The sequence below is a fragment of the Guopingia tenuis genome (assembly GCF_014384805.1).
In the GTDB taxonomy this organism is placed as follows: Bacteria; Bacillota; Clostridia; order Christensenellales; family Christensenellaceae; genus Guopingia; species Guopingia tenuis.
This window is the reverse complement of the sequence record NZ_JACRSS010000001.1, coordinates 115,344-344,809: the sequence shown is the minus strand read 5'-3', so window position 1 is coordinate 344,809 and position 229,466 is coordinate 115,344. Positions and strand designations below refer to the sequence as shown.

Genomic DNA, 229,466 nt, shown 5'->3' with positions numbered 1-229,466 from the left:
TTAAATCCCTGCAATAGAGATGCTCGATATCGTATTTTGCCAGCTCGCGGAAGATACGTTCACTGACTCTGTCTTTTTTCTGAATCAGCTTTCTGACAGCGCTATAAATTGCCTCCAGCTGTTCTTCCGGGGTCATGCCGGTTTTCGTGTCCTTTTTTGGCTCCTGCTCGCTGGCATCAAGCGCCATATCGTGCAGGCTTCCCACGCGGACCATAAAGAATTCATCCAAATTGCTCAGGAAGATGGAGGCGAATTTGATGCGTTCAAACAAAGGGTTGTTCTTGTCATCCGCCTCATTGAGCACGCGCTCATTGAACCGCAGCCAGCTTAATTCACGGTTGAAATAGGGAAGTGACTTTGCCATAGGTAACCCATCCTTACTTTTTTATAGTATGATTTATTCTGCATCCAGCCCAGAGAGAAACTTCTCCAGGGAATGAATATGTGCAAGCACGCTTTCCCGCGCGGGGCCGCCGGGCAGCGTCCGTTTGCTGACGCAGGCTTCCAGAGAGACGTTTTCATAGACGTCCTCTTCAAATACATCGCTGAATTCCTTGAGCTCTTCCAGCGTGAGATCGGAAATGCCCTGCCCTTTCCCCTCGCAGTAGACGACAATCCGGCCCAAAACCGCATGGGCGTCCCGGAAAGGCATTCCCTTTTTCACCAGATAATCGGCGGCGTCTGTCGCGTTGGTGAAACCCTTTCCGGCCGTTGCATATAAATTTTCCTTTTTGAAAACCGCCGTGCGGATCATGCCCGTAAACACCTTTAAACAGCTGAGCAAAGTGTCGGCGGCGTCAAAGGTGCATTCCTTATCCTCCTGCATATCTTTATTATAGGCAAGGGGAAGCCCTTTCATGACTGTGAGCAGCGTCATAAGAGAGCCGTAAACCCGCCCTGTCTTTCCGCGGATCAGCTCTGCCATATCCGGATTTTTCTTCTGGGGCATGATGCTGGAGCCTGTCGAGAAAGCGTCATCCATGGAAACAAAGGCAAACTCGCCGCTGGACCAGAGGATCATCTCTTCACAGAAACGGGAAAGGTGCATCATGCAGATCGAAGCAGCCGAGAGAAATTCCAGGGCAAAATCCCGGTCGGAAACAGCGTCCAGGCTGTTGGGTGTGATTTCATGGAAGCCGAGCTGCTGGGCGACATATTCCCGGTCCAGGGGATAGGTCGTCGTGCAAAGCGCCCCGGAACCCAGCGGCATGGAATCCGCATGACCGTATGCTGCCTGGAACCGCTCAATATCCCGGGAAAACATCTGGGCGTAGGCCATCATATAGTGGGCAAGAGTAGAGGGCTGGGCCTTTTGCAGATGCGTGTAAGCGGGAATGATGGTGTCCAGATTTTCCCTTGCAATCTGCAAAAGCACCTGTATTAAATTGGCGATTTCCCGAATGACCGCTGTATTTTCTTTCTTCATGTACATCCGGAAGTCCAGCGCCACCTGGTCGTTCCGGCTGCGCCCGGTGTGCAGGCGCTTTCCTGCGTCGCCGATGCGGTCGATAAGCAGGCGTTCGATATTCATATGAATATCCTCGTCATGGGGAGAGAAGTGAACCTTTCCAGCTTCGATATCCGCCAAAATGCCCTCGAGCCCCTGAACAATCTTTTCTGCCTCGTGGGCCTCAATAATTCCCTGCTTTCCCAGCATTTTTGCGTGAGCTATGCTGCCGGTGATATCCTCCTTATAAAGACGGGAGTCAAAGGAGATGGAGGAATGGAATCCCTCCGCAAATGCGTCTGTATTTTTACTGAAGCGGCCGCCCCATAATTTTGCCATATAACGTTTCCTTTCTGTTTGCTGAATTCAGCATGCGATTATGCCCCGATTATACCATAACCGGGGCATTTTGCGGTAGATTTTTCCTGAATTTAACCTATATTTAACATTATTTGGCGTCCGGATGCGCCTGTTTCATGAGGGCATGAACTTTCAGGGGAAGACCCAGCAGGTTGATGAAGCCGGCCGAATCCTTCTGATCGTAAACAGCATCCTCGCCAAAGGTCGCATATTCCTCGTTATAGAGGGAATAAGGAGATTTGATGCCGGCGGCTACGCAGTTGCCCTTATAGAGCTTCATGCGGACGGTGCCCGTCACGTTTGCCTGGGTCACATCCACAAAGGCGCTCAGAGCTTCCCGCAGGGGAGAATACCAGAAGCCGTCATAGACCAGCTCGGCAAATTTGGAGGCAACGCCTTCTTTATAGTGCATGGTCTGGCGATCCAGCGTAATAGATTCCAAAGCCGCATGGGCCGCATAGAGGATGGTTCCGCCGGGCGTTTCATATACGCCGCGGGATTTCATGCCTACCAAACGGTTTTCCACCATATCCGCCACGCCGATGCCATTGGCCGCGCCATAAGCGTTCAGTTTTTCCACCAGCTCCACAGCCCCCAGCTTTTCACCGTTGATGGCAGCGGGTGTTCCCTGCTCAAAATCAATTTCAATATAGGTGGGCACATCCGGAGCCGCTTCCGGAGTTTTGCAGATGAGAAGCAGATCGTCCTTGGGCTCGTTCCAGGGATCCTCCAGATCGCCGCCCTCATGGGAGAGATGCCAGATATTTGCATCCATGCTATAAGGACGTTCTTTGGTTACGGGAACCGGGATGCCATGAGCGTTGGCATAGTCGATTTCTTCGTCCCGGGATTTGATATCCCATATCCGCCAGGGCGCGATGATATCCAGATCCGGCGCCAGGGCCTTGATGGTCAGCTCAAAGCGAACCTGGTCGTTGCCCTTGCCGGTAGCCCCATGGCAGATGGCGTCCGCTCCTTCTTTTTTGGCGATTTCCACCAGCCGCTTGGCGATTACTGGGCGCGCGAAAGAAGTTCCCAGCAGATATTTGCCTTCGTAAACCGCGCCGGCCTTGACGGTGGGGAAAATCAGATCTTCCACAAATTCCTGGGTCAGATCTTCAATATAGCATTTGCTGGCGCCGGTTTTAATGGCCTTTTCCTCCAGCCCGTCCAGCTCCTTGCCTTGTCCCACATTTCCCGCGACAGCGATGACTTCACAGCCATAGTTCTCTTTCAGCCAGGGGATGATGATGGACGTATCCAAGCCGCCGGAGTATGCAAGCACAACCTTATTCAACTTTTTCATTATGATTAAACCTCCCAAAATATTTCGTATTTTCTTGTTGCTCATAATTATACAATATTATGAATATTTATGCAATACCTTTTTTCGCTTTTTCTTCATACTATGATAAACTATTTGCAAAGAAAAATAAACAGGGAAAATCACAGAAATTTATGATATGATAAAGGAAAGAAAAGGAGAAGGAAAAATGATTGTTTTGGGAATCGATCCCGGGCTGGCGACTGTGGGCTACGGGGTAATCCAATCCGAAGAGATGCGCATGCGTCTTATCGATTATGGAACCATCCTCACGCCCGCCGGCTTGAAATTGCCCGAGCGCCTGGATATAATATATGACAGCATGTTAAAGCTGATCGACCGCTTCTCGCCGGACGCCATTGCCTTTGAAGAACTGTTTTTCGCCAAAAATGTAAAGACGGGGATCGCCGTGGCCCATGCCCGCGGCGTACTTGTGGCGGCGGCCTATAAACGGACGCGGGAATTATATGAATATACCCCCCTGCAGGTGAAGCAGGCGGTAGTGGGATATGGCCGGGCGGAGAAGCAGCAGGTGCAGGCCATGGTGAAAACCATCCTTTCACTGAAGGAAATTCCCAAACCCGACGACGCGGCGGACGCCGTGGCTATTGCCATCTGTCATGCCCAAAGCGCTATCTGCAACAACGCTATGCGCCGGCGCTAGCCGGAGCGGCAGGATGGAGGCGAAAGGCGAAAAGGGTTTATTCCTTGTAAGGAGAATATGAGAAACTATGTATGCATTTATTCGGGGAAAAATCGCCTTGATAGGCGAACAGCATCTGGCTCTGGATGTTTCCGGGGTTGGATATAAAATTTCTGTAACCCAGCGTTTTTTGCAGCAGGCAAAGCTGGGGGAAGAGGTCGTCTTATATACGCATCTGATCGTGCGGGAGGATGATCTTTCCCTCTATGGCTTTGCCACGGAGCAGGAGAAGAATATGTTTGAGCGGCTGATTGGCATTTCCGGCGTGGGGCCGAAGGCCGGGATGGCCATATTGTCTTCCATGACGCTCAATGACATTGCAACGGCGATCCTTTCGGCAGATGCCCGGGCTTTTTCCAAAGTGAACGGCATTGGCCCCAAAACCGCGGGGCGGATCGTTTTGGAGCTGAAGGATAAAATCGACGTCAGCGAGGCGGTGGGCGGGGACGTTCTCGCTCCGGCGGAATCGACGCCGGTGGCCGAGGCGATGGAGGCGCTCATCAGTCTGGGTTATGAAAAAAGCGAGGCAGTGTCGGCGGTTTCCGCCGTCAAGGACCTTGCCGACAGCGCCGAGGATCTGACGCGGATGGCGCTCAAGCGATTGAGCCTGCAATAGAGGAAAAGAGGAAGATATATGCACGAGGATATCGAAGAAAGCCGGATCGTATCCGGGTTTTCCAAGGAAAATGAGAATCTGCTGGAAACAAATCTCCGGCCCAAGGTGCTGGAAGAATATATCGGCCAGAGCAAGGTCAAGGAAAAAATGCGCATTTTCATCGAGGCGGCAAAGGCCCGGGGAGAGGCGCTGGACCATGTTTTGCTCTATGGCCCGCCGGGCCTGGGAAAGACGACGCTTTCCTATATTATCGCCAACGAAATGAATGTGAATATACGGATTACATCCGGGCCCGCGATTGAACGGCCGGGGGACCTGGCAGCGCTTTTGACGAATATGAGCGAGGGGGATGTTCTCTTTATCGACGAAATCCACCGCTTAAATGCCAGCGTGGAAGAGGTGCTATATCCCGCTATGGAGGATTACGCCCTGGATATCATCATCGGGAAAGGGCCGAGCGCCCGCTCACTGCGGATCGATCTTCCCAAGTTTACTCTGGTGGGGGCGACGACCCGGGCGGGAATGCTGACTTCGCCCCTGCGGGACCGTTTTGGCGTCATCAACCGGCTGGAACTTTACACGGACGAAGAACTGAAAATCATTGTCACCCGTTCCGCTGGGATTTTGGGGATTTCCATTGACGACGGCGGCGCCCTGGAGATCGCCCGCCGTTCACGGGGAACCCCGCGGATTGCCAACCGGCTGCTGCGCCGCATCCGCGATTATGCGGAAGTCCGGGCGGAAGGGAAGATCACGCAAGAGGTCGCAGACGCCGGACTGAAGATGCTGGAAGTCGACAAAATGGGGCTGGATAACGTAGACCGGAATATGCTGCGGGTCATGATCGAGATGTTTGGCGGCGGGCCGGTGGGGCTGGACACCATTGCTGCGGCGACGGGGGAGGAATCCAACACCATCGAGGACGTTTATGAGCCGTATCTCATGCAGCTGGGCTATATTATGCGCACGCCCCGGGGACGGATGGTGACGCAGGCCGCCTATGACCATCTGGGCATCAAAAAGACGGATAAAAAGGAAAGCAATACACGGCAGATGAAGCTGTTCTAGAGTTGGGTGAAGCTATATGAATACAAAGGATTTTTACTATGATTTGCCGGAGGAGCTGATTGCCCAGCATCCCGCCGAACCCCGGGATTCCTCGCGGCTCATGGTGTATCATCGGGATACAAAGAATGTGGAGCACCGGATTTTCCGGGATATTACCGAATACCTGCGCCCGGGGGATGCGCTGGTCATCAACGAAACCAAGGTAATCCCGGCCCGCCTGTTTGGAAAAAAGGTGGGGACGGACCGGGAAGTGGAATTTCTTCTGCTCAACAAGCTGACCCAGGATACCTGGCAGATTCTCATGCGGCCCGGCAAAAAGCTCAAGATCGGCGACCGGGTGTATTTTGGGGAAAAGCTGACGGGCGAAGTCCTGGAAAAGCAGGCAGATGGGGTAACCATCGCGAAATTTTATTTTGATGGCATTTTTGAGACGATTCTTGATGAATACGGCAATATGCCCCTGCCCCCCTATATCTATGAAAAGCTGGAGGATAAGACCCGCTATCAGACGGTTTATGCAAAGGAACAGGGTTCTGCCGCGGCGCCCACGGCCGGGCTGCATTTCACGCCGGAGCTGTTGGAAAAGATCCGGGCGATGGGCGTAAAAATCGTTCCGATTTTGCTGCATGTGGGCTTGGGAACCTTCCGGCCGGTGAAGGTGGAGGATGTAGAAAAGCACACAATGCACAGCGAATACTACAGCGTTTCTCCTGAAGCGGCAAAAGCCATCAACGAAACCCGGACAAACGGCGGACGGGTGATCGCCGTGGGAACGACCAGCGTCCGCACGCTGGAGAGCGCCAGCCGGGATGATGGGATGCTGGAGGCAAAGAGCGGGGATACGAGCATTTTTATCTATCCGGGATACAGGTTTAAATGCGTGGATTGTCTGATAACCAATTTCCATCTTCCGGAGAGTACGCTGATTATGCTGGTTTCTGCGCTGATCGGCCGGGAAGAAACTCTCGGCTTATACAAGAAAGCAGTGGAAGAAAAATACCGTGTCTTTTCCTTTGGGGATGCCATGCTCGTGGTGTGAGTAAAAATTTAGAGCAAAAGGAACCCGCAAAAGCCCAGGATTAACTCGCTTTTGCGGGTTTTTAGTGTCTATTTTTAAAAATCTCATTTTGATTCTCTTGTTTTATTAAGAGTAAAATGGAATATTATGGTAGAAATGCGCGAAAGAATGCGATATAATATTATAATATTAAATTTTGTTCAATGGCAACGCTGCGCAAGTTTAAAATAGTGAATGATCTCGCAAATATGGAAAATAGTAAGGAAATAGTAGAAATGGATCAACAGATTTTTGCCTCTATGATTATAAAATACTGGTATTTAATAGAATTTCTGGGTCAATCCGACTTTCCTGTACAAAGCCGGGAAGGCCGGGAACTTTGTTCAAAAGCGGCAAAAGGGGAATCTCGTGCCAAGCAGATTACCGTGTATCATGCTCTATCCACACAAGCGGATAAACTTGCTAAAGAACAAAAAACGATTTCTATGGAGCCGTATGCAGCGCTGCAAAAGGATAAGCATATATATTCTTCCTATGGCGTACTATCGGATGAAATCCATGTTTGTGTGGGGAAGATGGAACGATATCTTTTTGCCGAATGTTTACAACGAGCCTTTCATCAGGATTTTGAGTTGCCGGAGAAAAATCACAAACCTATATGCCTTATCGGTCTGAAGTGTGATGAGCAAGCAACGTATATTCCGGGAAGTATTCGGGTATCTCCTTTGGCTTGGGGGATTTATCAGTTGCTGACGCCGGACAATTGACAAAAGAGAACATGGCGGATTTTTTATCCACGAGTGCCTATGAGACCGATATGCAGTCATTCGATATGCAGCTGGTAGAGACAACGGAGGAAGGACGTGTTGGGCGGCCCCTTAGTCTGGCTCTGCTAAATTCCATTCGGGATTGGGCAGAAGGAAAATTTTTAGCAAATATTATCCAGCCGAACCAGAGAATTAACTGGGATGGAGTCATGATTTATCGCCGGTATCAGACCGAGGAGATTAAGGCGCGGGATACAGAAGTTTTTCATGAAGGTGACTTGGCTAACAGCTTTTTTATAGATGACTTATGCATGGTGGAAAAAGCAATTAGCAGTGGAAAGTTCGGCAATGATAAGTTGGAACATGCGATAGTGGATTATATAACAGGGGCATATGCGGAAGAAATCCCCGAATTACACTGGCTGGATTTTCCAAATCGTATCGATGTGCACAGTACATGGAAAAATGGGAAGAAAGAAGAGCGCGCTGAATTTTATCACCGCTATTTAGACATTGCAGCAGCACCTCTTGGCAAGTGGCCCTCCAGATTTATGCCTTGTTTAATGCAGCAGCTGGCGATAAATTTGAGTTGGCGCCCTTTGCCGGATACCCTGCCTATTTTTTCTGTAAATGGTCCTCCCGGAACAGGGAAAACCACTCTGTTAAAGGAAATCATTGCCGGCAATGTAGTGGAGAGAGCGAACTTGCTTGCTCAATATCAGGATCCGGATGACGCCTTTGTTCGGCGGCAATTTCAAGATGGCGATAAAACGCACAGAGGATATTCGCAATATTGCTTTGGATATTATGATTTTGTCGATGAACGACTGAAAGATTACGGGATGCTGGTGGCTTCCTGCAATAACGCCGCTGTGGAGAATATCACGAAGGAGCTCCCGGATGGAACGGCATTGGTAAAAGGAATGGAACCCGGCAAAACAGAAGATGAATCTGTTCGTCAAGGCCTCGCCGAAGTCCAAAATCTATTTAACATAGATGAGGCCGAACCAGAGGCTTATTTCGTATGGAACCAACAAGAAGGAAGACGCGAATCTCGGACATATCCCGATATTTATTTTACAAAGCTGGCCAACGATCTGGCGAAAAAAAAGGATGGGGAATGGGATCGCTGGGGATTGATTTCTGCACCGTTTGGGAAGATGAGCAATCTGAAAGAGTATATGTATGCGGTCTTAAAGACTTATATCGGGAGCTTTGGATCCAACGAAAGCATTCAGCGGCATAAAGAGAATTATAAAAATGCCGTTTTGCGTTTTAAGAGCCAGCGTGAAAAAGTCACACAAATGGAACAAGAGCTCCAAAAGATCAGTGGCGCGAGAAAACATTTTGCAGAACAAAAAGCATCGCTGGAGAATGAAATTCAAGAGACTAGAACCCTTAAGGCGCAGATGGAGCAGAATGAACAGGAAATGCTGGAGGAACTGCAGAAGCTGGCCCAGCAGTCCAAGTTGGAAGAACAGATTTTGAAAGATTATCAGCAGAAATTGGCCGGTTTACGACATGAGCAATTTCTACAAGATAAGAATCAAATTGATATTAAAAACCAGATTCAAAATCTCCGTCAGCAAATTATGGATCTGGAAAACAAACGTCGATTCCGAGATATCATCCTTGAAATTATCCATCGGCCCTCCATGCTTTCTGATACTATCCAGAAACATTATAAAGCATTAGCCATGGCGGAACGGTGCCTTCAGGATGGGATAGTGAAAGTGGAGCAACTGCAACGGAAGCTGGAACAGCAAACTCGGGAATGTGATGCACAGGAAGATGTGATAAGCAGCCTTGAAGATCAACGAAACATGCTTTTGGAAAAACGAAAAATATGTCTTGACCAGGCAGATCAGCTGCATCGGCAAATAGAAGAGTTTTCAAAGAAAATTATAGAGGATCATGACTCCTATGTATTGCTACTGAAAGAGGTTTCTGAGCAATGCGGCGATCAGGCGATGACAGTATTGGATGAAAAGTTCTTCCGTCTGTATGATAGTGATGAGGAAAAAGAATCTACCGCAGCACAGGTTGCGAATCCCTGGCATACAGCAGCCTATAATCGGGAACGGGAAAAATTGTTCTATGAGGCGTTAAAGCTGCATAAGGCGTTTTTACTTGGGTCTAAGGCCTGTCTATGGAATTTTAAGAATCTGCTGCTGTTCTGGAAAGAGCCCAGAGATGACGATAAAAAAGTAGTAACGGTTTCACAGCGCGACCGGGAAGCGGCTTTCGGTTCTTTGCTGAACACGGTATTTCTGTTAACACCTGTACTTTCCACTACATTCGCGTCGGCAGGTAACATGCTGTCTTCCATTCGCCGGCCTGGGGAAATCGGCTGTCTGATCATCGACGAAGCCGGACAAGCTGCACCGCAGATGGCTTTGGGTTCCCTTTATCGATGCCGCCGCGCTATCGTGGTTGGCGATCCTAAACAGGTAGAGCCGGTTGTGACAGATGAACTGGATTTGATTAAACGGGTGATTCAAAACGATTATACCGTATATTATCAATCCAAAACTCACTCTGTCCAAGGATTCGCAGATCGGCTGAATACTGTGGGGACAACCTATGTCGATGGTGAACAGAAAACCTGGGTAGGATGCCCTTTGGTCGTGCATCGGCGCTGTATCAGCCCTATGTTTGAGTTATCCAATGCGTTATCTTATAACCAAATGATGAAACAGCAGACTGCTCCGCCGGGGCCGGAAAAAGAAGCCAAGTTCTGCCGGAGCAGTTCTGGGTGGATCAATGTCAGCGGAAGCGAAAACAGCAAAGCGGACAAAGATCATTTTGTGGAAGCTCAGGGAAGAAAGGCATGGGAACTTATCCGGAAAGCTTTTCAGCTAACCGAAGATGTGCCAAGTCTTTTTGTTATAACTCCGTTTACTTCCGTACGGGATGGTATGAAAAAAATGATTCGGTCTCAGCCGGAATATAGGGAGGACGCTCGGTTTGCGGAGTGGACAGAAAAGAGCATCGGAACCGTGCATACCTTTCAGGGCAAAGAGGCTGATCAGGTTATTTTTCTGCTTGGATGTGATAAGAACGCTTTGTCGGCGGTTCGGTGGGTAAACACGAATATCGTCAATGTGGCGGTTACCAGAGCAAAATACCGCCTATATGTGATCGGCGATTATACCGTTTGGCAGCATTCTGAGCTGTTTCGAAAGGTAAAGGGAATTCTGGATAGCTATGCGGTTCGTGCCCTGCAAAAAGCGGCAGACAGCTCCGATGCGCAAAAAAATGAAAAGCAGATAGAACGCTTGCTAAAAGAAGTGCCTGGCGCAGAGTCTTTGACCATGGATGGGAAATTGGAAGACACCTTGGCGGCACCTCTTTTTCAAGAGCTGGACGGTTTGTGGAAAAACAGCCCGCTCACACCGGAACAGTTGGCGGCATTTGGCCTTTCCTCATCTGATATGAAGTGCTTGCCGATGGAAATTCAGCAACGGCTTACTCACAGCATTCGGCTGCATGAATTGTTTTCCATGATGAGAAAGCGATATAATCTGGAAGATATTGATGCATCCTGCGCCGGTATTCTGTTTTGCAAGACAATGGAATCTATGCTGAAAGAAATGCTCTTGGGGAAACTAAAAGCGCTGTTTCCAAATGAGAAGACGACCCAAGGAAAGCTTTGTGACATAAAAGAACAACATGCCACCACCGGTACCTTTACATCGCTTTTAAATAAGGCAGAATTACGTTCCAAATTGGCGTCCCGCAGGGCTGTCCTATTTAAACAGGTTTGTGACGACCAATGGTGGAAAGTCTATGCTGAGGAGCTGGAAGAATTCCGAAAGCTGCGCAATACCTGCTGTCATTCCGAACCACTGAACTGGCAGCAGGAGAGCAAACTAATACAGATCCTTTTTGCCAAACAGGAGTTTATCAAAACATTGGTTGGCGGCGTCTTGTAATGGCGTTTACATTGGCGGCCTGCCTCAAACATAATGAAAGCCCAGAAGAGAAAAGCGGCGCAGGGGAAAAGCCTCCCAGCGCCGCGTGTTTTTTCAGATATTATGTGGGCAAACTTTGGAAGAGTATTGGTTCGGTTGGGTATTTAAAATGTTCGCTTATCAAAAGGCTGGCTGAAAAGGAAATTGTTATTCCTGTCCGCGTTTTGTTTCCCCCGGCTTTTATTTTCTCTCATATTTCGGTGCATATTTGCCCAAAGAATGCCTTTCCTTCTGCGCAACAGGCCCTTTATACTGTGCCGATACGGGCCGGTGGTAAACGACTGTGATTGCTTTTTGCGGACATAAATTGACACATCGATAACAGAACATACAGTTTCCCTGGGGGAGAATGTGCCCATCCTTCCATAAAAGATTCTGTACGGGGCAGTTCCGGGCACATCGTCCGCAGCCGATGCAATCGGAATGGATGCGGACATTGTCTTTGGCTTTCTCCTCAGTCGCAGGGAAATATTTGCGTTGCCACCATCCGAGCCTGCGGGATAAGGGATTGCATCCGCGGCGCCGCACCTTCCCGGCATAAAGATCCTGCTGGATCTTCTCGATTTTTCGGTTGGCACGGCGGATCTCATGAGTAACAACCTTTTTCCCAAAGGTCCACGCCGGAAAGACATTGCAGATATTGTTAGGCATAAAAAAATGCTCCGCATAGGCGAGGATCAGCCAATTTTCAGGAAAAAGGTCCAGAAAGGCCCGGGCACCGTCTCCAGAATAGAGCATCTGTGTGCAGAATACAAGAACCTGCTTTTGATAAAAATCCTTGCGGTATTTTTGGGCAAATTCCCGCATCAGGCGGGGGATTCCGGAGCAATAGATGGGATAGCAGATGACAATCCGGCTATGCCGGATCAACAATTCGTGAAAGCGCAGATTCTCTTCAATGGAATGACAGGGAATATCCATTTGTGCGCTGAATTTTCGGGCGATATATTCTGAATTTCCGGTTCCGGAAAAATAAAAAGCAATCATTGCTTTTTTCCTTCCTCCTTGAATTTTTGTTTATCTCTATGCGAAAAACGGCGGATTATCACAAAATTTGGCAAAGACTATTGACAGGGGAGGAAGATGTATGATATATTTTGGTTAGTCAATACTAACTATAATATTATGAGAAAGCGAGGTGTAGTATGAGCGTCGTTATCGTCGGAGGCAACGAATGCATGGTCTGCAAATATCAGGCGATCTGTAAACAGCACGGCTGCAAGGCGAAAGTATTTGTCAAGGAAAATGGAGCCTTGAAAAGAAAAATGGGGGTTCCGGATCTTTTGATATTGTTCACCAACACTGTCTCCCATAAAATGGTGATCAGTGCCATTGGCGAGGCCAAACGTTTTAACATTCCCGTATGCCGCTGCCATTCCAGCAGTGCCTCGGCACTCAATAAAATCCTCTGCGAGCATTGTTCCGGATGCTCTGCCTGCCAATAATAATATTGCATTAGAAAAAAAGAAGGCTGGGCCGCCTTCTTTTTTTGCAGAAAAGTTTTATAGGCGGATGATTTCATTGAAAAAAGGGAGCACAAGATAAAACGCCCGAAAAGGAATATAAGGGAAGGCCGCACCGCATTTGTTTTATTTTTACTTTTTTGTTTTCATTCCTGTTAAAAATATGGTATCATTATACCCGGTATGCTTGAACTATATGAAAAAGGAAAATCAATGATGTTTGAATTTGAAGTACTAAAGGAATGCGAAAAGACAGGCGCGCGGGCAGGTGTTTTGCATACGCCTCATGGCGATATTAAAACGCCGGTATATATGCCTGTCGGAACGCAGGCGGCCGTTAAAGCCCTGACGACGCAGCAGGTTGAGGAATGCGGCGCGCAGATTTTGCTGGCCAATACCTATCATCTCTATCTTCGGCCGGGGGATGAGCTGGTAAAGGAGGCGGGCGGTCTGCATCAGTTTATGCACTGGGATAAGCCCATCCTGACGGACAGCGGCGGCTTTCAGGTGTTCAGCCTGGGAGAGCTTCGCCGGCTGACGGAGAAGGGGGCGCATTTTAAGAGTCATCTGGATGGATCGGCGCATACGCTGACGCCGGAAAAGGTGATGCAGATTGAGCAGAATCTGGGCGCAGATATCATCATGGCCTTTGACGAATGTACCCCGTATCCTGCCACATATGAATATACAAAAAACTCTATGGAGCGGACGCACCGCTGGGCAGAGCGCTGCCAAAAGGCCAAAACCAGCCGGAATCAGGCGCTGTTCGGCATTGTGCAGGGCGGCATGTTTGCCGATCTCCGGCGGGAGAGCGCCCTTGCCATCAATTCCATGGATTTTCCCGGAAATGCCATCGGCGGGCTAAGTGTGGGGGAACCCAAGGCAAAGATGTATGAGCTTTTGGAGGTGGTGACCCCGCTTTTGGAGCGGAACAAGCCGCGGTATCTCATGGGCGTTGGAACACCGGACTGCCTGCTGGAGGGGATCGAGCGGGGCGTCGATATGTTCGACTGCGTCCTGCAGACGCGTATTGCCAGAAACGGAACGGCCCTCACAAGCCAGGGGAAAAAGGTTGTGCGCAACGCGGAATATGCCCGCGATTTTTCGCCTTTGGATCCGGAATGCGACTGCTATGCCTGCCGGAATTTTACACGGGCCTATATCCGCCATCTTTTGAAAGCGGGAGAAATTTTGGGCGGAATGTTGCTTTCGCTGCATAATATCCATTTCACGGTGAAGCTGATGGAAGGAGCCCGGGAGGCGATTCTGGGAGGTTATTTCCCGGAATATAAGAAAGAGAAATTTCAAAAGCTCGGTTACTAAGGTTTAATTTATAAACTTCCCCGAATTTTGGTTGACAGGCCCTGAAATTTCCATTATTATGATGGAAGTGCAAAAAATTAGAGAAAGCATTTCTTGTTAATGCGAGGAAAGGAAGATTTATAGGCTATGGATGCAACGACTGCTTCAAATTTATCAACGATTATTTTGCCCATCGCGATTCTGGTTATCTTTGTTCTCCTGATTATCGTCCCTCAGAGAAAACGGGATAAAAAGATCCGTGAGATGCTGACCAACCTGAAAGAAGGCGACACCATCAAGACCATTGGCGGGATTTATGGAAAAATTGTTTCTCTGAAAGAGGATCTGGTTACCATTGAAACCGGCCCGGACAAATGCAAGATCGTTTTCGCAAAGGGCGCTATCGCAACGGTAGAGTCCGCAGATGTGGAAGCGGACATGTAACGCAAATAAAGCGAAAAATCAAAAACGCGGCGGAAAATCCTGCCGCGTTTTTGATGTTGAAAGGGCGCTGACTAGAAATAGAATGACGCGGATAAATGAGGAGGATTTCGTCAGGAAAACCAAATTAAAAAAAGGAGAAAGAAAAAGGACGAGCAACCCGGAAAAGAGACTCGAATGGCGAAGGGATTTTATAAAACGCTGCAACATCTCTCCATAGGAATGCGAAAGTCCTTTTTTATTTTCTATCGTTTTTTCAGCGGGTTTCCAAACTATGAATAATTTTTGTGTGGTTTCCATAGATATTTAGTACATTATGTATTTTCTTGGAAAATGAAAACAAGTTGTAAAGGAGCAAAGAGCTATGCAGAACACACGGGGAGCCTCTGGAAAACGAAAGGAAAATAAAAACAGCAAGCCGCAGAAAGCAGCCGTTGGAAAATCCATAAAGGGAGCGGTTTTTGCCTTGGTGGTCACGGTCGTCTGCGTATTGATTTTTGCAGTCATCGTCAAACAGGCGGGCCTCAGCAATGAAGTAATCGGGGCCGTAAACCAGACCATCAAAGTCGTCTGCATCTTCCTGGCCGCTTTGATTGCTTCCAGAAACGTTTCGGAGGGCAAAATTCTGGCGGGGATCATGGCAGGCGCGATCTATGTCGTTTTGGGATATCTGACATTCTCGCTGATCGACGGACAATTCGGCGATATCATGATGATGTTTGCAGATCTGGTAATGGGCGTTGTGATCGGCATGCTGACGGCCATGGTGTTCTCCAAGGTGTTCGTAAAGCAGCCGGAAAAAACGGCAAAAAAAGCTTGAATGAAGAAACCGGCACGCGTCCATAATAATAAGGCGAATTGCTACTATTATGGGGGTGGAAAATAACCAATGGATCAAAAACAGACGCTGGAGCTATATCAGGAAATTCTGCGCGGGGCGCAGATCGGGATGGGTTCCATTGATGAGCTGATGAAAAAGAGCGAGGATGTTTTGTTCCGCGAGGAGATGCGCCGGACGCGGGAGGATTATCAATATATCGCCTTTGAAGCCAACGAGCGCATTCACGAGATGGGCGGTGAGCCCAAACCTCTTTCCATGTTCATGCGGATGAACACATGGGGCATGGTTTCGGCATCCACCTTGTTTGATACCTCAAACGAGCATATGTCGGAACTGATGCTTAAGGGTATCGGCATGGCAGATAAAGAGCTTTCGGATTATCAGGAACGGTATGTAAACGCGGATGAGCGGGCCAAAGATCTGGCGGACCGTCTGATACAAATGGAAGACGCCCAAAGAAGCGTCTACCGGAAATATCTCAATTAGTTATCTGAAATGCGCTGCACAATAAACATGCTGGGGTATAAGCCGCCGGCTGCGAAGGTTTTTCTTTCCAGCAGGCGGTATTTATTTTTCAAAAGACCGGCGATGAGCTTTTTTTCGTGGGTGAACAGAAAGGCAGTTCCACCGGGCGCCAGGGTTCTTGCCAGATTATCGAGAAAATCCATATAGAGCCTTCGGTTTTCTCCGTGGCTGGAAACCCGCAGGCCGAAGGGCATGTTGCAGATCACCTCATCATAGCGCTTTTCAAAGGGAGTCACCGCATTTTTGATGAGGAAATGCGCTCCCGTCCGGGCCAGCCGCTCATTCGCCCGGGCCGCCTTCAGGGCGGGATGGGAAATATCCGCCCCGGTTAAGGAACGATAGGGATAGCGCGCCCGCTCGAACAGCATCGTCCCGCTGCCGCAGAAACAATCCAAAACATGGGCCTTTTCTTTCAAATAGGATTTACAGAAATAGACGCAGGATGCAGCAACCGCCGGATGAATGGAGGCGCTGATGGCCTGGGCGCGGTAAGTGAAGCGGGCATCCAGCTCTCCGCAGGCAGGTACCAGCAGAACATAGACATATTTTTGGCTGACGATCAGCCGGATCTCCAAAGAATAAGCCGAGGGGCTGTTTTGAAGGCGGGAGCTCGTCCCCAGATTGACGGCAATGGCCTCGGCCGTTGCCTTGCGTTCCTTTTGCCCCATAGGCTCAAAATCGCAGATGGTTTCTACGCGGTATGTGAGGTCGCTGCGCCCATAGAGGGATTCTACTTCGCCCACCAGCTTATGCGATGAAACGGCCTCGACGGCAGAAGAGAGTGAGTCAAATTTCCCAAAGAAAAAACCGGCGTCAAAAAACGTCCGCGCCTCAAACAATCGCTCCAGAGAGGGAACCCCTTGCAGGGACAGATAGCCGCGGGGATGATCCGGCGCGGAAGGAGAAAACCCCAGTTCCTGCATTTCAAGGGCAGTAACCCGGGCGTTGGGACAGCTGAGATAGAGAATTTTTCCCTTGCAGGCGCCGGCAAGAGGAAGGGCTGGCTTCTCTAAGGACGAAAGGGAGGAGAGTGCCTTTTGCAGGGCGAGCTGCTGTTCCTTTACCTGCTTTTCATCGCCCTCGGGAATGACAAAGGCCCGGAGAGCTTCCCTGACTCCCTCGGCATGGCGGGCATTTCCCAGCGCCAAAAGAATGGAGGGGCGGACGAAATCCGTCTTTTCTGCCGCCAGCGCATGAAGCAGATGCGGAGCAAAGGCATCGGGGCACACGCGTCCCAGAAGCTGGGCGCAGGTTTTGCGCACTTTGGGATCCTCGCTCTGCAAAAGACGGGGAAAAGCCTCCGGGTGCAGTTCAATATTATGCTGAATGATCTCCTGCATTTCCTTTTGAGGAGCAAGGTCGCAAAGCAGGCGCAAAAAGGCGCGCTGCTCCTTTCCGGCAAGCAGAAGATGAAAAATCCGCGAAATGTCTCCCCGCGAAAGCCGGGGAAGAAGCAATTCCCGCCGCGCCTTGGGAGATAAATCCTTTGTATCTTGCAGCAGCTTTTGTAATTCGTCCATAAATTTTTTATTTCTCCAATACGGAATAGATGACCTGGATTACGTTCTGTGTCCCATTGCTGATGCCGCTGTTTTTCATGGCGTCTCTAAGGACATCCGCATCGGCATGCAGCGCATGGATGGCATCCAGCATGGTTTTCGGCGTGATATCCGATTGCTGAAGGACATGGCTGAACCCCTTGCTGCGGAAAAATTCGGCGTTCAGAATCTGGTCGCCGCGGCTGGCTTCCCGGGGAAGCGGAATGAGAAGGGCAGGGAGGCAAAGGGCCAGTATTTCAAAAATGGCATTGGCGCCGGCCCGGGAAATCATCAGGTCTGCCGCTGCAAAAATATCCGGAAGCTCTTCCGAAACATATTCATATTGTGCATAGCCTTTTTTTCCTTCCAGCTGAGGATTCAGCTTTTCCCTGCCGCGGATATGGATGATATCAAAGGTTTCCAGAAGAGAATCGAGAACGGCGTCTACCGCCTCATTGACTGCCTGGGCGCCCAGGCTCCCGCCCATGATGAGAAGGACGGGCTTTTCGCCGGAAAAGCCTGCGCGGCGCAGGCCACCCTCCCGGCTTCCGGAAAACAGCTCTTCCCGGACGGGAGAACCCGTAACGACACATTTTCCTTTTTCGATATGCTTGGCTGTCGCCTCAAAGGATACGCAGACCTTATCCGCTTTGGGCATGCAGAGACGGTTGGCTAGACCGGGGGTATAGTCGGATTCATGCAGAACCACGGGCACCTGCAGCTTGTTGGCTGCAAACACCACGGGCACGGTCACATAGCCGCCTTTGGAAAAGACCAGATCCGGCTGCTCCCGCCGGATGATTTTCTTTGCCTGAAAATATCCCCGCAATATTTTGAAAGGATCGACAAAATTCTTAAAGCTGAAATAGCGGCGCAGCTTTCCAGAACTGACGGCATAGTAAGGCAAGTCCGTCTGTTCCTGGATAATCTCCCGCTCGATGCCCTTTTTTGAACCGATATAGACGATGGAAAAGCCGTCTTTTTCTAAAGTAGGGAGAAGGGCGAGATTGGGCGTCACATGCCCTGCCGTGCCACCGCCGGTCATAATGATTTTTTTGCTCATATTTTTCTGCCTGCCAATGTCATAAATTTTTTGCCTGCCTTTGGGCAAACTTAGTTTTATAATATCATATATTCGCCCAAATACAAAGCTGTGAATTTAGCGGGGCGGATAATTTTGAAAAAATGGGAATTCTTGTTGAATTTTCACAAAGTTTATGGTAAGATACGGATAAGAAAATTAAGGGTTGTGACGAATTATGAAAAAAACGGACAGCATGGGGAGAGTTCTTTTCCTGTCGATCACCGCAGGACAGGGGCATAATTCAGCCAGCAAGGCTGTGGCAGGATACCTGCAGGAGCAGGGCGCTGAATGCAAAATTCTTGATACCTATACCTATCTCAACAAGATCATAGGAAAGAGTTACGACAAGGGATATACAGTGCTGGCGCGGTATAATCCCAAATCCCTGGAAAAACTCTGCGCGAAGAACGAAAAGGTCAACGGCACGGCGGCCATGAAGCGGTATTTTCCCTTCGTTTTTGCCGATCTGAGCAAAAAGAAGATGAGCAAATATATCGAACGCTATCAGCCGGACGTCATCGTATGTCCCCATGTGCTCACCTGCATTTTGATTACGCAGCTTCGCAAGGATGGACTCATCAGCCGGGATATCCCCTGCCTGGGGATCATTACCGACTATACCCTCCATATTTTCTGGGAAAATATGGACATCGACTATTTTGTCACCGGCGCGGATTTCATGACTGTGGATTTTGCCCGCAAGGGAATTCCCGCCGAGAAAATCCTGCCCTTCGGGATTCCCGTGCAGGGAAAATTCGAACAGCATATGGAAAAATCCGAGGCCCGCAAAAAGCTGGCCCTCAAGGATATGGAGACGATCCTGGTGCTGAGCGGCGGCATGGGCATGGGTAAGATGGCGGCCGCTGTGAAAGAGCTGGTGGAATTCTGTCCGCAGTTTCAGGTGGTTGTGGTCTGCGGAAGCAATCAGACCATGGAAAAAAAGCTCAAGGAGTTTGCCGCGGATAAGGAAAATCTCCTGATTTTGGGATACACGACCAACATTGATGAATATATGGACGCCGCAGACCTGGTGTATACCAAGCCGGGCGGGCTGACGACGACCGAGGCGCTTACGAAAGATAAGCCGCTGATGCTGATGAGTCCGCTACCGGGAGTCGAGGAGGCCAATCTGGCATATTTTTCCAATCATTCCCTGGCCTGCTTCACAAACACTTATATGCCGGGGAGCCTGGCCATTGAGCTGCTTCTTGCCGATAAAGAACGGTTGGAGGCCATGCGCATCGCACGGCAGAAAATGGTGAAGCACAACAGCGCAAAGAACCTGGGTGATTATATTCTGAATTTAATTGAAGAAAAACGAAAAGGATGAGGATACATTGGTGAAAGCAGATCGCAGAGAAGAAATCAAAACAATTTTCCGCACGAAAGGCGAGATCAAGTTAAAAGAGCTGGAGGAGCGTTTTCCGGACTGTTCCAGCATGACGTTGCGCCGAGACATCAAGTATTTGGAGGAGCAGGGCCTGGTTCGGCGCACCCGCGGCGGTGCTGTTGCCATGAGCAATATCATGCTGGTGACCGAGGACGACTATCAAAAGCGGGCTATGTATAACACCAAAAAGAAAATCGAAATTGCCAAAAAGGCAGTGAAGATTTTTCAGAGGGGCTGCTCTATCTATGTCGATGCCGGCAGCACGATGATGTTTCTGGCGCGGGAAATTCCGGATGAATATTGTTCTATTGTCACATCCGGGGTCAATATTGCCATGGAGCTCATGAAAAAATCCGTTCCCATTATCACGCTGATCGGCGGCGAGCTGAACCGCAATTCCATGTCGGTGGCTGGCGTGGATTCGGCGGAATTTATCTCTTCCATCAACATTGATATCGCCTTTATGGCAACCAGCGGGTTTACCCAGAACAGCGGCATGACCTGCGGCACTTATACCGAATGCGGAATCAAGCGCGAGGTATTGAAGCGTGCCCGCAAAAAGGTCGTTATGATGGATTCCACGAAATATGGAAAGAATATGCCCTTTACGTTTGCCAACCTGGAGGATATCGATGTTTTTGTCACGGATGACGATATCTGCGAAGAAGCGGCAAAATTGATTACGGACAGCGGCGCGGTGCTTCTTTAGACCGCCTTGAAAAGACAGGCAGCAAAATTGCAGTAGAGGAATAGACTGCTATGAAAGGGAGGCAGCGCAGAATGAAAACAGTTTTATGCTTTGGAGATTCCAATACCCATGGACAAATCCCCGGAAAAGATGGGGGACGCTATGAAAAGGAGATCCGCTGGCCGGGCGTGCTGAAAAGCATGCTGGGGGATTCCTTCGATGTGATTGAAGAGGGGTTGGGCGGCCGCACGACGGTTTTTGAGGACCCCATCGAGGAGGATAAGAGCGGCAAGGCTTATTTGCAGCAATGCCTGCATTCCCATAAGCCCATTGACCTTATTATCGTAATGCTGGGAACCAACGACCTGAAAATTCGCTTTGGCCTGACGGCCTATGACGTTTCCCTGGGGTTGGAAACTCTGGTGAAAAAGATGCAGGACGAGGCGTTTGGCGCTGATGGCCGGACTCCGCAAATCCTTATCATCGCCCCGGCTCCCATGCGGGAAGCGCCGCTGAGTGTGGCTCTGATGGGAAAAGAAGGAGTGGAGAAATCCCGTCTGCTGGCGGGGTATTATAAGCAGGTTGCTCAGACGCTGGGAGCATGGTTCCTGGATGCTGGGCAATTTGTGGAGGTCAGCGAGATCGACGGCATTCATTATACGCCGGAGGCCCACTATAATCTGGCTCGGGCCATTGAGGAAAAGATAGACGAAATGCAGCTCTAAGAAGTGTGTATTTTGCAAAAAAGGGCTTGACAGTAAAAAGTGAAATTGCTATACTAACTTTAATTTCATATGGCAAATGTGTGGAAGGGGAGTAGTAACCAGTTCCGATGCCCAACAAAGAGAGCTGCCGGAAGGTGCAAGGCAGCAAGCGGCAAAAGATGGTGAACTCGCCCCGGAGCAGCCGCATTGAAGTGATTGCTTAGGTGCGGACGGGAGCCCAGCCGAAAAAATGGGCGCGGCATGATGGTGCCGGGATGAGCTGGCAGAGTTTTTCTGCAAGCAGAGTGGTAACGCGGAATATCTTCCGTCTCTGTAATTGAGACGGAAGTTTTTTTATGAAAATGATATGTTTTTATAGAAGGAGGAGCAAACAATGGCAGAATTATTGGAGATGACGATTGGGGAAATGATGGAGCTGCAGGCTCGCCTGCATCCGGATCAGGATGGACTCGTTTCCCCGCTGATCGGCGTCCGGTATTCTTATAAAGAGCTGAATGAAATGTGCGACAGAGTGGCCCGCGGATTCATGGCCATGGGCATCAAAAAGGGCGACCATATCGCCATGTGGTCTTCCAACTATCCCGAATGGGTTATTACCCAGTTTGCTTCGGCGAAGATGGGGGCAGTTCTGGTGACGGTAAACACGAATTATAAGCGGTTTGAGCTGGAATACCTGATGCGGCAATCGGACTCCACCACGCTGATTACCATGCACGGGACGAAAGATTCGGACTATCTCCAATATATCTATGAACTTTGCCCGGAGCTGAAAACCTCCGAACCAGGGAAGCTGGAATGCGAGGCACTGCCCCGGCTGAAAAACGTCATTTATCTGGATGAGGGGCATCCGGATGGCATGTTCAACTGGAGCGATATCCTGGAAATGGCCGAGCAGGTGAGTCAGGAGGAGCTGGAGGCGGTCAAGGCGACGCTGGATATTCACGATGTCATCAACATGCAGTATACATCGGGCACGACTGGGTTTCCCAAGGGTGTTATGCTGACGCACTATAACCTGGTGAACAACGGCAAGGCCATCGGCGACTGCATGAATTTCACCCATGAGGACCGGCTGCTCATCCATGTGCCGCTGTTTCACTGCTTTGGATGTGTTTTGGGCGTGATGGCCAGCATTACCCACGGGACGACCATGATCCTGAACGACCATTTCAATCCCATTCATGCACTGAAGGTGATCGAGGCTGAGCGCTGCACGGCGGTGCATGGGGTGCCGACCATGTTCATTTCGATTTTGGAAAATCCGGAATTCTCCAAATATGACCTGTCCTCGCTGCGCACCGGAATCATGGCAGGATCGCCCTGTCCCATTGAGTTTATGAAGCGGGCGGTCAACGATATGGGAATGAAGGAAATCGTCATTACCTATGGTCAAACCGAATCCTCGCCCGCCATTACCATGACGACGACAACGGACCCGCTGGAGATCCGCGTAGCGACAGTGGGGAAGGTAATCCCAAATGTGGAAGCCAAAATTATCGATCCGGAGACCGGCGAGGATGCGCCTTTTGATGTTCAGGGAGAAATCGTGGCCCGGGGATATAACATCATGAAGGGATACTATAATATGCCCGAGGCGACGCGCCAGGCCGTGGATGAGGATGGATGGCTGCATACCGGGGATATCGGTACGATGGATGAAAATGGATATTTCAAGATTACCGGCCGCCTGAAGGATATGATTATCCGCGGGGGAGAGAACATCTATCCCCGGGAAATTGAGGAGTATTTTTATACGCATCCGGCAGTGAAGGATGTGCAGGTGATCGGCGTCCCGGATACCAAATACGGCGAAGAGGTTCTTGCCTGCATCATTTTAAAGCCGGGGGAGACGCGCACAGAACAGGAAATGATCGATTTTGTCCGGAATGGGCTTTCCAAATTCAAAGCGCCGCGGTATGTGCGGTTTGTGGATTCCTTCCCTATGACAGCCAGCGGCAAGATTCAAAAGTTCAAGATGCGGGAATGGGCCATCGGCGAATTAAAGCTGGAAGATGCGGCAAACATTGAAACCGCCTAAACGGAAAACAGAAAAACGATATGTATAAATTGGCCTTCTTAGGTAAAAATAATGCAAACGGGGATTTTCCTCAAATTCAATGCCTAAGGAGGCCAAAACATTGAAAAAGACAGTTGCGGTTTGTTTGCTTCTAGGAATATTCGCTCTCGCGGTCTGTGGCTGCACGGACGGTACAGACAAAAACAATGGAACCAATGACGCCGGCTTGACTTCGCCGCCCGCCATTGCCCAAACGCCTTCGGATTCTCCTTCCGACACGCCGGATATCGCGGGGACAACATCTCCCTCCATGCCGCTCGTGCCCACCGACAGCCCGGACGCTTCGGCCAGCCCGGGAACATCTGCGGCGGCTTCTCCGAGCCCTTCGGCCGGGTCTTCGCAAGCGGCGGAGTAAACTTTGGAATAGTGAACATGAATGCGGGCGGAATCCCTCCGGGGGTTTCGCCCTGGTTTTTCCTCCGGCTCTTGACGTTGCATTTTTTGGAAACTATAATAAAGAAGTTAAAGTAAATTCTTCTTGGAAAAGAGTTTGGAGGAAACGTATACAATGATCGATCCGATTGCGGTTCACAATCTTTTTGGCATCGAAGGGCTGAATATCGCCTGGTATGCCATCATCGTGACGTCCGGCATTGTGGCAGGGATTTTGTTAGGCGGTTTTTTGGCGAAAAAGAAGGGCTATACCTTTGAGATGCTCATCGATCTCATGCTGCTGGCCCTGCCTATGGCCATCGTTTTTGCCCGGCTGTATTATGTCATTTTTGAATGGGAACGGTATGCCGGGGATTTCATGAAGATCATTGCCATTTGGGAAGGGGGGCTCGCTATCTATGGCGGCGTCATCGGTGCGCTCCTTGCGGCTTTGATTTTCAGCAAATGGAAGAAAGTCCCCTTTGGCGATATACTGGATATAGGCGCGCCCGGTTTGATTCTGGGGCAGGCGATCGGCCGCTGGGGAAATTTTGTAAACCAGGAGGCCTTTGGCAATGTGATTACCAATCCTTCCATGCAGTGGTTTCCCTATGGCGTCTATATTGAGCGGCTGGGCGAATGGCACCAGGCCACATTCTTTTATGAAAGCGCCTGGAATCTTATCGTTCTTGCCGTGCTATTGTGGTATTGGAAGCGGGCAAAGCACAAGGGCAATGTCTTTGTCATGTATCTGGTGATGTATGGCATCGGCCGCTTTTTCATCGAGGGACTGCGGACGGACAGCCTCTGGCTGGTTCCCGGCGTTATCCGCGTCTCGCAGCTCCTGAGCGCAGTGCTCGTCATCGGCGGCATCATCTATCTGGCCGTTATGTATACCAAGCCTGCTAAAATCCGGGAATATACCGGAAAATATAGAATCGTCCCGGCGGCAGCCGCTGCCGGCGCGGCTTCTGCGCAGGCGGAAACAGCAGAGGAAAGTGAAACGTCCTCCGAAGATTTGAAAGAAGAAAAATCAGCGGAATCCGCGGAGAGAAAAACGGAGGAAGAAAAATGACGCGCAATTTGACGATGCTGACAGATCTCTATCAGCTCACCATGATGTATGGATATTTCAAAAAAGGTGTGCATGAGACCGAGGCAGTTTACGATGTGTTTTTCCGCCGCACGGCAGGCGAATCCGGCTATGCCATTATGGCTGGCCTGGATCAGGTGATCGATCTCATCAACGATCTCCATTTTGGAGAGGAGGATATTGCCTATCTGCGCTCTCTTCATCTGTTTGATGAGGATTTTCTCACCTATCTAAAAACCTTTCATTTCACGGGAGAGATTTATGCGATTCCGGAAGGGACAGTAGTGTTTCCCTATGAGCCGCTGATCCGTGTGCGGGCCAAGATCATCGAGGCCCAACTCATCGAAACGGCGATGCTCAACATCGTCAACCATCAAACTTTGATCGCAACAAAGGCGAGCCGCGTTGTATATGCGGCGGATGGGGGAGCTGTCCTGGAATTTGGCCTGCGCCGCGCCCAGGGGCCGGATGCGGGGTTATATGGTGCCCGCGCTGCTGTCATTGGAGGATGCAGCTCCACTTCCAACGTTTTGGCAGGGCAATACTTTGATGTGGCTGTTTCGGGCACCCATGCCCACAGCTGGATTATGAGCTTTGACAGCGAGCTGGAGGCATTCCGGGCCTATGCCGAGGTGTTTCCCTCGTCCTGTCTGCTTCTGGTGGACACCTATGATACGCTGGAAAGCGGCGTTCCAAACGCCATCCGCGTTTTTGACGAGCTGCGGGCCAAGGGACATGAGCCGGTTGGCATCCGTCTGGACAGCGGCGACCTGGCTTATCTGAGCAAAGTGGCGCGGAAAATGCTGGACGACGCGGGTTATCCCAATGCCAAGATCTGTGCTTCCAGTGACCTGGACGAGCAGACCATCTGGGAATTAAAGCAACAGGGCTGCCGCATTGATATTTGGGGTGTGGGAACCAAGCTCATTACCAGCGAGAACTGCCCGGCGCTGGGCGGCGTCTATAAGCTGGCCGCTATCGACAAGGGCGGCGTATTGCAGCCCAAAATCAAAATCAGCGAAAATTCCTGGAAAATCACCAACCCGGGCTATAAAAAAGTTGTCCGGATCTATGGAAATTCCACAGGCATGGCCATTGCCGATCTGATTATGCTGGATGACGAAACCATTGATCCCGAAAAGCCTCTCACGATTTTCCATCCCCAGGAAACCTGGAAAAAGATGACCCTCACGAATTTCCATGTGAAGGAATTGATGGTTCCGGTGTTCCGGGATGGGAAGCAGGTGTATACTTCGCCCAGCGTTATGGAAATTCAACAGTATGCGAAAGAGGATATGGCGACCTTTTGGGATGAATACCGCCGCTTTGTGAAGCAGCATCTCTATAAAGTGGATTTGTCGGATAAGTTATATCAACTGAAAAAGGATATGTTAAATCAGAAAAGATAGAATAGGGGAAACGAAAACAGCGCGCTGCATGGCAGGCGCTGTTTTTTTATGCGCAAAAAAACAGATATATGGAGGAAAGTTTATAGGAATAACATCTGTAAGGCAGCCATATACATGAATAAACAAAAGATAAAGGAGCATGGAAGGATGACAGAAGAAATTTTCAGATACTTTCCCTCTTCTTTGCGAAAAGAACTGGAAGCGGAGACGAGCTTTCCCATGGCCGAAGAGCTTCGGCTGCGCGCCGGAAAGCGGGCGATGTTTTATGCAGAGGGGGAAGAGCATATCCTGCGGATGCGGCCCGATAAACAGGAAATCGCCGATATCCTGCTTGCCCTTTCCCAGCATTCCCTGCATTCCTTTTCCGATGAGCTTCGGCAGGGTTTTTTTACAATGGAGGGAGGGATCCGCATCGGTGTGGCGGGAAAAGCAGTGAGCGAACGCGGCAGCATCCGGCTGATCCGCAGCTTTTCTTCCATGAATATCCGCTTTCCCCGGGAAAAGGTCGGCGTCCAGAAAAATCTGGCGCCCCATATTCGCCATGAAGGGAATATTTTAAATACTCTCATCATCTCCGCGCCGCAGCATGGCAAGACAACCCTTCTTAGGGATATCGTCCGCGCCGTATCGGATGGCGAGGATGGATATCGGGCCAAAAAATGCACGGTAGTGGACGAGCGGTCAGAAATCGCGGGGAACGGCGCGTTTTCTTTGGGGGAACGGACGGATGTTCTGACATCCTGCCCCAAAAGCGAAGGACTCGTTATGGCGCTGCGCTCCCTTTCTCCGGAGGTGTTGGCCACGGATGAAATTGGAAACAGCCAGGATCTGCTGGCAATTCAGGAAGCGGTCAACTCAGGTGCAGTCGTTCTGGCAACGGCTCATGGGGCCTGTTTGGAAGAGCTGGAACGGCGGTTATTTTTTCGGGAGCTTCTGGCAACGGGCATCATGGAACGGATCGTGTTCCTTTCTGCTCGTCTGGGAAGGGGAACTGTGGAAAAAATTTATGACGGAGAGAAGAACGTCCTCTGGGACGAGCCATTTTTACTTTGAGAGGAGGAGAGGATATGTTGTATAAGGTCTTTTTATTGGGGATTATCATTTTCAGCAGCATTTCCATAGGGAATATCATCGTGGGAGAAAAAGAACAGCGCCTCAAGGCCCTGAGCGAGCTGGAAAACTGCATCAAAGCCATGCGAAACGGCATGGTATACCAGGGAATGACCTTTTATGAGGCGCTGAAGCATACGGGGCGTGTGGGGCTGAATGGATTTTTTGGAAACTGCGCCGAGATCCTCCGGCAGCATCCCGAATGGGAGGCCCGGCAGGTCTATGACCAGGCTCTGAAAGAGCCGGGGGAAAAAATGGGATATCTGCAGGAACCGGAAAAGGAGGCGCTGCGGGATCTTCTTATGCGTCTCTCCACGGCGTTGGTGGTGGAACAGATTTCAGATGCCGCCGCGATTTTTTTCCGCCAGCTCCATATGATTCACGGGGAACTGCTGGAGGTACAGAGAACGAAAAGCCGGGCCATCAAAACTGTCTGTCTGCTTTGCGGGCTGGCAACAGCGGTTATCCTGGTATAAAAACGGAGGAAGAGTATATGAATGTGAGCATCGATCTGGTATTTAAAATTGCGGCAATCGGGATCTTGGTGGCGGTCCTGAACCAAGTGCTGGTGCATTCCGGGCGAGAGGATATGGCCACAATGGTGTCCATAACGGGTCTGATTATCGTTCTCTTGATGGTGGTGAATCTGGTAAGCGACCTGTTTGCCAGCGTGAAGAATATTTTCGGACTCTATTGATGGAAGACGCCGTAAAGCTGATTGCCATTGGCATTATTGCGGCCATTCTCGCCATCACCATCAAAAAAACAAATCCGGAACTGGCGGTGCAGGTGAGTATCGCGGCGGGGGGCGTCATCTTTTTTATGCTGCTTTCCTATCTCTCCTCCGCCATTGAGATGATCCGGGATTTTGCTTCACAGTATCAAGAGGTATATGACGGAATTACGATTGTTCTGAAAATCATTGGAATCGCCTATTTATGCGAATTTGCCATCCAGGTGCTACGGGACGCGGGGGAAGGCGCCATCGCTTCCAAGGTAGAATTGGGCGGAAAACTGATTATTCTCGTCATTACGCTGCCTCTTTTGACATCTTTTACGCAGAGAATCCTCTCCATTTTATAGGGGGGCAAGACAACATGCAAAAGAAAAGAAACGGCCCATGGCTGCGCAGCCTATGCAGTATATTTTTCTCCCTGCTGCTGACCTTTCTTCCCGGGGAATATGCCGGGGCGGAAACGCGGAGCGAAGCGGCTGGCCAGGAGACGGAACAATCTCTTCAGGAGGGTGTGGATTCTATTCTGGGTGAGCTGGATCTGGACGGGATTCAGGGACTTTATGAGCAAAATCCCGGGGCTTTTGGCGGCGAGAGCCTGGAAGAGGCACTGGCGAATATCGCAGAAAACGGGCTGAATAAGATTTCGGCGGAACAGGCGATTAACGCGGCTTTTTCCCAGATCAAAGACAGCTTGTTTGGAAATGTCTGGTATATCGTTGAGATTCTCATTATGCTGCTGGCCACGGCTTTCCTCCATAACCTTCAGGGTTCTTTTGACCGGGCGCAGGTGAGCAAAGCCGCCTTTTGGGCCGCTTATGTCGTCATCTGCACGATTGCGGCCAGCATGATTACGCAATGTGTAACTACCACAAAAACTGCGATGGAGCAGCTCTTTTCTATGGTGGAAACGATCACGCCAGTGCTCATCACGCTGCTCACGGGAATGGGAGGGCTCAACACATCCAATATCATGAATCCCGTAATGGCGGGGCTTACGGGCGGAATTTTCGCTGTCATAAAAAACGTGGTTTTTCCGGCAATCCTGGTATCCGCCGTCTTTGCCATGGCGTCCAATCTTTCCACTACCATCCGGTTAAAGCGTTTTTCCGGGTTTATGGAAAGCTGCGTGAAGTGGTTTTTGGGGATCATTTTGGTGGTTTTCATCGGCATTACTACCATCAAAGGGCTTACGGGGGCGGCTATTGACGGGCTCTCATTCAAAACGGCGAAATTTACCGTGGATAAGATGGTTCCGGTCATTGGGGGAATGTTTTCAGAAACCCTGGATACGCTCATGGCATGCAGCCTGATCGTGAAAAATGCCGTGGGAGTAGTGGGGCTGATTTTGCTGGTATGCGCCCTGGCGGCCCCACTGGCAACGCTGATTGTCAATTTGTTTCTTTTGAAATTTGCCGCGGCGGTGGCAGAGCCGTTTTCGGATGAGCGGTGCGTTGCCATGCTTTCCTCCATGGGAAACACTGTGATGCTCTTGTTCGTCACGCTTCTTACCTGCGTTGCCATGGCATTTATTGTGATTACGCTTCTCATGGGAACGGCGGATATCAGCATGATGATGAGGTGATGTCATATGCAGGGAACAATTCTTGCCTATATCGGAAGCATCGTGACAGCCATTATTTTAAGCGAAGTCCTTCTGTCACTGCTTCCGGAGGGGAATATGCAGAAATTCGTCAAGCCGGTGATTGGCATTTTGCTTCTTCTGCTGCTCTTGTCTCCTCTGAAAAACTGCAGTTCGACGGATATTTCCGTGCCAGAGACAGAAAACACCGGGGAAAAAATTACAGGAAATACCTATGAAGATTTGATTTTGGATGTATATAACCAGAGTTTGACAAATAAGAATAAGTAGTCGAACACAAGAAAAAGGATGGGAAATATGAAAGCGACAGAGAAACTATCCAACGCCCTGAAAAAGCTGCATGGGCTGAACGCAAAGAAAAAGACGCAGTATCTGGCGGTTCTGTTGGTGGTTGCCATTATTCTGGCCATTTATTTTTCCTCACTGGATACCGGCGGCGCCAAGAAAACGGATGATAAGGCAGAGGCTGGAGCACCGGCGGAGACAATCTCCAGCGACACGGAAATGGAAGACCGCTTAAAGCGCGTGCTCAGCAAAGTAGACGGCGTGGGGGATGTGGATGTCATCATCAACTATGAGTCCACGGCGGAGCGGGTTCCCGCTTTCAGCGAGGACCGGCAGGTTTCCAAAAGCGACAGTCAGGACACCTCCTCGGAAACGACCAGCGAAAAGTCGGATATCGCTACGGTTCAGGGAAATGGAGCCAGCGAGGCGCTGATCGTGAAGGAGAACCAGCCGGAAGTGCGCGGCGTTATTGTCGTTGCCCAGGGCGCGGAAGATATCAGCGTCCGCATGAATCTGTTAAATGCTGTCACAACACTGCTCAATGTGTCGGCAGATAAAGTGGAAATACTAAAAATGAATCAACAAGACATGGAGGTTTACCGATGAGTGGGAAAGGGAAAAGAACATTGTTGCTGTGCAGCCTTTTATTGGCGGTTGTGGGCGCGGGGTATGCCAATTATGTGATTACATCCGGCGGCTTTGGCGCGGAAATTACGCCGACTGCGCAGCAGCAGACGGCGCAGAAGGAAGAAGATGGCCAGGATGTGTTTGCCGCCTTTAAAGAGGAACGGGAAACCACCCGGACCCAGGAAATGTCCTATATAGATTCAGTGATTTCCAGTGCGGAAACGGATGAAAAGACAAAAAATGAAGCGCAGTCCCAGAAACTCTCGCTGGCGGCCAATATGGAAAGCGAACTTTTGACCGAAGGCGTGATTAAAACCAAGCTGGGCGTAAACGCCGTTGTCACGGTGAAAGAAGGCGCGGTGAATGTAGTTGTCGACAAAACCGAACTTTCGGACAGCGAAGTGGCGCAGATTGCGGATATCGTGATGTCACAGACCGATGAAGCTGCGTCGAACATCAAAATCATGCCCAAAGTTTAAAGAAATTTCATACATCAGACAGCGGTTCTTCCAGCGGAAATGATTGTATTATACCAAACAGTGTGCTAGAATATGTTAACGATATATTTTTGGGAGGTATTTTCAAATGGATGAAGAAATGAACCAGCTTCAGCAAGAACCGGAAGTCAAGGAACAGGGCGGAAGCATCACTTTTGCCAATGACGTTCTTGCAACCATTGCCGGAATTGCTGCCTGCGATATCCCGGGCGTGGCTGGTATGAGCGGCGGATTTAAAGATGGGATCGTTGAGCTCCTTGGAAAGAAGAATTTTACAAAGGGCATCAAGGTCACCGTGAAAGAGAACGCCGTGACCGTAGACATTCAGATTGTTGTTGATTACGGCGTTTCTGTTCCCGAAGTTTGCAAAAATATTCAGGATAGCGTAAGCAAGGCGTTGGAGACCATGACGGGCCTTGCGGTCAGTGCCATCAATATTTCCATCCAGGGCGTGAAATTCAAAGAGCTGAATGCGCCGGAGGAGGAACCTGCAGAAGAGGAAAAGGAAGACAAATAACTCTTTGGCAAAACATAGAAAATGTATAAACAGGAAATGCGGTGTGCTCCCTGGAGGCATCGCTATACCTGTTTATGCCGGAATTATATTTTACGAAAGAAAGCGGAGGCATCATATATGAAGATGGGTGTGGGTACACGGGTTGTATTTTCGATTTTCTTGTTGCTCGTGATCGGGGTCTGCGGCATCATTATTTTTGCAGCACTGGGCGGTTTCCCCGAAGAGAATATGATGGAATTGTTCCGGGGGTTTACGGAAACCAACTTCCGCTTTATTTGGCTGGGGGCCGCAGCGATTATGCTTGTCGTGGCGGTCTGCCTCCTGTTTTTTGGAATCCGGCACAGAGAGACGGCGCCGGAAACCATTCTTCTGCATGCCCTGGCAGATGGCAGCGTCAGTATTTCCATTGGGGCGATGCAGGAATTGATAGGGCGGTATTTAAATACGGTGAAGGGAATTGTCCCGCAGCATATTGAGATCCGGCCGCTCTCCGAGCGGAATATCCGGGTAAATCTTTATCTCACCGTGCGGCCGGATATATCCATTCCAGATCTTACCAAGCAGATCACCGGAGAGGTTCGGGAATATATCATGAAATATTCGGGTGTAAACGCTTCCTATGTGGAGATTAAGGTACAGCCGATGGGAGGCAATCAACAGCCCTCCTTTAGATAGAGAGGTGCCTTTATGCAGTCTTGGAAGGAATATTTTAACCGGCACCGGAGTGTGATTATCGGCGCTGCCATCGGTCTGCTGGTCGGTATTTTGTTTTTGACCATCGGTTTTTTTCCGACGGTCCTTTTGGCGTTTCTCGGAGGAATCGGTGCTTTGATTGGGGGGATTCCTACAGTCCGGGAGGCCATTTGGAACGGAATTATTCATCTGATAGAAAAGATATTTCATAAATCATAAGAGTAGCTGGAGGAGAGAATGAGCAGAAGGCTGGCGAGAGAGGCGGCAATGTGCCTGCTATATGAGCGGGAGATCAATAGAGATGCGGGGGATGAAACGTTAGAGGAAATGAAGGACGTCCTCCAGACAGAAAAAATTATGGAAAAGCATGGGGCTTATATTGGCCAAGTGCTCAAAACCGCAGAGGAAAAACGCGAGGAGATCGATGCAAGAATTGCGAAATACAGCCATTCCTGGAAAATTGAACGGCTTTCCAAGGTAGATCTTTCCATTCTGCGGCTGGCAGTAACGGAAATTTACTATATGCAGGAAATTCCCGTGAAGGTCACCATCAACGAAGCTGTAGAGATGGCGAAAAAATATTCGCTGGACAAGTCTCCTAAATTTATTAACGGCGTGCTTGGCGCGATATATGAAGAGAAAACAAACGAGGGACAGGCGGCGCAGGAATCATGACGCCCCTGTTTTCCTTATTTTAAATGATTGAACATTTGGCGGAAAGCAGATCGGAGGAAGAAAGGGATATGAGTGCACAAATTGTCAGCGGAAAAGAGCTTTCGGCAAAGATCCGGGAGAAGCTTAAGGAACGGGTAAAAAAGGTAGAGCGGGAAAAGGGCTTTACGCCCGGCCTGGCGGTCATTCTGGTGGGTGATGATCCGGCTTCGCATGTATATGTCAACAACAAGGAAAAGGCATGTTTGGAAATCGGTATGAAATCCGAAGTGCGGCGGCTGCCCAAAGAGACGACCCAGGAAGAACTGAACGCGCTCATTGATGCATATAACGCCCGGGAGGACATGCATGGCCTTTTGGTGCAGTTTCCCCTGCCGGCTCATTTGAGCCAGGAGGAGGTTCTGGCGCGCATTTCCCCGAAAAAAGACGTGGACGGGCTGACCGTGCAGAATTCCGGAGCTTTGCTTTCCGGGCTGCCCGGCCTTGTCTCCTGCACGCCCAAAGGCGTCATCCGCCTTATAAAGAGCACGGGCGTGGAAATCGCCGGAAAGCATGCGGTGGTCATTGGCCGGAGCAATCTGGTGGGGAAGCCGGTTTCCGTGCTGCTTTTGAATGAAAATGCCACCGTGACCATGTGCCATTCCAAAACCAAAAATCTCCCGGAGGTATGCGCGCAGGCGGATATTTTGGTGGCCGCCATCGGACGGGCGGAGTTTGTGACCGGGAATTTCATCAAGCCTGGCGCTGTCGTGATCGATGTGGGGACAAGCCGCGTGGACGGGAAATTAAAGGGGGACGTGAAATTTGACGAGGCAGTGGAAAAGGCAGCCTATATCACCCCGGTGCCCGGCGGCGTAGGCCCCATGACCATTACCATGCTGTTGGAAAACACCATTGATGCGGCAGAGATGTTTCACTAAAGGAGAAAAATGAGCAAATACGTTGAAGAACTTCGGGAGCGAGTGGAAAAACGGCTGGCAGAGTTGCTACAGATCCGGACGCCTGAGCTGCTTTGGGATTCCATGGCCTATAGTGTCAAAGCTGGAGGGAAGCGGCTGCGGCCGGTTCTCCACCTGATGGCGGCGGAATTGAAGGGCAGCAGCGAAGAAAATCTGGATATCGCCTGCGCTATCGAGATGATCCACACCTATTCTCTCATTCATGACGACCTGCCGGCGCTGGACAACGATACGCTGCGCCGCGGCTGGGCGACAAACCACGTCGTCTTTGGCGAAGCCCAGGCGATTCTCGCCGGAGACGGGCTTTTGAATTATGCCTATGAGGTGATGCTGCAAAATGCGGCGCGTTTCCCGGAGAATTCCTTCGCCCATCTGCGGGCAATTTCCCTTGTGGCCGCGGCTGCAGGGGTTGGGGGCATGATCGCCGGCCAGGTACAGGACGTGCATCTGGAAGGAGAGCCCATCGGATTTGAGGAGCTTTCCTATATCCACCGCCACAAGACTGGAGATATGATTACGGGTGCGCTCCTGTCCGGCCTGGAGCTGCACGATCCCACCGAAGAAGAAAGACGGGCGCTCTGCCTTTATGGCGAAAATGTCGGTTTAGTATTTCAGATTGTTGACGACGTTTTGGATATTACGGCGGGGGCTGAACTGGGAAAAACTGTGGGGAAAGACGCAAAAAGCGGAAAGACCACCTATCCTACGCTGTTTGGTATTGAAAAATCTATGGAAATCGCGGCGGAAAAGACAGAGCAGGCGGTTGCCGCCCTGGAGATATTTTCCGGGCCGGTGGTTTATGAATTGACAGCGCTGGCGGAACAGATGCTGCATCGCCATGCCTGAAAGGGCAGAGGCGGGGAAGGACGGAAGTATGGAATTTGGAAGCAAGGATGTGGCAAAAGCGGCCATTATGCTGGCGCTTTCTGAAACCCGGGAGCAGGAAAAGGAGCTCAAGCGGCAATATGCCCAGGAGGGAATCGAAACCTGCGGGGTGGATTTTGGCGGAGAATTTACGGCTTCGGTAGGTGTGATCATCGAACGGGCTGTGGTTTCTGCCAAGCGGGAAGGGCTGATTGGGGAAAAGCATGCCGAGCTGGGAGCCGTTGCAGGCGCGGCCCGGGAAGCGGTGGCTCAGATTGCCATGAAATCCATCGGATATAATGTGGGCGGCAAAATCGGCATTGCCCGGTGCGGCCAGCATATTGCCGTTGCCATCTATAACTGCATTGGCTTGCTGCATTTGAACGATGTCGCCATCGGGCTGGGGCATCGGATTGTTTGAGCGGAGGGAAAAAGGATGATACAGATTGCCATTGACGGGCCGGCCGGAGCGGGGAAAAGCACGGCGGCGAAGGAGCTGGCGCGCCGGCTGCATATCAACTACATGGACACGGGCGCGATGTACCGTGCGATGGCCTATGCCTTGATGCAGCGTGGCATCGATATTGCGGATCATGCGGCGGTGGAAAAGGAGTTGGGTTCCATCGATATTGCTGTTCAATACGGAGAGCAGGGGCAGCGGGTTTTGGCCAATGGAACGGATGTGACTGATTTCATCCGGACGCCGGAGGTTTCCAAAGGCGCATCCGATGTGGCCGTGATTCCGGCAGTGCGGCTGAAGCTGGTAAAAACCCAGCAGGAAACGGCGGAGAAATATGACATCGTCATGGATGGCCGGGATATCGGAACCTATGTCCTGCCTGACGCCAAAGTGAAATTTTTCATCACAGCTTCTTCGGCGGAGCGCGCCAAGCGGCGGTATTTGGAATGGAAAGCGGCCGGCATTCAAAAAGATATCCGTGAGCTGGAGCAGGAAATCATTAGCCGCGATAAGACAGACAGCGAGCGGGAGTTTGCTCCTCTGCGCCAGGCAGAGGACGCCATTTTGCTGGATACGACGGACATGGGCATTGAGGATGTTTTGCAGGCGGTGATCCGCAGGGTGCGCGAGGTCTACGGCGATGTTCTATAAAGTCCTGAAGGTAATCGTAAAACCCATCTTTTATCTGATATTTGGTATAAAGATCGTGCATAAGGAGCGCCTGCGCTATGAGGGCGGCATGATTCTTATTGCCAATCATCGGAGCAATTTTGATCCTATTTTTATGCATTTAGTGGTCAAGCCCAAGGTACAGCTTATGGCAAAACAGGAGTTGTTTAAAAATCCCATGCTGCGCTGGCTTGTGACTGCCCTGGGCGCGTTTCCAGTGGAACGGGGCCGGGGGGATCTGGGGGCGATCAAAAATGCCTTTAAGATCCTCCGCAGCGGCGGAACGCTGGGGATTTTTCCCGAGGGAACGCGAACCCGAACAGACCATATGCGCCCATTTCAGCATGGCGTTGCCATGATTGCCATTCGGACAGGCGCGCCCATTCTCCCTGTCTATTTCGCCAAAACTTTCCGTCCTTTCCGGCGCAATCCTATCATCGTTGGGGAGCCGATTCAGATGCGGGATGTTTTGGAAGCGAAGCTTTCGAATACAGAGGATGTGAAGCAGATGACGAATTATCTGTTTGAAAAAATGCAGGAGCTGGAAAGGGAAGCCAAGGCGCTATGCAAATAATTCGTGCGAAACACGCTGGATTTTGCTTCGGCGTAAAACGGGCTGTGGACAAGACGCTGCAGCTGGCAAAAGAGGGAAAGAAGCTCTGCACTCTGGGGGATCTGATCCACAACACGATTTTCGTGGAATATCTGAAGGAAAAGGGCATCCGCTCCGTGGAGAGCCTTTTGGAAGTGCAGGAAGGCGAATGCGTGGTGATCCGCTCGCATGGTGTTGCACCGGAATGCTATGAACAGCTGGAAGCGCAGGGTATTTCCTATGTGGACTGCACCTGTCCCTTTGTGGCCCGGATTCATGAGCGGGTATCCAGGGAAAAATCCTGTCACGACGCGATTATCATTATTGGGAAAGCGGAGCATCCGGAGGTCGTTGGAATCAAAGGCTGGGCGGGGGAACATGCCTATGTTGTTGCTTCCCCGGAGGATATCCGGCATCTGCCCCCGGTGAATACGGCGCTGGTAGTCTGCCAGACAACCATCCGGCAGGAGCTTGCAGATGCGTTGTTTTCTGAAATTCAGCAGCGGATTCCCGGCGCGGAGCTGTTCAACAGCATCTGTGAAACGACACGGCAGAGGCAGGAGGAAACGCGTCTGTTGGCTCAAAAATCCGATGCCATGGTCGTGATTGGGGATAAAAAAAGCTCCAATACGCGGAAACTTTATGAAATAGCGTTAAAATTCTGTAACAACACGCAATATATCGAGTCAGTTGACGAACTTTTACTTGAAAAATTTTTGAATTGTGATATAATTAGTATCGTTGCTGGTGCATCCGCGCCAGATTGGATAATCAGGGAGGTAGAAACACAGATGAGCGAATTCGAACATGCTCAGGTAGCAGAAGAAGAAGTAAAGGCTGCCGAAGAGCAAGCGGAAGCGACCGAAGCGGCTGTTGAGGCTGAAGAAGCAGCGGCGGTGGAAGCGGAAGATCAGGACAAGAACGACGAGAACACGGACTTTCTTGCTGAGCTTGAAAAAACTTTTGTAAAAATAAGAAGGGGCCAGTTTGTCAAGGGCGTTGTTGTTCAGGTGTCTGATGATGAAGTCTGTGTTAACATTGGCTATAAATCGGATGGGATTATCAGAAAAGAAGACCTGACAGCGGAAGGCGATGCGTCCCCGGCGGATATGTTCCAGCCTGGCGACGAAATCGAGGCTGAGGTTATCACCTTGAACGACGGCGAAGGCAATGTCCGGCTTTCCCGCAAAAAGATTGAAAGCCAGCTCAAATGGAAAGAGCTGATCGATAACCTGGATCCCGAAAAGACCTATGAATGCAAGGTTGTCAAGGTAATCAAGGGCGGCGTTCTCTCCAAGCTGGAAGGATATGATGCGTTTATTCCGGCTTCGCAGCTGTCTCTCAAATACATCGAAGATCTGAGCGTATTTGTGGGCCAGACGCTGGAAGTCAAGATTATCGATATCGATAAGAGACAAAAGCGTTTTGTGCTTTCTCATAAGGAAGTCCTGAAGGCGCAGCAGGAAGAGGCGGAAAAGAAGATTTTCGCATCCTTTGAAAAGGGCGCGGTTGTCAAGGGCGTTGTTAAGCGTTTGACGGATTTCGGCGCGTTTGTGGATGTTGGGGGTGTAGACGGCCTGCTTCATATTACGGATATCAGCTGGGTTCGCATCAAGCATCCCAAGGATGTTTTGCAGGAAAATCAGGAGATCGAAGTTAAGATCCTGAATGTGGATCCGGAAAAGAAGAAAATTTCTCTCGGCTATAAACAGCTCCAGCCCCGTCCGTGGGATCTCGTGCCGGAAAAATATCTGGTGGGAGATACTGTCGAAGGGAAAGTTGTCCGGATTGCTCCCTTTGGAGCGTTTGTAGAACTGGAGCCGACAGTGGAGGGTCTGGTTCATATTTCTCAGGTTGCCAACCGTCGGATTGAAAAGGTGGAAGACGTTCTCAACGTCGGAGATGTTGTCAACGCGAAGATTTTGGAAGTCAATGGCGAAAAGAGAAGAATCAGCCTGAGCATCCGCGCATTGCTGGATACCCCCAAGCAGGAAGCGGCAGACACGCAAGATGATGCGGCGGAAGAATCCTCGTATTCTGGTAAGAAGCGGGATCGGGAAGAGCGCATTTCCTATACGCTTCCTCCGGTAGAAGAGGCAAAAACGTCCTTGGCGGATCTGTTCCCGAAGATGGACGACTAAGATTTTATGGAATAAAAAGAAGCTGTTTCAAAAACAGCTTCTTTTTTTATCCTGTTTTATGCGGCTATGGATGAGTTGTATTTAGCTGAAAATTATATTATAATAAGAAAGGAATGTAAACGGGGTAGCAAATCAGATGAAGAAGGCACAGAAGAAGAAAAAACAAGAACAAACCAAGCTCACCAATGAAATTGTGGGCGTTTTGTTGATTGCATTGGGAATTGTCATTGGAATTTCCATATATTCTTCCTCCGGTGCGTTATTCTCCATTTGGATGCGCTCCTTCTTTTTTGGCACATTTGGCGTTGTTGGATATGCTATGCCGGTTTGTATCGCGGCGGGAGGAATCGGCGCCATCGCGGCGCGCAGACATGCTCCGCATTGGGGAAAAATTACAGCGGGTGCTATCGGTTTTTTGAGTTTGCTCACCTTTATCCAGCTCTGCTATGCCAATAATTTTCTGACGATAGATGGCTTTCCCGCCTATTTGGCGGAGTGCTATGTAAAAGGCGGAGAATTTGCCCTGGGCGGCGGTGTTCTAGGCGGTCTCTTGGGATACCCGCTCTCCGTCTTTATCGGTGACACTGGCGGCCTTGTCCTCGCAATGGCAATGTTTATCGTTTGTCTGATGATCGTCACAAACTTTTCACTAAAAAAGGTGGGAGAGAAAATCAAAAATTATATTATTGAAAAACACGACGCCCGGGAAGAACATAAAGAAGATGTGCAAGAGTTTCCCGGTATTGAGAAAAAAACAAAAAAACAGGTAAAAAAGGCGTATGACAATGCTTTTACCTATAAAAGCCAGCCGATTCGCAAGAAACAGCTGTTTATTGAGGAAGTTGCTCCGGTGGAAGATGATTTTCCAGAGGAACTTTTGGATTTGGAGGAAGAACCTTTCCTGCATGACGAGGAAAGGGAAGCGGATTCCTTCGGCATGGAAGAAGAAATTCTTGGAATCGAGCCGGAGGAAGAGGAGAATGCCAGGCCCGAGCTAGATTTTTCCCCTGTTTCTTTGCGCCCAGAAAAAGCAGCGATGTCTGAACCACAGCATACGGCGGCAACGAAGGTGAAAGAAGGCATGGCACCTGCCGCGCCGGAACAAGAAAAACCAGCTGCCGCAAAGCCGGCAGACGAGGAAGAAAAACAGTATATCCCTCCGCCGATCTCTCTTTTGAACGCGGGAAGCGGCGGAAACGCCAATAAAAATGAGCGGGATGAGATCCGGACAAAGGCAGATCTTCTGGAAAAAACGCTGAAAAATTTCAATATCTCCGCAAAGGTGGTCAATGTTTCTAAGGGCCCGGTAGTGACGCGCTTTGAATTGCAGCCGGCTCCGGGGATAAAGGTGAGCCGAATCGTCTCCTTATCGGATGATATCGCCCTGAATCTGGCCGCGCCCAGTATCCGCATCGAGGCGCCGATTCCGGGAAAAGCCGCCATCGGCATCGAGGTGCCCAATACCAAGAAAACTATGGTCACTGCGCGGGAAATGATCGATACAGATGAATTCCGCAATATGAAAAGCAAGCTGGCTTTTGCCGTCGGGAAAGATATCGCCGGGAAGAATGTGTATGGCGATTTGGCGAAGATGCCCCACCTCCTCATTGCAGGAACAACAGGTTCAGGAAAGAGTGTCTGCGTCAACGCTTTCATCATGAGCGTTTTATACCATGCTTCGCCGGATGAAGTGGAATTTATCATGATTGATCCCAAGGTGGTGGAGTTGAGCATTTTCAATGGGATTCCGCATATGAAGATTCCCGTCATTACTGAGCCCAAGAAGGCGACGGTTGCTCTCAACTGGGCGGTGGAAGAGATGCTCAAACGGTATAAGCAGTTTGCCGACCGCGGCGTTAAAGATCTGGAGCGGTTTAATAACCATCCGGATACGCCCAAAGAAGAGCGCATGCCGAAAATCGTCATCGTCATCGATGAATTGGCCGACCTGATGATGGCCAGTGCCAGTGAGGTTGAGGACGCGATCTGTCGGATCGCGCAGTTGGGCCGTGCCAGCGGCATTCACATCATCATCGCTACACAAAGCCCCCGGGTGGATATCATTACCGGACTTATCAAGGCGAACTTCCCTTCGCGAATTGCTCTCACGGTATCCAATCAGGTGGATTCCCGAGTTATCATTGATATGGGCGGCGCGGAAAAGCTCTTAAAAGACGGCGATATGCTCTATATGCCCGCTGGGGTGAACAAACCCATCCGGCTTCAGGGATGTTATATTTCGGACAGCGAGAATGAAGCAGTTGTGAATTTCCTGCGCAATGAACATACGGGCCATGGCTATGATGAAGATCTGGCCCGGGAAGTGGAAACCGGGGCGCAGTCCTCTTCCGAAAACGGAGAGACGGAATTTGGGGACGCATTGGTTCCCAAAGCGATTGAATTGGCGCTGGAATATGAACAGGTCTCGATATCCATGCTTCAGCGGCGTTTGAAGGTGGGATACGCCCGGGCGGCGCGTCTGGTGGATGAGTTGGAGGAAAAGCGGATTGTGACTCCCGCGGAGGGGAGCAAACCGCGGCAAGTGCTGATTACCTGGGATGATTACCGCCGGATGATGCATGAAGAGGATGAAACGGCGACGGAGGAAGAATGAAGGAGATACAAATCGGGGTCATTTCCCTTGGGTGTTCGAAAAACCGGGTGGACACCGAACTGATGCTGGGAGCGCTGCAGCACCGGAATGTGAGCTTTGTTGCAGATCCGGCGCAGGCGGATGTGATTATTATCAACACCTGTGGTTTTATTGAGTCGGCCAAGCAGGAATCCATCGATACAATTCTGGAAATGGCGCAGTATAAAAAAACGGGCGGCTTAAAGGCCCTGATCGTTGCGGGATGTCTCTCGGAACGATACCGGGAAGAGTTGATGCGGGAGCTTCCGGAAGTGGATGCCTTTTTGGGAGTCAACGCATATGACGCAATTGCCGAGGCGGTGGATCATGCGCTGGCAGGGGAGGCTTTCTCGGAATTTTCTGCCCCCAAAGCCGAGGGAAATTATCTGGATCGTGTTTTGACGACGCCTTCCTATTATGCTTATGTGAAAATCGCTGAGGGCTGCAACAACCGCTGTTCCTACTGCGCGATTCCCTATATCCGCGGAAATCTGCAAAGCAGAACGATGGAGGATATCGAGGCGGAGGTTCGCATGCTCTTGAAAGCAGGTGTCCGGGAAATAATTTTGGTGGCCCAGGATACGACGCGATATGGAATGGATCTTTATGGGAAACCCATGCTATGCGAATTGTTGGAACGTCTGGCAGTGCTTCCGGGAATTGTATGGCTCCGGGTTTTATACTGTTATCCCGAAAACATTACAGATGAGCTTTTGGATGTTATGCAGAAGCATGAAACCATCGTGAAATATCTGGATATTCCGATCCAGCATCTGGATGATACCGTATTGAAGCGGATGCACCGCCGTAACCGGCAGGACGCGACCTATGCTCTGGTGCGCAAAATCCGCCAGAAAAATCCCAACTTTATTATTCGCACTACGCTGATTGCGGGGTTCCCCGGAGAAACCGAAGAGCAGTTTGCTGTTCTTAGGCAGGGTGTTGAAGATTTGGCTTTTGACCGGATGGGAGTATTCGCCTATTCCCAGGAAGAAGGAACGCCGGCTGCGGAGTTCCCGGATCAGGTTCCAGAAGAAGAAAAGGAGGCCCGGCGGGATACGCTTATGGAAATTCAGCAGGCGATTTCTCTGGCGGCCAATGAACGCCGAGTGGGAAAGATTTACCGTGTTTTGATAGAAGGCGCAGGAGAGCAGGAGGGAACCTATTGGGGCCGTTCCTACGCCGAGGCGCCCGACATCGATGGGCAGATCCTTATCCATTCACAGCGGCCGCTGGCTGAAGGGGAATTTGTTCCCGTAAAAATTGAATCGGCGGATGCCTATGACCTTTATGGAGGGGCCCTGTTATGAATAAGCTCCCCAATTATCTCACGATTGCCCGCATCGTGCTGGTGCCGTTTTTTATCCTGTGCTACTATACCGGGCTGCCGGGATGGAATTATTGGGCGGGAGGTATTTTTATCGCCGCGTCCCTCACGGATATGCTGGACGGATATCTGGCGCGGCGGTTCGCATGTGTTTCAAAATTTGGAAAGCTCATGGATCCCATTGCGGATAAGGTTTTATTCACCTCAGCCCTGTTGCTGCTTTTGGCCTGGGGCAAGGTGGGGCCGGTTATATGCATTATCCTGATCGGAAGGGAGTTTATTATCTCGGGTTTCCGGCAGCTCGCGGCCTCCGAAGGTGTGGTGATCGCGGCAGGTTGGAGCGGAAAACTGAAAACGATTTTTCAGCTGGTGGGGATATCGCTGATATTCCTGGAAAATCCGCTGTTCTCTCTTTGGAATATTGATATGGGAATCATCCTGATCTATATCAGCGTGTTTTTGTCCATATGGTCGTGTATCGAATATATGGTGAAAAATAAAGAAGTATTAAAGGGGTAAAAAATGATGATGGATAAAGAAAAGGCGCTGGACAACGCTTTGGCGCAAATTGAAAAGCAATTTGGAAAGGGAGCGATCATGCGGCTGGGCGACCAGTCCGCGCATATGGAGGTTTCCGCGATTCCTACGGGCTGCTTGGAGGTGGATCTGGCGTTGGGGATCGGCGGGTTGCCCCGGGGCCGGATTATCGAGATCTATGGCCCGGAATCCTCTGGTAAAACGACGGTTTCTCTGCATGTCGTCGCGGAAGCACAAAAGCTGGGCGGCGCGGCAGCCTTTATCGATGTGGAACATGCGCTGGACCCGGTATATGCGAAAAATCTGGGCGTAGATATTGATAATCTTTTTGTCTCCCAGCCGGATACGGGGGAACAGGCGCTGGAGATTATGGAAACGCTGATCCGCAGCGGCGCCATCGATGTGATTGTTCTGGACTCGGTGGCTGCCCTGGTGCCCAAATCCGAAATTGATGGAGAAATGGGCGATGCACATGTGGGATTGCAGGCACGCCTTATGTCCCAGGCGCTCCGCAAGCTGGCGGGAGCGATCTCCAAATCCAATACTGTGGCCATTTTTATCAACCAGCTGCGGGAAAAGGTTGGCGTCATGTTCGGCAATCCCGAGGTCACTCCGGGCGGCCGGGCGCTGAAGTTTTATTCCTCCGTCCGCATGGAAGTGCGCAAAGGAGAGCCGATTAAAAACGGCGATCAGGTCGTTGGGAACCGGACAAAGATCAAGATTGTAAAAAACAAGGTTGCGCCGCCTTTCAAAACGGCGGAATGCGAGATTTTATATGGAAAGGGCATTTCCGCGTCGGCCAGCCTCCTCAATTTGGGCGTGCAGTTCGATATCATCAACAAATCCGGCGCATGGTTTTCCTATAAGGACGCCCGCATTGGCCAGGGCCGGGATAATGCCCGGAGATATCTGGAGGATAACCCGGAGGTTGCGGAAGAAGTCAAGCAGCAGATTATGGAAAAAATCAATGGCAAGCCGGAAGAGAGCGAAGCAAGTGCCGGCGAGGAATAAAAAGATAAGGCTGTTTCCAGCACTAAACCGGGGAAAATACATTTCCCCGGTTTTTTCTAAAAGTTTCATTCTCCCGGGAAGAATTGCACTTTTTATAAAGATATAGTATAATAGAAAAACGGTGGTGCAGTATTCTAGTCGGTACTGCCGGTTTCGAAGACGGGCCTAAAAATCCGTTAAAGGGCATATCGATGAAGTTTCTGGTGTTGGCTGCTGACGCCCAGTCGGGAGCTGATGCTGGGAGTTAAGGAAGAGGGGCGATCCGTAATGGCATACGGGCGAATGACCCAGCTTCCGTGGAGACCCTGTAGGTTGTTTGACGAAACGAAAGAGCTACTGAATGGGATTAAACCTGCTATGCGGTTCGCAGCTGTGTGCAGTGTAGCCTGCCTTGCGTTGGCGCAGAGGGATAGGAGGAGCGTAGGCCATTTCAGGCCAGAAGTGGTTTACACGCCTGTACTCCTTGAAACTGCGGATGGCAAAAGAGGATAGAAACCGGAATTGTGCTGTTGAGGAAAGCTCCTAGACTGTTTTTATAAGGTGCGTTAGGGATTATAGTGTGGTCTAAACGGCAATCCAGTCATGCGTAAGGCGACTTTGCATTATGGGCTTTAAAGGGAAACCGCTTCTATCGGCGACGGGAAGTAGTTCATAGGGAAATCCTACTGGACCTAAGCTGCAAGGTCTATCTAACGTATCACCACCGATTAAAAAATACGGAGAAACCGACTTGTCTGGTTCAAAAACAAAAGGAGTCCGCTTCTGGACTCTGAAAATTTTTTTTATCACGCTGATTACTTCCGGCGGGATTAGTGTAGTCGCAGAAGTATTCATGTCTAATTTAGGGATTCTTCCCGCTACTTTGATTGTTATAGCGCTCATATTACTGGGCGTTATTTTCGATATCATCGGCGTGGCGTTTGCCTCCTGCGATCAGACGCCGTTTATCGCCATGTCGGCAAAAAAAATCAAAAAGGCGACGCGTGCCTTGAAATTGCTGAAAAATGCAGAAGTCGTTTCCAATATATGCAACGATGTGATTGGAGACGTTTGCAGTATTGTCAGCGGTGCGGCAGGCGCGGCAATCGTGGCCAAAATTATGGTTTCTTCTCCCAGTGTATCGGAAATTGTCATCAGCATTTTGATTTCCAGCGTCACTGCTGCCTGCACGGTTGCCGGAAAGGCGCTCGGAAAGGGTTTTGCCATGAACAAAAATGTGAAGATCGTGGAAACGATCGGCGCTTTTTTTGCGTTGTTTGAGCGCAGCCCCAAAACAAAACCGCGGAAAGGCGGGAAATGATATGGAGAAAAAACGTCTGGATGTCATCATGGTGGAACAAAATCTGGCGGCTAGCCGGGAGCGAGCCAAGGCATTGATTATGGCCGGGGAGGTAATAGTTTCCGGAAAAACTGTCACAAAAGCCGGAGAAATGGTACTGCCGGACAGTGAAATTATTGTGAAGGAAACCTGCCCCTATGTGAGCCGGGGCGGGTGGAAGCTGGAAAAGGCAATGGCGTGTTTTCCCATTCAGCTTTCGGGAAAGGTCTGCGCAGATATTGGGGCGTCCACCGGGGGATTTACCGACTGTATGCTGCAAAACGGGGCGCGTATGGTTTATGCCGTCGACGTGGGCTATGGCCAGCTGGACTGGAAACTCCGCAACGATCCGCGAGTAGTCGTCATGGAACGGACAAACGCCCGGTTTATGGAGGCAGATACCTTCTCCGAAACGCCGGAATTTGCCAGTGTAGACGTCTCTTTCATCTCCCTGAAGCTGATCTTGCCGGCCATGCGGCGGGCTGGGATCCGGGAGGCTGTGACCCTCATCAAACCGCAGTTTGAAGCAGGCCGGGAAAAGGTTGGAAAAAAGGGCGTGGTGCGGGACCCTTCCGTCCATGAAGAAGTAATATCCAACGTGTTTTCGTATGCAGAAGCGGAATCCTTTGGGCTGAACGGCCTCACATTTTCTCCCATTAAAGGCCCCAATGGGAATATTGAATATCTAGCTCATTTCATAAAAGACGTTCCTTCCTGTGAGGTTTCCATTCCCTCTGTCGTGCAGGAGGCTTTTTCCAGCTTATAAGCAAGCCGAAAGGGAAAATCTATTCTTGTATATTTTTTGATTATTATGTATAATTATTTTTGACCAATGCGATAGGAGCATAGCTATGTGCATTTTTGGTATCTATACAAATTTGAAGAAAGATGCAGAATTGCACTATACCCGCCAAGTGGTGCAGGCACTGGAGGATCGGGGCGTTCCCTATTATTTTGACGATGCGCTTGTAAAAGCGATGGGAGCTGGGCCGGAAGCCAGCTGCCGCGGCCGTAAAATCGATGTGCTTTTGGTTCTGGGCGGCGATGGAACGATGCTGACGGCTGCACGGAAATATGGGCCGCAGGGCACGCGGCTTCTCGGACTGAATATGGGCCGCATGGGCTTTTTGTTGGATACAGAAGTGGAAAATCTGCGCGCCGCCATCGATGGGATTCTGGCAGGGAAATACCGCATAGAAAAACGCATTATGCTGAAGGCAGGCATTCTCGATGCGGAGGGAAAAATTCGTGCGAGCGCCTATGGATTGAATGAAGCGGTAATTTCTCAAAAAAAGGTGCTGCGGATCGTCAATGTGCATGTGGCGGTCAATGGACTGCCGGTGGACAACTGGCGGTGCGACGGCCTGATTGTTTCCACTCCCACTGGCTCTACGGGATATTCTCTTTCGGCCGGTGGGCCGGTGGTGCAGCCAACGGTGGATGTGCTTCTGATTACGCCCATTTGCCCCCATACTCTGCAGTCCAGCAATATTGTGATTTCCGGGAACGATGAGATTACTGTGCGGGCGGAATCGGATTACGGATCGACTGTGCTCACATTGGACGGGCAGGATGCCTTTGAAATCGGGCAGAATGAGACGGTTTCCATCAAAAAAGCAGATTTCGGCGTGGAATTCATTCGGTATACGGATAAAAACTTTTTTCTGCTGCTCAAAGAAAAACTGGCAGAATGGGTGATCAAATAGTAGAGGTGGAGAAAGGCAATGAAGCAAAAGCGGCATAACGCAATCCTGGAAATCATCGAAGAGGCGACCATTGAAACCCAGGAGGACTTGGGCAAAGCCCTGCTGGAGCACGGATTTAAAGTGACGCAGGCGACAATTTCACGGGATATTAAGGAACTGCATTTGATCAAGGTGCAGACCGAGCGCGGCGTCTATAAATACGCGGTCAATGAAGCCAGCGTGGTTTTGAATACGCAAAAGCTGCTGCGGGTATTCAAGGAAACAGTTGTTTCCGTGCGCGGATCGGGAAATATTATTGTCGTCACCACGCTCACGGGCAGCGCTAACGCTGCAGCGGAAGTCATTGATAATCTGGATATCGATGGAATTATCGGAAGCATCGCCGGGGACAACACGATTTTCCTGGCGGTGGAAACAGAAAAGGCAGAACATATCATTCACCACCTCAAGCAAATATCCAAACGATAAACAGTTGGGAACCGCCATGATTCAAGAACTGACCATTCAAAATATCGCTCTCATCAGCGAGCTTTCCCTTTCTTTTGAAAAGGGGTTTAACGTACTCACCGGGGAAACGGGCGCGGGAAAATCCATTCTCGTGGACTCCATGAACCTGATTCTGGGAAGCCGCGGTGACCGGGAACTGATTCAGCATGGGAAGGAAAAGGCCTATGTGGAAGCGCAGATCTCGGATTATGAGAAAAAGGATGTGCTGGCGGAGCTGGATTCTTATGGAATCGAAGCCGGAGAATCCCTGATCCTTTCCCGGGAGCTTTCTGTTTCCGGAAAAAATGTATGCCGGATTAACGGGCGGCTGGTGAGTCTGAACGTGCTGCGGGAAATTGCCGGCAGACTGATTCATTTATACGGCCAAAACCAGCAGCAGGATCTCTTTGCGGAAAAATATCACCTGCGGATCTTAGACCAATATGGCGGAGAATCTATCACTGCCGCAAAAGAAACGCTGGGGAATGTATTTCGCGATTATTCCGCCGTCCGAAAGAGGTTGGATTCCCTGCAGCAAAACACCGCAGAAAAGGAACGCCGTCTGGATATGCTGCGGTTTCAGATCGACGAGATTTCCAAGGCCGATCTCAAAATCGGCGAAGAAGAGGGCTTGGAGCAGGAAAAAAGGCGGATGCTCAACAGCGAAAAGATTGCTTCAGCACTGGAACTTTCCAAAGAATTGTTAAACGGAAACGAGAGCATCCTGGAAAAATTAAAAGAGACCATCCATGCCATGGAAGGAATTGGCGACATGGATGAGCGGTATGCCAAGGTTTTGCAGAGCGTAAACGACGCATACTATTCTTTGGAAGACAGCTTTTATGAAATTTCCGATTGTGCGGAATCCGTTGCCTTTGAGCCGGCGCGGCTGGAAGAAATTGAAGACCGGCTGGCGCTTATCGCGGGTCTGCGGCGCAAATACGGCTCCTCTGTTGAGGAAATTTTGTCCTTCCAGGATGCTGCCCAGGAAGAACTGGAAGAGCTGGAGGGGAGCGACAGCCGAATTGCCGGATTGGAAAAACAGGCATGTGATTTGCGGGCGGCCGTGGTGCGGGCGGCGGGTTCTCTTACAGACCTGCGCAAAAAGACAGCGAAAATTTTGGAAAAGGCCATTGTGGAGCAGCTCCGGGAGCTGGGAATGAAATATGCCCAATTTTCCATTCGCTTTGAAGAAAAGGAGATTGCCGCAGAAGGCGCGGATATGGTGGAATTTTATATCACCGTCAATCAGGGGGAGCCTTTGAAGCCCCTTGCAAAAGTGGCTTCGGGCGGCGAGGCTTCGCGCATTATGCTGGCTATCAAAAATATAACCGCTATGCGGGAAGATATTTCCACGATGATTTTTGACGAAGTGGACACGGGAATCAGCGGAAATATGGCGCAGGTGGTGGCGCAAAAGATCGGGCGGATCGCAAAAGAACGCCAGGTGATCTGTGTGACGCATCTGGCGCAGATCGCGGCTATGGCGGATATCCATTATTATATTGAAAAACAGGTCAGCGGCGGCCACACGAAAACCGTTGTCCAGCGGATTGAAGGAGAGAATATTCCGCGGGAAATTGCCCGCCTGGCGGGCGGAATCGAATCCGAGCTCTCTTTGGCGCATGCGAAAGAACTGCTTTTGAAAGCAAAGGAATACAAGCGTGATTTTTGACTGAATTTGTAAAACCATACAATTCTTGACTCGCATAAAAGGACACCTTCCAAACAATACTACCTTTGAGATTATTGTTTAAAGAGGTGTCTTTTTTGAATCGGACAAGAAAAGGAATCTGCATCGGGATCACGGTTCTGATGCTGCTGGCCGTTGGATTCCTGATTATCCCGGCGGTCGTAAGCTTTGCCAACGTTCCGGATGAAATTCTCCTGATCGATGGAAATTCGCAGACGTTGGAACTGAATTTGCCATTTAACATAAAATTGCGTTCCGATACCAAGGACGTGATTAAATTCAATGGAAATAGTTTAGAGGATCAGGATGTCTATGGAATGAGCGAACCCCTGACGATATCCTCTGAAAATACCGGAACAGCCGACGTTTCCATCGACCTTTTGGGATTTATTCCCGTCAAAAATATCAAGGTCACGGTTGTCGATGAAAAATACCTGGTTCCGGGCGGGCAGAGCATCGGTGTGATGCTCTATACAAAGGGAGCCCTTGTTGTTGGGACGATGGATGTAGTGACAGAGGATGGCCAGCGGGTGAATCCAGCCAAAAAAGCGGGACTGGACCCAGGCGATGTTATTGAAAAACTAAACGGTGTGGAAATCAAAAATGCCCAGCATATGACCGAACTCATCAATAACCTGAAAGATGCGGAGGTAAAGCTCTCCATCCGGCGCCATAATGAGGAAAGGGAAATTACCATCACGCCCGTTAAGGATTCGGAAGATGGTCTTTTGAAACTGGGCGTATGGGTGCGCGACAGCACGGCCGGCGTGGGAACCCTGACATTTTATGACCCTTCCACAAAGAGCTTTGCCGGGCTTGGACATGCGATCTCTGACGTGGATACAGGAGAACTTTTAACGGTCAAAGAAGGGGAAATCGTCTCCTCGGAGATTATCGAGATCGTCAAAGGCGAAGCGGGCGAACCGGGGGAGCTGAAAGGGTCTTTCGATGTGAACAATGAAGTGATCGGGAATATTACGAAAAATACGGATTTCGGCATTTATGGCACATCCGAAAAGGGAATTGAAAATAATCTATATTCCGAGGCGCTTCCGGCCGCAAAGCGGGATGAAATCCAGCTGGGTGATGCAACATTGCTTTGCTCTCTCAATAACGAAGGGGTGAAGGAATATAAGTGCAAAATCATCAAGCTGAATGCCCAGAACTCACCCAAGCAGAAGAGCATGGAAATCGAGATCACGGATGAACGTCTGCTATCCCAGACCGGCGGAATTGTGCAGGGAATGAGCGGAAGCCCGCTTTTGCAGAATGGAAAGATCGTTGGGGCTGTTACCCATGTGTTTGTCAACGATCCGACAAAGGGATATGGAATCTATGTGGATTGGATGCTAAACGAGTTGGGAAAATAAAATCAGAATATATTTTTGGTAATTCCATGGAATTTTTTGACATATTTCGCACAATCATATTGAGTATGCCGCGGATTCGATGTATAATAAATGTGTCTTCAAACACTGAAATTCTTAATAGAGGTGCGGAACGTGTCGAAAAATGCAACAACATACTCGGTTTTGGTTGCGAGTGAAAGCAAGGATTATTTGTTGGTAATAAAGAACCATACGGAAAAGATGGGAATTTTTCATGACTGCTGTTTTGCCTTTAACGGCGAGGATGCTTTGGAAAAATTTCGTGAAAAGAAGCCGGATCTGTTTATTTTGGATGTCATTTTATCCAAAATTGATGGCTTGAGTGTTCTGGAGGCAATCAAGAATGAAGGGATTCACGGCAACTCGAAAATTGTCGTCACCTCGGCAACTGCCAGTGAATTTTCTATCAATAAATCTTTTGACTATGGCGCAGACTTTTTTCTGATCAAGCCCATTTCTTTCTTCACCTTCCGTGGGCGCATCATGGATCTTTTGCAATATAATGGGCAGAGGAAAGAGGAATCCGCGGAAAATCCGGAAAAGCATATTATTCCTCCGGCGGATGTCAAAACCGATGTGGATCAAATGTCTGCCATCACCCGCATCATCCAGAGAATTGGCTTTACCCCCAACATGAAGGGATATAAATATGTTCGTTATGCGATTAGCTTAGGCTTACAGGATGAGGCGATTTTAGGAAAAATTACCCAGGGACTTTATCCTGCCGTAGCGGAAAACTTCAATACTACCGCTTCCCGTGTGGAGCGGGACATCCGCCATGCCGTGGAAGTGGCGTGGGAAAAGGGTGATATGCGGTATATCGAAAATTTGTTTGGATATACCGTAGACGCCAACCGGGGCAAGCCGACAAACTCTGCCTTTATTGCCGCGATTGTCGACTATATCAATTTAAATAAGGTGAAAATAGATTAAAATAGCAGACATAGGCTCATTTCCTGTCGAATATAGATAGTATCGAGGTAGGCGATGAGACCCATGCAGCATAGAATCCGTTGGATGATGGATGAAATACGAAACCACAAAGCCGCCTATATTCTGGGCGGCTTTTTTATACTGGCGGGGCTGATTGCGGGCTTTGTCTCCGTTGGAAGCGGAACGCCTTCGTTTCGCTTGGCAGTGCTGCGGTGTTTTTGGGGATACCAAATGGATTACAGCCTCTTTCCATTTTTATGGAGCATCGGATTTTGGCGGGTTCTGGGATGGGCTGCTTATCTGTTTTGTTCTCTTTGGATCATTGGGATTCCGTGCATGTGCATCCTGGTTCCCCTGTATTCCGCCCTATGGAGCATGGGATGGGGAATTTTGTTTTCCATCGCGTTTCCGCTGCAGTTTCTTTGGATGGTTCCAGTTTTTTTGATCCTGTTGGGGGTCCACATAGCATGCTTCCTTCAGCTCTGCGCCTATGGAATAGAAAATATAAAAAAATGTCTGAAGGAACGCCATGTCCCCAAAACCCCTTCGGATATTTATCGGGAGGCGGCTCCGCACTATAGACGCTGCATGGCCTGCTATCTGGTCCTCCTGGGCAGTCTGGTGATGGAAGCGGTCATCCTTTCCGAATTTTATCAGGCGTTATTATAAAAATTCTTGTTTAAGGAGTGTATAAAGAAATGTTGAAGCGAATCGTCAGCTGCCTGATCGCTGCCGTCCTGTTCATTTTCTGCCTGCCTATGCTGGCATGGGCAGAAGAAACAACCGAAAATGAAACCGAATCGACAGCGAAGGCATATATTCTCATGGAAGCAAACACGCGGCAGGAAATTCAAGGGCAAAACGAGGAAAGTCAGCTGCCGGTTGCCGGATTGACTAAGGTGATGTCCTATCTGTTATTTTTTGAGGCTCTGGAAAAGGGAACGATAAAAAACACAGATATGGTCCCGGTCTCCAAAGAGGCTGCATCAAAGGGCGGAACCCGGGTCTTTTTGGATAGCGGCGCGCAGTATTCGGTCGAAACACTCCTAAAGCCTGCGATTATGTGCAGCGCCAACGACGCTGTTTGCGCGCTGGCGGAAAAAATCGCAGGAACGGAAGCTGCTTTTACAGATATGATGAATACCCGGGCCAAGGAATTGGGGCTGGGCTGCACTTTTGCCGATGCCACCGGCCTTTCTCCAGACAGCACCATGAGCGCCAGGGATTTGGGAATTATCGCCAGCGAGCTTTCCCAATACAGCGGCTTTTTCAAATACAGTTCCCTATGGCTGGATACTTTTACCCATGAAAGCGGCCGCACGACGGAAATGGCCAATTCCAATAAGCTGGTCAAAGTCCAGGGCTTTGATGGAATGGCGACAGGTTCCACCGCTCAGTCCGGCTATTCCCTAGTGGCGACGCTAAAAAATGGAAGCGCACGGTTCATCTGCGTCGTTATAGGGGATCAGAAAACCGATTCCCGCTTCACCTTCGCAAAGAACAGCATCAATTATGCGGCCGCCACATATACCGTAAAACAGATTGCCAAGGCCGGCGGAAAGGTGAAAACTGTGCCTCTGGCGGGCGGAGGGAATACAGCTGTGGATCTGTTCGCCAAAGAGGATCTCTCCATTCTTCTGAAAAAAGGGGAAGAGGCGGGATTGGAGAAAAAGGTAGAAGTAAATGAAATCCTGCCGCCTATCGCCAAAGGAACGGTTGTGGGGCGGATCATCGTCAAAACTGCCGACGGGGCCGAATACTCGGTGGCGTTGGCGCCCAATGCAGATATAGAAGAACTGACCTTTTCCTCCTGTCTCCATAAGATATTGCAAAAGTGGTTGGGATGATGCAGATATTTCCGGGGGAAAGGCAAAAAATGCTTGCAATCCTTTTTTAGAAATGATATAATGACACTGTTATGTATGTAGGAGGGTAGCAAGCAATGGATATTGTCTCGTTAATTATTAAAATAGTTTTATGTATATTTTCTTTGTTCCTGATCATCGTTGTGTTGATGCAGACTGGTGATGCAAACGCGAGTGCGGTGACTGGGGGCGCGGAAGCATTGATGGGCAAGAAAAAGGCGCGTGGTATGGACGCTTTTCTGGCAAAGATGACAAAGGTCGCAGGCATCGGCTTCATGGTTCTTGCTGTGGCGTTAGTCGTGATTCAAAGATTTGCGGTATAGATTCAAATTTCCGAAGCACCCTATTGTCAGGGTGCTTTTTTATATGATATACGAATGAGGGAGAAGATTTTGGGTATAGAAGAAACCATACAAACAATACTTGAAGACAACGAATGTCTGAGCGGAGAGGAACTATCCAAAAAACTGGGGAAGAAATATTCCCAAAAAGAAATAAAGGATGCTCTGTCCATTCTAATTAAAGAAAAAGACATTTTGAAAACGAAGAAAGGAAAATATGCTTCCCTTGCCTCTAAGGGATACTATAAAGGCCCTCTTGAGGTAAAGCGGGGAGGTTTTGGATTTGTCCGTGCCGAGGGGGGAGATATCTTTATTCCTTCGCGGGATATGAAGGGCGCGCTCAATGGCGACTTGGTTCTGGTTAAAAAGAAAAAGGAGCAGACGGGCGAAAAACGGACCGAAGGGAAAGTAGAAAAAATTTGTTCCAAGGATCCGTATGTTACGGCCGGAACCTTTGTGCGGGAGAAAAATTCTGCCTTTGTACTTTGCGATGATCCCACGCTGGCAGACGTGTATATTCCCAAAAAGGATAATAAAAACGCAAAAAACAATCAAAAGGTTTTGATTGAGATTACCAAGCGGGCGGATGGCAAGCTGAGCGCCGAGGGCAAAGTTATAGAGATATTGGGCAACAAGGGAGATCCGGGAGTGGATATCCTTTCCATCGCCCGTACTTTTCATTTGAAGGAGGAATTTCCGGAAAACGTGGCGGCAGAAGCTCGGCGGCTTAAAAATGCCGTCACCCAGGAAGAGCTCAAGAGCCGGGAAATTTTATTCAATAAGAAGATCATCACCATTGATGGGGCGGATTCCAAGGATTTGGACGATGCAATTTCCATTGAAAAGCTCAAAAATGGAAACTGGGTCCTGGGAGTGCATATCGCGGATGTGAGCCACTATGTCCGGGAAAAGAGTGCACTTGACAAAGAGGCGCTGCATCGGGGAACCAGCGTTTACCTCATCGACCGGGTGATTCCCATGCTGCCCCGGGAGCTTTCCAATGGGATCTGTTCCCTGCTTCCCAATGAAGTGCGGCTGACCTTGTCCTGCTTTATGGAAATCGACCGGCGGGGCCGTGTGGTTTCTCATCGGATCGTGAACTCCGCAATTATTTCCCGGTTCCGGATGACATATCGCGATGTCAATGCGATCCTTGAGGAAGACGATCCCATTCTAATCCGCAAATACGCCGATATTTACAGTGATTTGAAAGAGATGGAGGCCCTGGCCGAAGTACTGCGGGATGTTCGTTTTAAAAAGGGAAGCATTGACTTTGATATTGAAGAAGGAAAAATCGTCCTGGATGAGATGGGAAAGCCGGTGTCTATCGGTATCCGGGAGCGGCGAACCGCCGAAAAGCTCATTGAAGAGTTTATGATTACCTGCAACAATACCATTGCCGAAGAATACTTTTTGGCAGAGCTTCCGTTTCTCTATCGGATTCATGAGGTTCCGGACGGCGAGAAAATGCGGGAGCTACGGATCTTTTTGCAGAATTTCGGGATTCGGATGCGTGGTGTGCAAAACGGCATTCGGAGCAAGGATATTCAAAGAATTTTGGAGGAATGCAAGGGGGAAGAGAGCGAGAATATCATTAACCGTGTGACGCTGCGTTCCCTGCAAAAGGCAAAATATTCCCCAGAAAATCTGGGGCATTTCGGCCTGGCCTCGCATGCGTACTGCCATTTTACATCTCCCATTCGGCGGTATCCGGATCTGATGATTCATCGGATCATCAAAGAGAACCTGGCTGGAAAGATGAGCGCCAAGCGCATTGCAAAGCTGGAGAAAGAACTTCCGGAGATCGCCTCAAAAACCAGCGAGAGGGAGCGGAACGCCATCGATGCGGAGCGCAAGGTTGACGACATCAAAAAGGCGGAATACATATCGGAGCATATCGGGGAACGTTTTGAGGGAATTGTTTCCGGGGTAACTCCTTCGGCAATTTTTGTGGAGCTGCCGAACACCGTGGAGGGGGTAATTCCTCTTTCAGAATGCAAAAATGATTATTATACATACCATAAGGAACTATATTGCGTCATTGGGGAGAGAACCAAGCGCAAAATCAGCCTGGGAGATTCGGTGAAAATTCAGGTAAAGGATGTGGACGTCGATACGGCGCGCGTAGAATTTTCTTTGCTCCTGGGGGTTCAAAAAAAGAAGAAAGTGTGATATACTTAAAAACCCAGCATAGAGAGGAGGGGTGTGCCGGTGTCTTCGGGAATAAAAATAATAGCAAAAAATAAAAAGGCGCGGCATGATTTCTTCATTGAAGAAACCTATGAGGCTGGGATTTCCCTTGTGGGAACGGAAGTGAAATCCATCCGCATGGGAAAGGTTAATCTGAAGGATTCCTTTGCACAGGTCAAGCGGGGGGAATTATTTGTTCTCAATATGCATATCAGTCCTTATGAAATGGGAAATATTTTTAATCGGGATCCATTAAGGACGAGAAAGCTCCTTATGCATAAAAAGGAGATTGCAAAATTGAGCGGATTGACAGCTGCCAAAGGATATTCTCTGATTCCCTTAAGCCTATATTTGAAGAATGGCCTGGTAAAGATGGAAATTGGCCTGGCCCGAGGGAAAAAGCTCTATGACAAGAGGCAGGATTTGAAAGAGAAGGCAGTAAAACGGGATATCGACAGCCATTTAAAGGCGATTCGATAGAAAGACAAACATCGGTTTTTAGCGAAAACGGGGGCGTACTTGGCTTCGACGGGGATCGTTCTAGGGTAGATAAGCAGGCCGCAGTGCCCAAAACTGCGTTAAAAAAGTGGGGTTTAAAAATAAACGCTAAAAACGAAAACACACAATTAGCTGCTGCTTAACGCAGCTACGTCCAGTATCCGCTCTCTCATCGGCTGATATGCGGGCGCCAATTTAGATGGGGAACTGCTTTATCCTTGCTCCGGGGATGAAGATGGATTATTGGAGCTACTCAATGGCTGCCTGTGGAGAGGGCATGCCGGAGGGGAAATATCGTGCTCTCCACTAAGCCTGTAGAAAGTTTATCAAAGAGGTTTTCGGACAGGGGTTCGACTCCCCTCGCCTCCACCAAACACCAAAAAATCCGCTTAACGCTTAAATAGCGGGTTTTTGTTTTGCCTTTACACGTTTTTATAGGAATATTCTGTTTGTAGATTCAAAATATATCTATACTATATTTCCGAAATAGAAAGAGAGCACCTCGAAAATGAGGTGCTCTCGGATGGGAGTATAAGAGAGGCTATTCTTTAGGAAGTAGATGGGGCAGTAAAATTTGCTCCCGTATATAACCAGTCCACGCAAATACTGGTTCGTGATCCATTTTGCGATGCGAAGGTGCGAACTTCACACATTGACCAAAGCTTTGTATTGGGGTCTTGCGAACGAATTCGCATCCAATGCATCTCTTGAGACATCGTATAGACCAAATCATCCAGTGTCAGACTACTCGAAATCGTAACATTATTATTAGTTTGTGTTTCGATTGTGGAGTCATATATACTGACACGACGAATATCAGCCAATACGGAGGTTCCGGTCGTCAACGGTTGAATGGTAAGCCGCAGGCTGGTTGTTGACGTATTCTGGGCTGTCAATACCAAATTTATCAAAGGAATACTGATTTTGCTGCCTGTTGCCGATAAATCTGCATTATAATATTCCATATTGGATTTTAAATTTGGGCTGATAAGATCTTCCGTATCCGTTTTGAAACGAACCTTATAACTGGTTTTTGTATTTTCAGCGACGGTAATTTGCGGGGATACCCCGGTTGCTCCCTGCGGTCCTACATCGCCGGTGTCACCTTTAGGGCCGATTTCTCCTTGTTCACCCTGGGGTCCTGTAGGTCCCACGGGTACAACAAAATCAAGGGAAACTCCAGTCTCTGTAGGATTTACGGTGACGGAGGCAAGCTCTCCGGACGTTACCGCGCCGATAGCCACCGTGGGAGTTGCTCCTGTCGGCCCCTGCGGACCTACATCGCCAGTGTCACCTTTAGGGCCGATTTCTCCTTGAATACCTTGAGCTCCCACGTCGCCTTTCTCTCCCTGAGGGCCCGTCACGCCGACAGGGCCTTGTTCACCCTGGGGTCCTGTCGGTCCCACGGGCACGATAAAATCGAGGGAAACTCCGGTCTCTGTAGGATTTGCAGTGACAGAGGCAAGCTCTCCGGACGTTACCGCGCCGATAGCCACCGTGGGAGTTGCTCCTGTCGGCCCCTGCGGACCTACATCGCCAGTGTCACCTTTAGGGCCGATTTCTCCCTGAATACCTTGAGCTCCCACGTCGCCCTTTTCGCCTTTCTCTCCTTGAGGGCCTGTTGCGCCTACGGGACCTTGTTCACCCTGGGGGCCTGTAGGTCCCACGGGTACGGTAAAATCAAGGGAAATTCCGGTCTCTGTAGGATTTGCAGTGACAGCGGCAAGCTCTCCAGACGTTACCGCGCCAATAGCCACCGTAGGAGTCGCTCCTGTCGGCCCCTGCGGGCCTATTTCACCTTTGTCACCCTTATCGCCCTTCGTGCCGGCGGGTCCCATCGGACCTTGTTCTCCCTGGGGCCCTGGGCAGCCCGCATCTCCCTGCGGTCCCTGGGGGCCCATTTCACCCTGGCGGCCTTGTTCCCCTTGGGGGCCTTGCTCTCCTTGTGGACCGCGGATTCCCGGATCCCCTTTATCGCCCTTGGGTCCAGCCGGCCCGGCGGGTCCGGCATCTCCTTTGGGCCCAACCGGCCCCGGATCGCCCTTGGGGCCCATAGGCCCGGGGTTGCCCTGGATGCCCTGCGGACCAATAAAGCCTTGATCTCCTTTGGGGCCTATATCACCGCGTACACCTTGGGGTCCACGCGGGCCCTGCAATCCGGCCATTCCCCGCGGACCTGCCGGGCCAGGGCAGCCCTGTTCTCCTTTAGGCCCCTGTGGGCCCTGCGGGCCACGCTCTCCTCTGGGTCCCTGCGGCCCCTGAGGCCCAGGAACACCCTGCGGGCCCTGGGGGCCCTGCATAACTGCATAATTATCGCCTGTTGCGGGATAAGAGCAGCATCTATTCGAATTGCATCGATAATAATCCATATTTTTCTCCTTTTATATGAAAGTAGACCGCGCCCCTGCAGCTCATTTTGCCGGGTTTGAATCATTTTTATTGGTATCATCCGAGATTTTTTCATTTAGCCGCTGGCTTTGTGTTCCAAAATAAAATGCAATGACAACAGAAAAAACTGTTAAGAAGTCGTGTCCCGAGATTTTTCCAGTGATGGAAAGATAAGCAAATACGGCCGCAAGTACAATGGTTACAATGCTTTTTACACACAGCAGATTGTTTAATCGTTTCATCCATATAGAACGCATAAATTATATCACTCGCCTTTCAATGATCGCATATATCCCATACATATGTATATCTATCAAATAATGTTACGAAAAGAAACAGAATAAAAAATCCCCGCCAAAGGGCAGGGAAGGGATTATAGCAATTATATTTTTATTCGGCGGCAAAGAAAACCTTATCTTCCGCCATATAACGGTGTACAGAAAATACACGCTCTAAAATCCCGGAGCGGAGGCACTCCTCTGTCGGGCCATGAAATACGATCTTTCCATCGTCTAAAACGGCCAGTTGATCGGCATAACGCACTGCTTGATTCAGGTTATGCATCACCACAAGAAGAGTCTTTTTATTTTTATGCTTCATTGTATCCAGCATAGCCAAAAAGGCATGTTCATAGGCCATATCCATATATGTCGTTGGTTCATCCAAAACGAGCAGCCGGGTATCCTGCGCAATAGTCATGGCGAGATAGACCTTTTGCCGTTCCCCCCCGGAAAGCGTATCTACATAGCGCCCGATGAGCTTTTCAATACCAATAGCGTGTATGGCTTTTTCAACCATTTCCTTATCATGCGGCGTCATATGACGCCCGATATCCAGATAAGGGCTGCGTCCCATGGCTATGAGCTCTTCCGTTGTGATATGCGGAGATTTCAAAGCCTGCGGCAAGAATGCGATCAGCGAGGCCCGTTCCCTTGGGGGCATAAGCGCTAAGTCTCTTCCGGAAAAATGAATTTCTCCGCGGTAAGGGGTTATCTGGTTGATACAGGAAACCAAAGTGGATTTGCCGCAGCCGTTTTTTCCAACCAGTGCCGTTAAGGTATGGGGAATCAAACGCAGGTTAATTCCATCCAAAATTTGTTTTCCGCTTCGTGCAACCTGCAAATTATTTATTTCAAGCATGACCGCGCCTCCGAAACAGAAGGATCAGGAAGAAAGGCGCACCAATGGCCGCCATCACAATGCCAACCGGGATCTCTGTTGGGGCAAAGAGAGTGCGTCCCAAGGCATCTGCCAACATGACGATAGAAGCCCCGCAGAGCGCCGAACTCACGAGAACCTTCGGCATACTGCCGCCGGTGATCCGCCGCGCCATATGAGGAACAATCAGCCCGACAAAGCCAAGAAGGCCGGCGAAACTGACGACCGCGGCAGCAGAAGCAGAGGAACAGATCAGGCATATCATGCGCAGCCGCTTTACCCGTATTCCAAGCGACGACGCCAGACTGTCTCCCAGACATAAAACCGAAATTTGCCGGGAGAGAAGCAAGGCAGCCCCCAGGGACAGAAAAATGAGAACCGCGGGGATCCATAGAGCCCTCGTAGTCACACCCGAAAGCCCCCCGATGGAAAAAGCATTATATGCAGCAACGACGTCCGTATCCAAAAGGGAGAGAAAGGAAATTCCAGCATTGAGAATGGCAGTCAGGGCCATTCCCGCCAGAATAATCGTTACCTTAGATGTCCCGATGCGGTTGGCTGTCCATAAAATCAAAAGCGTTGCTGCAAAGGCACCGCAAAAAGCCGAAAAGGGGAGGGCAAACACTGCACCGGGAAATATGGAAAGCGTAAGAATCGTCATAAATCCCGCCCCCGAATTAACGCCAATGATATTGGGACTGGCAAGCCCATTATCCGTCACACCCTGCAGAAGCGCCCCCGAAACGGATAACCCAACCCCTGCAAGCAGCGCGGCCAGCATGCGGGGAAGGCGGACATAGCGGATGATTATGGAAATCCGGCTGTCTCCATCCGAAAACAATCCCTTAAATATATCACCAACAGACAATTCCGCACTGCCCAGCCAAAGAGAAATAAACATGGAAAGCAGGAGTACGGCGGTCAGAAGAGCAAATATCCAGTTTTTTCTTTTTTTATTATTCTCCATATAACAGCCCGGCTAAAAAGGCATATGCCTCGTCCCAACGATTGTTTGGTTTAAACTGAAATAGATCCTTGGGAAGATAGGAATAGTTTCCCGTCTGCACCGCCGTCAGGCTCTGCCAGGTAGGTTCAGCCAGTACGGAATCCATATATTTTTTTGCAGCCTCTTCATCACCCATTGTGGAAATAAAAATATAATCGGGATCCGCATCAATAATTTCCTCAATGCTCAATCCATCCAGAAGAATTGGGGCATTATCTGCAATATTATAGGTACCCATCTCTTCAAGCATGGCAGCCGCAAAGTGATCCGAAGCGCGTTTTGCCTTGGTGGCGGATGCGCTGCTTCCCGCACGGATGAAAAGGATATTTTTCTTATCCGATGTTTCCTGCGGGGCAGCAGAAAGTATTTTATCAACCCGCTTGGCAACATCGGCTCCATATTCTTTATAGGCGGCGCTGTCACCGGTAATATCCGTGCAGATTTTGAGCATATGGAGATATTCATTAAATGTGTCCACATGGAAGCACGCCGCAGGAATTCCGGCCTCATTCAGCAATGCTGCCGCATCGCTCTGGGCGGCAAGGTCCGCAGAGCAGATGACGAAATCCGGCGCCGCATCCATCAAGGCTTCGCTGTTGATGGTTTTACCGGCGCCGCCGTCTACAAGAACAGCATCCTGGGAGGCAAATCCCCGCTCGACGCTTTCTCCGACGGTGATATCCACTTTGCCTCCCGCCAGCTCCCAAACCTGGGCAAAGGAAGAGAATAGGACAGCGACGCGTGTGGGTTTTTCCGGAAGCGTAATTTCAACGCCAGTGTCGTCCGTGAACTGATAATACACATTCGCACTGTCCGCCGGCCCTGCCTGCTCGGTTGCGCAGGCAGAGAGGCAGAACAGCGAGAACAGCAATACCGTCAGGAAGGCGACCCGTCTCCTATGATTTATCAGCATGTAGCACCGCCTTTTAAATGCTTTTGCGCGGCTATATTTTCCGCCTTGCGCTCCAGAAGACCATTGCCGAGCAGCTGTTCCTGGACATTTTCAAAACCCAGCCGGGCGACAGTATCTGCGAAGCGTTCCCCAGTGATACCCTGTTCACGGAACAGAAGGATCGCCTTTTCCACCACATCCAGGACTTCAGATTCATTGGTAAACACTTTTCCAAGATACTGCCCTCTGGCAACCTTTTTACCCCAGCGTCCGCCGATATAAATGCGATAGCCGTTGGTATAATTGACAAAGGCTTTGAAAGGACATTTGCCTATGCAGCGGCCGCAATGATTGCAGACCTCCGGCTGAATTACGATCTTCTTGTCCTGAACAGAGGCCGCATGAACCGGACATACCTTTTCAATCTGGCATACTTTGCAGCCGCGGCACTTTTCCATATCGACCTCGGGAACCCGCTGGCCAACAATGCCTAAATCGTTCAGATCCGGTTTGACACAGTTGTTCGGACAGCCGCCGACGGCAATTTTAAATTTATGGGGCAGTTTTACATCCCGATATCCCAGATAAAAACGCTCATGGATTGCTTCAGACAGGGCAAAGGTATCGATCAAGCCATATTGGCAGGTTGTTCCCTTGCAGGAAACCACTGGGCGGACCTTGGAGCCGGTTCCTCCGGTCTGGAGCCCCGCCTGCGCCAAAAATTCCTGCAAGGGTTCAATATTTTCAAAGGGGACCCCCTGAATTTCCAGAGTCATGCGGGTAGTCATTGTAATTTCACCATTGCCGAAACGCTGCGCGGCTTCGGCAATCGCGGCACTTTCATCCGCGGTGATTTTTCCGTTGCGGGTAATTACCCGTCCATTAAAACGGTCCGGGCTGTTTTTGTCCCAAAGAAACCCCAGAGCCTTAACGCGGGTGATCTCCTCCGGAGATACGGCAGCCTGCGCATTTTTCACACGAACATCGCTGAAATATGTCGCCCCTTCCAGAACGGCAGTGTTCGTATAGCCGAAATAGCGCAGACGGTTTTGCAGCAGATAGGCACGTTTGCCCCTTCTGCATACCAGCAGGAGCTTTTCATCTTTGCCGATGCCATCGATCGGCCCATTAACCTCCGTGAGATTTATATACCGTGCACCGCGGATAGAAGGGGAGGGATTGACGTCGATAACCGTATAATCGGCTGCTTTTCCATCCAGATATTCTTTGGGCGTCATGGATACAAGCTCTCCCGAAAGCTTATTCAGCAGAACATAAACCGCCTGAACGAAGGGATGGATGGCGGTAGAAAACGGGGGAGCATAGGCAAAATCTCCATTTTCATAATCCTCCAGCCTTGCATTCAGCTGTATGCCGGTAACCGCCATATCGATCAGCTTATCCACACTGCCGGTGCCCAGCACCTGCGCCCCCAGCAGTTTATGCGAAGCGCGGTCTGCCAGCAGTTTGATAATAAAATTGGAGGAATCCGGGTAATAATGCGCCTTGTCATCCGTGACCATCAACGCCGTCACCACGTCATAACCCGCCGCCTGTGCCTGGGCTTCCGTGAGGCCCGTACGGCCGCAGTTCAATTCCGGCAGTTTTACAATGCCTGTCCCCAAAACGCCAGGATATCTTTTTTCTTTTCCCGCCAAAACCTGTGCCAGAGTCCGTCCTTCGAGATTGGCGGAAGAACCCATGGGAGACCATTGCCGTTTTCCCGTGATTCGGTTGGTGACCATAGCGCAATCGCCAACGGCATAGACATCCTCCAAATTGGTGCGCAGCTGTTGGTCAACCAGAACTTTTCCTTGTTCCAATTCCACGCCGCTGCCCTGCAAAAACGCCGTGTTGGGGCGGATACCCACCGCCATAATTGTCATCTCACAGGGAAGGAGCATGCCTTCGGTCTGTACTCCTGTCACACGGCCGCTGCCTGCGAAGCGGAGAGCTTTGGTGTTGATCAACACACGAATCCCTTTTTGTGTCAAATGTTTTTTGATATATCCGGCCATTTCCGGATCAAAAATCTCGGGAAGGAGCTGACCTGCGGCATCAATAACGGTTACCGATACACCTTGGGCCTTTAAATTCTCCGCCATTTCCAAACCGATAAAGCCACCGCCAACGACAACAGCCCGTTTTACACCGCCATCTGACACAAAACTGCGGATGCGAATGGCATCTTCCGGTGTGCGCACGGAAAAAATACCCTCCTGTTCGATTCCTTCAATGGGAGGAAGAACAGGGGAAGCGCCCGTGGCAATAATCAATTTGTCATAAGCGAGCTCCTGTACTTCACCGTCATCCTGTTTACGGACCGTCACTGTTTTTTTCTCCGCATGAAGGGCCGTAGCCTCCATGCCCGTTATTACCTTCACTCCCGTCAGGGCCGTATATTTTTCCGGGGTGTTGACGATCAGCTCCTCCCGGCTCTCGATGAGGCCGCCTACATAATAAGGAAGACCGCAGCCGGCATAGGAAATATCCTTATCTTTGGTTAAAATAGTGACATCCGCACTGCGGTCCTCACGTTTGAACTTTGCCGCAGCCTTTGTTCCGGCGGCAACACCGCCAAGAATTAATACTTTCATTTTATTTTCCCCCTTTCAGGCATCTTGGAGCTGCTTTTTATGGCAGCAATTTACAACATCTTTGCATTCCGGACGCATTTTAGCGCATACAATCACATCTCCGCCATCGATTTTCAGGGCTTTCCCGCCCACCAACGCATCTGCAAGCTTTTTGCGGGCATTGCCATAGATCCGCGCTGCCGTGGAACGGCTGACTCCCATTTTTTCGGCGCAGGCAAGCTGGTTCATATTTTCCCGGTCGATCAGTCGGATGGTTTCATATTCATCATAGCTCAAGACGACCGTTCCTGCGGCCTTGCTCCCATCGGGAATAAAACCGCATATATTCGGCCTGGAACAGATCCGTCTGCATTTTTCTGGTCTTGCCATAAAAACCTCCCTTTCCCATAACTTCAATTATAACTATTTATGAGAATATGTCAATAATTCCAGGAAGAAATGAACAAACCAGAAAAAATAAAGGGGCAAAGCCATAAGAATGGATGGCTTTGCCCGTGTTCAAGTCTCTCTTTATATAGGTCTGCGCAGCCGCAGAATCGTCAGATTGACTTCGCCGTCTATCGCGTTTCCAGAGCCAGAATACGTCAAAGAAAATGTCGTTTGAGCGGGGACTGGAATGATGATAAACGCCGATCCGCTGGCGCTGGAGCCATTGGTCGAGGTGGCAAAATAGATTCCGCCGGTGATATGTGCGGCGCCATTATAGGAAGGGGTAATCTGCATATAATTGGCGCTCCGAAAAAGGGCGGAAACCTTATAAGAAACCAGGTAATAGCCGGGCTTCAACGTTATATGGGAAGCGTCGGCGGCTACAATATTTCCCGTTGGGTCAGTTACATCCGGAAATAACGCAATAGGAGAACCGACGATAAACTGGGATTGATAGGCATAAAAAGAGGCAAAAACATCGTCTGGAATTTCGCTGGACGGGCCGGTTGGTCCGGTGGGGCCCGTCACACCCGTGGGACCGACAGGGCCAGTTGCACCCGTGACACCTGCCGGACCTGTAGGGCCAACGGCCCCTGTAATTCCTGTCGCTCCAGTGCTTCCCGTCGGGCCTGTGGGGCCTGTAGCCCCAGGTAACCCGCTCTGCCCTTGCGGTCCGGCAGCGCCTGTCGCTCCGGTGGGCCCTACAGGACCTGTGGGGCCAGTCGCGCCCATGGAGCCCGTAGCCCCGGTGATTCCAGGGGGGCCAGCCGGGCCTTGGGGGCCAATATCGCCCATAGCACCCGTAGCCCCGGTTGCTCCGGTTGGTCCCAGCATGCCTGTCGGTCCCATGGCACCGACAGGTCCTACAGGGCCGGTAGCCCCCGTAGGGCCTGTTGGCCCAGTGGCGCCATTTTTTCCCGGGGGACCAGGAACCCCCGCAGGGCCAGTCGGTCCGGTAGGGCCCACACAGCAACGCGGCTGACAGTTCATGAAACAATTTTGACAAGATTTATGTGGATAAGGATCGTTATAGCAGTTCATATTCATCTATCTTTCTTTTTATTTTTTACTGCTATTATATTCCTGTCATTTTTCTGAGGTTCCGGATTTTATGGATTTCTTTTCCATAAAAGAGTATGATACATATACAAAGAAGTGGCTTAAATTTTTTACTCGTCTAAAGGGATTCGTCTGGATGACATCGGCTGCACGGGGAATAGCCTTTTTCCTTGGCAGCTGACAGCTCCATTGGGATTTTACTGCTTTTGAGATAAGAGCAGGAGGAGCGATGATATTTTTTCCCTGTTTTCGTGATATAAACCGTGCTTTCCGTGGAAATTTCCTGCCCGCTGGTTCCATCTGGGGATGGAGGAGCGGGGGAGAATTCCGGAGTGCAGCTGGGACCAGGTCGTTTGGAAACGGAAAGCCAAACCGAATCTCCGCTGCTTTCAAAAACGATGGTTCCCTGTTGGGAAGTCAGAAAAATTTCAGCTCCGGTTTCCTTCAGGCGATTGAGAGTATCTTCCGCGGGATGCCCATAGGAATTTTCTAGACCGACAGAAATGACGGCATACTTCGGGGAAGCCTTGTCTAAAAACGCAGCGGAACTGGAGCCGGAGCTTCCGTGATGTGCAACCTTCAATACGGTACAGGAGGGATCGGAAATCCAACTCTCCGCCGCCGCGGATATATCCCCGGTAAACAGAAAAGAGGTCGCCCCATACTGTACCTTGCAGACAATAGAAGCGTCGTTCAGATCATCTGACAGAGCTGGATCTGCCGGGGATAAAATTTCCGCATGGCATTCTTCCTGGTCATAGATGACGGTTCCGGCCGTTCCGTTATGGATTTTCAACTGTTTATCCCGGATGGTCTGCAACAGCATTTCATATGTCCTGGACGTATGTGTGACCTTAGGCATATAAATTTCGCCGACCGAAAAATTATCGATGACCTCTGCCATTCCGCCGATATGGTCGGCATGGGGGTGCGTAGCGATAATATAGTTGATATGCGTGACCCCTAGGGATCGTATATAGTGAATAATGCGCGGGCCGTCGCCGGGATTTCCGGCATCAATCAAGAGCGTTTCCCCACCGGGAAGCTGCAAAAAGGCACTGTCTCCTTGCCCCACATCAAGAAAATGTACCTTGAGCGGGGCGGCGGAATTCCAGGAAGGAGAGAGGGACTGGCTTTCTTGCGCTTTTTCCGTTTCTATCGCAGAGGCTGCTGAATCCGGAATGGAAGAAAAGGCGGCAGGCGGCGGCTGTCCAACTCCGCAGGCGGAAACAAAAAGGGATAGACATAAAAAAAGACAAAACAAGAGAATGCAGGGCAAAACGTGCTTTTTTTGAGGTTTCATTATGTATATTCTCCAAGAAGTATTGTGTAATACAATAATAATATGTATTATGTGCATATAATGTCGACATATGTAAAAGTAAAAAGCACACGGGATAAAATATATTGTATCAGGAGGAAAAATGCGTTTATTTATTGCCTGTCAATTTTCAAGGGAAGCACAGCAGGAGATAGAACGTGTAAGGGATGAATTGCGCCGGCATGCGGAAAAAGGAAATTTCACCCGCAGTGAGAATTTTCATCTGACCCTTGCCTTTCTTGGAGAAATCGGGGAAGAGAAGATCGACAGTATCAAGTGGTGCATGAAGCAAAGTGCCGGTCCTGATTTTAATATGAAACTACGGGGGATGGGATGTTTTCCGCAAAAGGACGGCGGCTTATATTGGATGGGTGTACAGGCGCCGCCAGAATTATATGCGCTTCGGGAAAACCTATATCGTCTTTTGCGGCAGGAGGGCTTCTGCCTGGATCCAAGGCCGTTTCGTCCGCATATCACGCTTGGCAGGCGCATCCGAATGGATCAGCCGACGAAAACCATTCGGATGGTACCCATAATCAGCCATGTGAACCACATTTTTTTGATGCAGTCTCAGCGAATTCATGATAAGCTTGTCTATAAAGAAATTTGGAAAACCCCATTGGGGCTGAAGGATGGGCCAGAACAGCGGTAAACTATGCTTTTGCCTATGAAAAGCCGATTGGACAGACTACGATTTTGGAAAATAGGCATGGAATTACAAAAATTATCTTTGGGCCTTTGCCCCAAAGCGAAGACGCGGCATTGCGTGAAATGCCTCTACCTCGCCGCATGGCAGAGGAACTTCGCGAATATTTTGCCGGTTCCCGAAAGGATTTTGCCATCCCATTGGATCCTTCCGGAACGGAGTTTCAAAAGAAAGTTTGGAATGCACATCGACATATCTCATATAGAGAAACTCGAAGTTATGGGGAAATTGCCCGGATGATCGGCAATGAAAAGGCCTGCTGGGCGGTGGGAAGGGCAAATTACCGGAATCCTCTCGCGATTGTTGTGCCGTGCCACCGTGTTATTGAGGCCGACGGAAGCATGATGCCTGACGGGATATAGCGCAGGACGGCAGCTGAAGGAAACGCTGCTCTAGCTGGAAAAAACGGCTGGCTACTAACGGGAAGAAAAATACCGCACATTGTAAAGATAGGCCGGATGCTGAGGCTTCAGTGCGCCGGCTTTTTCATTATATTCTTTCGCTCTGGCCGTATCTCCCATGCGGTCATAGCAGACGCAAAGCTGCATATAAGGGATAAAACGATAGCAGTCCTGTTTTAAAAAACCCTGGTTTTCTTCCGGCCGGCAGCGAAGCGCCTGTTCATACCAAAAAATAGCGAGCGAGTATTGCTCCCGGGATAAAAATATCCGGCCGATTTCGCAGCAGATTTCTGCCCGGGGAGCCGCATAGTGAAAACTGGAAAATAGCGATTGAAGTGCAGAATCCTTTTTCCCCAACGCATCCAGGCAATAGGCAAGATTCAGGCATGCCTCAATCTTATTCTCTATCCATCCCTGGCCTTCTTCCAGAAAATCCCGAAAAATATGGCCTGCCTCATCATATCGGCCATGATACATCAGCTCCCGGCCATAATAAAATTTTTCCCGGGGTGAAAGGGTTTTGCCGTCTTTTATCATTTTTTCAAATATGCGCAGGTTGCGGTCGGGATCGCCGGGCTTTATTTTCTTATGGCATACGGCGATATCCGTTTTTAAGATATTGCCAAACGGTGTGATCACTTCGTGAATCGCACCCTCCCAGACGGGCTGGGCCGCACGGCGCAGCAGGCGCTCCCGGTCATACACAAAAGTTGGGTTTCCCAGTTCATCAAATCCGGCCAGATATTTCATCATGACGACATCGACAGATGGATCCAAATCTTTTTTTAGCTGCAATATTTTTTCCTGGTCTTCCGGGCGGACAACATCATCCGCGTCCAGCCACATGATATAATCCCGGGTTGCTTTGGAAAAGGAATAATTGCGGGCTGCTGCAAAATCATCTGTCCAGGGAAAATCGAATACTTTTTTTGTAAAATTTTCTGCAAGAGCTTTTGTCCCGTCAGTGGAACCCGTGTCCACCACGATGATTTCGTCTGCAAAGCTCTGCGCGCATTGAAGACAACGCCCAAGAACATTCTCTTCATTTCTAACAATCATACAAAGACTAATTTCAATCATAATCTTTCTCCTTATTATCTGCTGCGCGGCAAATTCATCCTTTTTTACTTTCTTATCAAAGCTCTCTCTGCTGAGCCCCATCCCAGCATTGACTCCCATTTTCTTCTGCTTTAATTTTAAGAATCTGTAACCCTTCACCGCCGGGCGCCATACTAATATAGTGTATGGTAATATCTGTCCGGTGTGCATATATTTGTACGGACGAGATAGATGCTGCCGCAGACAATTATTTAGGAAAGGTGATTTGTATTGGCAAATAATTTTTTTATGGGAAGAATGAATCCCTTTGGCTTTGACCGCCAAAACGGAAACATGCAAAATGGTGCCAGAATCCCGAACACCGCGCAAAATGCGGGTTTACAGGGGGCGAATTGTCCGCCGCCCGGGCCTGGGCCGTGTCCCCCTCCGCCATGCCCGCCTCCTTGTCCGCCGCCCGCACCGCCGTGCTGCACCGGCCCTGTTGGTCCGACAGGCCCTATGGGTCCCATAGGACCTATAGGGCCGCAGGGGCCCACGGGGGCAACCGGCCCCACAGGAGCGCCTGGCCCGCAGGGTGGGGCGACAGGTGCCACCGGGCCTACGGGACCGACAGGCCCCACGGGACCCATGGGAATTCCGGGGCCTCCTGGAATGAATGGGGCTATGGGGCCGACAGGTCCAACTGGAGCGACAGGGACAAATGGTATGAACGGCGCTATGGGACCCACTGGGCCGACAGGCTCAACCGGCGCAACCGGCCCCACTGGAGCCACTGGGCCCACGGGGCCGACGGGTGCCAATGGAGTAAATGGCGTTGCAGGCGCGACGGGGCCGACTGGACCGACAGGCGCTACAGGACCTGCAGGGACCAATGGGGTCATGGGACCCACTGGGCCCACGGGGCCTGCAGGAACCAACGGGGCTATGGGACCGACGGGCCCCACGGGCCCCACGGGTCCGAGAGGTGAAATTGGTTTACAGGGAATTACAGGTCCCACCGGCCCACAGGGTTCCACTGGTGCGGCAGGCCCCACCGGCCCCACAGGACCCACAGGCCCGACAGGTGCTACAGGACCTGCAGGAACTAACGGTGCGATGGGGCCAACAGGTCCCTCGGGAATGAATGGAGCTATGGGCCCCACCGGGCCCACGGGTGCCACTGGAGCCACAGGGGCAGCAGGTGCTGCTGGTGTCACCGGAGCTACAGGACCCACGGGAGCAACAGGTGCATCCGGAGCAGTTGGGGCAACAGGTGCCACTGGGGCTACGGGTCCTACGGGAGCAACGGGCGTTGGATTGACCGGCGCCACTGGAGCTACAGGACCCACAGGCCCGACAGGGCCTACTGGCCCCACAGGACCAACAGGACCAACTGGTCCTACAGGAACGACAGGAGCCGCCGACACGATTGCTGTTCGCAGCACGACAACTGCCGAACCGGAAGAGCAAGCATCTGTAACGGATACGGTTGCTGACGGCATTCACACCCTGGACTTCGTCATTCCCCGCGGCGCGACAGGTGCCGACGGCGCCACAGGGCCAGAGGGGCCGGAAGGACCGGAGGGTCCTGCGGGCGCGACGGAATCTCTTGTGGTCCGCAGCACGACGACAGGTCAGCCGGGAGAAGATGCCTCCGTGACGGATACGCTTCAGGATGGCGTGCATTATCTGGACTTTGTCATTCCCCGTGGAGAGCCGGGGCCCGCAGGTGGGGAGCCGCCTTTAGTGGCCGCCTATAGTCTGATTACGGCGAGAACGACCATCCCCGCTGGCACGACGCAGATGGTTCCTTTGCAGATTGTCCGCTCTTATAATGTTGCAGACGGCGGCAATAGGCTCATCGTTAATGAGGCTGGAACGTACCTTGTGAACTTCGGGCTATATTCCTCTGCGGGAAGCGGATCCTTCGCTATTGTCAGTGACACAGAGCGGAATGTCTATCCCATCGAGACGGGCGGGCTTTCCTCGATGATTATGATAAAAACTTTGAATGCGGGAGAGAGTATCTATGCGGAAGTAGAAGCGGGGGCCTCGGATGTTGTTCTGGGATCGCCCAATGGAGCTGACGGATATCTGACCATTACCCGGATAGGTCCCATGATGTAACAAAAACGAAAGAACAGGAAAGTGCAGCCAATTCGGCTGCACTTTTTTGTTGGATGGATGGAAATTTATGATATAATAAATCTGCAAAAGAATAGAGAAGCCATTTCTATTCCATGCGGAACAGTCCTTCGGCGGCTTATGGCAATGAAGGGGAGAGGAAGAAAGAATGAAGATTATAGACGTGTTGAATTCGGGAAAGGTCAGCGTATCCTGCGAATTATTCCCGCCAAAAGCGGGCGGCAATTTTTCACCTGTGGTACAGGCGGCGGACGCCATTGCCGCCCTTCGGCCGGATTTTATGAGTGTGACCTATGGCGCTGGAGGAGGTACCTCCCAAAATACTGTAGCCATCGCATCTCATATCCAAAACGATCTTGGAATTACGGCTTTGGCGCATCTGACATGTGTTTCTTCCACAAAGGATCATGTAGCGGCGATGCTCGACAGATTGAAGGAAGAACACATTGAAAATATCCTGGCCCTGCGCGGTGATATCCCCGAAGGGATGGATTTCCCTAACCCGCGACAGTATCGTTATGCCTTTGAGCTGATAGACGAGATTAAGGAGCGGGGAGATTTTTGCATTGGGGCTGCCTGTTATCCCGAAGGGCATGTTGAATGCAAAAACAAGGCAGAGGACTTGGATCATCTGAAGGAGAAGGCAGACCGGGGCTGCGATTTTCTTACCACGCAGATGTTTTTTGACAACAACGTTCTCTATAGCTTTTTATACCGCGCCCTGCTTCGGGAAATCCGTCTTCCCGTTATTGCCGGGGTGATGCCAGTAACCAATCAGGCGCAGATCCAGCGGATCTGCCGGCTTTCGGGAACCTCTCTGACGCCGAAATTCAAAGCCATTGCAGATAAATTCGGAGATAATCCCAAAGCCCTGAAACAGGCGGGTATTGCCTATGCAACAGAACAGATCGTCGATCTGATTGCCAACGGCGTGCGGGGAATCCATATTTATACGATGAACAAGCCGGATGTGGCGGCGAAGATCATGCAAAACATATCCTATCTGCTGGAAGATACCAATGGAACAAATTGAGCGGGAGATTCTGCGGTACCTGGGATATAAAAAAGCGAGCCCTCCGGAAGAAGAAGTGCTCTGCGCCATAGCCGAATGCCGGGAACAGGCGGCACGGCTCCAGCCTCGCCATATCTGGACCGAGCTTCCGATTCAATGCAATTTAGAGAAAAACGCTGTTAAAATCGGAGAAGAATGGGTGCATTCCTCGGATTTCACTCGATATATTTCCGGGTGCATTGGAACGGTTGTTCTTGCGGCAACGCTTGGATGGGAAGGAGATCGGATGCTTCGGGAATGTTCGGTGCGGGATATGGCCAAGGGCGTTATAATGCAGGCAACGCTGGCCGCGTATCTGGAAGAATCCCTGGATGGTCTCCAGGAACAGATCAAAAAGGCATATGCAGAAAAAGGCCTTTATCTTCGCAGCCGCTATTCCCCCGGTTATGGGGATTTTCCCATTTCTCTGCAAAAAAAGGTGCTCGAATGGACGCAGGCGCCAAAGCGGATCGGTCTTACTGTCACGGAAAGCTGCATGCTTTCTCCGACCAAATCTGTTACTGCATTTATCGGTTTTTCTCCCCGGAAAGAAAAATGTGTGGCAAAAAGCAAATGTCAGGCATGTGAAAATAGAAATTGTGCATTTAGAGAGGAGTAGGCGATGCCGTTTTTAGAGGATCTGCAAAACCAAATAATGTTTTTTGATGGCGCGATGGGCACCATGCTGCAGCAGGCAGGCCTGCAGGCGGGAGAAAAGCCGGAGGAATGGAATTTTACACATCCGGAAACGATTCAAGAGATCCACACGGCATATCTGCGCGCCGGCTGTCGGATCCTATCGTCCAATACGTTTGGAGCCAATTCCATAAAGATGGGAGAGCGTGCGGGAGAAGCGGTGGCACGCGGTGTTGCGCTGGCCCGGCAGGCTGTCGCCCGATGGGGAAGGCCGAATTGCTATGTTGCCTGTGATATCGGCCCCACGGGGAAGTTGCTGCAACCCATTGGCGATCTATCCTTTCAGGATGCCTATGATACATTTGCCCAGATGGTGCGAGCAGGCGAAAAGGCCGGCGCAGATCTCATTTTGTTGGAAACTTTCAGCGATACGCTGGAAATAAAGGCGGCACTTTTGGCGGCAAAGGAAAATTCAAAACTGCCGGTTGCCGCCACCATGATCTTTGACGCCCAGGGAAAGCTCCTGACGGGCGCGGATATTCCAGGCGTCGTTGCTCTCCTGGAAGGGCTTGGCGCGGATGCAATCGGGATGAACTGCGGCCTGGGTCCAGATCAATTTGAGATGCTTCTGCCAGCATTCCTGGAATATAGTTCTCTGCCTGTGATTGTCAACCCCAATGCAGGTATGCCTCGGACAGAAAACGGACAAACCGTTTTTGACGTCCCGCCGGAGACATATGCTGCCTCCATGGAGCGCATGGCCCGGCGGGGGGCGCGTCTTCTGGGCGGCTGCTGTGGAACGACGCCGGCACATTTGGAAGCGATGGTGAAGATCTGCCGAGATCTTCCGCCTCTTCCGGTAATACAGAAAAAGCAGACGCTGGTCAGCTCGTATTCCAAGACGGTGGAAATTGGGGAAAAGCCGGTAATCATCGGTGAACGCATCAACCCCACGGGGAAAAAACTCATGAAACAGGCCCTCCGGGAGAAGGATCTTACTTATGTAGTGCGGGAGGGGCTCATGCAGAAAGACCACGGGGCCCATATTCTGGATGTAAATGTAGGCCTGCCGGAAATCGATGAAAAGGAAATGATGGATCGTGTCCTGTTTGAGCTCCAGTCGGTCATCGATCTTCCCCTGCAAATCGACAGCTCCAGCCCTCGGGTTTTGGAAAGTGCCCTGCGGGCTTATAACGGAAAGGCCATGGTCAATTCGGTATCGGGAAAACGCGAATCTATGGAGGCTGTATTCCCGCTTGTTGCAAAATATGGCGGTGTTGTCGTCGCCTTGACCTTGGATGAGAATGGAATACCGGAAACGGCTGAGGGACGGCTGGCCATCGCGGAAAAAATCGTCAGAACGGCAGCTTCCTATGGCATCCAGCCAAAGGATATTGTGGTGGATGCCCTGACCATGACGGTCAGCTCCGCAACGGACGCGGCGAAGGTGACGCTGGAGGCTGTCGGGCTTATCAAGGAAAAATTGGGAGTACGGACGATTCTTGGTGTATCCAATGTTTCCTTCGGTTTGCCGCAGCGGGAAATTTTAAATGCCGGATTCTATACTTTGGCGCTATATAGAGGATTAGACGCTGCAATCATCAATCCCGCTTCAGAGGCAATGATGCGGGCATATTATGGATATCTGGCTCTCATGGGGCTGGATACCAATTTTGATGCCTATATTAATAAATTCAGCCAGGCGGAAACGCCTGTCCCTGCTGTCCAGAGTGCAAATCAGGCGGCTTCGCTCTATGATGCCGTCCTCTGCGGCTTAAAAGCAGAGGCGGCAGGAGCCGCAAAGGCTTACCTCGACCTAGGGAAAGAGCCTCTGAAAATCATCAATGAAGAGCTGGTGCCTGCGCTGGATGTCGTGGGCAAGGGATTTGAAGAAGGAACGGTTTTTCTGCCTAAGCTGCTGATGAGTGCGGAGGCGGCGAAAAGTGCCTTTGAAGTAATCAAAGAACACCTGATGCGCCTGGGAAAAACGCAGGAAAAGCGGGAAAAGATCATTCTTGCCACGGTAAAAGGGGATATCCATGATATTGGCAAAAACATCGTTAAGGTCCTTTTGGAGAATTATGGGTATGATGTGATCGACCTGGGCAAGGATGTGGCGGAAGAAAAAATCGTGGAGGAGGCATTAAAAAATCAGGTGCAGCTCATTGGACTCAGCGCCCTGATGACAACGACGGTACTCCATATGGAGTCCACCATACAAATGCTGAAAAAAGCAAAACCGGATTGCAAGGTTATGGTCGGAGGTGCTGTTTTGACGCAGGAATATGCCGACCAGATCGGTGCAGATTTCTATGGCAAGGACGCTATGGCTTCTGTTTACTATGCCCAGCAGCTATTTCACCATACTACATGAAAAAAGGAAGAATTTCGTTGATTTTCGATTTTTTCCATGCATTGTAACACAATATATGGTATAATGATCACATATCATCCCGCCGATAAGGGATAGGTTTATAAAAAGTCGTTTTCTAATATGCATTCCGTCAAAAACGATGCAGCGGGAAAATAAACGGCAGTCATAAAGGAGGCAAAATCATTGGCACTTACCCCGATGATGCGGCAGTATCTGGATATCAAGGAAAAAAATAAGGATTGTCTGCTCTTTTTCCGGTTGGGCGATTTTTATGAGATGTTCTTTGAAGATGCAAAAATTGCCTCAAAGGAATTAGAATTGACGCTGACGGGGAAGGACTGCGGTCTGGAAGAACGCGCTCCAATGTGTGGCATTCCGTATCATGCTGTGGATGGATATATCGCAAAGCTCATTGATAAAGGTTATAAGGTTGCTATTTGTGAGCAGCTGGAGGACCCGCAGCAGGCCAAGGGACTGGTGGAACGAGGGATCACCCGCATTATTACGCCGGGCACAGTCGCCGACAGCTCCATGCTCAAAGAGAACGAAAACAGCTATATCTTTTCCCTCTATGAGGAAAAAGGCCGCTTCGGCGTTTCCTACGCGGATATTTCAACGGGCGGTTTTTATGTGGAAGAGGCAGAGAATGGTCAGGAGCTTGCCAATGTGCTGACCCGGGTTGCGCCTAAAGAAATTCTTTATCCAGAGGAAAACCAGATTCTGAAAAAAATTGTCGGCGCCTATAAGGACTGTTATGCGTCTCCCTATTACCCTTGGGCGTTTCAGCACGACACCGCCCATAAACTCCTATTGCAGCACTTCGGAGTAATCAGCCTGCGGGGTTTTGATATTTCAGCAAAATCCCTAACCATTTCCGCGGCGGGAGCACTTCTGCAATACCTGATTGAAACGCAGAAAAACTCTCTCATGCATATCAAAAAAATCCGGAAGATTTCCACAGGGGAATATATGATCGTCGATCCCTTTACGCACCGGAATCTGGAGCTGACGGAAACCATCCGCAGCAAGAATAAGCGGGGATCTCTTTTGTGGCTGCTGGATAAAACCAAAACCTCGATGGGGGGACGGCTGCTGAAAAAAGCGATTGAGCAGCCCCTTTTAAAGAAACGGGCCATCAATGAACGTCTCAGTGCGGTTGACGAGCTGAAGAATGATTATTGCCTGCGCAGTGAACTCCGCGCACAGCTGGGCGGAATCTATGACATTGAGCGGCTTCTGGCGCGAATCTCCTATGGTACATTGGACGCCCGAGACGCCCTTTCGCTGAAACAGTCCCTCGAGGCTATTCCCGGGATCAAATCACTTCTTTTGCAGGCAAAATCCTCCTTATTAAAGCATAGCGGGGAAAACCTGGATCCATTGGAGGATCTTTATCGTTTTCTGGAATCCGCAATTCATCCCGATGCGCCTAACGGCATCAAAGACGGGGGGATTATCCGGGATGGCTTTAATGCAGATGTGGATAAATACCGGGATGCCACGAAGAGCGGAAAAGACTGGCTGGCATCGTTGGAGCAGCGGGAGAGAGAAGAAACAGGAATCAAAAACCTGAAAATTGGCTTCAATAAGGTATTTGGTTACTATATCGAAGTGACAAAGTCCTATCTGAACCAGGTGCCTTACCGCTATACCCGCCGCCAGACTCTGGCGGGAGGGGAGCGATATATTACCGCCGAACTGAAGGAGCTGGAGGATACGATTTTATCCGCCAGCGATAAATGCAGCAAACTGGAATATCAGCTGTTTCTGCAAATCCGGGAAAAACTGGCGGGCTTCATCAATGCTCTCCAGGCAAACGCGGAGATTATAGCCTTGGTGGATGTGATGCAGTCCTTTGCCCAGGCGGCTTACGATAACGATTATGTTAAGCCCGCGATCCGGGAGGATGGCGTCATCGAAATCAAGGGGGGGCGTCATCCGGTTGTGGAAAAAACAGTGCGGCAGGATTTTGTCCCTAACGATGCCTATCTGGATACCAAAGAAAATACTCTCATGATCATCACCGGGCCCAATATGGCGGGGAAAAGCACGTTCATGCGCCAAACCGGCTTGATTGTAATTATGGCGCAGATCGGTTGCTTTGTTCCCGCGGCGTCGGCATCTATTTCCATTGTAGACCGCGTGTTCACCCGGGTAGGGGCTTCGGACGATCTGGCTTCCGGGCAAAGTACCTTTATGGTGGAGATGAACGAACTGGCCAGCATTTTGAATAATGCCACGGAAAAGAGCCTTCTGATTCTGGATGAAATTGGCCGGGGCACCAGCACGCTGGATGGTCTTTCCATCGCCTGGGCCACCATAGAATATATTTTAAAGACCAAGAACCTGGGGGCAAAAACGCTGTTTGCCACCCATTACCATGAGCTGACGGAATTGGAGGGGATTCTGCCCGGCGTCAAAAACTATTCCATCACGGTTAAAGAGATGGAAAAGACGATTATATTCCTGCATAAAATCAAGCGCGGCGGAACTGACCGCAGCTTTGGCATCGAGGTTGCCCGGCTTGCCGGCTTGCCCGAGGCTCTTTTGGAGCGGGCGAGAAACCTTCTTATAGGATTGGAGAAAAACGCCAAGCCCAGCCTGCAGGGACTAGATCTGCCAAAAGAAGAGGCCGAAGAAAAGTCCGAGGAATTGAGCAGAAATATCTCGAGGATCCAGCAGACCCTCCGGGGGCTGGATATCAATTCGCTGACGCCCCTGGAAGCCCTTTCGGTCCTCAACGATCTGAAGCAAATGGTGCGATAGCAAAGGAGTTTTATGGGAAAGATACAGCTTCTGAATGAAACCATAACCGGGCGGATTGCCGCTGGGGAGGTTGTCGAGCGCCCGGCGTCCATTGTCAAGGAATTGGTGGAGAATTCTGTGGACGCGCAGGCCACCGCGATTTCCATCCATGTGGAAGAAGGCGGTATTCGGGAGATCCGTGTTTCGGATAATGGAATGGGAATTGAACCTGAAGATATGCCGCTGACGATAGCAAAGCATGCGACAAGCAAAATCTATACGCTTGCTGATTTAGAGGCGATTCACTCCATGGGTTTCCGCGGTGAGGCGCTTTCCAGTATCGCCGCCGTTTCCATGCTTACCATCCGTTCCCGGGCCCAAAGTCATGATGCAGGAATGGAGCTATATTCCCGGGGCGGAAAGGTGGAATATATCCGGGAAGCCGGGCTTCCCGAAGGGACAAGCATCCTTGTCGACAATCTGTTTTTCAATACGCCGGCCCGGCTGAAATTCTTAAAAAAGCCGGGAGCAGAGGCCGCCGCAATTACGGATATTGTGAGCCGTCTGATTCTGGCCTATCCGGAAGTTTCTTTCCGCTATTCCTGCAATGGAAAGACGCTGCTGCACAGCCCGGGAAACGGAGACCTGATGGGGGCGGTTCTTTGCGTATATGGGATGGAATATAAAGAGCGGCTTCTCCCCGTCGATTTTACAGTAAACAATATCCGGGTATCGGGATATATCGGTTCGCCTAACTGGACGTATAAAACGCAAAAAGCCGGGTCTTTTTATATCAATGGACGGTATGTCAAATCCGCCGCTCTGCAAAACGCCGTGGCGCGCAGCTACGGGGAACGTCTGATGAAGGGAAATTATCCCTTTTATGTGCTGCATATCGATATGGATCGCAGTGAAGTGGATGTGAATGTACACCCCAATAAACTGACGGTGCACTTCAGCGATGAAAATGCAGTAGAATATGCGGTAAACAATGCAGTTCTCGACGGGCTGGGAATTTTTCGACGTACACCAGTGCTGCAAATCCCGGAAAAGAAGGAATATCCAGCGGAAGCGGCAGAAGAAAAGCGGGAACCCGCAAAACTGGGGCAAAGCGAGCTCCAAAAAAGCATTGAAGAAATCATGAACCTGGCAGGGAATCTTCCAAGACCGGAATGCGCTCCCAAAGAGGTAAAGGATTCGGCGGTATCGGCTCCTGCGCCGGAGGCAATGCAGAATGCCTTGTGGGAAAAAGATTATGCCGTAGGCTTTCTTGGCGGAAGAGAGAAAGAGGATGAGAACGCGGAAGAGCACCAACGGCCCTTGGAAACGGTTCTTCCGCCTGAGACCGAAGAAACGCCGGAAGATGGGCAGGGGGAAGCGCCAGCAGCGCCGCTCATCACCCAAATTGTCCACTATAAAATTCTTGGTTCCGCTTTTTTATCGTATATCATTGTGGAATCCGGCGATACGCTGTATTTCATAGATCAGCATGCGGCGCATGAGCGCCTGCTTTATGAAAAGCTGCTGGCCCAGGAAACCGAGCGGCATATCAGCCAACGGTTGCTGGTTGGGGAAATCTTTCATGCCACACATGAGGAACGGGAGCTGATCGAAGAAAATATCGATTTGATCCGTTCCATCGGTTTGGAAATCCGACCTTCGGGCGAGGATATTTTTACCTATGAAATTCAGGCGGTTCCGCAGATTCTGGGTGACGTGAGTCCCCGGATGGTGATGGAAGATGTTCTTCATTCTCTGATGGAGCGGCCCGGAGAGCAGGACATTCCCATTCGGCTGGGAAAAATTGCAAAAGGGGCTTGTAAACGCGCTATCAAGGCGGGTCAGAATCTTCCTGAGGCGGAAATTGAGCGCCTTCTCCGTGAAATTCGAGAGCAGGGTATTATTCCCAACTGCCCGCACGGGCGTCCCATTGCCGTTGTACTCTCAAAGGCAGACCTGGAAAAGGGTTTTAAAAGGAGAGTTTAGCTTTGAAGAAAAATGTATTGATTGTCACGGGGCCGACGGCCACGGGAAAAACTGCTTTGTCTGTTTCCCTGGCCCAACGGTTGGGCGGAGAAATTATCTCCGCCGATTCCATGCAGATATACAGCGAAATGCAGATTGGCACTGCCCGGCCCACAAAAAAGGAAATGGGAAACATCCCCCATCATTTGCTGGGCTTTTTGCCGCCAAATCAGGAATATACGGCTGCCAGATATCGGTCGGATGCCTTTGCTGTTATACAAAAATTGCTGGATCGAGACGTTTTGCCGATTGTCGCCGGGGGAACGGGGCTATATATTCATGCTCTCACATATGACTTGGATTTTTCCGGTGCAGCGCCGGACGAAGATTTTCGCCGGGAGATGGAGCAGCTCTGTGAAGAAAAGGGAAAGGAATATATTCATGGACTGCTGGCGGAAAAGGATCCGGCTGCAGCGAAACGGATTCATTATAATGATATGAAACGGGTCATTCGTGCGCTTGAAATCGCTCGTTTGCCCGAAGAAAAGCGCAATTCTTTCCAGTTCCGAAAGGAAAACGGGGAATACAATTTTCTAATGATTGGTTTGACCAAGGAGCGTGCGCGCCTTTATGCGGATATAGAACGGCGGATTGACCAAATGATGGAACAGGGCCTGGAAGCCGAAGCACGCAGGCTTTATGATAACTATGGGCCGGAGATCCAGGCGTTTTCTGCCATTGGCTATAAGGAATTTCTCCCTTATTTTCACGGAGAGGAATCCCTGGACCAGGCGGTGGAGCAGCTTAAAAAAAATACCCGGCACTTTGCAAAACGGCAGATGACATGGTTTCGCCGGGAACCGCGCATTCAGTGGTTCTTTGCGGATTCCTATGAAAGTTTTGCCGGTCTGGAGTCGGATGTTATGCAATGGATAGAAAAGGGTTTAAAGGAGCAGAAACAGCGTTGAAAACAGCAGATCAGTTTTTATGTGATACATTTCAGATTTCTCCCGCAATCGCAGAATTTGTGGAAAAAACGATGGGGGAATTGCAGCCGCAATTTGCAGAATATCAGGAAATTTGCGAGATCAATTCCTATAAGGTGATCCGTGCTTTTCGGGATTGTGGCGTTTCCAGCCGGCATTTCTATGGCACGACGGGATATGGATATTCAGACGAAGGGCGCGAAAAGCTGGGGGAAGTCTTTGCGGAGATATTCGGCGCGGAAAGAGCGCTGGTCAGCCCGCTGATTTCCTCGGGAACCCATGCCATCAATATCGCCCTGTTTGGCCTTCTTCGCCCTTTGGACACGCTGTTCTCCATCACCGGACGCCCTTATGATACGCTTTCTACTGCGATTGGATTGGATGGAGAGGAGGGGAATGGTTCCCTCAGGGATTTTGCCGTCCAGTACCGGCAATGCGATCTAATAAACGGCAGAATTGATATTGACACTGTGCTGGATACTCTTTACATTGACAAAAAGATTAAAATCGTTTATATTCAACGTTCCAGGGGATATGAACTGCGCCCGGCTATCCGTATCGATGAAATCGCGGAGGTAATCCGGCGCGTTAAGGAAAAATTCCCGGAGGTCTATATCGTTGTGGATAATTGCTATGGGGAATTCTGCGAAACCCGGGAACCCACGGAAGTGGGGGCGGATGTCATCATCGGTTCTCTGATCAAAAACCCCGGGGCGGGAATCGCCCCCACCGGCGCCTATATCGCCGGCACGCAGAAGGCGATCCGCCTCATTTCCCAGCGTATGACTTGCGCGGGAATCGGCGATGAGATCGGCTCATATCTGGCAGGTTATCTTCCATTTTTCCAGGGCATCTATTTTGCCCCAGGCGTAGTGAAAAATGCGCTCTGCGGTGCAACGCTGTCCGCTGCGGTGTTTTCTAAACTGGGCTATGAGGTATTTCCGACGGCTTCGGCCAAACGCTCGGATATCACCCAAGCCATTTTGACAAAGACGGAAAATGAGCTTGTGGAACTGATCCGGGCGGTGCAGAAAGCGTCTCCCATCGACAGCAATGTGGTTCCTTATCCCTGGGATATGCCGGGATATCAGGATAAAGTCATCATGGCAGCTGGTTCGTTTATTCAGGGCAGCTCCATTGAGCTTTCCGCAGATGCTCCCATCAAAAAGCCCTATGTCGCCTATTTTCAGGGAGGGCTGACGCTGGAAAATATCAAACTGGCTCTGATGCTGGCGCTCACATATATGAAAGTGCCGGTTTAAAATTAAAAAATAGGAGAGTTTATGCAGGAGACTTATGTCGGCTGCGATCTGGATGGCACCATCTATCGCGGCAACTGTTCCATCGATTTCTTTCTGTTTTGTATGCGAAAAACCCAGGGGCTTAACATGTTTTTCTTAAAGCATCTGGGCAATTACATAAAATATCTGCTCCGGTTCCATGATTTTCACGAGAACACGGAAAAATTCTATCGGTTCACGCCGGAGCTGGAAAATCCTGAACAGCTGATTCAGGAATTTTGGGATAAAAATATCCGAAAAATAAAAAAATGGTTTTATAGCCTCCATATGGAGAACGTTCTTATCGTTTCCGCTTCCGCAGATTTTTTGATAAAGGCGCTCCAGGAGCGGTTGAATTTTGCCGGTTATGTGGCCACGCAGGTGGATCTGAAAACCGGAACGGTGAAAGGCGGGCGCACCTGCATCGGAAAGGAAAAGCTCAAGCGGTTTCAGCAGGAAAAGCCGGAAGCCCGCCTGGAGGCTTTCTATTCGGATTCCAAAAAAGACCGGCCCATGGCCTCTGCCGCTAAGGTTTCCTATAAAGTAAAAAGAAACAGCATCAAAATTTGGAAAACCAGGAATCATGCGGGGCGCTAGCTTAAGGCGTCTTATTCATCCGATTTTTTCCGCAGACGGATGGCCTTTGCGGCCCGTTTACGGTGTTCATCCGACATTGAGGCATAGTGCTTGCGCGTGGTGTTTACGTCTTTGTGCCCCAAAACATCGGCCACCAGATAAATATCGCCGGTTTCCTGATATAACATCGTCCCATAGGTGCTGCGCAGCTTATGGGGCGTTATTTTTTTCAGCGGTGCAGCGATCCGGGCATACTTTTCCACCATGTTTTCCACACTGCGAACACTCATCCGCTTATTCTGCATGGATAAAAAGAGGGGGGAGCGGAGAGAATAACTTCCCTGGGCTTTTCGCTCATCGATATATTTCTGCAAGGCCTCTTTTGTTTCAGCGTCAAAATAAAGGATACTTTGATTTCCGCCTTTTCTTGTCACTTTGAAGGATAAATTTTCAAAATCGACATCCGCAATATCCAATCCCACCAGTTCGCTGATACGAATGCCCGTCGTGAGAAACAAAACGCAAATGGCGGCATCCCGCCGCATGGTCTGTTTGTGATATTGCAGCTGCTTTTTGCTCAAGCCTTCGCCAGATTCAATTACGTCGATCATAGCGGCAACTTCCTCGGGAGATAAGTGAACAATCGCTTTTTCATGAATTTTTGGCATGTCCAAAAGCTCGGCTGGATTGGAAGATATCAGCTCTTTTTTATATAAATACTTAAACAGAGAGCGCAGGCTGGCAATTTTTCTTGCTTTGCCGCGCTCTGCATTTTCATGTTCATTTTCCTCGCTGTCCACATAATATCCCAGATATTCGACATAAATTTCCAAATCCGTGAGGGACAGACGGCCGATCATATCCGTCGTGATATATTTCATGGAATATCCATAAAAATCCGGATGCTCCTGCACAAGATATGTAAGAAAAACGCGCGTATCGAAACAATAGTTTAGGCGTGTCAAAGCAGAATGCGTTGTTTCACACGCGCGCATAAAGCCGCCAAACCAATCCGGAAGCTCCAGCAGGAGAGAACGAATTTTTTGCAGAGTATCGATATTTCTTTGATCGTAGTAAGATTTATTCTTTTCCATAAATTTATTATAATTTGCCTGCAGGACAGGTAGAGTATTGGAATTTCAGGTCAATCGCCCTATAATTCTTCGTAAAACTTGTGTTTTGCGCATAGTTATGTGTCAGTCCCCTTGCTTTGCCTTAAATGGCATTTATTTTAAGTCCGCTGCTTGCGTTTTTTTCTTAGCTTCCTTATTCTTTTTAATCTCATCCGTGGCCAGCTTGTCGCATAGATTGTTATAGGCATTATCTGCATGCCCCTTAACCTTAAACCAGGATATCCGGTGCTCCTTTGTTTTGTTGGTCAACAGCAGCCATAAATCCTTGTTTTCCACCGGCTTTTTCTTTGCGTTGATCCATCCGTTGCGTTCCCAGGCAATGATCCATCCGTTGTTGAACGCGTTGCAGAGATAAGCGCTGTCCGTATAAATATGGACGTCACAAGGCTCTTTTAGGGCATTTAGTGCCATAATCGCGGCAGTCAGCTCCATTCGGTTATTGGTGGATTCCGAAGAATAACCGGAAAGCTCCCGCTTCGCCCCCTTATACAACAACACGGCTCCCCAGCCGCCGGGGCCTGGATTTCCCGAACAGGCGCCATCGCAGTAGATATCAACATGCTTATAGGCCATTATAAAACCTTCGCCTTTTCCACACAGGCATCAACAGCTTCTATCACTGCGCCGCGGAATCCCTTCTGCTCCAAAACCGAAACCGCTTCAATCGTCGTTCCACCCGGCGAGCAGACATTATCTTTTAAAACAGCGGGATGCAGCGGGCTTTCCCGGACCATCTTTGCCGCTCCCAAAACCGTTTGCGAAGCAAGTTCCAGAGCCATTTGGCGTGTCAAGCCATTTTTCACGCCGGCATCCGCCAGCGCTTCAATAAACATGTATACATACGCCGGGCCGCTTCCGCTGATTCCCGTAACAGCCGGCAAATATGCCTCGTCAATCGTCTCCACAAGGCCGCTGGCCGAGAAAATTTCTTTGGCAAAGGCAAATTCATCGTCGCGCAGAGTATGCGGCATGGCAAAAACAGTCGCTCCCTCCCCTGCCATCAGCGGCGTATTGGGCATAATGCGCAGAAATCTGGCCCCCTTTGCCCGAATATTTTCCTCCATCTGGGCATAGGTCAACCCCGTCACGATAGACAAGAGACAAATATTATCTTTGGTAATCTGCTGCAAAACCCCTTTCGCCACATTCGGTTTCACGCAGAGGACACATATATCCGCCACCTGCAGGAGCTGGTCAATGGTGGCGCAGGAATTGACATAGTATTTTTCCCGGTGATCCGCCAGCTTCTGCGCGCTTATATCATATAAATATACATCCCCCGGGGCGACGGTTTTCTGCGAGAGCATACCGGCAACAATGGCCTCTGCCATATTCCCGGCGCCAATAAATCCAATTTTCATGGGAATTTACACCTCAATATCTTTTATTTGTTTTTGTTAGTAACATTATAATATAGCCATTGATAAATTGCAAAGAGAAAGAAAATCTCCCCATTCTTTGATTTTTACCTTGACTATTTGCCTTGATTCTTTTATAATAATAACGTTGTTGGCTCCATTGCATAGGGGAGTAGCTCAATTGGTAGAGCAACGGTCTCCAAAACCGTAGGTTGCGTGTTCGATTCGCGTCTCCCCTGCCAAAAACAGCAGCAAAAATGCTGCTGTTTTTATTTTAAGTGTCCCGTCCGCAATTAAAAATATCTTTATGGGGAAAAATATTTCCAATGGCATTAGAAGTTAAATTTTTTACATTAAAAGAAAAAATATGTGCATGGGAAATCCATGATACGGCCACAAACCAATATTATAACGGTGCTGCGCGGCCCTTTAAAAGCAGTGCATCGCTGGATAAGATTTTGCCTTCTGAGTATTTTCTCCTGCCCTATACAAAAAAACAGCTGAAATCTTTTGAATATATCGGTCGATTGGCGCCTTTTTTCGAGGATCTCTTCAAAAAAGCGGACTCTATTCATCCCGCAGCATTCTATGACCATGTTTTAAAGCATACCTTTGGCCCCAAAAGCCCGGTATTCCAGCTATATGCTGAAAAAGCCGTTGCCGCTGATGCACCGGCATCTAAACCGATTTTATATATTGATTTTGAGGCGATGAATATGCGGATCTGCGGCTGGTATGCGGAGCTGGTGGATCGGGAAAAGAATGAAACCAAAGTTTTTGAGGGGATTGCAAAGCCCTTTTCGGATAACCGCTATATCACACGGCTTTGGAACAACACCTATCAGGATCTTCTGCCCTATTCTCTGGAGGATCTGTATAAGGCCAAACATATCCGGTCTTTTGAGAAATATTTTATCAACATGTTTTCCCGGGCCAAAAAAATCTATACCTATGGCGATACAGATTCCCTGTTTTTAAAATCTTCGTTTGGCAACGATATGTTTAATTTTTTCCGGGTGCGGAATGTAGACTGCAGCATGAAAATTGGAAACCGCGTACTGTCTTTGGAGAAGTCCTGCAAGTTGATGGGCGTGGATTTAGAAGGCACCGCTCATAACCCCAAATACGATGTGCAGCGCATGCGTGCATATCTGGATAAAAGTGAAGAGCTCTAATGTTTTTAAACGGCGGCATAATCATTGCCGCTGTTTTTTGTTGCGGCATTCCGGCTCTTTTCCTTCCGTTCGATATAATAAAAATAGCCACATGATTTTGCTCATGCGACTATTTTTTCGCTTCTATCTATCAATAGGACTTTGCAAAAACCATCAGCTTTTTCGCCGGTTTTCCGCAGAAAACACACACATCGGAGAGAACCTCATCGTCATCAAAGGGCATGCAGCGCGTAGTGACGCCCGTCTTTTCCTTGATGGCGTCTTCGCATTCCCGGCAGCCGCACCACATGGCCTTCACAAAGCCATGCCCTTTCTCAATTCCCTTCTCAAATTCTTCAAAATTCGTCGCCTTGAATGTATGCGCATCCCGGAATTCCCGCGCCATTTTAAGCATATTGGCGTGGATCTCATCCAGAAGATTGGCAATCGTCTCGGCTATCCCTTCCATGGGCACGGTGATCTTCTCAAAGGTATCCCGGCGGACGAGAACAACCTGGCCCTGTTCGATATCCTTCGGCCCGATTTCCAAGCGCAGCGGAATGCCTCGCAGCTCGCAGTCGTTAAACTTCCATCCGGCGCTCTGGTCGCGGTCATCCAGATCCACACGGATCCCGGCTTTTTTAATAGTATCATAAAGCTCGCGGCTCTTTTCCATGACCCCTTCCTTGAATGCGGCAATGGGAATGATCATGCACTGAATGGGAGCAACTTTGGGGGGCAGCTTAAGGCCGCGGTCGTCTCCATGGACCATGATCAGCCCACCGATCATCCGCGTGGAGGTTCCCCAGGATGTCTGCCAGGGATATTTCAGTTTACTGTCCTTATCCAGATACTGAATGCCGAAGCCCTTGGCAAAATTCTGCCCTAGATTATGCGATGTCCCCATCTGCAACGCCCGGCCGTCCAGCATCATGGCTTCCATCGTATAGGTATGGTCGGCACCGGCAAACTTCTCTTTTTCGCTCTTTTGACCGGTAATCACCGGAATCGCCAGAACGTTTTCCGCAAATTCCTTATAGACCCCCAGCATTTTCACCGTTTCTTCTTCGGCTTCCTGCTGCGTGGCATGGACCGTGTGCCCCTCCTGCCAGAGGAATTCCGATGTGCGCAGGAAAGGCCGGGTGGTCTTTTCCCAGCGCAGGACATTGGCCCACTGGTTCAGAAGAATGGGCAGATCCCGATAGGACTGCACCCATTTTGCATACATGGAACAGATAATCGTCTCAGAGGTCGGGCGGATACAGAGCCGCTCCTGCAGCTTTTCTCCCCCGCCATGCGTAACCCAGGCCACTTCCGGGGCAAAACCTTCCACATGCTCGGCCTCTTTCTGCAAAAGGGATTCGGGGATCAGCAGCGGGAAATATGCATTTTTATGCCCAGTTTCCTTAAAGCGCCGGTCCATTTCTTCCTGAATCAGCTCCCAAATGCCATAGCCATACTGCTTAATGACCATGCAGCCCTTGACATCCGAATAATCCACCATATCAGCCTTCATGATGACATCCGTATACCACCGGGAAAAATCCTCAGCCTGGGAGGTAATATGCTCCACAAACTCCTTTTTCATCTTTGCCATATCGTCTCTGTCTCCTCCAATAAAATTCAAAGTTCCAAGAAAAAAATCTCCGCCCAAGCAAAGGGCGAAGACCGCGGTACCACCTTCATTTTGGAAAAAATCCAAATCTCTTTTGCCTTTAACGCGGCAGGCGGCGGGGTTTATTCCCCCGCTGCATCGAAAGGGCGGGTGTAGTACGCCATCTTGGAACTTTTCAGCCGGGGAGTTCCATCTCTTTTAAAGGGCGGCGTTCTATTTTCCCTTCCTCAAACGCATTTCTATATCGTATTGTATCACCTGTCTTTCCAGTTTGCAAGGGAAAAATCAGCTATGGCGAAGGGACTGGCTGGGATCCAGGCGCGCCGCCTTGAAAGCCGGAATGATTCCAAATAAAATCCCAATGATCGCGGAAAAGACGACGCTTGCCCCGATGGAAAACAGGGATATCTGAACGGACAGCCCAATCGCCTTTTCTGCAAGGACGCTCAGAAGAACCCCCATGGCAACGCCGCTTACCGAGCCGATGAGTGCATACAGGATGGATTCCATGAGAAACTGCTTGAGAATTACGGAATTTTTTGCCCCCAGCGCCTTGCGGATGCCGATTTCCTTTGTCCTCTCCCGTACAGTCACCAGCATGATGTTCATGATCCCGATTCCGCCGACAAAAAGCGAAATGAGCGCGATTGCGCCAATTACCAGCTTGAATATTGTCAAAATATTTTCGGCATTCTTTGCCTCCTCCGCCAGGTTCATGGTCTTGATGGAATTGCTTCCGTATTTATCCAGAAGCAGATCCACGCTGCGCTGGGCGACGCTGTCCATATCCGACGAGTTGGCGACAGTTATGGAAATTTCGCCGACACTGGCCGTCTGAAAGATCTCTTCATATGCGGAAATAGAGATATAGGATTTTGCTGAGGTTATGGATGTATAGAGGGGTTTGGTGTTCTGCTCCACCCCCACTACCTTTAATTTCTTGCCGTTCATCTCCACCGTTTCCCCCAGAGCGGAAGCGTTTCCAAAAAGTGCTTCTTTGATATCGTCGGACAAAACAATAGAATTTCGGGCATATTCTACGTCGTTTTCATTGATAAACCGTCCCTCTGCCATCACTTTGTTTTCCACATCTTTTAAAACTTCCGTCGTCCCGACAATTTCTGTGGTTTCGCTTTTCCCATTATAGGTGATCTTTGCCGTAGCAAAGGACTGGGGCGATATCTCGTCGATCCGGCTCACATGCTCGGAAAGATATTCAATATCACTGCGCTTTAGGATATCCTTATCCACATTTTCATTGGGATAGATAAACAGGCGGTTAATGCCAAACTTTTCCAGCTCATTATAAACACTTTCCTGCCCGGCATCTCCCACAGACAACACCATAATCATGGCGCAGACACCGATGACTATGCCCAAAATGGTCAAGACAGAGCGAACCAGATTGCGCCGTATTTCAGACAGCGACATGCGGATATATTCAGACAGCTGCATATTGCTCTTCCTCCATAATCTTCCCATCCTTGATGCGGATGATGCGTTTTGCGGCATTGGCGATTTCCTGTTCATGGGTGATGAGGACGACTGTAACCCCTCTTTTATTGAGCCGTCCGATAGTCTGGATAATATCCAGGCTTGTTTTGGAATCCAGGTTTCCCGTTGGTTCGTCCGCCAGAATCAATTTGGGATGATTCACAAGAGAACGGGCAATGGCAACCCGCTGGCACTGCCCTCCGGACAGTTCGCAGGGAATATGCTGCAGACGATGCTCCAGCCCCACCAGCTCTGCCAGCTCCAAAACAGTTTTTCGCCGTATTTCCGGCGGTACATTGGCATAGAGCATGGGGAGCTCAATGTTTTCATAGACCGTCAGCTTGGGAAGGAGCAGAAAAGATTGAAAGATAAACCCAATATACTGGTTGCGGAGTTCAGCCGCCCGATCCGCATTGAGCGTAGAAACATCAATGCCATTGAGAAAATATTGCCCGGATGTCGGCCGGTCCAGACATCCCAGTATATTCATGAGGGTCGATTTCCCGCTGCCTGAAGGCCCCATAATCGCCAAAAATCCCCCATTGGGAACCGAAAGATTGATATGCTCCAATGCGGATACTTCCGTATTCTTTTTCCCATAGATCTTGCAGATATCCTTAAGCTCAATCATTGCGAACCTTCATTCCTTCTGAAAGCTCTTGCATCCCAGGAAGAGCCACCACATCTCCCGCTTCGAGTCCGGAAACAATTTCGATCTGCTCGTCGTTATAAAGACCCGTTTTAACAAGCCGTTTTTCCAGGATTCCCTGTTTATTGACGACATACACATTTTCCTCGCTGTCCACCGCGTCAATCGGAACAGATACGGCATCGGATATGCGCTGAACTTCGATGGAAACAGATGCACTGCCGCCCGCCATACATCCAACAAGCGGCTCATCCGGCTTGATGCATACCTTTGCTTTTTTACTTCCGCCTTCCAGAGAAGCAGCACTCATCTGGGCACCGATGGAAACAATTTTTCCCGTGCAAACTGTATCGCTTCCCTGCATGCGTATGCTACATGCCATCCCTTCGCTGAGCTTTTTGATGTCATTTTCTCCTACCATGGCAATAATCTGCGCGGAGGATGGGTTCCCGATGGTGACCATAGGTGTACCTTCCGCCACCACATCTCCTTTTTTCACCTGAACAGCGAGAACAGTGCCTGCCAACTGGGATATATATTCTGAACTTTCGATCTGTTGGGAAATCTCCTGTATCTGTTCCTGCAGCTCGCTATTCTGTATACCGGAAGAACCCAGTGAATCACTGCCTGCAGATGCCGCCAGCGCATCCTCTGCATCAGCTGAAGCATTTTCAGAAAAAGCTTGATTGAATCCATGAAGATCAAAGGAAGCCGCCTGGGCCATATCCAAAACCGAAGATTTCTGCGCTTCCTCCAATAGACTGGAAGTGTTTGTGCTGCTGGCGGCCTGGGCCTCTTCTTTCCATGCCTTTTCCTGTTCCTGGAGGCTGGCAAGTTGTTTTTGAAGAGCGGAAGTGTCCATCTTTACCAACAATGCCCCCTGAGCAATTTCCTCCCCTTCTTCCACCGGCATTTCCCCAACACTGCCCGTCTGCAGACAGGAGGCCGTATAAATTTCCGTGAATTCAATCTCTCCATCCAGCTCCAGATTTACAGCAATATCCTGTTTTTCTGCAACAACGCTTTGGATATCAACTCCCTGGGTGGCATGATAAATGGGAATGGCGGCGGCCGCCAAGGCAACAAAAATTCCAATGCAAAGAATAATGCGCTTTTTCATGCGTTTTCCCTCCAAATTTTTCTTTATCTATAGTGTGCCGGATAATATTTGTGTTATACTAAGGTAAAAATTTGAAATTAACCTATTGCATAATTATTCATTAAGATGTATAATTATTGAAACAGGAAACGGGAGGAATGAATTTTGATTCGGGTTGGCATTATTGGAGCAACGGGATATGCGGGAGAAGAGCTGGTGCGTCTGCTTTCATCGCATCCGGAAGTAAAAATTACGCATATCATGTCCAAGAGCTTTTGTGGGAAAAAAATTTCTGAGCTTTATGGCAGCTATCTCGCACTGGATGAAATGTTGTTAGAGGATATTGATTACGAAATCATCCAGCAGGACTGCGATGTTGTATTTACCTGCCTGCCGCACGAACCATCTATCGAAATCGTCCCCAAGCTGCTGGCCTGCGGCGTCAAGGTCATCGATCTTAGCGGCTCCTTCCGCTATAAGGATGCCGCTGTTTTTGAAGCCTGGTATGGCATCCATCATACCCATCCGGAGCTTCTGAAAAAGGCGGTGTACGGCCTTTGCGAGTTATATGAGGAAGAAATTGCAGGGGCGGACCTCATCGGCAATCCCGGCTGCTATACAACAGCCAGCATCCTCGCGCTGTATCCGCTGCTGGCCTGTAACCTGATCCAAAAAGATTCCATCATCATTGATGCCAAATCCGGCGTGACGGGTGCAGGGCGTTCGGAAAAGCTGCCCTTCAGCTTCTGCGAATCCCATGAGAGCTTTAAGGCTTATGGCGTGACGACCCACCGGCATACCTCAGAGATTGAGGAACAACTCTCTTTTGCAGCAGGAAGCCCGGTGGCGCTTTCCTTCACCCCGCATCTGCTTCCCGTGAAACGGGGCATTTTAGCCACGATTTATGCCGATCTTCCCAAAGGGCTGGAAATCTCCCCCATCGAAATCCAGGGGGCCTATGAAAAATTTTATATGGGATCGGATTTTATTCAAATCCTTCCCCATGGCAGTCTGCCGGAGCTGAAATTTGTCGTCGGTTCCAATAACTGCTTTATCGGCTACAAGATCGATGAACGGCTGCACAAGCTTGTCATCGTCTCCTGCATCGATAATCTCATTAAAGGGGCGGCCGGGCAGGCGGTTCAAAACATGAATCTGATGTTTGGCCTGGATGGTTCTACCGGCCTTCCCCAGCTGGCTATGTATTTATAAATTCTATGAATTGAGGAGTTGAAACATATGAACACACATCACGAGCGCGCAAATGTACTGATTGAGGCCCTTCCCTATATTCAGCGTCTCAGCGGGAAAACCATCGTTGTCAAATACGGCGGCGCCGCTATGTTGGATGACAATTTGAAAAAGAGATTTATGGAGGATATCACCCTTCTGAAATTTGTTGGAATGAATCCCATTGTGGTGCATGGCGGCGGGCCGGATATCAACGGCACCCTCTCTGCTCTGCATATCGAGACGAAATTCCATAATGGCCTGCGGGTAACGGACGAAGAGACGATGAAAGTCGTTCAGATGGTCTTGACCGGCCGGATCAACAAGGATATCGTGGCGGGAATCAATGCCTGCGGCGGCAAGGCCGTTGGTCTCTGCGGCATCGACGGCCATGTCATCAGCGCCCATAAGTGCCCTCCCGTGGAAGGCGTCGACCTGGGATGCGTGGGGGAAATCGACTCCGTGGATACAAAACTGCTCAATATGCTGACAAGCGATGAATATATTCCTGTCATCGCCCCGATTGGATGCGGCGAACACGGCGAGAGCTATAATATCAATGCGGATACCGTTGCCAGCGCCGTTGCGACTGCCCTCAAGGCGGAAAAGCTCATGTTCCTGACGGATATCGATGGCATCCGGAGAGATCCCGAAGATCCGTCGACACTGATTTATGAAATCTCCAGCATGGATGTGGCGGGTATGATCGCCGATGGAATTGTTTCCGGAGGAATGCTTCCCAAGGCAAAGGCATGCGCCAAGGCTATCCGGGAGGGGGTAAATCGGGTGCACATCATCAACGGCACCATTCCCCATTCCATCATTTTGGAAATCTTCACGGATTCCGGTATCGGCACCATGTTCACCAAATAAGAAAGGAACAGGATTATGCAAATCAAGGATATCATCGCTCTGGATGACAAATATTATATGGGCGTTTTCGGGAAACGCTTTCCTATCTGCTTTGTCGATGGAAAAGGCTCCTCCCTCATCGATTCGCAGGGAAAAGTTTATACGGATTTTCTCGGGGGAATTGCTGTAAACTGCCTCGGATATTCGGACCCAGGGCTAATTCAGACGCTGCAAGACCAAGTGGCGCATGTTATGCACACCTCCAATTATTTTTATGTGGAGACCCAGGCGCTGGCAGCGGAAAAGCTCTGTAAAGCCACCGGATTTGACAAGGTCTTTTTTTCCAACAGCGGAGCGGAGGCGCTGGAAGGCGCCATCAAGCTGGCGCGGAAATATTTCCATAACAAGGGCCAGGAAAAATATGAAATTATCACGATGAAAAATTCCTTCCATGGGCGCACTCTTGCCACGCTTTCGGCAACCGGGCAGGCTCATTACCAGGAACCCTATCATCCCCTGGTTCCTACCTTTGTTCATGTCCCCTTTAACGATTTGCAGGCCGTGAAAGCGGCGGTTACGGACAAAACCTGCGCCATTTTGATGGAACCCATCCAGGGAGAAGGCGGCGTAATCCCCGCGCAGGCGGAATTTATCCAGGGCGTACGGCAGCTTTGCAATGAAAAAGGCATCCTCATGATCGCCGATGAAGTGCAGTGCGGCATGGGGCGGACAGGCTGCATGCTGGCCAGCCAAAAATATGGCGTAAAGCCGGATATCGTCACTTTGGCGAAGGCGCTGGGAGGAGGCGTCCCTATCGGTGCATTTCTCGCAACGGAGGAAGTGGCCGCCGCTTTTGCACCCGGCGACCACGGTTCCACCTTTGGCGGCAATCATCTGGCCACTGCCGCCGCCAATTATGTTTTAGGCCAGCTTATGGAAACCGATATGCTCAAAAAGATTGCCGCATTGGGCGCATATTTTAAGGAAAAGCTTCAGGAACTGGTGGATAAATTTCCCAATATCGCCTTGCAGGCCCGTGGCGACGGTCTTATGTTGGGGCTTCAGATTACACCGCAGGTCCCGGTGAAAGATATTGTCGTTGCTTTGCAGCAAAAGGGATATATCATCGGAACTGCCGGCGGAAATACTCTGCGGTTTGTCCCGCCTTATGTCATTTCCAAAGCGGATATCGATGGGCTTATCGCTGCTCTGGAGAAAATTTTTCAAATGTTGTAACAATATTGGAGGAAGCTATGGATTTAAAAAATTATCAGGCAAAACAGCCTTTTTCACAAAAACATCTGCTCACGCTGGCAGATTATTCCCAGGATGAGATCCTGCAGATTCTGAGCCTTTCCCTGGATTTAAAGGAAAAGACAAAAAAGGGAATTCCCCATCCCCTCCTTGCCGGGCAGACGCTGGCCATGATTTTTGCCAAAAGTTCCACCCGGACAAGGGTCTCCTTCGAGGTTGGCATGTTCCAGCTGGGCGGCCATGCCCTGAACCTCTCGACCCATGATATTCAGTTGGGCCGCGGGGAAACGGTCGCCGACACGGCCCGGACGATTTCGCGTATGGTGGATGGCATTATGATCCGCACCTTCGATCAAAAGGATCTGGAAATTCTGGCAGAATGCGGCAGCGTTCCGGTTATCAACGGCCTGACCGATACCTATCATCCCGTCCAGGCGTTGGCGGATGTGCAGACTATTTATGAGCACAAGGGGACGCTTGAACATCAAAAGCTCGCTTTTGTGGGAGACGGCAACAACGTCGCCCACTCTCTCATGCTGATCTGCACGAAGCTGGGTATGGATTTCTCCATTGCCTGTCCCGTTGGTTTCGAGCCAGATCCCGCCATCACAAAAGTGGCAATGGGATTTGCGGAGGAGAGTGGCGCGCATATTCTGGTCACACACGATCCCAGAGAAGCCGCCAAGGGCGCGGATGCCATGTATACCGATGTTTGGGCCAGCATGGGTCAGGAAAGCCAATTTGAGGAAAAATCCAAGCATTTTATTCCCTATCAGGTCAATGACGCGCTTTTGGAATGCGCCAAGGATGATGTGATCTTTATGCATTGTCTCCCGGCGCACCGCGGCGAAGAGGTTACGGCTTCGGTTATCGACGGCCCTCATAGCGTCGTGTTCGACGAAGCGGAAAACCGTCTGCATGCACAAAAGGCGGTTATGGTTAAACTCATGGGGAAAGCGGAGCAATAGAAAATCCATGGAAAAAATCATCTTACGGAAAGCAAAAAAAGAGGACGCTCCCCGCGTCCTCCAGATCACAAAAGAGGCGTTTACTCTCTATGCCAACGAAGTGCGCAAACGGGAAAGCATCAAGGCGCTTTTTGAAACGCTGGAGGATGTCCAGCGGGATATAGAGGAAAAATATGTTTATGTCTGCGAATTGGATGGCGAGATCATTGGAAGCGTCCGTTTTACAATCCTGCGGGACGGTATTGCCTATTTGAGCCGCTTCGCCATGGCCCCGGATGTGCAGAATCTGGGATTGGGGGGGCTGCTGCTGGAAAAAGTCCGTTTGGAATGCCTGGGCCTTGGCGTCAGGGCTATCACGCTTTACACGGCCAGCCGCATGCGCTCCTCTGTTTCCTTCTATCTCAAAAATGGATACTATATCCATTCCATCGATAAAAGCTCGGATTATATCCGGGCGTTCATGGTCAACGAACTGGTGGATATGGACGAAATGTTTGATTATGAATCCATTGTGACGCCCGGCGTTTAGTTCAGCTCGTCCAGCGTCAGCGCATAGCTGGGCAGGAATTTTTCGATAAAAAACTGCACCTCCGGTGCCTGCATAGCAGCCAGATCGGCTGCTATGTTATTTTTGGCTTTTTCAAATTCCATATTTCCGGATTTGATCTCTTCCACGCATTTGATATAGGCACAGATTTTGTCTGCCGCCTTAACAAGAGCGTATTCCGGATTTCCCTCATGGAAAAGATATTTTTTATATTCCCCCTGCATCTCCTCCGGAAGCATTCGGAGGATTTTTTCCAGGGCCATCTCCTCGATTTCCCCATATGCCTTTTTAATTTTGGGGTTGAAATATTTGATGGGCGTGGCCAGATCCCCGGTCATGACTTCTCCCACTTCGTGATAAATCCCAAGCGCCAGCATTCGTTCCGGCGAAACCTGACCGCCAAAATATGTGTTTTTAATGACCGCCAGCGCATGGGCGATAACTGCAACATCCAGAGAATGCTCCTTGATGTTTTCCTCCTGCGTGTTGCGCATGAGTCCCCAGCGTTTGATATGTTTCATGCGGGAAATATAGGCAAAAAAGTGATGCATATAAATTTTCCTTTCTATATGGGTTTCCTTCCGGATGACATATCCCCTTTTTGGATGGCATATAGTAAAATAAAAAAGGAACCAGGCCACCGATGAAAAATATACAAAAACGAAAGACGCTTATAACCTCTATCGCCGTCAGCCTTTGTCTGCTCCTGTGTGCAGGAACTCTGGGCTTTGTTTTTTTGCAGGGAAACGAAAATCCCTCCCTCGGCGTCTTCAGCACAGCCGGCGGAAAGGACGGCATCTTCATTCCCTGCGTCATGGACGGCCGAACCGGCGAACCGATTGAGGGGGCAAAAGTTATCATTCCTGAAACCGGAGAGACGTATACCACGGGAAAAGACGGAAAAACCCAAGCAATTGCCGTTCCCATCACCCGGGATGAGCGTTTTGACAAAATGATCCAAAAGCCCTGGGGAGAAATATCCGTTTTGGTTTATAAGGATGGGTTTGTTCCCTATGCCCTCTTCTATCTCGAGCTTCTGGCTGGAGAAACCCGCGAAGGCCCGGAAATTTTAATGTTCCATGAAAGCGATGTTTCCAGCGGCGAACCTTTCTCGATTATCGAGGGCCCTAACCGCACATGGGTCAAAGCGATGATTGAGAAATATCAGCCGGCGCAGTAAAGTAATCCACCATCTGCCGGTATGTGGCAAATAATTCCGCTTCATCCCGGTAGTTGCCGCTGTATACCTCCATTACCATGGAGCCTGCAAAGCCGGTATCTTGCAAATAAGAACGCAGGGCAGCAAAATCCATTTGGCCTCGAAAAGGCATGCAGGGGTTCCAATAGGGCGGGTTTGCGATATAGTCACAGACATGAATGCTGACCAACCGATTCCCCATAGGCTCCAGATAGGACATGGGCGGAAAGCCTGACTGCGCGGCCTGCTTGATGTCAAAATTAAAATATAGATTATCCGACTCTACATACTTTTGGATTTCCGTTGCAAAATCCGGCCGCTGAAACCAGCACCAATGCACATTTTCATAGGCCAAGCGGATCCCATATTCCTTTGCAACATCGGCCATATGCGAAACAATGGGGCCGATCCGCGCAAAATTCACAGCGTTTTTCAGTGCTGGTTTAAAGAAAAGCCCACCATGCAGAATATAATTCGACGCACCCAAAAGCTGGGCAGCCCGAAGAACCCGTCGGTATATGGCTTCAGCGTCCCGCGTGCTGCGGGAATATGGAGAAAAAAGCTGCGGCTCATACTGCACGCCATGGGGATGCACGGAGCAGACCTTCATTCCATAGGCATCAATCCTGCCGCGGATCTCCCGGATATACTCCTCCTCATATTCGCTGAAGGTGTTCAAAAAAACCTCAATCGTTTTGCATCCCTGCCGCCCGATTTTTTCAATGGCGTCTTCGACATATTCTGTTCCAAAAAAGCAGGCGGTAGATATTCCAAATTGCACCATTGCCTTGTCAAGCCTCTCTTTCACTTGTCTGTTATTATAATCAATTTATGTCCGAATAGCAAATTCTGTTTCCAGCCTTCCTCATCGGTTGACCAAAAGCGGCCAAGCAGGTACAATAAAACTAATATAAATGGACGGAGAATGGTGGCGGAATGTTCCGAAAGCTCTGGAAACTGTCCCTCCTGCTGTTAACGGCTGTTGGGGCATTTCTGATTTATAAATTTGCATTTCTAATGCCGGATGTGACCGAATCGGTCTATGCACAGACCATTTACCCTTTTTTTACACAGATTATTGGGAATTTGACCAAACTTGTCTCTTTTAGTGTCGGTGAACTTCTCCTATATATTTTCGCCGCCTATCTGATTTTTGGTGTAGTTTTCACTTTTTTCAGTTTTTTCAAGCCAAAAGGGCGCAAGCTCTACCATTTCTGCAAACGGATTTTAACACTGGCCATCGTCATCTGTATGGTATATTCCAGCTTTATCCTCAACTGGGGTATCAACTATGCCCGCAAGCCTTTGGCGGATACGATGGGCCTGGAAATCCAGGAGGCCACAGTTGCCGAGCTGAAAGACACGGCAATTAAATTGGCAGATAAGGCAAATTCCCTGCGGCAACAGGTTTCCGAAGATGCCAACGGTGTCTTTGCCCTCACCCATTCCAAAGAGATTGTGCTGGAATCTGTACAGAACGTTTATGATGCGTGCGCTCCGGAATATATGAACCTGGGGGTCAAAACCCGGGTTAAAGGGGTTCTGACGCCTAATCTGCTTTCCACATTCCGCACTACCGGGATTTTCTCGCCCTTTACCTATGAAGCAAACGTCAATATGCAGATGCCTGAGTTATATTTTCCGGCGGTTGCCGCTCATGAGTATGCTCATTTAAAGGGGTTTGCCCGGGAGGATGAAGCCAGCTTTGTCGCGTGGTATGTATGTTCAAAGTCAGAAGACACGGATTTTGCCTATTCCGCCTATGCCTATGCGCTGACGTATGTCATCAATGCCCTCTATGACGTTTCCCCGGCAGATCACCAGGAGGTGGTGTCGCTGTTGGATGAAGGGATTTTGCGGGATTTTGCCAATGAAAACGAATATTGGCAGGATTTTGAGAGCGATTTGGCGGATACCGGCGAACAGATTTATGACTCCTATTTGCAAAATAATGGCGTTTCCGATGGGCGTAAGAGCTATGGGCGCATGATTGACCTGATCATCGCTCTGAATCGCGAGGGAGAGCTTTAAGCCATTTTCCAGCCATTGCTGAATCCTATCTTTTTATGATATAATAAGATATCACATATCACAAACCAATATAGCCGGAGGAAATTTCATATGGGCAGATATATACTCGCTTTGGATCAGGGCACGTCCAGCTCAAGAGCCATTCTATATGGCGATTCTTTTACCCCTGTCGCCTCCTCGCAAAGGGAATTCAAACAGCATTATTTAAATGACAGCTGGGTGGAACATGATCCCAGGGAAATTTGGGAGACTCAATACCAAATGGCTGTCGCCGCCATCAAAAACGCTGGGATTTCCCCACGGGAAATTGCCTCCATCGGCATCACAAACCAGCGGGAAACCACGATTATCTGGGACCGCAATACCGGCGAACCGATTTATAACGCTATCGTTTGGATGTGCCGGCGGACTTCAGACTATTGTTTGACTTTGAAAGAGCAGGGATGGTCGGAGCGGATCCGCAAAAAAACCGGCCTGATTATCGATGCATATTTTTCCGCAACAAAAATCCACTGGATTTTGGAAAATGTGCCGGGGGCGCGGGAAAAGGCCCAAAAAGGCGAACTGATGTTCGGGACGGTGGATACCTGGCTTCTTTATAAGCTCACAGGCGGCAAAGTCCATGCCACAGATTATACAAATGCCTCCCGCACCATGATGTTCAATATCCATACGGGCGAATACGACGGCGAGCTTTTGGATCTATTTGAGATCCCTCTGAGTATGCTGCCGGAAGTCCGCCCCAGCAGCGGCGATTTCGGAAAAACCGATCCTTCCCTTTTTGATGGCGCTGAAATCCCCATCGGCGGCATCGCCGGCGACCAGCAGTCGGCCTTATTCGGCCATGGATGCTTTTCTGACGGCATGGCAAAAAACACATATGGAACCGGCTGTTTTACGTTGATGAACACCGGTGAAAATCCAGTGGAATCTGCTCATGGACTGGTTACGACGATTGCAGCGCATTTGAACGGAAAAACCACCTATGCTCTGGAGGGAAGCGTCTTTAACGCTGGTAGTTCCATAAAATGGCTGCGGGATGAAATGCGGCTGATCGAACATGCGGCCGATTCCGAAGCGGCATCCCTCCGTGTCAGCGACAGCGACGGTGTATATGTCGTTCCAGCTTTTTCCGGGCTGGGCGCTCCCTACTGGGATATGTATGCTCGGGGCATTATTGTGGGACTCACGCGAAATACCAACAAAAACCATATTATCCGCGCCACGCTGGAATCCATTGCCTTTCAGACAGCCGACGTTCTTTTCGCCATGGAAAAGGATTTTGGGGCTCCCATCAAGAGCTTGGAGGTAGATGGCGGAGCATGCGCCAACAATTTTCTAATGCAGTTCCAGGCGGATATTCTGGACTGCCGGGTTTTGCGGCCGCGAAATATTGAAGTGACAGCGCTGGGCGCAGCCTATCTTGCAGGCTTATCCTGCGGAATTGCCGGTTCCTGCGATGAGCTGTCCTCACTCATACAAATGGAGCGTGAATTTCTTCCCAATATGTCCCAAAAAAGGCGCGAAAATCTTATGCGCGGATGGTCAAAGGCGGTCAATCGTTCCCAAAACTGGGCGGAATAAAAGATTAGCAATATAAAAAGGCGAGAAAATGTTCTCGCCTTTTCCTGTTTGTCTAAATTTTTCCGGCGACTTTTTCCTTTTTATTTTAAAAGAAAAGATTTGCAGTCGGTGCACTGATCCATCGTCGGATTGCCTTCATGCGTGCCTACGCAGATGCAGTCCAAAGAACAATACTGTTCTTTTCCGCAATGGTTCGCGCAGTTTTCTACTGTACATTTAATGCTATAGTTGGCTTTTTTGGAATTATTCATCATTTTATACCTCCTTTTGATGTTTCCCCTATAGTATTTGACGGCTGCAAATTTTTATGCAGGGAAAAAATTGAGGTATGCCATGGATATTATTTCCATTCGTTGATATTTGCAAAAATGTTTTTATATCCCAGTGGCTTTCCAATGGATATATCGCTGCGCATAATCAGCGAGTGTTCTCCATAAAACAAACCGATGTTGGGCATATCTTCCAAAAGCGATTTTTGCAGTGCCGTATAGGCGGTTTGCAGTTCTTCCTCTGTCAGAGCCGAATGCGCTGCCCCAAGCTGCTCCTGCAGGGCGCCGCTGTTATAGCCGCCATAATTGTTTTCCGCCGAAAAGAGAAAATCAATTTCCTGGTTTGATTTCATCGAATAGGAACACAAAGCCAGATCAAAATTGCGCTGGGACAATGCGGTCTTATAGTCCTCATCTGATTTTTCTATAATATTTACCTGGATTCCCACCACAGCCAGCTGATCCGCAACCGACTCACATACAGCGGAGCGATAGGCGAAATCCTTTGCCTCGGTAAAAATTAAATCGACCTTCAAATAGTTTTTAGAACCATTTCCATTTTCACTATAGCGAAATCCCGTCTCCGCATCCAGTTTATATCCGGCATCCTCCAGCAGCTTCCCCGCCGCGCTGGCATTATATCCATTTCCGACGGCGGAAGAAGAATTTTCAAAATACCATAAATCCTGGCGCAGAGGCGTCTCAGTCGCCTGCCCGGAGCCCAGAACACTTGCAGAAACAATTTTGCTGCGGTCCAGCGCCATGGAAATCGCCCTGCGCACATTTTTATTTCCCACAAAAGAATCGCCCATATTGGGAATCAGGCAGTGATAGGTGGGATACACAATCGGATGAACCGTCGTTTTCCCTTCAGATGCATAGCTTTCCGCTGTATAGGAAGCACTCATCACCGCATCAAAGCTGCCGTCCTGATATCCTTTGATCTTGCTGTCCTCGGCATCCATTGGCTTGGCGGTGATCTTTGTGAAAACCGGCGGAGTTTTCCACCAATCTCCGAAAAGGGAAAGTGCCATTCCCTCGCCCTTTGTATAGCTGTCTACCTGATATGGGCCAGTTCCCACCGGCTTTTGCAGAAAATCGACTCCGGCGGATTCATAATAGCTTTTGGGCAGAACCGGAAAATTCATAAAATAAAAAATATCCTTTGTCTTTTCCGTCACTTTGACGGTAAACGTCGTATCGTCTATCTTCGCATAACCGCCCACGACATATTTATATTTTGCATAAGGACTTTCCGCCTCGGTGTAAGAGCAAATCCGCTCAATGCAGAAAAGCAGGTCGTCGGCGCCCACCGTCCCCTTTCCATCATGAAAGGAGACATTCTTTCGGATAACAAAAGTAAATGTCATGGTCTGCGCATCAAAAGTCCAATTTTCAATAACCGACGGCAGAATTTCTCCGTTTGCCTCGATCTTAATGGCGGGTTCCACCACCAAAGAGAGCACATTGCAGAGATTTTCTTCCTGTGCCGTAAGCGGATTCAGTGTCTGTGGATTTTCCGGCATATTGATAGTAAGCTCCTGCCCGCCGGCCGCTCCCGTTCCCTCGGGCATGGGAAGCTCCTTGGCCGCCGACGGCGTCGGCAGCTCTTCACTAGGCTGTGGAGAGGAACCGCAGGCGGAGAAAACCAACAGCAGACAAATTGCCATTGTAAACGCCGCTAGCTTACGCCAATTTATATAAAAATTTGTAGATTTCATAGCTCTGTCTTTCTCTTTCCACATAGTTCTTCGTCTCTTCAAAGGGGATATTATCAAGCGTTTCCCCATCTGTGGAATGCTCCGGGTCTGTCATCCATTCGCTTACCCGGTTGTGCCCTGCATTATATGCAGCCGCAATTTTTGTCGTATCCCCGTCAAATTTATCGCTTAAAAATTTTAAATACCAGCAGCCCATCTGAATATTGGTTTCCGGATCATGGAGGTTTTCTTCTTCAAAATCCTCCATTCCCAATTTCCCTGCAATCCACTTGCCGGTATCCGGCATGATCTGCATCAGGCCGACAGCGCCCCGGCTGGATACTACCTCTGGATCAAACTTGCTCTCCGTCCATATGATGGAGCAGACAAAATAGGGATCCAAATGATATTCCTCTGCATACTTCATGATATAGTCCTCGTATTTCAGAGGATATCTGGTTTTGACAAACATATATCCGCCGACAATGATGAGCAGAATAAAGATACATATAATAAAAAATGTCAGCGCAATTTTCTGCTTTCTTCCCATGCTTTTACCGCCTTTTTCAGAAGCTCCCCCACCTGTTTTTCCAGCTGCTGAGCTGTTCCGCTGTTATCTATCCAATCTGTCACGAATTTTTCGCGCTCTGCATCAGATAACTGGCTTTCCATGCGCCGCAAGGCGTCTTTCCGGGAAAGGTGATTTCTCTCCATAAGGCGTTTTACCTGCAATTCCCTTGGAACACGAACCGCCCAGACCGCATCACAAAGCGCATCCAGGCCAACCTCGGTCAACAGCGCCGCATCAATCACACAAAGCCCTTTTGTCTGCCGAACATCTCTGGCAATTTGCGAAGCTATGCGGGGGTGAAGGATCGCGTTCAGCTTTTTCAGAGCTGATGGTTCCGAAAAAACATAGGCGCCCAGCTTTTTTCGGTCTATTTCCCCATTTTCCATTAGAAAACCCTTGCCAAAGGTATCGCAAATCTCCTCATAGGCCGTGCGGCCGCTTTTCATAAGTTCGTGCCCTATGGCATCCGCGTCCAAAACACGAATTCCCTTTGCGCAAAGAATCTCGGAAACCGTGGACTTGCCGGAAGCGATGCCTCCCGTCAGTCCGATCACATATTGTGTTTTATTTGGCCTCTGCCCAAGTTTTTCCTTCACTAACATTGACCTTCAATGTAACCTTCATTTTACATGCATTCTGCATTGTGTCAACCAATATCTTCTTCACCTGCTCCAGCTCTTCCGGCTCCGCATCAACGATCAGTTCGTCATGCACCTGCAAAATCAGTTTGGATTGCAGATTCTTTTCACGAAAGCGCCGAGGCACCTCAATCATCGCATATTTGATGATATCCGCCGCTGTTCCCTGGATAGGCGTATTGAGAGCAGCCCGCTCTCCAAACGAACGCGTATTATAATTGGAGGAGGACAGTTCGTCAATATACCGGATTCTGCCCCAGAGGGTCCGAACATAGCCGTCCTGCTTTGCCTGCTCCACAATCGTATGCATATAGGTGCGGACACCGTCAAATTCCTCTAAATATTTTTTTATATATTCCGCCGCCTTATAGCGGGGAATCCCCAGATTCCTAGCCAAGCCAAAATCGCTGATCCCATAGACAATGCCGAAATTTACCGCTTTAGCGCTGCTCCGCATTTCTGCCGTAACCTCTGAGGGCGGCACATCAAAAACCTCTGCTGCCGTTCTCGTATGGATATCCTCATCATGCAGAAAAGCATCGCACATGTGCGCATCTCCGGAAATATGCGCCAGAACACGCAGCTCAATCTGCGAATAATCCGCCGAAACGATATAATTCTCCGGCTTGGAGGGAATAAACACATTGCGTATCTCCGCGCTCAGCGCAGAACGTATGGGAATATTCTGCAGATTTGGTTCTGTGCTGGAAATACGCCCTGTCGCCGTCGCCACCTGGTTAAAGGTCGTGTGAACCTTTTGATCTGCGCTGCGGATCGTTTGCATGAGTCCATCAATATAGGTACTCTTGAGCTTGGTAAGCTGCCGGTATTCAATGATCTTTTCAATAATAGGATGCTGGTCGTGCAGCTTTTCCAGCACCTCGATATCCGTCGAGTATCCTGTTTTGGTCTTTTTAATGACCGGCAGGCCCAGTTTTTCAAAGAGAATTACTCCCAAATGCTTGGTAGAGGCAATATTGAAATCGCTCGTTCCTGCCAGAGCATATATTTCGCTGGTGATTCGCGCGATGTCCTCCGCATACCGGGCGGAGAGTTCCTCAAGCGTTTGGAGATTCACGGTGAATCCCTCCTGCTCCATATCAAACAGAACCCCAATCAGCGGCATTTCGATGTCATAAAATATCCGCCCCAGCTGCAGCTCATCAATCTGCTTTCTTTGCTGCTCATAAATAGCCATAACCGCCGCGGCACTGCCATCCGCGCCATAATATTCCTTCAATTTTTCCAAAGAGAAGTTTCTGCGCGTTGGATTCAGAACATAGGCGGCAACCATTGTATCAAAGGCAATATTCTGCGGTGAAATATCAAATTTTGCGCAGTCATGCAGAAAAGCCTTTGCATCGTGCATAATCTTTGCGGCTTTTTTGCTCTCCAGCAGAGGCTTCAGGCAAGAGAAAACATCCTCCGGGGATATCCCCCCGCCCAGCAATGATAATGTAATGGGAACAATAAATTCTCTATCCCGCTGCAAAGATAGACTCAGCTTCTCCCCGTCATAATGAAGGGCAATCATGGAAGCCTCCTCCCATTCTTCCGCTTTTTTCTTTAACTTCTGAATGTCATCCAGGGTTTCTTCTTCCACGGCCGCTGTCTTTTCCCGCTCCAAAGACCGGCGTTTTAAGAGAGAGGTAAACTCCAATTCTTCCAGCGCCTGGCGCAGAGAATCGTCCTGTAAACCCGCAAACGCCAATTCGGATAACTTGGTGTTAAGAGGAATATTCTGATCGATGCGCGCCAGCTTTTGCGATAAATAAGCCAGTTCCCGGTTCAATTCCAGCTTTTCATGGAGCTTATTCTTCGGCAGTTCATCCAAATGAGAATAGAGAGAATCCAGTGTGCCAAACTGGGAAAGCAGCTTGACGGCAGTTTTCTCCCCCACTCCCGGAACCCCGGGAATATTATCCGAAGAATCGCCCATCAGGCTTTTTAAATCTACAATCTGACCCGGCCGCAGGGAATAAACCTCCTGCATATGGGCTTCGTCGAATACCTCAAGATCGCTCACACCCTTGCGGGTCATCAGAACCCGGGCATGATCCGTTACCAGTTGAAAAGCATCCCGGTCACCCGTGACCAGATAGACCTCCATATCTTCCCCGGCATATTGATGGGAAAGCGTCCCTAAGATATCGTCCGCCTCGTAGCCCGCCAGCTCCAGACGGGCAATCCCCAGGGTATCCAGCGTATGTTTGAGAATGGGAAACTGCGCAATCAGCTCATCGGGCGTCTTGCGCCGCCCCGCTTTATATTCCTCAAACATCTGGTGGCGGAAGGTCTTTTCCCTGCGGTCAAAGGCCACCGCCATATACTGGGGCTGATAGGAATCCACAAGACCAAACAACATTGTCATAAAGCCATAAACAGCGTTTGTCGGCGCTCCATCCCTCTTCTTCATGGGGGGGAGTGCATAAAATGCTCTATGTATCAGACTGTTACCGTCGATAACAATCATGGTATTTCCCATGGGTTTACCTCCAAAGGTTCTGAAAATTTCCTTTACAATTATACTCTATCCGACTGTATCATATTTCCTATAAAAAATCAAATGGAACAAAAACAGGGCCACATTCCATTTATGCGGCCCTGGCTGCTGGATATATATTATTTCAGCGCAAACACAAACTGCACCTGTGCTGAAATTTCCATAGAACCCGGCTCAAATTTAGTCTCCGAATTTTCGTTCCCTGTTTCTTTTGCTGCGGAAACCGTCTGGCTTGTTTGAGTCATTGCCATTTCATAGGCCTGCTGGTTCTCCTCCATGTAAACAACTCCATCCGTCTTTTTTCCTGCTGCCGCTGCCAAGGCATCTGCTTTCTTTTTTGCGGCTTCATAGGACTGCGCCAGCATTTCATTGTATTTTGCCTCTCCATTGCTCAGTGAATAGGTGATGCCGTAGGCCCCGTTTGCTCCGCTCTTGATCGCCTGGTCTACGGTTTTACCGATAGAATCCACCGACCGAATGGTAACAGTGATGCTGGTTGTGGCAGTGTAACCGTTGGAGGCCTTTTTGCCCTGGTCGTCATATGTATATTCCGGGTATACGCTGAACCCGGAAGTTTGGATATCTTCTTTTTTGATTCCAGAGCTGATGAGATCCTCCGTCACCTTATTGACGGCCTTCTCATTTTGTGCCGTTACATCTGCCGCTGTATTGCCGTCTGTCGTTACATCAAAGGTAAGCTCCGCCATATCCGGGACGAGCGTCACTGAGGCGGAACCAATCACTGCGACACGGTCGCTTTGCTCTTCCGCCGTACTGCTGCTCACTGCTGCGATATTGTTATCCGTTGATTCCGCAAAAGCCGGTTTGCCGGCCTGAGGTGCACAGCCGGCCAGGGCGGTCCAGAGACACAAAAGAGCAGAGAAACAAAAAAATAATTTTTTCTTCATCTGAATATAACCTCCCAATATTTACTATCTAGTCTTTCCATCCAAAGGAGGAATATACCCAAGAACTTTTCGGATTCTCTGTTGACGTTTTTTTATTTGTATGCTAGAATAGTAATCGTTCTTTTAAGCCGAAGTGATGGAATTGGCAGACGTAGTGGACTCAAAATCCACCGGTGGCGACACCGTGCCGGTTCGAGTCCGGCCTTCGGCACCATGGCGGGGCAAAGTTTTCTTTGCCCCGCGTTTTGTATGCGATGGAAAAATATTTTTTCGCGTTGAAACAATAAAAAAGCGGGAATTATAAACCCGCAAAATAGAAAAAAAGATATGACAACAATAAAACTCCGCAAAAATAAAAAACAAGGATTTAGCAGCGTTTGAAATCTTTCAACTACATCCCTGCCCAAAAATGCAGTTTCAGGCGCAGATAGTTTCCTTGATGAACCCCAGTTAAGGTACCCTGACGCGCTTTCCAGCCGACACGATGATATTGCCAGGCAGATTCTGGAGAAAGTTTCCGCGCAAAAAGAATAGAAAAGTACCCTAATTGCTCAAACAAACGAGCGGATATCATTATAACATATCCGTGACTGGGATGAGCGAGGAGCACAAGTGTTTTCCCAGATATTTGGCAGGGTTTTCCGAAACAAGTATCCGGCTTCTTGCATATTTAAATCGCTGGAAAACAAAAATTTATTTTGTATTGTCACTTGCTATCACCAATATAAAAAAATCCATTATCGTTGTTATGTGCTTTCCAGTACATTTTTCACCAGAAAAAGCAACCACCAATAACAGTTAATTTCTGCAAATCAATCAGTAAATTTTTTCGCAGAAAAAATATCATGTGTTTTGGGCCGCGAAAACATAGGATACTTTCCAATCCTGCCATCTCCCAATACCCTGCATTCTGCGCCGAGCTATTCGCCGCTTAAGAGAGTATCGATGATGCGCTTTGCAAATTCCCAATTAATGAGGTTTTGATGATAGACTTCAATTCCCGCTTCAGTAATGCGGTAATATTTTCTCCGGCCGCCCTGGGATTCACTGCCCCAATAGCTTTCAATCCAACCATGACTTTCCAGGCGATGAAATGTTCCATAGAGAGATGTCTCTTTCAGCTCATATTCCCCATGGCACCGTTCCTTCGCTTTACGGCAAATTTCATAGCCATAAGAGTCTTTTTCGCGCAAAAATCCCAACACAATCGTATCCAGGCTTCCGCGCAAAAATTCGCTTTGCATTTCCATTTTATTTTCTCTCCGACGCTATATATGTGTCAAATTATATTATTTGATATATAATACTCTATTTCATATATTATTTAAATTTCTCAAACCAAACCGTCTTATCCAGAGCAAACCTCTTGTTATGTCTCTCGGAAGGAGCGGCTTTCTCCCCCGGCATCCCCATAACCAACAGGCACTGCAGCGTATACTGCTCCGGAATTTGCAGAAGCTCGGCCATCTTTTCCCGGTCAAGATAGCAGACCCAGCAGCTTCCCACTCCAATATCTGCCGCCTGAAGCATCATATGCGTTGCCACTATACTGGCATCCATTTCTCCACTGTTTCGCCCATCAAAGGGACTTTCCCAAGCCGCTCCATTCTCCGAACAAACAACCAGAACCGTTGCCGCTCCAAAAATACAGGAGCATATTTCCGACATTTGCTTTAGCCGTTCTTCGTCCTGCACAACGAGAATCCTCTGGGGCTGCAGATTCTTTGCCGTCGGGGCAACCCGCCCTGCTTCCAAAATCTGCGCCAACATTTCCGCCGGGATTTTTTCATTGCTGAAATTCCGCATGGAATATCTGTTTTTGCTCAATTTATCAAAATTCATTATTTTTTTGCCTCGCTTTCTTTCTATTTCTCACGCGTCAGATCCGCGTAAACCGCTTTTGAGATTTGCAGGAGAGCATCCGGCGATAGACGCACCTGCGCTCCGACCTTCCCGCCGCTCACGGAAATTTCCGGGCAATCCCGGGCGCTTTGGTCCAAAAATGTGGCATACTGCTTTTTCATGCCCACAGGAGAACACCCGCCGTGGATATAGCCCGTCATAGGAAGCAGCTTGCTCTGAGGCAGCATTTCCATATTCTTCTGGGCGCTTGCCATCGCCGCCTTTTTCAGATCCAGCTCCCGGGCGACAGGAATGATAAATACAAACAGCTCCTTTGTTTTTGAAATGGCCACCAGCGTCTTGAAAACTGTTGCTGGGTCCTGACCCATTTTCTGCGCCACAGAGACGCCGTCAATCTTTCCATCCTCTGTCGCATAGTAATATGGAGTATAAGGTATTTTAGCTTTGTCCAGGATGCGCATTACATTTGTCTTATTCATGCTCTTCTGCCTCTATAAAAGAGACGGCAGCCCGGCTATCGCAAGACCCCGTCTCCCCTCTTTTCGTTATTCTGCCAGCTGGAAAATAGCGATCATATCATCGCGGTGAAGTTTTTGGAATCCCCCAATGGGATCGCCATAGAAATCCACACATAAATCCGCCATTTTTTCAATATCCCCCGCCTTACAGTCACAAAGCTGGGAAAGCCGCGTGGGCATGCCGATTTCATTCAAAAACGCCTCAAATTTTTCAATAGCAGCCAACGCCATTTTATCCAAATCGTTGTCGCTTCCAACATTGACATCAATATCCAGCACGCGGACACCAAACTGAATGAATTTGGCAACATTGGTCTTGTAAACATATTTCATCCAAGCCGGCGTAATAACCGCCAGTCCAGCGCCATGCGGAACATCATAGAGCGCGCTCAGCTGATGCTCCAGATTATGGGACGCCCAATCCTGGGTTCTGCCAATACCCACAGTATTATCGTGGGCAAATTTGCAGGCCAGCATGATTTCGCTGCGGTAGTCGTAGTTTTCAGGATCTTTGATAATCAACCGCGCGTATTTCATCAGCGAGCGGACCAGCGCTTCGCACATCCGGTCGGTTACATCTTCAAAGGTATCATTATTAAAATAACGCTCAAGCACATGAGAGATCGCATCCGTGACTCCGCAAAGCGTCTGATACACCGGAATCGTCGTCGTATATTCCGGATTTAAAATGGAAAATACCGGGCGGATCATTTCATCATTGCAGTTGGTTTTGGTTCCCAATTCATCGTTGGTAATTACCGAACTGTCGCTGCTCTCACTCCCGGCCCCCGGCATGGTGAGCACGGTAGCCACCGGCAGTGCTGCCTTGGGAACCGCTTTATTTGAATAGAAATCAAAAAAATCGCCGTCATAGGGAACGCCAAAAGCGATGGCTTTGGACGAATCGATAGCGCTTCCGCCGCCTACCGCCAAAATAAAGTCGATATTCTCCTTCTTGCAGATCTCAATTCCTTTATATACCAAGGATGCGCGGGGATTGGGCTGCACGCCGCCCAGCTCGATAAATTCCACACCGGCTTCTCTGAGAGACTGGCGGACAATATTCAACAGGCCGCTTCTCTCTGCGCTCCCCTGTCCATAATGCAGGAGAATCTTTTTACTGTATTTCGCCACCCGTTTTCCCACTTCATATTCCATTCCTTTTCCAAAGAGAATGCGCGTCGGATTATAAAGCTCAAAATTGTTCATGATATGCCTCCCCACTTGTTTTTTTGTGTTCTGATAGATTTAGTATACATCGAATTTCCAGAAACCACAAGATATGGGAATAAAAAAGAAAGCCATGCGGAACCCGCATGGCTTTGCATCGTTTTTTACGCTTCGGGAAGTACTTTTGCAATGGCATCCAAAACGTCCTGGGAAAGAACAACGTCCCCTGCTTTGGCGCTGGTGAGCGCCTGTTCCGGCGTCCGGGAACCGCAGATGATCGTCGTAATCGCCGGTTTGCTGATCAGCCAGCCCATAGCCAGCTCCAAAAGCGTCAAGCCCGCTTCGTCGGCAATAACCTTCAGCTTATCGACGACATCCAGCTTTTTGTCCAGCTCATCTCCCAGAATCGCCGGATTGGTGAGACGCATATCGCCCTTCTTCAAATCCTTATCTCTTCCGCGATAGAAGCGGCCGGAAAGCACACCCTGGCAAAGCGGGCTATAGGGGATCATGGCAATTCCCTTTGCCTCACACTGCGGCATGATTTCCTTTTCCGTCCGATAATCCAGCGGAATATTGCAATAGGAATCCGAATTGCGATCAAACATGTTATAGAGCACCTGATGAGATGCGATAGGCGCGATCTTATCTGCCTCTTCAATCAGCTCTGCGGAGAAATTGGATGCGCCGATATAGCGCACCTTGCCCGCTTTGACAAGAGAGGCCATCGCCTCCATGGTCTCGTCAATCGGAGTGTTATGATCCGGCCAGTGCATCTGGAGAAGGTCGACATATTCCACATCCAGCCGCTTCAGACTCATGTCGATTTCTTCCAAAATGCTTTCCTTTGTCAGGTTATTGATTCCGTCGGTATCCTTTTCCACCCAACGCAGTCCGCATTTTGTCGCCAGGAAAATCTGGTCGCGACGACCCTTGATCGCCTGCCCCAAAACCTTTTCGGATTCGCCATATCCATAGATCGGCGCAACGTCAAAGAAATTCACCCCGTTATCCATCGCTGTGTGAATGGCGCGAATCGAGCCTTCCACACTGCCGTCTGTCCAGTTATATCCCGCGCTGGACCAGCAGCCAAACCCCGTTACAGAAATTTCCTCTTTAATCCTGCTAACCTTTTTGTATTGCATGATAACCCTCCTCTTCACATGGAATTCTTCATAACCAAGACGGATTTTCCCGGCCACCCTATGCGAAAAACCCTCGCTTATTATGACAATATAACCATGAGTTTTTATGCTTCTATCATACTAAAATCTCAATTCAGTGTCAATTCTTTCCACCAGATTTTTATGGAAAAAGCATCTGGATTCCAAGTTATTTTCGTGTTTTCTTCTTCCGGATCTTATCAGCAATATTAGAAAAATTCAGCCTGGCATCCTTAACAAGACAGGCAGGAAATATTCTCGAATATGCTCTTGTTATTTGGGTGAGACTAATGCTATACTTGTTTTAAAAAGGAAAGGAAGGTTTTGCCATGAATTGTTTCTATATTATTGGCTTGCGGGTCAACCACCGCAGCAGCAATGCGCCCAAGCTGCAGCAGCTGCTCACCCAGTTTGGCTGCAACATAAAAATGCGCGTAGGACTTCACGAGGTTAACCCGGATTATTGTTCGGATGACGGCGTGATCATGCTTCAAGTATGCGGAGATAAAGAGACGCTTGATTCTATGCTTCGTTCCTTCAACGATCTGGATGGAGTAACGGCCAAGATGATGGATTTAAACTAAAAAAGGCGCCCGCCCGGGCGCTTTTTTCATGCTAAAATAAATTCCTTTTTTTATGCTGTATCTGCATGATTTGGATAATGATGGCGAACGCATCTGCGAAAAATACGGCCCGCACAATGCGGAATTCCATTCCATATATGGAAAAAAGAAACCGCCGCATAAAGCCGCTGATCAGAATTCCCGCAAGCAGGATCATACCCATTGTAACTATTATCTTTCCCCGCATATCCATTCCCTCTTTCATTCCCTTTCATATACAAGAGAATCCAGATTTTTTCGCAGCAAAACACAGCTGCTATAATTTAATCTTTTCTTTTTAATATATACCCGGCAGAAAAACACTTTTTCCGCTTATGCCTTTTTCCCCAAGGATTTTTCCACTGCATCGATAAACTCGAGAATTTCCTTTTCCGGTGTCAAAGAATATAGAAGGCCATAGGGAATGGCATATTCCCAGTCGACAGGAATTGTCACAAGCGATGGATGGATATCCCTCCAGCATTCCAGGTTCAGCAGTACATTTCCGGTTTCTGCGCAGCGGTTAAACACTTCAATATCATAAAAATATCCGGCGTCCTCAATATGAATTTGCGGATGGTTCTGTTCCAGATCATTTCGCAGGAAATCATTTAAGGGAGAATCACCCCGCCGCACCATCATCAGCGTTTCCCCATATAAATCCGTGATTTTCAACCGCTTGCGGGAAGCCAGGCGGTGTCCCAAGGGGACAGCAACACATTTTTTATATGTGCCCAAGGGATACATATTACAACGGTTCAGCCATTGGATGGAACCACATACTCCAACGATGAAATCAAAATCTCTTCCAATTTTTTCAATGACGGATAAAATCCCCCGGTGGTCATCCTCGAAGGGAATGATCTGGATTTTGAATTGGGGAAAAGCATCGCTGATGCGAAACCATATATCCATAAAAACCTTGCAGGGATTGAGCATGGAGGTCCCTACGCGGATTGTTTTGCTCTCCATTCCCTGCAGCTCTCTGGCGCGTTCTATTGCGTCTTCCGAATATGCGATTATAAATTTTGCATCCCGATATAGCGACTGTCCGCATTTTGTCGCCAAAATCCCCCGGTTTGTGCGCTGTATCAATTTCAGGTTTAACTGCTTCTCCAAAAGATTCATTTGCTTCATAACGGCGGTCGGCGTTAAAAACAGCCGCTCAGCAGCTTTATTCAGGCTTCCGCAGTCCACGACGCATATGAAGGTTTTCAGCAAATGATTATACATCCGATTCTCCATGTATTTACTATTAGTTAATACTATTTTAAATATTCGGAGATTCTCTGTCAATCATTTTTGCGTTACAATCCCATAAAAGAATGACATATTGAGGAGAGAAAACGACATGGCTTCCCTGATTTTATATTTTTCAAGAGCCGGAGAAAATTATGTTTCCGGCGCTATCAAAATACTTCCCAAAGGCAATACGCAAATCGCAGCTGAAATGATACAAAGATTTATACGGGGCGTTCTGTTTAAAATTGAACCGCTGGTCCCTTACTCCGAAAATTATTCCGAGTGTATTGAGCAGGCCAAAAATGATAAAAAAATGAATGCCCGCCCGGAATTGGCAGCCTATCCCGATTCCATCACAGAATTTGACACCATTTATCTTGGCTATCCAAACTATTGGGGTTCCATGCCTATGCCGGTCTATACGCTGCTGGAAAAACTGGATTTTTCTAAAAAGCGCATCAAACCATTTTGTACCCATGAAGGCAGCGGGCTGGGCCATAGCATAGAGGAGCTCCGGAAGATATGTCCAAAAGCTGAGATTGGCCCCGGGCTTTCCCTCCAGGGTGGAAGAATTGCTGGATCAGAAAAGGAAATTAAAAAATGGATTCTAAAATAAGGAGGAAGAAAAAATGAAAAAGGTAACGGCTGGGCATGACGCCCTTGGAAAATTTGCACCCAAATTCGCAGAATTGAACGATGATGTATTGTTTGGAGAGATTTGGTCTCGGGAGGATAAGCTCTCTGCCAGGGACCGGAGTCTGATTACTGTCTCTGCCCTGATGGCCAGTGGCATTTTAGACAGCTCACTGCAATTCCACATCCAAAATGCAAAAAATCATGGGGTAACTCCGGAGGAAATGTCTGAAGTTCTCACACATCTTTCCTTTTATGCAGGCTGGCCCAAAGCCTGGGCTGCATTCCGCATGGCAAAAGAAATTTATGGAGAAGAAAATCAATGAAAAAAACTCTGATTCTATATTATTCTCTGGGTGGGAACACCAGAAGGGTAGCAGAGATGCTGCACCGGCAGCTGGGCGCAGATATTGCAGAAATACGCGCAAAAACACCTTATTCCGGCGACTATAATGACATCGTGCAGCAGGGAAAGAAGGAGGTTGATAAAGTCTTTCTCCCGGAAATTCATTCTATATCCCCCTCTCCTTCTCCCTATGACCAGATCATCCTTGGAAGTCCGGTCTGGTGGTATACTTTTGCGCCGGCCATGCACACCGCTCTGAAGAGTCAGAATTGAGCCGGGAAAGAAATTTATCCCTTTGCCACCAATGGTGGCTGGATTGGTCATACCTTTCAGGACTTTAGCAGCGCCTGCGCCGGAGCGCATGTCCACGCGGGATTGAATGTCCAGTTTGATACATCCGAATTGATTACACCGGAAAGAGATATCATGCGCTGGGCTGAAAAAATCAAATAATAGGCACACGATTAAACGGAAAGGAGATATCGAAAATATGGAATATGTAACGTTGAATAATGGAGTAAAAATGCCCGTGCTGGGCTATGGAGTATATCAGGTTGACCCGGCGGAATGCGAACGATGTGTTTTGGATGCTATTGCTCTTGGGTATCGTTCCATTGATACAGCCCAGGCCTATGCCAACGAGGGCGGAGTGGGCAATGCTATTGCCGCCTGTGGCATTCCGCGGGACCAGCTGTTTATCACAACAAAGGTCTGGATCAGCAACGCCGGATATGAAAAAGCGAAAAAATCCATTCAGGAATCACTGCAAAACCTGAAAACGGACTATGTAGATCTGTTGCTGATCCACCAGCCTTTTGGCGACTATTACGGCACATATCGGGCTATGGAGGAGTCTTATGCGGCAGGCCAGGCGCGGGCCATCGGAGTGAGCAACTTTTATCCCGACCGCTTCATTGACCTGGCTCACTTCAGCAAAGTTAAGCCGGCGGTAAACCAGATTGAAACCCATGTATTTCAGCAGCAAAAGACAGCTCGCAAGGTGCTTGCGAACCATGGCGCCCAAATCGAATCCTGGGGGCCTTTTGCGGAAGGTAAAAACGGTTTTTTTACCAATCCTACTCTGCTCCGCATCGGCAGCCGCTATGATAAATCGCCTGCCCAGGTGGCTCTTCGCTTTCTGATCCAGAGCGGGGTCGTTGTGATCCCCAAATCCACACATAAGGAGCGGATGAAGGAGAATTTGGACGTTTTTGACTTTACCTTGACCCGTGAGGAAATGGCAGAGATAGGGGCTTTGGATACCGGAAACTCCCTGTTCTTCTCGCATCAGGATCCCAAAACAGTGGAATGGTTTATGAGTCTTGTTTGATTTAAGTAAAAGGACGGCAGACGCCGTCCTTTTTTCATTCTATATATTCTCTCTTCCGCTGATAACTATTTCTTCAGGCTCACCCCTCCGTATCCGGCATTTTTCCCTCCCATTTTTCCGAGTATTCCTCTTCATCGCCGGAAAAGTCCTTTTTTTACATAATCCTCTGTCTTTACAGATAATACCGAATACCCTGTCTCTTTAATTATTTTGCGCAGGGAATCCTCATCCAAAGGATCATTTGCAATAATTTCCGTCTCTCCTTTGCTCCGCGAAGAAGAAACCTTTTTCACTGCAAAGGACCGCCGAATCGCATCGTTAATATGCGATTCGCACATGCCACACATCATTCCATCAATTTTCATTGTGATTTTAACCATTCTAATACACCTCCGTATAAAAATATTTTACATTTTCATCTTTCAAAATTATTGCGATATAATATAACGCATCGTATCAATCCCGGCTTTACAAAAATACCCGCAAGCGTTGCACCGGATGCAGGCCTTTTGAATTTTTATGGGAACCAGAGTTCCATGTTTCGCAGCTTTGATCAGTCCCGCGACTGGCAGTTTCAGAGGGCATTTCCGTTGGCATGTCCCGCATCCCATGCATGTGCTGGGGTCAGAAAAATGAATAGGAACAGCATAAATCAGGCAGTGCGTCTGCGGTGTAATAGGATCATCTGCATACAGCGCATGGCACTTCATAACCCCGCCCCCCCCAGGAATCAATTCTTTCCCTCACTTGGGCCTAACGCCCTCTCCAGCACATCCAGAGAAACTATCCGCATTATTTTTTTATATTCGTTTTTGTTATGAGAAGATTTGTGTCTCCCACATCCATTCTTGCCATCCCAGGGCACATACCCTGTCTATCCGTTGAAATCAGGATGGAACAGGAACATTTCTTATGCCGTTTTTCAGTTAGTAATAGTTAACTATATTATATACTACTCCCGGGAAAAATCAAGTAAGCAAAAACATTTTATATGTTTCATCTGAAGAAAACCTTGCTTTATCTTTAAATCATGAATTATGCTATAATATTCTTTACATAGGGTCCACTGCATTCTATCTGGTGGCCCATCCCTTCAGAAAGGTGTGCTGTCCGTTATGAAAGAAAACACAAATGTGCCCGGGGAAATAGTGATCCGTGGAGCACGGGTGCATAACCTCAAAAATATTGATATCCAGGTTCCCCTGCATAAAATTGTCGCCATCGCCGGGGTATCCGGTTCAGGAAAATCCTCTCTTGCCTTGGGGGTGCTTTATGCTGAGGGTTCCCGGCGCTATCTGGATGCCCTTTCCACATATACAAGGCGGCGCATGACGCAGGCGGCAAAGGCTGATGTAGATGAGGTTCTTTATGTTCCTGCGGCTTTGGCGCTGCACCAGCGGCCAGGGGTTCCCGGCATCCGCAGCACCTTTGGAACGGGAACAGAGCTTTTAAACAGCCTGCGTTTGATGTTTTCCAGATTGGCAAGCCATCGCTGCCCTAACGGCCATTATCTGGCCCCTACCCTGGCCGTTGCAGCAGAACAGCCCCTCGTTTGTCCGCAGTGCGGCGCGACATTTTATGCTCCGGGCGCAGAAGATCTTGCCTTCAACAGCCAAGGAGCCTGCCGCACATGCGGAGGCACGGGTATTGTGCGCACTGTAGACAGGGCAACCCTTATCCCAGACGAATCTCTCACCATTGACGAAGGAGCAGTGGCTCCCTGGAATTCCCTGATGTGGTCGCTGATGGCAGATGTCTGCCGGGCGATGGGTGTGCGCACAGATGTTCCCTTCCGTCAGCTGACGGATCAGGAGAAGGACATTGTCTATAACGGTCCTGCTGTAAAAAAACATATCTTCTATAAACCCAAAAATTCAAACCAGGCTGGCGAGCTGGACTTTACATACTATAATGCCGTCTATACCGTCGAAAACGCCTTAGCAAAAGTCAAAGACGAAAAAGGCATGAAGCGGGTGGAGAAGTTTTTGAAGGAGGATATATGCCCGGATTGCCAAGGTTCACGTTTATCCGCTGCGGCAAGAGCTCCGCGGCTATGCGGCATCGGTTTGGACGAGGCTTGCCAAATGACACTGGCGGATCTCATCCATTGGGTGAAGGGTGTGCCCGCATCCCTTCCGGCAGAAATGCGCCCCATGGCACAAAGCATTTGCGATTCGTTTCAGGCAGTGGCAAAACGGCTGATGGATTTGGGGCTTTCCTATCTCACACTGGATCGTTCTGCCTCTACTCTATCAACGGGAGAGCGCCAAAGAATACAGCTGGCCCGCGCTGTCCGCAACCGAACTACTGGGGTGTTATATGTTTTGGATGAACCGTCAATCGGCCTGCATCCTTCCAATATTGCAGGCCTGACCGCTGTAATGCGCGACTTGGTAGCCGATGGGAATTCCGTAGTACTGGTAGACCATGACACGCAAATTCTGTCCGCGGCAGACTGGCTGATGGAATTGGGTCCCCGGGCGGGTGCAGATGGAGGCCATGTTGTTGCGATAGGAACAATCGAGGAGGTCTGCGCAAACCCACAATCGCAAATTGGCCCCTTTCTCGCCGGGAGTATCCGGCCGCAGCTCCAAAAATCCGCCGGGGATGTGTTCGCTTCTGGAAGAATTCATCTCTCCACCCGGGCAATTCATACAGTAAAGCCGCTTGATATCGATATTCCTAAAGGAAAATTGTGCGTAGTGACAGGTGTATCCGGTTCCGGGAAAACCACTTTGATTTTGGAGAGTCTCGTTCCGGCGTTGGAGGCAGCCATTGCTGGCAGGAAACTGCCCACCCATATTGCCAGCATAGACGCCAAAGGTATCGGGCGCATCAAGCTCATCGATGCTACTCCCATCGGAATCAACGTCCGCTCAACGGTTGCTACCTATGCAAATATCCACGACGATCTGCGCAAGATCTTCGCAAAAACGCCAAACGCACGGCAGCATGGATATAAAGCCGGGGATTTTTCATATAATACGGGAAAACTGCGCTGCCCGGTATGCGACGGAACCGGGGTTATCAGCCTGGATGTGCAGTTTCTGCCGGATGTGGATATACCCTGTCCGGACTGCCACGGTTCCCGGTATGCCAAAGAGGCTGGCAAGATAAGTCTGCAAACCAAATCGGGGCAAGCCTATTCTCTTCCCGATCTGATGGCAATGGATATACACACAGCACTCGGGGCCTGCAAGGATTTTAAAGTAATCTGGCAACGATTGGAGGTTTTAGAAAGTCTGGGGCTGGGATACCTTACTTTGGGGGAAGCGACGCCCAGTCTTTCCGGCGGAGAAGCGCAGCGGCTGAAATTGGCAAGCGAAATGGGCCGCGGTCAGGCGGATACTGTTTTTGTCTTTGATGAGCCGACCATCGGCCTCCACCCTATGGATGTGCAGACGCTTTTAGGCGTATTTCAGACTCTTATCGACAACGGTGCGACCGTCGTTGTCATTGAGCATGATCTCGATATGATCCGCAATGCCGATTATATCATCGATATGGGACCAGGCGGCGGCGAAGATGGCGGCCGCGTTGTTGCCGCAGGAACCCCTTCTGAAATTGCCGGCAATCCAGACAGCATCACGGGGAAATATTTAAAGTAATTTCTCCCGGCAAACGTCCTTCTGAATAGACCAGAGAGACGTTATATAACTAAAATAGAAAGTAAGACTCCTCGTTCACTTTCAGTCCGCCCAGGAAATGTTTTTCCCGTTTACCGATTTATACTTTTTACAATACCCGAAAATTCTCTTCTGTTCATTTCATCCATCGCCGGCCAATGTACTTCATTTTATTAAAAAATCGTGTAGGGAACGTGTACGGCAAAACAGAACCCATCTCTGTTTGCGTGCGGTTAAGAATCATATAGAACTTACGATATAAATAAAAAAGAAGCGTGCATAAGTCCCCTTGAACAGGGGTTAAGCGTGGGGTTAATAGTAAAAACAAACATATAAAAAAGCCCGGAAACATCGTATTTCCAGGCTTTTTAATGTGGTGGAGATAGAGGGACTTGAACCCTCGACCTCCTGACTGCCAGTCAGGCGCGCTAGCCAACTGCGCTATACCCCCATTCGCAAATCACAAGTATTATAATAATCGAGAATCCGGATTCTGTCAATACTTTTCTTGCGAAAAAACTCCCTGCAAATCAAAATCTGGAATATACTCCTTTTTGGCGCTGTCCAAATCCTGCAGCCAGCCCTCTTCGATCCCTGTTTCCATCAAAAAGGAGACCACTTCCTCATATTCCCGGCACCGGAGCCGCCGGTTGATCTCCGGATAGTCTGCCGCCTTGCCGCAGGGAATATATTGGCTCATTAAGCTGATATATGTGCCCTTAGGGGCATACCGGGAAAACCATCGGAGAATCTTTTGAGAATCCTTCCCGCAGCCAGGGAGAACAAGATGGCGAAGAACTGTCCCCTTTTGCAGAATCCCTTCTTCGTCAAATATCGCCGGCCCTGTCTGCTCCCGCATAGCAAGAAGCGCCTTAGAAGCCACAGCAAAATAATCTGGTGCCCCTGAATAACGCAAAGCCCGTGCATTGCTGTAATATTTGATATCCGTCAAATAAATGTCAATATAACCCCGCAGCAGCTCCAACGTTTCCGTTTTTTCATAACCGCCGCAGTTATATACCACAGGAATGCTCGGCCTAGCCAATGCCAGGGCTTCGCAGATTGCAGGGACATAGTGGGTTGGCGTGACAAGGTTGATATTATGCGCGCCCTGTTCTTCCAACTCAGAAAAAATCTCTGCTAGGCGTCTTATACTCACAATTTCCCCATAATCCTCATGGCTTAGCTTATAGTTCTGGCAAAATACGCATCCCAGATTGCAGCCACTGAAAAAAACGGTACCCGATCCGCGTTTCCCGCTGATGCATGGTTCTTCCCAATGATGCAGCGCAGCCTTTGCAATTTTGGGAAGCATTCCCGCCCGGCAGAAACCGTCTCCTTCCCTCTCACGCCTCTCCTTGCCGCAGTTTCGCGGGCAAAGCGAACAAATCATACTTTTCTCCTCACACCATTAAAAAAGGAACAGCCGAGGCCGTCCCTTTTTCTTTTCTTCTTACTCTGTTACTCCCAGGAATTGATACAGGGCTTCCTTTGTGGGCATCGCATCAAATGCGCCCGGCTTTGTCGCGCAGAGCGCGCCCATCGCGTTAGCCCGGCGGACGATCTCCCGGATCGGCAGGCCGCAATCATGAGTAAAATAGTAATGCACAGTTCCCATGAACGCATCGCCGCTTCCCGTGGTATCCACGGCATTAACCTTGAACCCTTCCACATAGCCGCAGTCCTCTTTTGTGGCATAATAGGCACCATTGGGGCCCATCGTCACAAAAACCGCCGTCTTTCCGGAATCCAAAATCATCTTTGCGCCTTTTTCATATTCATCCTCACCAACGCCCGTGATGATGGACATTTCCTCTTCGGAGACCTTCACCAGATCCGAATACTGCATAACCTCCAGGAAATGGCGCTTTGCCCGCTCCTTATCTCCCAGCCAGCGTCCCGGACGGTAATTGGGATCACAGGAAATGATTTTTCCCTTTTCTTTGGCATATTTGAGCGCCGACAATACCGTCGTTCGGCCAGGTTCGCAGCGGGAAATCACGCAGGGCGTGTGAAAAATCTTTGTCTCATCAATCAGTGAAAAATCGATATCATCCACGGTGAGCATGGCGTCCGTGCCGGTTCCCTTCGCAAAATTGAAACTCCGGTCGCCCGTCTCGTCAATATCCACAAACGTCAGCTGGGTGCATCCCGCATCTGTAAACCGGATGCCCCGGTTTTCCACATGATATTTCGCCAGGGAATCATGCAGGAAATGACCGAAGGTATCGTTGCCCACCATGCCGATAAAAGCGGTTTTCCCGCCCAGTGCCGCATTCGCCACCAGGCAGTTGGCCGGCGCGCCGCCCGGATTCATTTCATAGGCCGGATTTCCCATATTGCCTTTGCCGCAAAGGGAAAAATCGATGACCACTTCGCCCATTGATACCACATCAAACATATACCTTTTTCTCCTTTAATCCGTCAAATCTAAATTATATGAGTTACAGGCTCACATTGAAAAATGGTATCACGATTCTCTGCAAAAATCAAGCTCGCGTCTTTAAAAAGGCTTCGACCTCGCCAAGCGTAGGCATGGCGTCAAATGCACCTCTTTTGGTTGCGCATAATGCTCCCGCCGCATTGGCCCGCCGCACGATTTCACCCATGGAGAATCCGCAGTCATGCGTCAGATAGTAATGCACGGAACCCATAAAACAGTCGCCGCAGCCCGTAGTATCTACGGCATCTACCTGAAATCCCGGGACAAATCCCTTTTCATCCTTTGTGATATAGTAAGCGCCCTTGCCGCCCATCGTGATGAACACGGCGGTCTTGCCCATATCAAAAATGCGCTTTGCGCCTTCTTCGTATTTCTCCTCGGGAATTCCAGTAATGATGGACATTTCCTCCTCAGACACCTTCACGAGGTCGGAATACTCCAAGCCTTTGCAGAACAACTCCTTTGCTTTCTCCATTGTCGGAAACTGCCCCGGGCGGAAATTGGGGTCATAAGAGATAATTTTCCCCTTTTTCCGGGCATATTCCAAAACACCAAACAGAGCGTCATAGCCCGGTTGCTTCCGCGCAACGCCGATGGGCGTATGCACGATCTTCGCCTGATCGATGATGGAATAGTCGATGGTATCCTTATTCAGCAGGTAATCCGTTCCTTTGCCAACAATATTGAAAAAACGATCTCCGCCCTCATCGATATCCACAAAGGTCATATTGCTGAAGGATTCTTTCGTTTGCATCATGCCGGTACTGTCCACATGGAATTTGGGCAGTGTTTTAATGAGAAAACGACCCAGAAGGTCGTCCCCCACCATTCCAATAAAGGCGTTTTTCGCGCCTAGCGCCGCGCTGGCTACTACCACATTGGCCGGCGCGCCGCCCGGATTCATTTCAAAAGCGGGATTGCCCATGGGGCCTTTTCCACACATCAGAAAGTCAATGACAATCTCACCGACGGAAACTACATCATACATATTTTCTATCTCCTATTTATGCTCTGCTAGGAAGGTTTCCAGCTCTTCCTTTGTGGGCATGGCGTCGAATGCGCCGGGTTTCAAGGCGCAGAGCGCGCCATAGGCATTGGCCCGCCGCACGATCTCTGCCATGGGCAGTGGATTCTCCCGGGTCATATAGTGAAGCGCCGTTCCAAAAAAGGCATCGCCGCACCCCGTCGTATCCACCGCCTTCACCTTAAAGGCCTCAACAAATCCGCAGTCCCCGTCTTTTGTGGCAAAATAGGAGCCACCAGGGCCCATGGTCACGAACACCGCCTCTTTATCCATGGCAAGGATGGCTTTTGCACCCCGCTCATATTCATCCTCATTCAGCCCCGTGAGCATCGCCATTTCATTTTCCGAAACCTTAACATAATCGGCATATTCAAGGATTTCCTTCAAATAGGCGATTCCCTCCTGGTCGTCGGCAAATACATTGGGACGATAGTTGAAGTCCATCCCGAATTTTGCGCCATGATCCTTGGCATAACGGATCGCCTTGAAGATTGTTTCTGCACCCATTGTCTTGTATTCATGGCAATATTCTGTCAAAAACACCTTACCCTGAGCGATGATAGAAAAATCGATATCCTCCTCTGAAAGAGTCGGCTTCATTCCCGATCCTTTGACGAAATCAAACTGCCGGTCGCCTTCCTCGTCGATAGAGACAAAAGAGAGCCGGGTCGTAGAGCGGCCGGTCTGGCGCATGCCATCCGTATTGATATTGAGTTCCTTCAGCCGGCGGATGATATGATCTCCAAACATATCTTTGCCAACTAACCCAAGACACGCGGACTTTCCTCCCAAAAGTGCGTTTGGCAACGCCACATTGCATCCCGCGCCGCCCGGGTTCATCTCAAATGCCGGATTGCCCATTGGCCCCTTCCCGCACATGGAAAAATCAATCACGGCTTCCGCCAGCGAGACGATATCAAACATTTTCTTTCCTCCTTAAAATTCCCCTTATCTGCTGACCACAGCAGCCGTAAGGGTCAGTATTTGATTCTTTAAAGGCTTATTCTATGGTACCACATGAACCAGGGCCTCGCAATCCCCGTTTGCGGATTTTCATTCTCTACCGTCTCTTACGCCCTGCATTTTTTCTTCCGCTGCCGCAAGCTGCGCATTGCACTCCTTCAACAGGCGTACACCCTCTTCATAATATTCCATCGTCGTTTCCAGCGGCAGGGATTCCTCCTCCAGCTGCGCCACAATCTTTTCCAGCCGCTCCATCTTTTCTTCAAAGCTCATCGTTGTTCTTCTCCTTTCCTGACGCTTTCCACCTGCGCTGTCATCTCCCCATCCCGCAGCCGGATTTCCAGCAACTCCCCGGGATGTACTTCCCCCACAGAGGAAATCACTTTTCCCCGCTTTTGCAGAATTCCATAGCCCCGGGCCAAAACCTTCAACGGGGTTAAATACTCCAGCGCCGCTGCATAGTTCTGTACTTTATCCCGTTTTTTCCGGCATTGTGCCTCGCTTTGCCGGAGCATCTTATCTTCCAGAGCCAACACCTTTTCCACTCGCCGCTCCAACACTTCCTGGACCGTCGTGTGCATGGCAAGGGCAAGATCCCGAACGGCTTCCTGATAGGAATTCACCTGCTGTCGCACCCGAGTCATGAGCAGTGATTCCAGACTTCCCAGTGCAGCGAGCAGCTCCATGCGGTCTGGCACGGCAAGCTCTGCCGCGGCCGAGGGCGTTGGTGCCCGGAGGTCCGCCACAAAATCCGCAATGGTAAAGTCAATTTCGTGGCCAATCGCCGTGATTACCGGAACTTTGGAAGCATAGATCGCCCGGGCCAGCGCCTCGTCATTGAAGGAATAGAGATCCTCCAATGCCCCGCCGCCCCGCGCAATGATGATAACATCCGGCTTTCTCCTGTTAAGATACTCAAGCCCCGCAATCACTTCTTTCGCCGAGCTTGTCCCCTGCACTTTCACGGGATAGAGATCAATCTGCGCCGCCGGATACCGGCGGGAAACCACCGAACGGATATCCTGAATGGCGGCGCCCGTGGGCGAGGATATTACTCCAATATGCTCGCAGAATTTTGGAATCGGCTTTTTATGCGCCGTATCAAACAGGCCCTCTTTGGCCAACTTTTCCTTAAGCCTTTCAAAGTCCGCATAAATCTCTCCGATTCCTGCGGGATAGAGATGCTGCACATAGAGCTGGTATACGCCGTCCCGCGGATAAATCGAAATATCCCCCACGGCCAGCACCCGCATACCGTTTTTTGGCAGGAACCGCAGGCCCAACTTATATCCCTTGAAAAACACCGCCTTCAATGCGGCGCTTTTATCCTTCAACGTGAAATACGCATGCCCGGACGTATGATTGACATAGTTGGAAATTTCCCCTTCAATACAAATCATCCGCAGGTTTTCATCCCGGTCCAGCAATTCTTTTATATAGTCGTTGACCTCGCTCACCTGCAAAGGCCGTATGGCTGTCTCCAACAGATTTCCTCCTCTCGCTATAACCGTATCGGCACCGGAGCGTCCAGCCGGATCTCCCCCGGCGCAACCCGGCAGTCATAGGCCGCTATATGGACGCCCGCGCGGTCTGCCTCCAAAAGCGCCTCTGCAAAAGCCGGATGCGTCCTGCGGTTTGGGGAAAAGCTCTTCACTCCCTGCATCTGGATCACAAAAACGATATAGGCTGCAAATCCCTCTTTTGCCGCCCGGATCAGTTCCCGGATATGCCGTTCCCCCCGGGAAGTCGGCGCATCCGGGAATAATGCACATCCGTTTTCCTCCAGTGTCACGCCCTTAACCTCAATCCAGAGCTTTTCTGCGGCCGTCTCTCCATAAAAGTCCAGCCGGGAATCCCCGTAGGTTTTCTCTCCCTGCAAAAGCTGAACCGGCTCTGTCATACCTGGCAGCTGGAATCCCTGTCTCATTGCTTCTCCCAACACCTTGTTGGGCGCCTGAGAATCCATATTGACAAGCATAGCTCCCTTCCAGACGGCGATCAGGGAATATCGCGTTTTGCGGCTGGGATTTTCGCTCTCTTCCAGAATCACTGCCGCCCCCGGAACCAGCAGTTCCCGGCATCTTCCGGTATTTTTTACATGTGCCTTGACCGTTTCTCCGTTCAACTGGCAAAGCGCAATAAAGCGGTTGGGACGCTCGAGAAAAACTGCCGGGCAGACCTTACAATATTTCATAGTATCCTTTCTTTGGTATACAAGGGTTTGCAAGCAAATTGAGCGGCCCTGCGGCCGCCCAAATTCACGTTTTCTGTACTCAGTATTTCTCGTAATGTACTTTCGCCATAGAGAGGTCTTCGCCGTGGGCCGGCCGCTGTTCCGCCGGATAGCCGATGGAAATGACGCTGATGGGCATGCTTTCTTCCGGAATGGACAACAGAGCACGGACGTCCCGGATCGGTTCCTCCCGGGGATATAATCCCAGCCAAACGCCGCCCAGACCGAGGGCCTCGGCAGCCAGCAGCATGTTTTCGGTGGCAGCCGAGCAATCCTGGACATACATGCCTAATTTATCCCCTTCATAGAGGCGCAGATCCGCCAGCGTCACAATCGCCAAGGGCGCCTGCTTGAGCATTTTCCAGAAAGGCCGCACTTCCGAGAGTTTATCGAGCATCTCCCGATCCGTCACCACAATAAATTCCCAGGGCTGCATGTTCTTTGCCGAAGGGGCCGCAAGCCCTGCCTTCAAAATCTTTTCCAAAATTTCCGGTGCAACGCTTTGCTCCGTATATTTGCGGATACTTCTGCGGTTTAACAATACATCATATGCTTCCATCCTTTTCTCCTTTCCAAATGCAATATATTCTATTGTACTTTGATATATTTTATTTTACATGTTCGCTTTAAACACGTCAAATTATTTTTATTTGGTATTTTCTAAATACCTCATACTTCTTTTTTGCGTCAAAAAATTATCGCCCATCACATCCGTGATGAACGATATTCTGCCGCTCCTACGGTTGGCAGATATTGCCGAAATGGATATTTTCTTTCCGGCAACGAAAATATCGCAACCCACCAAAGTGAATTGCGATATTCGCTCGAGCCGTCGCCCGTGGTGCGATCGATGGGACTTGAACCCATATGGTCTCCCACACGCCCCTCAAACGTGCGCGTCTGCCTGTTCCGCCACGATCGCATAGCCGTCATACGACGCTAATTATTATATAGTTTCTCCGCCAAAAAGTCAATAGAAATTTTGCCCCGCAGGAAATTTCCTACAGGGCAAAACAGTTTTTAAAATTTGGGTTGATTTTTCATAGCCGCACAGAAAGTTTCATATCATAAAACCTCCATGCTTTTGTTAAGGCTCCAACCCCGGCGTTTGATTATTTCTTATAGAGCGGGAATTTAGCGCAAAGCTCGGCTACTTCTGTTTTCACCTTTTCCACAGCGGATTCGCCTTCCGTCACAATCTGCGCAATCCACTTGCCCACTTTTGCGGCCTCTTCCTCTTTGAATCCCCGGGTCGTAATCGCCGGTGTTCCGATGCGGATTCCGCTGGTGACAAATGGGCTCAGAGTTTCCGTCGGGATCGTGTTCTTATTGACAGTAATATGCGCCTCATCCAGAAGAGCTTCGGCTTCCTTTCCCGTCATTCCCTTGCTGTAAACATCCGCCAACATCAAGTGATTATCTGTTCCGCCGGAAACCAGACGGACGTCATTTTCCATCAGGCTTTTGGCCAGCGCCGCCGCATTTTTAATGATCTGTGCCTGATATTCCTTAAACTCCGGCTGCAGCGCCTCCTGGAAACAAACGGCCTTGGCCGCGATCACATGCATCAGAGGGCCGCCCTGCGTGCCGGGGAAAATTGCCTTGTCAATCTGCTTTGCATATTCCTCTTTGCAGAGAATCATGCCGCCGCGGGGCCCGCGCAAGGTCTTGTGAGTCGTCGTCGTGACAAAATCTGCATAGGGCACGGGGTTCTGGTGCAGTCCGGCGGCGATCAGGCCGGCAATATGCGCCATATCTACCATGAGATATGCCCCTACTTTCTTTGCGATCTGAGAAAGGCGTTCAAAATCGATTTTGCGGGGATAGGCGCTGGCACCTGCAACGATCATCTTGGGTTTGCATTCTTCTGCCAGCTTTTCCACTGCATCATAATCGATCTGCTCTGTTTTTTCATCCACGCCATAAGAAACAAAATGAAAATATTTTCCGGAGATATTGACCGGGCTTCCATGGGTCAGATGGCCGCCATGGGAAAGGCTCATGCCCATAATGGTATCCCCGGGATTCAGCATGGCGAAATATACCGCCGTATTGGCCTGGGCGCCGGAATGAGGCTGCACATTGGCATGCTCCGCGCCAAACAGCTTTTTCGCACGCTCCCGTGCCAAATCTTCAACGATATCCACATATTGGCAGCCGCCATAATACCGCTTGCCCGGATAGCCTTCTGCATATTTATTGGTCAGATGAGAGCCCATCGCCTGCATCACGGCTTCCGAAACAAAGTTTTCAGAGGCGATCAGCTCAATATTTCCCTCCTGCCGGTTCAGCTCCTGCTGCATGGCTTCAAATACCTGGGGATCCGTCGCTTTTACCTTTGGAAAATCAAACATCCTGTTACCTCGCTCCTAAATTATTTAATGCCGCATCGCGGTCACCATTTCAATTTCGTTTTTTCTGCAATCCGGCGAGAGCCTTTGCCGCAGCCGCCTGTTCCGCCTGTTTCTTGGATTTCCCTTCTCCTGAGGCAAGAACCTTGCCGTTCAACTTGACATGGACATAAAATATAGCGGCATGAGGCGGCCCTTCCTGGCGGTATGTCTCGTATTCCAGCCGCACATTTCCATTTTTCTGCAAAAGAATCTGCAGCTCAGATTTTGCATCGCCGGAGACACTCTCCCGGAGAATAAGCGAGAGGTTTTCCTCCACAAGCGCCATCACCATTTCCCGCGCCTGCGGGAAACCGCCATCCAGATAAACGGCGCCAATGATGGCCTCCACCACATCGCAGAGAATGGAATTCTTCTCCCGCCCGCCGGACATCTCCTCGCTTTTTCCTAAAATTAAATAGGCCCCCAGCTTCCGGCGCCGGGCCCATGACGCAAGAGAGGTTTCGCATACAATTTGGGCGCGCAGCCGGGTGAGGCTCCCCTCCTGGCTCTCGGGAAAATGGCGGTATAGATATTCGCTAGTACACAGCTCCAAAACCGCATCGCCCAGAAACTCCAGCCGTTCATAGTTCTGCGTAGCATGGCTGGAAGAGTGGGTCAGCGCCGTTTTCAAAAGCTGCTCATTCTGGAACGTATATGCTATTATCCCGTTCAGCTCTGCCTCCGCGCGCATTCGAGCCCTTCTCCCCTTGCGATTATCATTCGTTTCCGTTTCCATGATACAATGAAATTCCGGAATTGACAACCCAATTTCAACAAAAAAAGCATCTTTTCCGGCAAATTTCCGGACAAAGATGCTTTTTGCGCGATAGATAGTTCGCCTTATCCCGCTGTTTTTTCAATAAGTGAGATAAAGAACTTGCAGCCCCGGACCAGACTGTCAATTCCCATGCGCTCTCCCACGCCATGGATCGTTCCCAAATCCTCTCCCACAGAGATAAATGGATCAAACCGATAGGTATTTTCGGTCACGGCCTCATATAACCGGCTGTCCGTCGACGCCATCATGAGATAGGGAGATACAATAATATCTTCCCCAATGTTTTCCCGGACGGACGCATCAATGGCCTGCCAGACTGGCGTATCCATGGAGGAAATCGACGGCGGGTTGCATCCGAACAGCACTTCCAGTTCGATTTCCTCACCCACCAGCTTTCGCACATGGGCCAAGGTCGACTCGATCGTCTCTCCAGGAACCAGGCGGAGGTTGACCACGGCGCTGGCGGCCTGGGCCAATACATTGGGCTGCATACTGGCATTCAGCATGGTGGGGGCGGCCGTCGTATGCAGCATAGCCGCGCCTTTGGGCATCCCGCCCATGATTTTTATAAACACTGGTTTAAACAGCCAAAGATTGCAGAGCGCCATCTTGAAAACCGGCTTCATATAGGGGCGCAGAGTCTTAAAAAGCAATCCAGCCGTTTCATTGATATCCATGGGAAAACCGATTTTTTCCAGCTTTTCCACCGCCTCGCAGAGCGCGCCGACTGCCGTCTGCCGGGGAGGCATGGACGCATGGCCGCCTTGGGATCGGGCCGTCAGTTTCAGATTGATGGTGGATTTTTCCGCAATTCCCACGGCGGCGATCCGCCCATCCACGCCAAACTCCTTGCCGCTCACAACCGCGCCGCCCTCATCGAAAACATATTCGGCGTGTACGCCCAGTTCCTGCAGCCGCTCCGCCAGATATTTGCCGCCGTTCAGGCCCATCTGTTCCTCGTCATGGCCCAGCGCCAAATAAATATCCCGTTCCGGCTGAAAGCCCTGGCGCAAAAGATATTCCACCGCCTCCAGGTTGGCAAACAGATGCCCTTTCATATCGATGGCCCCGCGGCCCCAGACATAGCCGTCCGCAATTTTTCCGCTCCACGGCGGCTGCTCCCATTGATCCAGCGTGCTATCCTCCACGGGCACCACATCCATATGCCCCATCATGATAATGGGCTTTTTTGAAGGATCCCGGCCCTTCCATTTGAACAGCAGGCTATAGGAATGCACAATCTCCTTTTCCATCGTCTGATGAATGAGGGGAAACGTCTTTTCCAGGTATGCATGCATCGCCAGGAAAGGCTCGGCCGGCGTATCCTCCACACTCTGCCCGGCGATCGTCCGGATCTGGACGGCCCCCGAAAGATGCTCTGCCAGAGTTTCCGGATCGACGTCATATTCTTTTTTCTGCACCGACTTTTTTTGGGGCGGACGACAGGCCGCCATCCGTACCAGAACAATAACCGCAAGCAGTATAAGCAGACCCAGAAGGGCCAGCAAAATGATCCAACCAGTTCCCATGTTCCCCATCCTTTCTTACATCCAGTTTTTCTTATACATATACCGTCCGCAGCCCACACTGATGAGGGAGGCAAGGGGGATCAGAATTCCCGAAACGCTGGCGGCCTCCGGCCAAAAGATGAACAACAGCGTTACCAAGACTACCGGAACAATGGCCAGCTTCCAGCCCTTGGCCAGAAAGACTACGCCCAGCGCACCAAACAATGCCGGAATTACATAGCCATTTGCCAAGTCGAACACTTCTTTTAAAACCGGAACCGAGTTGATCCAGTTGCTCATGGGAATAATGGCAAGCATGCCGACGGCGATAATCAGCGTCGTCACTATGCTGGAAACCGCAACGGCGATGGTGTTGATCACTTCGCCCTCCTCCGAAACCGCATCCACGCCGGATTTTTCAATAGCCATCTGCGCGGCCGGAACCTTCATATTCATAAGATTACCCGTCACAAAGGCCAGATAGGAGCCGCCGGAACCCAGAAGAGGCGCATAGTTAAACACCTCGATGATCCCCACGGCATAATACATCGGAAGAATCGCCAGCGCACCTTGCCCAAAGGCCTTCCAGTTAAGATCAACGCCATAGAGCAGACAGAATAAAAACGGAACCAGAAGAATGAGGATGAGGGCAGCCAGCGTCCAAAGGCGGCCCATCCGGTGCGTCGAATTATAATAGTCACGCAGGCCCTGCGTCTGTTTTACCATGATGCCACCTCCTTAAAATAAGCCGACGTATACCGTCGACAGGGCGAGAGAACCCAAAATGGCCACGGGAAGCGCAAATTCCTCCATCCATTTTTGCTTCAGGAGCCGCGCAATCAGAGCGATAACCACCATAATGGCGGCAGATGTCAGCAAAGTTGCTAAAGCAACGCCGCCCCGGGCGATCTGCTGCCCGCCCAATGTCGCAATGATCCCCATAAACAGGGCGGAAACCATAATGTTCGTCCAGCGGGCGTTTTTCTCATGCATGGCAATGATTTTGTTTTGATATTTCTTCAAGAAAAACAGGTTGAAAAGAAGCCCTGCCAAAATGCCGATGGTCATGACCCACATGGCCGAGGCAAAAACGTCAAGGGGCATGCCGACGGAAACGCCATCCGCCACGGCAGCGTTCATATCGATCCCTGCGCTGCTGGCCACCGCCCCTGCCGCCATCACCTCATAGGACATGGAGCCGATGACCGACAGGCGGATCCAACTGAATGGGATGCCCATGGTTGGCGCCAGAGCGATCAGTGCCAAAACGATGGGGATGGAAGGAACAATGGAAAAGACGGCGCTCTGGGAGACCGCGTTTTTCATCTTTTCCGTGGAAAGCCCGATTTCCTTTCCCCGTTTCCAGGCCCGGCGTAAAAAGACAAAGGATTGCAGCAGCACGAAGCAGAATACAATGCCGCCGGCAATGAATAAATAGGGGCCGTTGATAATTGCATTTGTGTCCAAAAAAGTCCACTCCCTTCTATAATTTATAGAAAATCCGGCATAGTATCTCATCTGCCTTCTTTCTATATTTTCGTTTGTTTCCAATTTTGGGGATTCCAGGCCGCTCTTCGTGGGCTAGCTGCTTTCGCCGCTATACCCGCATCATCCCTTTCGTCTTTCCCGCTTTTTTAATTTATTGTTATCCGTAATTTTTCTCTCCGTTTTGGCATTCAGCGGAGCGTATTGAAAATATCGGTCGGCAAGATTGCGGTGTTTCAAAGAGAAGCCGTACTATATTATATCCCCCTGCTCCGCCAGTTCTTCCGAGCATTCCTCCCATTTCTCATAGAGCCCGGCAGTTTTCTCTTCCAATTTCTCCAATTCCCTTGAAATTTCCTCGATTTTCTCATAGTCCGCCGCAATTTCCGGGAGGCTCAGCTTCTCCTGCAAAGCGGCCATGGCGGACTCCTGGTCTTCAATTTCCTTTTCCAGACGGGATATTTGCCCCTGCAAGCGCCGCACCCGGGATGCCTGCTCCTTCTTTATCTGATAGGCATTTGGCTTCTGCTCTTTTTCCGGCGTTTCCTCCCGCCGCAGCGGCAGGCTCTTTTCCAGAAAATATTGGTAATCCCCGCCGAATTTTTCCGTTCCGTCCGCAGTCAGGCGGTATATTTGCGTGGCAAGGGTATTGATGAAATACCTATCGTGGGAGATGATGAACAGCGTCCCGTCATATTCCAAAAGGGCCTTTTCCAGCGCCTCTTTGGATGCGATATCCAGATGGTTGGTAGGTTCATCCAGCAACAGGAAATTAGCATCGGAGAGCATCAATCGCGCCAGCGTCACCCGCGCCTTTTCTCCGCCCGAGAGAGAGGCAATCTTTTTCTCCACATCATCGCCCCGGAACAGAAACGCGGCAAGGGCATTGCGCAGAATTCCCAGATCCAGCTGCGGCAACGCATCCGAAAGCGTCTCCAAAACGGTTTTATCCGGCGACAGATCGCTTTGCGCCTGGTCATAATATCCCACCTTCACATTGCTGCCCAGCCGAATCTCGCCGGCAGCCGCCTGCTGCCCCAATACCGCACGGAACAGCGTCGTCTTTCCGCAACCGTTATCCCCCAGCAAAAAGACCTTCTCTCCCCGCTTGATATCCAGATTTACATTTTGAAACAGGGGAATCCCCTCAAAAGCCACGCTAACATCCCGGGCTGAGAGCACATCGTTTCCCGACGGTTTTGCGGGAGAAAAATGAAAGTGAATATTTTCGGGCTCTTTTTCCGGGGCGTCAAGAGTGGCGGCAATGCGGTCGATTATCTTTTGCTTGCTTCGCGCCGTCACCAGGTTCTTTTCCCGGTTCCATTGCTTCTGTTTTTCTATTATTCCTTCCAGGCGGTGGATTTCCTTTGTTTTGATTTCATATTCTTTCGCCTTTGCGGCCCGGATTTCCTCCTTTTGCCGGACATATGCCGAATAATTTCCTTTATATGCCGTGAGCTTCCCGTTTTCCACCTCAAAAATCCGGTTTGTAATGCGGTCAAGAAAATAACGGTCGTGAGAGATCACGAGCACCGTTCCACGGTAGTTTGCGAGAAAATCCTCCAGCCAAGCGATGGCCTGCATGTCCAGGTGATTGGTCGGCTCATCCAGAAGCAGGATATCCGCCTGTCCCAGCAGCAGTCGCGCCAACAGCACCCTCGTCCGCTGGCCGCCGCTCACAGCATCCATGGGGAGATGCAGTTCCTCTTCCAGAAAGCCCAATCCGATGAGCGTGGAATGCACCCTGCTTTTATAGGTCAGCCCGCCCGCATCGATGAACCGTTCGTTGGCATCGTGAAATTTTCTGGCCAGCTCTTCGCTTGGCTGCTCCGCCAGCTGCTCCTGAAGATGATCCAGCTGGCGTTCCTGCTCCATAAGATGCGAAAAAACCTGAGTCGCCTCCTGCAAAACTGTCTTTTCAGAGGTATATTCCGCATATTGCTCCATATAGGCAATTTGCAGGTTCCGGCTCTTTTGCACTTGCCCCTGATCCGGCTCCTCCTCGCCGCAGATCAGCTTAAAAAGCGTCGTTTTCCCTGCGCCGTTGACGCCCAGAATTCCAATTTTATCGCCCTCTTCCACACTGAATCGAACATCCCGCAGCACGCTTTGTATTCCATAGAACTTTTCTATCCCTGAAGCTGTTAAAATCGTCATAATCGCTCCCATAAATGTGCGGCGTCCCGTTGTTGTGCGGAGCCGCCGCCTTTTTATAATAATTATAGTATTGCGGACGTAAAACCGCGAAATTCTATCGTTTGCCCTGTCCGCAGCCCGCGGCGAAAGCAGAAAGCCCCATGGGGCGCTTCCTCTGCCTCCGGAAAACAGGACTTGGCCTGTCTCCTATCCCCCGGCAAAGGCTGCGCATTTAGTATATCATATTTTGCCGGGGCGGTGCAAAGCGGTTCTCCAACGAGGGCTAAACTTTTTACAATCTGGCAAACATAACCCATATGGAATTGACTTCCCTCTATCGAAAATGGTAGAATAACAAAGTCAACGTTACTGTTGCGATATTCGGAAATGTGAGGCAAGGCATGAAAAAAAATATCATCTCTATTATTATAGTTCTGGTTTTGGCGGGCCTGCTCATTGCAGTCATCGCGGGAGCCTTTGATTTCATTTTGAAACCCAGCGGTTCCGGTGATACTTCCGGTGAATCCGCACCCGGGCTTTATATCAATGAGGTCGTTTCTTCCAATAAATATTCTCTGGAAGCCTCGGATGGGACAACCCCGGACTGGATTGAAATTTATAACTGCACGGGTTCCACCATCAATTTGAAGGGCTATGGCCTCACGGATTCCACCAACGAGCGTTATAAATTTGAATTTCCCAGCGTCAACATCAAAAATGGCGAATATCTTCTCGTCTATTGTACGGGTACGGAAGATCTCTCAAATTCCGACGGTATACTCCGGGCCGGTTTCAAAATTTCCGCGGATGGCGAAACTCTGATTCTCTCCGCACCGGAGGACGTCACTGTACAGGCATTGCAGGTGGGTGCCATGCCCGCCGACGTCTCCTATGGCCGTGCAGACGATGGAAGCTATCTCTATTATGCCGTTCCCACGCCTGGCGCAAAAAATGAAGGCACAACCAATACCACGCCCGATTTTGCCGAAGCGGTCGCGCAGTCCAGCGTTGTCATCAACGAATACATGCTGGATAACCAGCTTTCGGTGATGGACGAAGATGGGGATCGTTCGGATTGGGTTGAAATTAAGAATACAGGAACCGAGGCTGTCAATCTCAAGGGATATGGCCTTTCGGACACCCAGGACGATACCAAAAAGTGGATATTCCCCGATATGGAGCTGGCTCCCGGGGAGATACGGCTGGTCTTTCTGGATAAAAAAGACCGGACGGATCCCAGCGCCAATCTTCACGCCAATTTCAGCCTGGGCAGCGAAGACAAGGTCCTGATCCTAAGCCAGCAACAGGGCAAGTCCATCGATGTTGTGGAGCTGGATCCCAATATGGGCACCGCCTCCCATGGCCGCTCGCCGGACGACCCTTCCCAATGGCTCTATTTCCCCGAGGCGACTCCCGGCGCAGAGAACACCACCAAGGGGTTTACTGAGATCGACAAGAATTCCGAGCGGATTCTTCCCACCTTACAGATCAGTGAGGTGAAAACGAATGCGGCAGCGGGATCGGAAGCAAAAAAATCCGATCCCGACTGGATCGAGCTGTTGAATACGGGTTCTGAGGCAGTGGATTTGACTGGATATGGGCTTTCCGATAACAAGGATGAGCCTTTTCGTTTTAAATTCCCGGAAAACTCCACGATTCAACCCGGCGAATATCTGCTTGTCTATACCGGCGAATATGCCCCCAGCGATGCCAAATATCAGATGAAGGACTATGGGGTCAGCGCCAATGGCGAAACTGTCTACCTGTCTAAAACCGATGGCAGTGTCATCGACTATATGAATTCCGGCAAGCAATATCCGGGAATGAGCTCGGGCCGTCCCCAAAACTCCCAGACGGCTTCCCGGGTCTATTTCACTACCCCGACTCCCGGCGCCGCCAATTCCAGCGATATATATCAAACGTATACGCAGAAGCCCTCCTTTTCTGTGACATCCGGCTATGTCTCCCAAGGCACAAAGGTTGCCATCACTTCGGAGGAAGGCGCAAAGATCTACTATACCACCGATGGGAGCAAGCCCACAACGAAATCCACTCTCTATGCCGGAGAGATCACGATTGACAAGACAACGCCCCTCCGGGCCATTGCCGTGGCCGACGGCAAACTGACCAGTGAGGTCAAAACCGAAAATTATTTGGTGGAGGACAAGCACGATATCCCCGTTCTCTGCATCAATTCGGATCCCGACGGCCTCTTTGGATATAACAACGGTATTTTTGCCGATGGCCCCGGGCATACCCATAACGCGGATGATTTCCCATTTACCGGGGCAAATTTCTTTAAATTACAGGATGTGGAGCGGGAAATCAGCTTTGAATGGTTTGAGGCGGATGGGACGAAGGGCGTGGAGTTCCCTGCAGGTATCAAAATTTTCGGACAATATTCCCGGGCCATTGACCAGAAATCCTTTGCTGTCTATCTGCGTTCCTCTTATGGGCAGGATCAGGTCACTTATCCCTTTTTCCGGGATTATGACGTGATCACCTTTAAAACCCTGGTTCTGCGCATTTCCGGACAGGACTGCAACTCCACCAAGCTCCGGGACGCCTACTTTGCGCAGGTCGTAAAGGATACTATGGATCTGGACTATCAGGAATACCGCCCCTGCGCCGTCTATATCAATGGAGAATACTGGGGGCTTTATAATCTCCGCGAAAAGCTCAACGAGAATTATATCGTCAGCCACTATCCCGGCACCAAAAAAGGCGAAATTGACCTTATCAAGGGCAACAGCGCCGTCCGCGCCGGTTCTGACGACGATTATAAGGAGCTGCGCAAATACATTCAGAATCACAATCTTTCCAACCAGGAAGCCTATGACTATGTGGCGAGCAAGGTGGATGTAGACGAATATATGGACTATATCATTACCGAAACCTTCTTCAACAACACTGATTCCGGCAATGTCCGTTTCTGGCGTGACCAGAATGAGGGAAGCGAAAATTCCAAATACCGCTGGATGCTCTATGACCTGGATTGGGGGATTTCGCCCAGTACCTACCAATGGAACTATATCGAGGAATATTTCAATCCCAAGGGGCATGGAATGTTCAGCGCCTTCCATACTACCATTTCCTGCGGGCTTTTGCAGAATGCCGAATGGAAGAATAAATTTATCGAGCGTTATGCCTGGCATCTGAACAATACATTTAACCCTGACCGAATGGATGAAATTCTCGACACCATGGCGGCGGAAATCCGCACGGAAATGCCGCGGCATATCGCCCGCTGGGGGAAAGCCACTATGTCTGTTACATCGGCCTCTCCTTCTTCAATGGAACGTTGGGAGCAGAATCTGACGAATTTGAAGAAGATGCTGCGGGAAAAGGTGGAGATCACCAAGCAGGACTTGCAGGATTTCTTCAACCTTTCGGATGCCCGCATGAAGGAATTGGGCCTGAAATAGATTGAGTCGGCGATGATTTTTAAAACCAAATCGATTGTAACTAAGAGCTGTTCGGCAAAACATCTGAGCAGCTCTTTCTTTTGTATTTACAAAAAGAATAGGCAGGCAAAGGCTGCTTGCTATGAAAGCGAAAGTTTTATCCAGGCAGCCTAGAGGCAAATCAGGCAAATCGAAATATGTTAATTTCCAATAGTTTATTGCATGATACAGCAAATGATGATATAGTATCTATGGTATTCGATGCAGGGATCGGCGGCCGCAGAAAAATGCCTGAAAAAGCGGGCAGAGAAATGCTGTTTTTACCGCCAATTAAAATCTTTTGATCCCCTTTTTTACAGGTTCGGCGATTTTAGTTATATTAGATTTTTTCCTTCGGATTTAGAGAAAGTTCAAGATAGTACTCCCCATCAAACTATGGGTTCCATTTATTTTAAATAATTCAGAAATATTTACAGTTTGATACGGCGGGTAAATGCAGAATGGCCCGCAATAACGGCAATCCCCGTTGATATATTTTTTACCGCAAAAACAAGATGCTAAGATAATTATTGCTGGACAGTGCACAATTTTTTCTTTCGCTTTTCCGCAGGGCTTCGGAGGAAGACAGAACCCCCGAGAAAAATATAGAGAAATAGGAGTTATCATATAGATAAAAAATATCTATATTGGTTGGACAAATGAAATTATTCACTCGCCCGCTATCCAAAATGCAGGCCAATCTTATGTTAATCTGCGCAACCTTTTTTTGGGGATGGTGTATTCTGCTGGTAAAGGTTGCAATCAATGCCGGACTTCCCGTTACTCTTTTGCATTTTATGCGTGGTTTTGTCTATTCCGCGTTATGTCTCCTTCTCTACCGCAAACAGATCGCCCGGATCCGCCGGAAGGATATTCGGCACGGAATCATTGCCGGTCTGTTGAATTTTGCATATTTCTTTATCCAAAACCTGAGTCTTAAATATACCGTGCCTTCCAATTGCTCGTTTCTCACCTCAATGAATGTGCTGTTGGTCCCCTTCATCGCCTGGTTATTTTTAAAAAAACGCCCTACCGGAAAAAATTTTCTTTGCATGGGAATCTATCTCATTGGGGTAACGCTGCTCACGGGAGTGTTGGAAGCTGGTTTTTCCTTCAATCTTGGGAATGCCCTGGCCCTTCTATGCGCTGTCTGTTTTGCCACGCTCATCACCTATTTGGGCAGTTATGCCAAGGGAACGGATACGGGAATTCTTGTGTTTTTTATGGCGGTTACCCAGGCAGTGATGGGAGGGTTGCTCTTTTTTGCTATGGATTTCGCTTCCTTCTCCCCCGCCAGCATCAACTGGGGGATCAGTATCCTTTGCGTGCTGGGCTTGGCAGGAGTTGGTTCCTTTCTCTGCACCTCTTTGCAAACCTATGCGCAGAAATATACCACGCCCTCTTCCGCCGTGTTGCTGCTCTCCCTGGAATCTGTCTTTGCCAGCACCTTTTCGGTGCTTCTGGGCTTTGAGCCTTTGCGTACGGGTCTGGTGATAGGCGGGCTTATTATCATGGGCGCTATCTATCTTTCCGAGGCCCCTCTTGCTATGCCGCACCTTGCACGGCAGCGCTCCGGCCGCCGATCGGGGATATAATTTTCAAACCTTAAATGTGGTATCCGATTTTTGCAAAAAAAGAGCGGAAAAATCCGCTCTTTTTTATCTTCGGGAATATTTTTCGTAAAGCTGTGTCAATTCCTGTACATGCCTTCGTTCATCCACCAAAATACGCTTTATATTGGCGATAACGTTGGGGTCGGCGATCCAACGCGCCTGCTGCTCATATTTTTGAATTGCCTCTCTTTCACTCTCTATGGAAAGTTCCAAAAGGTTTGAGAGCTCTAATGGATAGTTTATGTATCCCGGCGTCCAATACACCAGGTTTTGCCCAGTATAGGTCCAAAAGCGCGGATTCTCCCCCAGCTGCAGAGCCAGCATTCCAAATATTCTAAGATGCTGCATTTCAGTGATGCAGATATCGCGAAACACTTTTGATATTTCAGTTTCATGCGATGTCACCAGCTGATTATAAAAATGCAGGGCCACCGCCGACATCTCGGAATTGCTGCCCCCGATATTGTCAAGCATAGCTTTTGCATATTTTATATTCGGCTCCCCGGCGCATACCTCTGGATATGGCATGGGACTGGTTAACTGTGTAGGCGTTTGCATATTCCTTTCTCCCCCCTTCCTTCTTCTTTACCACTCTATTCCTCAGCCTCATGGTTTATTCGCTTCCAGAGGTAAAATTCCGCATAAAAAAGGCATCTCTGCAAAAGAGACGCCTTTTTATCGTTTCGCATATGAAAAACGGTTAGTTTTTCTCCTCTTCCTTTTTTTCTTTGGGAAGGATTACGTTTAGAAGCACGCCCACCAACGTAGCCACAAACAGGCCAGAGATGCTCACGGTATCCGTAATCTGAATGGCCGGCATACCAAGGCCCGTAACCAAAATCACTGCAACGATCAGCAAATTGCGGTTCTGCGAAAAGTCCGGCTTGGATTCCACCAGAGAACGCAGACCAATGCTGGAAATCATGCCATAGAGAACGAAACTTACTGCACCGATGATAGCCGTCGGAATCGTCTGCAAAACAGCGCCGAACTTCCCGATCAATCCCAAAATGATGGCAAACAATGCTGCCAAACGGATGATCCGGGGATCATAGTTCTTCGTTACCGCCAAAACGCCCGTGTTCTCACCATAGGTAGTGTTCGGCGGGCCTCCCAGCAAACCGGCAAAAGCCGTCGCAATACCGTCACCCAACAGAGTGCGGTGCAGGCCGGGGTCGCTGTAGAAATCCTTGCCGACAACAGCACCGTTAGTGGTGATATCCCCGATATGCTCCATAAAGGTGACCAGTGCAATCGGTGCGATCATGAGAATAGAGCTGAGATCAAACTGCGGAAGCGTATAGGCCGAAAAATCAAAGAACCAGGAAGCCTGCTCCACGGCAGTAAAGTCAATGAGCTTTCCGGATTCCGCCAGCCCCCAGCTTGCCGTTGCCCCCGTCGCATCCAGAAGCAGGGCAGCGCCATAGCCGATCAACAGGCCGAGAATAATGGGCATCATTTTGATGAATCCCTTGGTAAAGCACATAACCGTGATGATGGCCACCAGAACAATAATCGCCAGCAGCCAGCAGGAACTTGCATTGGTAATAGCGCTGGGGCTCAGCGTCAACCCAATTACGATGATTACCGGCCCGGTCACGATGGGCGGAAACAGCTTTTTGATCCGCTCAATCCCGAGGAAATACACTAAAATGGCAAAAACCACATAGATCAGGCCGGCAACGATGATGCCGCCCTGAGCTTTGGGGATATTCGCCGTGTTGCCGCCGATAATGGCAATCAGAGCCGACATGAAGGCAAAGCTGGAGCCCAAAAATACCGGCACAATTCCCTTGGTAATCAGATGGAAAATCAAGGTACCGAGGCCGGCCGTCAATAAAGCGATGGAAGGGTTCATTCCTGTCATAATCGGAACTGTGACAGTTGCCCCAAACATGGCGAATAGATGCTGTACACCCAGCACATATTCCTTTCCCGTTAACCTTTTTAAAGGTTTGTTCATGGTTTCCTCCATTCTGCCGCAAGGCAAAGTAATAATAAAATAAGAAAAATTCCTATTTTTTTGCATAGAAGAAACTTTGCCCATGACAAAGTTTTCTAATCAATTCTTTATGTTCCTGTCGAATTATACAATATTTTTTAAGATTCGTCTATGGTTTTTTGAATTTTTTATGAATTTTTCTTATGCTTATGAAAATTTTGGGGAGAATTTCTCAATTCTCCCCAAAATTTTTAAACGTTGACTTCGCCATTCAAATTCAGATGTTCGCTGTACTGCGCCAAAACCGGCTGAACAGCATCACGGCAGAATTCCTCTGTCTGCTCCTTCGCTCTGCCAATAAAATTGATGGGATCCATGAGAGAATCGATATGCGCGTCGCTCATGGGGAAAGCATCATCTGCCTTGATAAGCTCGATCAAATTGTTGCTCTTTCCCTCTGCCTTCACGCGATAAGACGCCTGCATGGAATATTCCCGGATCTTTTCATGCAGCTCCTGCCGGTCCCCTCCGGCCTGCACTGCCTCCATCAGCAGCGTCTCGGTTGCCATAAAGGGAAGCTCCTCCCGCAGCCGTTTTTCGATTACCTTGGGATACACCACCATTCCTTCGGTGACGTTCATATAGATATTCAAGATGCCGTCTATCGCCAAAAATGCCTGCGGGATCACCAGGCGTTTATTGGCCGAGTCATCCAGCGTCCGCTCAAACCATTGCGTTGAAGCCGTAATTTCAGGACTGGAGGCCAGGGAAATCACAAACCGCGCCAACGAGGAAATCCGCTCACTGCGCATGGGATTGCGCTTATAGGCCATGGCCGAGGATCCAATCTGCTTGGAAGCAAAGGGCTCCTCCATCTCCTTCAGATTTTGCAGCAGCCGCAGATCATTGCTGAATTTATAAGCGCTGGAAGCGATATTAGCCAAAAGATTGACTACCCGCGCATCAAACTTGCGGGGATAGGTCTGTCCCGTTACACCATAATATTGTGTATACCCCAGTTTTTCCGTCACACGCTTTTCCAGCTCTTTGACCTTTTCATGGTCGCCGTCAAACAGCGTCAGAAAGCTGGCCTGCGTCCCTGTCGTCCCCTTAACGCCCCTGAGGCGGATATGGCTCTTCAAATCCCGCAGCTCCTCGAGATCTAATAGGAGATCCTGCATCCAAAGCGTCGCCCGTTTGCCCACTGTTGTGAGCTGGGCAGGCTGAAAATGCGTGAAGCCCAGCGTCGGCATCCCTTTATATTCCAAAGCAAATTTTTGCAGCTTCGCAAGAGTATTTGCCAGCTTGATTTCCACCAGTTGGAGAGCGCGATCCATAATCATGATATCCGCATTATCCCCTACATAGCAACTTGTCGCTCCCAGATGAATGATTCCCTTGGCCTTGGGACACTGCACCCCATAGGCATAGACATGGCTCATCACATCGTGGCGGACCTGTTTTTCCCGCTCTTCAGCCACCTCATAATTCACGTCTTTACTATGGGCTTTGAGCTCGTCCACCTGCTCTTTTGTAATGGGCAGGCCCAGTTCAGATTCTGCTTCCGCCAGCGCCACCCAAAGCTGCCGCCAGGTTTGAAATTTCACTTCGTCGGAAAAAAGATATGACATCTCCGCCGATGCATACCGCTTAATCAATGGATTTTCATATTCGTTCCGCATAGCATACCTCGCATAACATTGATACCATTATTTTACCCCAAAAATCGCCCTCCGGCAATTAAAAATTCGTTTTTCCACACATATTCCCCTTTTCCCCACAATCAAACGTTTTATTCCATTTCTATTTACATAGAAAAAAAGCTCCCCTAAGCCCCACAATGCGCATCCATATCTTCCATAGATTTTTCAGCAAGTTGGCCAATGCCCGGGTTTGGGCTCGTGAAAAACCCTGTCCTCCATCAATGGCATTGGATAGTTTTTGAAAGTGAAACCACAACTTATCATATCTTATCCCATATATCATAAAATGTTTTTCGTTGTCCGTAGCAATGGACACACAGATTATTTTACAGAAAATACCATTCCGGTAGGCTTTCGGCATTGTCGCATAATCGATTTGCTTTTTTATAAAACATCCTCACTGGTGTTGAATACGGCGGTTCCTCTCAGTTTAACCGGAACAGCCCCGGTTGGCATCTGAGTCCTTTTGCCGCATCTGCTGTACCTCCGCGCTTAAAATGGTATCCCCAGGAATTCCTCTTTGTTTTGTTATGCGATACCCTTGAGGATGTATTTCCTTTCACTTGCATTCTCTTTAGGGGCACTCCAACCAATAAAAAACTTCTGCCGGATGACCGGCAGAAGTTTTTTCTGTTTTTTAAGAGAATTTCGGCTTTGCCGCATAGAAGGTATGGAGCAATTCATGCGCCTTATGGCTGTTGGGTTTCTCCAGGAATTCCGCATACAGCTTCTGGATCGACGGATTTTCATGGGATTTGCGAATCTTCTTATCCGAATCTTCGCTATACAGTCCCTTAGCCCGTTCCACACGGGGATCCAGCACACTGCGAACCTCAGCGGGAACAATGGGCTGGCCGCCGCCGTTGACGCAGCCTCCCGGGCATCCCATAATCTCGATAAAGTGATATTGCTTTTCGCCCGCCTTCACAGCATCCAGCAGTTTTTGTGCTGCGCCTGTGCTGGAGGCAATGGCCACCTTGATTTCCATGCCTGCAACATTTACAGACGCTTCCTTGATACCCGCGATGCCGCGAACATCGGTATAATCGATATTTTCCAGATCCTTTCCGGTCAAAACATCGGCAACGGTTCTAAGGGCCGCTTCCATAACGCCGCCGGTTGCGCCGAAGATAACGCCCGCGCCTGTGGATTCGCCCAGAACATCGTCAAAGTCTTCATCCGGCAGGTTGACGAAATCGATATTGGCCTGCTTAATCATCCGGGCAAATTCCCGCGTGGTCAAAACCGCGTCTACATCCGGATAGCCCGTGCCGGCCTCGCCGTCACGCAGCTTTTCATATTTCTTGGCCGTGCAGGGCATGACCGAAACGGTATAGATATCCTTGGGATCAATGCCGTTCTTCTGCGCATAATAGGACTTGATGATCGCGCCCAGCATCTGGTGAGGCGATTTACAGGAAGAAAGGTTCGGCAGGAACTCGGGATAGAAATGCTCGCAATATTTGATCCAGCCGGGCGAACAGGATGTGATCATGGGCAGAACGCCGCCATTTTGAATCCGATCCAGAAGCTCATATCCCTCTTCCATAATGGTGAGGTCGGCGCCGAAGTCCGTATCAAACACTTTATCAAAGCCCATCCGGCGCATAGCCGCCGCCATTTTTCCGGTGCACCGAGTGCCCATGGGCATGCCGAATTCTTCGCCGATAGCAACGCGCACAGCCGGTGCCGGCTGCACCACAACATGCTTGGAGGGATCATGCAGGGCCGCCCATACGTTATCTATCTCGCTGTTTTCGCTGAGAGCGCCGGTCGGGCAAGCTGCGATACATTGTCCGCAGTTGATGCAGGGGACCTCAGCCAGGGACTTATCGAAGGCCGGGGCAATGGTCGTCGCGAAACCGCGCTGAGTCGCGCTGATAGCGCCGATCTTCTGGATATTCCGGCAAACCGCTACGCAGCGTTTGCAGAGAATACATTTATTGGGATTGCGGACAACCGAGGGAGAGAGCAGATCCAAAGGCTTTTCGATCTTTGCGCCCTCATATTTGTATTCGTTGACCTGGAAGGTTTCCGCCAGTGCCTGCAGCTCACATGTGCGGTTGCGAACACAGGTAAGGCATTCCCGGTCATGGTTGGAAAGCAGCAGTTCCAAGCTCAGCTTGCGGGCCTTCTGCACCCGGGGCGTGTTGGTTTTCACCTGCATACCCTCGCTTACCGGAAGAACGCAGGCCGCCTGCAACGCCGCATTGCCCACGATTTCCACCAGGCAGACCCGGCATGCGCCAATGGCATTCACACCCTTCAAATAGCAAAGGGTGGGGATTTTAATATTTGCTTGTCTGGCAGCTTCCAAGACGGAAGTATTTTCCGGGACTTGTACGCTGACGCCATCTATTGTCAAAGATACCATATCAGGGTTCCCTCCTTATTTCTTTTCAATCGCGCCGAACTTGCATTTTTCCATGCAGGCACCGCATTTGATACATTTGCTGTGGTCAATAGTGAACGGCTGCTTTACAACGCCGGAAATTGCGCCCACGGGGCAGACTCTCGAGCACAGGCTGCATCCTTTGCACTTGGTGGGGATGATGCTGTAGTTCAAAAGCGCCTGGCAGTGTCCGGCGGGGCAGCGTTTCTCCCGGATATGCGCCTCATATTCATCGCGGAAATATTTAATTGTGGAAAGAACCGGGTTGGGAGCTGTTTTTCCGAGGCCGCAGAGGGCGCCATCCTTGATCGCCTCACCAAGTTCTTCCAGCTTTTCGATATCGCCTTCTTCGCCCTTTCCGGCAACGATTCTTTCCAGAATCTCCAGCATACGCTTGGTTCCCACGCGGCAGGGAGTGCACTTTCCGCAGGATTCGTCTACCGTGAAGTCCAGGAAGAACCGGGCCACGTCAACCATGCAGTTGTCCTCGTCCATAACGATGAGACCGCCGGATCCCATCATGGAACCGATTGCCAGCAGGTTATCATAATCGATCTTTGTATCGATCAGGGAAGCCGGGATGCAGCCGCCCGAAGGGCCGCCGGTCTGGGCCGCTTTGAATTTTTTGCCATTCGGGATACCACCGCCGATATCATAGATGATTTCCCGCAGAGAGGTTCCCATGGGAATTTCTACAAGACCAGTGTTGACGATCTTTCCGCCCAGAGCAAATACCTTCGTGCCTTTGGATTTTTCCGTGCCCATGGAAGCAAACCATTCCGGCCCCTTGTTGATGATAACCGGGATATTCGCAAGCGTTTCCACGTTGTTTACAATGGTGGGCTTTCCAAACAGACCTTTGTTTGCCGGGAACGGCGGCTTGGGACGGGGCTCGCCCCGCTTGCCCTCGATGGATTCCATCAAAGCCGTCTCTTCGCCGCAAACAAACGCGCCCGCGCCCAGACGGATTTCCACATCGAAATCAAAGCCGGTTCCAAAAATGTCCTTCCCCAGCAGGCCATATTCACGAGCCTGATCAATGGCGATCTGCAGCCGCTGCACAGCAATGGGATATTCCGCCCGGACATATACATAGCCCTGGCTGGCACCAATGGCATATCCAGCGATGGCCATAGCTTCCAGCACACTGTGGGGGTCGCCTTCCAAAACCGAACGATCCATGAACGCGCCCGGGTCGCCTTCGTCTGCGTTGCAGATGACGTATTTCTGATCTGCCTTCGCCGAAGCGCCAAATTTCCATTTAGTCGCCGTGGGGAAGCCGCCGCCGCCTCTGCCGCGCAGGCCAGATTTGGCGATGACATCAATCACCTGCTCGGGGGTATATTCTGTCAGACATTTTCCAAGAGCTTTATATCCGTCAAAGCCGATGTAATCGTCAATCTTTTCGGGATCAATAACACCGCAGTTGCGCAGTGCAACACGCGTCTGCTTTTTATAGAAGTTGATCTCATTGAGGGTTGTCACCAGCTCCTCATCACCGTGAGGCTTGTGCAGCAGATGCTCAACAATTCTTCCCTTCAGAAGATGCTCTTCCACAATTTCCGGGACATCCGCCGGGGTAATCCGGTTATAGTATGCGCCCTCGGGATATACAATAACGATGGGGCCGGCCTCGCAAAGACCAAAGCATCCGGTTCGGACAACTTTAACTTCCTTATCCAGCCCTTTGTTTTTCAGTTCCTCTTCAAATTTTTCAATGACCTTGTGGGATCCGGATGACGTGCAGCCCGTCCCTCCGCATACCAGCACATGTGAACGGAAAAATTCCATAGTGTTTTCCTCCTTACCTTTCCCTTATTCCTCGTAGCCGATCGTGTATTCCTTGACGATATTGCCGTTTACCAGATGTTCAGCAACGATCCGCTTGGCCTTCTCTGCATCCAGATGCACATAGGTCACCTTTTCCTGCCCGGGCAGGAATACCTCTGCAATAGGCTCATACCGGCAGAGGCCGATGCAGCCGGTCTGTGTCACGGCGACGTCCTTCAGGCCCCGCTTATTCACTTCATCGACAAACGCGGAAAGGACCGGGCGGGCTCCCGCAGAAATTCCGCAAGTCGCCATGCCGACAACGACACGCTTTTCCGTTCCTTTTTTTCTAAGATCAATGTCTTCCAGCGCCTTTTTCCGGATTGCCGCTAATTCTTCCAACGATTTCATCATTTACCTCCATCAAACCAATCAATTACGTTCCATTATGCTTGGATATTTGCCTGTTTCATCGCTTCTTCCAAATACTCCTTGATCCACATGGAAACTTCGGGCTGGTTTAAGGGAATATCCCCCACCTGCGCCCGAACCTCCTGCGTATCCAGGCAAATTTCCTGCGTATCACTTTTTATTTCTATACGGAAATCAATATCAGGATTGCATGTGATGAGCGTGTGTACCGTTCCCACAAAGTCTCCCAGAGGAGGACGGTCGATATGGTCAAGCTGATAGGTTCCGGAAATGGCCGTTCCTTCTCCCAGTTTGGAAGTGATGGAAAACGAGCCTCCCGCCATCTCGCATCCCGCTTTCATAAGAGGAATGCCCAGCCCTACCCGCCGGGTAGTGCGCGTGGTGGTAAACGGACTTGTCACCCGTTCCAGAAACTCTTCGCTCATGCCCTTGCCGTCATCCGCAATGAGAATCTCCAGAGTGTTGGCCACAAAGCTCTCCATGAGCAGAATTCGGATATGCTTTGCCATGGCCGATATGCAATTCTGGACAAGATCCATGATATGCAATGCGATTTCAGGCATGGTTTACGCTCTAAACTTTTCGATAATCCCCGCAACATCTTCCGGCACAAGGCGGCCAAACACCTGATCGCCGATCATCATAACCGGAGCCAGACCGCAGCAGCCCAGGCAGCGAGTCGCTTCCAGTGTGAACAGACCGTCCTTTGTGGTGCTTCCCGGGGCAACGCCCAGAACCTTTTCCAGCTCGTCCAGGATTTTCTGCGAATTTTTTACATAACATGCGGTGCCAAGACATACGCCGACGACATGCTGGCCCTTGGGCTCCAAAGCAAACTGCGCATAGAAAGTGGCCACGCCATAGATATCCGTCATGGGGATCCCCATTTCATCGGATATCAGCTGTTGAACATCAAAGGACAGGCACCCGAAAATATCCTGCGCCTTCTGCATTACCGGCATCAGCGGCCCTGGAGCATTTTTCTTTTCCTGAATAAATGCCTTCAGTTCCTCTACCTTTGCCTTGTCTAAACCGGAATTTGACATGTTAGGTTAAACCTCCTTAAAAATTACACTGCGTTTTACGTTCATGTTAAATTTTTATCAAACCATGACTTTATATATTATAACATGTGTGAAATACAAAAGCCAGAGATTTTTGCGAAAAAATACGGTTTTTTGTGGAAAAACATATGTTTTGTTAATACGGCTTTTGTTGGTCCGTTTCTTATAGTATACTATGAAAAATATAAAATGTTTAGAAGGAAGATTCGTGTAATTTTTTCCAAAAAAAGAGCGGCACACTGCCGCCTTTTTTATAGTTCCTTTATAATGTTATTTTTCGCTGTCTTCGGGCCGGATGATCTCTTTCAGCGAAGCTCCCAAGGTCGCCAGGTTTTGCAGCTCGGAAGGAATGATCAGCTTTGTCGCCTTTCCATCTGCCACCTTTTCCATGGTCTCCAGGCTGCGAAGGGCAATCAGCGCCTGATCGGCTTCCACTGCCTTCAGCACCCGCAGCCCTTCGGCCTTAGCCTGATTGATTTTCAAGATTCCCTCTGCCTTTCCTTCCGCCTCCCGGATGGTGGACTGCTTGACGGCCTCTGCCCGGAGAATGGCGGATTCTTTTTCGCCTTCCGCCACCAGAATGGCAGAACGCTTCTCGCCCTCCGCCCGCAGGATCGCCTCACGGCGTTCCCGCTCGGCCTTCATCTGCCGTTCCATGGCCGTTTGAATTTCCATGGGCGGGTCGATGTTTTTCAGCTCCACACGATTCACTTTGATGCCCCAGGCGTCCGTTACTTCATCGAGAATGACACGCATTTTGCCGTTGATCATATCCCGGGAAGTCAGCGTCTGATCCAGCTCCAGGTCGCCGATGATATTGCGCAGTGTCGTTGTGCTCAAATTGGCGATGGCCATTTTAGGATCCGAAATGCCATAGGTATAGAGCTTGGGATCGGTGATATAATAGAAAATCACCGTGTCAATCATGATGGTTACATTATCTTTGGTAATGACTGGCTGCGGCTTGAAATCCAGAAAATCCTCTTTCAGCGAAACCACACTGGCGATCCGGTCGATAATCGGGATCTTCACATGCAGGCCCACCTGCCAAGTAGTGTGATAGGCCCCCAGCCGCTCGATGACATAAGCCTTCGCCTGAGGGACAATCCGGATATTGGTGAGAATCAAAATAAGAACGATGATTCCAATAGCAACGCCCACAATCAGGCCGACATATTCTTCCAACATTTTTCTCCTCCGGTTTTATATTCTTTCTACGACCAGCTTTACGCCGGATATGGCGCAGATCCGCACCTCGGCGTTTTTTTCAATGGCAGTTCCATCTTGGGAAACTGCGCTCCAGGTCTGGCCCATAACCTTCACCAGACCCTTTCCCTCCACATCGTCGATCCTTTCCAGGACAATGCCCACTTCCCCGATCACGCGGTCGGAATTCGTCCGGGGCGGCTGGGCATTTTTCGCCGAATCAAAGGGTTTAAAAATCAGCACGGCGGCCAGCAGCACGCCGGATATGGCAACGGCAATGATGATCTGCAGCAGCACAGAAGCCCCTAAAAAGCTGGCTATCATTGCCGCAAGAGCTCCCCCGGCAAACCAGATGCTCACCAGATTCACCGTAAGTACTTCAATGAGCAGAAGAACTGCCATGAGAATCAGCCAAAATACCCATGGCTCCAATCCTAATATCATATGTCACTCCTTCTCTCCCGCATTCCGTTTAAGGAATTGTCTTTATCTTTTCCAAAACCGCGGCAGAATTTGCATCGCAGTTCAAATAATTCCGCTTTTCTGCAATATCCATGATATAATGCGCATCCGAGGAATACAATACCCGGTATGCCGCCGGGTTCACTCCCTGCAATGGAAATGCCTCCGCCACCTCCAGCGACGAAAATTCCAGATCCGCAGGAATAAAGCCCAGGCTCATCAAAATCGAGTTGGACTCCCGGTTGACATGGGCGGGAACCGGAACCCCGCCCCGGTGCCGAACCTCCCGGCAAAGCGCATCGATGGAATGACAAGACGCCGTCAGCAGGAGCTTATCCAAATGGCCTGTTACGGCGTCCGTCTCATCCATAATCTTCTGTTCGCCGAAAATCTCCGGCCGGTTGGAGATATCCGGCAGGGAATCATAAATATATTCGCCGAAATCCATCGTCTCTTCCACGGTTTCAAAATATGTCAGCAGGTGGATTTCCTCCGCCGTTGTGACCTCGATGCCGGGAATCAGCAAAATTCCGCATTCATCCGCCACTTTTTTCACTGCAGGCAGATTCCGCGCAGAATTGTGATCGGTTACGGCAATCATATTCAGCTCTTTGAGCATTGCCATATGGACGATGTTGTTTGGCGTCATATCGTCGTCTCCGCAGGGAGAGAGAGACGAATGGATGTGCAGGTCGTAATAAAGCTTCAAGACCCCACTCCCAGTTCATGGAGAATCCCGCCCAGAACATAGGCCGTTTTGGGCGAAGAATACAGGGGAATTCCCTCCTCCTGCGCTTTTTTCACGGTCTCTTCCGGAACCTGGATGTTTTCCGGAATGACCACGCAGGAAAAATCATGCAGGCAGGCCACCGCCAAAACGTTGAGATGCGTCTGCACGGTGATCCAGGCCATGCCCTCGGTCCCCCGGGCCATCACCCAGCTCAGCAGATCGCAGATATATCCATCGGTGATCTCCGCCGTTTCCTCCAGGTTTGTCAGCTGCTTAAGCTCTGCCTTTTCACAAAAATCCTTTACACTCGCCATAAATTTTCTCCCCAGCTTACAGTTTCTTCAAAAGTCCTTCCATTTCGTCCGCCAGATGGCGCACCTTTTCTTTCAACAGGAAAATGCAGTCCAATTCCACTGCAGATCCGCGGACAATATCCTCCGCCAGCGCCCGGCAGGAAGGCGACCCGCAGGAGCCGCAGTCCAGCCCGGGAAGGCGGGCCGTGATTTCTTCGATCTGTTCCATCATCCGCATGGCCTTCATAAAATCATCATCCAGCTTCAGAACCTCCAGCGGCGTCACCTTCTGCGTCGACTGGGTAATTCCCTCCTCCATGGCCTTTTCCACCTTGGCTTCCGGGATAGTTCGTTTTTCCAGGGATGCACACAAGGTCGTGATCCGGGATTTTGCCACAAAGCCGTTTTCAAATACCAACGGGCCGCCCACGCAACCGCCCGTGCAGGCCAGGCCTTCAAAGAAATCCAGATCTGAGAGTTTGTTATTCTCAATTTCCTCCAAAGCCCGGATCACGTTATGGACGCCGTCCACCGCCAGCATTTTGATGGTTTTTCCAACGGCCTCGCATTCTCCGCCGCTGTTGGCCCATCCCAGGCCATCGGCAGAAATCTCCTCATCCTCCCGCTCCAGCTTCGCGCCATGCTTTAACTGGCTGGTGAGCAGTCCATATATTTCGATGATGGAAATCGCCCCGTCCACCCGGCTCCTTTTGCGCGTCAGAGGGGAACGGATGCTGGTCACTTTTGCCGGGCAGGGCGTAATGAAAAACGCGCCGATTTCTTCCTCTGAAACGCCGTTTTTCCTGGAAAACTCCCGCTTTGCCATGGCAGCCGCCACTTCCATGGGCGATTCCACATCCACAATATTATCGATCAGTTCAGGAAACCGGACGCGGATGAGCCGCATGATCGCAGGACAAGCTGAGGATATGAGCGGGTGCTTATCCGTCGTTTTGAGCTTTTCCCGGACGGCCGCCGAGACGACTTCCGCCCCCTTTGCCACATCAAAAACCTCGTCAAAGCCCAAAAGGCGCAAAGCAGAATACACCTGCTCCGGGCTTGACAATTTTTTCAGCTGACCATAGAGAGCAGGCGCTGGAAGCGCAATTTTATATTTATAGGTGTTGATGTTCGCCAGATTGTCCGTATAGGCGACCTTGGCATGATAGGGACATACGCGGATACATTCGCCGCAGTCGATGCAGCGCATGTCCATGATCTTTGCCTTGCCTTTCTGCACACGGATAGCATCCGTGGGGCACCGCTTAATGCAGTTGGTGCAGCCGCGGCACTTTTCCCGGTCCAGACGGACGGAATGAAAATATCCTTCCATGCTTCTCCCTTCATGCGATAAAGAAAACCATTTCCATCCGCGTTCCCGACGGATCGGATTTGATTTTCAGGTCGTCCACATTTTTGCTGATGTTGGGCAGCCCCATGCCGGCGCCAAATCCCATCATGCGGATACTCTCCGGCGCCGTCGAATATCCCTCCTGCATGGCTAAGGATATATCCGGGATACCGGGGCCCACGTCATCGCAGATGATCCGGATTTCCCTGGGGCTCAGTTCCAAAACCATCTCGCCGCCCAGGCTATGGATGATCATGTTGAGTTCCGCCTCATAAGAAACAATCGCCACGCGGCGGACAAGCGCCTGCGCAACACCAATCTTTTTGAGCTTCTGTTTAATGGTTGCGGAAACCTCGCCCGCGCTGGCAAAATCCCCCGCCTCCACGGGAAAACGTTCCTGATAATTCATATGCTGTTCCCCCTTCTTCCCATGAAAGATGCTAAACTCTCCCGGCGCTTCCCGTGAGCCCGCTGGCATAGAGCTTCCCGCAGGCCGTGAACATGGTGTGCTCTGTGCTCAGCAGCGCTATTCCGCATTCCTCCGCCACATCCAAAACATCCTGCGCCGGCCGCTTCCCGCGGACAAATACGATACAGGGAATATCCATCATCTCCGCCGTGCGGACCACATGGGCGTTGACAAGCCCCGTCAGCAGAAGGGCGTCATGCTTGACATAGGCCAGCACGTCGCTCATCAGATCTGCACCGCAGGCACATTTGAAGTCTACGCTGTCTCCCACCGGGTCCAGCAGCACTTCTGCATCCAAAAGTTCGCAAATTTCCTTGATTTTCATATGTAGTCTGATCCTCCGCCTCGTTTTAGGCCGCCGCGTTGAGCGCATCGGAAAGGTTCCGCCCGGCAACTCCGATTGCCAGATAGGTATACTTTATTTTCGCGGACAATTCGATATCGCTGAGCCCCTCGCCTACGCCCTGCAGGGCCGTTACTGTTTCGCCATAAAATTGTGAAATACTCTTTATAGTCTTATTATCGGTGCTGGAAGCGATTTCGTCAACTGTCTTTTTCATATTCTCCGCCTTTTCCCGGAGCTGGGCAATCTGCGTCTTTGCATCCTCTGCCTTGGTTTCTCCCTTGTCAAGGGAGATGGAGAGGGGCAGCAGCGCCTCCTGATATTCCATGGCCCCTTCCATGGCGGCCTGCACGGAGGCAATCGTTGCCGTGTCTGCCGTAATGCGGAATTTTGTCTCTGCCGATGTGATGGCATATTGTTTGGTTTCCATCTGCTGTTCGCTCTTCAGCTGGTTTTTGACGCTTTCCGCCTCTCCTTCCGTCTGATAGCCGGCGATCAGCACCCGATATCCTTCCGTATCCGCAAGGACATACCCGGCTCCTCCCTGCCCGGAAAGAGTCGCCGCCAGGGCATTGGCATTGGCTTCATCTGCAAAAATTCCCGCCTGAAGGGCATAGATTGTTCCGCCCTTCAGCGTCACGGTTGCCGTGCTGGAGGGAGCAGCCTCAGAGGGAGATGGAGACGGCGCAGCGGATGCCGAGGGATTGGCCGGATCCGGATTTTTCGCATCCTCCCCTGTCACCCATGCCACCACCGGCGTCACAATTTTTTCAGAAATAAAGTTGCCCACTTTGGCGGCTCCAATGATATATACCCCCACCCCTATGACAAGGACAAAGGCTACAAAAAACCAAGCCTTCCGCGGGCCGCCCGGCTGTTTATGTCTGCTGTTCTCCATGCGTGAATATCTCATCTGTATGTGCCTCCATTTTCCTACTGCTTGTTTTATTATATCTATGCACTTTCCGCATACCCTATGCCATTTTTGAGTTGTAAGAACAAGGTGTGTGTGGTATCATAAATAAAAACTATTCCGGCAAAAACAGGGCGCCGCAGGGCCAAAAAGGCCGCGATCGCCCGGAAAAGGTATTGGGGGAAAAATCAATGGATAAATGGGACAAGCGTTTTATAGAATTATCTCAGACTATTGCAACGTGGTCCAGCTGCTATAAGTCCGACCGGCAGATCGGCGCGGTAATTGTAAAAAACAAGCGCATCGTCACTACCGGCTATAATGGCGCTCCTTCGGGGATCACCAGCTGCAAAGACCGCGGCGAATGCCTGCGGCAGAAACTGGGCATTCCTTCGGGAACCAAGCACGAGATCTGTTATGCCATTCATGCGGAGCAAAACGCCATCATTCAGGCCGCAAAGCTGGGCATTTCCATCGACGGTGCCACTTTATACTGCACACACTATCCCTGCACTATCTGCGCTAAAATGATCGTCAACAGCGGAATCAAACGGGTCGTGTTTCTGCATCCCTACCCCGACGATTTCTCGGGCACGATTCTGAGCGAAGGCGGCGTATTGGTGGAACAGTATCCCGGGCAGGAGGAATAAAAAAATCCCGTTTGGGGGTTCGGCACATAGGATTTTGTATCTTTTGTATGCACAAAAACAGAGGGTTTGCTCTCCGGAAAAACCGCTGTTAATATTTATAACAGCATATGTAATTCATTTTACAAACAAAAAGGCCGCCTGCAGCCACAGCAGGCAGCCTTTTTATTTTATCATTTGTCAAATACCTATGCTTTTCATGGTCCGGATATATAGTGCCCGGCTCTTGCTGTCCCGCTGATATCGGCGGCAGATAAGCCGAATTTCCGGTTGGCCTCGGGCTTAATGCCCCTGCTCGATGAGATCAGCCACAGGCACCTTCTTAAACCCGGCAAGCGCCACAACCGCGCCCAGAATCGCAACGCCGCTGGCCGCCAGCAAGGGAAGCATCAGACCCGTAACGCTGGAAATAGCGCCCATCACCACGGGGACTGTCAGGCCGGCAATGCTCAGGGCAAACATGGGGATCGCGGATGCCGTCGCCATGCGCGTGGGGAAATACTCGTTGGCGATCAGATAGATGGCAATGCCATTGACGCCGTTAAAGAATCCGGCCAAGCCGCACAAGATTGCCAGAATCGTGACCGAAGCTCCCGTTGCCAGGATGGCCGCAATCATAAAGGATCCGGCAAAGATGGATGCCAGGGCAAAAACCGTGGTGGAGCGGAGCTTTCCAAGGAAACACGGGGAAACAAACCGCATCACAAGAGCGCCTGCCGCAAATGCCGTCAGAACAACGCCGCTCAGCTGGAAGGACACCCCCGCATTGTGCTCGAAATAGTATTTCAGCCAGGAATTTGTGGCAAGGTTGAAGGTGAACTGGCAGAACGAAATTGCCAGCAGCAGCCAGGCCCGGGAGGATTTGAAAATTTTCAGGGGATGCACGGTTTTGGGATTCTTGACCTGCACGGCATCCCATTTTTCCCGGTTTACGCTGCGTCCCAGAAGAAGGCAGAGAAGAATTCCCACGGCGCCCACAATTCCAATGGCCAGATAGCCGTTGCGGAATGTTCCCGGTTGTTCCATATTCACCAGCAGGGGCAGGAGCAGCGGCGTCACCATTGCGCCGGTGGAGTGAATGGAATGCAGCATGGGGACATAGATATGCTTGCGCTCAGGATAGAGAAGCGGCAGCAGCGAATTGCCCATGGAATCCAGCGTCGTCGTTCCGGTGCCGCAGAAAAATATGATGCAGAGCATCACGCCGAAGGTCGGCGCAAAAAATATGGCGATGCAGCTCAGCGCCAGCACCGACAGGCTGATGGTCACAGCATGCACTTTGTTAAACCGCTCCCCAAAGAAGAATATGATGAGCGCCATGGTAAGCCCGCCCGCATACTGGATGGTGGAGATCAGACCCTGGTCGGTAGTAGACGTACCAAAATAGCTCATCATGGCCGTCGCCAGCGTCCCATGGACGCAGGAAAACAACCCATAGGTCAGGAACGCGACCAACAGCGCACCAAAATAAAATCGACTCGTCTTTTTCATGTTTCTCCTCTTGCTTATTAAAAATTATATCTCAACAGCGTCCTGCGCTGCCTCTCTTTTCTCTATCTCCTGCGGCGTTTTTCGGAATCCCACCAAGGCAATCACCGCGCCCAGGCATCCGACTCCCGCCGCCAGGAGCAGCGGCATCCGCAGGCCCGCCCAAGCCGCAAGGGCCCCCAGAAGCGGCGGCACCAAAAGTCCCGCTGCATTATTGGCAAACTGCGGAATTGCGGAAGCCGAGCCAAGCTGCTTTGGAAAATACTCTCCAGCGATGAGATAGGGCGTCACTCCGCCCATGCCGTTGAAAAACCCGGAAACGGCGCAGATCGCCCCAATGAGGACGGGCGAAGCCGGCGCGATACACACCGCCAGAACCAAAAACAACGGAGCCGCCAGCATGCAGATTCCCATCATCACGCTGGGCCGCATAAATTTCAGCAGAAACGGCCCGATCAGGCGGACGGCCAGCGTTCCCGTAAAAAATGCGGAAAGCATGATCCCGCTGACTGCAAAGCTCATGCCGCCTTCCCTCTCAAAAAAATATTTCAGCCAGGAGTTTTTCCCCCAGCAGAAAAAGAAGTAACAGATCGAAACGATCACCAGGATCCAGGCGTATTTGGAACGGAATACGATGCCAAACCCTCCCCTGTCCCTGGCCTTCGGCTGCTTTTCCATGGGCAGAGGCGGCTGGCTTTTTAAAAAGGACCTTGCCGCCAAGAGGAACAGAACCAGCGCCGCCACGCCGGCGATGGCCACGGCCAGAAAATCTACCTTAAACGTTTCCGGCTGCGCCGCATCCATGAGCACAGGAAACAGCATCGGCCCCACCATGGTTCCGATGGCATGCGACGAATGCAGCATGGGGACAAACGTATTTTTCTTTTCCGGCATATAGGCAATGACGAGGGAATTTCCCATGCTGTCGATCAGAGACGTCCCGACGCCGCAGAGAAATACGATGGGAAGCATCCATCCAAAGGATGGAACGGCGAGGACAATCCCACAGCCCAAAACCAGCAGGCCGATGCCCGCAGCCACACCATAGACCTTGTTGAACCGGTCGCCCAACAGGGCAATCAAAACCGCAATGGCAGCGCCGCCCGCACAGTTCAGCGAGGTGATGAGCCCCTGTTCAAAGGTCCCCACCTGGAAAAATTCCATCATGGGAGACGCCAGGGTGCCATATAGACAGAAAAAAGCGCCAAAAGTGAAAAAGATCAGCAGCAGTGTAACCAAAAAAAAGGTGGATGTCTTTTTCATTTCGTCGCCTCTTGCTATGCACAAAATGTTTGGAACATCCACTAAACTACTACAGAAAAAACCGTTTGTCAACAGCTATATTTACAAAAAATTTATTCTCTCTTTATTCCCATCCTTCCCTTTCCAAGCGCTTTTGCAGGTCTTTGAGAACATCCTGCATTTCCTCATAATCCGGCATCACCTGGGCGACGATCCGCCAGAACTGCGGCCCATGGTTCATTTCAATAGCATGTGCTAACTCATGTACAACCACATAGTCGACGGCCTGCCCCGGGGCAAAGAGCAGCTTCCAATTCAGATTTACATTTCCTTTGGAACTGTAGGAGCCCCATCGGGTCTTGGCAGAACTCACTTTCACCGCCTTGGGATGTACGTTCATTTCCTTCGCATATAGCGCAACCCGCGCCGAAAAGATCTCCTTTGCCTGGGCCTTCATCCAAAGGGTTACCTGACACATCTGCTCCTCTTTGGGGCCTTTGGGCACCTGAAAATACTTCCCCGTAAACCGGACGGTGCTTCCTGCCGGCCCGGTCCGCACCGGGTATTCCCCGCCTAAAAAACAGATGGATTCCAGGCGAAAGCTTTTTTTCTGTTCTTCCAGCTTCTTTCGCTTTTCCAGCGCATCGGCGATCCAATCGGCTTTGCTGGATACAAACCCTTCGATAAATGCTTTGGGCAGCCGTTTGGGAGCCTTCACGAGAACTTCTCCTTCCGGCGTGATAGTAATTGCTATCGTTTTACGATAAGAACGGTGAATGCTGTATGATATTTTCTCCATCAATTCGTTCATTCTAAATTCCCCTTAATGCAGGTTTCAAACGCAAGGCTGCCCAAATTGCCGCCGCCGAAAGGGCAATATCAAAGGGCGAAAAAATAATGGCTCCCGTCCAAAACGCCATCCAAATGGTGATGGGCATAGACAGATAATAGTTCAGGATAAAGAACATATAAACCGAGCCCACACAATAGATGACCGCCAGCCCCGCGCAGGCGGCCCCCATAAGGCGCCAGAATGTGAAAGGACCTCTCTGCGCAATCCATCCGATGACAAAAGCGCCCAGAATAAAGCCCAATAGATAGCCAAAGCTGGGTTCCAGGACATATTGCGGGCCGCCGCCCTTGGTGAAAATCGGAATGCCGATCAGCCCCAGGATTACATAGAGCGCCTGGGCCATTGTCCCATATTTCTTTCCCAACAGCGCACCCGACAGCACGACAAAAAAAGTTTGCAGCGTGAAAGAAATCACCCCAAAGGGAATCCGGATAAAAGCGCCGACCGCCGTCAGAGCCGCAAACAGGGCGCAGCATATGCTGTTTTTGAGTCTTTCATGGGATGTTGCCATCATACTCTTCCTTCTTTCAAACGATTCCAAAAAGAAAATACCGCAGGAGCGCCAGAGTTTCCCGCAGATAGAAATTCAGCGCCATATACCAGGCCGATGGAGCCGCCACTCCCGGAATCGCAAAGTTCAGCTTCCGAGCCACCAGTCCCGCCCGATATACATGAAAACCGCTGGTAACAAAGGCGGCCCGGTATGGCCGGTCAAAATATGCGTCCAACAGCTTTTTGGAATACAGAAAATTTTGATAGGTGCTCCGGGAGCGATCCTCCATGAGAATTCGCCCGCGGGGGAATCCCTGGGCCTCCAAATACCGCCGCATAGCCTCCGCCTCTGAGATCACCTCATCTCTCCCCTGGCCGCCGGAGACGACGAGAATCGCCCGGGACTCCTCCGCCAGTTTTTTCCCCGTGTCCAGCCGTTTGCGCAGCAGGCGGGACGGCCGCTCTCCCCGAAGCCCGCCGCCCAGCACGATGACCGCTTCCGGAGGCTCTTTCATCCTGCGCGTCTTGCCCCGTTCCATCAGGAAGATACAGAACAGGAAAAAAAGGAAGAAACTCACATAGCCGACGACAAATATACCCTTGACAATCCGTCCGGCCTCGGTTTGAAACCAAAGTTCCGCTTCCTGATAAAACAAACCATAGAAAAATAAAGGAGCGCCAAGGATTGCCGGCATGAGAACCCCCATATTCCAGTTGGATATCCATTTTACAGCAAAGGTATCCGCCAGAAGAAATCCTCCAACGGCAATCCACACCCAGTTTTCCATGCGCCCTTCCTATTCCTCCGCACCTTCGGGCACGTCGCCGTCTGTTTCATCGTTCTCATCCTTTTCCGAGCGGGAAAAGAGATAGGCAATTACCGCCGCAGTCAGCATCAGCAATATGGAAACCAGGCCCTGCATATCAAAGGTGAACCCAGGCCAAAGCGACAAAACCGATCCAAGAACCAGGCCCAAAATAGCGAAATACGTCCCCTGATAGAACCGCTTCATAAGATATTTCACCATTTTGATGCACACCACAATCCCGATAACGACACCAATGGCAACGGGGAGCAGAAAGAGAAAATTCAGGTTGGATACTGCGGAGATCACCGTCGTATATGTTCCCATAATTACCATAATCATGGAACCGCTGATCCCCGGAAGCACCATGGCAAAGGCGGCCACCGCACCGGCAAGGATCATCAGCAGAAAGGTTCCCACATCCATCTGTGTCATAACCGTCTGTCCGCCCTCCTGATTGCCAAACAGGAATAAAACGACCATGATCCCCAGCCCGGCAATGAAGGGAATTAAATTCACCGGCTGAAATTTTTCCTTGAGGGAACGCTTGAAAATCATGGGGATACTTCCCAAAATCAATCCCAGGAAAGCAAAATTCGTCTGCATAGGATAGTTCTCGAACAGATATTCAATAATGTTGCTGAAGCCATAGATCCCGGCCAGCATGCCGATTCCCAGGGTAATGATAAAGAAAAGATGCTTGACAAAACGCTTGATGCTCACGGCATCCAGAATTTCATCATATACATTCAAAACCACCGCCATTGTTCCGCCGCTGACGCCGGGAATGACGTTGGATATTCCTATAACAATTCCTGCAAAAATATTTTTGAGTCCCGTCACGGCTTTGCGCCATAATTTCCTGTTCTCCATGCACTTCTCCTTTGTCGTAAATCAGTGCCTACTATAACATAATTTCAACAAGAATAAAACCGTTTTACATAGATTTCACATTTTTGCCGGCAATAATTCGGATAATGGAAACAAAAAACGGCCCGCACGACTGCGGGCCGTCTTCCTATGGCGAACTGCCGAATTATTCAAGATTCGCGTGACGCTTATGCATTTCCTGGCCATTGGTGCCCTTTTTGCGCATCAGGTAAACGATGATGCTGTCATAGGCAATGAGACAGGACTGCTCAAACAGGGAACCCATGGGCTGAATGGTCTGAACGGCCGCCTGGGAAGCATCCGACGTGGTTGCCGCGCTGATTACCAGCTTGACTGCTGCACGCTTGCCGACTGTAGAGTCGGGCTTGCGGGTGAACAGGCAGATTTCTACACCCAAATCCACACATTTCTGCGTCATGCCCAGAAGGCTCTTAGTCTCCCCAGAGCCGGAACCGACGATCAGAACGTCGCCCTTCTGAATGGCAGGCGTAGTTACATCGCCTACCAGATGGACGCTGTATCCCATATGCATCAGACGCATGGCAAAACCCATGATGGAGAGACGGGAACGTCCCAGTCCAACGCAGAAGATATTATTGGCCTTGTCGATCTTCTCCGCAATTTGCACCATAGCATCGTCGTCAAAGGTCTTAGCGCAGGCCATCAATTCGTCGCAAATCTGTTCACTTAATTCTTTAATCATTAGTTGTCACCTCTCGCCTTGGGCTTACGCTTCCTTGAACATCTTCGCCGCAGCAACGATATCGTCCGCCTGGGTGATGGCGCGGCCAACAACCAGCAGATCCGGGCTGTACTGGGCGATGTTGGCAATATTGGAAGTCTTAATACCGCCGGCCAGAGCCAGTTTCGCCTTGAATTTGATGTTCTTCAGCTGTTTTAAGAAGTCTTCGATGTTGTTGTCGCTCTGCTCGGTATCTACCGCCATATGCGCACAAACATAATGAACGCCGATTTCGTCCATCTTATCCTTATATTTGGTGTAGTCGCCGGCAGCGATCAGGTCGGCCAGAATCTCCTTGCCTCTCTCGTTTGCAGCCTGCACCGCGCCGGAGATGGTCTCATATTCGCCCATTGCCAGAACAGTTACGATATCCGCGCCCGCATTGAAAGCATCTTCCGCCAGGTGCTTGCCGCCGTCAACCAGCTTCATATCCGCCAGGATTTTCTTTTCCGGGAACAGGTGCTTGAATTCGGTGACTACGCTCAGACCGTTGCGATAGAGGAAACCAGTCCCCATCTCGATGACATCCACATAATCCCGAACCAGGGTCGCCTTCTGTACGGCGCTGCCGATGGTTTCACTGTCCATTGCAATCTGTACGTTCATTGTTTCTTAATCCTCCTAAAAACAAATGTTATTTTAACCCGCTTCTGCCATTTTTCGAGCAGAAGCGGATTTTTATCAGTCGTTGAACAAAATCGCCTTGATGCCTTTTGCCCTGTCATTCATGAAATTCCAGAAATCTTTCTCAAAGGTATCCAGGTGCAGATCATGGGTATAGAGCGCATCCAGGTCGATCTTTCCTTCCTTATAGAGCTTGATGCAGGCCGGGAAGAACAGCGCCGGTGCTGCAAAGGAAGATCGGATCTGCAGTTTCTTGATATGGATTTTGTTCATATCAAAGGTTGCATACACTCCCGGGCCCTCATCCGCTTCTTTGCCAATAAAGGTCATATTGCCGGCCACTTTCAGCACATCGAGGAAATCCGGCATGATCCGGGGAGGCGTTGTAAACAGGATCTTATCTACGCCGCCGTTGGGGAAAGGATAGGCGTTGATATCCTCCACATCATTGTGAATCACGGCATCCGCACCCCACTTGAGGGCGATCTCATCGCGATAGTCGCGGCCCGAGCGGTTCACGGCATAGATATGCCCTGCGCCCCGCAGCTTTGCCAGCCGCAGCGCCATCAAGCCAATCGCGCCGGTTCCCACGATCATCACATCGTCGTCCAGCTGGATATCCGCAACCTTAATCATATCATAGGCGACACCCATGGGTTCGATCAGGCAGGCCGCCGCCAGAGACATCCCCTCATAGGGAACGCAGGTTTCTGCCGGAGCGATCACATATTCCGCCATGCCCATACCCGCCGCTTCCGCGTCACGGTTAAAGAAATGGCGCCCGGAATTATCCAGGTCATAGTGCCCGTTGCGGGAGAGATCTGAGAAACGGTCATACGAGCCGCTCTCCACAACCACCTGGTCGCCGACCTTGACGTTCTTCACCATGGAGCCGATTTTTTCCACCCGGCCGGAAACTTCATGGCCGATGGGCTGCCATTCCTTGGCGTCCTGGGCAATGAAAATTTCAGAGCCGCAGAAGCCGCAGGCGCTGACCTTCAAAAGGACTTCATCGGGTTCGATATCCCGCAGGGTGACGTCCCGAACCTGGAACTGGAATTTGCCTTTTACATACAATGCTTTCATGTTCAATCCCTCCCGTTTTTTGGTGTGTTATTCTAAGTTCGCATGGAGCACAAACGGCGCCTGCAAATCCATATTTCTCTCGTGCATCAGATAGGAGATGATTCCGCCATCCAACGCCAGCACCACCGACTGCTCAAACAGCGAACCCATGGGCTGGATCGAAGCTGTATGGGAGGTGTCATGCTTGGCAGAGGGGCAGTCAATCACCAGCTTTACATCCGCCACATCCGCAATGGAGGATTTCTCCACCATCGTGACCAGAATAACCTCCGCCCCTACGCTCTTGGCCTTCTTGGCCATATTGAGAGTGGAAAGCGTCTCGCCGGAACCGGAAATAACAAACAGCAAATCGCCCTCGGTAATGGCCGGAGTCGTCACATCTCCAACCATATGGACGCTGTATCCCAAATGCATAAGCCGCATGGCAAAAAAGCAGAAGGAGAGTTTAGAACGGCCGAGTCCCTGGAAAAAGATGCTCTTTGCACCCTTGATTTTCTCTATAATCTTTATAAGAGTTGCATCATCCAAGCTCTTGCATCTGTCTTTGATTTCTCCGATAATCTGATAGGATATTTCTTTGATCATTGCCCGTTCCGCCTTTCCTTGCCCTATTTCCTCAATACCTTTTCGTTTCCCTGCATCACTTCAGCGCCCCCATGCACGATGACAATGAAGGGCTTTTCTCATTTAGAAATTTTCATGACACAAATCAAATTACTTTCATGTTATCACACCAATTTTTTCATTGCAAGCCCTTCTTTGCGTGTCACAAACCACCGAAAAATATCAAACAAAGGAATATGATAACAAACAAAAATGGAACACCGCAAAAACAATAGCAGATGATAAATTCCGCCTGCTTTTTCCTGCATGCTTTCGTCACATACTAACATCTGCGGAGAAAAATTTTTAAGAATTTTTTATTCTATTTTTCCATCCCGTTTTCCCCATCCTGCATCGTGCGGCCGACAAAGCGCGACACAATGCCCCGCTCTTTATCGCAAAGCCGGTCCGCCAGCCGGGAAAATCCCCACATGAGGAAAAAGCTCACCAGAACCAGCGCCCCGATGAGGCACGCCATTTCCAGATTGAGCGGCGTCAGATAGAAGACCTCCCGGAATAAAAAAGCCGCGCCCACAAAGGCAGCCGCCAGAACGGCCACCATCGTCCCCCGGATCCAGTTGAATGGCTGACAGATCCGGCATAAAACCATAAGGCCAACGGCTCCCGTGGAAAGGACGGTTACTGTGGATATCTCTGCGGCGGATAAATCCAATACCCCGGACATGAGCGTAATGATCAACACATTCAGGATAATGGAGAACGCGCCGGGAATTGCCCGCCGCAGGATATTCATGAGAAAATCCCCCTGCACCCGCTCCCGGTTGGGCTCCAGAGCCAGCAGGAAGGACGGAATCCCCACGGTAAGTGTGCTGATCAGGCTGAGCTGAATGGGCGCGAAGGGATAGGAATACGGAAGGAACAGGAAAAGAATGGAAAGAACCGCTGAAAAAATTGTCTTTACCAGGAACAGAGAAGCCGACCGTTGGATATTATTGATGGCCCGGCGCCCTTCCATAACCACATGATAGAGAGAAGAAAAGTTGGAATCCAGCAGCACCAGCTGGGACGCGTTGCGGGCGGCGTCGCTGCCCGTAGCCACAGCGATGCTGCAATCGGCGTCCTTTAATGCGAGAACATCATTGACCCCATCGCCTGTCATGGCAACGGTATGTCCCTGCTTCTGAAAGGCGCGGACAAGCGTGCGCTTCTGTTCCGGCAGCACTCGGCCGAAAACCGTGTATTTTCCAGCGGCCTCCTCCAGCTCCGCATCGCTGAGCTGGGAGACATCCGCCCAATGGTCTGCCCCCTGAAGGCCCGCCCTTTTGGCAATGGCTGCCACCGTTTGGGGATGGTCTCCGGAAATAATCTTGATATCCACGCCCTCCCGAGCAAAAAAAGCCAGTGTTTCCGGGGCTTCTTCCCGGATCTCATCCTCCAGAAGAACCAGCGCCGCCGCACGCACCTCTCCGGGCAGTTCTTCGCCCTCTATCATCTGGCTGCTGCGAGCCAGCACCAGCACCCGCTTCCCTTCCGCCGCCTGGCGGCTGATTTCCTCCTGCAGCGCGGGCAGAGCTTCCGGACACACAAATTCTGCCGCCCCCAAAAGATAGCTTCCCTCTCCCGGGAAGCTGGCGCCGCTCCATTTTCGTGCGGAGGAAAAGGGAACGATATGGGATGCCTGATGGCCTGCCGGTTCTTTCACATATTCCCGGATAGCGGCAAAAGTGGGGTTTTGGTCGTCCAATGCCCCGGCCAGGTCGGCCAGCATCTCCTGGGCATCAAAGGCCGCGTCCACACGCAGGATCTCCGTGACCCGCATGCTCCCTTTAGTGATCGTCCCCGTCTTATCCAGGCACAGCACATCCACCCGGGCCAGCGTTTCGATACAATACAGCTCCTGCACCAGCGTCTTGTGCCGGGAAAGCCGAATAACCCCCACCGCCAGCACGACGCTGGTAAGCAAGATCAGCCCCTCGGGAATCATGCCGATGAGCGCCGCCACAGTCCCGGTTACAGCCCTGCCAACGGGCACCTGCAAAATAAAAAATTCCTTGCAGAAAAGCAGTATCCCCACGGGAAGGATCAGCGCGCTCACGGTTTTGATAATGCTGTTCAGCGATTTCATGATCCGGGAATTGGGCTTGCGGATTTTTTTCGCATCTGCCGTGATCCTCGCCGCATAGCTCTCCTGCCCCACTTTATCCACCCGCGCCCGGCAGCTTCCCACAGTGATAAAACTGCCGGAAAGTAGCGTGTCTCCCGGGCGTTTTGTCACCGGGTCCGCCTCGCCCGTCAAAAGGGATTCGTCTGCCTCGCATTCCCCCAGGACCACGATGCTGTCTGCGCATACCTGGTTTCCCGCATGCAGGACCAGGATATCGTCCAGGACGGTCTCCTGAATCGAGATAGTCTCTTCCTTCCCCTCCCGCACCACATGGGCCTTGGGTTCGGAGAGCAGGGACAGCCGGTCCACCGTCCGCTTGGCGCGGATCTCCTGAAAGGTTCCAATAGCGATATTGCACAGGATGATGAGAATAAACAGCGCATTGCGATAGGAGCCCACCAACAGGACGGCGGCCGCCAGCGCCACATTCAGCAAATTGAAAAGCGTGCAGAGATTATCCCTGAAAATACGGCCATAGGATTTTGTCTGCACGTCGATTTTTTTGTGATCCAGGCCTGCGGCGATGCGCTGCGCCACCTGGCTGCGGCTAAGCCCCTGATCGGGCGCCGCTTCTATGCGTTCCGTCTCTCTTTCCTGCGTGTTTTCCATCTTGTCTTCTCCCGATTGATTCTTTATTCATGATACCATAGTTTTTTATGTTTCGCCATGGCAATCTCTGCGGCTTTTTATATTTTTTCTTGACACGCTGAAATTTCCGTGGTATAGTCGAGGCGACAACAGGAAAGGAAACGGTTCCATGAAACACTCGACGGCGACGACAATCTACGCCTACTATTACCCGGTTACCTATTGCGGTACATCGGGATTTTGTCGTTGCTTGCAGTTGTCATGTTAAAACCGATTTCTTAGAAACAGGAAATTCAGGCCGGCTGCTTTTACCGACAAAGGCAGCCGGCCTTTTTTCATTTTGAATATAGGAAAGGGGCACAAAAAATGATTATTATTCTAAAGCAGGGCGCACAGAAGGATAAAGTGCATTCGCTGGTTCATTCTCTGGAGGAATCCGGCCTGCATATCAACTATTCCGAAGGCTCTCACACCACCATCCTGGGACTCATCGGCGACACTTCTGCCGTGGATACCGACCAGCTGGCGGCGATGGATATTGTGGAAGGAGTCAAACGGGTTTCCGAACCCTATAAGGCAGCCAACCGCAAGTTCCATACGGACGATACAGTGATCCGTATCGGGCGGGGTGCCTTTGGCGGCGGCCATTTCGGCGTCATTGCCGGTCCCTGCTCCATTGAATCGAATGAGCAGATCATCGAAGTTGCTATGAAGGTAAAAGAGGCCGGCGCTTCATTTCTCCGCGGCGGCGCCTTTAAGCCCCGCACCTCCCCTTATTCCTTTCAGGGGCTGCGGGATGACGGCATCCGCATGCTGCTGGAAGCAAAAAAGGCCAGCGGCCTTCCCATCGTCACCGAGATTATGAGCCTGGCCCATTATGACCTGTTTGCCGATGTCGATATCATTCAGGTGGGGGCGCGCAACATGCAGAATTTTGAGATGCTCAAGGAACTGGGAAAATGCGATAAACCCATTCTCCTAAAGCGCGGCCTTTCCAGCACCATTGAGGAACTGCTCATGAGTGCGGAATACATCATGTCCTCGGGCAACACGCAGATTATCCTCTGTGAACGGGGTATCCGCACCTTTGAGACGGCTACCCGCAACACCCTCGATATCTCCGCCATTCCCCTTTTGAAGAAGCTGACGCATCTGCCCGTGATTGTCGACCCCAGCCATGCCACCGGGATTGCCTCTCTGGTGCCTCCGCTGGCCAAAGCAGCCGTTGTGAGCGGTGCGGATGGCCTGATGATCGAAGTGCATTCCCATCCTGCCGCGGCTCTCTGCGACGGTGCCCAATCCATCACGCCCGCGCAGTTTGCCTCGCTCATGCAGTCGGTTTCGGCCTTGGCAGAGATCGAGCATAAAACGCTTTTTTAAGGAGGAGAATTTTCATGAAGATCGCGGTAGTTGGCATGGGCCTTATGGGAGGTTCCCTATGCAAAGCCATCAAGCATCACACAAACCACACGGTTCTTGGGCTGGATACCGATTCGCATACCGTTGCCCGGGCGCTGGCCTGTGGCGCTATCGACCGGGCCATCGTTCCCGAAGAACTCGTCGAATGTGCTATCACCTTTCTCTGCCTCTTTCCCGACACGACCATTTCTTTTGCGCGGGAACATGTCGATTGTTTTAAAAGCGGAAGTATCGTGGCGGACATTTGCGGCGTGAAACAGGCTATCGTCGATGCGCTGGAACCGCTGTTTCTTCCGACGGGCGTCCGGTATGTGGGAACACACCCCATGGCAGGGCGGGAGTTCAGTGGCTTTGCCTATGCCGATGACAGGATTTTTCAGGGGGCCAGCTTTATTCTCACCCCCACGGCCAAAACCTGCCCTCTAGCCCTGCATACCCTCCATGACCTGGCGGAAAGCCTGGGATTTGGGCGTATCGTCACCTCCACGCCGGCCGATCATGATAAATCCATTGCCTTCACATCCCAGCTGGCCCATGTGGTTTCCAACGCCTATATCAAAAGCCCCACGCTCTGGAATGAGAGCGGCTTCAGCGCCGGAAGTTTTCTGGATCTTACCCGCGTGGCAAAACTCAATGAGGAAATGTGGTCGACTCTTTTCCTGCTGAACCGTCCGGCACTGCTTTTCGAGCTGGACACCATCATCGGACATTTGCAGGAATACCGGGCGGCGCTTGCCGACGGGGATAAGGACACCCTGCGGGAGCTTTTGAAGGATGGCCGGATCCGCAAGGAATTGAGCTTGATAGGCGACGCCACACCTCCGGAAGAGGAAAAGGAAGATGGTCTAGCTACGCATAAGCAGCTAGATTAGAAGCATTGATGTTCTTCTTTGTCCATCCTGGTTCTTTTAGATAAGTGTCTGTTTTAAATATATTTGTAGTCGATTCGGTAGAGAAAACAAAAAATAAGGAGGAGCTTTTTTCATGCTCCTCCTTATTGCAAAATTTATTCTTCCTCTGCCGCAGGCACATCCAGCTGAGAGGTGCAGTGCGGGCAGCGGGTCGCCTCCGCGTCTACTTCCTGCCGGCAATAGGGGCATAAGCGTTTGGGCTCCTCCACTGCCTCTTCCACTTTTTTCTTTCTCCATAAGCTGTTCACCAGCTTCACAAACAGAAATACGCACAAGGCAATGAGGAAAAAGTCAATCACCGTCGTCAGAAAAGCGCCATAGGCCAACACCGCCGCATTTTCTCCAGTGCCGATGGTCAGTGACAGGCCCGAGATATCAATACCTCCAATAATAATTCCGATCACGGGCATGAAAATATTTTCCACCAGCGCCGTAACGATTTTGCTGAACGCACCGCCGACGACAACGCCGACGGCCAAATCCAGCACATTGCCCCGCAGGGCAAATTCCTTGAATTCCTTTAGAAACTTTTTCATCTTCCAAACTCCCGTTTCTTTTGTTAAACAGAATCTCCATCCTTAAAGAGAGCAAATTGTACGCCCCCGCATAGTGATCCCGCAAATCTTCCAAACCGGCCACCCTCCCGGGAATTGCCGGCAAATTTCATCCCCTTTTTCCTCTCTTTCATAGACCTTTTCCACACTGCCCCGCACAGATACTGTTGCCTTCTCCCGGTCACTCAGCCGGCAGATAAAGCGCAGAATCACTTCCGCCCCCTTTTCCGGCGGGCATCCCGGCATCTGCTGCTCCTCCAGGCTGGAAACATAGACGTTCAGGCTGCTCCGGTCATATACGGCATGGGAATTGGCCAAAAAACAAAAAGGAGTGCCCGCTTCCGCCAGACAAACCACGCACAGGGGCTCTTTTTGCAGAACGGCAAGAACCTCCCAGCAGGAATATTTCTCTTCTTTTTCATAAAACAAATAAATCCCTCCTCTCTCTTTTATCAGCATATGTGGAGGAATTTTCTTTGTTAAAAAGGCTGCAATCGAAATTGCAGCCTTAAAAACATTTTTTTATTTGCCGCTTACGATGGCAACGCCCGAGCTGGCGCCCAGGCGGCTTGCGCCCGCCTTGATCATGGCAACGGCGTCTTCATAGGTGCGAACACCGCCCGAAGCCTTTACGCCCATTTCCGGGCCAACAGTTTCGCGCATGAGCTTGACATCTTCCACTGTCGCGCCGCCGGTCGAGAAACCAGTGGAGGTTTTGACGAAATCCGCCCCAACCTTCTTGCAGATCTGGCAAGCCTTGACCTTTTCATCATCTGTCAGCAGGCAGGTTTCCAAAATAACCTTCAAAAGCGCCTTGCCCTTGCAGGTATCTACCAGCGCCGCAATATCTTTTTCCACCAAATCCCAGTCATTCGATTTGATTGCGCCGATGTTGATGACCATATCAACTTCCTTTGCGCCCTTTTCGATGGCGTCTTTCGCTTCAAACGCCTTCGCTTCTGTGGTGCATGCTCCAAGAGGGAAACCTACGACGACGCAGGGCTTCACATCCGTGCCCGCCAGCTGCTCTGCAACGAATTTCACATAGCCCGTGTTTACGCAAACACTGGCGAAATTATATTCCTTCGCCTCGTCACACACCTTCTTGACCTGCGCCAGCGAAGCATCCGGCTTCAAGATCGTGTGATCGATATACTTTGCCATTGCCTTCGGGGAAAGATCCAAGTTCATTTCACTCATTTTCATTACCCTCCATAGTTAATTTACTTTTCACGGGAATGCTCCCATAAACTTCTTTTGAATTCCGCTTCTATTATAAACGATATCACAGGAAAATGCACGGGATTTTTTGCAACAAATTGCAGTTTCCAAAAAAACTTCTGAAAAAATTTCTATGCTTCACTCAAGTGGATCACTTTGGCCGCCGTGCGTTCGTCGATATAGAGCTTATTGATAACGCCGGTGCGCAGCGCGCCCAGAATTGCATGCACCTTGTCCTCTCCCACGGCAATCACCATCCGGTTTTTGATGCGTTTGAGCTCCTCCAGAGTCAGTCCCAGCACCCGGGCATTCAGATCGTTGTCCACAATGTTCCCCGCTGCATCAAAATACCGGGAGCAGATATCTCCCACAGCCCCCGCCTGGGAAAGCTCCTCATAATCCTGCTCATTCAGCACTCCGCGTTCAAAAATAAGAGACTTTTTCGAGAGCTTACCCACGCTCAAAATCGCCACGTCCGCCTGTCGTGCGATATCGATGATGGGTTTGATCCGCGAATCATTAAGGAGCGCACGGGCCGTATCCCGGTTATCCACCAGAATCGGCAGCGGAAACAGATATCCCGTTGCAGAAAAGGCGCTTTGGAATTTTTCCACAATATCATATGCCTTCACCGACAAGATATTGGAAGCCACATTGCCGTTAAGCTGCACGATTTTGATGCCCTTGCGGTTGTTATAATAGTCGTCCAGCATTTTCACAAAGTATTCCATCGTGCGGCCCCAGGATATGCCGATCACGTCCCCATCCCGCAGGAGCTTCTTCAGATCCAGCAGCAGGGCCTTGCAGGCGTCCAGTACGCAGAGATCCTGATCCTCTACATACACCGGCACCACGGTAGCTGATTCCAGCCCATAAAGCTCCATCAGCTTCTCCTCCAGCTCCCGTGCCGTCAGGATGGGATATGCCATTTTGATTTTTACATATCCCTTTTTGATCGCCTTATTGATGAGCCGGCTGATCGTGGATTTGGAGATATATTCCTTTGCGGCAATCTCTTCCTGACTCATGCCCAGCTCATAATATTGTTTGATTACGCTGATCAGCAGCCGTTCATCGCTGTTTTTCATGGGTTTTGCACTCACCATCCATTGGTTTCTCCCGCATTTTCGGGAATCCTTTATATTTTATTGTACCCGATTCCGTCCCGGCGCACAACACCTTTTTCCTGTTCTTCCCGTGTCGCCCTTTAAATCCCCCTTCTTTCCCCTTACGCATTGATTCCCGAAAAATCCATACCAAAAAAACAGGGCCGAAGATTTTCTTCCGCCCCGTTTGATGATGATTTTATTGCCTGAATTATCTGTTGTTCGCCGCTTCAAACAGCTTGATAGCGCTGTTCATGCCGATGCCAAAGCGGGCAACACCCAGATCCAGCATCGCGTCCACGGTTTCCAGCGTCCGGATGCCGCCCGAAGCCTTGATCTTCGCCCGGCCCTTCAGCGCCTTGGAGATCACTTCGATGGTGTGGACATCCGTTGCGCCCAGAGTGCCCGTGCCGGTTTTTACAAAGTCTGCGCCGCCGTCGATGCAGAGCTCGCAGGCAATTTTTAGCTCTTCGTCGTTGAACTGGGGGGTCTCCAGAATCACTTTATAAGTCATGTCGCCGGCCACGTCCTTAATGGCCCGGATATCCTTGACGACCTCGTCATACATCTTGGATTTGAAATAGCTGTAGTTCATGAAGTTCTCGATCTCGCCGATACCCAGGTCGATATACCGCTTAGCCGCGGAAATTTTCGTTTCCAGCTCATCCGATCCCTGGCGGGAGCTGCATCCCGTGATAACCATGGTATTGGTACCCTTCAGACCTTCCACCAGCATGGGAATATAGCACTTCAGACCTACAGCAACCCATGTGTCGTATTTCTTTGCGTTGGCGATAAGCGCTTCCATATCCGCCTTGGTGGCCAGCTGGTCAATCATCGTCAGGTCAGTCATCCGAGCAAGTTCGTGTCCATTGATAGGCATTTTTCTTTCCTCCTGCTTTCAAATCTTTCTTGCGAAACCCATTGCAAACATCCTATTTATTTTTGCAACTTTGATGCTTTCAGTATACGTTTAAATTTGTTATTTGTCAATATATTTTAACATTATTCTTTATAATTTATATGTAAAAATATCAAAAAGGCGGGGCAAAAGCCCCGTCTCATCTTTTATCGCCGGTTTGCTGCCTCAAACAGCTCTACAGCGCTGCTCATGCCGATGCCGAAGCGGGCAACGCCCAGATCCAGCATCGCGTCCACGGTTTCCAGCGTCCGGATGCCGCCCGAAGCCTTGATCTTCGCCCGGCCCTTCAGCGCTTTGGAGATCACTTCGATGGTGTGGACGTCCGTTGCTCCCAGAGTGCCCGTGCCAGTCTTAACGTAATCTGCGCCGCCGTCGATGCAGAGCTCGCAGGCAATTTTCAGCTCTTCGTCCGTAAATTGGGGCGTCTCCAAAATGACTTTATATGTCATGTCGCCGGCCACATCCCGGATGGCCCGGATATCCTTGACGACTTCGTCATACATCTTGGACTTGAAATAACTGAAATTCATATAATTTTCGATTTCGCCCACGCCCAGCTCAATATACCGCTTGGCTCCGGCGATCTTTGTCTCCAGCTCATCCGATCCCTGGCGGGAGCAGCAGCTTGTAATCGTCATGGTGTTGGTTCCCTTAAAGGCTTCCACCAACATGGGAACATAGCATTTCAGGCCCACCGCCACCCAAACGTCATATTTTTTCGCGTTAGCAATGAGCTCTTCCATGTCTGCCTTGGTTGCCAGCTGCTTAATCAGCGTCAAATCGGTCATCCGAGCGAGCTCGTGTCCATTGATTGGCATTTTTCATTCCTCCTAAATACAATAGAAAAAAGGGGAAAATATCCCCTTTTTCCTTTTCCTTTAGCGATTATCTGCCGCTTCCAAAACCTTAAGGGCGCTCTTCAGCCCAATGCCGAAACGGGTCACGCCCAGTTCCATCATGGCGTCCACCGTCTCGATGGTGCGGATGCCGCCCGAAGCCTTCATGCCGACCCGGCCTTTCACAGCCTTGGCCATGACTTCGATGGTGTGGATATCCGTCGCACCCAAAGTGCCTGTTCCGGTCTTTACAAAATCCACGCCGCCGTCGATCAGAACTTCGCAGGCCGTCGCAATTTCCTCATCGTTCAAAAGAGGCGTTTCCAAAATGACTTTATAGACCTGGTCTTTGGCAATCTCCCGGATGGCCCGCGTCTCTTTCACGATCTCATCATACATCCCGGATTTGAGATAGCTGACGTTCAAAAAACTCTCGATTTCGCCGCACCCCTGCTCCACGCAGGCTTTTGCCATATAGAGCTTGGTATCCAGGGGAGTTACCCCAGACATGCCGCCCGCACCCAAAACCTTGATGCCGGTTCCCTGAAGCGCATCGATAAGCATCTGGTTATAGCACTGCAGGCCTACGGCCACGCCAAAATGATATTCCTTCGCCTTTTCAATCAGGTACTCCATGTCCGCAACCGTCGCATCCGGATTGATGACCGTCGCATCCACGATTTTTGCCAGTTCTTTTCCGTTCAGTGCCATAAAAAATTTCCTCCAAAAATAAATTTATACCAATGGCCTGCGCCAAAGCATACTCCACCTGTCTAGCCTCAAAATAAGCTATTTTCTTTTCTGCTACGTATTTTCAGTATAGCAGTTAAAGTGTAAAAAGTCAAGATTTTTTAACAAAAAGGCTGCCGAAATCCGGCAGCCTTTTTCCTGGTTCAGCGGTTATCCGCTTCCTCCAAAATCTTAAGCGCGCTGTCCAAACCGATGCCAAAGCGCGTCGCACCAATTTCCATCATCTGATCCACCGTTTGGATCGAGCGAATTCCACCCGAGGCTTTAATTCCAATTCTTCCTTTTACCGCGGAGGACATCACTTCCACATGATGCAGCGTCGTGGGACCATATTCACCGGAAGCCGATTTGACAAAGTCTGCGCCGCCGTCCATACAAAGCTCACAGGCGATCCGGATCTCCTCATCCGTCATTTGGGTGACTTCCAGCAAAACCTTATAGATATTGTTGGGGCAGACATCCTTGATCGCCCGGACTTCATGTACGATTTCGTCATACAGGCCGCTTTTCAGATATCCCAGGTTTAACCGACTTTCAATCTCGCCGCAGCCCATGGCCAACTTGGATTTGGCCTGCTCCACTTTCACTTCCCAACGATCTCCGCCGCCGTCCCGCAGCCCGGCCGCACCATGGACTTTGATATCATATCCCTTGACGCCTTCGATGAGCATGGGGCCAAAGCAGGGAAGACCGACCAGCATTCCAAAATTATGTTTGATACCCTCGGCAATCAGACGTTCCATGTCCGCTTTCGTCGCTGTAATTTTAATATTCGTCGCGTCGACAATGCGCGCTAAATCCTTTCCGTTGATAGGCATGTTTCTCCTCCTCCCCTCTTAGCGGTTATCCGCCTCAGCGATAATCTTGAGGGCGCTGGCGAGGCCGATGCCAAAGCGCGTCGCCCCTGCGTCCATCATCTGGTCTACCATTTCAATTGTGCGCACGCCGCCGGCCGCCTTGATGCCGACGCGGCCCTTGATGGCCTTCCCCATCACTTCCACATGATGCAGCGTCGTAGCCCCCATGGTTCCCGTTGCGGATTTCACAAAATCCACGCCGCCGTCAATCAGCAGCTCACAGGCGGTAGTGATTTCTTCATCCGTAAGGAGCGGCGTTTCGATGATGCATTTAAAAATGCGATCCTCGCCAATGGCATCTTTGATTGCCCGGGTTTCCTTGACGATCTCATCATACATCCCGGATTTCAAATAGCTCAGGTTCATGCGGCTCTCAATCTCGCCGCAGCCCAAAGCCCGGGAATTCAGCGCCATCGCCACTTTATCCTCCGTCCGTTCAGTCGCACGGCCGCCCGCAGCACCTAAAATTTTTGTGTCATATCCGCTGAGCTGCTGCAGCAGATAGGGAACATAGCACTGGGGGCCAACAGCCACGCCAAAGCTATGAATCTTTGCCTGCTTCACCAGTTCATCCATTTCCGCCACTGTCGCCGTGATCGAGATATTTGTCGCATCTGTGATCCGGGCGAGCTGGCTTCCTGTAATCGCCATACTTTCTTCCTCCTATATTCATTTTATGCGAATGAAGACACAACGCGGGGCGGTCTCCTCCGCATCCCTTTTCTTTATCCCTCTGGTATTTACCGCTGATCTGCGGCTTCCACCAATTTTATAGCGCTGGCAAGTCCTACACCAAACCGGGCAACACCCAAATCCAGCATCGCGTCTACCGTTTCGATGGTGCGAATGCCGCCCGAAGCCTTAATCTTCGCCCGGCCTTTCACGGCTTTGGATATAACCTCAATCGTATGCACATCTGTTGCGCCTAAAAGCCCCGTGCCCGTCTTGACATAATCCACACCGCCGTCAATACAGAGATCACAGGCTGTTCGAATTTCGTCGTCCGACAGCATAGGCGTCTCAAGAATCACCTTGTAGACCATATCCGGCGCCGCTTCCCGCACCGCGCGGATATCCTTCACAACCTCGTCATACATGCCCGATTTAAAATAGCTGTAGTTCATGAAGTTTTCCATTTCACCGCAGCCATGCTCCACATTCCATCTGGCCATAGCCACCTTCAGCTCAATGGGTTCGTTGCCTTGAAAAGAGGAGGCTCCGCCAATGCACTTGATCCCCGTGCCCTTCAATTCCTCCACCATCATAGGCAGCCAGCAGGGAAAAGCAAACGCACAGCTGAAAAAGCCATATTGCTTCGCCATATCTGCCAGATGCACAAGATCCTCCCGGGTTGCCTCTTTGCCCAAGATTGTCGCATCGATCATGCCCGCCAGTTCTTTGCCATGAATTGCCATCTTTTTCCGCCCTTTCTTTTCTTTTTTTTTGAAAAAATCGCCATGTCACTTGCCCATGGCGATTTTCTTTGCACTTTTACCGGTTATCCGCCGCTTCAATCAGCTTGATACCGCTGGCAAGACCCACGCCGAAGCGTTCCACGCCCAGATCCAGCATTGCGTCTACCGTCTCGATGGTGCGAATGCCGCCCGAAGCCTTAATCTTCGCCCGGCCCTTTACGGCTTTGGCCATAACTTCAATCGTGTGAATATCCGTCACACCCAGGGTACCCGTGCCGGTTTTCACGAAATCTGCGCCGCCGTCGATACAGAGTTCGCACATTGTCGCGATTTCTTCATCCGTCCAAAGAGGTGTCTCCAGCAGAACCTTATAGATCACGTTGGGACCGATCGCCTCGCGGACAGCCGCGATATCCTTGACCACCTCATCATACATTCCGGATTTGAAATAGCTGTAGTTCAAGAAGTTTTCCACTTCCCCAGCACCCAGCTCCAGAATCTTCTTCGCATAATACTGCTTGACCTCGATGGGGTCGCCGCCATGCCAAGAGCTGCATCCGGTGACAATTTTGGTGTCCGTTCCCTTAAGTCCTTCCGCCACAAACGGAACCCAGCATTCGCTTCCCACGGCAACCTGGCCCAGATCATATTTCTTTGCCTGCGCGATCAGATTTTCATAATCCGCTTTCGTGGAGCATTTGTCCAGGACCGTTCCATCCATGATTCGAGCCAACTGATGACCATTGATAGGCATACCAACTTTCCTCCTAATAGAATTTTGTGAAATGATATTTGGTTTTCACATCTATGGCTTTATTTTACTTCGAGGTGTGTTATTTGTCAATAGAAATTATCAAAAAAATTAGAACAATGTAGGACAAATTTTATGAAAAAGGAAAAAATCTTCTCACGGAAACAAAGCCCGTTCTGCCGGAATGAAAAATGTGCGGGTTTTTCCATATATAATATATTATATATTCAAATCACAAATCCGCCGTTGACTCCCAAAACCTGTCCAGTGATGAAATCCGCATCTTCCGAGGCCAAAAAAAGCAGCGCACGGGAAATATCCTCCGGTGCGCCCAACCGCCCCAGCGGCGTATCCTCTGCCAAAGCCTGCATATCCGCTCCGCTCAAATGGGCGTTCATTTCTGTGGCGATCACCCCGGGTGCCACGCAGTTGACCTGGATGCCCGAAAGGCCCACTTCCTTTGCCAGGGCCTTTGTCATTCCGATCACAGCGGCCTTTGTCGCCGAATAGCAGACTTCGCAGGATGCGCCCACCTGCCCCCACATGGAGGAAATATTGACGATCTTCCCTTCCCTGCGGCGAATCATATCCGGCAGAACTGTTTGGGTGCAGTGATAAACCCCTTCCACATTGACGGCAAATATCCGCCGCCAATTTTCCTCCTGCATTTCGGTAAACAGCTCCTGAGAGGCGACAGCCGCGTTGTTGATGAGCACATCTACCCGCCCAAAGGCATCCAGCGCCTTCTGATACACCGCATGTACTTCCTCCCGAGAAGCCACATCCCCCGCCGTCACAATGGCATTGCGGCCGATGGACTGCCGGACGGCCTCCGCTTCCTCCCGATGTGTGTGGCAGTGTATTACCACATTCCATCCCTGTCTTCCGAAATCCAGCGCCGCTTGCCGCCCGATCCCCCGGGACGCCCCCGTGATCCAAACCGTTTTCTGCCGCATAAAAAAGCCCCCTTTATCGCTATACAATTCGTATTGTATCATAAAGGGGGCAGGTTCTCAATTTCCTCTTTGGGGTTCCTGTTTATATAGTTCAAACCAGAAGGTAGAGCCATGGCCAGGTTCACTTTCCACGCCAAAATCCGTTTTATGCAGCAGGAACACGGACTTCACGATAGCCAGCCCGATCCCCGAGCCAGCCACCGCACGCTTATGCTCTTTATCCACGCGATAATACCGCTCCCAGATATGCTCCAGATCCTCCTTGGGGATTCCTGGGCCGGTATCCCGGATGCTGACGCGCACCTTTTGTTCGGTCTCCTCCAGGGTGATAAAGATCTTTTTGTCCTCGCCCGTGTAGTTGACGGCATTGCTCAGCAGATTATAGAGCGCCTGTTCAATTTTTTTCTCATCGCCATAGGCGAATACATCCGACCTTCCCTGCAAAACAATGGTATAACCCTGCTTTTCTTTCAGAACATCAAATCTCCCCAAGGTCTTTTGAATCAGTTCCGAAAGGTTAAACTCCATGGGATGATATTCGATCACGCCGGCCTGCAACTTGGAAACATCCAGAAGATCCTGCACAAAATCGCTCAGCCGGTCGCATTCCTCCACAATGACGGCCAGATGCTGGTTGCGCTTCTCCTCATTGTTTCCTGAAATATCCCGGATCATCTCCGCATACGCCTTAATCATGGTGAGCGGTGTGCGCAGGTCATGGGACACATTGGAAATCAGCTCGGTTCGCAGCTTTTCCACCTGTTTGAGACCGCTGGTAGCATAATTGAGGGTATGGGCCAGCTGATTGACCTCGCTGTAGCCTCCGGCCTCAAAGGTAACGTCGTAATTTCCCTGGGAAAGCACTGCCGCCTTCTCGGTGATCTTTTCCAGCGGCCGCGAAACTTTCTGAGCGATGACAAAGGAGAGAACAAATGCAATCCCCAGGATCCCCACGGTCACATAGATAAGCTGCTCACTCAAAATTTTCACCGTCTCATTGAGAGGTTGAAGCTGGGATGTGACGATAAGCACCGCTACGTCGCCGTTGGCATCCGTGACCAGAGTGCTGTAAACAAACATCTGCTGCCCGTTGGAATTATCAAAATATTCAAACAGAGCGCCAGATTCCTGTTCCCGAATCTGCCGAGCCAGCAGGTTTACAGCATTTTTTTTAACGGCTGATTGCCCGAAGCCGTTAAAATACAAGGCCAGCTCCTGCCCATAGCGCCGCCCGGCGGGACTATAAGCAAACAGCGTCCTCCCCTCGAGGTCCACAATATTTACCGCCAGGTCGTTCTCCATAGCTACAGAGGCCATCTTCGCATATGTCGTGCCGACGACTCCGCTGGCATATTGCTCCACGAGGGTCTGTGCGCCACTCACGATGCTGTTCTGCTTCATGTTGCGATAATATCCGTTGATAAACACCGTCTGAAATAGCCAGAGGCCGCAGAGGATCACTACTGCAAAAAGCAAAAAATACAGCCAGATTTTCAGTTTGATGCTGTTCTTTTTAAGCTTCAAATTTATATCCCATTCCCCGCAGGGTCACAATATGGCTGCGGTATTTCCCCAGATTGGAACGCAGCATTTTGATATGTGTATCTACCGTTCTATCGTCGCCGAAGAAATCATAGCCCCAAACATCCTGCAAAAGCTGCTCCCGGGAAAAGGCGATGTTTTTATTGCGCACTAGATAAAATAGCAGGTCATACTCCTTGGGCGTCATTTTAGCGGGTTCTCCATCGATTTTCACCTGCCGCCCCGGCATATCGATGACCAGGCCGCCAAACTCTAAAATATCCTGCTGCCCCGCTGCCCCTTGATGGCGGGAAACTACCACCTTGATCCGTGCCATCAGCTCTTTGGGGCTGAAGGGCTTGACCATATAATCGTCGATGCCGATTTCAAATCCGAAAAGCTTGTCATATTCCTCACCCCGGGCAGAGAGCATGATAATGGGAATATCCTTGAGCTTCCGGATTTCCTTGCAGGCAGAATACCCGTCCAGACGCGGCATCATGATATCCACCACCGCCACGTCAAAATCCTCCTGCCGGACGCATTCGATGGCCTGCATGCCATCCGCCGCCTCGGTCACCGTGTGGCCCTCAAATTCGGCATATTCGCGGATCACCGCACGAATTTTCGGTTCATCGTCCGCAATCAAAATATGTGCCATTTTGCTTCCCCCTCACATGACTTTGTTCTATCCGATTTTCTTGCATGTTACTATAGGCCGCCCTTGTGTATTCCCCATGGGGCTTATGTGAAATTTCCGTGAAAAGTGTCCTTTCGCGGCGGTTTTCAGGATTTCCCCATCAGGCGCGCCGCATTATAGACGGCCCGTTCCAAATAGATCCCCGCATTTTTCATGGCGTTTTCCAGCTTTACCGGCCCGGGGCAGATAGCAAAGCAGGCAGTCATTCCCCGGTCATAGAGGGCTTCATACCCCTCTTCCAGCATGCCCGCAAATCCCAGCGTGGGGATTCTCCGGGGCGCCGTATAAGAGAGAATCCCGGCAATCGCCTTTCCAAAACAGGTTTGACCGTCAATCTTTCCCTCGCCCGTCAGAACGGCATCCGCGTTCTCCAGCGCCTTCTCAAACCCAATGAGCCGCAGCACGGTATCAATCCCCGAAACGATTTTCGCTTTTCCAAAGGCGAGAAGCGGCATCGCCGCTCCGCCGGCCGCGCCTGTTCCGGGCAAATCCATAAGCTTTCGGCCGGATTTTTGCTCCAAAAGCGTGCCATAGGCCTGCAGCAGGTCATCCAGCCTTGGGATATCCTCCAAAGCCGCTCCCTTTTGCGGCCCGAAAATTGCCGAAGCCCCTTCCGGCCCGCAGAGAGGGTTGGATACGTCGCAGGCAATCTCTATGGGCGTGCTGGCAAGCCCCGGATGTATCCCGGAAATGTCCAGATCTGCGGCTTCACCAAGGCCGCCGCAGCCCGGCTCCACTTCTTTTCCATTCTCCTTCCGGCAGCGGATGCCAAGAGCCCTGGCAATGCCGGAGCCGCCGTCGTTGGTAGCGCTCCCCCCCAGAGTCAGGATGATCTTTTTTGCCCCCCGGTCAAGAGCGTCCCGGAGCAGCTCCCCCGTTCCCAGTGTGGATGTGCAAAAAGGATTAAGCTTTTCGCGTTCCACCAGCGTGATGCCCGAAGCCTGGGCAAGCTCTACCACCGCCGTCCCGTCGCTTCCCAAAAAATACACCGCTTCCACAGGGCGGAGCAGCGGGCCGCTCACTGTTCTTTTTATCTTTTTTCCCGGAAGAATGGAGGCAATCACATCCATCGTCCCCTCGCCGCCGTCCGCCACGGGAAGCGAAACAATCTCTGATCCCGGAAAAGCCCGGCAAAGGCCGCGCTCCATTGCCGCGGCAGCTTCCCCGCAGTTCAGGCTCCCCTTAAATGAATCGGGAGCAATTACAAATTTCTTTTTCATCTTATATCCTTCCATTTCCACCATTGCAGTTTTTCCGGATCGGGGTGTTCCGTGCTGGCAAAATACACCGCGCAGCGGTATACATAAAGCTGGCAGCGGTCGATAATCACGCCCCGTCTCCGGCAGTCCCGCCGGTATATTTCCTCCGGGTCCTGATCCCTAAGAGACTCGATGGTCGCATATCCCAGCGCCAGCAAATCCTTTTCGGTTTCTTTCCCTACTCCGGGAATTCTGCGAAGCTCGCTCATATCTCTTCTCCCGTCTCCAACGCCCCGAACACGCTCCCCAGGCTGGTCTGATAGAGCAGGTCGGCTTTTGCATCAAAGGGCGTCGGGCTTTTATTGATCAGCACCAGCGTTTTTCCCTGAAAATACTGCAGCATGCCCGCCGCCGGGTAGACGTTCAGGGACGTTCCGCCCACGATCAGCAGATCGGCCTGCCCAATCGCCGCGATGGCGCCCCGAACGACAGCATCGTCTAGGCATTCTTCATACAACACCACATCCGGCTTGATCATCCCGCCGCAGGAGCACCGGGGAATTCCCCTGGATTCCTTGATAAAAGCGCCGTCATAAAATGCGCCACATTCCATGCAGTAATTGCGGTGGACAGAGCCATGAAGCTCATAGACTGCCCGGGAACCCGCCTTTTGATGCAGACCGTCGATATTCTGCGTCACAATCGCCTTGAGCTTTCCCGCCGTCTCCAGCTCCGCCAGCTTTTTATGCGTAATGTTGGGCGCAGCATCCAGGCAGAGCATCTTTTCCCGATAGAATCGATAGAATTCCTCCGGATGGGCAAGAAAAAAAGAATGGGAGATGATGGTTTCGGGCGGATAGGCATAATGCATGTGATACAGTCCGTCCGGGCTGCGGAAATCCGGAATGCCGCTTTCCGTGGAAACCCCTGCGCCGCCAAAAAACACAATGTTCCGGCTTTCTCTTACCCTGTCCTGCAAAGCGTCTATATTCATTTTCTCCCTCCTCCGTGGACAAATTCCCTATGCCATGCTATATTTATTTCAGTATATCATTTCCCACCCAAGGGGGCAATGCCATGAAACAGAGCTTTAGGGAGCTTCTCCCTCTTATCTTGATTCTCGCCACGGCGCTTGCCATCGTATTGGGCTTTTTTCTCTATGATGCTTCCCTTCCCCTCCCGGAAAAGCGAAGCCGGGCGTATTCCTTTGCTGTTGCCGGGGAAACATCCGCCTCTCGCGATGCCGGTTCTTCCGGCCAGGAAGCCGAGGCCCTGCCAGCGGCGCCCGCACCTCCCTCCGCTTCTTCCAGCGCAGCGCCGGCCTCTGGTGCCGAGATCGTTTATGTCTCAATGAGCGGTGCCAAATACCACAGCCGGCCGGACTGCGGCTCCATGAATCCGGATACCGCCCAAACCATGACCCGGCAGGAAGCAGAACAGGCCGGGAAAAGTCCCTGTTCCCGCTGTTTTCCTGCGGAATAAAGGAGAGTTCTAATGAATATTACATGGAATGCAAAGGAATATAAAGATCACTTTTCTTTTGTCCCCTCCTATGGGGAGGATCTCTTCTCCCTGATTGACGCGCCTGCCGGAAGCCGCGTGGTGGATTTGGGCTGCGGCAATGGAGCTCTTACACAGAAACTTGCTGAACGCGGCTTCTCTGTCCTCGGGCTGGATGCCTCTGCGGAAATGTTGGCTCTGGCAAAGGAGCTGCATCCCGGCCTGGAATTCCGCCTGGCAGACGCCACTTCCTTCCATCTGGAAGAAAAAGCCGATGTAATCTTTTCCAACGCCGTGTTTCATTGGATCGATGACCAGAAGGCCCTGCTGCGGTGCATAGCCGACAACCTGAAACCCGGCGGACAGCTGGTTTGTGAATTTGGCGGCGTCGGCTGCGCCAAATCTGTCCACGATGCGCTTTCCTATGGTTTTGCCCGGCGGGGCCTTTCCTATTCCATGCCCTTTTATTTCCCCACCATCGGAGAATATGCGCCTCTTTTGGAGGAGCAGGACCTGCGGGTCTGCTTCGCCAGCCTCTTCGACCGCCCCACGCCCCAGGAAGGCCCGGACGGTCTTATAAACTGGATCCGTATGTTTGACCAGAAACCATTTTCGGGGATTTCGGATACATTGACGCAGGAGATTCTAAAGGAAGCGGCCAGCCGTCTCCGCCCTATCCTCTATCAAAACGGCAAATGGGTCGTCGACTATGTGCGCATCCGTATCAAAGCGGTCAGGCTCTAACCAGGGAGGAACCCTTATGTTTCGGAAAATACGGCGCAGCCGCCAAAGTTTGTCCGCCGAGCAAATTGATATTGTTTTAACTCGGAATTCCAATGGCGTTCTTGCCGTTCATGGCGATAACGGCTATCCCTATTCTATCCCTTTGAATTATGTGTACAGCAGTGGCAAGATTTACTTTCACTGTGCCAAATCCGGCCATAAGCTGGATGCTATCCGGCGTGATCCCCGGGTTTGTTTTACGGTGGTGGATGAAGATACCATCGTCCCTGAGGAATATACCTCCTATTTCCGCAGCGTCATTCTCTTCGGCCGGGCTGCCGCAGTGGAGGGGGAGGAGCGTACCTCGGCCTTTTTGGCTCTGGCGGCCAAATACTCTGGCTCACTGCCGGAAACCAGCCGCAGGGAGGAAGTGGCTCGCTGCCGGCAGGCGCTGATTATCGGCATTTCCATCGACCATATGACAGGCAAAGAAGCCATCGAATATGCCCGGCAGCAAGAAAAATAGCAGAGCTCTTGCCGCTCTGCCGATTTTCTCCAGGCGCAAAAATCCCGGCAGTCTGTTGCAAAGCCAATAAGAAGCTAGCAATATCAATGTCAGCTTATGCTGCCATCCACTCTCTATATTTTTTCATTGTCTCAAAAGGTCAGGCCGCTTTCGTTGGGCGCTTGCTTTCTCGCCGCAGCATACCATTTTTGTCTTGTTCCGGGCTTTTAACGGCATTGCATGATCCAAGCCGTTTCCCCTTTTATCCGTATCTTTCGTCCGGCTTACTAAAAATGAATTTCGCCTGATTTCTCAAGCTCCGTCCCGCTATCTATTCCAGCAAAAAAGCGCCGGTCTCGGCGCTTTGGCTTTTATTTTTCACTTTTTCCCCGGTTATCGATGATATAGGTATCATACATATCCGCGATGGCGACAGCCGCCGCCAGAGGATATTTTGTGAAAGCGGCAGATTGAGCCATTCCGCCCACATAAGCCCGGGCCGCATCGTCATATCCGCCCATATGCCAGCGAATTGCCATGGCTTCCTCCTCGGTGAGCTGGATAAAGCGCATGGCCATATATACGGATTTTTCCCCGTGCCCCAGCGGCAGCGTATCCTCAATGCCATAGCCCTGCACCTCTTCCCATCGTTTTTCGCCGGGAATTTTTACATTCCGGACGGTTTTAATATAGAAATTTACTTTACAGAGGTCATGAAGAAGTCCGCTGATGATAACCGATTCCTTCTTCACCCCTGGCAAATTCTTGGTGAAGTTAGCAAGAATCCGATAGACAGAAAGGCTATGGACGAGCAATCCCCCTTCATAGGCCCCATGGGATTTTGTGCTGGCAGGCGCCGTATAAAAATCCGTTTCATTTTCCAGCCATGCCAGGAGGCGATCCATATTTTCCCGCCCGGTGGATTCCAGCAGCTTAACAAATTCCTCTTTATATTTCAACATGATCTGCGACTGAATGCTTTCCATAAACTACCTCGCTTTTCTTTTGCTTTAGTATATCACATTCTGTCCGGGCGCGAAAGAAATTCATCGCTTTTTCTCAAATTCCTTATGCAGTTTCGCCAGAGCCCGCTTTTGTATGCGGGAGACGTAAGAGCGGGATATTCCCAAGATCCGGGCAATTTCCCGTTGGGGCAAAATTTCTCCGCCGCTCAGGCCATAACGCAGATCAATAACTACCCTTTCCCGCTTGGTGAGTACCTTAGATAGAATTCCATAAAGTTTTTCCGACTGCATCCGCAGCTCCACCTGATCGTCCACACTGCTCTCATCCGTGCTGATCACATCCAGAAGGGATATCTTGTTCCCTTCTTTATCCTCCCCAATGGATTCCCCCAGGGATACCTCCGCGTTGTTTTTCTTATCCGCCCGCAGGAACATAAGGATTTCATTTTCTATACATCTGGCAATATAGGTGACGAGCTGCGTCCCCTTATCCGCATTAAAAGTATTGATGCCTTTGATCAAACCGATGGTTCCAATCGATATAAAATCGTCGTTATCCACATTGGCGTTGCTGTATTTCTTTGCAATATGGGCTACCAGGCGCAGGTTATGCTCGATCAGCACTTCCCGTGCCTTTTCATCTCCTTCCATATAGCGCCGGATATATTCCTTTTCCTTGGAGGGGCTCAGAGGCTTGGGAAAAGAATGCGGGTTGCTGTTTAAATAACCCGAATAGAAAAAAATTTCCTTTAAGAATTCAAAAATATGCATAGGGTTTTGCACTCCATTTCTTTCCATATTTTTATAAAAGACAGGCGGCGCCTTGCGATGCTTTTATACTATATGAAGAAATGTAGGGAAATTTGCTAATTTTTGGGGAAAAGACGGGAGAATACAAAAAAGCCATGCGTTCTGCATGGCCTTTTGACAGCTTTGCCGTTTATTTTTGATCATTGGGGAACACAATTTCCATTTTCGCCCTGGCTGCATCCATGAGCTCAAGGGCGGCAAGGGTGCGTGCGGCATATGCCGCTTCCGCCTCGTGGTCCTTTTCCTCCACCAAACGGATAAATTCCCGCACCTCAAACTGCATATTCTGCTCACTGGCCGAGATGCCCAGATCTTCCCGTTCCCGGGTGTTATAGACGATTTCAATATGCGTGGGGTTGGGAAGCTCCTGGATGAGCATGCAGCCCTTTTCCCCCTGGATCTCGCTGGCGTTGAAGGAATTGGTGATCTTGGAATAGAGCACCTCCGCCTGCATATCCCCATAGTTTGCGGTAATCGTCCCGGCGCCGTCAACACCGTTGTGCATCTTCAGGCAGTTTCCATCCACCGCCTTGGGCGCTCCAAACAGATCGATCAAAGCATTTATGCAGTATACGCCGATATCCATCATGGACCCATTACAAAGTTCAGGCCGGAAAGCGTTCTCGATAATCCCGTTTTTGAATTTATCATAGCGGGAAGAATACTGGCAATAGGAGAGCGTCGCCCGGCGGATGGTTCCCAGCTTATGCAGATTTTCCCGAATTGCCGTATATTCGGGCAGAAATACCGACCGCATCGCCTCCAGCAGAATTACGTTGTTTTCCCGGGCAATCCGGCAAAGCTCCTCCCATTCCCGGGCGTTGGCTGTGGCCGGCTTTTCCACGAGGACATGTTTGCCCGCCCGCAGCATCTGCGCCGCCTGGTCGGCATGGCAATAGTTGGGGCTGGCGATGTAGACGGCATCTATCTCCCTGGATTCCGCCAAGTCCTCCAATCGGTCATATACCTGCTCCACGCCGTATTTCGCTGCGAACTTCCGGGCCTTTTCCATCGTCCGGGAATATACTGCGCGCACCGCAAACCCCTCGCACAGCTTTCCGCCGGCAATAAAGCGGTCGGTAATAAAATTTGTCCCAATAATGCCAAAACGAACCATTGTTCCTTCCTCCTGCATCAAACCATGTCCTCATCTTCCGTCCTTATACGGATTGGCGATAAATCTCCAAATATTCCTGATATCGGCGGCGGTATACCTCTGCATCTTCATCCGGCTCTAGGGCTTCTCCCACCGGGGCGCCGTATTCCTGCAAATCAAAGTCCGGCTGAAGCACTTTTTTCCCCAGCAGCGCACCGCCCACCAGAGACGCCTGCTCCCCCAAATCCGGCCGCACAGGCCGTTCCAGGATATTTGTCAGCATTTTCAGCCAGACCGGGCTTTTCAGAATCCCGCCGGACACGAGGATTTCCCGGGGTTCTCCCGCCTCCTCTGTCAAACCGTCCATACATTGCCGGATATTGAAAAGCACCCCTTCCAAAACGCTGTGATACAGTTCCAAAGAGGTGTGCCCCGGGCGCACCTGAGCAAAGCCGCCCAGCCGTCCGTCCTGCCAGCCCGGGCACCGCTCGCCAAATAGGAAGGGCAGAAAATAAGGCAAATGCTCCCGGTCTACCGCCGCATCCGAAAGCTCGCTATAGGAAACAGTTCCCGAAAACAGCGACGCTTTTGCCCAGTCTACGCAGTTGCAGGCGCCGGATGTGGCCGCCCCCAGCAGCCAGGAAACCGGGGATAGATAGCACCACAGCCCTTTTTCATAGGCTGTATGCGCCTTTGGCTGAGAAAGCCGCAGCGCCGCGCTGGTTCCCACAGACAGCGTCATCGCGCCGTCCCGCAGGGCGCCCACCTGGTTAAGGGCTCCATCCGGATGCGTAGGAACGACGGGAATGCCGCTTTTTAATCCCAGCAGCCCCGCCCCCTCCTGAGTGAGAGGTGCCGTATCCAAAAAGGTTACCTCGCGGCCCAGCGCCTCCCGGGGAATACCGGCAAGTTCCAGCATCTCCGGATCTATTTTCCGCTCCCGGATATTCAGGAATCCAGAACCCGAAAGCATGCTGGCGCTTACCCAGCGTTTTCCCGTCAGACGGAAAAAATTATAGCTTCCCTGTCCAAATACCCGTGCATTCCGCAGGTCCATTCCCTGCTCCTTCAAATAGCGCAGCTTATAGACGGGATACAACGCATGCACCATACACCCGGTCTTTTCATAGAGCTGGCGGGCATGCGCCGCGTCCCGGCGCAGCTCCTCGGTCAACCCGCGGGCGCCCATCCACTGCCAGGTATACGCTCGGCCCAGCGGGCGCATATCTTCGCCGCATACCAGCAGATTATGCCAGGTTCCCCCAAGGGACACCGCATCTATATTCCGCCCGGCGGTAGCTTCCCGGCCCAGCTTCATGAGCAGAGCGAATATCGCATCGGCATCCTGGGTTTCCCCGCCGGTTCCCGGCGGATACGCCTCCGCCGCCATACACTGTATGCCAGATTCGGCCCCATATACCATGGCTTTCGCCGATGTTGTGCTGGCCTCCAGCACCAAAATATTCTGTTCCATCGCTATCCTCTCCGCCGCAGCATATCCCCGGGATGCAGATCATAGGGACAGGGAATCCAAAGCACCTGCTGCGGATGCGGCGCAGACTCCTGTGCTTCGCCATCTTCGCTGCGAATCTCTTCCACGGCAAAATCACAAAAGGGCATCCGCGGCGAGAGTACGCTCAGCCTCTCCCCCAGGGAAAATTTATTTCTCTGCTCCACCCGGATATAGCCCCGCGCATCCCGTCCCTCCAGCACCTTGGCGCAGAACACAGTCTGCCGATCCATCAGGGATTTCTGAATATCCTGCCCTTCTTCATGGGGATTTCCAAAAAAGAATCCGGTCGTAAACTGCCGGGTTGCCGACTCCCTCAGCTCTTCCACAAGCGCCGGATCGACCATATATCCCTCCGGTGCGGCGAGATAGGCGTCAATCGCCCGCCGATAGGCGTTTACCACGCATCCCACATAATAGGCGGATTTCATGCGCCCTTCAATTTTGAAGGAATCGATGCCCGCCTGCACCATTTCCGGAATATGCTCGATCATCATGAGGTCCTTGGAGTTGAGGATATATGTCCCCTTTTCATCCTCCAAAATGGGAAAATACTGCCCCGGATATCCTGCCTCACTGATGGCATATTCCCAGCGGCAGGGCTGGGCACACGCCCCCTTGTTGCCGCTTCGCCCGGTAAGCACTGAAGAAAGAAGGCATCGCCCCGAATAGGCCACGCACATCGCCCCATGGATAAACGCTTCAATTTCCAGTGTATTTGGCGTCTGCTCCCGGATTTCCCGGATCTCTGCCAGGGAGATTTCCCGGGCCATGACGATGCGCTTGACCCCCTGGGCATGCCAAAAGCATGCGCTTTTGGTATTGGATGTGCTGGCCTGGGTGCTCAAGTGAACCTCCAGCCCGGCCTCCCGGGCCAGCAGCAGCACGCCCGGGTCCGAAACGATAACCGCATCCGCCTTTATTTTTTTGAGCTGCGCAAAATAGGAGGCAAGCCCCTCCAGCTCGTCATTGCGGGAAATGGCATTTGCCGTCACATAGACTCTCCGTCCCAGCCCATGGGCCAGGCCGACCGCTTCCGCCAGCTCCTCCATCGTGAAGTTATCCGCAAAAGCCCGCAGGCCATAGCTTTTCCCCGCCAGATATACGGCGTCAGCGCCGAAATACAGAGCGGTCTGGAGGCACTCCATATTTCCCGCCGGCGCCAATAGTTCCACGTTTCTCTTTGTCTCCATAGTCTTTTTTGCTAATTCATGCTGTTCTGATATTCTTCCCAAACCGGCGACCACTTGGCCTTGGCGGCCTCGTGTTCTTCGGCTGTCCGCTGGAAAAGCGTCTCCCCCGTCGCAGGATCGCCCAGGCAGAAATAAAGGTAGTTATCCTTAATAAGCTCTTCATCGGGATACAGCGCCGCCTCGATTGCCGCCTTTCCGGGATTGCAGATCGGCCCCGCCGGGAGTCCCTTGTTGATACAGGTGTTATAGGGCGAATCGACGGCAAGCTCCTCGGAATTATACACCAACTTTTTCACAGGCATGAAATACTGATGCGTCGCGCAGGAACCCAGCGTCATATCCGCTTTCAGGCGGTTATGGAATACCGCCGAAACCTTTTTGAAATCGGCTTCCTTGGCCTCCTTTTCGATAATGGATGCCAGCGTCACCACTTCATCCACCGTCATTCCCAGTTCTTCCGCCCGCTCCTGGTATTCGGCAGTAAACACCTTGGAAAACTGGTCCAGCAGCCGCGTCGCCACCGTTTTTTCGGAAGAGTTGGTAAACATGTTATAGGTTTCCGGGAACAGATATCCTTCCAGGACATATTTCCGCCGCTGATCCTCCGGCTTGGCGTTTTCCTTTTCAATAACGGCGCTGATGAAAGGATTGTCCTCCAGTCCGGCTCCATCTTTCGCCATAGCCAGGAAGGCGGTATCGTTCCTCCAAATCCCCTCGCTCACCAGCTTATCCCCCATCTGCTCAATGGTGCTGCCTTCGGGAAGCATGACGTTGGTGGTATTGGTGACATCCGTGGGCTTTTTCAGCACGTTGATGATGTCGTCCAATGACATGCTGGGGGAAAGCTTGACGGTTCCCGCCATAATCTTGGAGCTCATATCCGAAAAATCCACATAGTATTTGAAGATTTTTGCGCTTCGGATGATTCCGTTCTCCTCCAGAATTTCCGAAATTTCCGTCAGGGAAGAATCCGGCGGAATGGCAATCTCCATCATTTCCGTATTGTTTTCGTCCACGGGGGAGAAATACCGGGCATAGGCATAATTCAATCCCAGAATGATCCCCACGGTCACAATAACAACAGCTATTCCTATAGCCGCCGCCGGACGCAGCCGCTTCCAGGTCCAAAATTTCTCTTTTCCATCCTTTTTCTCCGGGGGAGCCGGGGGCTGGAAACTGCTCTTGTTCGGTTTTCTGCGGATTTTCACATCCGCATCCTCCGCCGGCGCATCATAGACCGCAGTATCAGAATCATAAGGTTCTTCCTCAAAGTCCATGTTTGCCCGAACCTCCTGCGAAATGAGTTCCCGCTCGGCCTCCTCGTTTTGTTCCTCAAAAGAGAAAGGCTCCCGCGCATCCCCAATTCTGCGCGAATGGGCATGAGACTCCCGCCGCGGCTCCATGCCATCCGGATCTACATACGTATGGATTTTTTTTGGCATTCTCTCTTCCTCCGGTATCTTCGGTTATTTATCAAAAATCCCCGTATCCAGTTCGCAGGCGTCCCCAATGATCTTATAGACGTCTGAGATGATCGTCTGGAACTTATACTCCGCCGCGAAAAACTCCGTCACTTTCTGGTTCAGCGCCAAAACCTCGCCCAGCTTTTTCAGCTTGTCCATCGTGTCGTCCGAAGGTTTCCCGCCGGTCATAAGCGCGGCCTGCGCTTCAAATTGCAGCGTCTTATACTGCCGGATCAGGTCTTTGTTTGTGGCGTCTGCCATAACCTCATCCTTGAGCGCCTTATATTCCTTGAATTCACTGCTCTCTTTGATATCCTGCGCCAGAGCGTTGGCCCGGTCATATACATACATTTCCCTGTTCCTCCTCTTCTTTTGGTCTTTATACTTCAATTACAATGGGCAAAATCATAGGGCTGCGCTTGGTCATGTTATACAGATAGGAGCTCAGCGACTTTTTGATTTTCCCCTTTAAATTCATCCATTCATGAACACGCCCGTGCCCGCAGTCCGCCACGATCTTTTTCACGATATCCCGCGCGTGATCCAAAAGATCCTCGGATTCCTTCATATAGACAAAGCCCCGGGAGATGATCTCCGGCCCGGAAACCAGCTCGGCGTTTTCCTTGGATACCGTCACCACCACGATAAACAGCCCGTCCTGCGAAAGGAGCTTGCGGTCCCGCAGCACCACATCCCCCACATCGCCGATCCCCAGGCCGTCGATCATCACGATGCCCGAGGGAACGGTTTCCCCAAACTGGGCGCTTTTCCGGGTGAGCTCGATGGCCCGCCCGATCTCGGGGATGAACACATCCTTCTTTTTCATGCCGATATCGTAGGCAAGGGCCGCATGGTTATAAATCTGGCGGTATTCCCCATGCACCGGGATAAAATACTGGGGCTTGGTCAGAGAGAGCATGAGCTTGAGCTCCTCCTGGCAGGCATGGCCGGAAACATGCACCTGAGCCATTTTGCCATATACCACATTCGCCCCCTTGCGGAACAGCATGTTGATGACGTCTGAAACATACCGCTCATTTCCCGGGATCGGCGTCGACGAGATGATGACCGTATCCCCCGCCTTGATCCCCAGCTTGGCATGCTCTCCCGACGCCATGCGCACCATGCTTCGCCCGGACAGGCAGATCTTGCGGTTATACCGCTTCGCCTCATCGATCACCTGCTGGAGACGATGGATATTCGAGGCAAAGGTAGCGATGATAATGCGCCCCTTGGCGTCTTTGAAGTATTCGCTGAAGGTGGCCCCCACGCTCTTTTCAGAAATTGTGAAGCCCGGGCGCTCGGCGTTGGTGCTGTCCGACATGAGGGCCAAAACGCCCTCCTTGCCCAGCTCGCCGAATTTGTTTAAGTCGATCACCTTGCCGTCGATGGGCGTGTAATCCACCTTGAAATCGCCGGTATGCACAATCACGCCTTCAGGCGTATGAATGGCGATGCCGACAGCGTCGTCGATGCTGTGGCTCACCTTGATAAATTCGATCTCAAAGCAGCCGCATTTGACCTTTTCCCCCGCCTGAATGCAGCGCAGGTTTTTGTTTTTTACGCCCCGCTCTGCCAGCTTGGTTTCGATCAGAGCCAGGGTGAGGCGGGTTCCGTATACGGGAACGTTGAATTTATCCAGCACATAGGGCGTCGCGCCGATATGATCCTCATGGCCGTGGGTAATTACAAATCCCTTGATCTTGTCGGCGTTTTTTGTGAGATAGGTAATATCCGGAATGACATAATCCACCCCGAACATCTCCTCCTTGGGAAACATCATGCCGCAGTCAATGACCAGAATATTGTTCTGCCATTCCACCACTGTCATGTTCTTTCCCACTTCCCCAATTCCACCCAGGGGAATAATCTTCAGTTTCCGGCTGCCCGCGCCTGTCCGCTTTCCAGCCGTCTTTTTGCCTTCGTTTTTCTTCTGCTGCGGCGCTTTCTTCTGCGCCGTCTTTTTCTGCGTCATTTTCGCAGCCTTCTGCCTTGTCTCTTCTGCTGTCTTTTCTTTGCTTACCGTTGCTTTTCTTCTCAATCTATCTGTAACCTCTCTTCCGGTAATACTATCCTAGAATATATCATACCACATTTTCCTCCATTCGTTAAGGGAAAGATTTTTTTCCGGCCCTCCGCCGCGCGGGATTCCATCAAAAAAGGCAGCCGGTCCGCTGCCTTTCCTCTGTTCTTATCCTATTGAGGATTCCGCTTCAGCAATTCCCGCACCTTGTCCGTATACAGGTCGCAAAGCTCCCGGGAGAATTCCTCGTTCATCCCCTCCGCCCGAATATGGATAGAGGGAGTATAGTCGTCCGGGCAGATCCATCCGCGTCCTTTTTCGGTCTGGATCTGCACGCCCTTTTCCATAACGCCGCCCGGCACTGCCTCGCAGAACCGCTTCAAAATGCGGCCGATATCCTTCCAATCGCAGTTCACCTGCCGGGAATGAGCATAATAGGCCGGAAGCGACCGCAGATATTCCTCCAGCGTCATATCCGAACGAATCAGCTTCTCCGCCAATAGTATGCACAGATAGGGCAGATCGTTAAACATGCGGTATAGGGCGGGATCGTAATACACATGGGGATCCCGGTGCAGCGCAATCCCCTGCTTTTCCGCCAATATCTCGACTGCGCCCGGCGTCCCCATGGGAATCCGGACACTTTTGGGATGAAACAGCTCAAAGCCCAGGGCATACGTCATGATCTCCAGAAGTTCTCCGGAAATCCGGCTTTCCTCTGCCAACAGCTCACCCATGCCGTTGGCTTCCATCCGAACGGCGAACAGCACCTCTTTTCCCGGGCGTTTGCCCTGCTTGGCCTGAAACCCCGCGCAGACGATGGCGTCCATGAGGAAATCGTCTGCCGGCGTGTCCGTGGGAATTACGCCGATGCAGGGTTTTTGTTCCCCGGTGAAATCGGCGCTGAACACGCTTTTTAAAGATTCCAGATAGTGCCCATGAATATCCGGGCTTTTGAGCGGCGGCAAAAGGTCCCGGGGCTCCGTCCGCAAAAATTCGCCCTTATCGAAAGTATCATTGAGTTTTTTCAGCTGCCCTTTTTCCAAGACCTCTCCCTGCTTTCCCAAAAGGGCAATGGAATAGACGCCTTCCCGCACCCGGCGGATATAGCCGCAGCTCTGCATATTCTTATCCCGGGTATAAAGATACACTTCGGCCAGCTGGGCTTTTCCCGCCCGAAGCACCTGGGTACCCACACTGCATGCGCCATGGGCAAAGGCTCCCTCCAATATTTCGCTGCCCGCATCCCCATCATGGGCCAGAAGCAGGTTTCCCCGGGGCGCGGCTACCGTTCCAAAGGCGGCGCCTGCTCTTGCCGCCGTGTCCGCATAGAGATCCGCGTTCATGCGCCCGGCAATCCCATGAATGGTGAAAAGCTTCGCGCGTTTTCCATAGCCCCAGACGATGTGGGCGTTGACCGTCGTGTTCTTTTCAATCCACTTATCCGGCCAGATCTTTACCCGGGGGGAAACCGTTACGCCGCTCTCCAAAACGCAGTTTTTCCCGATGGCGCTCCCCTCAAACAGCCGGCAACCCGCCCCAATTACGCTGTTGTCGCAAATCGTGCTGTGGCTGGCCTTCACGGAGGCCCCAACCGAGACGTTATTTCCGATATAGCTGCGCTTGATGTTGGCATTGGCGCCGATTTTGGCATTTTTTCCAATGACGCTGTATTGACCAATGCGCGCGGCATCCTCGATATCGCTGTTTTTCCCGATAAACCCAGGCGCCTGGATCAGTGCCGAATTGCTGATATGCACCCCTTCCTGCACCCAAAGGCCATTGATGTTTGTTCCCGGGATTTCGACTTCCACGCTTCCCTTGAGAATATCCTCTCCGGCGGACAGGAATGCATCGATGTTGCCCACGTCGCACCAGTATTCGCCCATAATATAGCCGCTCAAGGGAATTCCCCTTTGGATGAGCAGGGGGAACAGCTGCTTGGAGAAGTCAAAATTCTTTCCCTCCGGGATCAGATCCAGAATTTCCGGTTCCAGAATATACATCCCCGTGTTGACTGTATCACTGAACACCTCCGACCAGCCCGGTTTTTCAAAAAAACGGGTGATATGGGCGTTTTCATCCGTGAGAACAATCCCATATTCCAAAGGATTCTCCATGGGTTTCAGAATAATCGTCGCCTTGGATTTCTGGGATTTATGAAAGTTTATGGCCTTGGAGATATTCAAATCCGTAAGGGCATCGCCGCTGATGATGAGAAAAGGCTCGTCTAAAAAGGACGCCGCATTTTTGACGCTTCCCGCCGTCCCCAGCGGCGTGGATTCCACAAAATATTCGATATGCACGCCAAACCGGCTGCCATCGCCAAAATAGCTTCGGATCTTCTCCGGCATATACATGAGCGTCATCGCCATATCCGTGATTCCATGCCTTTTCAACAGCTCCACGGTGTATTGCATCATGGGTTTCCCCACCAGCTCCACCATGGGTTTGGGCCCCATACACGTCAGCGGACGAAGCCGCGTTCCCTCGCCGCCTGCCATAATCACTGCTTTCATACACTGCTCCTTCAAAAAATTGATAAGAGTAGTATTGTTCTTTCGCAGAAAATTATGAAAAAAAAGTGCTCTTTTCCATTAGAAATACTGGGGAAAACTTCAAATTTTTCTGATTTTGAAAAAACACCAAAAGCCTGCCCGCCCCATATAATACACGGAGGAGGTAAAGCTATGGAAGACATTGTAAACGTTCAAAATGTTTCGCTGAAATACCAATCCCCCAATGGCGAGATCGAAGCCATTTCCAACATAGATTTTGCCGTGAAGCCTGCGGAATTTGTGAGCATCGTCGGCCCCAGCGGATGCGGCAAATCCACGCTGCTCTCTGTGATCGCCGGGCTTCTCCCCCCTACTGCCGGAAAAGTCTATGTGAACGGAGAATTGGTAACCAAAACCAGCCCCATGGTTGGATATATGCTGCAAAAGGATCATCTCTTCTCCTGGCGGACGATCTGGCAGAACGTCACCCTGGGCTTGGAGGTTCAAAAATGCAAAACGAAGGAAAATACCGATTACGTCAAAGACCTGCTGAGGACATATGGGCTCTATGAATTCAAGGATAAATATCCTGCCCAGCTTTCCGGCGGCATGCGGCAGCGCGCCGCTCTCATCCGCACCCTGGCCACACGCCCGGAGATTCTGCTGCTGGACGAAGCCTTTTCCGCCCTGGATTATCAGACGCGGCTGGCTGTTTCCGACGATATCTACCGCATTATCCGAAAAGAGAAAAAAACTGTCATCATGGTGACCCATGATATCTCCGAGAGCATCAGCATGTCGGATCGGGTAATCGTGCTCTCCGGACGCCCGGCCGTCATCCGGAATACCCATGAAATTTCCTTTGCCGGACCGGACGTTCCTCCCCTGGCCCGCCGGGAACTGCCAGAATTCCGCGGATATTTCAATGCGATTTGGAAGGAGCTGGATATTCATGTCTAAGAAAAAAACAAAAGAAATCAAACCTTCAAAAGAGCGCCTGCTCTATCTGCGGCGGACGCGGAACGAAAAAGCGGCGGTATATTCCGTCCGCATCTTTATTCTTGTCGCTATTTTCGGGCTTTGGGAACTGGCGGGAAACCTGGGATGGATCGATCCTTTTATCATGAGCCAGCCCAGCCGGATTCTCAACACCATCGCCAATTTATATGCCAAAGGGGACCTTTTTCCGCATATCGGCATATCCTGTTTAGAGACGGTCGTCGGCTTCCTGCTGGGGACGGTCGCCGGAACACTGATCGCCAGCCTGCTCTGGTGGTCGAAATTTCTCTCCCGGGTATCTGAGCCATATCTTGTCATTTTAAACGCCCTTCCCAAAGTCGCCCTCGGGCCTATCTTTATTGTCTGGGTGGGCGCCGGGCCCAAAGCCATCATCATCATGACGCTGGCCATCTCTCTCATCGTCAGCATTTTGGAGGTGCTGAGCGGATTTATGGCCACGGATATTGAAAAAATCAAGCTCTTGCAGACGCTGGGGGCCAGCAAATGGCAGGTATTCACCAAGGTCGTGCTTCCAGCCAATTTCGGCACCATGGTCAATTCTCTGAAAGTGAACGTGGGGCTGTCCTGGGTGGGCGTCATCATGGGCGAATTCCTGGTTTCCAAGGCCGGGATCGGCTATCTCATCGTCTATGGTTCCCAAGTATTCCAAATGGACCTCGTCATGGCCAGCGTAATCATCCTTGCGGTTGCCGCGGCGGTCATGTATCAAGGCGTACTTTTATTAGAAAAGAAATTTGTAAAAGAAAAGCAGCTTTGAAAGGAGAACAGAATGAAAAAAAGCTTACTCTTTCTTATGGCAGCCCTCCTGGTTGTCGGCCTGTTGGCCGGCTGCACGCCCCAGGAGGAAAAGGTAAAAATCACGGTCAGCGAAGTGACCCATTCGGTCTTTTATGCCCCCCAATATGCAGCTATCGCGCTGGGGTATTTTGAAGACGAAGGGTTGGATGTGGAGCTTATCAACGGCGAAGGTGCGGATAAAGTCATGACAGCCGTTGTCGCCGGGCAGGTGGATATCGGCCTGGCTGGCCCGGAAGCCGCCATCTATGTGTATAATGAAGGCAAAGAGGACTATGCCAAAGTTTTTGCCCAGCTTACAAAGCGCGACGGTTCCTTTATCATGGGCCGCACGCAGGACGACGACTTTTCCTTTGCCGATTTGAAGGGCAAACATCTCCTGGGCGGGCGCAAAGGCGGCGTTCCCTATATGACCCTGGAATACGTTCTGAAGAACAACGGCGTACAGCCCAGCGACCTGAACCTGGATACCAGCATCCAATTTGCCAACATGGCGGGAGCCTTTGCCGGCGGCACGGGGGACTATGTCACCCTCTTTGAACCCACGGCATCCCTGTTTGAGCAGGAGGGCAAGGGCTATGTGCTGGCCTCTGTTGGTCAGGAATCCGGTGAAATCCCCTATACAGCCTATTTCGCCAACAGTAGCTACATAGAAAAGAACCCCGAAGTCATTCAGAAATTCACCAATGCCATCGCCCGGGCACAGCAGTGGATCACGACGGCAACACCCAAGGAAATTGCGCAGACCATTGCAGACTTCTTCCCGGACACGGATCTGGAAATTCTGGAAAAGGTTGCGAAACGCTATCAGGAGATTGATGCCTGGAATGCCACGCCCTTTATGACAGAAGACGCCTTCAACCGTCTGCAGGATGTGATGGAGGAGGCCGGCGAGCTGACCCAGCGGGCCGATTATTCCAAGCTGGTCGACAATTCCTATGCCACCCGCGCCGCAGATAGTTTGAAAAAATAGGCTGCTGCACAAAAACATCTTTCCTCTCCATCCCCCGGTCTTTCGGGGGATTTTTTTGCCGTTCCGGCCCTGCTGTGCTATAATTTAAAAATCATCGGCAGGCAAGGAGGGATAGCATGATCCGAAGAATGCAGCCCGGGGACCTGGACCAAATTCTCCAGCTCTGGTTCCGGGTAAACCGACAGGCTCACTTCTATCTTCCAAAGGAATATTTCGAAAAGCATATGGCCCCGGTGCGCCAGGCGCTCCTGCATTCCGAGGTCCATGTCCAGGAGGCCGGCGGCAAGATCCAGGGATTCATCGGCCTGATGGATCACTATATCGCGGGAATCTTTGTCGATTCTTCCGTCCGTTCCCAGGGAATTGGGCGGAATCTTTTGGAGGCGGCAAAGAAAAACCACCGCAGCCTAACGCTCCATGTCTATCAGAGGAATATCCGTGCCGTCCGGTTCTATTTGCGGGAGGGCTTTTCCATTTCCCAGTATCTATGGGAGGCAGAAACCGGCCTGGCCGAATGGGCGATGGAATGGCGGAAAAATCCGGCTCTACAGTAAACCATCGGTTGCGGGTTCTCTCCTGTAAAACATACTGATTTGAAGAGGAAAGACAGACGGCTTCCCGCCTGTCTTTCCTCTTTTCCGTCCCTTCTTTATCAATATTTGTGCATATAAGAGAACCGCCATATGACACTTCTCCCCCGAGCAACTTTCATTTCTTTCCATTATTTTGAGAACTGCCTGGATCGGGCATACTACGAATGTGCCGGATGCTATGGCGGGAAAACGTTTCCAAAGCCATGCGCATCCAGCTACCACATCTTCGGAGGACAAAGCAATGCTGGAAATAGGACCGATGCGCCAAAAAACGAACATAGTTTCACCCTGGCATCCGTATGCCTGGAGGATTCGTCCGCAGATACCGGGCAGGAACACTTGGGAGGATTCGGGTTCTCACTGTATGTTTCCCAGCCGGATGGGTTTTGTTCTTTTCCTATCCATAGGCATATTTCCCTCTGAGGTATGTCTTTTTTCTGTTATAGCTTTCATTGGAAAGGGGGTGAAACGGATGGTATATGGATATATCCGGGTTTCCAGCACCGACCAGAACGAGGACCGGCAGCGCATTGCCCTTTTTGAAAAGGGTGTGCCGCCCCAAAACCAATATATGGACAAACAGTCGGGAAAGGATTTTAACCGGCCGCAATATAAAAAACTGGTGCGGCGGCTGAAGCCCGGGGATCTTTTATATATTCTCAGCATCGACCGCCTGGGCCGGGACTATGCGGAAATACAGGAGCAATGGCGCGTTCTGACCAGGGAAAAAGGCGCGGATATCTGCGTTATTGATATGCCGCTTTTGGATACCCGGAACGGCAAAGACCTGATGGGCACGTTTATCGCAGATCTCGTTTTGCAGATTCTTTCCTTTGTGGCGCAAAATGAGCGGGAAAACATCCATAAGCGGCAGGCGGAGGGCATCGCTGCGGCAAAGGCCAGGGGCGTCCGCTTCGGCAGACCGCCGCGCCCGCTGCCGGATAACTTTGACAGGATGCATCACGCCTGGCGAAGCAAAAAAATAACACTCCAGCAGGCGGCTGAAGCCTGTGGAATGCCGGCAGGTACCTTTTATTCAGCGGCGGTGCGTTTTGAAAAAACCATATAGGTAAAAACTGACAATTTTTTGAAAAGGTGTACCTTTTCAAACGCAACGCAAATTACAATATATAGTCATTATACTCATTGTATCCAAAGTTTTCAAGCCTGATATACATATATTTTCTTCTGTCTTTCCCGGTTCCCGGGCTTTTCAAAAATTACACTTTTCAGAATTAAAAAATGTACACTTTTCAAAATCAGAAAAGAAAGGTGGGTATCCCGTTATATAGGGTCATTCTATCGGCCCTGTTGGAAATCTCCGGCATTTTTCCTTTTAAAATCCGAACCCGGAACCATGGGCGGTATACCGGCAAAATCAGGAACGGTATATTTCCCGGGAACCGGCTGGGGAAAGAAAATGTCTTTTTCCGTTTTTTTCACAGGCAAGTGGATCTTTTCAAATCGCGCAAACAGCGGAAGAATGCGAAAAGCATTCTTCCAGAATCCAGATCATGAGGAGGATGAAACGATTTGAAAAGATCCAGAAAAATGTTGGCGCTGTTTTTGTGCCTGGCCGTACTTTTCTCCTTGCTTCCCCTGCCGGCCCTGGCATATGGGGAAGTAGATTATGGCAGAGAATATGACCATATAGACATAAAGGTTGACAGCGAATATACTTTTACGGTGGACGGCGTTCCCACCACTGTAAACGGCATCATTCAGCCGGACACAATGGTTGTCAAAACCGGCAGCCGGACATATGATTTCAGCAAATACAATGTTCGAACGCAGACTGAAGGCGGCCAAACGGAATATGAGATCCGTGCATCCCTTTCGCCGGACAGCATCGAATGGGTAGAGGGAACATATCAGATGAGCAATGTGACCGTCAGCGGCCGCATGCTGTTTTTGGATATTCCCGCCTCGCTGAAAGGCCTCCTGCCTACTACGAGCTACAATGGAAAAACCTATTATTACGCAGATTTTACCGACTATAAGTACACCGGCTTGCAGGAATGCACGGGCGGCAGAGGGATGCGGAGCCGGGGAAACAGCGGCACACCGACAGGCCTTGACCTCTATATTGCCGCCGATGGCCTGGATATTCTCCTCACAGAAGGAAAAATTGCCATTGAAAAAGTTATTGTAGATGAATCCGGCAGGGAATTGACGGATTCTGCATCCTTTTCCTATACCCTGACCGATGCAGAAGGAAATGCGCTCTATTTTGCTGACGGCGCATATACGGCCGATCCATCGGCGGCGGGAGCCAGCAGCACTGTCATCGTCAAGGGCGGGGAAACGGTCGTGTTGGAAGGTGTGCCCGCCGGCACATACCGAATTACCGAAACCCAGAAAGCAGGCTACACCATCCGGGCAATCAGCGGAAACAAGACAACCGAATATACTACGGATTATGTTGTGAAAACAAAGCAGGACGGCGATATTCCCGTCGCCGTTTTTACCAACACAAAACTCACGGAAAAGGGCGCCGTGCGTCTGCAAAAAGCCGCATCCGGCATCGGGAACGGAGAGTATCCGGATCCGCAGGTCCGCATTTACGCCGCCGATTCGGAAGGAAACAAGACAGGAGATGCTCTTTGGAGCGGCACACTGCCGGCAAACGGCGACGCTGTCTATCCGAATTGCTATCTCCCCCAGGGCCGCTATGTGATAGAGGAATCCGGAGCAGAGGCAGAGGGCTATAGCTATACCGCTTCCCTGCAGCAAGACGGCGGCGAAACCCGGGATGAGGCGCTGCTTTTCTCTGTTTCCGCTGGTACCGTAACCAGCCTGACACTTTCTAATACCTACAGTGAAGCCGGAACAGAACCCGAGAACCCGGCAGACCCGGCGTGGGATGTCTCCCGTTCCAAAACCGCCACCAATCTGGATGAAAATTATGAGTCCAAGGTTACTCTTTCTCTTCCTTCCGCCGAGGAACATCTAGTCACTGACGTAGTGTTCGTTCTCGATGAATCCAGCTGCAGCGAGCCGGTCAAAGCCGAAGTTGCCAAAATGCTGGAAACGCTTTATGCGCAGGTCAAAAATACGGGAGCCACGATTCAAATTGGGGCCGTGCAGTTCCGGGGCGAAGTGACCACCCTTCCCCTGACAGAGCTTTCCGAAACCACGAAGGACACAGTAACGGATTTCATGAGCGCCCGGCCTGCAACCGGCGGTTCCAACATGAGCGCGGGCCTGCTGGCCGGCGAGGCGATGCTGGATGCGGATACTTCTGTTTCTGCGGACCGGAAATATCTGATTTTAGTCAGCGACGGCATTACTTATATTTGGGATGATGAAACTACCGCGGAGCAGGAGAACTATGGCGTCAATTTTGCCAACGCCGATGCTCCTTCCACCCCCATGCTGGCATCGCCGGACGGCTGGGATGTCCTCCACGGAAATGGCTATGTTCCTTCCGACTGGGCGTCCGCCCTCGCCGGAACCGAAAGTCTTTTGGATAAAACGATTGCGGAAAAGGCCACACCCTATGTCCGCGGCGAGGATATCTCCCAAAAGAGCTTTGTGGCCTATGGCGAAAAAGATTTGTATACATCCACGGTGGATATTGCCCTCTATGCCTCCCATCAGGCTTATCAGCGCATTGCCTCCAAATATCCCCATACCTACGCCGTGACAGCGGGCGTGGAATCCGAAATGGCCGTTTATCCCTTTGGCCCCTCCTTCATGAAATATCTGGCAAAGGGCGCAGAGGTCAGCTTTGACGGCATCCTGAATGAGATTATCTATCTGGTGGATGCGGGGTCCTATGTGGAGGATACCATAGGCTATGCCCCAGGGGACTACAACTTCGATTTTATCAGCCAGGCTTCTGCCATGACTCTCCGCGTGGGCAATGACAGCTATGCAGCTCAGGAGATAGGGGAAAATCAATTTGGCTTCAAACCTCTGTCCGATGGCAGCTATGCCTATAAGGTGACGTATATTCCCGGAAATCTCGAGGATACCGAGCGGTTTATCTGGGAAATCAACGAAGCGGTCACCAATTTCGCGCCTGTCAGCCTAACCTATACCGTCAAGCTGACCAATCCCAAAACAACTCCCGGAACTTATGGCACATATGACACAGATGGCAGCGCGGGACACGACGGGTTGTATACCAACATATCCGCCATCCTCTTCCCCGTGGATACCAATGGAAATCCGGGGCCGCAGCAGGTCTTTTCCAAGCCGACAGTATCCTATACGGTGAAAGATTCCCCGGCTGCCCCAACCGATCCCCCGGAGCCTTCCCCTTCCGCCCCGGAGAATCCCCCTGCCTCTGCGGATCCGGATCCGCCCAAAACCGGGGACCCGGGAAACATCGGCCTCTGGCTGGCTCTCCTGCTTGTGATGGCCGGCGGCGCCGGAACGGCAGTATTCTTTCTAAAAAAACATAAAGAATAGGCCCCTGAGATAAGGCAGGCGCCGGTTCCCGATGCGGAGCCGGCGCCTTTTTTCATGACAAATGGATGGCAGCGAACCTTTGTTTTTCCAAAAACCAATGACCAGTAAGAAGCTCTTTTTATATCCCAGCGTGTCTTAACTGCATAAATATCTATCTCGCCGTTTGTAAGGGTCTCCCTTTATTCCCGAGGCAATGGCCGTTTCTTTTCATATTCCCACCGCTGGCAGGGATAGCCAAAATTTTCGGTGAGCGGCCCGGGAGAAAAGCCCATCGCCTGGTACAGCGCCCGTGCCGCCGTTCCCAGGGGATCTCCCTCCCGATAGGTTTCCACAGTTATTTTCCTTCCCTCTGGGAATCCGGCCAGTATGTGCTTTAGAAGTTCTCCTGCTACGCCGCGCCGGCGGGCCGCCGGATGCACAGCCAGAAACTCTATTTCTCCCCGGGAAAGCGAAAATGCCGCCATTCCCAAAATCCCCTTCTCTTCAGCCACAAGGGCCTCTTCCCGGCCGATGCTTTCTTCTAATTCCTTCTCATATTCCTCCGGGCAAAGCCCGGGGAAATATTGCTCCACCAGATGCAGAATCTGCATCCAGGCGGAAATATCCCCGGCTTCCGCCTTGCGTATCCGCATAGTTCCTCCTTTAAGAAAAAACATGCCCATTATAATCCATGGGCATGTGTGTCTTTTTCGCTGTTTCGCTCCATATCAGTCTGTCACGGTATAGACAGCACCCTCGCCGATGCGATGGTTGGCTGCCAGAATCAGATCTTTGTCTTTTCCCAGGACAACGCATACATTCGCCGGGCCGGTATCTCCCTCGATCTCCGTCGTCTTAAAACCGCCGGTTTCCCTATTATAACGAACCATGAACAGGCCGCCGTCCAGCTTGCGGGTGCCGCAGATAAAGGTGGGAATGCCCCGCAGCAGGCCGCCCCAGGCCACATGCACCATCTTGATGGGCTTTTCCTTGTATTCCCAAATAACCTTGTATTCTCCGTCGATTTTTTTATTGATGGTGATTTCGTCGCCATGGAAACCTTCCAGAAGCAAAAGCTCATCCTCGCCGTCGCCGTCGATATCCAAAACTGCCACGTCGCTGATCGGCCGCTCCAGGATATGGTCAATGCGCCAGTCTGTTTCGCCCGCTCTAGGAGGACGAACCACATAGACGCCGCTGTTGCAGGTGACGAATCCCGCGTCCTCTCCCTGCCAATTCCAGCGGTAATACCCATGGTTTTTGAGAAGCCCTTCCCGAATGGGATACACCTCCATGGTTTCCTCCGGCGTCTTTGGCAGGATACCCACCCAGAGCTTTCCGGGGTCCGACCAGTCGTCTACCTCGGTTTTACTGGTGCAGAGCGTCGCCCCCAGGAACCAGACCGTATCCCCCACGGCGAACAGGTCAAACCGATGGAGATAGGGCAGCTTGAGAATCTCCCGGGTTTCCCAGCCGTCCGCCGTCGGGCGGCACCAGGCAATTCCCGCTTCTTTGGACTGGAACACCGGATAGAACCGCTGCACCATGAGAAAATCCCCGTTTTTCCCGGGGATGGGAATCATGGACATCACACCCCCCGGCCCTTCGCAGACTGTCTCCATGGCGAGAGTTTCGGCGTCCACCAAACGGGTGGGGCCCTCCAATTCCGAGCTCAGAAGGAGCTTTGCCTTCCCGTCGATATATGTGCAGCCCGCCGAATAACAGCGGGTAAGGTCCGTCCGGAACGTCTTTTCGATATGCATTCGTTTTCTCCTTTGTCTTGTCTCCTGCTTCCGATTCTATCAGAAAACAGCCGTATATAGAGTTCTTTTACGCTATATATTCCATTATAAAGGCTTTCTCTCCCCATGTAAAGCGGCGAATTCAGCGCACATCCGTCATTTTTGCCATAAATTCTCCCATACTTTCGCCGGAAGCGCGGTTATACCGCCCCAGTTCAAAGAGACATTCCGGGTCTTTTGTGATTCGGTTGACGTATTCATAGCTGGAGAGGCTGGCCTTAAAGCCCATTTCCCGGATGATCTCTTGAGCCTCGTCGTTGATAAACCCAAAGGGATAAGTGAAGCAGACGGGTTCCCATCCCGTTTCCTCTTTCATTTCGGCCTGCATCTGCCCAATATCCTGGGTAATGGCCATCCGGTATTCCCCCGCCGCCTCCTGGTATTTCTTTTTTACTCCGCGGCGGGTGGTGTCGCTGTGCATATCATAGGAATGATTGGCAAACTCCACATATCCCGAATCCATCATTTCCCGGATCTGGTCCCAGGTGAGCTGGGAATAGTTGTTGTTCATTTTCTCCATGCTGGCGCTGTATTCATCCGTATAGCGGCCGATGACAGAGATCACGGCCTTCATATCATATTTTTTCAGCAGCGGAAAGGCATAGCTATAGTTGTTGTAATAGCCGTCGTCAAAGGTAATCATAATAGGCTTTTGCGGCAGTTCTTTCCTTCCCTCCTGATATGCAATGAGATCGCTGATGGTTACGGCTGTATATCCATGCGCCTTTAAATAGGCAAAATCCTCTTCCAGCGTTTTGGGCGTAATGACATATTTCCCCGCCTTGGCGTCGCTGTTTAAGATGCTGTGATACATGATGATGGGCAGCTCCACCGCCGGTTCCTCCGCCGCTGCCGGGGAAATGGTCTGCACGGTGAGCGCCATAGTTGCCAGAATCCCCAGGCAGGCGAATATGCCAAGACAGATCAGCGCCAGCTTTCCATATGCAAGAATTTTCCGTTTGTCCATAACCCGCCTCCCGATTGTTCTATGGTATAGATATGATGCGGGGAAACGGGCTATGCGTCCTAGGCCAGCGGGAACAGAGAAAAAGAAAAGAACCCTCTGCCAGCCGGCAGAGGGTTCTTTTTTATAGACTTTTGCCCTTCCTCCCCCTTCAGGCAGTTCGCTGCTGCCGGACGGTAGACTTGCATCCCGCATATGTGGCAAAGAAATACACCAGATAGATGGCGAGGATGATTCCTCCCGCCGTCAAAATATGAAGGAAGGAATTGGGTTCCCCAAAGGCGTTGAGCATTTGCAGCACTACATAGATTCCCACACAGGAATGGACGATGGCCAGGGCCATGGGGATCAGGAAATAGATGGCGACCTGGGAGAAAATGCTCCGGTTAATCATTTTCCGGTCCACGCCCAGTTTGGAGAGCAGCGCATAGCGCCCGACATTATCCGACGCCTCGGATAGCTGCTGCAGGGCCAGGGCTGCGGCGGCGACGATCATGAACACTACACCGATATAGAGCAGGACAAACAGGAAGGCGACCCGTGTGCCCGTCTGAGTCCAATAGATCTCGTTTGCCAATGTCACGCCGATGGAGGCCCCATTCGCCGGGCTCACAAAGGGTTCTGCCGCAAGCATATCGTCAAAGGCATCCGTATCCCCGGCGCGGTATTGCCCGCATAGGAAGCTGTCTGCCACCGGCAGGCTCTCCGCCAGGGTTTGGGGCAAAATCAGCACCACGGTATTGTTCGTTCCCATGGCCGTCTCCAGGGCGGTATTCAGGATCTGCTGTTTCCCCGGGCGCAGCTCCTGGCCGCCAATCTCCACGGTTCTCCCATTTTGCAGAATTTCATCCAATCCGTCGTTCAAATAGGCAAATAGGGAGATCACGGCATATTCCCCGTCTGCAAGGGATATTTCGGGTTTTCCCTGCAATCGCATGAGGGCGTTATATCTCTCAACGGAAATCCCGTTGACAATATGATCCTCGGATTTCTGCGGGCATAAATTCCCCATCAGGCCTCCCAGCGTCACTCCGGTTTCCCGATAGGAATACTGTTCCGTCGCCTCGAATATTGCGTCCATATCTATACCAGCGTCTATCAGCTCCTGGCGCATATCGCCGTCCACCCGTTCGCTCTGCGTATATCCGAAAGTAGCGCTGTAAGGCGTGCTCTGCTCCACATCCGCATTCATGGCGGAATTAAAGCCGATAGCAGTGGATGTGATGGTAATGGCGAAAAACAGCAGCACGCAGACGATAGAGATCGATAGGAAGGCCGTGTTCACCTTGCTGTTGATCTGCCGCAATACAAACATATTCAGATTTTTCAGATAGAGCTTCCGGTTGCTCTTCACGACGCGCAGCAGAAATCCCGAAAGGGACATGAAAAACAGAATCGTCCCCACAATGCCCAGGACGATGCTGAGGGTGAAGCTCCCGTCCAGCGTTTGCAGGCCGTTTTTGATAATCATGGCATAGGCCGTTCCCAAAACCCCCAGGGAAAGGAGGAAAAGGATCACGCAGACCCAGAGCCGCCGGGTTTTGACCTGCTCATTCTTCCGCTCAGCCTGAATAAGATCGATGAGCTTGCATTTGGAGATCGTGCGGACGTTGAACACCATAACCACCAGGAAAATCACCGCAAAATAGAGGATGGTTTTCACAAGCGCCTGCGGCGAAAACACGACCTGAAATTCACTATATTGAATTTTGAACAGCTGGGATACCACGATGGAAAGTCCCTGGGAGAGAAATACCCCAAGAGCCAATCCCACGGCCAGAGAAAACAGGCCGATGAAGGAGGTTTCCAGCGCCAATACCCCGGAAATCTTTCGTTTCGGCATCCCCAGAAGCATATAAATGCCAAATTCCTTTTTGCGCCGTTTGACAAGATAGCGGTTGGCATATAGGATCAAACAGCCCAGCACCACGGAGATAAACACCGAGATAACCGCCATCATCTCCACCATCATCTGCACAATATCCTGCTGAATCTCGCTCATCCCCTGGACAAGTGCCTGGGAATCCAGAGCATTGAAGAGATAGAACAGGCAGACCCCCAGCATCAGCGTCAGAAAATATACGGTATAATCCTTAATGCTTTTGCGGACGTTCTGAAACGAGAGCTTACATAACGACATTTGCATCACCCCCGAGCAGCGTGACAACATCGATGATCCGGCCAAAAAATTCCTTGCGCGTATCCTCCCCCCGCAGGATTTCGTTAAAAATCCGCCCATCCTTGATGAAGAGGATACGCTTGGCATAGCTGGCGGTGAAGGCGTCGTGTGTCACCATGAGGATGGTTGCCTTCATCTGTTCATTGAGCATGCCAATGGTTTCCAGCAGCATGCGGGCCGATTTGGAATCCAGCGCTCCCGTGGGTTCATCCGCAAGAATCAGCGATGGATTCGTAATAATCGCCCGGGCGCTGGCAGTGCGCTGCTTTTCGCCGCCGGACATCTGATAGGGAAATTTGGAAAGGATGCTGGATATATTCAGCTTTGTCGCTACTTCCAGGACCTTGCGGTGAATTTCATCCGGCTTTTCGCCCAGAATGGTCAGCGCCAGAGCAATATTTTCATAGGCGGTGAGGGTGTCCAGCAGGTTGAAATCCTGAAAGATAAATCCCAGCTCCTCCCGGCGAAACCGCTCCAGCTCCTTGCCCTTCAAAGCCGTAACGTCTTTTCCTTTGATGCGGATGGTTCCCGCCGTCACGGTATCAATGGTGGAAATGCAATTTAAAAGCGTCGTCTTTCCGCTTCCGGAAACGCCCATGATGCCGACATATTCGCCTTCCTCCACGGAAAAACTGATGTTGTCCACGGCTTTTGTCACAACGCCCCTGCTTCCATAATATTTCTGCATGCCCTGCACCTGTAAAATCGTGCTCATTGGAAAATCCTCCTTCTTGCAAAACACTTTTTCGTTTCTATGCTCCTAGTGTAGCCGCTTTTTCAGGCGCAAACCATCGATTCTCCTTACATTTATCTTACATTTTTGTAAGGGTTCCGATGGGGAAAAACATCAGAATTTCACTGTACTCCCCTTCCTTGGATTTGGCCGATATGTTGAGCCCCTGCTTTTCGCAGAGCTTTCTGCAAAGATAGAGCCCCAGCCCGGTGGATTTCATCTGCCGTCCGTTTTCCCCGGTAAACCCCTTTTCAAAGATGCGCGGCAGATCCTTTTCGGGAATACCCCGCCCGTTATCCCAGATATGCAGCAAAACGCCGCCCGGCGACTCGTCGGCAAAACAGCGGATTTTTTTTGCGCCGTATTTTTCCGCGTTGGCGAGAATCTGCCCCAGCATAAACACCAGCCATTTCTCATCTGCATAGACGTTCTCGGCAAGATCCCGCAGCTCCACAGCAATCCCCGCGCCGATAAGCGCCTTGGCATGCTGCTTGAGCGCCTTTTTCACCGGCTCTTCCAGATTCACCTTGGAAATCACATAATCCTTTTCCAGGCAGTTGCTCTTGGAATAATAGAGCGCCTGCTCCACAAATCCATTGATCTTGGAAATTTCCTCGTCCATGCTCTCCATAACCGGACCTGGATGGTTCAAGGCCAGCAGGCGGGCCGACGCAATGGGCGTTTTTACCTCATGCACCCATGCCTCGATATATTCCCGGTATTCATCGGACGCATTTTTATAAAGGGCGATGTGGTCATTCATGGATTTCCCTGCCTCGCGCACTACCTGACAGAGGACTTTCCCTTCGAAAAAGGAGGGTTCCTCCAGCATCTCCGCGATCAGGTATTTGGGCGACAGCTCTTCCATCTCTTCCAGCAGATTCCGGTAAAACCCCCGTCGGCGCGCATATTCTATCCAATATCCCGCCGCCGCGCCCAGCAGAATACAGGCCGCAACAAAGAGGATTCCCAGCGCGTTCAAACGATAGGCATAGAGAATGCCGCATAAAAACAATGTCACAAACAGCAAAATTGCCATCTGCGGCAGCTTGTCCCGCAAAAAATCCCTGCCTCTCATACGATATACCCCCTGCCCCGCCGGGTGAGCAGAAAATCCGTCACGCCGATGCTCTCCAGCTTTTTCCGCAGGCGGTTGATATTCACAGTCAGGGTATTGTCGTCTACAAATTCATCCGACTGCCAAAGCTCGTTCATGATGTTCTCCCGGGAAATTACAATGCCCTTGTTTTCCATCAGAAGCTTGAGTATCTTCCCCTCATTTTTGGTCAGCTCGACTTCCCGCCCCAAACAGGACACCACGCCCCGCCCCGGATCCAGCACCACTCCTTTGTGTTCCAGGTTCTGCGGCGTATAGGCATAAGCCCGCTTCAGCACGGCGCCGATCCGCGCCAGGAGAATCTGCGGATTATAGGGTTTTGTTACAAAATCGTCCGCTCCCAGATTCATGCTCATAAGCTCGTCCATCTGGCTGTCCCGGCTGGTGACGATGATAATGGGAACCTCCGAGCGCTTTCGGATTTCGCGGCAGATATGATAGCCGTCAAAGACGGGAAGGTTCACGTCCAGCAGCACCAGCTCCGGTTGGTTTTCCATCACAAAATCCACCACATGCAGAAAATCCATGGAATAGATGCAGCTATGGCCATACCGCATGAAAAGCGTCTGCAGCTCTTCGCAAATTTTTTTGTCATCCTCAATCAGCAGAATTTTTGCCATATTGTTCCCCCTCTCCGGTTTTCTTTAGTATACCATTCTTTCCAAAAAGAAAAAAGGAAGGCATTTCCCTCCTTTTTTATCTCACGATGTTTTGTTTTTTCAGGGCCGGCTAAACCATTATATGGTATTTTCTATTCCCACTCTTCCCGCCAGAGACAGCGGCGCAGATCCACATTTCCGTTGGGCCGGAAAACCACGCCTTCCGCCTCCAACCGTTCCCTCTGGGCAGAAAAATGCGGAGCCAGGCGTCCGGCGCTGTTGACTACCCGATGGCATGGGATACTTTCCGGCGCATAGGAAAGCGCCTGCCCCACCATTCGGGCCCGCAGAGGATAGCCGGTGAGGCGGGCAAGCTGCCCATAAGTCGCAACCTTCCCCCGGGGAATCCGCCGGACAGCTGCATATACCTGCATGAAAAATTCCTGCTGGATTGCCATGCCCTATTTCATATACTCACTCAGCAGCTGATTTACCAGCTTGCCGTCCGCTTTTCCCTTTACAAGAGGCATCAGATTTTTCATGATGAGCCCCTTTTCCCGGGGTGTTGGGGCGGAGAGCTTCAGCTCTTCCAGCACCTTTTCAATGGTTGCCCGGATCTCGCCTTCATCCATCTGTTTGGGGGCAAATTCGGCATAGACCGCCATGCGCGTCCGGCATTCCTCAATAATCTCCGTGCGATCGGCCGGCGCACTTTCCAGCGTCTCCTGAGCTTGCTTGATTTCCTTTAAAATAATGGCGTTCTCCTCTTCCTCAGTGAGATCTGCCCGTTTATCGATGGCCTTGTTCTTGAGCGCCGCCAGCAGGAGGGATAAAGCCTCCTTGCGGGGCTTGTTTTTCTCCTTCATGGCGTTCATCATCTCTTTGCGGACGAGTTCAATTTTAGACATTTTTTCTCCTCCTTCTATGCTCTATTTTTCTTTCTTTTGCATCTCCCGGACTTCCTTCAGCACGGGATAGGGGTTGATATACGTCAGATCCGGCGAAACAATCGCCAGATGCAGATGGTTGGCAACGCTGTTGCCCGTGTTCCCCACATGGCCCACCACGTCGCCCCGCTGCACCCGGTCGCCCGGCGCGAGGAAATCCGTCATGCGCACCATATGGTAATAATGATATTCAAAACCGGCGTCATCCTTGACAATGACATAATTCCCGGCCACCTTATCCCTTCCGATATGGGTCACGGTGCCGTCCGTGCAGGAGAGAATATCCGTTCCCTCGGCGGCGCGGATATCCGTTCCCGTGTGTTTGCGGCTGCCCTTGTCGCGGACGTTATACCACCCGTTTTTGATATGCGTTCCCGGCAGCGGATCCCCGATGGTCCGCAGATATTCTTCACTCAGGGGATATTGGACAAACTCAGTCTCCTCGCCGTATTCATCATAAACCGTATTCATATAGGGGAGAATGAATTTTGCATTCATCAGATTTTCCTCCCCTGCCGCCAGCGTGTCCAGATCCGGCCAGCTTATGCCGACATGCAGTCCCCGCGCAGTTTTCTGCACTTGCACTTCCATGGCCTCCTGGAAGAGTTCCTGGCTGTTTTCAAACACATAGGCGCAGACCCCCAGCATCTGCCAGCTGGGAACCTGAATGCCTGTTTCCAGCTCTATCCCTGAAAATTCCTCAGATTCTCCAATCTCCTGGATCGTGTTCTCCAGAATATTTTCCCAGTCCTCCGCGATCCCGGCAAATTCGTCGCTGCTTTGGGCAACCTTTTCCTGCAAAACCTCATTCTTTCCAAGAGTATAGTCCTCCATGGGCAGGACAATATCATCCAGTGCAGAAAGAATGCGCTCTTTCCCTTCCGTATATCCCAGGGAAACCGGCTCCGCCACCGATGGGCTGGGCTCTGCGGGTGCAGTCTGCGCCTGCCCGGGGGATTCCGGCGTCTTTCCGTCCGCTTTGCTCACACATCCCGTCAAAAGCAACGCTGCAGCACATAACAGCCCGATGTTCTGCAGCGTGGTTTTCTTCCATTTCTTCATAGGACTTCCTGCTCTCCTATTCCTTCCCGAATTTTGGCGCCGCAAAAAGACTTTTGGGCGCGCCGCTCCAAAATGAAGATATTCCTTATTTTAAGCCATTTTCCCCGATTTTGCAATATTTCCTTTTTTCCATAAAAAAGAAGGAGCCGCCGTCTGGCAGCCCCCGCTCTTTTAAACTTGCTCAGCCAACAGGGCAAACGTTCACTGCCCGCAGCTTGCTGCTGTTTCTGGGATCGCTCTCGATATCAAAGGTCACCTTCTGTCCTTCTGCAAGAGTCTTGAAGCCATCCGCTACGATTGCAGAAAAGTGCACAAAGACATCGCCCGTTCCGTCATTGTTAGAGATAAACCCGAACCCTTTTTCTGCGTTAAACCATTTTACTGTACCTTCGTTCATCGTGGTACCTCCTCTGAAATTTGCTTCTTTCATGTATAAGAAAAAACTCACATACTTTTGTAAGCCATCTAAATGAACAAATGACTTACAAAAATATGTGAGTTCAATCGATACATTAAGAATGCTCTTTCAATATACTATACCGTTTGAGGGATGTCAAGTATTTTTACAAAAAAACGGGGATTTTTCCCGCCCTAACGGGATTTTACTGTCCGTCTTCTCCATTTTTTCAAAACAGGGGGCGCCAGTTCTCCCTGCAGCAATCTATTTCACGATTTCTCCTTCCGGTCTTCGCCGGCTTTTCCCCTATTTCAGATAATACCTCCGCAGGCCTTTTGTATGGTTTCCGTATTCAATACACTCTGCAGGACAGCCGCAGATGCAGGCCATACAATGGGTACAGTCTCCATTCCATACAGGTTTTCCCGACACTATCCGGATGTTATTCATCGGGCATAAGGTTTCGCATGTTCCGCAGGAAATACAGCCGTCATGGACTGCAAATTTCTTATCCTTAACTACCCATCGATAGAAAAACCAACGGACGACACTGCTCTTCAATCTATCCGTCAATGTGATCTTTTTTTCCGGAAAAAATCCCCCGCGGCGGACAATTTGAACCGCTTCCTCCAGCTCTTTTTCGGCGGCAGAGATAATCTTCTTTTCCTCAGCCTCCGGCGGAGCGGAAAAAACCGCAATATAGTTTTCCGGCATGACAATTTCCTTGACACCCCTATACTGAAATCCCTTTCTTTTACACAGCTTCCGCAGCGGCTTTTGCGCGTTGCCAATGTCATCGCCGCAGTCCATAATAAAATAGCAGCCAGTATTGCCGGAAAAACGGCTGCCGTCAATAAATTTTTCAAAAATCTGCGGAATTTGCCAGGAATACGTCGGGCAGACAAACACATAGGGAGAGTCGGAGTAAAAATCCCCGGTTTTATTTTCTTTTATCAACGCGTTGGCCGAAACCAGGCTGTCATCCAACTTCTGCGCAGTGAGTTTTGCCAAGTATCTGCTGTTTCCTGTACCCGTAAAATAAATAACCACCCACGATTCTCCTATATCCGGCATTTCTTTTTTATTCACACCACCGGGCGCACTTTTATTATATCACAAGCACCTGGTATTTTCCTAGCTGGGTCTATGACTGTCCACCCACCGCATCCATTATATCCCCGAAAATTGCTGCATTTTCCCATTTTCACGCATAGCATTCCGGCAATGAATTGGCGCGGATTGTCCAAATGTAAGGCGGCAACTTGAGACAATTCTAAAAATTCCACCCAAAACCAGGAGGACATCCGCCAACAAAATTTATCGCGGAGCAGCAGGATATTTCAATAAAACTATCTTTAGATTTTTATGCCGCTCCTTAAAAACAGGCATGAAAAAAGCCCGAAAACCGCATGGTTACGGGCTTTTTGATTGGTCGGGGTGAATTGTAAGATTTATAAGTTTTACATAATCTATTGAGAGCGTTGATCTCAAACAAACTATGGAAGAATTGCAAATTCCACTTCCTCAGGATATACAACCTCGGAATCATGCGGCCAATCAAAGAAAAAAGTTATATCGCGTTCCTTTTGATTTGGATCATCATTCGCAGGAATGAGCCGAATCTTTTTATTATTCTGAACCCATCCAAGTTTTATAATCTTCTTTATCGTTTTTGCTTTATAAGATTCTGGTGTATCTGGAGCAAACCTTACACAAATCTGTTTCACTTATTTCCCCTCCAATAAATCGATAATTAACATAATCTATACTTATAACCAGAATAACATAAAAATTTGTATTAAGCAAAATAAAAAGCCGAAATTTGTTAAAAAACAAATTTCGACTATGGTCGGGGTGACAGGATTTGAATTTGTCACCCATCATTTTATTTAGTGTTTTCCTATCGCATTTATTTTTCAAAAAATCGCTTTATATAGGCTTTTTTCGGCATATTTCATATTTTGGATATCGTTCTGTAAAATCGTGTAAAGGGTAAATTAAAGGGTCATTTTTAAGCTGTAAAGGGTCAAATAAAGGGTCAAAAAACAGGCAGTTTTTGACAATTTTTTTGTACTATAAATTTTTGTTTTAATATGCCTTACACGTCTTTTCATCCAGATCATAGAGGCGCAGGACGGCCCGTTCTACGCTGCTTCCATTCCATTCCAGAAACGTTTGCAGGCCCGTTGCGCGGTAGGCCAGATTCACTGTATATTCCTCCCGGTATTCCCGCAGCTCCTTTGCGTGGTACATTTTTCTAAGCGCCCCCGAATACAGGCGGGATATGCGCCCATACTTCTGCCCCGTCTCTTTGGCAATCTCCGCCACGGTCTGCCCACGATAGAACACACGGGATATAATCCCATCTTCATCGGCGTTTAAATGGGCACGGGCCGCCGCAATATCTTCCCGGGCTTTCTCATTGTATACCGTATCTATCACCGCTTGGAGCGCATTTTCTGCCGTATCATCCGCCACCGTATCCCCCAGGGTTAAACCTTCTTCCCCCTCTATTATTTGCCGTTCCAGGCTTAGGGCGGCGGGCTGCGCGTCATATCGCTGGGCTGCCGTGCGATATCCCAAGCAGTCCCACAATTCCTTTTTCAGATAGATGCAAAAGAAGGTGGAGAATTTACACCCCACGGACATGTCATATTTTTCCACCGCTTCCACCATTGCCAAATAGCTGCACTGCATCAAATCCCCGGTTTCTATCCCCCGTGCCCTGTACCGATCCTGATACCTGGTATAAAACCGCTGTACCCAGTACCGCGCCAGCTTCTCCACGCCGCTCCATAGCTCCCCGGCGTATTGGCTTTTGCCCCTTTGCAGCAAAATAGCTAGTTCTTCGTTGCTTTTCTGCATGGCTTTTCCTCCTTGGTTTTCGGTGGTGGGTGCTCTTTTCAAACAAACAAAAAGCACAATACTTGACATTTAATTCGTAGTGTGCTATACTTTTTTATGATAGAGGCAAGTCATGCAGGGCGGCATACTATCGGAAGTGGGAAATTGCTCTTTTTCGGAAAAGGCGGTCAGAAATGGCCGCCTTTTTCGTCTCTTAGAATACAATGCTTGTGCTTGGCATAGTAGAAGATTCGCCCTTGGCTATATCCAAAACCGCCTGCAATTGCCCCAGCAGACCCCGGAAAGCCCTGCCCCCTTCGGATGCCCAGTTGTTAAACTCCAATACTTCCCGCCCGGCCAAGGATTGCAGCGCATACAGAGGATTTGCCGCGTGGATATTGAAATATCTTGATTTCAAGGCGGTGAATTTATCCAGTGTGGCGGCCAGTATCTTTCTTGCCGCATAATCTTCCAAATATGGGGACATCATGCCCCGCAACACATCCGGATCGGTATCAAATGCGCCGCCGCTGTTTTTTATGGTTTCTACCACGTTGCGGAATCCAGTATCCGCGGCAAACTTCGGGCTGCTGATCGCCTTTCTGGCCGCCTCTATAGCTTTTGCATATTCGGCCTTGTATTCTTCTTTATCCCGCTTTGCACGGGTTTCCATGCCGGTATCCAGCTTCTTGATGCTGTCCTTGAGCTGCAAACTTCCTATTGCTCCGTCCACCGCCTGTTTTTCCAGCTGTCGGCGCGTGTCGTGGTATTCCGCCGCCGCCTGCCTATATTTGCTCACAATGTCCATCAGTCTTTCAATCTCTCGAATCATCTTTTATTCCTCTCCTTTATCCTTTCCATTCATCCAGCTTGCTTTGTATCTCGTCAATCTGCCTTTGCTGTTCATCCGCCCGGATGCTTCCAAGAACGGCATTACAGGCTAGAATAATCGTGTTTGCGGTTTTGCTTTCTATTTCTCCGTTAATGGTCATGTTGGCAATCCGCGCCAGTGTCCGCCGCACTTCCCGCGGGCTGCTCATTTTCAGACTGATCCTGCGCTTTGCCATCTTCTTCCCCCTCTCCGTAATCCTTCATAAGCGTAATATTTGCGTGATTTTCTGCATACAACATAGCTTCCGGCAGCGTCTCATATCGGGTAATATCCTTTTCCCGCTCTGATCTGTCCATAACTACGATTGTGCATTCGTAATAGGTCCCCATATTCTCTATATATGCCAGCCTGTCCGGCTGCGTAAACAGTCCCATTTTCTCCGCTTTCTTTTTCAGTTGGTCAAGTGTCGCCATTCTTTCATCCTCTCTGCTGTCCTGGGGGGTATCCCCCCGGAAAAACCCCTTGCTTTTGCTCCAAACCGTGATTTTTATATCTGCTTTTTTCCACCGTTTCCGGGGACGGGTTGGCAGATTTCCCGCCCCCTTTCACGGCTTTGGCAGGACAACATCTCAAGCCATATATAGCATAGCATATAGCTTGGATGCACCCTGCCAATTTTACAGTTCCATATATTTTTTTACGGCGGCAAAGAATTGGTTTTTGTGCCGATAGAAGCTCCGCTCGGATACCGGGAGAAAAAAACGGGCCTGCATCTTTTCAAACGTGTGTTTTCTCGGCTCCTTGCAGGACAGCCAGACGCAAAGCCGCAAGTTCTCCCGCTGCTCCCGCATCATGGTTTCTTTTTCTCCAATCTCCTGCCGGGCATTCTCCAATGCCTGTACAATTTTTGTTTTCGGATCGCTGTCAATTGCTTCCATTCGGGCGGCAAACTCCGATGCGCGGCGCTCACCGGCTTCCCGCCTGTCTATGGCTCTGGCATACCCGAACCGCGCCCGCTCTCGTTCGGTTTCGCACCATCTCCGCCACTCGTCATATTTTCGCATGTATCCCATGATAATTTGCCGCGTGGCCTTATCTACTGCATGTTTGTTATACGTTTTTTCGTCCTCCTTCTCCTGCCCTAACTCGTCCGGAACTCGTCCGGCAACTCGTCCGCCTCCCGGACGAATCGGCTCAATTTTGAGCGGATTGCAGGAACGTGAGTCCTCCATGAGGATTCACTGAGTCCTCCATGAGGATTCACTGAGTCCTCCGTGAGTGCTCAAATGTAATGTTTTGTAAGGTTCTGTTTAAGAGATTGCATAAGAGGCCGTATAAGAGATGCTTATACTGTTGCTTCTACATTGCTTCCACGTTTCTTCCACGCTTCTTCTATCTTTTTGCCCGAAAACTTCGGAGAATCCCCCTTTTCACTGCCCGATTATGGTCATATACTTAAACCCGTCAAGGCTGTCTGCAAACACAAACCGCCCCGCCGCATCCAGCACAAGCGCATGCACCTGTTCATTACATATTTCCGATGTTGATTCTACCAGCGCAAGGCATGCGACACGCTTCGTTGTCACAATATCCATTTCCGCATCATCATACATGGCGAATATGTTTCCCTGCGTTGGTATGATCTGTTTGATTCGTGCCAGTTTTTTCATTGGCTTCTTTTCTCCTTTCTTCGTTCCGCCTGCGGATCCCTCAATTTTGAGGAATCCCGCTCTCAAATACCCGCCACCATTAAAGCTCCACATCTATTCCATCGTCCATGAGTTTAAAAAGGGTTTCTTGTTCCCTTTTCACTGCTTCACGCAGAAAGCGAAACGCGGCTAAAAATTCATTGTATTTTTCCCCTTTTATCCCTTCATCTATGGTGTTTTGCAAGTGTCTTTCCTGTATTGCCAACATACACTCATATATGCCTTCCAGGTTGCAAGCTGGTTCAATTATCCATTCATAAGGATCGATGTTCATTGTTCTTTTCCCTTCCGCGCTTGGCATTGCTTTTTCCTCCGTTTTTCACTCTTTTTAGGGGCTTGGGTTTCCCTGTTGGTTCTTTCCTAACCCGTCCGCCTTAATAGCATTCTTCAAAAAATCTCAAATCGCGAATACGTCCGCTTACAAAATGATTGATATTGTAGTCGCAGTCTTCGTATTTTGTCCGAAAGTGCTTACTAATCAGTTGTTCGTACTGCGACGCCTCTATATCCTGCGTACACCCGTGGTTTTCATCTATATAAGGCAGTTTATTCATGATCTGCCTTATATTCTCTGTGCTAAGTTTAGGATGCTCGCGCCCTCTATACTTCCGGTAATACTTGAAATACGTCTTAAAGATTGTTTCAACCTCCTTTTCTGTATAGGGGTAGTCCTCCATTTCTTCATACGCTTGTCTGATCTGTTCACAAACAACATCAAAATCAAAGGAGGGGGAGGTGGCGCGGTGTGCAACTGGCTTGTCCAGTTGTGCACCCTTATATCCCTTATAAGGGTCGCCTTGGCGACCGCGCGCACTATCACTATCATTATCAGGTTCAGTAACAGTATCATTTACAGTAACAGTATCATTTACAATTACATTATCAGCTTGATTTGCTAAGCACTCCCTAGCATTGTTAGCCTTTGCTAAACCTCCTTTTTTTCCTGCTTCTCGTCTTTTTCGAACCTTTTCCTCCCATTTATTAAAATCCCTATCCATCTGGGACGAAATAAACGCATAGGCCATCTTGCACATAGCGTCTAATTGTTCGGGTTCTTTTCCCATGGCGTGAAGAAAAATAGCGGTTAACAACTCCCCCTTTTGGTTAGTAGTTAAAAGATTGATTTGTTCCCAGTAATCGGTATACAGTACAAAACTGTTTTTATCTTTGCTCAATTTTGCTTTGCTCCTTTCCTCCATTTTTTGTTCTCTTTTTTAGGGGCTTGGGTTTGTCCGGTTGATTCTCTTTTGTCACGATTTAGAACCCCAATTTTAGGGAGATTGGTATAAATGTTCCAGCCCCCGAAAAACACACCGCGCAAACCTGCATTACTACGCACTTTTTTCTTTTCTAAATCGTGACATTTGCCCCCCTTTGTTTTCTCTTTCGTTCCCGATTTTTTATTCTGTTCCCCTGCGCTTCGCATTTGGGGGAACAATATACTTGCCGATTGCTTGCCGGGACAAATTCCGCGCCGCATATTGCGCAGTTTTTCCGCACCGCATCCCGGAACAGAAGTTCCGCCTCAAGCGTGGAGTTGAGCGGCAACACACACTTTTTGAAATATTCGCATATTTTCCCGCTGGGCGGGTTTATCATACTGCATAAAGTGTCGCGCCTTGCGCAATAATCCATGCTGCGCCCTCCCCCATCGTCTGGAAAATGGTTAGCACATTCCGCCCGGACGAGATGCCGAATCTCTCTTTTTTGTTTGCTTGTATATTTGTAATTCATTCCCTCTCGCTCCTTTCTCTTTTAGCATTCACTTTTATATTTGCAGCCCTTGACGTTCAGCCCGGGGACATCATGGAGCACATCCAGGAGGGCAAATAACGCCGTATTTTTAGTTGCAACCGGGCTGTTTTTCTCCTTTTCGGGCGGCGGGTATTATTATCTCCTTCGCCCGCCGCCCATCTCAGATCGCAAATTTCGGCCTATTTTCATGCCACGGAAAACCGCCGCGCCTCCGTGGTCTTTATGTACTGTTCATACATTGCCGCATGTTCGGCCTTAAAGGTCTTGCTGTCAAACCGTTTCAGCTCGTAACGCTTCCACCGCACGTTGATTCCCTCAACGCTGATCTCTTCCTGCTCGCCCATATATGCCTTAATATCATCTTCCAGTGCGGCTATAGCGTCTTGCAGTTCGTTCAGCAGGGCCTTATATTCCCGGTATTCATTCAATCTGCTTTTCAATTCGTTTGTACTCATGGTTATTGCTCCTTTTTCTGGAAAGGCTCCAAGCTTGTTTCCCTGATCTGCGGCCCGTACCGTCATCTGGTTTCCATCGGTTTGCCTTTCCTCGTTGGGTTGTGCTATACTGATTGTAAGGGCGGCGGGCATTACCCCGCCACCCCCGGAGGTTAGTTCAGTGCCCGAATCGCTTCTTTCAACGATTCTTTCGCACTGCCGGCAACATACCAGATGCCGTCAATTCTTTTGAGTGTGAACATCCTTTTACCTCCTTTCCGCCACCTGCTGCAACAGGTGGCTTTTTTTGGGGGTTTTCTTAACCCTTGAACATATTGTATTACGTTTTTCGTAATTTGTCAATACGTTTTTCGTAATTTATTTTACTTTTTTCGTATTGACATTGTACGCTTCTCGTAGTATACTTTTAATGAAAGAAGGTGATGACAACGTCTATTAGTTTTAAGCTAAAGCAACTATTGGCAGTAAAAGGAATTACACAAAAGCAGCTTGCCGAACTAACGGGCATTCGACCGCCTACAATTTCGGCGATGTGCAACAACCACGCAAAGCATATTCCCGTTGATGTACTTGATAAAATTTGCAGTGTTTTAGACTGCCAGCCAAGCGACATTGTAGAATATGTAAAAGAGCAATAGCACCTCAGTAAATAAGAGGATATAGAACCATGAAGATATACACTATAATCGGCGGCGTAAACGGCTGCGGCAAGTCCAGCTTAACGGGAGCATTGAAAGCAGAACGGCGCGATCTGGGCGTTATTATCGACGTTGACAAGCTCGCGGCAGAACTGGGCGGCGATAACCTTGAAGCAGGCCGGGCCGCTATCAAAAAGATTGATGATTGCTTGTCCCGTGGCATTTCCTTCACCCAGGAAACCACGCTTGCGGGCCGCAAAACCGAACAGACGATAAAGCGCGCCCGTGACCTGGGCTACACCATCCGGCTCTATTATATCGGCCTGAACTCGGCGAATGAGTGCTTAAAACGCATTGAAAACCGCGTTGCCAAGGGCGGCCATGATATTCCCGCCGAGGACGTTACAAGACGCTTCAAGGGCCGTTTTGCCTCTCTGCTCCGCATTCTTCCATATTGCGACGAGGTCACGCTGTTTGACAACGACAACGGATTTATAGAGGTGGCGGAATATGTCAACGGGGAATTGCTCCCTAAGGGCGATTATCGGCCCGCCTGGCTCCGGGAATTGCTCGGCATAATGGATAAATAAATCTCTCCTGATTCTATAGGGCCGCCCCAAAATTGGGGAGCCCTTTTTTGTCTCACCCCGCTTCTCTCTGCCCCGGGCTGATCCACAACATTCCCTTGATATCGTCATATCGGAATCCCTCGTCCAGAAGGGCGGCAACCACCGTCTCCTTGCGCTTATACGCGGCCAGCTCCTGCGCCGTCAGAAGATCAGCCGCCGCCATTCCCGGCGCGCTGCGCTCTTTTTTTAGCTGCTTTGCCGTCTTTCCCGCCACCGCCTTATAAATCATGTCGGTATATGCCTTGTATGCGTGGCCGTGCATGCGCTCATTTTCTCCGCTGTCCCGGACGGCATCTGTCAGGGCACGGCGCACGGGCTTTCCCTCCGCTCGTATATGGCGGCGCGTTTCCAATTCCCCGCGCATGTCGAAAAATTGCCGCACAAGCTCTACCTTGAATTGCGTCACCGCTTCGGTATTGCGCAGAAAGGTAATGAGAAGGGTTGCCTGCTGCTCGTTTAAATGGTAGGTTTTGAGATAGTTTCCGCTCCCATTTTTAACAATCTTTCGGATTTCAAATCTCAAAGATCCGAATACTTCCAATCTCTCCTTCTTTTCTCGAATCAGCCGTTGCACTGCTGGAAGTTTTACCCCCGCGCACTCCGCTATAATTTCATCCGTGGTATACGGCTCCATTTTCTTGTTTACAGGCTCAATGAATACCAGTTCTTTCATGCCTCTCCCCCCTCATTTTTCATTGCATTTCTGCCGCTGTTCCGGCCTCCCTGTCCATCCATGCCAACAATGCCTCTTTGGGGACGATAATCCGCCGCCCAATAGAGATTTTAGGGAACCCTGCCATATGCACCAGCTCATAGGCTTTCGGGCGGCTGATTCCCAAATACTGCGCCAGTTCATCAACGCTAAGTGTCGCTTTTTCCATAACTTCACCCCCTTTCTGTCAAGACTTATCCCTCATCCATGATTTCTGTTACATCTACGCCCAGCGCTTGGGCAATTCTTCCGGCGGTTTTTGGTTCACAAGTCCCACGAAGGGTTATTGTGCTTATATTCTGCCTGGAAATGCCGCTCCGCTCTGAAAGAACGCTTTTTGTAAAGCCATTTCTTGCCATAATAGCTTCAATTTTTCTAATACTGATCTTCATGTTCTTATGTCCCCCCATATTTTAAATGTTCCTTATAAGAACACCTTACCATCAAATTTTGTTACTGTCAAGAACTTTTTTTAAAAGCATTGAACTTTTGTTCCGAATAGGATACAATGTATTTTAGGGGGTGTATACCATTCATGGGAAATAAAATAAAAGAATGCAGAAAAAAAAGAGGCGTTTCACAAGAAGAACTAGCAAAACAAATAGGGGTAAAGCGCGCGGTGATTTCTAAGTATGAAACGGGGAAAATATCACCCCGATTAGATATGGTGCAGAAAATCGCCCGCGCACTTGGCGTGTCAATAGATGAATTATTAGGCGATACATTGTATATTGATACGTTGGAAAATATGGCCGATCTTTTAATTTCGGGGAAAGCAACCCAGGAAAACTTGGCAAAAAAAATGAAAGAATATTATCCAAATACTCCAGCCGACGAATTATTGCGGATAGAGATAGAAGCGGAAAAGGAACGCCACGCGCAAGCGGTTGTCTCTTTGCGTAGGTTACCAGAAGATCAACGGAAGGCCGTTTATACGATCATAGAAGCCATGAGTAGAAAGGAATAATAACATGCCACGCAAGACCACCAGAAATGCCCAGGGTGGCGGCACAATCCGCCAGCGTAAAGACGGACGCTGGGAGGCGCGTTATACCGTGGGCCGTGATCCCGGAACGGGGAAACAGGTGCAGCGGTCTGTTTATGGTATGACGCAGGCAGAAGTCAGAAAAAAGCTGCAAGCCGCCACGACCGCCATTGACAATGGAACCTATACCGAGCCTGCCCGGCTCACCGTGGCGCAGTGGTGCGATATATGGGCTAAAGAGTACCTGAACCATTTAAAGCCACGCACAAGGATTGAATATATTGCCCTTCTCACCAATCATATAAAACCCAAAATAGGCGGCGTTAAGCTGCAAATTCTTTCCCCGCATACCGTACAGACCTTTATCAACACTCTGCCCAAAACGGGAATATCACCAAAAACAACAAAGAACATTCACGGGGTCTTGCATAAGGCGTTGGAACAGGCCCGCCAGATCGGATATATTGCCCAGAATCCCGCCACGGGGACAAAGCTCCCCCGATGGGACAGAAAAGAAATAAAGCCCCTGGAATCCAAAGATATTGCCGCATTTATGGAGGCAATTCAAGGTGATCCTTATGAGGCTTTGTTTATGGTGGACTTATTTACCGGCCTGCGCCGTTCTGAAATTCTGGGGCTTACTTGGGATTGCATCGATTTTGAAAAAGGCACTGTTCATGTATACCAGCAGTTGCAACGCATAGGAAAGGAATATAACCTGGCTCCGCTAAAAAGCAGCAAGCCCCGCACTATTTCCCCCGCCCCGGACATTCTGCGCCTGCTTAGGGAACAGCGCAGGAAACAATCTGAATGGCGCATGGTGGCGGGTTCGAGCTGGGATCCCTGGAAGGGTGTGCCGCTGGTATTCACAAATGAGATAGGCGGGCATCTTTCCGATCAGACCGTATATAAGCACTTCAAGAAGATCATGGCATCGATTGGCCTGCCGGAAACGCGCCTGCATGATCTGCGCCACACTTATGCCGTCATGTCCTTGCAGGCCGGGGACGATGTAAAAACCGTGCAGGAGCATCTTGGCCACTATACCGCCGCTTTTACTCTGGATGTATATGGGCATGTCACCGAACGCATGCAGAAGGAAAGCGCCCGGAAAATGCAAACAATCCTTGATGGGTTAAAGGGTCAAAGCAAAAATTAAAGGGTCAAAATAGCGTTATAAAATTCTGTAAAGGGTAAATTAAAGGGTCAAACCCCTAAAAACAGGCATGAAAAAAGCCCGAAAACCGCATGGTTACGGGCTTTTTGATTGGTCGGGGTGACAGGATTTGAACCTGCGACCTCTTCGTCCCGAACGAAGCGCGCTACCAAACTGCGCTACACCCCGCTATATGGAGCCAACGAGGGGACTCGAACCCCTGACCTGCTGATTACGAATCAGCTGCGCTACCAGCTGTGCCACGTTGGCATCCTTCTTTTTGGCCTTTTGGGCCAGGCGCATCTCAAATGCACAAAACGAATTCTATCATATTCACGGCCGGTTGTCAACGAGTTTGCCGGGAAAAATCTTTAAAGTATTGATAAAATGTACATTTTATATTTCCATTATACAGCTTGCGCTTTTTATCCGCCTGTCTGCCGAATTTCCGCTCAAAGTCTGCGTCTGCGCTGAGGAAGTAGTAGCGGAATCCATGGATGCGCTTCATGCTTCGCCCCAGGGCTGCATACAGTTCCTTCACTTCCTGTTCTTCTCCCAGCCGCATGGCATAGGGCGGGTTGCTGAGAAGCGTTCCCTCCTCCGTGATCGGCGAAAAACAGGCCGCATCCACAGCGGAAAAATGAATCATGGATTCCACTCCCGCCCGGCGCGCATGAAACCTGGCCATCTCCACCATTTTATCATCAATATCCGAAGCGAAGATGGGAATGCCCGGGTTTTCTATCTCGCGGCTCCGCGCCGCTTCCCGCTCCAAAACAAAAGCCCTCTCCCATTCATCTGACCAATGCTGAGCGGCAAACGCCCGGCGAATCCCCGGTGCCTGTCCTTTTGCCCGCATCGCCGCCTCAATGGCAATGGTCCCGGAACCGCACATGATATCATAAAACGGACGGTCCCGCCAGCGTGTCAAATCGATCAGTCCCGCCGCCAGCGTTTCCCGAAGAGGAGCCGGACCGTTCTTTACCCGGTATCCCCGGCGGTTGAGTCCAGCGCCGCTGGCATTCAGACAGACCGAAACCTGATCCTTCAAAATATGGATATAGATGCCGGTTTCCCTTCCACTCTCCTTATAAAACCGCAGCCCATAGGCTCTGCGCAGGGCCTCTACTATCGCCTTTTTGGAAATAGACTGGATATCCGGGACGCTCTTCAGAACCGAGCGCACCGAATCCCCCGCCACGGGAAAACGCGCATCTTTGGAAAGCCATTCCTCCCATGGCATTGCCTTCACCCCCTCGAACAGCTCGTCGAAGGTTGTGGCCATAAATTCCTTTAAAACGATATATACCCGGTCCGCCGCCGTCAGCCAGAGATTCGCCCGGGCGATGCCCGAAAGATCTGCGGAAAAATACACCCGGGCATCCCGGGCATGGATATTTTCCGCCCCTAGCCGTTCCAGCTCCCGAGCCACTACGGCCTCCAGGCCGAAGGAACAGGCGGCATAGCACATCCATTTATTTTCCATGAGGAACCTCGCCGGCGTCCTGCGCGGATAAAAGGTCATAGAGCTTGTCCCCGGAAAAATCCCGATCCTCTATCTCCTCTCCGCCCAGCTGCTCCGCCGCATTTTTCAGCTCCAGAAATACATAGTATTCCAATCCCGGCTCCTCCATGGCCTGCCGCAGTGCGGGAAGCGCCGCCGGGTCGCCATAGCGGCCCAGGCACTCTGCAAGAAACGCCCGGTCTGCATCCGGCTTTGCAAATTCATCCAACAGGATCTCGCGGATATTATCCGACGGAGTCAGGCTGGAAAGCAGATCGATAAAGCATTTGCGCCCATAGCCGCGGCTTGCGGGGTATGCCTTGAGCAATATCTCCCGCGCCTCCTCCCCCGCATCGCCAAGGGCTTCCGCCGCTTCTTCGGCATACGCGCAGTCTTCTTCCAGATGAATGAGTTTTTCGGCATACCGTTCCAGAGGGTGCGGCAGCTCCATTTCCGTCAGAAGAGAGATTACTCCCGCCTGGACGTCCAGCAGCTCCTCCTGCTCCATATCCTGGCTCTCATTGGCAAAGAGAATATGGCAGAGCATGGGATATACTTTCTCCTTTTCCTCCAAAAGCCGTCGGAAAAGCGGGTCCGGCAGCTCTATTTCCGCCTTTTCGTATTCGATGAGCATGCTCACCAGCATTTCCGGCTCTTTAACCGCGTCAAAATAGGCGTTGGGGGACTTTCCGCCCAGCCATTTCATGGGCTGATCCAGCCATCCCTCCAGCATATCAAAATAAAGGTCATCCGCCTTTTCTTCATCCTCCAAAACCTCGGGATGATCTTTGCACCATGCAAAATAATCCTGGGTAAACCTTGCCTGAAAATCGATTAACTGAAGTTCCATATCATTTCTCCTCGTCTTTTGCGGGAAATACCTTCCGAAGCAGGGCGACACACCGCTTGACGGATTCCGGCTTTGCCTCCATCGCCTCTGCCACACGCTCCATTGTCCATTCTCCCCCTGCCGAAAGCCGGGGCAGGCAGATATAGAGAATAGCCGCGGCCCAAGCATTGGTGTTGCGCATCAGCGGCGCATGTTTCTGGGCGCTGATATACCGCCCGAAAATCTCCAGGGCAAAGGGCATGATCTCCCGGGCGTTCAGAATATCCGCCCCCTCGATGATGCGCTCCAGAACCTTCTGGCTGCTGGGATAGAGGCGGGTTTTGGCATCCTCCACCATGCCTACGCGGATCTCGGTGATCTTCCCGGAGATATAGGCAATATAGGGCTGCGAAGCGCCCATGCGCCGGAGAGCCAGAAGGGCGTCGTTCTTCGCCAGGTCCGGTTCGCTGCGCCGCAGCAGATAGCGCCGCAGAATCCCCTCTGCCTTTTTGTCGGCAAAGTTTCCAATGATATCCAAAACCGCCCGCTTTACGGACAGCTCCCCCAGGGAAAGGCCCCAGACCAAAAG

General features: G+C 50.4%; 231 protein-coding genes, 6 tRNA genes, 1 other RNA gene, 2 pseudogenes and 1 other annotated feature (2 of these 241 cut by a window edge). Of the genes and pseudogenes, 101 read left to right on the top strand and 139 right to left on the bottom strand.

Translation table 11 applies throughout. From position 1 onward, the window contains the following. The 3 genes from ppk1 to H8693_RS01705 all read right to left on the bottom strand — a co-directional run. Positions 1-364: the beginning of a polyphosphate kinase 1 gene (gene ppk1, locus H8693_RS01715; protein WP_249279533.1), read on the bottom strand. 1,691 nt of this gene lie to the left of the window's left edge; only the first 364 of its 2,055 coding nucleotides appear in the window; it begins with the start codon at positions 362-364; its stop codon lies beyond the left edge, outside the window. Positions 365-397: 33 nt separating this feature from the next. Beyond that, positions 398-1,786: an argininosuccinate lyase gene (argH, locus tag H8693_RS01710; RefSeq protein WP_249279532.1), complete on the bottom strand. Its 1,389-nt coding sequence runs from the start codon at positions 1,784-1,786 to the stop codon at positions 398-400. 109 nt (positions 1,787-1,895) lie between these two features. Continuing rightward, the gene (locus H8693_RS01705; RefSeq protein WP_283243718.1) at positions 1,896-3,113 is read right to left on the bottom strand and encodes an argininosuccinate synthase; all 1,218 of its coding nucleotides are present in this window, start codon (positions 3,111-3,113) and stop codon (positions 1,896-1,898) included. Positions 3,114-3,300: 187 nt separating this feature from the next. Here H8693_RS01705 and ruvC point away from each other — a divergent pair, with 187 nt between their 5' ends. The 7 genes from ruvC (at position 3,301) to H8693_RS01670 (ending at position 11,564) form a co-directional block, all read left to right on the top strand. Further along, a complete protein-coding gene (gene ruvC / locus H8693_RS01700; protein ID WP_249279531.1) occupies positions 3,301-3,795 on the top strand; it encodes a crossover junction endodeoxyribonuclease RuvC in 495 nt (164 codons plus the stop codon). A gap of 67 nt (positions 3,796-3,862) precedes the next feature. Further along, a complete protein-coding gene (gene ruvA / locus H8693_RS01695) occupies positions 3,863-4,450 on the top strand; it encodes a Holliday junction branch migration protein RuvA (RefSeq protein WP_249279530.1) in 588 nt (195 codons plus the stop codon). A gap of 18 nt (positions 4,451-4,468) precedes the next feature. Continuing rightward, the gene (gene ruvB / locus H8693_RS01690; RefSeq protein WP_178621472.1) at positions 4,469-5,518 is read left to right on the top strand and encodes a Holliday junction branch migration DNA helicase RuvB; all 1,050 of its coding nucleotides are present in this window, start codon (positions 4,469-4,471) and stop codon (positions 5,516-5,518) included. 16 nt (positions 5,519-5,534) lie between these two features. Next, positions 5,535-6,557, top strand: coding sequence for a tRNA preQ1(34) S-adenosylmethionine ribosyltransferase-isomerase QueA (gene queA, locus H8693_RS01685; RefSeq protein WP_249279529.1), 1,023 nt, complete (start codon positions 5,535-5,537; stop codon positions 6,555-6,557). 254 nt (positions 6,558-6,811) lie between these two features. Beyond that, positions 6,812-7,303 (top strand): hypothetical protein, encoded by a 492-nt coding sequence (locus H8693_RS01680; RefSeq protein WP_249279528.1) that lies wholly within the window; start codon positions 6,812-6,814, stop codon positions 7,301-7,303. 50 nt (positions 7,304-7,353) lie between these two features. Next, positions 7,354-11,238 (top strand): DEAD/DEAH box helicase, encoded by a 3,885-nt coding sequence (locus tag H8693_RS01675; protein WP_249279527.1) that lies wholly within the window; start codon positions 7,354-7,356, stop codon positions 11,236-11,238. Further along, positions 11,238-11,564: a hypothetical protein gene (locus tag H8693_RS01670; RefSeq protein ID WP_249279526.1), complete on the top strand. Its 327-nt coding sequence runs from the start codon at positions 11,238-11,240 to the stop codon at positions 11,562-11,564. Before H8693_RS01675 ends, H8693_RS01670 begins: the two co-directional genes overlap by 1 nt. Here H8693_RS01670 and H8693_RS10775 read toward each other — a convergent pair. Continuing rightward, the gene (locus H8693_RS10775) at positions 11,458-12,198 is read right to left on the bottom strand and encodes an EFR1 family ferrodoxin (RefSeq protein WP_407926340.1); all 741 of its coding nucleotides are present in this window, start codon (positions 12,196-12,198) and stop codon (positions 11,458-11,460) included. The genes H8693_RS01670 and H8693_RS10775 overlap by 107 nt on opposite strands. Before the next feature lie 224 nt (positions 12,199-12,422). Between H8693_RS10775 and H8693_RS01660 the strand changes: the two genes are divergently transcribed. From H8693_RS01660 to H8693_RS01640, 5 genes are all read left to right on the top strand, one after another. Further along, positions 12,423-12,722, top strand: a complete 300-nt coding sequence (locus H8693_RS01660; RefSeq protein ID WP_178622205.1) for a DUF2325 domain-containing protein — start codon at positions 12,423-12,425, stop codon at positions 12,720-12,722. A gap of 231 nt (positions 12,723-12,953) precedes the next feature. Continuing rightward, positions 12,954-14,063, top strand: a complete 1,110-nt coding sequence (tgt, locus tag H8693_RS01655; RefSeq protein WP_249279524.1) for a tRNA guanosine(34) transglycosylase Tgt — start codon at positions 12,954-12,956, stop codon at positions 14,061-14,063. Positions 14,064-14,189: 126 nt separating this feature from the next. Continuing rightward, positions 14,190-14,486, top strand: a complete 297-nt coding sequence (gene yajC, locus H8693_RS01650; RefSeq protein ID WP_178622207.1) for a preprotein translocase subunit YajC — start codon at positions 14,190-14,192, stop codon at positions 14,484-14,486. A gap of 361 nt (positions 14,487-14,847) precedes the next feature. Continuing rightward, positions 14,848-15,303, top strand: coding sequence for a TIGR04086 family membrane protein (locus tag H8693_RS01645; protein WP_249279523.1), 456 nt, complete (start codon positions 14,848-14,850; stop codon positions 15,301-15,303). Between the two features lie 69 nt (positions 15,304-15,372). Next, positions 15,373-15,810 carry a hypothetical protein gene (locus H8693_RS01640; protein WP_178622211.1) on the top strand — a complete coding sequence of 146 codons (438 nt, stop codon included), beginning with the start codon at positions 15,373-15,375 and terminating at the stop codon, positions 15,808-15,810. On the opposite strand, the gene H8693_RS01635 is transcribed toward H8693_RS01640, so the two are convergent. Both H8693_RS01635 and H8693_RS01630 read right to left on the bottom strand, forming a co-directional pair. Beyond that, on the bottom strand, positions 15,807-17,369 hold the full coding sequence (locus H8693_RS01635; protein WP_249279522.1) for a methyltransferase: 1,563 nt from the start codon (positions 17,367-17,369) through the stop codon (positions 15,807-15,809). The two genes, H8693_RS01640 and H8693_RS01635, sit on opposite strands and share 4 nt — an antisense overlap. A 7-nt stretch (positions 17,370-17,376) precedes the next feature. Continuing rightward, positions 17,377-18,450, bottom strand: coding sequence for an undecaprenyldiphospho-muramoylpentapeptide beta-N-acetylglucosaminyltransferase (locus H8693_RS01630; protein ID WP_249279521.1), 1,074 nt, complete (start codon positions 18,448-18,450; stop codon positions 17,377-17,379). 196 nt (positions 18,451-18,646) lie between these two features. Here H8693_RS01630 and H8693_RS01625 point away from each other — a divergent pair, with 196 nt between their 5' ends. The 42 genes from H8693_RS01625 to ssrA all read left to right on the top strand — a co-directional run bounded on the left by H8693_RS01625 (position 18,647) and on the right by ssrA (position 56,944). Continuing rightward, positions 18,647-19,801 carry an MGDG synthase family glycosyltransferase gene (locus tag H8693_RS01625; protein ID WP_249279520.1) on the top strand — a complete coding sequence of 385 codons (1,155 nt, stop codon included), beginning with the start codon at positions 18,647-18,649 and terminating at the stop codon, positions 19,799-19,801. 10 nt (positions 19,802-19,811) lie between these two features. Further along, positions 19,812-20,570: a DeoR/GlpR family DNA-binding transcription regulator gene (locus tag H8693_RS01620; protein ID WP_249280093.1), complete on the top strand. Its 759-nt coding sequence runs from the start codon at positions 19,812-19,814 to the stop codon at positions 20,568-20,570. A 71-nt stretch (positions 20,571-20,641) separates the two neighbouring features. After that, the gene (locus tag H8693_RS01615; RefSeq protein ID WP_249279519.1) at positions 20,642-21,274 is read left to right on the top strand and encodes an SGNH/GDSL hydrolase family protein; all 633 of its coding nucleotides are present in this window, start codon (positions 20,642-20,644) and stop codon (positions 21,272-21,274) included. 72 nt (positions 21,275-21,346) lie between these two features. Then, positions 21,347-21,589 (top strand) — a binding site (T-box leader). A 58-nt stretch (positions 21,590-21,647) separates the two neighbouring features. Continuing rightward, on the top strand, positions 21,648-23,312 hold the full coding sequence (locus H8693_RS01610; RefSeq protein WP_249279518.1) for an AMP-binding protein: 1,665 nt from the start codon (positions 21,648-21,650) through the stop codon (positions 23,310-23,312). Between the two features lie 100 nt (positions 23,313-23,412). After that, entirely contained in the window at positions 23,413-23,706 is a 294-nt protein-coding gene (locus H8693_RS01605; RefSeq protein ID WP_178618198.1) for a hypothetical protein, read from the top strand. A gap of 153 nt (positions 23,707-23,859) precedes the next feature. Continuing rightward, positions 23,860-24,798 carry a prolipoprotein diacylglyceryl transferase gene (gene lgt / locus H8693_RS01600; RefSeq protein WP_178618201.1) on the top strand — a complete coding sequence of 313 codons (939 nt, stop codon included), beginning with the start codon at positions 23,860-23,862 and terminating at the stop codon, positions 24,796-24,798. Continuing rightward, positions 24,795-26,225 carry a nicotinate phosphoribosyltransferase gene (locus H8693_RS01595; protein WP_249279517.1) on the top strand — a complete coding sequence of 477 codons (1,431 nt, stop codon included), beginning with the start codon at positions 24,795-24,797 and terminating at the stop codon, positions 26,223-26,225. Before lgt ends, H8693_RS01595 begins: the two co-directional genes overlap by 4 nt. 147 nt (positions 26,226-26,372) lie before the next feature. Further along, entirely contained in the window at positions 26,373-27,278 is a 906-nt protein-coding gene (locus tag H8693_RS01590) for a stage III sporulation protein AA (protein ID WP_249279516.1), read from the top strand. A 14-nt stretch (positions 27,279-27,292) separates the two neighbouring features. Further along, on the top strand, positions 27,293-27,811 hold the full coding sequence (locus H8693_RS01585; RefSeq protein WP_249279515.1) for a stage III sporulation protein AB: 519 nt from the start codon (positions 27,293-27,295) through the stop codon (positions 27,809-27,811). A 23-nt stretch (positions 27,812-27,834) separates the two neighbouring features. Then, positions 27,835-28,032 (top strand): stage III sporulation protein AC, encoded by a 198-nt coding sequence (spoIIIAC, locus tag H8693_RS01580; protein ID WP_249280092.1) that lies wholly within the window; start codon positions 27,835-27,837, stop codon positions 28,030-28,032. Beyond that, positions 28,032-28,418, top strand: a complete 387-nt coding sequence (gene spoIIIAD, locus H8693_RS01575) for a stage III sporulation protein AD (RefSeq protein ID WP_249279514.1) — start codon at positions 28,032-28,034, stop codon at positions 28,416-28,418. The genes spoIIIAC and spoIIIAD overlap by 1 nt, the downstream gene beginning before the upstream one ends. Positions 28,419-28,432: 14 nt before the next feature. Then, entirely contained in the window at positions 28,433-29,653 is a 1,221-nt protein-coding gene (locus tag H8693_RS01570; protein WP_249279513.1) for a stage III sporulation protein AE, read from the top strand. Positions 29,654-29,659: 6 nt separating this feature from the next. Continuing rightward, a complete protein-coding gene (locus H8693_RS01565; protein ID WP_249279512.1) occupies positions 29,660-29,941 on the top strand; it encodes a stage III sporulation protein AF in 282 nt (93 codons plus the stop codon). A 27-nt stretch (positions 29,942-29,968) separates the two neighbouring features. Continuing rightward, complete coding sequence (locus tag H8693_RS01560) at positions 29,969-30,562, top strand: hypothetical protein (protein ID WP_249279511.1); 594 nt, start codon at positions 29,969-29,971, stop codon at positions 30,560-30,562. Further along, complete coding sequence (locus H8693_RS01555; protein WP_249279510.1) at positions 30,559-31,062, top strand: SpoIIIAH-like family protein; 504 nt, start codon at positions 30,559-30,561, stop codon at positions 31,060-31,062. The genes H8693_RS01560 and H8693_RS01555 overlap by 4 nt, the downstream gene beginning before the upstream one ends. 106 nt (positions 31,063-31,168) lie before the next feature. Beyond that, positions 31,169-31,597, top strand: coding sequence for an Asp23/Gls24 family envelope stress response protein (locus tag H8693_RS01550; protein ID WP_249279509.1), 429 nt, complete (start codon positions 31,169-31,171; stop codon positions 31,595-31,597). Positions 31,598-31,714: 117 nt separating this feature from the next. Beyond that, positions 31,715-32,272, top strand: coding sequence for an alkaline shock response membrane anchor protein AmaP (gene amaP, locus H8693_RS01545; protein ID WP_249279508.1), 558 nt, complete (start codon positions 31,715-31,717; stop codon positions 32,270-32,272). 12 nt (positions 32,273-32,284) lie between these two features. Next, positions 32,285-32,509, top strand: a complete 225-nt coding sequence (locus H8693_RS01540) for a DUF2273 domain-containing protein (protein WP_249279507.1) — start codon at positions 32,285-32,287, stop codon at positions 32,507-32,509. An 18-nt stretch (positions 32,510-32,527) separates the two neighbouring features. Then, entirely contained in the window at positions 32,528-32,965 is a 438-nt protein-coding gene (nusB, locus tag H8693_RS01535; RefSeq protein WP_249279506.1) for a transcription antitermination factor NusB, read from the top strand. Positions 32,966-33,033: 68 nt separating this feature from the next. Further along, on the top strand, positions 33,034-33,882 hold the full coding sequence (folD, locus tag H8693_RS01530; protein WP_249279505.1) for a bifunctional methylenetetrahydrofolate dehydrogenase/methenyltetrahydrofolate cyclohydrolase FolD: 849 nt from the start codon (positions 33,034-33,036) through the stop codon (positions 33,880-33,882). A gap of 9 nt (positions 33,883-33,891) precedes the next feature. After that, on the top strand, positions 33,892-34,767 hold the full coding sequence (locus tag H8693_RS01525; RefSeq protein ID WP_249279504.1) for a polyprenyl synthetase family protein: 876 nt from the start codon (positions 33,892-33,894) through the stop codon (positions 34,765-34,767). 28 nt (positions 34,768-34,795) lie between these two features. Beyond that, a complete protein-coding gene (locus tag H8693_RS01520) occupies positions 34,796-35,206 on the top strand; it encodes a HutP family protein (protein WP_249279503.1) in 411 nt (136 codons plus the stop codon). 15 nt (positions 35,207-35,221) lie between these two features. Next, on the top strand, positions 35,222-35,896 hold the full coding sequence (cmk, locus tag H8693_RS01515; RefSeq protein WP_249279502.1) for a (d)CMP kinase: 675 nt from the start codon (positions 35,222-35,224) through the stop codon (positions 35,894-35,896). After that, positions 35,886-36,488, top strand: coding sequence for a lysophospholipid acyltransferase family protein (locus tag H8693_RS01510; RefSeq protein ID WP_178620786.1), 603 nt, complete (start codon positions 35,886-35,888; stop codon positions 36,486-36,488). Before cmk ends, H8693_RS01510 begins: the two co-directional genes overlap by 11 nt. Next, on the top strand, positions 36,479-38,647 hold the full coding sequence (locus H8693_RS01505; protein WP_249279501.1) for a bifunctional 4-hydroxy-3-methylbut-2-enyl diphosphate reductase/30S ribosomal protein S1: 2,169 nt from the start codon (positions 36,479-36,481) through the stop codon (positions 38,645-38,647). The genes H8693_RS01510 and H8693_RS01505 overlap by 10 nt, the downstream gene beginning before the upstream one ends. Positions 38,648-38,783: 136 nt before the next feature. Further along, positions 38,784-41,261: an FtsK/SpoIIIE family DNA translocase gene (locus H8693_RS01500; protein ID WP_249279500.1), complete on the top strand. Its 2,478-nt coding sequence runs from the start codon at positions 38,784-38,786 to the stop codon at positions 41,259-41,261. Next, on the top strand, positions 41,258-42,589 hold the full coding sequence (gene rimO / locus H8693_RS01495) for a 30S ribosomal protein S12 methylthiotransferase RimO (RefSeq protein ID WP_249279499.1): 1,332 nt from the start codon (positions 41,258-41,260) through the stop codon (positions 42,587-42,589). The genes H8693_RS01500 and rimO overlap by 4 nt, the downstream gene beginning before the upstream one ends. After that, positions 42,586-43,125, top strand: a complete 540-nt coding sequence (pgsA, locus tag H8693_RS01490; protein ID WP_249279498.1) for a CDP-diacylglycerol--glycerol-3-phosphate 3-phosphatidyltransferase — start codon at positions 42,586-42,588, stop codon at positions 43,123-43,125. The genes rimO and pgsA overlap by 4 nt, the downstream gene beginning before the upstream one ends. A 6-nt stretch (positions 43,126-43,131) precedes the next feature. Continuing rightward, positions 43,132-44,154: a recombinase RecA gene (gene recA / locus H8693_RS01485; RefSeq protein WP_178620792.1), complete on the top strand. Its 1,023-nt coding sequence runs from the start codon at positions 43,132-43,134 to the stop codon at positions 44,152-44,154. 832 nt (positions 44,155-44,986) lie between these two features. Then, positions 44,987-45,454, top strand: a complete 468-nt coding sequence (locus tag H8693_RS01480) for a hypothetical protein (RefSeq protein ID WP_249279497.1) — start codon at positions 44,987-44,989, stop codon at positions 45,452-45,454. Position 45,455: 1 nt separating this feature from the next. Continuing rightward, positions 45,456-46,238 (top strand): TlyA family RNA methyltransferase, encoded by a 783-nt coding sequence (locus H8693_RS01475; RefSeq protein ID WP_249279496.1) that lies wholly within the window; start codon positions 45,456-45,458, stop codon positions 46,236-46,238. An 85-nt stretch (positions 46,239-46,323) separates the two neighbouring features. Beyond that, the gene (locus H8693_RS01470) at positions 46,324-47,178 is read left to right on the top strand and encodes an NAD(+)/NADH kinase (protein ID WP_249279495.1); all 855 of its coding nucleotides are present in this window, start codon (positions 46,324-46,326) and stop codon (positions 47,176-47,178) included. An 18-nt stretch (positions 47,179-47,196) separates the two neighbouring features. After that, complete coding sequence (gene argR, locus H8693_RS01465; protein WP_249279494.1) at positions 47,197-47,646, top strand: arginine repressor; 450 nt, start codon at positions 47,197-47,199, stop codon at positions 47,644-47,646. A gap of 16 nt (positions 47,647-47,662) precedes the next feature. Beyond that, complete coding sequence (gene recN / locus H8693_RS01460; protein WP_249279493.1) at positions 47,663-49,339, top strand: DNA repair protein RecN; 1,677 nt, start codon at positions 47,663-47,665, stop codon at positions 49,337-49,339. A gap of 95 nt (positions 49,340-49,434) precedes the next feature. Next, on the top strand, positions 49,435-50,727 hold the full coding sequence (gene spoIVB, locus H8693_RS01455; RefSeq protein WP_249279492.1) for a SpoIVB peptidase: 1,293 nt from the start codon (positions 49,435-49,437) through the stop codon (positions 50,725-50,727). 90 nt (positions 50,728-50,817) lie between these two features. Then, positions 50,818-51,678, top strand: a complete 861-nt coding sequence (spo0A, locus tag H8693_RS01450) for a sporulation transcription factor Spo0A (protein WP_283243715.1) — start codon at positions 50,818-50,820, stop codon at positions 51,676-51,678. Positions 51,679-51,741: 63 nt separating this feature from the next. Beyond that, a complete protein-coding gene (locus tag H8693_RS01445) occupies positions 51,742-52,347 on the top strand; it encodes a hypothetical protein (RefSeq protein ID WP_249279490.1) in 606 nt (201 codons plus the stop codon). Positions 52,348-52,376: 29 nt separating this feature from the next. After that, positions 52,377-53,525 carry a D-alanyl-D-alanine carboxypeptidase family protein gene (locus tag H8693_RS01440; RefSeq protein ID WP_249279489.1) on the top strand — a complete coding sequence of 383 codons (1,149 nt, stop codon included), beginning with the start codon at positions 52,377-52,379 and terminating at the stop codon, positions 53,523-53,525. Between the two features lie 95 nt (positions 53,526-53,620). Beyond that, entirely contained in the window at positions 53,621-53,866 is a 246-nt protein-coding gene (gene secG, locus H8693_RS01435; RefSeq protein WP_249279488.1) for a preprotein translocase subunit SecG, read from the top strand. Between the two features lie 54 nt (positions 53,867-53,920). After that, entirely contained in the window at positions 53,921-56,056 is a 2,136-nt protein-coding gene (gene rnr, locus H8693_RS01430; RefSeq protein ID WP_249279487.1) for a ribonuclease R, read from the top strand. Between the two features lie 33 nt (positions 56,057-56,089). Then, positions 56,090-56,554 (top strand): SsrA-binding protein SmpB, encoded by a 465-nt coding sequence (gene smpB, locus H8693_RS01425; RefSeq protein ID WP_249279486.1) that lies wholly within the window; start codon positions 56,090-56,092, stop codon positions 56,552-56,554. A gap of 29 nt (positions 56,555-56,583) precedes the next feature. Further along, positions 56,584-56,944, top strand: a transfer-messenger RNA (tmRNA) gene (gene ssrA, locus H8693_RS01420). 176 nt (positions 56,945-57,120) lie between these two features. Here the strand turns inward: ssrA and H8693_RS01415 are convergent. From H8693_RS01415 to H8693_RS01375, 9 genes and pseudogenes are all read right to left on the bottom strand, one after another. Continuing rightward, the gene (locus tag H8693_RS01415; protein WP_249279485.1) at positions 57,121-58,410 is read right to left on the bottom strand and encodes a collagen-like protein; all 1,290 of its coding nucleotides are present in this window, start codon (positions 58,408-58,410) and stop codon (positions 57,121-57,123) included. Positions 58,411-58,983: 573 nt separating this feature from the next. Beyond that, on the bottom strand, positions 58,984-59,202 hold the full coding sequence (locus tag H8693_RS01410) for a hypothetical protein (RefSeq protein WP_249279484.1): 219 nt from the start codon (positions 59,200-59,202) through the stop codon (positions 58,984-58,986). A gap of 148 nt (positions 59,203-59,350) precedes the next feature. Next, complete coding sequence (locus H8693_RS01405; protein WP_178620893.1) at positions 59,351-60,100, bottom strand: ABC transporter ATP-binding protein; 750 nt, start codon at positions 60,098-60,100, stop codon at positions 59,351-59,353. Continuing rightward, complete coding sequence (locus tag H8693_RS01400; RefSeq protein WP_249279483.1) at positions 60,093-61,085, bottom strand: FecCD family ABC transporter permease; 993 nt, start codon at positions 61,083-61,085, stop codon at positions 60,093-60,095. The genes H8693_RS01405 and H8693_RS01400 overlap by 8 nt, the downstream gene beginning before the upstream one ends. Next, a complete protein-coding gene (locus H8693_RS01395) occupies positions 61,075-62,037 on the bottom strand; it encodes an ABC transporter substrate-binding protein (RefSeq protein ID WP_249279482.1) in 963 nt (320 codons plus the stop codon). The genes H8693_RS01400 and H8693_RS01395 overlap by 11 nt, the downstream gene beginning before the upstream one ends. Next, positions 62,031-64,613: an FAD-dependent oxidoreductase gene (locus H8693_RS01390; RefSeq protein WP_249279481.1), complete on the bottom strand. Its 2,583-nt coding sequence runs from the start codon at positions 64,611-64,613 to the stop codon at positions 62,031-62,033. Before H8693_RS01390 ends, H8693_RS01395 begins: the two co-directional genes overlap by 7 nt. A gap of 15 nt (positions 64,614-64,628) precedes the next feature. Continuing rightward, the gene (locus H8693_RS01385) at positions 64,629-64,982 is read right to left on the bottom strand and encodes a DUF134 domain-containing protein (protein ID WP_178620885.1); all 354 of its coding nucleotides are present in this window, start codon (positions 64,980-64,982) and stop codon (positions 64,629-64,631) included. Between the two features lie 678 nt (positions 64,983-65,660). Beyond that, a pseudogene (locus tag H8693_RS10810) lies at positions 65,661-66,005 on the bottom strand (hypothetical protein); the annotation flags it as partial. A 214-nt stretch (positions 66,006-66,219) separates the two neighbouring features. Next, positions 66,220-67,404, bottom strand: a complete 1,185-nt coding sequence (locus H8693_RS01375) for a ComEC/Rec2 family competence protein (RefSeq protein WP_283243713.1) — start codon at positions 67,402-67,404, stop codon at positions 66,220-66,222. Positions 67,405-67,525: 121 nt separating this feature from the next. Here H8693_RS01375 and thpR point away from each other — a divergent pair, with 121 nt between their 5' ends. Together thpR and H8693_RS01365 are read left to right on the top strand one after the other, a co-directional pair. After that, positions 67,526-68,074, top strand: a complete 549-nt coding sequence (gene thpR, locus H8693_RS01370; RefSeq protein ID WP_178621904.1) for an RNA 2',3'-cyclic phosphodiesterase — start codon at positions 67,526-67,528, stop codon at positions 68,072-68,074. Further along, positions 68,029-68,490 (top strand): methylated-DNA--[protein]-cysteine S-methyltransferase, encoded by a 462-nt coding sequence (locus H8693_RS01365; RefSeq protein ID WP_330605673.1) that lies wholly within the window; start codon positions 68,029-68,031, stop codon positions 68,488-68,490. Before thpR ends, H8693_RS01365 begins: the two co-directional genes overlap by 46 nt. 54 nt (positions 68,491-68,544) lie before the next feature. Here H8693_RS01365 and H8693_RS01360 read toward each other — a convergent pair whose 3' ends face one another. Next, positions 68,545-69,609: a tetratricopeptide repeat-containing glycosyltransferase family 2 protein gene (locus H8693_RS01360; protein ID WP_249279479.1), complete on the bottom strand. Its 1,065-nt coding sequence runs from the start codon at positions 69,607-69,609 to the stop codon at positions 68,545-68,547. Positions 69,610-70,086: 477 nt separating this feature from the next. Between H8693_RS01360 and H8693_RS10770 the strand changes: the two genes are divergently transcribed. The 9 genes from H8693_RS10770 (at position 70,087) to H8693_RS01315 (ending at position 83,346) form a co-directional block, all read left to right on the top strand. Continuing rightward, positions 70,087-71,694, top strand: a complete 1,608-nt coding sequence (locus H8693_RS10770) for a collagen-like protein (RefSeq protein ID WP_249279478.1) — start codon at positions 70,087-70,089, stop codon at positions 71,692-71,694. A gap of 166 nt (positions 71,695-71,860) precedes the next feature. Next, the gene (locus H8693_RS01350) at positions 71,861-72,745 is read left to right on the top strand and encodes a methylenetetrahydrofolate reductase (RefSeq protein ID WP_178621901.1); all 885 of its coding nucleotides are present in this window, start codon (positions 71,861-71,863) and stop codon (positions 72,743-72,745) included. Continuing rightward, positions 72,732-73,382, top strand: a complete 651-nt coding sequence (locus H8693_RS01345) for a vitamin B12 dependent-methionine synthase activation domain-containing protein (protein ID WP_249279477.1) — start codon at positions 72,732-72,734, stop codon at positions 73,380-73,382. The genes H8693_RS01350 and H8693_RS01345 overlap by 14 nt, the downstream gene beginning before the upstream one ends. Before the next feature lie 3 nt (positions 73,383-73,385). Then, a complete protein-coding gene (locus H8693_RS01340; RefSeq protein WP_249279476.1) occupies positions 73,386-75,773 on the top strand; it encodes a homocysteine S-methyltransferase family protein in 2,388 nt (795 codons plus the stop codon). A gap of 198 nt (positions 75,774-75,971) precedes the next feature. Beyond that, entirely contained in the window at positions 75,972-78,539 is a 2,568-nt protein-coding gene (gene mutS / locus H8693_RS01335; protein ID WP_249280091.1) for a DNA mismatch repair protein MutS, read from the top strand. Between the two features lie 12 nt (positions 78,540-78,551). Next, complete coding sequence (gene mutL, locus H8693_RS01330) at positions 78,552-80,504, top strand: DNA mismatch repair endonuclease MutL (RefSeq protein WP_249279475.1); 1,953 nt, start codon at positions 78,552-78,554, stop codon at positions 80,502-80,504. Positions 80,505-80,506: 2 nt separating this feature from the next. Then, positions 80,507-81,451 carry a tRNA (adenosine(37)-N6)-dimethylallyltransferase MiaA gene (gene miaA / locus H8693_RS01325; RefSeq protein ID WP_249279474.1) on the top strand — a complete coding sequence of 315 codons (945 nt, stop codon included), beginning with the start codon at positions 80,507-80,509 and terminating at the stop codon, positions 81,449-81,451. Beyond that, complete coding sequence (locus H8693_RS01320) at positions 81,448-82,731, top strand: methionine gamma-lyase family protein (protein ID WP_249279473.1); 1,284 nt, start codon at positions 81,448-81,450, stop codon at positions 82,729-82,731. The genes miaA and H8693_RS01320 overlap by 4 nt, the downstream gene beginning before the upstream one ends. A 21-nt stretch (positions 82,732-82,752) precedes the next feature. Continuing rightward, complete coding sequence (locus tag H8693_RS01315; protein WP_249279472.1) at positions 82,753-83,346, top strand: HAD-IB family phosphatase; 594 nt, start codon at positions 82,753-82,755, stop codon at positions 83,344-83,346. 11 nt (positions 83,347-83,357) lie between these two features. On the opposite strand, the gene H8693_RS01310 is transcribed toward H8693_RS01315, so the two are convergent. The 3 genes from H8693_RS01310 to proC all read right to left on the bottom strand — a co-directional run bounded on the left by H8693_RS01310 (position 83,358) and on the right by proC (position 85,819). Next, a complete protein-coding gene (locus H8693_RS01310) occupies positions 83,358-84,419 on the bottom strand; it encodes a tyrosine-type recombinase/integrase (protein WP_249279471.1) in 1,062 nt (353 codons plus the stop codon). Positions 84,420-84,551: 132 nt separating this feature from the next. Beyond that, the gene (gene rnhA, locus H8693_RS01305) at positions 84,552-85,031 is read right to left on the bottom strand and encodes a ribonuclease HI (protein WP_249279470.1); all 480 of its coding nucleotides are present in this window, start codon (positions 85,029-85,031) and stop codon (positions 84,552-84,554) included. After that, positions 85,031-85,819, bottom strand: a complete 789-nt coding sequence (gene proC / locus H8693_RS01300) for a pyrroline-5-carboxylate reductase (RefSeq protein ID WP_249279469.1) — start codon at positions 85,817-85,819, stop codon at positions 85,031-85,033. Before proC ends, rnhA begins: the two co-directional genes overlap by 1 nt. A gap of 163 nt (positions 85,820-85,982) precedes the next feature. Between proC and H8693_RS01295 the strand changes: the two genes are divergently transcribed. Together H8693_RS01295 and H8693_RS01290 are read left to right on the top strand one after the other, a co-directional pair. Further along, positions 85,983-86,058: transfer RNA gene (locus H8693_RS01295), tRNA-Trp, on the top strand. Between the two features lie 84 nt (positions 86,059-86,142). Continuing rightward, complete coding sequence (locus H8693_RS01290) at positions 86,143-86,991, top strand: hypothetical protein (protein ID WP_249279468.1); 849 nt, start codon at positions 86,143-86,145, stop codon at positions 86,989-86,991. 130 nt (positions 86,992-87,121) lie between these two features. Here H8693_RS01290 and proS read toward each other — a convergent pair whose 3' ends face one another. The 4 genes from proS to H8693_RS01270 form a co-directional block, all read right to left on the bottom strand. Further along, on the bottom strand, positions 87,122-88,567 hold the full coding sequence (proS, locus tag H8693_RS01285) for a proline--tRNA ligase (RefSeq protein ID WP_249279467.1): 1,446 nt from the start codon (positions 88,565-88,567) through the stop codon (positions 87,122-87,124). Positions 88,568-88,870: 303 nt separating this feature from the next. After that, positions 88,871-90,040: an ABC transporter permease gene (locus tag H8693_RS01280; protein ID WP_249279466.1), complete on the bottom strand. Its 1,170-nt coding sequence runs from the start codon at positions 90,038-90,040 to the stop codon at positions 88,871-88,873. Beyond that, positions 90,027-90,710, bottom strand: coding sequence for an ABC transporter ATP-binding protein (locus tag H8693_RS01275; protein ID WP_249279465.1), 684 nt, complete (start codon positions 90,708-90,710; stop codon positions 90,027-90,029). Before H8693_RS01275 ends, H8693_RS01280 begins: the two co-directional genes overlap by 14 nt. Continuing rightward, positions 90,703-91,848 (bottom strand): efflux RND transporter periplasmic adaptor subunit, encoded by a 1,146-nt coding sequence (locus tag H8693_RS01270; protein ID WP_249279464.1) that lies wholly within the window; start codon positions 91,846-91,848, stop codon positions 90,703-90,705. The genes H8693_RS01275 and H8693_RS01270 overlap by 8 nt, the downstream gene beginning before the upstream one ends. 144 nt (positions 91,849-91,992) lie before the next feature. Here H8693_RS01270 and argC point away from each other — a divergent pair, with 144 nt between their 5' ends. The 5 genes from argC to H8693_RS01245 are packed head-to-tail and all read left to right on the top strand — an operon-like array spanning position 91,993 to position 96,660. Beyond that, on the top strand, positions 91,993-93,039 hold the full coding sequence (argC, locus tag H8693_RS01265; RefSeq protein WP_249279463.1) for an N-acetyl-gamma-glutamyl-phosphate reductase: 1,047 nt from the start codon (positions 91,993-91,995) through the stop codon (positions 93,037-93,039). A 27-nt stretch (positions 93,040-93,066) separates the two neighbouring features. Next, positions 93,067-93,930 (top strand): acetylglutamate kinase, encoded by an 864-nt coding sequence (argB, locus tag H8693_RS01260; RefSeq protein ID WP_249279462.1) that lies wholly within the window; start codon positions 93,067-93,069, stop codon positions 93,928-93,930. Positions 93,931-93,945: 15 nt separating this feature from the next. Beyond that, positions 93,946-95,145 carry an aspartate aminotransferase family protein gene (locus tag H8693_RS01255; RefSeq protein ID WP_249279461.1) on the top strand — a complete coding sequence of 400 codons (1,200 nt, stop codon included), beginning with the start codon at positions 93,946-93,948 and terminating at the stop codon, positions 95,143-95,145. A 17-nt stretch (positions 95,146-95,162) separates the two neighbouring features. Next, positions 95,163-96,131 carry an ornithine carbamoyltransferase gene (gene argF / locus H8693_RS01250; RefSeq protein ID WP_249279460.1) on the top strand — a complete coding sequence of 323 codons (969 nt, stop codon included), beginning with the start codon at positions 95,163-95,165 and terminating at the stop codon, positions 96,129-96,131. A gap of 7 nt (positions 96,132-96,138) precedes the next feature. Further along, positions 96,139-96,660, top strand: coding sequence for a GNAT family N-acetyltransferase (locus H8693_RS01245; protein ID WP_249279459.1), 522 nt, complete (start codon positions 96,139-96,141; stop codon positions 96,658-96,660). Here H8693_RS01245 and yfbR read toward each other — a convergent pair. Beyond that, positions 96,657-97,229: a 5'-deoxynucleotidase gene (gene yfbR, locus H8693_RS01240; RefSeq protein WP_249279458.1), complete on the bottom strand. Its 573-nt coding sequence runs from the start codon at positions 97,227-97,229 to the stop codon at positions 96,657-96,659. The genes H8693_RS01245 and yfbR overlap by 4 nt on opposite strands. Before the next feature lie 92 nt (positions 97,230-97,321). Here yfbR and H8693_RS01235 point away from each other — a divergent pair, with 92 nt between their 5' ends. Continuing rightward, the gene (locus tag H8693_RS01235) at positions 97,322-97,858 is read left to right on the top strand and encodes a carboxypeptidase-like regulatory domain-containing protein (protein ID WP_249279457.1); all 537 of its coding nucleotides are present in this window, start codon (positions 97,322-97,324) and stop codon (positions 97,856-97,858) included. Here the strand turns inward: H8693_RS01235 and H8693_RS01230 are convergent. After that, complete coding sequence (locus tag H8693_RS01230; RefSeq protein ID WP_249279456.1) at positions 97,821-98,660, bottom strand: sugar phosphate isomerase/epimerase family protein; 840 nt, start codon at positions 98,658-98,660, stop codon at positions 97,821-97,823. The genes H8693_RS01235 and H8693_RS01230 overlap by 38 nt on opposite strands. A 152-nt stretch (positions 98,661-98,812) precedes the next feature. Between H8693_RS01230 and H8693_RS01225 the strand changes: the two genes are divergently transcribed. Beyond that, positions 98,813-99,907, top strand: a complete 1,095-nt coding sequence (locus tag H8693_RS01225; protein WP_249279455.1) for a DUF3810 domain-containing protein — start codon at positions 98,813-98,815, stop codon at positions 99,905-99,907. Between the two features lie 90 nt (positions 99,908-99,997). After that, positions 99,998-101,491, top strand: a complete 1,494-nt coding sequence (gene glpK / locus H8693_RS01220; RefSeq protein ID WP_249279454.1) for a glycerol kinase GlpK — start codon at positions 99,998-100,000, stop codon at positions 101,489-101,491. Positions 101,492-101,571: 80 nt separating this feature from the next. On the opposite strand, the gene H8693_RS01215 is transcribed toward glpK, so the two are convergent. From H8693_RS01215 to H8693_RS01190, 6 genes are all read right to left on the bottom strand, one after another. After that, positions 101,572-101,745: a DUF1540 domain-containing protein gene (locus tag H8693_RS01215; RefSeq protein ID WP_249279453.1), complete on the bottom strand. Its 174-nt coding sequence runs from the start codon at positions 101,743-101,745 to the stop codon at positions 101,572-101,574. Positions 101,746-101,831: 86 nt separating this feature from the next. Beyond that, positions 101,832-103,430 carry an ABC transporter substrate-binding protein gene (locus tag H8693_RS01210; protein WP_249279452.1) on the bottom strand — a complete coding sequence of 533 codons (1,599 nt, stop codon included), beginning with the start codon at positions 103,428-103,430 and terminating at the stop codon, positions 101,832-101,834. A gap of 16 nt (positions 103,431-103,446) precedes the next feature. Continuing rightward, positions 103,447-104,010, bottom strand: coding sequence for a lytic transglycosylase domain-containing protein (locus tag H8693_RS01205; protein WP_249279451.1), 564 nt, complete (start codon positions 104,008-104,010; stop codon positions 103,447-103,449). Next, entirely contained in the window at positions 103,983-104,585 is a 603-nt protein-coding gene (gene coaE / locus H8693_RS01200) for a dephospho-CoA kinase (RefSeq protein WP_249279450.1), read from the bottom strand. Before coaE ends, H8693_RS01205 begins: the two co-directional genes overlap by 28 nt. A gap of 10 nt (positions 104,586-104,595) precedes the next feature. Then, entirely contained in the window at positions 104,596-107,154 is a 2,559-nt protein-coding gene (gene polA / locus H8693_RS01195; protein WP_249279449.1) for a DNA polymerase I, read from the bottom strand. A 137-nt stretch (positions 107,155-107,291) separates the two neighbouring features. Next, positions 107,292-108,080, bottom strand: coding sequence for an SIMPL domain-containing protein (locus H8693_RS01190; protein WP_249279448.1), 789 nt, complete (start codon positions 108,078-108,080; stop codon positions 107,292-107,294). A gap of 127 nt (positions 108,081-108,207) precedes the next feature. Here H8693_RS01190 and H8693_RS01185 point away from each other — a divergent pair. Beyond that, positions 108,208-108,294 (top strand) — tRNA-Leu (locus H8693_RS01185). Positions 108,295-109,000: 706 nt separating this feature from the next. Here H8693_RS01185 and H8693_RS01180 read toward each other — a convergent pair. The 5 genes from H8693_RS01180 to H8693_RS01160 all read right to left on the bottom strand — a co-directional run bounded on the left by H8693_RS01180 (position 109,001) and on the right by H8693_RS01160 (position 112,776). Beyond that, a complete protein-coding gene (locus tag H8693_RS01180; RefSeq protein ID WP_249279447.1) occupies positions 109,001-109,330 on the bottom strand; it encodes a PadR family transcriptional regulator in 330 nt (109 codons plus the stop codon). A 70-nt stretch (positions 109,331-109,400) separates the two neighbouring features. After that, positions 109,401-109,922, bottom strand: a complete 522-nt coding sequence (locus tag H8693_RS01175; RefSeq protein WP_249279446.1) for a nitroreductase family protein — start codon at positions 109,920-109,922, stop codon at positions 109,401-109,403. Positions 109,923-109,945: 23 nt separating this feature from the next. Then, complete coding sequence (gene ybaK / locus H8693_RS01170; protein WP_249279445.1) at positions 109,946-110,422, bottom strand: Cys-tRNA(Pro) deacylase; 477 nt, start codon at positions 110,420-110,422, stop codon at positions 109,946-109,948. Positions 110,423-110,488: 66 nt separating this feature from the next. Next, positions 110,489-111,670, bottom strand: a complete 1,182-nt coding sequence (locus H8693_RS01165; protein WP_249279444.1) for an iron-containing alcohol dehydrogenase — start codon at positions 111,668-111,670, stop codon at positions 110,489-110,491. Positions 111,671-111,795: 125 nt separating this feature from the next. Next, positions 111,796-112,776 (bottom strand): aldo/keto reductase, encoded by a 981-nt coding sequence (locus H8693_RS01160; protein ID WP_249279443.1) that lies wholly within the window; start codon positions 112,774-112,776, stop codon positions 111,796-111,798. A gap of 347 nt (positions 112,777-113,123) precedes the next feature. Between H8693_RS01160 and H8693_RS01155 the strand changes: the two genes are divergently transcribed. Then, positions 113,124-113,378: a hypothetical protein gene (locus tag H8693_RS01155; RefSeq protein ID WP_249279442.1), complete on the top strand. Its 255-nt coding sequence runs from the start codon at positions 113,124-113,126 to the stop codon at positions 113,376-113,378. A gap of 351 nt (positions 113,379-113,729) precedes the next feature. Here H8693_RS01155 and H8693_RS01150 read toward each other — a convergent pair whose 3' ends face one another. Next, positions 113,730-114,629 (bottom strand): LysR family transcriptional regulator, encoded by a 900-nt coding sequence (locus H8693_RS01150; protein ID WP_249279441.1) that lies wholly within the window; start codon positions 114,627-114,629, stop codon positions 113,730-113,732. A 118-nt stretch (positions 114,630-114,747) separates the two neighbouring features. Between H8693_RS01150 and H8693_RS01145 the strand changes: the two genes are divergently transcribed. From H8693_RS01145 to H8693_RS01130, 4 genes are all read left to right on the top strand, one after another. Further along, positions 114,748-115,254 carry a flavodoxin gene (locus tag H8693_RS01145; RefSeq protein ID WP_249279440.1) on the top strand — a complete coding sequence of 169 codons (507 nt, stop codon included), beginning with the start codon at positions 114,748-114,750 and terminating at the stop codon, positions 115,252-115,254. A gap of 13 nt (positions 115,255-115,267) precedes the next feature. Continuing rightward, positions 115,268-115,597, top strand: a complete 330-nt coding sequence (locus H8693_RS01140) for a carboxymuconolactone decarboxylase family protein (protein WP_249279439.1) — start codon at positions 115,268-115,270, stop codon at positions 115,595-115,597. Continuing rightward, positions 115,594-115,890 (top strand): flavodoxin, encoded by a 297-nt coding sequence (locus H8693_RS01135; RefSeq protein ID WP_249279438.1) that lies wholly within the window; start codon positions 115,594-115,596, stop codon positions 115,888-115,890. The genes H8693_RS01140 and H8693_RS01135 overlap by 4 nt, the downstream gene beginning before the upstream one ends. A 217-nt stretch (positions 115,891-116,107) precedes the next feature. After that, a complete protein-coding gene (locus tag H8693_RS01130; protein ID WP_249279437.1) occupies positions 116,108-116,947 on the top strand; it encodes an aldo/keto reductase in 840 nt (279 codons plus the stop codon). 131 nt (positions 116,948-117,078) lie between these two features. On the opposite strand, the gene H8693_RS01125 is transcribed toward H8693_RS01130, so the two are convergent. Next, positions 117,079-117,327: a heavy-metal-associated domain-containing protein gene (locus H8693_RS01125; RefSeq protein ID WP_249279436.1), complete on the bottom strand. Its 249-nt coding sequence runs from the start codon at positions 117,325-117,327 to the stop codon at positions 117,079-117,081. Positions 117,328-117,375: 48 nt separating this feature from the next. Beyond that, positions 117,376-117,657 carry a 4Fe-4S dicluster domain-containing protein gene (locus H8693_RS10765; protein WP_407926332.1) on the bottom strand — a complete coding sequence of 94 codons (282 nt, stop codon included), beginning with the start codon at positions 117,655-117,657 and terminating at the stop codon, positions 117,376-117,378. A 405-nt stretch (positions 117,658-118,062) separates the two neighbouring features. Here H8693_RS10765 and H8693_RS01120 point away from each other — a divergent pair, with 405 nt between their 5' ends. Further along, the gene (locus H8693_RS01120; protein WP_249279435.1) at positions 118,063-120,555 is read left to right on the top strand and encodes an excinuclease ABC subunit UvrA; all 2,493 of its coding nucleotides are present in this window, start codon (positions 118,063-118,065) and stop codon (positions 120,553-120,555) included. A 392-nt stretch (positions 120,556-120,947) separates the two neighbouring features. Here the strand turns inward: H8693_RS01120 and H8693_RS01115 are convergent. The 16 genes from H8693_RS01115 to H8693_RS01040 all read right to left on the bottom strand — a co-directional run bounded on the left by H8693_RS01115 (position 120,948) and on the right by H8693_RS01040 (position 135,557). Then, positions 120,948-121,024: transfer RNA gene (locus tag H8693_RS01115), tRNA-Ala, on the bottom strand. A gap of 45 nt (positions 121,025-121,069) precedes the next feature. After that, positions 121,070-121,966 carry a radical SAM protein gene (locus H8693_RS01110; protein ID WP_249279434.1) on the bottom strand — a complete coding sequence of 299 codons (897 nt, stop codon included), beginning with the start codon at positions 121,964-121,966 and terminating at the stop codon, positions 121,070-121,072. 60 nt (positions 121,967-122,026) lie between these two features. Then, on the bottom strand, positions 122,027-122,974 hold the full coding sequence (locus H8693_RS01105; RefSeq protein WP_249279433.1) for a carbohydrate kinase family protein: 948 nt from the start codon (positions 122,972-122,974) through the stop codon (positions 122,027-122,029). An 88-nt stretch (positions 122,975-123,062) separates the two neighbouring features. Beyond that, positions 123,063-124,004 (bottom strand): carbohydrate kinase family protein, encoded by a 942-nt coding sequence (locus tag H8693_RS01100; RefSeq protein ID WP_249279432.1) that lies wholly within the window; start codon positions 124,002-124,004, stop codon positions 123,063-123,065. Positions 124,005-124,016: 12 nt separating this feature from the next. Then, the gene (locus H8693_RS01095) at positions 124,017-124,964 is read right to left on the bottom strand and encodes a carbohydrate kinase family protein (protein ID WP_249279431.1); all 948 of its coding nucleotides are present in this window, start codon (positions 124,962-124,964) and stop codon (positions 124,017-124,019) included. A 129-nt stretch (positions 124,965-125,093) separates the two neighbouring features. Next, positions 125,094-125,276: an exodeoxyribonuclease VII small subunit gene (xseB, locus tag H8693_RS01090; protein WP_249279430.1), complete on the bottom strand. Its 183-nt coding sequence runs from the start codon at positions 125,274-125,276 to the stop codon at positions 125,094-125,096. After that, positions 125,273-126,487, bottom strand: a complete 1,215-nt coding sequence (gene xseA / locus H8693_RS01085) for an exodeoxyribonuclease VII large subunit (protein WP_249279429.1) — start codon at positions 126,485-126,487, stop codon at positions 125,273-125,275. Before xseA ends, xseB begins: the two co-directional genes overlap by 4 nt. A 17-nt stretch (positions 126,488-126,504) precedes the next feature. Then, complete coding sequence (gene sfsA, locus H8693_RS01080; RefSeq protein ID WP_249279428.1) at positions 126,505-127,197, bottom strand: DNA/RNA nuclease SfsA; 693 nt, start codon at positions 127,195-127,197, stop codon at positions 126,505-126,507. A 79-nt stretch (positions 127,198-127,276) separates the two neighbouring features. Beyond that, positions 127,277-127,819: a nitroreductase family protein gene (locus tag H8693_RS01075; RefSeq protein WP_330605705.1), complete on the bottom strand. Its 543-nt coding sequence runs from the start codon at positions 127,817-127,819 to the stop codon at positions 127,277-127,279. Between the two features lie 256 nt (positions 127,820-128,075). Beyond that, positions 128,076-128,158, bottom strand: a tRNA-Leu gene (locus H8693_RS01070). 190 nt (positions 128,159-128,348) lie between these two features. After that, positions 128,349-129,539: a serine hydroxymethyltransferase gene (locus H8693_RS01065; protein WP_407926339.1), complete on the bottom strand. Its 1,191-nt coding sequence runs from the start codon at positions 129,537-129,539 to the stop codon at positions 128,349-128,351. 100 nt (positions 129,540-129,639) lie between these two features. Next, positions 129,640-130,320: a ribonuclease III gene (rnc, locus tag H8693_RS01060; RefSeq protein WP_249279426.1), complete on the bottom strand. Its 681-nt coding sequence runs from the start codon at positions 130,318-130,320 to the stop codon at positions 129,640-129,642. Positions 130,321-130,469: 149 nt separating this feature from the next. Continuing rightward, positions 130,470-131,936 carry a M20/M25/M40 family metallo-hydrolase gene (locus tag H8693_RS01055; protein ID WP_249279425.1) on the bottom strand — a complete coding sequence of 489 codons (1,467 nt, stop codon included), beginning with the start codon at positions 131,934-131,936 and terminating at the stop codon, positions 130,470-130,472. 15 nt (positions 131,937-131,951) lie between these two features. Further along, a complete protein-coding gene (locus tag H8693_RS01050; RefSeq protein WP_249279424.1) occupies positions 131,952-132,641 on the bottom strand; it encodes a hypothetical protein in 690 nt (229 codons plus the stop codon). Between the two features lie 12 nt (positions 132,642-132,653). Further along, positions 132,654-133,382 carry a DUF5058 family protein gene (locus tag H8693_RS01045; RefSeq protein WP_249279423.1) on the bottom strand — a complete coding sequence of 243 codons (729 nt, stop codon included), beginning with the start codon at positions 133,380-133,382 and terminating at the stop codon, positions 132,654-132,656. Positions 133,383-133,652: 270 nt separating this feature from the next. Next, positions 133,653-135,557, bottom strand: a complete 1,905-nt coding sequence (locus H8693_RS01040; RefSeq protein ID WP_249279422.1) for an ABC-F family ATP-binding cassette domain-containing protein — start codon at positions 135,555-135,557, stop codon at positions 133,653-133,655. 380 nt (positions 135,558-135,937) lie between these two features. On the opposite strand from H8693_RS01040, the gene H8693_RS01035 reads away from it, so the two are divergent. From H8693_RS01035 to H8693_RS10645, 3 genes are all read left to right on the top strand, one after another. Beyond that, positions 135,938-138,961: a lamin tail domain-containing protein gene (locus tag H8693_RS01035; RefSeq protein WP_249279421.1), complete on the top strand. Its 3,024-nt coding sequence runs from the start codon at positions 135,938-135,940 to the stop codon at positions 138,959-138,961. A gap of 176 nt (positions 138,962-139,137) precedes the next feature. After that, complete coding sequence (locus H8693_RS01030; protein ID WP_249279420.1) at positions 139,138-139,284, top strand: hypothetical protein; 147 nt, start codon at positions 139,138-139,140, stop codon at positions 139,282-139,284. Between the two features lie 354 nt (positions 139,285-139,638). Next, positions 139,639-140,574 carry a DMT family transporter gene (locus H8693_RS10645; RefSeq protein WP_330605666.1) on the top strand — a complete coding sequence of 312 codons (936 nt, stop codon included), beginning with the start codon at positions 139,639-139,641 and terminating at the stop codon, positions 140,572-140,574. A gap of 63 nt (positions 140,575-140,637) precedes the next feature. Here H8693_RS10645 and H8693_RS01020 read toward each other — a convergent pair whose 3' ends face one another. The 16 genes from H8693_RS01020 to H8693_RS00945 all read right to left on the bottom strand — a co-directional run bounded on the left by H8693_RS01020 (position 140,638) and on the right by H8693_RS00945 (position 155,662). Beyond that, on the bottom strand, positions 140,638-141,150 hold the full coding sequence (locus H8693_RS01020) for a ferritin-like domain-containing protein (RefSeq protein ID WP_249279418.1): 513 nt from the start codon (positions 141,148-141,150) through the stop codon (positions 140,638-140,640). A gap of 142 nt (positions 141,151-141,292) precedes the next feature. Then, positions 141,293-142,555, bottom strand: coding sequence for a uracil-xanthine permease family protein (locus tag H8693_RS01015; RefSeq protein ID WP_249279417.1), 1,263 nt, complete (start codon positions 142,553-142,555; stop codon positions 141,293-141,295). A 230-nt stretch (positions 142,556-142,785) separates the two neighbouring features. Beyond that, positions 142,786-144,216 (bottom strand): adenylosuccinate lyase, encoded by a 1,431-nt coding sequence (purB, locus tag H8693_RS01010; protein ID WP_249279416.1) that lies wholly within the window; start codon positions 144,214-144,216, stop codon positions 142,786-142,788. Positions 144,217-144,874: 658 nt separating this feature from the next. Next, positions 144,875-146,611 carry an NADH-dependent [FeFe] hydrogenase, group A6 gene (locus tag H8693_RS01005; RefSeq protein ID WP_249279415.1) on the bottom strand — a complete coding sequence of 579 codons (1,737 nt, stop codon included), beginning with the start codon at positions 146,609-146,611 and terminating at the stop codon, positions 144,875-144,877. 15 nt (positions 146,612-146,626) lie between these two features. After that, complete coding sequence (gene nuoF / locus H8693_RS01000) at positions 146,627-148,420, bottom strand: NADH-quinone oxidoreductase subunit NuoF (protein ID WP_249279414.1); 1,794 nt, start codon at positions 148,418-148,420, stop codon at positions 146,627-146,629. Between the two features lie 24 nt (positions 148,421-148,444). After that, positions 148,445-148,813 (bottom strand): (2Fe-2S) ferredoxin domain-containing protein, encoded by a 369-nt coding sequence (locus H8693_RS00995; RefSeq protein WP_330605664.1) that lies wholly within the window; start codon positions 148,811-148,813, stop codon positions 148,445-148,447. A gap of 32 nt (positions 148,814-148,845) precedes the next feature. Continuing rightward, on the bottom strand, positions 148,846-149,394 hold the full coding sequence (locus tag H8693_RS00990) for an ATP-binding protein (RefSeq protein ID WP_249279413.1): 549 nt from the start codon (positions 149,392-149,394) through the stop codon (positions 148,846-148,848). Between the two features lie 3 nt (positions 149,395-149,397). Continuing rightward, on the bottom strand, positions 149,398-149,877 hold the full coding sequence (locus tag H8693_RS00985; protein ID WP_249279412.1) for an NADH-quinone oxidoreductase subunit NuoE family protein: 480 nt from the start codon (positions 149,875-149,877) through the stop codon (positions 149,398-149,400). Between the two features lie 288 nt (positions 149,878-150,165). Then, positions 150,166-151,083: an SPFH domain-containing protein gene (locus H8693_RS00980; RefSeq protein ID WP_178620913.1), complete on the bottom strand. Its 918-nt coding sequence runs from the start codon at positions 151,081-151,083 to the stop codon at positions 150,166-150,168. A gap of 15 nt (positions 151,084-151,098) precedes the next feature. Then, positions 151,099-151,545, bottom strand: a complete 447-nt coding sequence (locus H8693_RS00975) for an NfeD family protein (RefSeq protein WP_249279411.1) — start codon at positions 151,543-151,545, stop codon at positions 151,099-151,101. A 28-nt stretch (positions 151,546-151,573) separates the two neighbouring features. Continuing rightward, positions 151,574-152,272 carry a PHP domain-containing protein gene (locus tag H8693_RS00970; protein ID WP_249279410.1) on the bottom strand — a complete coding sequence of 233 codons (699 nt, stop codon included), beginning with the start codon at positions 152,270-152,272 and terminating at the stop codon, positions 151,574-151,576. Continuing rightward, positions 152,269-152,607 (bottom strand): AraC family transcriptional regulator, encoded by a 339-nt coding sequence (locus H8693_RS00965; protein ID WP_249279409.1) that lies wholly within the window; start codon positions 152,605-152,607, stop codon positions 152,269-152,271. Before H8693_RS00965 ends, H8693_RS00970 begins: the two co-directional genes overlap by 4 nt. A 16-nt stretch (positions 152,608-152,623) precedes the next feature. Further along, positions 152,624-153,919 (bottom strand): [Fe-Fe] hydrogenase large subunit C-terminal domain-containing protein, encoded by a 1,296-nt coding sequence (locus tag H8693_RS00960; protein WP_249279408.1) that lies wholly within the window; start codon positions 153,917-153,919, stop codon positions 152,624-152,626. Between the two features lie 10 nt (positions 153,920-153,929). Continuing rightward, positions 153,930-154,346: an ATP-binding protein gene (locus H8693_RS00955; RefSeq protein ID WP_178618810.1), complete on the bottom strand. Its 417-nt coding sequence runs from the start codon at positions 154,344-154,346 to the stop codon at positions 153,930-153,932. Positions 154,347-154,377: 31 nt separating this feature from the next. Beyond that, the gene (locus tag H8693_RS00950) at positions 154,378-154,731 is read right to left on the bottom strand and encodes a DRTGG domain-containing protein (protein ID WP_178618806.1); all 354 of its coding nucleotides are present in this window, start codon (positions 154,729-154,731) and stop codon (positions 154,378-154,380) included. Between the two features lie 25 nt (positions 154,732-154,756). Further along, positions 154,757-155,662, bottom strand: coding sequence for an SPOR domain-containing protein (locus H8693_RS00945; RefSeq protein WP_249279407.1), 906 nt, complete (start codon positions 155,660-155,662; stop codon positions 154,757-154,759). Between the two features lie 191 nt (positions 155,663-155,853). On the opposite strand from H8693_RS00945, the gene H8693_RS00940 reads away from it, so the two are divergent. Beyond that, positions 155,854-156,312: a deoxycytidylate deaminase gene (locus H8693_RS00940; RefSeq protein ID WP_249279406.1), complete on the top strand. Its 459-nt coding sequence runs from the start codon at positions 155,854-155,856 to the stop codon at positions 156,310-156,312. Between the two features lie 279 nt (positions 156,313-156,591). On the opposite strand, the gene H8693_RS00935 is transcribed toward H8693_RS00940, so the two are convergent. The 11 genes from H8693_RS00935 to H8693_RS00885 all read right to left on the bottom strand — a co-directional run bounded on the left by H8693_RS00935 (position 156,592) and on the right by H8693_RS00885 (position 167,870). Beyond that, positions 156,592-157,800, bottom strand: a complete 1,209-nt coding sequence (locus H8693_RS00935; RefSeq protein ID WP_249279405.1) for an MFS transporter — start codon at positions 157,798-157,800, stop codon at positions 156,592-156,594. A gap of 24 nt (positions 157,801-157,824) precedes the next feature. Then, positions 157,825-159,060: an MFS transporter gene (locus tag H8693_RS00930; RefSeq protein ID WP_249279404.1), complete on the bottom strand. Its 1,236-nt coding sequence runs from the start codon at positions 159,058-159,060 to the stop codon at positions 157,825-157,827. A 103-nt stretch (positions 159,061-159,163) separates the two neighbouring features. Beyond that, positions 159,164-159,850, bottom strand: coding sequence for a M48 family metallopeptidase (locus H8693_RS00925; RefSeq protein WP_249279403.1), 687 nt, complete (start codon positions 159,848-159,850; stop codon positions 159,164-159,166). 1 nt (position 159,851) lies between these two features. Then, complete coding sequence (locus H8693_RS00920) at positions 159,852-160,406, bottom strand: biotin transporter BioY (protein ID WP_249279402.1); 555 nt, start codon at positions 160,404-160,406, stop codon at positions 159,852-159,854. A gap of 13 nt (positions 160,407-160,419) precedes the next feature. Then, a complete protein-coding gene (locus tag H8693_RS00915; protein ID WP_249279401.1) occupies positions 160,420-161,172 on the bottom strand; it encodes a YdcF family protein in 753 nt (250 codons plus the stop codon). 9 nt (positions 161,173-161,181) lie between these two features. After that, the gene (locus H8693_RS00910; RefSeq protein WP_249279400.1) at positions 161,182-162,063 is read right to left on the bottom strand and encodes a DUF368 domain-containing protein; all 882 of its coding nucleotides are present in this window, start codon (positions 162,061-162,063) and stop codon (positions 161,182-161,184) included. Positions 162,064-162,226: 163 nt separating this feature from the next. Beyond that, complete coding sequence (hxlB, locus tag H8693_RS00905) at positions 162,227-162,784, bottom strand: 6-phospho-3-hexuloisomerase (protein WP_249279399.1); 558 nt, start codon at positions 162,782-162,784, stop codon at positions 162,227-162,229. A gap of 24 nt (positions 162,785-162,808) precedes the next feature. Continuing rightward, positions 162,809-163,429: a 3-hexulose-6-phosphate synthase gene (gene hxlA / locus H8693_RS00900; protein WP_249279398.1), complete on the bottom strand. Its 621-nt coding sequence runs from the start codon at positions 163,427-163,429 to the stop codon at positions 162,809-162,811. Positions 163,430-163,504: 75 nt separating this feature from the next. Beyond that, on the bottom strand, positions 163,505-164,533 hold the full coding sequence (locus H8693_RS00895) for a zinc-dependent alcohol dehydrogenase (protein WP_249279397.1): 1,029 nt from the start codon (positions 164,531-164,533) through the stop codon (positions 163,505-163,507). A gap of 27 nt (positions 164,534-164,560) precedes the next feature. After that, entirely contained in the window at positions 164,561-165,118 is a 558-nt protein-coding gene (gene hxlB, locus H8693_RS00890) for a 6-phospho-3-hexuloisomerase (RefSeq protein ID WP_249279396.1), read from the bottom strand. A 340-nt stretch (positions 165,119-165,458) separates the two neighbouring features. Further along, positions 165,459-167,870: a cation-translocating P-type ATPase gene (locus tag H8693_RS00885; RefSeq protein WP_249279395.1), complete on the bottom strand. Its 2,412-nt coding sequence runs from the start codon at positions 167,868-167,870 to the stop codon at positions 165,459-165,461. A 345-nt stretch (positions 167,871-168,215) separates the two neighbouring features. Here H8693_RS00885 and aroF point away from each other — a divergent pair, with 345 nt between their 5' ends. Further along, positions 168,216-169,229 carry a 3-deoxy-7-phosphoheptulonate synthase gene (aroF, locus tag H8693_RS00880; RefSeq protein ID WP_249279394.1) on the top strand — a complete coding sequence of 338 codons (1,014 nt, stop codon included), beginning with the start codon at positions 168,216-168,218 and terminating at the stop codon, positions 169,227-169,229. 14 nt (positions 169,230-169,243) lie between these two features. Beyond that, positions 169,244-170,140: a prephenate dehydrogenase gene (locus H8693_RS00875; RefSeq protein WP_249279393.1), complete on the top strand. Its 897-nt coding sequence runs from the start codon at positions 169,244-169,246 to the stop codon at positions 170,138-170,140. A 134-nt stretch (positions 170,141-170,274) separates the two neighbouring features. On the opposite strand, the gene mscL is transcribed toward H8693_RS00875, so the two are convergent. The 17 genes from mscL to H8693_RS00790 all read right to left on the bottom strand — a co-directional run bounded on the left by mscL (position 170,275) and on the right by H8693_RS00790 (position 183,961). After that, on the bottom strand, positions 170,275-170,715 hold the full coding sequence (gene mscL / locus H8693_RS00870; protein WP_249279392.1) for a large conductance mechanosensitive channel protein MscL: 441 nt from the start codon (positions 170,713-170,715) through the stop codon (positions 170,275-170,277). Positions 170,716-170,757: 42 nt separating this feature from the next. Beyond that, entirely contained in the window at positions 170,758-171,162 is a 405-nt protein-coding gene (locus H8693_RS00865; protein WP_249279391.1) for a hypothetical protein, read from the bottom strand. Between the two features lie 93 nt (positions 171,163-171,255). Then, positions 171,256-171,897: a deoxyribose-phosphate aldolase gene (gene deoC / locus H8693_RS00860; protein ID WP_407926338.1), complete on the bottom strand. Its 642-nt coding sequence runs from the start codon at positions 171,895-171,897 to the stop codon at positions 171,256-171,258. Between the two features lie 188 nt (positions 171,898-172,085). Then, positions 172,086-173,060: a sugar-binding transcriptional regulator gene (locus tag H8693_RS00855; RefSeq protein WP_249279390.1), complete on the bottom strand. Its 975-nt coding sequence runs from the start codon at positions 173,058-173,060 to the stop codon at positions 172,086-172,088. Between the two features lie 211 nt (positions 173,061-173,271). Then, on the bottom strand, positions 173,272-173,943 hold the full coding sequence (gene deoC, locus H8693_RS00850) for a deoxyribose-phosphate aldolase (protein ID WP_249279389.1): 672 nt from the start codon (positions 173,941-173,943) through the stop codon (positions 173,272-173,274). A gap of 185 nt (positions 173,944-174,128) precedes the next feature. Continuing rightward, positions 174,129-174,800, bottom strand: a complete 672-nt coding sequence (gene deoC / locus H8693_RS00845; RefSeq protein WP_249279388.1) for a deoxyribose-phosphate aldolase — start codon at positions 174,798-174,800, stop codon at positions 174,129-174,131. A gap of 60 nt (positions 174,801-174,860) precedes the next feature. Then, entirely contained in the window at positions 174,861-175,529 is a 669-nt protein-coding gene (gene deoC, locus H8693_RS00840) for a deoxyribose-phosphate aldolase (RefSeq protein ID WP_249279387.1), read from the bottom strand. 182 nt (positions 175,530-175,711) lie between these two features. Further along, the gene (deoC, locus tag H8693_RS00835) at positions 175,712-176,386 is read right to left on the bottom strand and encodes a deoxyribose-phosphate aldolase (protein WP_249279386.1); all 675 of its coding nucleotides are present in this window, start codon (positions 176,384-176,386) and stop codon (positions 175,712-175,714) included. Between the two features lie 18 nt (positions 176,387-176,404). Then, entirely contained in the window at positions 176,405-177,076 is a 672-nt protein-coding gene (gene deoC / locus H8693_RS00830) for a deoxyribose-phosphate aldolase (RefSeq protein ID WP_249279385.1), read from the bottom strand. An 89-nt stretch (positions 177,077-177,165) separates the two neighbouring features. After that, the gene (gene deoC / locus H8693_RS00825) at positions 177,166-177,840 is read right to left on the bottom strand and encodes a deoxyribose-phosphate aldolase (RefSeq protein ID WP_249279384.1); all 675 of its coding nucleotides are present in this window, start codon (positions 177,838-177,840) and stop codon (positions 177,166-177,168) included. A gap of 76 nt (positions 177,841-177,916) precedes the next feature. Then, on the bottom strand, positions 177,917-178,594 hold the full coding sequence (deoC, locus tag H8693_RS00820; protein WP_249279383.1) for a deoxyribose-phosphate aldolase: 678 nt from the start codon (positions 178,592-178,594) through the stop codon (positions 177,917-177,919). Between the two features lie 224 nt (positions 178,595-178,818). Beyond that, positions 178,819-179,547, bottom strand: coding sequence for an elongation factor P 5-aminopentanone reductase (ymfI, locus tag H8693_RS00815; protein ID WP_249279382.1), 729 nt, complete (start codon positions 179,545-179,547; stop codon positions 178,819-178,821). Positions 179,548-179,604: 57 nt separating this feature from the next. Then, on the bottom strand, positions 179,605-181,071 hold the full coding sequence (locus H8693_RS00810) for a sensor histidine kinase (protein ID WP_249279381.1): 1,467 nt from the start codon (positions 181,069-181,071) through the stop codon (positions 179,605-179,607). Next, complete coding sequence (locus H8693_RS00805) at positions 181,061-181,729, bottom strand: response regulator transcription factor (RefSeq protein ID WP_249279380.1); 669 nt, start codon at positions 181,727-181,729, stop codon at positions 181,061-181,063. Before H8693_RS00805 ends, H8693_RS00810 begins: the two co-directional genes overlap by 11 nt. A 125-nt stretch (positions 181,730-181,854) precedes the next feature. Next, positions 181,855-182,988 carry a glycerate kinase gene (locus H8693_RS00800; RefSeq protein ID WP_249279379.1) on the bottom strand — a complete coding sequence of 378 codons (1,134 nt, stop codon included), beginning with the start codon at positions 182,986-182,988 and terminating at the stop codon, positions 181,855-181,857. Further along, positions 182,985-183,236 carry a helix-hairpin-helix domain-containing protein gene (locus tag H8693_RS00795; RefSeq protein ID WP_249279378.1) on the bottom strand — a complete coding sequence of 84 codons (252 nt, stop codon included), beginning with the start codon at positions 183,234-183,236 and terminating at the stop codon, positions 182,985-182,987. Before H8693_RS00795 ends, H8693_RS00800 begins: the two co-directional genes overlap by 4 nt. Continuing rightward, positions 183,233-183,961, bottom strand: coding sequence for an NAD-dependent protein deacylase (locus H8693_RS00790; RefSeq protein ID WP_249279377.1), 729 nt, complete (start codon positions 183,959-183,961; stop codon positions 183,233-183,235). Before H8693_RS00790 ends, H8693_RS00795 begins: the two co-directional genes overlap by 4 nt. A gap of 83 nt (positions 183,962-184,044) precedes the next feature. Here H8693_RS00790 and H8693_RS00785 point away from each other — a divergent pair, with 83 nt between their 5' ends. From H8693_RS00785 to H8693_RS00775, 3 genes are read left to right on the top strand one after another with little or no spacing between them, the layout of a single operon-like run. Next, positions 184,045-184,449, top strand: a complete 405-nt coding sequence (locus tag H8693_RS00785; protein WP_178620736.1) for a hypothetical protein — start codon at positions 184,045-184,047, stop codon at positions 184,447-184,449. A gap of 12 nt (positions 184,450-184,461) precedes the next feature. Beyond that, complete coding sequence (locus H8693_RS00780) at positions 184,462-185,211, top strand: class I SAM-dependent methyltransferase (RefSeq protein ID WP_249279376.1); 750 nt, start codon at positions 184,462-184,464, stop codon at positions 185,209-185,211. A 16-nt stretch (positions 185,212-185,227) separates the two neighbouring features. Continuing rightward, complete coding sequence (locus tag H8693_RS00775; RefSeq protein ID WP_178620730.1) at positions 185,228-185,716, top strand: pyridoxamine 5'-phosphate oxidase family protein; 489 nt, start codon at positions 185,228-185,230, stop codon at positions 185,714-185,716. A gap of 350 nt (positions 185,717-186,066) precedes the next feature. On the opposite strand, the gene H8693_RS00770 is transcribed toward H8693_RS00775, so the two are convergent. From H8693_RS00770 to H8693_RS00730, 9 genes are all read right to left on the bottom strand, one after another. After that, a complete protein-coding gene (locus H8693_RS00770) occupies positions 186,067-186,681 on the bottom strand; it encodes an HD domain-containing protein (RefSeq protein ID WP_178620727.1) in 615 nt (204 codons plus the stop codon). A gap of 60 nt (positions 186,682-186,741) precedes the next feature. Then, entirely contained in the window at positions 186,742-187,431 is a 690-nt protein-coding gene (sigK, locus tag H8693_RS00765; protein ID WP_249279375.1) for an RNA polymerase sporulation sigma factor SigK, read from the bottom strand. A gap of 169 nt (positions 187,432-187,600) precedes the next feature. Next, entirely contained in the window at positions 187,601-188,587 is a 987-nt protein-coding gene (locus tag H8693_RS00760) for a Gfo/Idh/MocA family protein (protein ID WP_249279374.1), read from the bottom strand. A 43-nt stretch (positions 188,588-188,630) separates the two neighbouring features. Next, positions 188,631-190,040, bottom strand: a complete 1,410-nt coding sequence (locus H8693_RS00755) for a gluconokinase (RefSeq protein WP_249279373.1) — start codon at positions 190,038-190,040, stop codon at positions 188,631-188,633. Positions 190,041-190,042: 2 nt separating this feature from the next. Then, on the bottom strand, positions 190,043-191,269 hold the full coding sequence (locus H8693_RS00750; RefSeq protein WP_249279372.1) for a peptidase U32 family protein: 1,227 nt from the start codon (positions 191,267-191,269) through the stop codon (positions 190,043-190,045). Positions 191,270-191,280: 11 nt separating this feature from the next. Then, positions 191,281-192,711, bottom strand: coding sequence for an endolytic transglycosylase MltG (gene mltG / locus H8693_RS00745; protein ID WP_249279371.1), 1,431 nt, complete (start codon positions 192,709-192,711; stop codon positions 191,281-191,283). Positions 192,712-192,735: 24 nt separating this feature from the next. Further along, positions 192,736-193,083: a YlbF family regulator gene (locus tag H8693_RS00740; protein ID WP_249279370.1), complete on the bottom strand. Its 348-nt coding sequence runs from the start codon at positions 193,081-193,083 to the stop codon at positions 192,736-192,738. Positions 193,084-193,111: 28 nt separating this feature from the next. Further along, complete coding sequence (locus tag H8693_RS00735) at positions 193,112-194,707, bottom strand: ribonuclease J (RefSeq protein WP_249279369.1); 1,596 nt, start codon at positions 194,705-194,707, stop codon at positions 193,112-193,114. A gap of 221 nt (positions 194,708-194,928) precedes the next feature. Further along, a complete protein-coding gene (locus H8693_RS00730; protein WP_249279368.1) occupies positions 194,929-197,274 on the bottom strand; it encodes a sugar phosphate nucleotidyltransferase in 2,346 nt (781 codons plus the stop codon). A gap of 171 nt (positions 197,275-197,445) precedes the next feature. Between H8693_RS00730 and H8693_RS00725 the strand changes: the two genes are divergently transcribed. The 6 genes from H8693_RS00725 to H8693_RS00700 all read left to right on the top strand — a co-directional run bounded on the left by H8693_RS00725 (position 197,446) and on the right by H8693_RS00700 (position 205,050). Next, positions 197,446-198,213 (top strand): ABC transporter ATP-binding protein, encoded by a 768-nt coding sequence (locus H8693_RS00725; RefSeq protein WP_249279367.1) that lies wholly within the window; start codon positions 197,446-197,448, stop codon positions 198,211-198,213. Next, positions 198,206-199,030, top strand: a complete 825-nt coding sequence (locus H8693_RS00720) for an ABC transporter permease (RefSeq protein ID WP_178621865.1) — start codon at positions 198,206-198,208, stop codon at positions 199,028-199,030. Before H8693_RS00725 ends, H8693_RS00720 begins: the two co-directional genes overlap by 8 nt. Before the next feature lie 12 nt (positions 199,031-199,042). Next, positions 199,043-200,041 carry an ABC transporter substrate-binding protein gene (locus H8693_RS00715; RefSeq protein WP_249279366.1) on the top strand — a complete coding sequence of 333 codons (999 nt, stop codon included), beginning with the start codon at positions 199,043-199,045 and terminating at the stop codon, positions 200,039-200,041. 116 nt (positions 200,042-200,157) lie between these two features. Further along, a complete protein-coding gene (locus H8693_RS00710) occupies positions 200,158-200,595 on the top strand; it encodes a GNAT family N-acetyltransferase (RefSeq protein WP_249279365.1) in 438 nt (145 codons plus the stop codon). 511 nt (positions 200,596-201,106) lie between these two features. After that, positions 201,107-201,703: a recombinase family protein gene (locus H8693_RS00705; RefSeq protein WP_178621859.1), complete on the top strand. Its 597-nt coding sequence runs from the start codon at positions 201,107-201,109 to the stop codon at positions 201,701-201,703. Between the two features lie 464 nt (positions 201,704-202,167). Continuing rightward, positions 202,168-205,050: a vWA domain-containing protein gene (locus H8693_RS00700; protein WP_249279364.1), complete on the top strand. Its 2,883-nt coding sequence runs from the start codon at positions 202,168-202,170 to the stop codon at positions 205,048-205,050. A 179-nt stretch (positions 205,051-205,229) separates the two neighbouring features. On the opposite strand, the gene H8693_RS00695 is transcribed toward H8693_RS00700, so the two are convergent. The 23 genes and pseudogenes from H8693_RS00695 to H8693_RS00590 form a co-directional block, all read right to left on the bottom strand. After that, positions 205,230-205,682 carry a GNAT family N-acetyltransferase gene (locus tag H8693_RS00695; RefSeq protein WP_249279363.1) on the bottom strand — a complete coding sequence of 151 codons (453 nt, stop codon included), beginning with the start codon at positions 205,680-205,682 and terminating at the stop codon, positions 205,230-205,232. A gap of 75 nt (positions 205,683-205,757) precedes the next feature. Then, positions 205,758-206,792 carry a hypothetical protein gene (locus H8693_RS00690; protein ID WP_249279362.1) on the bottom strand — a complete coding sequence of 345 codons (1,035 nt, stop codon included), beginning with the start codon at positions 206,790-206,792 and terminating at the stop codon, positions 205,758-205,760. 121 nt (positions 206,793-206,913) lie between these two features. After that, the gene (locus H8693_RS00685; RefSeq protein ID WP_249279361.1) at positions 206,914-207,798 is read right to left on the bottom strand and encodes a polysaccharide deacetylase family protein; all 885 of its coding nucleotides are present in this window, start codon (positions 207,796-207,798) and stop codon (positions 206,914-206,916) included. A gap of 148 nt (positions 207,799-207,946) precedes the next feature. Further along, complete coding sequence (locus H8693_RS00680) at positions 207,947-209,935, bottom strand: FtsX-like permease family protein (protein ID WP_249279360.1); 1,989 nt, start codon at positions 209,933-209,935, stop codon at positions 207,947-207,949. Beyond that, positions 209,922-210,689 carry an ABC transporter ATP-binding protein gene (locus tag H8693_RS00675; protein WP_249279359.1) on the bottom strand — a complete coding sequence of 256 codons (768 nt, stop codon included), beginning with the start codon at positions 210,687-210,689 and terminating at the stop codon, positions 209,922-209,924. Before H8693_RS00675 ends, H8693_RS00680 begins: the two co-directional genes overlap by 14 nt. A gap of 97 nt (positions 210,690-210,786) precedes the next feature. After that, positions 210,787-211,785, bottom strand: a complete 999-nt coding sequence (locus H8693_RS00670; protein ID WP_249279358.1) for a sensor histidine kinase — start codon at positions 211,783-211,785, stop codon at positions 210,787-210,789. Continuing rightward, positions 211,782-212,444, bottom strand: coding sequence for a response regulator transcription factor (locus tag H8693_RS00665; protein WP_249279357.1), 663 nt, complete (start codon positions 212,442-212,444; stop codon positions 211,782-211,784). Before H8693_RS00665 ends, H8693_RS00670 begins: the two co-directional genes overlap by 4 nt. 131 nt (positions 212,445-212,575) lie before the next feature. Continuing rightward, positions 212,576-212,857 carry an MGMT family protein gene (locus H8693_RS00660; RefSeq protein ID WP_249279356.1) on the bottom strand — a complete coding sequence of 94 codons (282 nt, stop codon included), beginning with the start codon at positions 212,855-212,857 and terminating at the stop codon, positions 212,576-212,578. Positions 212,858-212,884: 27 nt separating this feature from the next. Beyond that, complete coding sequence (locus tag H8693_RS00655) at positions 212,885-213,331, bottom strand: GatB/YqeY domain-containing protein (protein ID WP_178621298.1); 447 nt, start codon at positions 213,329-213,331, stop codon at positions 212,885-212,887. A 21-nt stretch (positions 213,332-213,352) separates the two neighbouring features. Next, the gene (locus H8693_RS00650) at positions 213,353-214,432 is read right to left on the bottom strand and encodes a M23 family metallopeptidase (RefSeq protein ID WP_249279355.1); all 1,080 of its coding nucleotides are present in this window, start codon (positions 214,430-214,432) and stop codon (positions 213,353-213,355) included. 181 nt (positions 214,433-214,613) lie between these two features. Further along, the gene (locus tag H8693_RS00645) at positions 214,614-214,829 is read right to left on the bottom strand and encodes a cold-shock protein (protein ID WP_249279354.1); all 216 of its coding nucleotides are present in this window, start codon (positions 214,827-214,829) and stop codon (positions 214,614-214,616) included. Positions 214,830-215,135: 306 nt separating this feature from the next. Next, positions 215,136-215,903 carry an EFR1 family ferrodoxin gene (locus tag H8693_RS10760; RefSeq protein ID WP_249280088.1) on the bottom strand — a complete coding sequence of 256 codons (768 nt, stop codon included), beginning with the start codon at positions 215,901-215,903 and terminating at the stop codon, positions 215,136-215,138. A 422-nt stretch (positions 215,904-216,325) separates the two neighbouring features. Next, positions 216,326-216,556, bottom strand: coding sequence for a hypothetical protein (locus H8693_RS00635; protein WP_249279353.1), 231 nt, complete (start codon positions 216,554-216,556; stop codon positions 216,326-216,328). Positions 216,557-216,917: 361 nt separating this feature from the next. Continuing rightward, complete coding sequence (locus H8693_RS00630) at positions 216,918-217,694, bottom strand: sigma-70 family RNA polymerase sigma factor (protein WP_249279352.1); 777 nt, start codon at positions 217,692-217,694, stop codon at positions 216,918-216,920. Positions 217,695-217,887: 193 nt separating this feature from the next. Continuing rightward, positions 217,888-218,505, bottom strand: a complete 618-nt coding sequence (locus tag H8693_RS00625; RefSeq protein ID WP_249279351.1) for a hypothetical protein — start codon at positions 218,503-218,505, stop codon at positions 217,888-217,890. A gap of 16 nt (positions 218,506-218,521) precedes the next feature. After that, complete coding sequence (locus H8693_RS00620; protein ID WP_249279350.1) at positions 218,522-218,740, bottom strand: hypothetical protein; 219 nt, start codon at positions 218,738-218,740, stop codon at positions 218,522-218,524. Positions 218,741-219,182: 442 nt separating this feature from the next. Then, on the bottom strand, positions 219,183-219,737 hold the full coding sequence (locus tag H8693_RS00615; RefSeq protein WP_249279349.1) for a hypothetical protein: 555 nt from the start codon (positions 219,735-219,737) through the stop codon (positions 219,183-219,185). Positions 219,738-219,935: 198 nt separating this feature from the next. Continuing rightward, entirely contained in the window at positions 219,936-220,175 is a 240-nt protein-coding gene (locus H8693_RS00610; RefSeq protein WP_249279348.1) for a hypothetical protein, read from the bottom strand. Between the two features lie 79 nt (positions 220,176-220,254). Continuing rightward, a complete protein-coding gene (locus H8693_RS00605; protein ID WP_249279347.1) occupies positions 220,255-220,515 on the bottom strand; it encodes a hypothetical protein in 261 nt (86 codons plus the stop codon). 73 nt (positions 220,516-220,588) lie between these two features. Further along, complete coding sequence (locus H8693_RS00600) at positions 220,589-221,389, bottom strand: DUF6291 domain-containing protein (protein WP_249279346.1); 801 nt, start codon at positions 221,387-221,389, stop codon at positions 220,589-220,591. Next, entirely contained in the window at positions 221,386-221,694 is a 309-nt protein-coding gene (locus H8693_RS00595) for a hypothetical protein (RefSeq protein ID WP_249279345.1), read from the bottom strand. The genes H8693_RS00600 and H8693_RS00595 overlap by 4 nt, the downstream gene beginning before the upstream one ends. Positions 221,695-221,765: 71 nt before the next feature. Further along, positions 221,766-221,948, bottom strand: a pseudogene (locus tag H8693_RS10705) (cysteine-rich VLP protein); the annotation flags it as partial. A gap of 206 nt (positions 221,949-222,154) precedes the next feature. Then, complete coding sequence (locus H8693_RS00590) at positions 222,155-222,424, bottom strand: hypothetical protein (RefSeq protein WP_249279344.1); 270 nt, start codon at positions 222,422-222,424, stop codon at positions 222,155-222,157. Positions 222,425-222,846: 422 nt separating this feature from the next. On the opposite strand from H8693_RS00590, the gene H8693_RS10640 reads away from it, so the two are divergent. Both H8693_RS10640 and H8693_RS00585 read left to right on the top strand, forming a co-directional pair. Beyond that, entirely contained in the window at positions 222,847-223,062 is a 216-nt protein-coding gene (locus H8693_RS10640) for a helix-turn-helix domain-containing protein (RefSeq protein WP_283243710.1), read from the top strand. Between the two features lie 29 nt (positions 223,063-223,091). Then, positions 223,092-223,652 (top strand): hypothetical protein, encoded by a 561-nt coding sequence (locus tag H8693_RS00585; protein WP_249279343.1) that lies wholly within the window; start codon positions 223,092-223,094, stop codon positions 223,650-223,652. A 52-nt stretch (positions 223,653-223,704) separates the two neighbouring features. Here H8693_RS00585 and H8693_RS00580 read toward each other — a convergent pair whose 3' ends face one another. From H8693_RS00580 to H8693_RS00570, 3 genes are read right to left on the bottom strand one after another with little or no spacing between them, the layout of a single operon-like run. Further along, on the bottom strand, positions 223,705-224,364 hold the full coding sequence (locus H8693_RS00580; RefSeq protein ID WP_249279342.1) for a Rha family transcriptional regulator: 660 nt from the start codon (positions 224,362-224,364) through the stop codon (positions 223,705-223,707). Between the two features lie 19 nt (positions 224,365-224,383). Further along, entirely contained in the window at positions 224,384-224,572 is a 189-nt protein-coding gene (locus tag H8693_RS00575) for a helix-turn-helix domain-containing protein (protein WP_249279341.1), read from the bottom strand. Between the two features lie 25 nt (positions 224,573-224,597). Next, positions 224,598-224,795, bottom strand: a complete 198-nt coding sequence (locus H8693_RS00570; protein ID WP_249279340.1) for a helix-turn-helix domain-containing protein — start codon at positions 224,793-224,795, stop codon at positions 224,598-224,600. A gap of 143 nt (positions 224,796-224,938) precedes the next feature. Between H8693_RS00570 and H8693_RS00565 the strand changes: the two genes are divergently transcribed. Beyond that, positions 224,939-225,370: a helix-turn-helix domain-containing protein gene (locus tag H8693_RS00565; RefSeq protein ID WP_249279339.1), complete on the top strand. Its 432-nt coding sequence runs from the start codon at positions 224,939-224,941 to the stop codon at positions 225,368-225,370. A 4-nt stretch (positions 225,371-225,374) separates the two neighbouring features. Then, the gene (locus tag H8693_RS00560; protein ID WP_249279338.1) at positions 225,375-226,547 is read left to right on the top strand and encodes a tyrosine-type recombinase/integrase; all 1,173 of its coding nucleotides are present in this window, start codon (positions 225,375-225,377) and stop codon (positions 226,545-226,547) included. Between the two features lie 109 nt (positions 226,548-226,656). Here H8693_RS00560 and H8693_RS00555 read toward each other — a convergent pair. The 5 genes from H8693_RS00555 to H8693_RS00535 form a co-directional block, all read right to left on the bottom strand. Further along, a tRNA-Pro gene (locus H8693_RS00555) sits at positions 226,657-226,733 on the bottom strand. Positions 226,734-226,738: 5 nt separating this feature from the next. Continuing rightward, positions 226,739-226,814 (bottom strand) — tRNA-Thr (locus H8693_RS00550). Positions 226,815-226,890: 76 nt separating this feature from the next. After that, positions 226,891-228,030 carry a THUMP domain-containing class I SAM-dependent RNA methyltransferase gene (locus H8693_RS00545; protein ID WP_249279337.1) on the bottom strand — a complete coding sequence of 380 codons (1,140 nt, stop codon included), beginning with the start codon at positions 228,028-228,030 and terminating at the stop codon, positions 226,891-226,893. Beyond that, the gene (locus H8693_RS00540; RefSeq protein WP_249279336.1) at positions 228,020-228,898 is read right to left on the bottom strand and encodes a hypothetical protein; all 879 of its coding nucleotides are present in this window, start codon (positions 228,896-228,898) and stop codon (positions 228,020-228,022) included. The genes H8693_RS00545 and H8693_RS00540 overlap by 11 nt, the downstream gene beginning before the upstream one ends. A gap of 1 nt (position 228,899) precedes the next feature. Continuing rightward, positions 228,900-229,466, bottom strand: the final stretch of a protein-coding gene (locus tag H8693_RS00535) for a tetratricopeptide repeat protein (RefSeq protein WP_249279335.1). The gene runs 1,143 nt beyond the window's last position; only the last 567 of its 1,710 coding nucleotides appear in the window; its start codon lies beyond the right edge, outside the window; it ends in the stop codon at positions 228,900-228,902.

What these genes read in the sequence shown, in the direction of transcription:
- mutS (WP_249280091.1), top strand. Translation starts at nt 75,972, where the DNA reads ATGATGCGGCAGTATCTGGATATCAAGGAAAAAAATAAGGATTGTCTG.
- H8693_RS01095 (WP_249279431.1), bottom strand. Translation starts at nt 124,964, where the DNA reads ATGTTTGATATCGTCTCGCTGGCGGAAGCCGTGATTGATTTTTCCATG.
- H8693_RS00910 (WP_249279400.1), bottom strand. Translation starts at nt 162,063, where the DNA reads ATGGAGAACAGGAAATTATGGCGCAAAGCCGTGACGGGACTCAAAAAT.
- H8693_RS00715 (WP_249279366.1), top strand. Translation starts at nt 199,043, where the DNA reads ATGAAAAAAAGCTTACTCTTTCTTATGGCAGCCCTCCTGGTTGTCGGC.
- H8693_RS01395 (WP_249279482.1), bottom strand. Translation starts at nt 62,037, where the DNA reads ATGCTGATAAATCATAGGAGACGGGTCGCCTTCCTGACGGTATTGCTG.
- H8693_RS01675 (WP_249279527.1), top strand. Translation starts at nt 7,354, where the DNA reads ATGCAGTCATTCGATATGCAGCTGGTAGAGACAACGGAGGAAGGACGT.
- H8693_RS01165 (WP_249279444.1), bottom strand. Translation starts at nt 111,670, where the DNA reads ATGAACAATTTTGAGCTTTATAATCCGACGCGCATTCTCTTTGGAAAA.
- spoIIIAD (WP_249279514.1), top strand. Translation starts at nt 28,032, where the DNA reads ATGGAAGACGCCGTAAAGCTGATTGCCATTGGCATTATTGCGGCCATT.
- H8693_RS00940 (WP_249279406.1), top strand. Translation starts at nt 155,854, where the DNA reads ATGGATAAATGGGACAAGCGTTTTATAGAATTATCTCAGACTATTGCA.
- H8693_RS01445 (WP_249279490.1), top strand. Translation starts at nt 51,742, where the DNA reads ATGCAGCATAGAATCCGTTGGATGATGGATGAAATACGAAACCACAAA.
- H8693_RS00770 (WP_178620727.1), bottom strand. Translation starts at nt 186,681, where the DNA reads ATGGAAAGCATTCAGTCGCAGATCATGTTGAAATATAAAGAGGAATTT.
- H8693_RS01470 (WP_249279495.1), top strand. Translation starts at nt 46,324, where the DNA reads ATGTGCATTTTTGGTATCTATACAAATTTGAAGAAAGATGCAGAATTG.
- H8693_RS01565 (WP_249279512.1), top strand. Translation starts at nt 29,660, where the DNA reads ATGCAGGGAACAATTCTTGCCTATATCGGAAGCATCGTGACAGCCATT.
- H8693_RS01255 (WP_249279461.1), top strand. Translation starts at nt 93,946, where the DNA reads ATGCAAATCAAGGATATCATCGCTCTGGATGACAAATATTATATGGGC.
- H8693_RS00875 (WP_249279393.1), top strand. Translation starts at nt 169,244, where the DNA reads ATGAAGATCGCGGTAGTTGGCATGGGCCTTATGGGAGGTTCCCTATGC.
- H8693_RS00665 (WP_249279357.1), bottom strand. Translation starts at nt 212,444, where the DNA reads ATGGCAAAAATTCTGCTGATTGAGGATGACAAAAAAATTTGCGAAGAG.
- H8693_RS00690 (WP_249279362.1), bottom strand. Translation starts at nt 206,792, where the DNA reads ATGCATATCGAAAAGACGTTCCGGACGGACCTTACCCGCTGTTATTCG.
- H8693_RS00695 (WP_249279363.1), bottom strand. Translation starts at nt 205,682, where the DNA reads ATGCGGATACGCAAGGCGGAAGCCGGGGATATTTCCGCCTGGATGCAG.
- H8693_RS00590 (WP_249279344.1), bottom strand. Translation starts at nt 222,424, where the DNA reads ATGAGTACAAACGAATTGAAAAGCAGATTGAATGAATACCGGGAATAT.
- recN (WP_249279493.1), top strand. Translation starts at nt 47,663, where the DNA reads ATGATTCAAGAACTGACCATTCAAAATATCGCTCTCATCAGCGAGCTT.
- hxlA (WP_249279398.1), bottom strand. Translation starts at nt 163,429, where the DNA reads ATGAACGTACAGATTGCAATGGACAGTGAAACCATCGGCAGCGCCGTA.
- H8693_RS00655 (WP_178621298.1), bottom strand. Translation starts at nt 213,331, where the DNA reads ATGTCTAAAATTGAACTCGTCCGCAAAGAGATGATGAACGCCATGAAG.
- queA (WP_249279529.1), top strand. Translation starts at nt 5,535, where the DNA reads ATGAATACAAAGGATTTTTACTATGATTTGCCGGAGGAGCTGATTGCC.
- H8693_RS01500 (WP_249279500.1), top strand. Translation starts at nt 38,784, where the DNA reads ATGAAGAAGGCACAGAAGAAGAAAAAACAAGAACAAACCAAGCTCACC.
- H8693_RS01385 (WP_178620885.1), bottom strand. Translation starts at nt 64,982, where the DNA reads ATGGCAAGACCAGAAAAATGCAGACGGATCTGTTCCAGGCCGAATATA.
- H8693_RS00760 (WP_249279374.1), bottom strand. Translation starts at nt 188,587, where the DNA reads ATGGTTCGTTTTGGCATTATTGGGACAAATTTTATTACCGACCGCTTT.
- H8693_RS00730 (WP_249279368.1), bottom strand. Translation starts at nt 197,274, where the DNA reads ATGAAAGCAGTGATTATGGCAGGCGGCGAGGGAACGCGGCTTCGTCCG.
- polA (WP_249279449.1), bottom strand. Translation starts at nt 107,154, where the DNA reads ATGGGAAATACCATGATTGTTATCGACGGTAACAGTCTGATACATAGA.
- H8693_RS00585 (WP_249279343.1), top strand. Translation starts at nt 223,092, where the DNA reads ATGAAGATATACACTATAATCGGCGGCGTAAACGGCTGCGGCAAGTCC.
- H8693_RS01615 (WP_249279519.1), top strand. Translation starts at nt 20,642, where the DNA reads ATGAAAACAGTTTTATGCTTTGGAGATTCCAATACCCATGGACAAATC.
- argB (WP_249279462.1), top strand. Translation starts at nt 93,067, where the DNA reads ATGAACACACATCACGAGCGCGCAAATGTACTGATTGAGGCCCTTCCC.
- proS (WP_249279467.1), bottom strand. Translation starts at nt 88,567, where the DNA reads ATGGCAAAGATGAAAAAGGAGTTTGTGGAGCATATTACCTCCCAGGCT.
- H8693_RS01525 (WP_249279504.1), top strand. Translation starts at nt 33,892, where the DNA reads ATGAGCAAATACGTTGAAGAACTTCGGGAGCGAGTGGAAAAACGGCTG.
- H8693_RS00885 (WP_249279395.1), bottom strand. Translation starts at nt 167,870, where the DNA reads ATGGAAAACACGCAGGAAAGAGAGACGGAACGCATAGAAGCGGCGCCC.
- deoC (WP_249279385.1), bottom strand. Translation starts at nt 177,076, where the DNA reads ATGGCGATTACAGGAAGCCAGCTCGCCCGGATCACAGATGCGACAAAT.
- deoC (WP_249279383.1), bottom strand. Translation starts at nt 178,594, where the DNA reads ATGCCTATCAATGGTCATCAGTTGGCTCGAATCATGGATGGAACGGTC.
- H8693_RS01510 (WP_178620786.1), top strand. Translation starts at nt 35,886, where the DNA reads ATGTTCTATAAAGTCCTGAAGGTAATCGTAAAACCCATCTTTTATCTG.
- H8693_RS01345 (WP_249279477.1), top strand. Translation starts at nt 72,732, where the DNA reads ATGGAACAAATTGAGCGGGAGATTCTGCGGTACCTGGGATATAAAAAA.
- H8693_RS00675 (WP_249279359.1), bottom strand. Translation starts at nt 210,689, where the DNA reads ATGAGCACGATTTTACAGGTGCAGGGCATGCAGAAATATTATGGAAGC.
- ruvC (WP_249279531.1), top strand. Translation starts at nt 3,301, where the DNA reads ATGATTGTTTTGGGAATCGATCCCGGGCTGGCGACTGTGGGCTACGGG.
- H8693_RS00895 (WP_249279397.1), bottom strand. Translation starts at nt 164,533, where the DNA reads ATGAAAGCATTGTATGTAAAAGGCAAATTCCAGTTCCAGGTTCGGGAC.
- H8693_RS01035 (WP_249279421.1), top strand. Translation starts at nt 135,938, where the DNA reads ATGAAAAAAAATATCATCTCTATTATTATAGTTCTGGTTTTGGCGGGC.
- yajC (WP_178622207.1), top strand. Translation starts at nt 14,190, where the DNA reads ATGGATGCAACGACTGCTTCAAATTTATCAACGATTATTTTGCCCATC.
- H8693_RS01150 (WP_249279441.1), bottom strand. Translation starts at nt 114,629, where the DNA reads ATGTATAATCATTTGCTGAAAACCTTCATATGCGTCGTGGACTGCGGA.
- H8693_RS01415 (WP_249279485.1), bottom strand. Translation starts at nt 58,410, where the DNA reads ATGGGACCCGCCGGCACGAAGGGCGATAAGGGTGACAAAGGTGAAATA.
- H8693_RS01105 (WP_249279433.1), bottom strand. Translation starts at nt 122,974, where the DNA reads ATGTTTGATGTGGTATCAATGGGCGAAGTGGTCATCGATTTTTCCCTT.
- xseB (WP_249279430.1), bottom strand. Translation starts at nt 125,276, where the DNA reads ATGAGCTTTGAAGAAAAGATGGAGCGGCTGGAAAAGATTGTGGCGCAG.
- H8693_RS00965 (WP_249279409.1), bottom strand. Translation starts at nt 152,607, where the DNA reads ATGGCGAGTGTAAAGGATTTTTGTGAAAAGGCAGAGCTTAAGCAGCTG.
- H8693_RS01405 (WP_178620893.1), bottom strand. Translation starts at nt 60,100, where the DNA reads ATGCTTGAAATAAATAATTTGCAGGTTGCACGAAGCGGAAAACAAATT.
- H8693_RS00720 (WP_178621865.1), top strand. Translation starts at nt 198,206, where the DNA reads ATGTCTAAGAAAAAAACAAAAGAAATCAAACCTTCAAAAGAGCGCCTG.
- recA (WP_178620792.1), top strand. Translation starts at nt 43,132, where the DNA reads ATGATGGATAAAGAAAAGGCGCTGGACAACGCTTTGGCGCAAATTGAA.
- H8693_RS01480 (WP_249279497.1), top strand. Translation starts at nt 44,987, where the DNA reads ATGTCTAATTTAGGGATTCTTCCCGCTACTTTGATTGTTATAGCGCTC.
- H8693_RS00795 (WP_249279378.1), bottom strand. Translation starts at nt 183,236, where the DNA reads ATGAGCGAGCTTCGCAGAATTCCCGGAGTAGGGAAAGAAACCGAAAAG.
- H8693_RS10640 (WP_283243710.1), top strand. Translation starts at nt 222,847, where the DNA reads ATGACAACGTCTATTAGTTTTAAGCTAAAGCAACTATTGGCAGTAAAA.
- H8693_RS00740 (WP_249279370.1), bottom strand. Translation starts at nt 193,083, where the DNA reads ATGTATGTATATGACCGGGCCAACGCTCTGGCGCAGGATATCAAAGAG.
- H8693_RS00630 (WP_249279352.1), bottom strand. Translation starts at nt 217,694, where the DNA reads ATGCAGAAAAGCAACGAAGAACTAGCTATTTTGCTGCAAAGGGGCAAA.
- rnc (WP_249279426.1), bottom strand. Translation starts at nt 130,320, where the DNA reads ATGCGCGCGGAGGCAGAGCTGAACGGGATAATAGCATATACGTTCCAG.
- H8693_RS00750 (WP_249279372.1), bottom strand. Translation starts at nt 191,269, where the DNA reads ATGGAGACAAAGAGAAACGTGGAACTATTGGCGCCGGCGGGAAATATG.
- H8693_RS01015 (WP_249279417.1), bottom strand. Translation starts at nt 142,555, where the DNA reads ATGAACAAACCTTTAAAAAGGTTAACGGGAAAGGAATATGTGCTGGGT.
- H8693_RS01290 (WP_249279468.1), top strand. Translation starts at nt 86,143, where the DNA reads ATGGCATTAGAAGTTAAATTTTTTACATTAAAAGAAAAAATATGTGCA.
- H8693_RS10775 (WP_407926340.1), bottom strand. Translation starts at nt 12,198, where the DNA reads ATGGATATTCCCTGTCATTCCATTGAAGAGAATCTGCGCTTTCACGAA.
- H8693_RS01055 (WP_249279425.1), bottom strand. Translation starts at nt 131,936, where the DNA reads ATGGGAACTGGTTGGATCATTTTGCTGGCCCTTCTGGGTCTGCTTATA.
- H8693_RS01630 (WP_249279521.1), bottom strand. Translation starts at nt 18,450, where the DNA reads ATGAGCAAAAAAATCATTATGACCGGCGGTGGCACGGCAGGGCATGTG.
- H8693_RS00790 (WP_249279377.1), bottom strand. Translation starts at nt 183,961, where the DNA reads ATGAATATAGACGCTTTGCAGGACAGGGTAAGAGAAAGCCGGAACATT.
- deoC (WP_249279389.1), bottom strand. Translation starts at nt 173,943, where the DNA reads ATGCCTATCAATGGACACGAACTTGCTCGGATGACTGACCTGACGATG.
- H8693_RS01135 (WP_249279438.1), top strand. Translation starts at nt 115,594, where the DNA reads ATGAAAAAAACTCTGATTCTATATTATTCTCTGGGTGGGAACACCAGA.
- H8693_RS00950 (WP_178618806.1), bottom strand. Translation starts at nt 154,731, where the DNA reads ATGAAAATCAAGGAAATTTGCGAACTTTTGGATGCAGAAGTGCTGCTG.
- H8693_RS01245 (WP_249279459.1), top strand. Translation starts at nt 96,139, where the DNA reads ATGGAAAAAATCATCTTACGGAAAGCAAAAAAAGAGGACGCTCCCCGC.
- H8693_RS01680 (WP_249279528.1), top strand. Translation starts at nt 6,812, where the DNA reads ATGGATCAACAGATTTTTGCCTCTATGATTATAAAATACTGGTATTTA.
- ymfI (WP_249279382.1), bottom strand. Translation starts at nt 179,547, where the DNA reads ATGCGGCAGAAAACGGTTTGGATCACGGGGGCGTCCCGGGGGATCGGG.
- H8693_RS01595 (WP_249279517.1), top strand. Translation starts at nt 24,795, where the DNA reads ATGACGCGCAATTTGACGATGCTGACAGATCTCTATCAGCTCACCATG.
- H8693_RS00595 (WP_249279345.1), bottom strand. Translation starts at nt 221,694, where the DNA reads ATGCGGCGCGGAATTTGTCCCGGCAAGCAATCGGCAAGTATATTGTTC.
- H8693_RS00980 (WP_178620913.1), bottom strand. Translation starts at nt 151,083, where the DNA reads ATGTTGGAAGAATATGTCGGCCTGATTGTGGGCGTTGCTATTGGAATC.
- H8693_RS01125 (WP_249279436.1), bottom strand. Translation starts at nt 117,327, where the DNA reads ATGGTTAAAATCACAATGAAAATTGATGGAATGATGTGTGGCATGTGC.
- H8693_RS01375 (WP_283243713.1), bottom strand. Translation starts at nt 67,404, where the DNA reads ATGAAACCTCAAAAAAAGCACGTTTTGCCCTGCATTCTCTTGTTTTGT.
- H8693_RS00650 (WP_249279355.1), bottom strand. Translation starts at nt 214,432, where the DNA reads ATGAAGAAATGGAAGAAAACCACGCTGCAGAACATCGGGCTGTTATGT.
- H8693_RS01180 (WP_249279447.1), bottom strand. Translation starts at nt 109,330, where the DNA reads ATGGAAATGCAAAGCGAATTTTTGCGCGGAAGCCTGGATACGATTGTG.
- H8693_RS00685 (WP_249279361.1), bottom strand. Translation starts at nt 207,798, where the DNA reads ATGGACAAACGGAAAATTCTTGCATATGGAAAGCTGGCGCTGATCTGT.
- H8693_RS00705 (WP_178621859.1), top strand. Translation starts at nt 201,107, where the DNA reads ATGGTATATGGATATATCCGGGTTTCCAGCACCGACCAGAACGAGGAC.
- yfbR (WP_249279458.1), bottom strand. Translation starts at nt 97,229, where the DNA reads ATGCATCACTTTTTTGCCTATATTTCCCGCATGAAACATATCAAACGC.
- ruvA (WP_249279530.1), top strand. Translation starts at nt 3,863, where the DNA reads ATGTATGCATTTATTCGGGGAAAAATCGCCTTGATAGGCGAACAGCAT.
- H8693_RS01270 (WP_249279464.1), bottom strand. Translation starts at nt 91,848, where the DNA reads ATGAAAAAGCGCATTATTCTTTGCATTGGAATTTTTGTTGCCTTGGCG.
- H8693_RS00540 (WP_249279336.1), bottom strand. Translation starts at nt 228,898, where the DNA reads ATGGAACTTCAGTTAATCGATTTTCAGGCAAGGTTTACCCAGGATTAT.
- deoC (WP_249279388.1), bottom strand. Translation starts at nt 174,800, where the DNA reads ATGCCAATCAATGGACACGAGCTCGCTCGGATGACCGATTTGACGCTG.
- proC (WP_249279469.1), bottom strand. Translation starts at nt 85,819, where the DNA reads ATGAAAATTGGATTTATTGGCGCCGGGAATATGGCAGAGGCCATTGTT.
- H8693_RS00780 (WP_249279376.1), top strand. Translation starts at nt 184,462, where the DNA reads ATGAATATTACATGGAATGCAAAGGAATATAAAGATCACTTTTCTTTT.
- H8693_RS01570 (WP_249279513.1), top strand. Translation starts at nt 28,433, where the DNA reads ATGCAAAAGAAAAGAAACGGCCCATGGCTGCGCAGCCTATGCAGTATA.
- H8693_RS01550 (WP_249279509.1), top strand. Translation starts at nt 31,169, where the DNA reads ATGGATGAAGAAATGAACCAGCTTCAGCAAGAACCGGAAGTCAAGGAA.
- H8693_RS01310 (WP_249279471.1), bottom strand. Translation starts at nt 84,419, where the DNA reads ATGGAAAAGAATAAATCTTACTACGATCAAAGAAATATCGATACTCTG.
- H8693_RS01160 (WP_249279443.1), bottom strand. Translation starts at nt 112,776, where the DNA reads ATGCAATACAAAAAGGTTAGCAGGATTAAAGAGGAAATTTCTGTAACG.
- H8693_RS01210 (WP_249279452.1), bottom strand. Translation starts at nt 103,430, where the DNA reads ATGGCAATTTGTCTGCTGTTGGTTTTCTCCGCCTGCGGTTCCTCTCCA.
- H8693_RS01155 (WP_249279442.1), top strand. Translation starts at nt 113,124, where the DNA reads ATGAATTGTTTCTATATTATTGGCTTGCGGGTCAACCACCGCAGCAGC.
- ruvB (WP_178621472.1), top strand. Translation starts at nt 4,469, where the DNA reads ATGCACGAGGATATCGAAGAAAGCCGGATCGTATCCGGGTTTTCCAAG.
- H8693_RS00800 (WP_249279379.1), bottom strand. Translation starts at nt 182,988, where the DNA reads ATGAAAAAGAAATTTGTAATTGCTCCCGATTCATTTAAGGGGAGCCTG.
- H8693_RS01585 (WP_249279515.1), top strand. Translation starts at nt 27,293, where the DNA reads ATGTTGTATAAGGTCTTTTTATTGGGGATTATCATTTTCAGCAGCATT.
- rimO (WP_249279499.1), top strand. Translation starts at nt 41,258, where the DNA reads ATGAAGGAGATACAAATCGGGGTCATTTCCCTTGGGTGTTCGAAAAAC.
- thpR (WP_178621904.1), top strand. Translation starts at nt 67,526, where the DNA reads ATGCGTTTATTTATTGCCTGTCAATTTTCAAGGGAAGCACAGCAGGAG.
- argH (WP_249279532.1), bottom strand. Translation starts at nt 1,786, where the DNA reads ATGGCAAAATTATGGGGCGGCCGCTTCAGTAAAAATACAGACGCATTT.
- lgt (WP_178618201.1), top strand. Translation starts at nt 23,860, where the DNA reads ATGATCGATCCGATTGCGGTTCACAATCTTTTTGGCATCGAAGGGCTG.
- H8693_RS00925 (WP_249279403.1), bottom strand. Translation starts at nt 159,850, where the DNA reads ATGAACGAATTGATGGAGAAAATATCATACAGCATTCACCGTTCTTAT.
- H8693_RS00920 (WP_249279402.1), bottom strand. Translation starts at nt 160,406, where the DNA reads ATGATGGCAACATCCCATGAAAGACTCAAAAACAGCATATGCTGCGCC.
- H8693_RS01110 (WP_249279434.1), bottom strand. Translation starts at nt 121,966, where the DNA reads ATGATTTGTTCGCTTTGCCCGCGAAACTGCGGCAAGGAGAGGCGTGAG.
- H8693_RS00580 (WP_249279342.1), bottom strand. Translation starts at nt 224,364, where the DNA reads ATGAAAGAACTGGTATTCATTGAGCCTGTAAACAAGAAAATGGAGCCG.
- H8693_RS01120 (WP_249279435.1), top strand. Translation starts at nt 118,063, where the DNA reads ATGAAAGAAAACACAAATGTGCCCGGGGAAATAGTGATCCGTGGAGCA.
- H8693_RS00575 (WP_249279341.1), bottom strand. Translation starts at nt 224,572, where the DNA reads ATGGAAAAAGCGACACTTAGCGTTGATGAACTGGCGCAGTATTTGGGA.
- H8693_RS00645 (WP_249279354.1), bottom strand. Translation starts at nt 214,829, where the DNA reads ATGAACGAAGGTACAGTAAAATGGTTTAACGCAGAAAAAGGGTTCGGG.
- H8693_RS01340 (WP_249279476.1), top strand. Translation starts at nt 73,386, where the DNA reads ATGCCGTTTTTAGAGGATCTGCAAAACCAAATAATGTTTTTTGATGGC.
- mltG (WP_249279371.1), bottom strand. Translation starts at nt 192,711, where the DNA reads ATGCCAAAAAAAATCCATACGTATGTAGATCCGGATGGCATGGAGCCG.
- spo0A (WP_283243715.1), top strand. Translation starts at nt 50,818, where the DNA reads ATGTGTCTTCAAACACTGAAATTCTTAATAGAGGTGCGGAACGTGTCG.
- tgt (WP_249279524.1), top strand. Translation starts at nt 12,954, where the DNA reads ATGATGTTTGAATTTGAAGTACTAAAGGAATGCGAAAAGACAGGCGCG.
- H8693_RS01050 (WP_249279424.1), bottom strand. Translation starts at nt 132,641, where the DNA reads ATGGTAAAACAGACGCAGGGCCTGCGTGACTATTATAATTCGACGCAC.
- argF (WP_249279460.1), top strand. Translation starts at nt 95,163, where the DNA reads ATGGATTTAAAAAATTATCAGGCAAAACAGCCTTTTTCACAAAAACAT.
- H8693_RS00855 (WP_249279390.1), bottom strand. Translation starts at nt 173,060, where the DNA reads ATGGTGAGTGCAAAACCCATGAAAAACAGCGATGAACGGCTGCTGATC.
- H8693_RS00755 (WP_249279373.1), bottom strand. Translation starts at nt 190,040, where the DNA reads ATGGAACAGAATATTTTGGTGCTGGAGGCCAGCACAACATCGGCGAAA.
- H8693_RS00805 (WP_249279380.1), bottom strand. Translation starts at nt 181,729, where the DNA reads ATGGCACATATTTTGATTGCGGACGATGAACCGAAAATTCGTGCGGTG.
- aroF (WP_249279394.1), top strand. Translation starts at nt 168,216, where the DNA reads ATGATTATTATTCTAAAGCAGGGCGCACAGAAGGATAAAGTGCATTCG.
- H8693_RS01100 (WP_249279432.1), bottom strand. Translation starts at nt 124,004, where the DNA reads ATGTATGATGTAGTTTCCGTCGGTGAGATTGTCATTGACTTTCTGATG.
- nuoF (WP_249279414.1), bottom strand. Translation starts at nt 148,420, where the DNA reads ATGGAATTTTTCCGTTCACATGTGCTGGTATGCGGAGGGACGGGCTGC.
- H8693_RS01705 (WP_283243718.1), bottom strand. Translation starts at nt 3,113, where the DNA reads ATGAAAAAGTTGAATAAGGTTGTGCTTGCATACTCCGGCGGCTTGGAT.
- H8693_RS01065 (WP_407926339.1), bottom strand. Translation starts at nt 129,539, where the DNA reads ATGCAGCAGGAGCTGAACCGGCAGGAGGGAAATATTGAGCTGATCGCC.
- H8693_RS00775 (WP_178620730.1), top strand. Translation starts at nt 185,228, where the DNA reads ATGTTTCGGAAAATACGGCGCAGCCGCCAAAGTTTGTCCGCCGAGCAA.
- H8693_RS00915 (WP_249279401.1), bottom strand. Translation starts at nt 161,172, where the DNA reads ATGGAAAACTGGGTGTGGATTGCCGTTGGAGGATTTCTTCTGGCGGAT.
- H8693_RS00625 (WP_249279351.1), bottom strand. Translation starts at nt 218,505, where the DNA reads ATGATTCGAGAGATTGAAAGACTGATGGACATTGTGAGCAAATATAGG.
- H8693_RS01410 (WP_249279484.1), bottom strand. Translation starts at nt 59,202, where the DNA reads ATGAAACGATTAAACAATCTGCTGTGTGTAAAAAGCATTGTAACCATT.
- H8693_RS01175 (WP_249279446.1), bottom strand. Translation starts at nt 109,922, where the DNA reads ATGAATTTTGATAAATTGAGCAAAAACAGATATTCCATGCGGAATTTC.
- purB (WP_249279416.1), bottom strand. Translation starts at nt 144,216, where the DNA reads ATGCGGAACGAATATGAAAATCCATTGATTAAGCGGTATGCATCGGCG.
- pgsA (WP_249279498.1), top strand. Translation starts at nt 42,586, where the DNA reads ATGAATAAGCTCCCCAATTATCTCACGATTGCCCGCATCGTGCTGGTG.
- H8693_RS00955 (WP_178618810.1), bottom strand. Translation starts at nt 154,346, where the DNA reads ATGAATTATCAGGAACGTTTTCCCGTGGAGGCGGGGGATTTTGCCAGC.
- H8693_RS01315 (WP_249279472.1), top strand. Translation starts at nt 82,753, where the DNA reads ATGCAGGAGACTTATGTCGGCTGCGATCTGGATGGCACCATCTATCGC.
- H8693_RS00725 (WP_249279367.1), top strand. Translation starts at nt 197,446, where the DNA reads ATGGAAGACATTGTAAACGTTCAAAATGTTTCGCTGAAATACCAATCC.
- H8693_RS10645 (WP_330605666.1), top strand. Translation starts at nt 139,639, where the DNA reads ATGAAATTATTCACTCGCCCGCTATCCAAAATGCAGGCCAATCTTATG.
- H8693_RS01020 (WP_249279418.1), bottom strand. Translation starts at nt 141,150, where the DNA reads ATGCAAACGCCTACACAGTTAACCAGTCCCATGCCATATCCAGAGGTA.
- argR (WP_249279494.1), top strand. Translation starts at nt 47,197, where the DNA reads ATGAAGCAAAAGCGGCATAACGCAATCCTGGAAATCATCGAAGAGGCG.
- H8693_RS01005 (WP_249279415.1), bottom strand. Translation starts at nt 146,611, where the DNA reads ATGGTATCTTTGACAATAGATGGCGTCAGCGTACAAGTCCCGGAAAAT.
- H8693_RS10765 (WP_407926332.1), bottom strand. Translation starts at nt 117,657, where the DNA reads ATGAAGTGCCATGCGCTGTATGCAGATGATCCTATTACACCGCAGACG.
- rnhA (WP_249279470.1), bottom strand. Translation starts at nt 85,031, where the DNA reads ATGGCCTATAAGCATGTTGATATCTACTGCGATGGCGCCTGTTCGGGA.
- H8693_RS00945 (WP_249279407.1), bottom strand. Translation starts at nt 155,662, where the DNA reads ATGAGATATTCACGCATGGAGAACAGCAGACATAAACAGCCGGGCGGC.
- H8693_RS01190 (WP_249279448.1), bottom strand. Translation starts at nt 108,080, where the DNA reads ATGAAGAAAAAATTATTTTTTTGTTTCTCTGCTCTTTTGTGTCTCTGG.
- H8693_RS01475 (WP_249279496.1), top strand. Translation starts at nt 45,456, where the DNA reads ATGGAGAAAAAACGTCTGGATGTCATCATGGTGGAACAAAATCTGGCG.
- deoC (WP_249279384.1), bottom strand. Translation starts at nt 177,840, where the DNA reads ATGGCAATTCATGGCAAAGAACTGGCGGGCATGATCGATGCGACAATC.
- secG (WP_249279488.1), top strand. Translation starts at nt 53,621, where the DNA reads ATGGATATTGTCTCGTTAATTATTAAAATAGTTTTATGTATATTTTCT.
- H8693_RS01520 (WP_249279503.1), top strand. Translation starts at nt 34,796, where the DNA reads ATGGAATTTGGAAGCAAGGATGTGGCAAAAGCGGCCATTATGCTGGCG.
- H8693_RS00620 (WP_249279350.1), bottom strand. Translation starts at nt 218,740, where the DNA reads ATGGCAAAGCGCAGGATCAGTCTGAAAATGAGCAGCCCGCGGGAAGTG.
- H8693_RS00985 (WP_249279412.1), bottom strand. Translation starts at nt 149,877, where the DNA reads ATGTCAAATTCCGGTTTAGACAAGGCAAAGGTAGAGGAACTGAAGGCA.
- H8693_RS01235 (WP_249279457.1), top strand. Translation starts at nt 97,322, where the DNA reads ATGAAAAATATACAAAAACGAAAGACGCTTATAACCTCTATCGCCGTC.
- rnr (WP_249279487.1), top strand. Translation starts at nt 53,921, where the DNA reads ATGAGGGAGAAGATTTTGGGTATAGAAGAAACCATACAAACAATACTT.
- H8693_RS01440 (WP_249279489.1), top strand. Translation starts at nt 52,377, where the DNA reads ATGTTGAAGCGAATCGTCAGCTGCCTGATCGCTGCCGTCCTGTTCATT.
- H8693_RS00605 (WP_249279347.1), bottom strand. Translation starts at nt 220,515, where the DNA reads ATGCCAAGCGCGGAAGGGAAAAGAACAATGAACATCGATCCTTATGAA.
- H8693_RS00570 (WP_249279340.1), bottom strand. Translation starts at nt 224,795, where the DNA reads ATGAAGATCAGTATTAGAAAAATTGAAGCTATTATGGCAAGAAATGGC.
- deoC (WP_407926338.1), bottom strand. Translation starts at nt 171,897, where the DNA reads ATGGCAAAGTATATCGATCACACGATCTTGAAGCCGGATGCTTCGCTG.
- H8693_RS01360 (WP_249279479.1), bottom strand. Translation starts at nt 69,609, where the DNA reads ATGATTGAAATTAGTCTTTGTATGATTGTTAGAAATGAAGAGAATGTT.
- H8693_RS00735 (WP_249279369.1), bottom strand. Translation starts at nt 194,707, where the DNA reads ATGACGCAGAAAAAGACGGCGCAGAAGAAAGCGCCGCAGCAGAAGAAA.
- H8693_RS01400 (WP_249279483.1), bottom strand. Translation starts at nt 61,085, where the DNA reads ATGGAGAATAATAAAAAAAGAAAAAACTGGATATTTGCTCTTCTGACC.
- H8693_RS01625 (WP_249279520.1), top strand. Translation starts at nt 18,647, where the DNA reads ATGAAAAAAACGGACAGCATGGGGAGAGTTCTTTTCCTGTCGATCACC.
- H8693_RS01670 (WP_249279526.1), top strand. Translation starts at nt 11,238, where the DNA reads ATGGCGTTTACATTGGCGGCCTGCCTCAAACATAATGAAAGCCCAGAA.
- H8693_RS00680 (WP_249279360.1), bottom strand. Translation starts at nt 209,935, where the DNA reads ATGTCGTTATGTAAGCTCTCGTTTCAGAACGTCCGCAAAAGCATTAAG.
- H8693_RS01205 (WP_249279451.1), bottom strand. Translation starts at nt 104,010, where the DNA reads ATGGGAAGAAAGCAGAAAATTGCGCTGACATTTTTTATTATATGTATC.
- H8693_RS01350 (WP_178621901.1), top strand. Translation starts at nt 71,861, where the DNA reads ATGAAGATTATAGACGTGTTGAATTCGGGAAAGGTCAGCGTATCCTGC.
- H8693_RS00930 (WP_249279404.1), bottom strand. Translation starts at nt 159,060, where the DNA reads ATGAAAAAGACATCCACCTTTTTTTTGGTTACACTGCTGCTGATCTTT.
- glpK (WP_249279454.1), top strand. Translation starts at nt 99,998, where the DNA reads ATGGGCAGATATATACTCGCTTTGGATCAGGGCACGTCCAGCTCAAGA.
- H8693_RS01215 (WP_249279453.1), bottom strand. Translation starts at nt 101,745, where the DNA reads ATGATGAATAATTCCAAAAAAGCCAACTATAGCATTAAATGTACAGTA.
- H8693_RS01645 (WP_249279523.1), top strand. Translation starts at nt 14,848, where the DNA reads ATGCAGAACACACGGGGAGCCTCTGGAAAACGAAAGGAAAATAAAAAC.
- H8693_RS00975 (WP_249279411.1), bottom strand. Translation starts at nt 151,545, where the DNA reads ATGATATTAGGATTGGAGCCATGGGTATTTTGGCTGATTCTCATGGCA.
- H8693_RS00610 (WP_249279348.1), bottom strand. Translation starts at nt 220,175, where the DNA reads ATGAAAAAACTGGCACGAATCAAACAGATCATACCAACGCAGGGAAAC.
- H8693_RS01275 (WP_249279465.1), bottom strand. Translation starts at nt 90,710, where the DNA reads ATGATTGAGCTTAAGGATATCTGCAAGATCTATGGGAAAAAGAATACG.
- deoC (WP_249279387.1), bottom strand. Translation starts at nt 175,529, where the DNA reads ATGGCACTGAACGGAAAAGAACTGGCAAAAATCGTGGATGCGACGGTC.
- mutL (WP_249279475.1), top strand. Translation starts at nt 78,552, where the DNA reads ATGGGAAAGATACAGCTTCTGAATGAAACCATAACCGGGCGGATTGCC.
- H8693_RS01390 (WP_249279481.1), bottom strand. Translation starts at nt 64,613, where the DNA reads ATGAAAGTATTAATTCTTGGCGGTGTTGCCGCCGGAACAAAGGCTGCG.
- H8693_RS00785 (WP_178620736.1), top strand. Translation starts at nt 184,045, where the DNA reads ATGAAACAGAGCTTTAGGGAGCTTCTCCCTCTTATCTTGATTCTCGCC.
- H8693_RS10760 (WP_249280088.1), bottom strand. Translation starts at nt 215,903, where the DNA reads ATGCCGGATATAGGAGAATCGTGGGTGGTTATTTATTTTACGGGTACA.
- H8693_RS01560 (WP_249279511.1), top strand. Translation starts at nt 29,969, where the DNA reads ATGAAAGCGACAGAGAAACTATCCAACGCCCTGAAAAAGCTGCATGGG.
- nusB (WP_249279506.1), top strand. Translation starts at nt 32,528, where the DNA reads ATGAGCAGAAGGCTGGCGAGAGAGGCGGCAATGTGCCTGCTATATGAG.
- H8693_RS00935 (WP_249279405.1), bottom strand. Translation starts at nt 157,800, where the DNA reads ATGAAAAAGACGAGTCGATTTTATTTTGGTGCGCTGTTGGTCGCGTTC.
- H8693_RS01555 (WP_249279510.1), top strand. Translation starts at nt 30,559, where the DNA reads ATGAGTGGGAAAGGGAAAAGAACATTGTTGCTGTGCAGCCTTTTATTG.
- H8693_RS01610 (WP_249279518.1), top strand. Translation starts at nt 21,648, where the DNA reads ATGGCAGAATTATTGGAGATGACGATTGGGGAAATGATGGAGCTGCAG.
- folD (WP_249279505.1), top strand. Translation starts at nt 33,034, where the DNA reads ATGAGTGCACAAATTGTCAGCGGAAAAGAGCTTTCGGCAAAGATCCGG.
- H8693_RS10770 (WP_249279478.1), top strand. Translation starts at nt 70,087, where the DNA reads ATGGGTCCCATAGGACCTATAGGGCCGCAGGGGCCCACGGGGGCAACC.
- H8693_RS01040 (WP_249279422.1), bottom strand. Translation starts at nt 135,557, where the DNA reads ATGACGATTTTAACAGCTTCAGGGATAGAAAAGTTCTATGGAATACAA.
- sfsA (WP_249279428.1), bottom strand. Translation starts at nt 127,197, where the DNA reads ATGAAATATTGTAAGGTCTGCCCGGCAGTTTTTCTCGAGCGTCCCAAC.
- cmk (WP_249279502.1), top strand. Translation starts at nt 35,222, where the DNA reads ATGATACAGATTGCCATTGACGGGCCGGCCGGAGCGGGGAAAAGCACG.
- H8693_RS01540 (WP_249279507.1), top strand. Translation starts at nt 32,285, where the DNA reads ATGCAGTCTTGGAAGGAATATTTTAACCGGCACCGGAGTGTGATTATC.
- H8693_RS01230 (WP_249279456.1), bottom strand. Translation starts at nt 98,660, where the DNA reads ATGGTGCAATTTGGAATATCTACCGCCTGCTTTTTTGGAACAGAATAT.
- H8693_RS01140 (WP_249279439.1), top strand. Translation starts at nt 115,268, where the DNA reads ATGAAAAAGGTAACGGCTGGGCATGACGCCCTTGGAAAATTTGCACCC.
- hxlB (WP_249279399.1), bottom strand. Translation starts at nt 162,784, where the DNA reads ATGATTAAAGAATTAAGTGAACAGATTTGCGACGAATTGATGGCCTGC.
- H8693_RS00560 (WP_249279338.1), top strand. Translation starts at nt 225,375, where the DNA reads ATGCCACGCAAGACCACCAGAAATGCCCAGGGTGGCGGCACAATCCGC.
- H8693_RS01640 (WP_178622211.1), top strand. Translation starts at nt 15,373, where the DNA reads ATGGATCAAAAACAGACGCTGGAGCTATATCAGGAAATTCTGCGCGGG.
- H8693_RS01145 (WP_249279440.1), top strand. Translation starts at nt 114,748, where the DNA reads ATGGCTTCCCTGATTTTATATTTTTCAAGAGCCGGAGAAAATTATGTT.
- H8693_RS01590 (WP_249279516.1), top strand. Translation starts at nt 26,373, where the DNA reads ATGACAGAAGAAATTTTCAGATACTTTCCCTCTTCTTTGCGAAAAGAA.
- hxlB (WP_249279396.1), bottom strand. Translation starts at nt 165,118, where the DNA reads ATGATCAAAGAAATATCCTATCAGATTATCGGAGAAATCAAAGACAGA.
- H8693_RS00615 (WP_249279349.1), bottom strand. Translation starts at nt 219,737, where the DNA reads ATGGAGGACTCACGTTCCTGCAATCCGCTCAAAATTGAGCCGATTCGT.
- H8693_RS01660 (WP_178622205.1), top strand. Translation starts at nt 12,423, where the DNA reads ATGAGCGTCGTTATCGTCGGAGGCAACGAATGCATGGTCTGCAAATAT.
- H8693_RS01635 (WP_249279522.1), bottom strand. Translation starts at nt 17,369, where the DNA reads ATGGACGAATTACAAAAGCTGCTGCAAGATACAAAGGATTTATCTCCC.
- H8693_RS00660 (WP_249279356.1), bottom strand. Translation starts at nt 212,857, where the DNA reads ATGCAGGTATATGCAGCTGTCCGGCGGATTCCCCGGGGGAAGGTTGCG.
- sigK (WP_249279375.1), bottom strand. Translation starts at nt 187,431, where the DNA reads ATGCATATTTTTGAATTCTTAAAGGAAATTTTTTTCTATTCGGGTTAT.
- H8693_RS00960 (WP_249279408.1), bottom strand. Translation starts at nt 153,919, where the DNA reads ATGGAAGGATATTTTCATTCCGTCCGTCTGGACCGGGAAAAGTGCCGC.
- H8693_RS01225 (WP_249279455.1), top strand. Translation starts at nt 98,813, where the DNA reads ATGTTCCGAAAGCTCTGGAAACTGTCCCTCCTGCTGTTAACGGCTGTT.
- H8693_RS01280 (WP_249279466.1), bottom strand. Translation starts at nt 90,040, where the DNA reads ATGCAGCTGTCTGAATATATCCGCATGTCGCTGTCTGAAATACGGCGC.
- H8693_RS00710 (WP_249279365.1), top strand. Translation starts at nt 200,158, where the DNA reads ATGATCCGAAGAATGCAGCCCGGGGACCTGGACCAAATTCTCCAGCTC.
- H8693_RS00565 (WP_249279339.1), top strand. Translation starts at nt 224,939, where the DNA reads ATGGGAAATAAAATAAAAGAATGCAGAAAAAAAAGAGGCGTTTCACAA.
- H8693_RS01505 (WP_249279501.1), top strand. Translation starts at nt 36,479, where the DNA reads ATGCAAATAATTCGTGCGAAACACGCTGGATTTTGCTTCGGCGTAAAA.
- H8693_RS01030 (WP_249279420.1), top strand. Translation starts at nt 139,138, where the DNA reads ATGTTAATTTCCAATAGTTTATTGCATGATACAGCAAATGATGATATA.
- H8693_RS00545 (WP_249279337.1), bottom strand. Translation starts at nt 228,030, where the DNA reads ATGGAAAATAAATGGATGTGCTATGCCGCCTGTTCCTTCGGCCTGGAG.
- H8693_RS01130 (WP_249279437.1), top strand. Translation starts at nt 116,108, where the DNA reads ATGGAATATGTAACGTTGAATAATGGAGTAAAAATGCCCGTGCTGGGC.
- H8693_RS00990 (WP_249279413.1), bottom strand. Translation starts at nt 149,394, where the DNA reads ATGCCTGAAATCGCATTGCATATCATGGATCTTGTCCAGAATTGCATA.
- mscL (WP_249279392.1), bottom strand. Translation starts at nt 170,715, where the DNA reads ATGAAAAAGTTTCTAAAGGAATTCAAGGAATTTGCCCTGCGGGGCAAT.
- deoC (WP_249279386.1), bottom strand. Translation starts at nt 176,386, where the DNA reads ATGCCTATCAACGGAAAGGATTTAGCGCGCATTGTCGACGCGACGAAT.
- H8693_RS00995 (WP_330605664.1), bottom strand. Translation starts at nt 148,813, where the DNA reads ATGATGAAATCGTTGGAAGAATTAGCGGCAATCCGGAAAAAGGCGCTG.
- H8693_RS00670 (WP_249279358.1), bottom strand. Translation starts at nt 211,785, where the DNA reads ATGAGAGGCAGGGATTTTTTGCGGGACAAGCTGCCGCAGATGGCAATT.
- ybaK (WP_249279445.1), bottom strand. Translation starts at nt 110,422, where the DNA reads ATGAATAAGACAAATGTAATGCGCATCCTGGACAAAGCTAAAATACCT.
- amaP (WP_249279508.1), top strand. Translation starts at nt 31,715, where the DNA reads ATGAAGATGGGTGTGGGTACACGGGTTGTATTTTCGATTTTCTTGTTG.